Source organism: Sorangium sp. So ce327 (assembly GCF_051530205.1).
GTDB classification, from domain to species: Bacteria; Myxococcota_A; Polyangia; order Polyangiales; family Polyangiaceae; genus Sorangium; species Sorangium cellulosum_B.
Genome location: NZ_CP150330.1, coordinates 7,622,224 through 7,852,909, shown reverse-complemented (window position 1 = coordinate 7,852,909; position 230,686 = coordinate 7,622,224). Strand labels below are relative to the sequence as shown.

The following is a 230,686-nucleotide window of genomic DNA, read 5'->3' as shown; positions in this document are numbered from 1 at the left end:
GGCTCGCCAGGGGCGCCGCTCCGGCCGACTTCTACGAGGGCAAGCTCTGCGCGGCGCAGTACTGGCTCTCGACGGAGCTGCCCCGCGTCGAGGCGCTCGCCGCGCTCTGCCGCTCCGGCGAGGACTCGTACGCCAGGATGCAACCCGGGTGGTTCTGAGGCGGGCGCGCGGCCCCAGGCCTCCTCGGTCCCCAGGGTGGTTCCGAAGCGGCAGCGGTCCCCCGGCTCCCTCGCCGCTCCGCCGGTCCGACGGCGTCTCGTTGGTGAGCTCGCTCACGGCCGGAAGTCCCGGCGGATCGTGCGGGGACGAAGCAGATCTGCTGCTTCTCGTAGCTGATCGGCTGCTCCAGGTATGTCCTTGGAGCAACATCTTGGAGAGCTTACCTTGTTCCTGCCGGGTGCTTACGCTACCTGATTGACGCCACCTTCAGGGGTGGCCGGACAAGGGCAGGGCAGCGGGCTACCCAGGCGCGCTCCTTGCTTGACAGGCGACCCAGGATTCCTCCACCAGGAGAGCGAGATGCACGTCCCGACGACGGCGATCCGGCCTCAGCTCGATATTCGTGCCCAGGCGCCCGTGCCCACGAAGCACGGCGTCTTTCAGATGTTGGTGTTCCACTTCGGTGGGACGACGAGCCCCGAGCAGGGGCTCTCTCCCGATCACGTCGCGCTCGTCATGGGCGACGTGCGCGGCCGGTCGGACGTGACCCTCCGCGTCCACTCCGAGTGCCTCACGAGCGAGGTGTTCGGCTCTCTCAAGTGCGATTGCCGCGAGCAGCTCGAGGCGGCCCAGGCCGAGATCGGGCGCCGCGGGCTCGGCGTGGTGCTCTACCTCCGGCAGGAGGGGCGCGGCATCGGGCTCGCCAACAAGATCCGGGCGTACCAGCTCCAGGCGTTCGGCCACGACACGGTCGACGCGAACCGCATCCTCGGCCTGCCGGACGACGCCCGCGGCTACGAGCCCGCGGCCGCGATGATCGAGCACCTCGGCATCGAGTCGATCCGGCTCCTCACGAACAACCCCGACAAGGTCGACGCGCTCCGCGCGCTCGGCGTCCGGATCGCCTCGCGCTCGGCGGCCATCGTCCCGGCCAACCCGTTCTCCGCGCCCTACCTCGAGGCGAAGCGCCTCCGGATGGGCCACGCCATCCCGTCGCTGCGGGACGGCGAGGGCGCCGCGGTCGGCGACGCCGAGTAGCCGCGGGGCCTGATTTCAGCCCCGCCGCAGCGCCACGGCCGCGGCGCGCTCGAGCACGCGGAACGTGAAGCTCTCGGTGAGGAAGAGCTCGACGACCTGTCTGTCGTGCCCGTCGTAGCCGATGGACAGGTCTTCGCCCACGGTCAGCTCGAAGTCGCCGCCTCGCGTGCTCAGGAGCACGCCGCCTTCGAGCGCGGGCGCCCACACGATCGGCCCCTCGATGAGCTGGCGCTCGATGTGCTTGAGGAGCGGGTACCCGTCCTCCGCGGCCGCGGCCAGCTCGTCGTACGCCTTCGGGCCCAGCGCGAGCGCATAAGGACCATCGACGCCCGCGGCGCGGAGCACCTCTCTCGCCTCCACCACGGCGCGCGGCCACGCCTCCGGCGCGGGGATCCCCACGGGCTTGTGCGGCGCGACCTCCAGGATCCCTTCGATCCCGGCGGCCGCGAGCCCGTTGAAGATGGCGCCGTCCTCGAAGCGCGCGGCGTGCTCGGCGGCGCGCACGACGTCCTCGATGTTGGGCTCCTGCGCGCCGCGCCCGACGGCGTCGAGCTCGGCGAGCTCGAGGCGGATGGGCGCGCGGAACTCGACGAGCGGCCGCACGAGGCGGACGCCCGCGCTCACCGAGGACGCCTCCTGCCGCTCGATCGCGCGCAGTCGGCCCGTGTTGACGGCGGCGACCTCCCAGCCGAACGGACCGCGGAAGTCGACGAGCTTGCGGCCGGCGAGGTGCAGCTTGAGCACGCGCGTCGCCTCGTGATCGATGAGGTCCCACGCGGCGGGGAGGATGGGAGCCAGCTCGCGCTTGAGAAGATCCATGATCATGCTCCCTTCAGGCTCCCGATGCCGAGCGCGCCCCTCGGCGCCATGGCGCCGGTCCTCGCCGCGGCGCCGAGCTTCGCCGCCTCCTCGGCCGCTTCCACCTCGGTGATCGGCCCCTGGCTGTTGAGATAGATGTCGATCTTCTCCTGGAAGACGCGGTCATTCCGGCGGAGCCACTCGAGGTTCATCATCGCGTGCTCCACCTCCTCCTCGAGGTGGTGGAGGAGCACGGCACGGAGCTCCGCGTCCGAGCACGCCTCGGCGCGCTGCTGGTACCAGTCGATCGCCTCGAGCTCCTCGATCAACGAGACGATCGCGCGGTGCCGTTCCTTGGTCGCCTCCGACAGGAGCTCCGGCAGCTCGTGGTAGTTCTCGCTCGACACGGCGCTTTGTCCTTCTGCCTAGGCGCTCTTTCGCGCCGTTTGCACCTGGAACGCCACGATCTCCGGCTCGACGTTCGAGCGGCCGCAGGCCGTGCACTGGGCCGTGCGCTCCCGCTTCAGGCGCTCGAACTCGGAGAGCGACGCGACCACCTCGAACTCGGCGCCGCAGTCGTTGCACTTGAACTCGTACGTGGGCATGGGGGCTCCTGTCCTGCAAATGTGAACTGAATCACATACACGGGCACAAGCGAGATCCGTGCCCTCCCAGGATTCGAGCCGACCCAGGTTGCAGCCGGACGAGCACGGGGGCCTTCGGCGTCGCGCGAAAACGACCTGCGCGGTCGTTGCCGGAGGCCGAGCTACAGCCGCGGCCGGAAGCTCGGGCCGGATCGCCGATGCGCTCGCGGCGTGGCTCCGGCGCTGGGAGGTGTGATCCCGACGGGTCGGCCGGTCGCCTCGCTACCGGCCCTCACCGTGCGTGAACAGCACGGGCCGCGTCGACCTCGCCCGCTTCGGGTCGGTCATCTGCGCTTCTCGGCGACGCCATCCACATGCGATAGGGCGATTCCGGGCCTACTTCTTCGCCGCGTCCTTCAGCCGCGCCTTGAGCCGCGTCGCGTAGCCCTCCTTGTTCTCCTGCTTCACCCGGCCGATCGCCAGCGCCTCGTCCGGCACGTCGCGGGTCACGGTCGTGCCCGTCGCCACGTAGGCGCCCGCGCCGATCTTCACCGGGGCGACGATCTGCGAGTCGCTGCCGATGAAGGCGCCGGCGCCGATCTCGGTCCGGTGCTTCCGGAAGCCGTCGTAGTTGCAGAAGATCGTCCCGGCGCCGACGTTCGCGCCCTCGCCGATGTCGCCGTCGCCGAGGTAGGCGAGGTGGTTCGCCTTCGCGCCCTTCCGGACCACGGTCTTCTTGGTCTCGACGAAGTTGCCGATGTGCGCGTCGGCCTCGATCTGGCTCTCCGGGCGGAGGTGCGAGAACGGCCCGATCTGCGCGCCGGCGCCGATCGACGACTGCGAGGCGACCGTGTACGGCTTCACCGAGGCGCCCGCCTCGACGACAACGTCCGTGAGCACCGAGCCCACGTCGATCCGCGCCCCCGCGCCGACGCGCGTCCGGCCCCGCAGGACAACGGCGTGCTCGATCACGGCGTCCGGCTCGACGGCCACGCCCGCGTCGATGCGGGCGCTCGTGCGGATCGTGACGCCGCTCTTGCGCAGCCGGTCGGCGATGCGGCCGTACAGCACCTCCTCGGCGGCGGCGAGCTGCGCGCGGTCGTTGATGCCCACGAGCGAGCCGACGTCCCTGGCCACGACCGCCGCGGCGCCGCCGGCCTTCGCCGCCTGCGCGACGATGTCGGTCAGGTAGAGCTCGCCCTGCGCGTTGTCCGTCGTCAGCCCAGCCAGCGCGCGCCCGAGGAACCCGCTGCGGGCGAGGTAGACGCCGGGGTTCACCTCGGTGATCGCGCGCTCCTCGGCCGTCGCGTCCTTGTGCTCGCGGATGCCGATCACGCGGCCCGAGGCGTCGCGAAGGATCCTGCCGTACCCCGTCGGATCGGAGACCTCCGCGGTGAGCATCGCGATCGGCGCGTCGCCCGCGCGGTCGAGCGCCCCGCGGAGCTGCGTGAGCTGCTCCGGATCGAGCAGCGGCGTGTCGCCGCACAGGATCAGGACCGCCTCGGAGGTCGCGTCGACGTGCGGCATGGCGCAGCGCACCGCGTCGCCCGTGCCGCGCTGCTGGGCCTGGAGCGCGGTGCGGACCTTCTTCCCCTGGGCGCCGAACGCCTTGTCCAGGGCCGCAGAGACCTCTTCGCGGCCGTGGCCGACGACGACCACGACGTCCGAGGCGCCGGCGGCCAGCGCCGCGTCGACGACGTAATGGAGCATCGGCCGGCCGCAGAGCTCGTGGAGCACCTTCGGTCGGGCGCTCTTCATCCGAGTCCCTTGTCCAGCAGCGAGAACGACAGCGGTGAGCGGGGTGGGTTGGGTCGCCATCGCTCCGCAGCGTATACCCACGAGCCCGCCGCCGTCCCCGTCGCAGCGCAGTGACGCTGGAGAACTGGAGAACGCGCGCTCCGACGCCACCCACCTGACACCCGCAGGGGCGCCAAGCCCCTACGCACCTGGGGTGGAATCGTCTACCCTGGAGGCAACTGGGGGAGGTTGTCGTCATGCGCAGGCGCGCGCTGGGTTCCTCGGCCGCTGTCGTACTCCGGCTCGTCGCGCTCATCGCGGCCGGCGGGGCGATCGCTTCGTGTCACGAGCCGCTCGACACGACGCGGAAGGCGCCTCCCCGGGTCACGGAGGGCGGCGGGCTGGGCGACGACGTGTTCGGCATGCTCTGCGACCGCGTGGGCGCGTCGAGCCTCCACGAGGACCCCACGGGCGCCTCGTACCAGCGCGTCTGTCACTACGACCGCGAGGGCCGGTACGAGGACGAGGTCGACGTCTCGCTGCTCCCGCCGGTCTCGGGCGAGCGGGCGGAGCAGGCCCGCAGGCTGGGCGTGGCCAAGGTGGAGGCCATGGCGCGGTGGCGCAACGCCCTCGTGGACGCCGTCAACGCCGCGGTGCCGGACATCGAGATCGACAACGTCGCGCCCGGCGAGGGGGGCGGCAAGATCCGGCTGCACGATGCCGTCCTGAGCCTCTCGCAGACAATCGCGCCGCTCTACGAGACGAACCCGTTCGACGCGGCGGGGCCGGCGGTCCTGCCCGCGTCGACCCGGGGGATCGCCAGGCTCCTGGACGCGCTCATCCACGGCGGCGAGGAGAGCGCGCGGCCCGAGGAGGGCGACCAGAAGAGGCAGCGGGAGCGGGCGCCGATCGCCTGCGACCGCGCAGAGGGGCAGGGAACGCCGGTCTGCGCCCTCGCGAGCATCTGGGGGCGCCAGGGTTATCGCTCGGCGGAGGTGGGGCTCGGCATGGTGGGCGCGGCGCTCGCGTACCCCGGGCTGCGCCCGATGACCGTGGCGGCGCTCGACGTGCTCGGCCCCGGCGGCCCGGGGGCGCCCGCGCTCCAGGCGCTGCTCGCGGCCGGCGAGCAGGAGCTGGCCGCGCTGTCGCTGCCGGAGCGGGCGCCGCTCGCGGTCGACGCCGCCACCGCGCAGCCGAGCCGCCCGCGCACGACCCTGGAGCTCGCGCAGGCGGCGCTGCTCGCGGAGCACCCCGAGCTCGCCGCGCCGCCGTCGATCTTCATCGCCCGCCGCGATGGGCGCGGGTGGGTCCTCCCCCAGGGCGACGGGGTCCCCGCGCCGTTCGCCGACGCGGACGGCGACGGCCTCGCCGACGTCGACGCGTCCGGCAGGTTCGTGGACCGGACCGGCGCGCCGCTCGCGATCGAACCGCCGTTCGCCATCCCCGGCGTCACCGAGCCGCCGCGGGACCCGTTCGGGGGCCTCTCGCCGGAGCTCTACGCCTACGTCGACACCTCCCGCACCGTCCTCGGCGCGGCGCTGCGGTCGATCGTGCCGCTCGTCGACGGGACCCGGTACGCGGGCAAGGGCGATCCGGAGCCGTGGAAGACCGAGCACGAAGGGCTCATGTACGCGCTCTCCGGCGCGTACCTGCTCTTCGGCGACCGCGAGGAGGCCCGCTACGACGTCCGCCGCGGCAGGGCCGTGCCGGCGGGCGAGCGGTGCGACGGCTGCCTCTCGTACCGCCGCTTCCGCGGCGAGGACTCGCCGCTCGCCGACCTCGCGCACGCGGTCGGCCAGGTGCTCGCCGACAAGGACTCGGACGTCCTCCTGCTCACGCTCATCGATCTGCTCGAGAACCGCGAGGCGGAGCTCGCCCGCATGACCGCCGCGGCGCTGCGCATCCGGGACGTCGCCCGCGAGCACGACCGGCTGGCCGCCCAGGGCAAGGAGGCGCCGGCGCAGATCGACGACGAGGCGCCGCTCTGGGACGAGCTCGCGGTGGTGCTCGGCGAGGCCGTGGAGCAGCCGGGGCTCGTGGCGCGCTTGATCGAGGCGATCGCGGGCGGCGCGCTCCTCACCCCGCACGGCGGCGCGCGGCACGCGGGCGACGCGCTCGCGGCGATGCTCACGACCCGCGACCAGTACGCGTACAACCCGGCGGACCTGAACGGCCCGGCCATCAACCTCACGGTCGGGGCGCCGTCGACGGCGGCCCCGAAGACGCCGATCGACCCGAAGAAGCCGAGGGGCGGCGACAACCGCTCGGGCATGGAGCGGCTGATGCAGCTCATGCACGACACCGCCGGCGTCAGGCAGTGCAACAAGGAGGGCGCCGTGGTGAGCGCCTTCGAGGTCACGGTGCCTTTCGTCGACTTCGCCGAGTGCGAGCTGTTCCAGATCGACGACCTGGCGGCCTTCTACCTCGACTCGCTCCTCCCCGACGGAGACCCGAAGCGGGCCGAGCTCGAGGTGAAGCCCTCGGCTCTGGCGCTGCTCGTGACCGACTCGGTGCTCGTGGACTCCAGCGGCATCCGCGGCCTGACGAGCCACCCCACGCCGGCCGCGCTCAGCCGGCTCATCTACTTCGGGGCGGACTCGGACAGGTTCCCTGGGCTGCCGGACCTGGATCCCTTCCGGACCGGCGCGAACGTGGCGACGAACCTGTTCATCTCGGGGACGCTCGAGCCGGCCGGCACGATCCATTGCCCCAGGAATGCGCTCGGCGTGAACGAGTGCAGCTCCCCGGAGAACCTGATCCGGGTGCGCCACCCGGGGACGACCTACCTCCTGGAGCAGCTCGGGCTCGCCGCGTACCTGGGCCCCATCGTGAAGGCGTTCGCCGACGTCGACCACGGCACCACCGGCGAGGCGATCCTGACCGATCTCTTCAGCACGGCGTACCGCCACTGGCCGGGCAAGGAGCACGGGCCGGAGTGCATCAAGGCCGGCTCGCCCGGGACCAACACCGCGTACTGCTCGGAGGCAGGGGTCAACAGCTTCGAGCCGCTCCTGGCCGACGCGCTCCGGGCCGAGGACGTCCTGGCGTCGTCGGTGGCGTTCGCCCGGATGGCGCGCGACACGTCCGTGACCGTGCGGCGCGGTCCCGCGGCAGATCGGCCGCTGACGAAGGCCCAGGTCATCGAGAAGCTCGCGCGCATCCTCTTCAGCACCCGCTACGCGGCCGGCGCGGGCATGATCGACCGCTGGGGGAAGAAGAAGGCCACGTGGGCGGATGGCCAGGTCCAGGACCAGCTCACCGTGTTCACCCTCCTCGCCGGCGCTCTGAACGGCGTCGACGCGCGCTTCGCGCAGCGCGATGCGCCCGACGCCGCAGAGCGAGAGGGCCAGTGGAAGCGCGGCGTGGACGAGCTCGTCGATGCGCTGCTCGCGGTCGAGGGGTCGGGGCCCGAGGCCCGGTTCAAGAACCGCGCGCTCCCGAGGATGGGCGCCCTCGTCCTGCGCGTCCTCCGCGAGCAGCTGAACGCCCGCTGCCCCGATCGCGAGACGACGGGGCGGTGCGCCTGGGCGCAGAAGGAGCTCGGCGCCACGGTACGCGACCTCCTGAGCCACCCGCTGTTCGCCGCCGCCGTCGACGTGATGGAGGCAGTCCGCGCCCACGAGCCGGCGCGGCGGGAGATCGAGCGGTTCCTCACCTACCTGCTCGACGCGGACGCGGCCGGCGCCCCGTTCCAGGTGCTGCCGACGACGCTCGCCGACGGCCTCCAGCTCCTCGCCGACGACGACGCCTTGCGCCGGATCCTGAAGGCCGCGTCGACCGCGCTGACCCCGGCGGGGGCCGCCGGTGGGCCGGGCGCGGCCGACGCGGGGCTCGAGGCGCTGAAGGCGCTCAACGACGATCGCTACGACAGGTATCACGCGATGGAGCACGTGCTCCCGGCGCTCGTGACCCCGATGGCGGACGGCCGAGCGCCGCTCGACGTGTTCCTCGACGCGTTCGCGGACGTGAACCGCATCGAGGCCGGGAGCGGCGCGCCGCTGACGGCGGAGGACTACCGGCAGCTATTTGTCTCGGCCAGGGACTTCCTGACGGACGAGACCCGCGGGCTCGAGCAGATCTACGCCATCGTCAAGAACCGGCCGCACAAGTGATCCACGTGCAAACGCCCACGATCCGCGCCGTGCTCTCCGTGGCGTCCGCCGCGGGGGCGCTCCTCCTGCCCGCGGGCGACGCCGGCGCCGCCGGGCTGTACTTCACCGACCGCGGCGTCCGCCCGTCGTCCCGGGGCGGGGCGTACATCGCCGGCGGCGACGATCTCGGGGCGATCGCCTACAACCCCGCGGGCGTCTACGAGGCCGGCACCCAGGTCCTGTTCGACGTCGGGCTCTTCGAGTGGCGCAGCCGGCACACGCGCCAGGCGATCGTGCGGCAGGTCGACCCGAACACCGGCGAGCCGACGGGCGCGAGCTTCGTGCAGACGATGGAGCCGGTGACCGGCAGCGCGCCGGTGCTGCCGATCCCCACGCTGGCGGCGTCGTTCAAGGTCGACCCGCGATGGGTCGTCTGGGGCGGGATGTGGGCGCCGTACGCGGCCCTCTCCAGCTATCCGGAGCAGGTGAACGGCATGCCGGCGCCCCAGCGCTACGCGCTGCTCACGCTCGAGGGCTCCGCGCTCGCCCTCGTGGGGGTCGGGGCGGCGTACGCGCCGTCGCCCGAATGGCGCTTCGGCGCCGGGGTCAGCGCGCTGGTCGGCGCGTTCAACAGCCGGATGGTGGTCTCCGGGTGCCTCCCGGAGCGGATGTTCTGCGCGCCCGAAGATCCGGAGTGGGACATCCATTCCGAGCTCAGCGTCGCGCCCATCGTGGCGCCCACGGGCCAGCTCGGGGCGCTCTTCGTCCCGACGCCGCGCTGGCGCGTCGGCCTGGCCTTCCAGCTGCCCATCTGGGTGCGCGCTCCGGCCAAGTTCAGGGCGCGGCTCCCCGCGGCGCCCGTCTTCGAGCGCGCCGTCCAGGAGGGCGAGGGCGCCGACGTCGCGTTCGACCTGCCGTGGATCCTCCGCGCCGGGGTGGAGGCGCGGGTCGTGGACGACCTGCGCGTGGAGCTCGGGCTCGGGGTCGAGGGCTGGAGCATGCACGACGACATCCTCGTCGAGCCCGACGGCGTGGTGCTCCGGAACGTCGCCGGCTTCCCGGAGGAGTTCCGCGTGCCAGCCGTCTCGTTCCCGCGGCGCTTCCAGAGCTCGCTCTCGGCGAGGCTCGGGGGCGAGTATTCCTTCGATCTCGCGGGCGCGCGGTGGGATCTGCGCGCCGGCGTGAGCCTCGAGCAGAGCGCCGTCCCGCCCGCGTACCTGTCGGTCCTGACGATCGACGCGACGAAGCTGACGACGGCGGCCGGCCTCGGCGTCCACCTCGGCCGGTGGCGCCTCGACGCGAGCTATGCGCACGCGTTCGCCGCCGACGTGAGGGTCGATCCGAGGGAAGCGCGGCTCCCGCAGGTGAGCCCGGTGCGGGCCAATCCGCCGGAGGAGCCGAACACCATCAACGGCGGCGCCTACAGCGCCCGGGCGAACGTCGTCGGGCTCGGCGTCGCCTACACGTTCGAGGCAGCCGGGAGCGGCGTTATCCGGCCCGCAGCTCGCGCAGCCGCTCGGTGAGCCGGGGGCCGTCCAGCCAGCTCAGGTCCTTGTCCACGCTCGTCTCGATGTGGTTACTGACCTGCTTGCTCACCGCCCCGCGGAGCAGGCCGAGGAAGTGCGGCGGCGCGATGAGCACCAGCGTCTCGTAGGCGTGCTCGTTCAGCCCCTTCTCCAGCACCTCCGCGAGCTCCTGGGCGAACTTCTGCTTCTCGACCTCCTTGGGATCGGTGTCGGGGGCGGCGCCGGGACGGCCGAGGTACTGACCCCCCGGGCCGCCGACAGGGCTGCTGTTCCCGCCGGAGGTGCCGTTCGGCTTGCGGCCGTGCGCGTCGGCCATCAGATCCCGCACGCGCGCCCGGCTCTCGTCATGGTTGTAGGACTCGAGCAGGGTGAAGCCCTTGCCAGCAGGCTCTTCACGATAGAGCTGGGCACGGCTTGCGTCGGAGACCAGGATCCACGTCTTCCGTGCTGCCTTCTTTGCCATAAGCCTCCACGGGGGAATCAACCCTTCCCTTGGTTTACGTTAAAGACCGACCCCACGCGGCGCAAGCGGCCGGAGGGCCGAGTCCGGCGTAATTCGGCCGGATCGCGCCCCGAGAGGCAGGCTCCAGCAGACTCGACAGCCTGCGCGCGGCCTGAATTGATGGATAGCGCGAGGGGGCGAGCGGCGCTCGGGAGGTGGTTGACCGCGAAATACAGTGTCTGGTGTACCGGACGTATCCACCGAGCTCGGCCGCGCCGCGGCGGCCGCGGCCGCGCTCGGTGACCGCCCGTCAGCGGAACCGGTCGGTCGCCTCGACCAGCTCGTGCAGGATGCCCGGCTCCATCGCCGAGTGCCCTGCGTCCGCCACGATGCGCAGATCGGACTCGGGGAACGCGCGGTGGAGCGCCCATGCGCTCTCCGGCGGACAGACCACATCGTAGCGGCCCTGCACGATGACGGTCGGGATATGGCGGATCCGGTGCACGTCGTCGAGCAGCTGCGTCTCCGTCGTGAAGAACCCCTTGTTCATGAAATAGTGGCACTCGATCCGGGCGAACGCGAGGGCGAACTCATCACCTGACGTCTTCGCGACGAGCTCATGGTTCGTGAACAGGCAGCTCGTCCGCCCCTCCCAGACGCTCCACGCGCGCGCCGCCCGCTGCTGCAACCCGGGGTCCGGGCTCGTGAGGCGCTGGTGGTACGCCGTGAGCAGGTCGCCCCGCTCGGGCTCGGGGATGAACGTGAGGTACTCCTCCCACGCGTCGGGGAAGATGGCGCTCGCGCCCCGCTGATAGAACCAGTCGAGCTCCTGCTTCCGCAGGAGGAAGATGCCGCGCAGCACGAGCTCCGTCACGCGCTCCGGGTGCCGCTCGGCGTAGGCCAGCGACAGCGTGCTCCCCCACGAGCCGCCGAACACCTGCCAGCGCTCGATCCCGAGGTGCTCGCGGAGCTTCTCCATGTCCTCGACGAGGTGCCAGGTGGTGTTCTCCTCCAGGCACGCGTACGGCGTGCTCCTGCCGCAGCCCCGCTGGTCGAAGAGCACGATCCGGTAGGCGGCCGGGTCGAAGAAGCGCCGCTGCTTCGGCTCCGTGCCGCCCCCGGGGCCGCCGTGCACGAAGACCACCGGCTTGCCGCGCGGATTGCCCGACTCCTCGAAATAGATCTCGTGAAGATCGGAGACGCGCAGCCTCCCGGCGCGGTAGGGCTCGATCTCGGGATACAGCGTTCGCCTCTGGGTGCCTGTTGTCGTCATGCCGCTCCCGTTCGTCGGTCGACGTCGCACGTCGCACGTCGCACGTCGCGCGTCGCGCGCCGGCGCGCCCAGGGTACGCGAACGCGCGCCGGGAGGGGAGAGGGCGTGGACGGGGGAGGGCAGGTGGCGGTGGGGGCGCGGCGAGGGACCGCCGGCAGGGAGGCGCGGGAGGCTCAGCCGGGCTGCGCGGCGTCGCGCGCCGCGGTCTTCTCCGCGCCGCCCGCGCCGCCGTAGAGCGCCTCGAGCGCGGGCCCGTACTTCTGGAGCGCCACGCGCCGCTTCAGCTTCAGGGTCGGCGTGAGCATCCCGTTCTCCGCCGTGAAATCCTCGGCCGCGAGGGCGATCTGCTTGATCTTCTCGAAGGACTTGAAATCAGACGCGTACCTGTCGACCTCCGCCTGGACGTGCGCGACCACCCGCGGGTGCTTCAGCATCACCTCCGTCGACTCGAACGAGAGCCCCTCGGCCCGCGCCCATTCCGTGAGCGCCGTCATCTCGGGCGCGATCACCGCCACGTTGAAGGGGCGGTTGTCGCCGTAGATCATCGCGCCGTTGATCAGCGGAGACAGCTTGATCTTCTCCTCGAGCGGGGCCGGCGCGACGTACTTGCCGTTCTCCAGCTTGTACTGCTCCTTGATGCGGCCCGTGACGAAGAGGTAGCCGTCGTCGTCGAGGTAGCCCAGATCGCCTGTGCGGAAGCCGCCGTCCTCCGTGAAGACGGCCTTGTTCTCCTCGTCGCGCTTGTAATAGCCCACCATGACGTTCGGGCCGTAGACGACGATCTCTCCCTGCTTCGGGTCGTGGGTCTCCGACCTGTCGATGACGATCTTCACGCCCGGGATCGCCTTGCCCACGCTGCCGAGGCGGCGGGCTCCCGGGTAGTTCACGGTGGCGACGGGCGATGTCTCCGTGAGGCCGTAGCCCTCGTAGACGGTGATGCCGAGCGCGTCGACGAACTCGGCCACCTGATAGGCGAGCGCCGCCCCGCCGCTGATGGCGTACTTCAGCTTGCCGCCGACACTGGCGCGTATCTTCGAGAAGATGACGCGATCCGCCGCGACGAGCGCGAGCCGCTCGACGAGGCCGAGGGGCTCGCCCTTCTGCTTCTTCGTCGCGGCGCGTAGCCCGGCGCGGAACAGGGCCTGGATGACGGCGGGCTTCCCCGCCATCTTCTTCTGCACGCCCTCGTAGATGCGGTTGAAGATCCGCGGGACGCTCATCAGCACGGTGGGGCGCACCTCGCCGAGGTTCGCGAGGATCTTGTCGACCGACTCGCTCAGCGCCATCGACGCGCCCACCGTGATCATCACGTGGAGCTCGCCGGTGTGGCCGAACGAGTGCGCCCACGGGAGGAACGACAGGCTCCGATCGCCGCCGCCGAAGGGGATGAGATCCAGCACCGCGCAGACGTTGGAGGCGATGTTGCCGTGCGACAGGATCACCCCCTTGGGGTTGCCGGTCGTGCCCGACGTGTAGATGAGGCACGCCGTGTCCTTCGATGTCGGCAGGATGGACGGGGCCGGGCTCCGCTCGCCCGCGGCGAGGAGCTCCTTGTACGAGCTGGTCTTCGCGCCGGGGACGCCGTCTCTCGCCCCGTCGGGGTCGAACAGACAGACAACGTGCTTCAGCGAGGGCGCCTTCTCGGGGAGATCCTTGCATTTGCCGTAGATCTGCGGCGTGGCGACGATCGCGGCCACGGCCTCGCAATCGTTGATGATGAACGCCCACTCGCTCGGGAGCTGCGCCTCGTACATCGGCACGACGGCGACTCCCATGCTGAAGCAGGCGTACGCCGAGACCGCCCACTCGACGCGGTTGTTGGAGATGAGGGCCACCCGATCCCCCCGCTGGACGCCGAGCGACGCCAGCCCACCGCGGAACCTGGCGACGAGCTGCCCGAACTCCGCATACGTGATCCAGTCCCAGCGGCCATCGGTCTTCGTGCCGAACAGCGGCCTGTGGCCATGAAGCTTCAGCGCGCGATCGAGCAGGTCTACCAGGTTCTCCAGTTTTGCCATCGGTCTCCTCCCGATCCGATTGTTAACATGGTACTGCGCCGCGTCAGTGTCCTTTTGGCGGCACGTGGCGCCGGCTGTTGTCGCGCCGACGCTGGAGCGGCCCCGCGCGCGTCGCTCGGCGCGGGGGCGGGGGGGCCGCGCGGGGTTGACGATGGGGGGAGCGGGAGCGCTCGCGCGCCGTCGGCGGCGTCGGCGGCGTCGGCGGCGGGGCTCCTGGCGCGCGAGGTGGCGGCCTCGGGCCCCTTCTGTTAGAGCGTTCATCGCTTCGATGCCCCGGTATTCCATCACGACGTTCGGCTGCCAGATGAACGTGCACGACTCCGAGCGGATGCACGACGTGCTCCGCTGTGCCGGCTACACGGAGGCCGGCAGCGCCGACGAGGCGGACGTGCTGGTGCTCAACACGTGCAGCGTGCGCGAGAAGGCCGAGCAGAAGCTGCGGAGCGAGGTGGGTCGGCTCGCGCGCTGGAAGCGGGAGCGCGCGGACCGGGTGCTCGTCGTGGCGGGCTGCGTGGCGCAGCAGGAGGGGGAGCGCCTCCTCAAGCAGATGCGCGCGATCGACGTCGTGGTGGGGCCCGACAACATCCCGGAGCTGCCCGGCCTGCTCGGCGACCTCGCGATCGGCGGGCTGCCGATCGCGCGCACGGTGTTCGACCTCGACGCGCCCCGGTTCCTCGTCGCGTCGCCGCCGTCGCCCTCGTCCTCGCCGCGCGCCGCGCCGACGGCGTTCGTGACCGTCATGAAGGGCTGCGACGAGCGCTGCTCGTTCTGCATCGTCCCCCACACCCGCGGGCCGGAGCGGTACCGGCCGAGCGACGAGATCGTCGCCGAGATCGCGGCGCTCGTGGCCGCGGGGACGCGCGAGGTCACGCTGCTCGGCCAGACGGTGAACAGCTACCGCGACCCGCTCGGCGCGCTGCCGCGGGCCCCGGGCGCGAGCGCGGACGACCCGGACGAGAGCGAGTTCGCGGCGCTGCTCCGGCGCGTCGCGGCCGACGTCCCCGGCCTCGCGCGCCTGCGCTACACGAGCCCGCACCCGCGGCACCTCACGCCCTCGCTCGTCCTCGCCCACGCCGAGCTCCCCGTGCTGCCGCGCCACGTGCACATGCCGGTGCAGTCGGGCAGCGATCGGGTCCTCCGGCGGATGATCCGCCGCTACACGCGCGCCGAGTACGTCGCGCGCACGCGGGCGCTCGTGGAGGCGGTCCCGGGGCTGACGCTCTCGACCGACATCATCGTCGGCTTCCCGGGCGAGACGGAGGACGACTTCGCGGCGACGCTGTCGCTCGTGCGCGAGGTGGGGTTCAAGGGGCTGTTCGGCTTCAAGTACTCGCGCCGGCCGCACACGCCCGCGCTGAAGCTGCCGGACGACGTGCCCGAGGGCGTGAAGGGCGAGCGGCTCGCGCGCCTGTTCGAGGAGAGCGAGGCGCTGCTCGCCGCCCACCTGTCGGCCCTCGTGGGGACGACGCAGCAGGTGCTCGTCGAGGGGCGCGACAAGGAGCGCGGTCACGGCGGAGCCGGCGGCGCGCTCTGGTCCGGCCGGACGGGGCGCCACGAGATCGCGCACATCGACGGCGCCGGGGAGCTCGATCTGCTCGGCGAGGTCGTCGAGGTCTCGATCACGCGGGCGAACAAGCACTCGCTGCAGGCCGAGCTGACCGAGGCGGCGCGCGCCGCGGCTCGTCCTCGGCAGCGGGGCGGCGGCCTGGACGCGCGGCCCGGCCGGCGCTCGCTGCCGGTGGTCGCCGCCGAGGGCGGCTGAGGTGGCGCTCGTCCTGGACCTCGGCGGGGTGTCCCCGCGGCTCGGGCGCGACGTGTTCCTCGCGCCGAACGCGACGGTGATCGGCGACGTCGAGCTCGGCGACGAGGCGAGCGTGTGGTTCGGCGCGGTGCTGCGCGGGGACATCGGCGCGATCCGCGTCGGCCCGAGGACCAACGTGCAGGATCTCGCGTGTCTGCACCTGACGGGCGGCGTCTCGCAGACGATCGTCGGCGCCGACGTGACCATCGGGCACAGCGCGATCCTGCACGGCTGCCTCGTCGGGGACGGGTGCCTGATCGGGATGGGCAGCATCGTGCTCGACAACGTCGAGATCGGCGAGCGCTCGGTGATCGCGGCGGGCGCGGTGGTGCCGCCGGGGCGGGTGATCCCGCCGCGCTCGATGGTGCGCGGCAACCCGGCCCGCGTGGTGGGCGAGGTGCGGCCGGACCAGGCCGAGCTCGGGAAGCTGGGCGCCGCGGGCTACGTGGAGAACGCGCGGCGCTTCCGGGCGGCGCTCGCCGGGGAGGCCGTCGAGCCGCCGGAGGTCGCGGCGCGCTTGGTGATGCGAGAGGTGAGGAAGCCATGAACATCACGGTGAACGGGGAAGCGCGCGACGTGCCGGCGGCGCTCACGGTGCGGAGGCTCGTCGAGCTGCTCGGGCTGACCGAGGGGCCGGTGGCGGTGGAGCGCAACGGCGAGGTGGTGCCGCGCGCCGAGCACACGGCCGCCGAGCTCGCCGAGGGGGACGTGATCGAGATCGTCCATTTCGTCGGCGGCGGCTGAGGCCGCCTCGGCGCCCCTGGCGTCCTGACGGTTTTTTCTCTTCTCAACGGTCTGACGATCTTCCAGATCGTCCGCGATCCGGCTAGCATGGCGAGCTGCCGTGGATACGAGGGCCCTCGTTCTGGTCTTGGCGCTCGGCGGGTCGGCCGGCGTGGGCGCCGCCGTGGGGGTGCGCCATGTGTTGCCGGCCTCTCCGGTGGTCCGCGGCCTCTCGGTCGGCGAGCGCTTCCTGCCGGAAGGCGCCGCGCCTGCGGTCTGGCTCGCGGCGCGGCGCGACGCGCTTCGCGAGCGCGTGGTCCGGCTGCGCCACGACGACGTGGAGCTCACCGCCACGCTCGGTGAGGCGGGCGTCGAGGTCGACGTCGACGAGACGCTCGCGGCGGCGCAGCGCGTCGGCCACGAGGGGCCCTGGGCGCGGCGGCTCCGGGAGGCCCGAGGGGCGCGGTGCGGCGAGATCGACGTGCCGCTCGCCTGGGCCGTCGATGAGCCGCGGGCGCGGGCGTTCCTCGAGCGGCTCGCTCCGCAGATCTACCGGGCGCCCGTGGACGCGCGGCTCGACCTCGCGAACCGGCGCAAGATCCCGGAGCAGGCCGGCCGGGCGCTCGACGTCGAGGCGTCCATCGCGGCGCTGCGGGCCGGGGAGCACGGCGACGAGGAGCTCGTCGAGCTCGCCGTCCGGCAGATCTTGCCGCAGGTCGTCGTCGCCGACCTGGTGAGCGTCGACGTCACCAGGGTCGTCGCGGCCTACGAGACGAAGTTCAAGCAGCACGGCAAGGAGGCGGGGCGCGCCCGCAACATCAGGAACGCGGCGTCCAAGATCGACGGCACCATCCTGGCCCCGGGCGACACCTTCTCGTTCAACGCCCATGTCGGCCCCCGGACGGCCAAGAACGGGTTCACGATCGCCCCGGAGATCCTGGGGGATGAGACCGTCCCCGGCTACGGCGGGGGGACGTGTCAGGTCTCGAGCACGCTCTACGCCGCGTCGCTCTTCGGCGCGCTCGACACGCCGGACCGCCAGAGCCACTCCCGCCCGAGCGCCTACATCCCCATGGGGCTCGACGCGATGGTGACCTACCCGGAGTCGGACCTGAAGATCAAGAACACGCTCCCGTTCCCGATCATGATCCACGCGTATCTCCCCGAGCCGACGGTGCTCCGCGTCGAGATCCTGGGCGGAGACCCCGTGGCGGAGGTCCAACACCACGTCTCGGCCGAGCACACCGACGATTTCATCCGGCGCATCTACGTGAAGTCCGAGCTCGCCGAGGGCAAGGTGAAGCGCCACCAGAAGGGCTCGTGCGGATACGACGTGAGGTCCTTTGTCACCGTCCGTTACAAGGACGGCAGGGCCTCGGAGCGCAGCTATTCGAGCGAGTACAGGCCCGCGCCGGAGGTCTTCTGGGTCGCGCCCGACTACGACCCGCAGGCGCTGCCGGCGCTCTCCGAGCACGCGAAGGCGGTGGAAGAGCTCCGCGAGGGGGAGTCCCCCGCCGAGGCGCCCGCTGCGGCGGGGCAGGGCGGCGCCTACTCGATGTAGGGGATGCCTTATCCCGCCACCCCCTTCGCGAGCGCGTAGGCCTGCGTGCCGCGTGTGTAGATCCGATCCTCCGGCAGCACGTCGGCCGGCGCGATGTCCGTCAGCTGGGCGACCTGTTCGTAGAGGGGCGCGAAGTCGGTCTCGAGCGTCTGGCGGAGAAGATCCTCGAAGCTGTCGATCACGAAATAGCTCTGCTGGTAATCGTCGATTCGATAGCGGGTGCGCATCAGCCGCAGCAGATCGAAGCCGACCCGATTGGGCGAGGGATCGTCGAGCGCAAAGATCGATTCGCCGTGCGAGGAGACGATCCCTGCGCCATAGATGCGCAGGCCCTCTGCGCTCTGTATCAGCCCGAACTCGACCGTGTACCAGTAAAGGCGCGCCAGCCGCTGGATCGCGCCGAGCCCGTTCGCCCGCTGGCCGCCCTGGCCATAGGCCTGCATGTAATCGGCGAAGACGGGGTTCGCCAGCAGGGGGACGTGGCCGAACACGTCGTGGAAGACGTCCGGCTCCTGCAGATAGTCGAGCTGCTCGGGCGTGCGGATGAAGTTGCCGGCGACGAAGCGGCGGTTCGCCAGATGTTCGAAGAACACATCGTCGGGGATCAGGCCCGGCACCGCCACCACCTGCCAGCCGGTCGCATTCATCAGGCGATCGGAGAGCGCGTCGAAGTTCGGGATTCCGCTGTCGCCTAGACGCAACACATCGAGCCCGGCCAGGAACTCGGGCGCGGCGCGGGCCGGGAGTAGCTTGGCCTGCCGATCGAACAGCCGGTCCCACAGCGCGTGCTCGGCCGCGCTGTAGCGCTCCCAACGCTGGGGAATCGTCCAATCCGCTGCCGCGCCTTCGGGCGGGGTGCCGTGTGCATAGCTCATGGTGGGGGAGAATGATGTCCAGACGCTCCGGGGAGAAGGCATCATAGGAACATGGCGTCCGCAAGGGCAATCCTGCTGGTTCCCGCGCCTGCCGACCGTGGCCGCGCAACCGGACACGTCGGAGGAGCTCCGCCGTCGCCTGGTGAGGGTGGCCACCGTGCTCGCGCGCCTCCAGGCGCTTCGCCGCGCTCCGGCAGGAGCGCGACGGGACGCCATGCGAGATACAGCACGCGGCGCGCCCAACGCCGGCAGGATGGCAAGGACATTGGCTGTCCGTGCGCCCCAGGCGTCGCTTGACCAGGGATCGTCCTCAGGGGAAACTCTGTGTCCATGACGGCGGGCGGCGCCCCTCTGTGCGCGGCCGAGGCGCCGAGGATCGCCTGCTGCCAGGGATGACGACGGGCGTTGTCTTGGCTTAGCTTAACTTCGCTGCTCGCGACGACAGACGTATGATGACCGTCATCTTCTTCTGGCTCGCTCAACGTGGCCGACGCGCGAGCTCGGCCATGAGGCCGAAGAGCTCGACCGGGCCCGGCGAGGGGAGCTTCCCGCCGCTGAACTCGCGGTAGAGCGTGTGCACATTGACCACGATGCGCTCGGCGTCGCTCCAGCTCGCGTAGTCGGCGAGCGCGATGTCGCGGGCGGCGTCCGCCGGGGGCATGCCGGCGTCGTAGCGGCGCCGGGCCTCGTCGCGGATGTACACGAGGTAGTCGCGGACCGCGCGCACACCGGCGCGATCCGTGATGGGGCCGTGTCCCGGCACGATGACGTCGACGTCGGCCGCGAGGAGGATGTCGCAGGCCTTGAGCCAGTTGCCGATGGGCCCTGCCCACATGATCGGCGTCGCGTCGATGAAGAGGACGTCTCCCGTGTAGATCACCCGGTCCGCCGGCACGTGCACGAGCAGATCGCCCTTCGTGTGCGAGGGGCCCACCTCGATGAGGCGGACCTCCTTGCCCCCGACCGCGACGGTCAGCTCCCCGTCGAACACCCGGGTCGGCGGCGTGGGGGCGATCCCGTCGAAGTCGAAGGCGCCGAAGCAGTGGACGAGGTACTCGCCCAGCGCGCCCGCGGCGCCGCTGCGCGCCTGTCGCATCAGCATGGCCAGCATCGGCGCGGGGACCTCGTCCATCTCGGCGGCGCCGGCGCGCGTGGCGATGATGGTCGCGCCCTCGACGAGCGCGTTGCCGTAGCAATGGTCGCCGTTCGCGTGGGTGTTCACGACGGTGCCTATCCGCGCCGCGGCGGGGGCCGCCGCGCGCATGGCGTCGAGCATCTCGCGCGTGCGCTTCAGGTCGAAGAGCGTGTCGACGAGCAGGGCCTCGCCGTCCGAGGTGACGAGCCCCGCGTTGCTGAGCCCCCAGGTGCCGGCCGGCTGGAGATAGGCAAAGCAGCCATTGCCGATGTCCTCCAGCCCTTGCTCATACCGCCATCGGCCCATATCGATCCCCTTGTGCCCGAGCGTCTCGGGACCTCGGAGCGTAGGCCACCCGCTCGACGCCATGGAATCGAAATCGCTCCGTCCCGCGGCGCGATTCCTGAGGAAGGCGCAGGCGTGGCGCCCGGGTGGAGGCGAGCCGGCTGGATGGCGCCGGCGGCGAGCGCCGCGCGCTGCGGCGCCGGCGGCGGGCGCCGCGCAGGGCGGCACTACCAGGCGTAGGCTTCCGGCGCCTCGCCGCCGGGGCCGGGGAACATCGCGTCGAGCCGCCCGAGGTGCTCCGGCGTCAGCGTGATCTCGAGGGCGCGCAGGCTCCCGTCGAGCTGCTCGGCGGTGCGGGGGCCGAGGATGGGCGACGTCACGACGGGGTTCCGGAGCAGCCAGGCCACGGCCACGTCGGCGGGCCGCTCTCCGATCTCGGCGCAGAACGCCTCGTACGCCTCCAGCTTGGCGCGGTTCTTGTCGATGCGCGCCTGCGCATCGGCGGAGGAGCGCCGGCCCTCGCGCGCCTTCTGGAGGGCGCCGCCGAGCAGCCCGCCGGCGAGCGGGCTCCAGGGCAGGACGGCGAGGCCGAGCGCGCGGCACGCGGGCAGGACCTCCAGCTCGACGGTGCGCGCGTTGAGGTTGTACAGGCTCTGCTCCGAGACGAGCCCGAGGAAGTGCCGCTGCGCGGCGAGGCCGTTCGCGTGCGCGATCTGCCATCCAGCGAAGTTGCTGCTGCCGACATAGAGGACCTTCCCCTCGCGGACGAGCTGCTCCATCGCCTGCCAGATCTCGTCCCAGGGCGTCTCGCGGTCGATGTGGTGCATCTGGTAGAGGTCGATATGGTCTGTCTGCAGGCGGCGCAGGCTCGCCTCGCAGGCGCGCCGGATGTGATAGGCCGAGAGCCTCCTGTCGTTGGGCCCTTCACCCATGAGGCCGTAGACCTTCGTGGCGAGCACGATGCGGTCCCGGCGCCCGTCGCCCTGGGCGAGCCAGCGCCCGACGATCTGCTCGGTGATCCCCTCTCCGCGCTTCCGCCCGTAGACGTTGGCTGTGTCGAAGAAGTTGATCCCGTGTCCGAGCGCTCGGTCCATGATGGCGAAGCTGTCGGGCTCGCTGGTCTCCGGGCCGAAGTTCATCGTGCCGAGGCAGAGGGGGCTGACCTTCAGGCCGGTGCGTCCGAGATTGCGGTAGTCCATGGCGCCGGAGGGTAGCAACGCGCTCCGCGGGCCGTCCACGCCCCAGGGCGGAACGCGTCGTAGGGATTCGCCGGAGTCGCGCCGTCATGAGCCGGCCCGGCGGGCGGCGGCGCCGAGCGCGCGACAGGCGCCGCGCGCCGCGCGCCGCGCGCCGCGCCGAAGACCTCGTCGCGGGGTGGCGGCGGCGCGGATCCAGCGCGGAGGGCCGCTTCCTTGATGCGCAACGGTGCTTCACTTATGCTCGCTCGCCGGGGCGAGGAGACGACCATGTGGCAGCAGGAAGACACGGAGATCGCGCACGCCGAGAGCGTCCACGACGAGGCGCGGGGCATGCGCGGCGTCCGGTTCGTCATCGATATCGGCAACATCGACCCGTTCGACGCCGCCGCCATGTGGTGGGATCAGCAGGGCTGCGCGCGGGAGCTCTTCCCCGGGACCGGGTGCGAGATGCAGTCGGGATCGTTCCATGAGCCGCGCTTCGTCGTCCGGATGAGCGTGCCTCTCCCGGGCGTCGGGCACTTCACGCAGACGTTGCGCTTCTCCGCGGAGCGCGCCTCGCCCGAGGTCTTCGTCATCGTCGTCGATGCGTTCGAGGAGAACGTGCTGTGGACGCGGGGGCTCGGGACTTACCGCTTCTCGCCGGGCTCGGGGGGCACGACGCTGATCGAGGTGACGAGCCTGTATGCGCCCAAGGTGCCGATCATCGTCCTGAATCAGGCGTCGCTGGCGGCGGCCCGCGCGCACCAGCGGCGCTACCTCTCGGGCCGGCGCCCGACGGACGAGGAGAGAGCGCAGTTCCTGTCGGCGATCGGCGCTGGCCCGCAGGCCGACGCCTGAAGCGCGCCGCTCGGCGTCGAGGCGGCCAGCACCGCGGCCTCGTGCGCGGCGAAGCGCTGCTGGAGGAAGTCGACGAACAGCCGCGCCCTCGCGGGCAGGAAGCGCCGGCTCGGGTAGATGACGTTCACGGCCGAGCCCGGCGCGGGCAGGTCGGTGAGCAGCGGGACGAGGCGCCCGGCGTCGATGTCGGCGGCGACGTCCCAGATCGACTTGAAGGCGAGGCCATGCCCGGCCACGGCCCAGTCGCGCACCAGGTCGCCGCTGTCGGCCACGAGCCGCCCTGAGGGCCGGACGGTGTGGAGCCCTTGCTCGGTGCGGAAGGTCCACGAGAGGGCGCGCATGCCCGGGCGCTGCAGCACGATGCACTCGTGGCCGGCCAGGTCTGCGATCGTGCGCGGCCGCCCGCGCCGCGACAGGTAGGCCGGCGCGCCGCAGACCACGCGCCGGCTCCGGGCCAGCCGGCGCGAGACGAGGCGGGAGTCGGCCAGCGCGCCGATGCGCACGGCCACGTCGACGCCGGCCTCGAACAGGTCCACCACGCGGTCCGACAGGCTGACGCGCACGCTGAGCCGCGGGTGCGCCGCCGCGAAGTCGGCCGCGGCCGGCCCCACCCACTGGCGGCCGAGATCCACGGGCGCCGACACGCGGAGGACGCCGCGCGCCTCGGCCTTTCCGGCGGTCACCGCGAGCTCGGCCTCGCTCACGTCGGCGAGGATGGACATGCAGCGCTCGTGGTAGGTCGCGCCCTCGCTGGTCAGCGTGAGCCGCCGCGAGCTGCGCTGGAGGAGGCGCACGCCGAGCGCCGCCTCCAGCCGCGTCATGCGCTTGCTCGCCACCGCCGGCGAGAACCCGAGCTCGCGCCCCGCCGCCGACAGGCTGCCGCCCGCGACCGCGCACACGAACAGCTGCATGTCCTCGAGCTCGACCATCGCGCGCGCCCTCGGCGAACCCCGGGAGTGTAGGCGCGCCCGCGAACATCTTCAACTTTATCGAAAAGCTGGTTCGGCCAATGCGCTCGTTCTCCTTCGTGGAGGAAAGGATCAAGGTGTCCGTGTCGCCGCGCCGGTGCGGGCCCAGGGCCCGCCGCGCTCGACGCTGCGCCCCGCCGTGCCGGCGGCGCCTCCGGTCGGCGCGTGCGCGCTGACCGGCTGCCCGAGATCGCCGTTCGAAGGAGACACGTCATGAGAAAGCCCTTGTTGATCAGCGCCCTCTCCCTCTCGCTCTTCGCCGCCGCGAGCGCCTGCCATCTGCAGGGCGCCGGCGCGGAGGACCTGCCCTCGCCGCGGTCGATGGTCGTCGACGCGAGCCTGCCCAGGGCGCAGGCGGACGCGGAGATCCTCGCGGCGCGCCGCTTTTACGCGTTCTGGGGCACCGGCGAACCGCGCTACCTCGACGCGGCGATCGCGCCGACGTTCACCGATCGCACCTTGCCCGAGGGGCGCCCGCAGGGCCCCGAGGGCCCGGCGTTCGCGTCGAAGAGCTTCCGCGCCGCGGTGCCGGACCTGAGCTGCGAGGTGGAGCAGCTGATCGTCGCCGGCGATCGCGTGGTGGCGCACCTGCGCTTTCGAGGCCACTTCACCGGCGCCTTCGGCGACAGGAAGGGCGCCGGGCAGGCCGTGGACTTCATCGCCACGGACATCCTGCGCGTGCAGGACGGTCGCATCACCGACAACTGGCACATCGAGGACAACCTGACGCTGTTCCAGCAGCTCGGCGTCGTGGCGCAGTGACCGCCGACGGGGGCGGAGCGGGCCAGGGGTATCTCGTCACATCGTGGCACGACCATCGTTGCAACTTCGCCGGGAGCGCGATCGGCGCGCGGCTCACTTGGCCAGCTTGATCACCGATGCTGGCCGCTCGTCGGTGGCCCAGGTCGTCCAGTAGAGAGCGCCGCAGTCCTGGACGAGATCTCGGATGTCCGCGCTGTCGGCGAGCGGCTCCGGCGCGCCGCCCGAGGCGCGCACCCGCTGGAGCTGCCCCTCGCGGCTGTACCAGTAAACAAAGGTGGAGTCTGCCAGCAGGCGCGTGGGGAAGTCCGTCGCCACGAGCGCACCTGCGTCGGTACCGTCCTTGTTCGCGGCGTAGATGGCGTAACCGCTGATCCAGAAGATCCGCTCGCCGACCGCGATGTCTCCGGGGAGATCGCCGTCGTGGATGGGGATCGACGCGACGATCTCGGTCTGGCCGGGCTCCCCGAGCGCCATCCGCCGAACGGTGCTGTGCGTCCCGCCGGGCTCAAGCTCGGTCCAGTAGAGATGGGTGGCGTCGAGCGCGAGGCCTCCGACGTACGTGTCCCGGTCGAAGACGGAGAGGCCTGTCTGATCGGTCGCGTCGACCCGCGCCGCCCAGATGCGCTTCGGGACATCGCGCGCGTCGGGATCCTGCTCCGGGTCCTCGATCACGCCGGTGATCCAGTAGACCCAGCCGCCGCCGGCCACGGGCCGCCGGTAGCCCGCCGCTCCCTGGGCGCCGGCGACCGTCGAGACGGTGACGTTCCCCGTGAGCGGCATCCGGTACACGTCCGGCTCGGTCTCATCGGTGATGAGCAGCGAGCTCTCCGAGCGCGCGAGCAGGGTCGCGAGCGAGTCGAGGACCATCAGCGGCTCGGTCGAGCCGGAAGCCGCCTTCTCGGTCGCGAAGATCGTGCTGCCGTAGCCGCTCGCCCAGAGCACGCGCCCATCGTCCCCGTCCCCATCCACAACGAGGCCGATCGCCTCGTGCTCCTCATCGTTGGCCGTGGCGAGGACGACCGGCAGACACCTGCCCTCCTCGCAGGCGCCGCCGAGGCAGCTCCTGCCGGGCACACAGCAGTTCTCCGGATCGGAGAGGTAATCGTTGTCGTCGTCGGCGGCCTGGCACGCGCCCGGCGCGCGCCCTGTGAACGGCTCGATCGGGCACTCCGCGGAGGGTCCGCCGGCCGCGCCGCTCCCGCCCCCGCCGGCCCCCGAGCCTGCGCTTGCGGTGGCCCCTGCGCCCCCTGAGCTGCCCGAGCTCCCCGCGCCGCCTGCCGCGGGATCTCCGCTGGCTTCTCCGTCGGGGATCCCCCAGACCGCGTTGCAGCCGAGCGCCGTGCTCAGGGCGGCGCACGCCGCCAGGCCGGTCCAATGGGTTCGTCGCATCGCGGTACTCTAGCGCCGCGTGCTTTCGGTGGAGAAGCCGGACGCGCGCGCGATGTCGGTTTCTGATCGACACGCGTCGACTCCCGTCGGCGGGCAGACGCTCAATGCGACAGCCCCGCTGCCACGGTTGGAATTTGGTGACCACCTCGTCCACCATCGCGCGATTGCGTCGCGTGCGGCCGCATGCTTTCTAGTCTCTTCGTGAATCGCTCGCGCGGCGAGCGCCGCGTGACCAACACCATCCTGAAGAGGTACCTTGCTTTATCACAACAACTCGCTTCGATGGGTTCTTTGCCTGGCTCTCGGGCTCTCGGCGGCGGCTTGCTCCGATGACGATTCCTCGGGCACCGGCGGCGGTGCCGCCTCCAGCACGACCGGCAGCGGCGGCGGCTCCAGCCAGGGCGGCGGCGGCGCTGGCGAGGGCGGCAGTGCGGCCGGCGCGGGGGGAGAGGGCGGCGGCGGTGCGCCGGCTGGCACCGGGGGAGAGGGCGGCGGCGGCGGCGCGGCCGGCGCCGGGGGAGAGGGCGGCGGCGGCGCAGCCGGCACCGGGGGCGAGGGCGGCGGCGCGCCTCCGAGCGATCCCGCCTGCAGCGCGGACACCGCGGCGTTCGCCGACGTGGAGCCCATCCTGACGAGGAGCTGCGCGAACCAGTACTGCCACGGCAGCGCCGGCGCGCCGTCCGGCGGGCTCGACCTCCGCGCGAGCGCGGCCGCCGGCAAGCTCGTCGAGCAGGACAGCGCGTCCTGCTCCCGCGAGCAGGCGCTCGTCGTGCCGTTCAAGCCGAGCAGCAGCTATCTCATGAACAAGCTGAAGGATGTCGACCTGTGCGACCCTGACGAGAGCAGGATGCCGCCCGGCGGGCCGCTGCCCGAGGCCGATATCAAGAAGATCAACGACTGGATCTGCGCCGGCGCTCCCGCCCGCTGAGCGCTGCCTCGTCAAGATCGTCGATGCGACCGCGCTTGCCGGCGCATGCCGATCACTGGCAAACCGGGAACTGCGATGAGGTGAGTTGCTCGGCGGTGGTGGTATTCTCCGCTCTGTGCACTCGGGCAACCGAGCCTCTCGCCGATTCGCCCTCGGGGGACCCTGGGCTACGGCCCTGGCCGCGGATCCTTGCAGCAGCGAAACCCGATCTCGTAGAACCGGAACATCGGTCCATGCGAGTCGTTGGTCCCCCGGCACCCCGCCCACGGCTTGGACCAGTAGCCGCCCTTCAGCGACGAGCGGTGTGGCCACTCGGGGCGCGAGGTCGACACCCACTCTTCGACGTTGCCGACCAGGTCGACCACGCCGTACGGGCTCACGCACGCTGGGTACGAGCCCGACGGCTCCCCCTGCCAGAGCCGCTGCGTCTCGGCGGCCCGCACCGCCGGGTCGTCGGACGCCAGCCGCCGCTCGCTGATCCCTCGGTACGGCTTGCTGACGTTGCAGGCGGCCGGATCGTGCGCGTGACCGTAGGGGAAGGGGAGCGCGGACGGCCCCTCGCAGGCGAGCTCCCACTCGAACTCGGTGCAGAGGCGCTTGCCGACGGCGGCGCACTCCCGCTCGGCCTCGATGAAGCGGAGCATCACGACCGGCAGCGCGCCGGCCCGGTTCGGCCACTCGTGGCGGTCCATGCACGTGCGCACCGGCGTGAAGCGCGGCTCGGCGGCGAACAAGCCGGGGAAGAAGCCGAAGCAGTGGCCGCCGCGGTAGCTCGTGCAGATCCGCTGCACGCTCTCGGCGTGGGTGCCCTCGACGAGCACCATGTCGGACGGGCAGGACGCCGCGGGGCCGGGCCGGGGCGGCGCGTCGGCCTGGGCGAGCAGCGGGGCGAGCAGGAGGTCGAGGAGCACGCGGCGGGTCTCTATCGCAAAGCCGCGCGGCGGACGAGAGGCCGCGCGGCGGCTCGCCTCGATTCGCGCCCGTCGCGCCCGTGCCGCGCTCGCGCTCGGGCGCCCACCTGGGGTACTCTCGCGGTCTATGCGAATGGCGCTGCTCAGGATGCGCGCCGCTGCGCTCGCCGCCCTGGCGTGGGGAAGCGCTTGCGGTGGCAACGTGGTGGTCGACGGGATGCCGGACGGGTCAGGAGGCGCCGGGGCGACGAGCTCCAGCGCGGTCAGCACGGGCGCGTTCGGCTCCAGCGCGATCAGCGTGGGCGTGGGCGGTTCCAGCGCGATCAGCGTGGGCGTGGGCGGTTCCACCTCGGTGACCGTCGGCGGGGGCGGCTTCACCGCGGTCAGCAGCAGCGCGACCTGGATGGCCACGTCGGGGACAGCGAGCGCCTCCACCGGGGCGGGCGGCGGCGAGGCCTGGTCGATGTGCATGAGGTTCTGCGAGATCTATACGGATGCCTGCGAGCAGGTGGAGCCGGGGCAGTGCGAGGGGTTCTGCAAGGGGTATGTGAACGAGGCGCCCCAGTGCAACGAGCGGCTCGCGATGTTCTTCGAGTGCGCGGCGAACGCCAGCGTCGACTGCGACTTCGTTCCGCAACGGTGCCAGCCGTTCCTGACCGAGTACGACGCGTGCCGGGACAGCGGCGGCTGCACGCCGCTCGAGTGCTTCGCCGATCGCAACCGGACCTGCTCCTGCAAGGGCTCGTGCCCGAACGCGGGGTTCGCGGTCGAGTGCCGCCCCGACATGCGCAACGGGATCCTCTGCTCCTGCTTCGTCAACGGCGAGGAGGTGGCCACGTGCCAGGATGTCGGCCCGGCGTGCGACCTCGCCCACGGCTGTTGCGAGCCGATCTTCGACGGGTTTCGCTGAGGGGCGCCCGCGGCGTTCGCCATGGAGGGCGAGCCGGGGAGCGCGGCGCAGGGCGGAGCGATCGTCGAGACGATGGCGCGCTGCGCGGGGGCGCGGATCGACGCTGCGCTCGCGCCCGGGCGCGCTCCTGGGGTACTCTTGCGGTCCATGCGAATGACGATGCTCAGGATGCGTACCGCTGCGCTCGCCGCCCTGGCGTGGGGGAGCGCGTGCGGTGGCAACGTCGTCGTCGATGGGATGCCCGACGGGTCAGGAGGCGCCGGGGTGACGAGCTCCAGCGCGATCGGCACGGGCGCGGTCGGCTCCAGCGCGATCAGCACGGGTGCAGTCGCCGTAAGCGCGGTCAGCGTCGGCGTCGGCGGCACCAGCGTGGGCGGCTCCGGCGTGGGCGGTTCCACCGGGGTGACCGTCGGCGGGGGCGGCTCCAGCGCGGTCGGCGCCGGCGTGGGTGGCACCGGCGGGAACGGCTCCAGCGCGGTCAGCTCCAGCGCGACCTGGATGGCCACGTCGGGGACCGCGAGCGCCTCCACCGGGGCGGGCGGCGGCGAGGCCTGGTCGGCGTGCGTGCGCTTCTGCGAGCGCTACGAGGAGGCGTGCGGGGTGTTGGCGCCGGGCGGCTGCGGGACGATGTGTGACTACGACCTGGCCCAGGCGCCCCAGTGCAACGATCTGCTCATCCCGTACTTCGACTGCCTGACGAACGGCAGGTCCGACTGCGATCTCGTCGGGCCCCGGTGCCAGCGGTCCCTGGACGAGTACGACAGGTGCGCGAACGGCGGCGGCTGCCCGCGGATCGAGTGCGCAGGCGATCCCGGCGGGGCCTGCAGTTGCAAGGGCGCGTGCCGGGGCGTGGTCGTCGCGGCCGAGTGCCGCACCCAGAGCTCGGGCAGGACGCTCTGCTCCTGCTTCGTCAACGGTGAAGAGGTAGCCTCGTGCGAGGACCGCGGCGGGACGTGCGAGCTCGGGCGTCGTTGCTGCGGGCCGTACTTCGAAGCGTTGCGCTGAGGGGCACGAGCGGGGTTCGCCATGGAGGACCACACGGGGGGCGCGGCGCAGGGTGGGGCGCTCGCCGAGGCGCTCGCGCGCTGCGTGGGGGCGCGGATCGACGCGGTGCACGCGAACCCGGCGACGGGGCTCGTCGCGCTCGCCGTCTACGACGGGACGCGGCGCGCGCTCGGCGCCGGCATCGGGCCGCGCGTTTCAGGGGTAGGGATCCTGCCGAGGCTGCCCCGGCTCCGCGCCGGCACGTCGCACCCGCTCGTCGCCGCCATGAGGGCGCACCTGGTCGGCCGCCGCGTGCTGGCGATCGAGGTGCGGGGCGACGGCATCGTGATCGTCGCGGGTGATGATGATGCGGTCATGGTGGAAAATGACCGAGAGGGTGCAGAGGACGCACCCAGGTTGGGGTTGGCCGCACCCGAACCCGGGTTGAGGCCGGCGGCAGTTCCCCAACCCGGGTTGAGGCCGGCGGCAGTTCCCGAACCCGGGTTGGGGGCGGCGGCAGTTCCCGAACCCGGGTTGGGGCCGGCGGCAGTTCCCGAACCCGGGTTGGGGGCGGCGGCACCGAGGTTGGGGTTGGCCGAACCCGGGTTGAGGCCGGCGGCAGTTCCCGAACCCGGGTTGGGGCCGGCGGCGCCCCCACCCAGGTTGGGGTCGTCCCCGGGGGCGCGGCTGGAGCTCACGCCGGGACGCCGCGGCGAGGCGCGGCTGCTCGACGCCGCCGGCCACCTGATCCTCCGCTGGCCGCCTCAGGGGGGCGCCCCGCAGGCGGCGGTCGCTTACCCGGCGGATCCGCTGGCCGCCGGCTCGGCGCTCGTCGAGGCGAGCGACGACGCCGCCGCCGGGCAGGAGAAGGCGGCGCTCGCGCGCGCCGTGAAGGCGCGGCGCGCGGCGCTCGAGCGCAGGGCCGAGGCGGTGCGCGGCGATCTCGGGCGGCTGGGCAGCGTCGCGCGCCTGCAGAAGACGGGGCAGCTCCTCCTCGCGCAGGGCGCCCGTGTGCCGCGGGGCGCCGCGAAGGCGCTCCTCGACGACTGGGAGACCGACGGCACGATCGAGGTCGTGCTCGACCCGTCGCGCCCCGCCAAGGCGCAGGCCGAGGCCTTCTTCGCCAGGGCGCGGCGCTACCAGCGCGGCGAGGCGGTGATGCGCGCGCGCCTCGCCGAGACCGAGCGCGCCCTCTCGGCGATCGCCGCGCTCGCGGCGGACATCGCCGCAGCGGAGGCGCGGCCCGAGTCGCTCGATCCGCTCGCGCAGCGTGCCCGCTCCCTAGGCGTCTCGCGCGCGGAGCTCGCCGGCGAGCCCGGGACGTCCGGCGCCCGCGCCCTCCGGGCCGGGCGGCCCGCGCCGCGGCGGCCGTTCCACGCCTACCGCAGCGCGTCCGGCGCGGCGATCCTCGTCGGCCGAAGCGCCGAGGACAACGACGCGCTCACGACGAAGCACGCGCGGCCGCACGACCTCTGGCTTCATGCGAAGGGCGTCACGGGCTCGCACGTCGTCGTGCCGCTCGCGAAGGGGGCGAGCTGCCCCGCGGACGTGCTGGTGGACGCCGCGACCCTGGCGGCGCACTTCAGCGACGCGCGCGGCGAGGCGGTGTGCGAGGTGAGCTACGTCCAGCGCCGCTACGTGCGCAAGCCGCGCGGCGCCGCCCCGGGCGCGGTGGTCTTCGACCGGGAGAAGGTCATCGCCGTCCGCATCGAGGGCGATCGCCTCTCGCGGCTGCTCGCGACCAAGGAAGAGGGCTGACGCCGCGCACGGCCGGCGGCGGCCACGCCCGGAGGCGCACGTCTTCGCCCGCCGCCGGAGCCCGCGCCGCCGGTGGAGGCCGCCGTCAGGTCGCGAACGCCGCCCGGACCTGCTCGTTCAGCTGATCGAGCCGGCGCCCGGGGAGCTCGGCCGCGCGGGCGAGCGACTCGATGACCGCGCGCTCCGCGTCGGAGATCCCCTCGCTCGCGTGGGCGACCGCCAGCGCGATGATGATGCCCTCTTCCACCGCGTCGCAGTCCATGAGGATCTCCGCGAGCAGGCGCACCCGTGGCTCGACGCCCGCCGCGGCGATCACCTTCAGGCTCGCCTCGATGAGGTAGCGGACGAGCTCGGCGTTGAGCTGGGCGCCGAGCATCGGCTCGATGAGCTGGCGCAGGGCGTCGATCTCCTCGGCGTCGACGGTGCCGTCGGCGTTCGCCACGAGCGCGCCGAGGTCGACGATCGGGGTCGGGTTGTACTCGTTGAGATCGAAGCGGGCGCGGAGCAATCCGGCCGCCTGCTGGACCAGCTCGGGAGGCTTCATGTCTCCACCGCCCCGGCGATTCGCCTCATGACTCACCACCTTTCGGGCCGCGGCGCCGCACCGTCTCGGATTCGCTGAGGCCGAGGCAGAGCTGCGCCCGGAGCGCGCGCAGGCGCGCGAGCACCTCGGCCGAGGCCGACTCGGCCTCGGCCCGCTCGATGGTCGCGTCGAGCGTCGCGAGCCTGCCTGTCTGGAGCGCCTTGAGCGAGTAGGTCATCTGCACGAACGTGTCGAACAGGTCCCCGAGCTCATCGCCCTTTCGCAGCCCCTCTCCGATGGTGAGCCGCGTCGTGCCGACCTGGCGGCAGAGGCGCTTCAGCTGGTGGACCGGCCCCACGATGCGCTGGGTGATGAAGACCCCGAGCACGCCGAGGACGGCGAGGAGGAACGCGCCGCCGCCGACGAGGATGCCGAGGAGACGACCTTGCAGCGCCTCGACGTCGGCGCGCCGCCTGGCGACCTCTGCCAGGTTGCGCTCGTACTCGCGGTTCGTCTTCTCGAGCTCCTCGTCGAGGGTGCTGCCGAGGTCGGCGCCGTCGCCGCCCAGGGCGGCGGTGCTCATCTTGAGGATCTTGGCGCTGTTCGCCGCCTCTTTGAGCGCGAGCTCCGCCTGGGTCGCCGCGTAACGCGCCTGTTCGTTCGCGACGCTCGCGGTCTGCCAGATGACGAGTCCGAGCGCCACCATGACGGCGAGCACCACCGAGACCAGGAGCCCGGTGTATTTGAGCTGGAATCGCGGGTTCAGGAGCAGCTTGCGGCGGGATGCCGGGCGGGTCGTGGCGCGATCCTGGGCAGGTGAGGTCATGAGGGCTCGTCAGCGGGCGCGCGGCATCGCCGCGTGTCCAGGATAGACCAGGAGCGGGCCGCGCCGGTGCGACCCCCCACGAAAACGCACTGCGGTCTCCGTGGTACAGCATTCCGTGCGCCGGTCGCAAGGCCCAATCCGCGGGCGGGGCTCCGGCGCGGTTCGCGGCTTGTGAGGGCCATGAGGCCGCGGCGCTGGTGCCCGGGGCCGGCGCGGCACCGCCGCAGCGGCGCGGCGTGATGGCGGCGCACCCGGTCGGGGCATCGTGTGCGCTCCTGTCGGGCCCAGTCGGGGCACAGGAGGTCGTCTGAGCCGCGCGAGGCGTCGTTCGGCCTTGCCCAGCTCAGGGAGAGCAGCGGCACGGGCGCCCCGATGACTCCCGATCTCCTCGTCATGAGCGATGAGCTCGACAGCGGCTCAGGGGGCGTTCTTTCCGGCGCCCGAGGCGCTGCCGCGCTACCCCACGGCCTTCCGTCGCTACAGGCAACCGCAAGCGATCGCGCCTTCGCGCAGGGAAAAGCCGTCGTCGTCGGCGTCGTCGGTCCAGAAGAACGGCTTGACGCCGCCGCTGCACTCCGCGTCCGGCGCGAGCGCGATGCCTTCGTTGTTGGAGTCCGGCAGCCCGCTGGGGGGCCTGAAACGCCGCTCCAGCACGAAGCGCCCGAGCGCGTCGTCGATACCGAACACGGCGGATTGGTTGTCGCACGTGTCATCGCAGTGAGCCCACAAGCTCCCTGTGTCACGGTCGAGCTCGAGCCCCATCACGCCCTCGAGCGGCGTCGAGATGCTGGCCACCAAGGTGGCCGCGCCGCTCCCGTGATTCAGCGCGAGAGCGTACAGCTTGCCGGTCTCTTCCACGCCCACCAGAAACAGGCCGCCGCCGTGCTCGCCGTAGTCGCTCGGGGCGTAAGCTCGGGACTTGCTCTCGTCGAAGAAGTGGTGCGCCGTGAGCAAGCCGTCAGCCGCCCAGGTGACCGCTTCAAGACCCGCGTTCGCGTCGACCTCGGGCAAGAGCGCGGTGAGGTTCCACTCGTGAGTCGCGGTCAACGTCGCTCCGGCGGCCGTCACGTCGTATCGCAACACGGACAGCCGGCTCACGGACGGATCGTCCGTGTCGCGCTCGGCGCACACGTAGACGCCCGCGGCGCTCGTGGCGGCGAGCGTCACTCCCTCCGCGTCGGGCGTGCCCTTGCCGTTCGGGTAACGTAGCCGTTTGCCGGAGGCCCAGCCATTGGACGTGTCCGGCGCATAGCTCGCTCCGCTCTTCAGCAACCGAAACAGCCTGGCGGAGAGGTTGTCGGTCGCCCACAGCACGCCGGGCGCCTCGTAGGTCAGCCCGCTCAGATCGCTCTCGAACGCGTCCTCGCTGTCGAGCGTGTGGACCTCGGCCTTGCCAGGCCACGGCGACAGCTGCGTCGAGCCCGCCGGGCACGCCTCGGCACCGCCCGCCCCCGGGCCGGCCTCGCCGGCGCCGGCGCTGCCGGCGGCTCCGCCAGCGTTCGGGCTGCCGGCCACGCCGGTCGAGCCCGCGACAGCCGCAGCGCCGCCGCTCCCTCCCGCGCCGCCTGCTTGTGCTGCGCTCCCGCTCGAGCCTCCTGCCGCGGACGAGGCCCCGGTCGCCGACGTACCGCCTGCTCCGCCCGACGGCGCTGGCAGAGGCGACTCGCTCGACCCGCTGCTGCACGCGGCAAGCCATGCCATCGCGACGACAGTCGCGTAAGACCGACGGTTCATCGTCCTCTTACCCTCGGCCTTGAACTCTCGCCAACCGGTCGCCGGCACCAAGCAACGATAGCACTCGAGCGCGCCACGTCACAACGGCTGATGTTCGAGATCCTCCGCGCGAGCGTCAGCGTGTGTAATATTGCACAGTCGAGTGAGCTCGTTCGATCTGCTGGGTTTTATGGGCGGCTCAGGGGATCGTCCTTTGTGGGTCATGTCGACTGCTGGTCGTTAACGGGAAATTCTTGGCAGGTCGGAAGGGCTTTGCGCGGGCGATCCTCTCCAGGACCCTGACGGCATCGTCGGTCGCAAGCGAATGGCATGGAGCCCATGGCTCACGAATTTCGAGCTCCCGATGCCGCGCCGACCACGGCTCCGGCCGTGGGCCTACCCTTGCCGAGTGGTGTGCCGGCGGTGCGTCACGTTGTGACGGCGCGTTCACTGCGGGCTGCGGCCGGCGGCATTTCTGCGGCTGCGCAGGACGAGCACGCCCTTTGCTAGGCCGGGTCGGCATGGCATCCTTGAAACTGGTGTGGTTCGGGGCGGCATTGCTCTGGGGGTGTGGCAACAGCCAGCATGGGGCGCACGAGCAGGTGGGGAGCGCGGGCGGCGTAGCGGGCCTGGGCGGGGAAGGGGGAGAGGCGGGCGGCCGGCAAGTCGTGCTCGCGCCGGCGGATGCTGTGCTCCCGGTCTGCGACGCTCCGCTGCTGGAGGTGTCAGGAGCCGACGATGGCACCGAGAATTGGCAGAAGGACCGGCTGCTCTGGCCCACCTCGTGGCAGACGTTTCGCGGCGAAGCCCTGCGCGGTCCCATCGACTTCCTCACCGGAATCTGGTTGAAGGGCTCCGGCAGCGAGCCCTTCGAAGATCGGGAGGTGCGCCCGCTGAGCAATGCCCTCATCGCGAGCCGGGGTCGGCTGCTCTGCGCAGCCGGCGAGGCGCGTGCCGTGAGAAACGGAAGTTATGCCGCCGTCGAGCTTGGCGGTTTGGGCGCGCTCACCTGCAGCGGCGAGGTCGTATCGGGCGAGCTCCGCTACTGCCACGATTGCCGTCAGGGCAGTTACGCCATCACCGGCACGCTCGAAGGCGAGTCCGTCGTCGAGGTGACCGGCGGTCGCTCTCGAGTCGGCGACACGCTCTACCTGCACGTCGGCTGGAGCGTCCTCATCGCCAAGCTCGCCCAGCAGAACACCACCAAAACCCTCGTCGCCGGCGCTTACCTCAGCCGCGACGGCGATCTCTACTGCTTCGACTCCGCGAGCGGCGACGCCCACGACATCGCCACCGCCGACATCACCTTCACCGGCTTCCGCCGCGCCGACCCCTGCCGCGCCGGCGACCCCGGCACCTTCGCCCGCGCCTGCGTCCCCCAGTTCGAAGCCGGAAGCGACTGGTAGCGCTCAGACGGCTGTGCAATGCCAGGACGACGAGGGATCAGCGCAGCGGGGCCATGTCCTGCGTCAGAGTGTCGATGCAGGACTCCCAGGTGGAGGGCTCGAGGAGCTGCGCGAGCTCGTCGGATGAGCCGCCGAGCGCCGCTTCTTCACCCGTGCCCATCGCATCCATGAGCCGCCGCAACCTGGTGCTGTCGCCGCGAACGAAGCAGCGGACCATGCTGGCCGCTTGCACATAGAACATCAGGGCATCGTCCGTGCGGAGCGTGTAGGGGACGGCCTGCTCCATCAGCTGAAGGGGCATCGGAGCGTCCCTCACCTGCTCGAGCCTGGCCGGGGCGAGCCACCATGTCTCTTGCGCAATGTACATGGCAATGCCCTCTTGCGCCCAGGCCGGCCCCAGCATGCCGTGGCTCATCAGCACGTGATGCGTGTACTCGTGCACGACGCTGGTCCGAGTGTCCGCCCTCGTCGTGACCACGTGCAGCGCGCCGTCGTAAAAGGCCACCACGCCGCGGTTGGTGCAGGCAGCAGCCGTGAGCAGGTCCGTGTCGAGGTACGCGAAGACGTCAGGGCGCTCGGCTTTGAGCTCCAGCTGGTAGAACACCTCCCGTTCCGCATGCTCGAGGTGAGCGAGGAGGCGCAGGTGTGCGTCGTCCGGCAGCCTGGGGTCGACGTACAGGCGCCCGGCATTTCCCCACGTCTCGTGGCGGAAGTGGGAGATCAACGTCTCTTGCGCGCCGGCTGCCTCGCTGGGGTCCGTGCACAGCCCGGGCTGCAACCTCCGCCGGAAGGCGGACGACTCCCGCCGGCGCGCGGGGCGCGGCGCGGCGACTGGCTTCGTGGGGGCGTCGTCCCGCGGCTCCTCATCGAGGCGGGGAGGCGGGGGCTCCTGGGCGGCTTGGTCTTCCGGACCGCGCGCCGGCGCCTGCAGCGATGTCGGCTCGGTGGGAGGCCTGTCGGGCGCTGACCGGCTCGGGACGGAGCTGGCGTGGCGCTGGGGCGCGCGAGGAGAGGGGGGCTCGGGCGCGGAGGCGCCAGATCGGACCGCCGGCGGGCTGGGCCGCTGCGGGGTGGGGGTGCTCACGATACCCGAGCGCCGCGCCATCCACGCGATCACCGCGATGACCATGACCAGTCCGAGGCCGATCGCGAGCCGGCGAGCACGTGTCATGGTGCGGTGATAGCAATCATTGCGCCGTGTAGATTCATGTGATTCGAGGTACTGCACGCGGTTCGTGCCGCGTTATGGTGGACAGATCGTCAAACGCAAGCAGCATTATCGACGATCTGTCACGACCCACCCAGGTTTTCGCACCGCTGCTGGGTCAGTAGCGGCGGCCGAGGCCGCTCGCCGGTCATCCAGGGTGCTCGCGCGCCGCGCCGCTGCGGACAGACTCGCTCGGCCCCGCTCGACCGCTGTACCAGCGCAGGGGTCAGATCCATCGGAGCCACGCGCGCAGCACGGACTCCAGCGCCGCCCGCTTCGCCTGGACGTCCTCTCTGTCGCTGAACGTCACGAGGCAGCGATCCTTGGCAAGCCACTCCAGGAGGCCAGCCGGGTCCGCGATCTCGAGCCCCTTCGCCGCTGTGTCCTTCACCTTGGCTCCGAGGTGAAGGATGAGGCGGACGCGGTCCTTTGCGCGCAAGTTGAACGTGGCGAAATGCTCGGTTGTCCGGAAGCTCGGCGCGTTCCACTTGATCTCCTCGCGGATCGCCGGGCTGACGCCGAGGATGATCTGCCGGAGGGCCACGAACGCCTCCTTCCGCGGATGTTCCAGCTCGCGCAGGAACGCGACTACGGCCGGGCTCTCCTGCGCGCCGGCGGGCGTGGCGGGCGCCGCGGGGGCTCCGGCGGCCTCCCGAGGCTCGCGCCTTTCGGGCGACCCCTTCTGCGCCTTCGCGCGCGGCTTGCTCGGCTTCTCGGTTGTGCGCTTCATGATGTGTTGTACGCCTGACTCGATGGCCCGAGCTCCAGCGCCCTTTCAGGGGATCTCGCGTGACCCGACCGTCGTGATCGGACGCGCTCAGGGTGAGAAAAGACGAACCGACGCGAGGATGTCAAGGTGGTGAGGTGGGCCTCGGAGAGGGGGAGCGGCGTGGCCGCGCGGAGACGGCCTCACTTCGCGCCGGAGAAGACCTCGTACGTCTGCGGGAGGAATCAACGGACGATCACGCGCACCGGAGCGCCGGGCATGCCCTGCAGCCCCACCCGCACCGGCTTCTTGGACACGAGCTCGAAGCTGTAGCGCCGCAGCAGCGTGCCCAGGATCAGCTTCATCTCGTACAGCGCGAAGGCGGCCCCGATGCAGCGCCGATTCCCGCCGCCGAACGGCAGGAATTCGAAGGGGGAATAGGTTCGCTCCAGGAATCGCTCGGGACGAAACACCGCCTGCAGCTGCTCGAAGATCTCCTGGTCGCTCAGCGCCGTCCCGTCTTCCTGGCGGGCTTCCAGGAGCAGACTCAGGATATCGGTGCGCTCGGCGGGGTCGGCGCGGCGGCGGGCGAGCTCCGGATCGAGGAAGCTGCGCAGGCTCCGGATCGCGTGCTGCCTGCGCGCCCACGGGCCGAAGCCCCGGAACTCCTGGCGCAGCCACGGAATCATGAGGGTGACGGTCAGGCCGAGGGAGAAGCTCTTGCGCAGATCCTCGAGCAGCTTCTCGAGGCGCGCCGCTTCCGCCGGCGCAGTGACCCCGAACACGAGGTGGATGATCGTCTGCAGCGAGATCGTCTGCATGAGGTCCTGCGCCACCAGCTCCAGACCCGGCTCGAGGTCCCGGGCGTGCTGCAGGGTCAGGTCGCAGATCTGCTTCCCATACAGGCGCATGCGCTGCCCGTGAAACGGCGGCATGAGCAGCCTGCGCATGGCCGTGTGCCGCGCGCCCGAGAGCGCGAACAGCGACGACTCTCCCATCGCCGCGGTGAAGCTCTTGCTCAGCATCTGGTCCAAGGCCTCCGGCGGCACCGCGAACACGGCGCGCAGACCCTCCACGCTGCCGGTGGCCAGCACCGGTTTGCCGTCCATCTTCGGGAGCGACATCGGATCGCCGTAGCGCTCCCGCATGCGCAGCGTGTAGCCGATCGGGTCGAGGAGCCCCTGCACGTTCATCAGGATGCTGTTGGTGGGGCCTCTGGGCACGTGGTAATGGGGCGCGTTCCTTCGATTGTACTGCCAGCTCAGGCTCTCTCAACTGGTATGGTTGTGTGGGGATAGGACATCCAAACGGCTTCGCAGCTGTCAAGTCTTTTGTGCCCCGTCCCCTGCGCGTCGACGTGATCGGCGCGCCACGCAGGCGCAGGTGGCCGAGCGGCTACGTTCCATAGAAGCCGGCGCAAAGCCATTCCGACATGTCAGGAATTTCCCGGCCCTCTGCGGCAACGACCGGCGGTTGACATGACGCACAGAAAGTACGATCCGCTGATCTGCAGGATCGCCCCAGGCGAAGCTTCCACGAGCCACGATCGGCTGTATGCTCTCGGGCATGAAGGACCCGAAGCACCTGCCCCGAACCGAGGGCCAGGCTCATGGCTGGTGAATCCTGCGGCATCTGTGGCGGCGACGGCCGCATCGCCAACTCGTTCTCCGGCACCACCGCCACCTGCCCGGGCTGCCACGGCACCGGCCGGCGCTCGGACGACACCGGCTTCCGCGACGTCACCAAGACAAAGCCTTCCCACTTCCGGCAGCCGAACAAGCAGGCGGCCGTCGAGAAGCAGCAGGGACCTGCGTCGCTGGAAGGCATCCAGCTCGCCAGGGAGGTGAACGCGGCTGCACATCTCTCCAGCGGGACGAAGGCCAAGCTCACGCTCGAGATCGTGGAGCATGAGGCCACCCACGGAAAGTGCACCCAGACCTTCATCAAGAAGGTCCGCAAGCAGCTCCGTCCGCCCGGATCGTGATCGGCGGAGGGCAGCCGCGCGCGCCATCTCATGCATCTGCTGCCGCGATCATCCGGTAGGAGTTTTCCTTCTCGGGTGGTGGCTACGTCACGACTTATCAAGGCGCCGGCGAAGCACCGCGCTGCTCGTCGTGCACGATCACGACGAGCCCGCGGGCCACGCTCAGAGGTCGAACCGCGTCCCCCGCCGGCTCGGCCGCCTGAAGGTCGACTCGCCCTCTCGCTCGATGTACTCGCCGCTGCCGCGCGCCACGTTGAGTCCGAGCCGCTGACAGTGGACCTCGAAGAGCCGCTGGATCGCCGCCCAGCGCGGGCCCGCGCCCTGGAAGCGCGCCCCGAAGGCGGCCTCGTTCATCTTGCCGCCGCGCATCTCCTGGATGCCGCGGTCTTGCGGTCCGAGGTTGCCCTTGCCCTCGTCTTTCCGCTCGTGATGTCCTGCCCTTGCGCAGGAGGCGGCATGATCATCCGCAGGGAGCAGATGCAGCTGTTCAATGCCCATCATCACCGGACGCTGTGCGAATCTCTGCGGGCGTTCCTCCGGGCCGAGCTCGGGAGCAGCACCCGGGGGCTGGACGATGAGGCGCTCCTCGTCCACTGCAGCGAATCGGTCGACATCTGTGCGGAGCTGGGGCTCGCGGACCGCCGATCCATGACCTGGCTTGCCGCCACACGGCTCGTGGTCGGCCCTCGCTTCCACGAGCACGCGGTGCTGAGGCGCTTGCTCGCGGACCGGAGCCTGCCGCCCGAGAAGCGGATCGAGAACCTGCTCGCGGAGGCCACCCCGCTCGACTGGCACGAGGCTGCCATGCTCGGCGCAGGCGCCGCGCGCCCGGGCTCGCTGGACGTCCGGAGGCTCGGATGAGGTGCGACTTTCCCCACTGCAAAAAGGACGCGACCCCCAGTGCGTGCTCCGCGTGCAAAGGCAGGTTCTGTCTCCTCCATGCCCACCACCACGTCTGCGGAAAAACGTGCTCGCAGCTGGGGCACGAGGACCCTCCCCCGTCGACCAGCGGAAGGGGTCGCGCCGGCGCGGCACGCCCGGTTCAGGTGATCACGTGCAGCGTCTGCATGGGCCACTTCTGTGAGGTGTGCGACAATGGACACAAGAGCGCGCATCCTCCGTGCAATGCTTGCGACAGCCGCGGCTCCGCCTGCGCGTCGTGCGGCGTCGCGCACTGCAGCTTTCACATGGGGACCCACCGCGACATCTGCGGTGGCGCGTGCAAGGCCTGCCTCAAGGTGGCCACGTCGAAGTGCCAGCGCTGCGGGCTCGTCCTGTGCGACGACCACGCGCACGGCCTGTCCTTCTCCCACTGTGAGTCGGCCGGCTGTCCGCTCCGCTCGGATCCCACCTGTGCGCTGTGTGGAAAGTCGTTCTGCGCGGCTCACCAGAACCGCCACCCTCACGCGCCGCAGGATGTGGGCGAGTGCTTCTGCGCGGCGCCGACGGCCCTCGCGTGCTCGCGCTGCCAGAGGGCGCTGTGCCCGGCGCACATGCGGGCGCACGTCTGTGGCACCGGCATGTGCTCGCGCCCGATGTGCGGCGCAGCGGCGGTCCTCGAGTGTGCGTGCGAAAGGCTCGTCTGCCTCGACCACACCGCCGATGACGCGCACCCCCACGGACGGTGCCCCCACCGGACCCAGGTGGGCGGGGACCCGTGCTCGAACCGGGCGGAGGCGCAGTGTCCGCTGTGCAAGAAGTGGTTCTGCCACAAGTCCAGGACGCTCGTCGGCCAGATCACGCACCTGTCCGGTCACGGCTGCGGGCTGAGCGAGATCCAGCGCGGCCACGCGCTCGGATGGCTCCCCGGGTGGACGTTCAACAACGCCAGCGCGCCGCTCTGGATGCCGCCGCTGGTGGACGAAGGCGAGGACGGGCCGAGGCTGCCGGCGGAGTACCTCGGGGAGATGATGCGCGTCACGACGCGCCACGCGGGCCCGGCGATCCTCGATGTCTTCGTGAGTCTCACCCAGACCGAGGCGTATCGGTCTCATGCGTGGACCGAGCCGCTCGGTCTCCTCCTCGCGATGAAACAGGCCAAGCACTGGGCCCCGCTTTACCGGGCCTTCCTGGCGTCGCCCCCAGCGAAGAGCTGCTGCTGCCAGATCTTGAACGGGCAGATCCTCGCCGCCAAGGACACGCTCCACGTCCGCAAGATGGACGTCTTCCCGCTCGACATGGTCGAGGAAGCGCACACGAAGCCCTGGGAGGCTCGGCTCGCGAAGAAGTTCATCAAGCCGGTCCGCGGCATGAAGCTGATCCTGGACGCCGATGACGTTCATGTGATCGACATCTCCCAGGTCGGGGTGCTGGGGGCGACGGAGGAGCTGATCGAGGTCCGCAAGTACGTGAACCTGATCGGCGACGGTAAGGCGGTGAACCACGCGACCATGTTGAACTGGCCGACCTGTTCGGTCCTGGCCATCAACCAGAAGGATCGCTTCGGCGCGGGGACGACGCGCATGGTGACGCCCTGCATCGGCCAGAGCGCGGCGGACTTCCGGGTGCGCGTGCTCGACCTGTCGTACTCCGAGATCCAGAGGGGGATCGAGGTCGTCATGGCGGCCGGCGTCGATCAGAGGGACATCGCCCGCGCGCTCATCGGCCTGGTGAAGGGCGGCACGCTGCCCCGCACGGCGGTGATGGCCCACGAGATCGCGCTGCAGGACGTGAAGGCGCGGTTCCTGTACGGGGTGCGGTACAACGTCGGCCTGCGCAAGCTGGAGTTCGACAAGCAGTGGTGGCTGTCGCGACGGGCCACGAAGATCAATGCCCACCTCACCGTGTCCGAGCTCCTCTGCTCGACGGCGACGATCCTCTTCATCGCCGAGCCGCGCCACGCCCGCGCGATGATCCCCGTGACGCTGCTCCAGCTCGAGGAGGTCGCCGACGGGGAGATGGACCTCGCCGATCTCTTCGGCGATCTCGGCGGCGCCATCCAGTACGGGCGCCTGCTCGCGGGCGCGAACTACATCGGGCCCGCGCTGAGGAACAACCCCGTGAGCGGTGACTGGCTGAAGGCGACCGGGGTGTGGGACGTCGTCAAGCGACTGGTCCCGGAGGGCCAGTCGGTGCACGGCACCCCCATCCAGAGCTGCCAGGCCAAGGACCTGCGGATGGTCCTGGGCGACAGCCCCGCCTACGTGAGCGTCGCGCCCACGCCCCCATGCCACAGCGCGACGCAGGCGATTCAGAGCCCGGACGCGGCTCGTTCCCCCGAATACCAGGTCCTGATGAAGGAGCTGTTCACGGTGTTCCTGCGGATGCTGACGAACTGCAAGAACCTCGGTGAGATCTCCCCGCACGCCATCCCGCGCCTCCAGCTCCACGCCGTGGCGCAGGGCCAGGACGGCGACGACGAGGACGATCCGCTGGTGACCGAGGAGATGTACGGCATCGAGGATCTGCTCAAGTAGGCCGCGGGCCAGGAGGGCGACGGCGAGGAGCAGCGGCAGAGGCGTTCGCGCCCCTCGTCATCGGTTGCTTCGATGTGAACCCCGGCAGAGCGCCAACACGAACCAGCACAGCCAGCGCCGCGCTCCCCGGGACTTCTGGATTGTCGTGGCCCTCGCACCCCGGCATCGAACGCCACGCTCAGAGGTCGAACAACGTCCCCTGCCGGCTCGGCCGCCTGAACGTCGACTCGCCCTCTCGCTCGATGTACTCGCCGCTGCCGCGCGCCCGGTTCAGTCCGAGCCGCTGGCAGTGGACCTCGAAGAGCCGCTGGATGGCCGCCCAGCGCGGGCCCGCGCCCTGGAAGCGCGCCCCGAAGGCGGCCTCGTTCATCTTGCCGCCGCGCATCTCCTGGATGCCGCGGCGGACCTTGGCGGCGCGGTCCGGGAAGGCCTCCTCGAGGCGCTCGTCGAAGACCGGGAGCACCTCGCGCGGCAGGCGCAGCGGCATCATGAACGCGCTCTCCGCGCCGGCGGCCCGGGCGCGCTCCAGGAGCTCCGGGACATCGCTGTCGTTCAGGCCGGGGATCATCGGCGACAGCGAGATCCCCGTCGGCACCCCCGCGTCGGAGAGCGCCCGCATCGCCTCGAAGCGCAGCGACGAGCGGCTCGCATACGGCTCCATCTTGCGCGCCACCGCGTCGTCGGCGAACGGGATGCTGAAGTGGACCCGAGCGCGGGCCCGGCGCGAAAGCTCGCCGAGCAACGCGGCGTCGCGCCGCACGAGCGCGCCCTTCGTGATGAGCCCGACCGGGTTCCTGAACGCGAGGCACACCTCGAGGCAGCGGCGGGTGAGCTCATAGCTCGCCTCGAGCGGCTGGTAGCAATCGACGTTGCCCGAGAACACGATCGTGTCTCCCTGCCAGCTCGGCTTGTTGAGCTCCTTTTCGAGCAGCTCGGGCGCATTCGACTTGACGACGATCTTGCGGTCGAAATCCGTCCCGGCGCCCCACCCGAGGTACTGGTGCGACGGCCGGGCATAGCAGTAGGCGCACGCGTGAAGGCAGCCCCGGTACGGATTGACGCTGTACCGGAATGGCAGATCGGGGCTGTCGTTCGCGGTCACGATGGAGCGGGCCTGCTCCTCGAAGATCTGCAGCGTCGCCGGGGGCGCCTCTTCGAGGTACTCGACCTGCGTCGACGACCACGGGTTCGGAGGGTTGTTCACAGGGCGCGGCATGGTGCGGAGTGCTCCGGGCGAAGAGGCGAGCGCTGCGAGCGCAGTCTAGCGCGTCCCGGTCAGGATGGGAGCGTTTGTTCAGTAGAGCCCGGCGGGCCCCGTCGGAGCGCCTGGGACGCACCGGTCGTGCCGGCGGGGAGGCCGCGGCGGGAAGAGCGGATTGACGCGGTAGGGGCGCCCTGCTGGCATGGACGCCCTCAGTCGAGACGGGGGAGGGAAAGATGGCCGAGCCGAGACAGCCTGGGTTCGATCTCCGCAGCACCTACCTGCACCTCGCGGACGCGGGGGATGCGCTGCAGATCGATGTGAAGCCGACGTTCTGGCAAGAGCTCATGTCCGACGAGCCGGCGGGCGCCGAGATCCGGCGGGTCAAGCGCGTGGATGGCTGGCTCGTGACGCGGTTTCACATGGCCGAGGACACGCCCCGGTGGGAGATGCACCCGGCCGGGGACGAGATCCTGTACCTCCTCTCGGGCGCGATCGACGTGGTGCTGCAGGACGAGGGCGGCGAGCGGGTCGTCGCGCTGCGCGCTGGGACGGCGTGCACGGTGCCGCAAGGGGTGTGGCACCGGATGATCGTCCACGAGCCGGGGGATTTCTTGGCGATCACGTTCGGCAAGGGGACGCAGCACCGAGCGGTGTAGTCGCCCCACGGCGAGCCCGCCGTCCGACGCCTCAGCCCCGCCCTGCGTGGCGGCGGTGCTCCACCATCAGGCAGCGGTCCTGCACGACCAGGATGCCTGCCTCGACAAGCCGCTCGGCCACCTGGTCGTTCCGGATGCCGCTCTGCAGCCAGACGGCGCGCGGACGGGCGGCGAGCAGGTCGTCGAGGTGCCCGGCGACGTCCTGGCCCCGCCGGAAGACATCGACGATGTCGATGGGGCCCGGGACGTCGGCCACCCGGCGATAGACCTGCTTGCCGAGGATGGTCTTCACGTCAGGGTAGTAGACAGGGACCGGGATCACCTCCACACCCGCGCCCTGCAGATAGCTGGCCACGTAGAACGCTGGCTGATCCGACTGCGCCTCGGTCTTGATGCCGAGCACGGCGACCCGCCGCGCCGAGCGCACCAGCTCCGCGACCCGGGCCTCGTCGTCGCTTATATCGCGAATGTCGTCCATGGAGGGAGTCTACGCCCCCGGGCACCGCTCGGCGACGGATCCCCGCGCTCGGGTCGCGGCGGAGTTGTGGCAGACTCGGCCGCGTGAACCTCGACCGGCTCCCCGCGCTCTGGGCCGACCTCATCCGCTCTCCCGCCTCGATGCCCGTCGCGCTGGCGATCTCGGCCTCCGTCCTCGCGCTCGGCTTCTTCGTCTACCGCCTGGTCTTCGCCTCGCTCGCGCGCCTCGCCGGCGCCACGCAGACGTCGCTGGACGACCTGCTGGTCCGCCGCATGCGGCTGCCGGCGCGCATGCTCGTCGCGCTGCTCGCGCTGCACGCGTTCATCTCCCTCCGCGGGGGAGAGCTGCCCACGCTCCACAAGGCCGTGCTCCTCCTGGAGCTCACCCTCGCCGCGTACCTCGCCATCGAGATCGCCGAGACCCTGATCATCGACTACTGGCTCGCCGAGCGCCGGAAGGTGTTGCTCCCGGCGCTGGTGCGGCACCTCCTGCTCACGATCCTCTACCTGGTCGCCGGCCTCTCGATCGTCGGCGCGGTGACCGGGGTCGACCTCGTGCCGCTGCTCGCGACCTCGACCGTCATCACGGTGGTCCTCGGCCTGGCGCTTCAGGACACCCTGGGCAACCTGTTCGCCGGGCTCGCCCTGCACTCCGAGCGCTCGTTCGGCGTCGGGGACTGGATCCTCGTCGACGGGGTCGAGGGGCAGGTGATCTACGTGGGGTGGCGCTCCACGCGCCTCCGGACGTTCTCCGGAGACGTGGTGATCCTGCCGAACTCGATCATCGCCAAGGCGCGCGTCCAGAACTTCTGCGCGCCGGACCGGAACTGCGCGCGCAACGTCGAGATGCTCGTCGCGCTCGCCGCCCCGCCCGAGGCCGTGGAGCGCGCCGCCCAGCGCGCCTGCCGCGAGGTGCCCGAGGTGCTGCGTGAGCCCGCGCCCAGGCTCTGGCTCGCCGCCGTCACGCCGCTCTTTCAGCGCTACGTCATCAAGTTCTGGATCGCCGACTTCGAGCGCCACGATCTGCTGGAGTCCGAGGTCATGAAGGCGTTCTTCCGCGCGTGCCGCGACGAGGGCGTGGCGCTCAGCCCCGCCGCGGCGCAGCCGGCCCTCGCCATCGAGATACGGCCCCCAGCGGGCGCCCACGGGCCCGCCGAGGGCGCCGCAGGGCCCGCCGGCGCCGCGATGCCCGCCGCCGACCCGAGGGCGGCGCCGGCGGTCGTGCCGGCGATCGTCGTGGCGCCGGCCGCCCCGCCGCCGGACGGTCACGGCTGAGCCTGCGCGGGCTCAGGTCGTGGCGCCGGCGGGCGATCACCGCCGAGCCCGCGCGGGCTCCGCGGCCCGATTTGCCTTGGTGCAGCCGTCCCGCCGCGGTACCCGGCGGTATGCCCGATCACCAGACCATCTCTTCCAGCAAGGTCGCGATCGTGGGTGCTGGCAGCGTCGGCGCGACGATCGCCTATGCGAGCCTGCTCCGCGGCGTGGCGAAGCAGATCGCCCTGTTCGACACGAACCGGGCCAAGGTCGACGCCGAGGTGCTCGACCTCAACCATGGGCTGCAGTTCGTCCCGGTGGCCACGCTCGACGGCAGCGATGACGTCGAGGTCTGCCGCGGGGCGGACGTTGTCGTGATCACCGCCGGAGCGAAGCAGAAGCCCGGACAGAGCAGGATGGACCTCGCCACCGCGAACGTCGCGATATGCCGCGAGCTCCTGCCGAGGCTCCAGGCCGTCGCGCCGGGCGCGCTCTACCTGCTCGTCACCAACCCGGTCGACGTGATCACGTACGTCACGCTCAAGCTGACAGGCCTCCCGCCCGCCCGCGTGATCGGCAGCGGCACGGTGCTCGACAGCAGCCGGTTCAGGTTCCTCATCGCGAGGCGGCTCGACGTGGCCGTGCAGAACGTCCACGCGTACATCGCGGGAGAGCACGGGGACAGCGAGGTGCCGCTGTGGAGCAGCGCGAACGTGGCGAACATCCCGCTCGACGCGTGGTCCGTGCCCGGCCACGGCCACCTCGGCGCGGCCGAGCGGGCGGAGATCTTCTCCAACGTGAAGAACGCCGCCGCCCAGGTGATCTCCGGCAAGGGCGCGACGAACTACGCTATCGGCCTCGCGACCGCCAAGATCCTGGAAGCCCTGCTCCGCGACGAGAGCCGCGTGCTGCCCGTCAGCAGCCTGCTGAGCGGCTATCGCGGGATCGACGATGTCTGCCTGAGCGTGCCGTGCATCGTGAACCGGTCCGGCGTCGAGTCACAGCTGCCCATACCGATGAGCCCCGAGGAGGAGGCCGGCGTCCGGGCCAGCGCGGACACGATCCGCAAGGCGATCCGAACGCTCGGATTCTGAGGCGACCCCGCGCGGCCGTTGCCCCTCTTCAAATAGGCCTTCCTCGATGTGTGCTGCGTGGCGGCGGCCGCGGCTCACGGCGCGCAGCGCGTCCCTGTCTTGAAGCTCCAGCAGGCGGCGCTGACGCCGGCGTGGCCTGCGCTGGAGGAAGACTCGAGTCCTCCCGGACCACCTTCACCCGGCTCTCCAGGGATGAACTCCTTCAACGACGGCACGGCAGCAGGGGCGGCGTCGTAGGCGATGCCGATCGCATGTCCGCCGCGCCCGCCGCCTCCGGGGCCGCCATCGCCGCCGCGCCCGCCCATCCCCCCAGCTCCGTTATCGGGCGCATTCGTATCGTTCCGGGTCGTGCCGCCCGGTGCACCTCGCCCCCCTTCTCCGCCGCTTTGCCCTGCGGCGCCGATTCCTCCTTTGCCGCCATGACCCACCGTGACGGTCACGTCGGCCAGAGTCAGCTTCGTCCCGATGCTCACGATCCCGATGCTGGACCCGCCGGCTCTCCCGCCTGCGCCGCCCTTGCCGCCGCATCCGCCTGCGCCTCCACCCCCACCGCCCGGGGCAGCGCCGTCTGCCGGACGCCCGTCGATGAAGGTACAAACGACGCCCAGCACGCGTGCGCCAGCGCCCCCTCCGCCTCCCTGGCCCGGCTTGCCGGGCTGGCCGGGGGCTCCGTCGCCGTCCGTGATGCCGGCGAGGGTCAGCCTCCCGTCATGGCCGCCTTCGCCAGGCGTCCCGCTGGCGCCAGTGGCACCGGCGATGCCAGCCTGGCGGGTTCCCGAGGCGTCGACCGTGCCTCCAAACCCGTCCGGGGGCGTGCTCGCGAGCGGCTTGCCGCCCTCACCGGGTTCCGCAGGCGTGGAGGGCAGACTCACGGCAAGGGGCGACGTCTCCCCGGTCCCGCCCGCGCCACCGTCGGTGACCACGTCACCGCACGTCATCCGTCCGGACTCACCACCGCGCGCGGGAACCACGCAGGCATTCGTCGGTGCGCGCGCGCCCTCGGCCGGAGCGTCCCCCCCAGCGTCTGCCGCGGTTGCCTGCGGCTCACCATCGGATCCGGGCATGCCGTCGCCGGCCCGCACATCGAGGTGGCTCAGCTCGGCCGCGATGTCCGCCACGGCAACCGCGATGGACGACCCGCCAGGCTCCGTCGCGCTCGCCGCGGAGATCACGAATCCATGCACCTTCGCCCCGTCCGCGTCGCTCGTCAGGGTCAGCGCGACCTGTCCCGCCGGCCCCGCGATCGTGCTCTTCGCATCCGGGCTCTGCTTCCACTCTCCATCGCACGTGAAGTCCCCGCGCACCTCGATCCCCGCGGGAAGCGTCACGGCCTCGGCGAAAGGATGGCCGGCGCATGCGCACACCGTCCCGCCTTTCGCGTTGTCGATCGCCTCTTGCAGGCGCGCGTAGGGAGCGTCGCGCGTCCCGGCGCCCCCAGGCGCAGCGCTCGCGCTCGCGAACACGTCGCACCCGACGACCGGCGTCGGTCCTTCAGGCTCCTCGTACATTCGCGCCCGCTGGCACGCGGTCGCGCACAATGCCGCGGCGAGCACAGCGGCGCACCGGAATCGATGCGTCTTCTCCAACGGATTGCATCGCATGAAGTCACTCCTCCGTGTCACTGGTCGAGCACCTTGACGACCCACCCGTCCTCGTCATCCTCGACATGCGCCCCTCTCGCGGCGGAGCCAGCGCGCCGCGAACGGACCGCATCGGGTAGGCCGCGCCGGACGCAGCTCGACGTCCAGAGGTGTTGCTCCCCTGCAGGTGTCTCGCGATCGATGGTGGTCCGGTGCCACGCTCGCCGCGGTGCAAACATGGCGCGTGCCACGAACGCCGTGCATCGACATCGCACCTTCGTGAACGTCGAGGGCGTCTATCGTCCGTCGGCTGACCAGACCCAGCTCGTGCCTCTCCTCGGGCCGGTCAGCTCAGCAAAGCCCCCACACCGCGCGACGAGCCGCCTCTCCTCGGACCGGTCAGCTCAGCAAAGCTCACCCGCCAGCCGTCGCCTGGTCCGACTCCCCCCACGCCACCATGACCGCGCTCGTGTTGTAGAACCCCTCGACGCTCCCCCCGAACTTCGCGATCTGCCCGTAGCAGGCCATCCCGAACATCGGGTTCGACGCCGCGTTCGGCGAGAGGAACGCCCGCACTTCCTCCCGGTACCGCTCGCCCAGCATCCGGAACCGCGCCGCGCAGTCGAACACCAGCGAACCGGCCACCCCGGGCAGCGGCCCCAGCACCTTCGTCGACAGGCTCTTCGCCGCCTGGAGCACCGTGTCGGTCGCCGCGTTCACGACGCGCACCACCTGCCCGCGCGCCAGCCCGCCGGTCAGCACCACCGCGCCGTCCCCGCGGATCGCGATCGGCGACCTGATCTTCAGCGCCTCGCCGAACGGCGTCTTCGCCCCGAGCGCGTGCTTCGCCATCGTCTGGAGCAGCCCCTCGCCGCTCGAACGGAAGCCGAGCCGCGAGAGCTCCTCCTCGTACACCCGCGCCGCCGGCTGCCCGTCCAGCGTCCTGAGCACGTTCCGCTCGATGTCCGTGATCGTGAAATCCCGCCCGCCCTCGGCGGCGCGGAACCCGTGCACCACGTCGATGTTCACCCGCTGCCGGTGCGTCAGCCGCACGAGGACCGCCGCGTCCGTCAGCACCTTGCGGCCGAGGAACACCCGCGCCCCCTCGAACGTCCACCCGTCGCCCGCCGTCCCGCCGAAGACGCGCGTGTGCGGCGGCACGCCCTGCCGGAGCGCGGCCACCAGATCGTCGCCGTCGCACGCGAACGCGTCCGCCAGCACCAGGATCGAGCTCGTCGCCCCGCTCCGCCCGCTGCCGCTCGAGACGGCCTCGTCCATGTCGCTCAGCGCGGCCCTGATGCTCTTGCCGTGATCCGAGCGCAGCTCGCGCGCCGCGGTGCACGCCACCTCGACGTTCGCTCCCCCGAGGAAGGCGCACGTCACCCCGCTCCTGCTGAAGCCGCGCTCCGTGAACGACACCCCGCCGGTGGTGGCTCCGACCACCGGAACGCCCGTGGCGTCCTCGACCGCGGCGAGGTACTCCTCGTGCTTCGTCCCGCTCGGCATGGCCACGATCGCGAGCCGCGCCGGCTCCTTCCACTCCGCGACCGTCCGCTCGATCTTCCGGCCGAGCAGCCACGCGTTCCCGTCAAAGGGTCCGAGGGTCATCATCTTCATGCGCTGAAGCTCCTGAGTGCCCGGCGCCGGAGCGCGGGCTTCGGATCCAGGCCATCGCCGACGAACCGCGTCATGACGGTGATATCACGCACGAGGGAGGCCGCTCCACTCCTCATGGAGGGGCGCGCGATAGAGGGGTGCGCGCGGCCGCTCGCTCGGGCGACGAACAGCGCGCAGCATCGGCTCAGCTCGGATGCTGTGCTCGGGCCGCATACCTCCGCGCCGCAGCACCGCGCCCTGCTCTGCCCGGGGCGCGCGAGCGCGGCGTTGGCGTGGCGTCGGCGTCACCGGGCGAGCACGTGAGCGCCCGCTCTGCGAGCGCGCTCACATGCCGAGCAGCATCGGCTCCCGCTGCCGCACGAACCCCTCCACGAGCTCCCGCTGCTCGCCCGAGAGCCGCACGAAGCGCGCCCCGAACCCAGGCGGGCCCTCCTCCTCTGCCTCGCGCGTCCATTCGACCACCCCCACCGCGTCGATCTCGCCGCCCTCCGCGAACGGGATCTTGAGCGCCACCGTCGTCCCGCGCGCCGGCGGCGGCCGGAAGGTCGGCACGAAGATGCCGCCGTGGTCGACGACGTCGGCCGCGGGCGCCGTCCGGTAGAAGTTCGCCGGCGACGCCGCCCCGACCCGCGCCTCGAAGCGCGGCGGCGGCGGCTGGCTCTGCGGGCGCGCCGCCGCGCGGACCTTCTCCTCGAGCGACCGGAGCCCCTGCGCGAGCTCCGAGACCTGCGCCTCGATCGCACGGATGCCGAACGCGCTCTGCGTCGTCGCCTTCGCGAGCGGCGCCACGATCCGCTCCACCAGCGACAGGTGGTGCCCCACGAACTCCGACACCGAGCGATCCGTCTCGACCTTCACGTCGACCCGGGGCTGCGCCACCCCCTTGAGCGCCGCGGAGAGCCGCTCCATCTCGGGCGCGAGCCACTGCTTCATCTCCCGCGCCCGCGCGTCCCCCGCCTGCGCCACCGCGGCCGCCTTCCCGATCGCCCCGCGGATGCCCTCCAGCTGCTCGCCCAGCATCGACAGCGTGCCGGTCACGCGCACGACCGGGTCGTCCTCCTTGCCGCCCATGCGCTTGATGCGCATGAAGCCCTTCTTGATCTCGTCCCACCGCGCCGCCTGCTCCGGCGTCATCCGGCCGCGCAGCTCGGCGAGCTTGAGGAGGTTCTGCTCGGCGCCCGTCGTCAGCGTCTGCGACTCGCTCACGTAGTGATCGTCGATGAGCCGGTCGACCTCCTCGGGCGTGTGCGCCGCCACGACCTTCTCGGCCAGCTTGTTCATGTTCCGGTAGCTGCCCTGCAGCTTGAACGGCGGCTCCGTCCGGAAGGCGTCGTCCTGCGACGCGCTCCGGATGTACTCGAGGTTCACGGACAGGAGCACCTTCTGCACCCGGAAGAGCCGCTCGAACACGGCGACCATCTCCGAGACCTCCGCGGCGGAGTAGGCGTGCTCGAGCTCCGTCGCGGCGATGGCCTCGCCCTGCGCCATCCGGATGAGCTTGTGTGTGTCGCCCGGCGCCCGCCCGGAGAGCGGCGCGAGCGTCGGGCTCGACGTGAGCGCGTTCTCCAGGTAGCTCAGCGCGAACAGCGCTTCTTTCCCGTCGAGGACGTCGCCGAGGTTGTACGTGTCGGCCCGGTTCGACAGCATGTCGGGGATCTGGAAGCGCGCGCCCGACTCCGTGTACGGGTTGCCCGCCATCACCACGCAGAACTTCTTGCCGCGCAGGTCGTACGTCCTCGTCCGGCCCCGCCACACGCCCTCGATCCGGCGCTGCCCGTCGCAGAGCGAGATGAACTTCTGGAGCAGCTCCGTGTTCGTGTGCTGGATGTCGTCCAGGTACAGCATCACGTTGTTGCCCATCTCGAACGCCAGGTTGATCTTCTCGACCTCCTGGCGCGCCGTCGCGTTCGGGGCCTCGGCCGGGTCGAGCGACGTCACCTCGTGGCCGAGCGACGGCCCGTTCACCTTCATGAACACGAGGCCGAGCTTGCTCGCGACGTACTCCATCAGCGTCGTCTTGCCGTAGCCCGGCGGCGAGATGAGCAGCAGCATGCCCATCAGGTCGGTGCGCTTCACGTCGCCCGCGGCGCCGAGCTGCTTCGCCAGGTTGGCGCCGACGAGGGGCAGGTACACCTCGTCGATGAGCCGGTTGCGCACGAACGACGTGAGCACCCGCGGCGCGAACTCCTCGAGGCGCAGCCGCTTCCGCTCCCGCTCCGCGATCTCGCTCCGCACCTTCCTGTAAGCGCGGTAGCGCGGCGCCCTCTCGTGCAGGAAGTCCTCGATCCTGCTCAGGAATTCGTCGAGCCGGAGCGCGATCGCGCGCTCCTTGATGCGCGGGTGCTGCCCGAGCAGCCCCTCGACGCGGGCCTCGGTGACGGCCCCGCTCGGCTCCCGCTCGATGTGCCGCTCCGTCACGACGACGACCGCCGCTTCCAGCGCGAGATGCTTGAGCGCAGGGTTGCTCGCGGCGAATCCGCGCAGCCACGCGAGCGCGAGCTCCAGCCGCTCGGCCGGGTGCTTCTCGAGCTGCCGCAGGTCCTCCTCGAACGCCGCGCGGCCCCCCTCGAGGTCGAGGCGCGCGAGCAGCGCGTCGCGCAGCTCGAGCGCCGCGTCGCTCGTCACGAACCGGGGGCGCTCCGCCGCCAGCTCCTCCACGAGGTACCGCGCCGCCACGCGCACGTCCGCCGCGCTCGCCTCGAGCCTGTGCGCCGCCGCCGCCGCGGCCACGCCCTGCGCGAGCTCGGCCGCGAGCGCCGCCCGCGCCTCGCTCTCGCCGAGCTGCGCCGCGAGCCGGCCGAGGCTCCGCGACCGCCGGTGCGCGAGGTCCCGGGCGCGCGCGTCGAGCCCCGCCCACGTCAGGCAGGCGAGGGCCCGCGGCGCGCTCCCGAAGCGCAGGAGCCCCGCCGTGGACCGCAGCGCGAGCAGCTTCTCCAGGATCAGCGCCGCGTCCGCGTCGTGGACGCCGCGCTCGTAGCCCTCGTCGTGCCGGCCCTCCGCGTACGCGCGCACCGCGCCGAGCAGCCCGCCCGGGCCGAGCGACGCCTCGCGCAGCCGCTCGATCGACAGCCCGCCCCGCCCCGCCTCCGCGTCCGCGAGCATCGAGCCCGCGAGGAACTCGCCCCTGTAGACCTCGGGGGTCTCGCTCGCGAGCTCCTGGCCCCAGAGATCCCGCGCGCTCTCGAGCGCCGGGTCCTCGATCGGCTCGAAGAAGTCGGTCCCGGTGAGGTGCAGCGCGAGCCCGTCGCCGCGCGGGACCAGCGTGAGCTCCAGGGACTGCGTGCTCACGTTGAAGCGGTGGCGGCCCAGCTTGATGACGTCGCCGCCGCCCTCGAACAGGTCCTCGCGGTCGCGCAGCGCCCGGAGCGCGTCCTGCCGCGCCGACTTGAGCCGCGCCTCGACCTCGTCCCCCTTCACGCTGTCGCCGAGCGCGTGGAGATCGGCCGCGAGATCGCGGAGCTTCGCGACCATGGCGTCGGACGCGAAGTACGTGTTCAGCTCGTCCACGCCCGCGAAGGTGCGCGCCCGCCGCGCCACCCCCTGGACGATCCGGTCCGCCGCGGCGACGAGGTTCGAGACGCGCCGCTGCCGCTCGTCGAGCAGCGCCTGTCTGCGCGCCGCGATCGCGTCGTTCACCTCCTCGCGCTTGGCCGCGAGCTCGCCGAGGAACTCGTCGAACTCGCCGAACTTCCCCTCGAGCTCCTCGAGCTGGACGAGCAGCTTCGACAGCTCGGCGTCGCAGCGCTCGGGCGTGTCGCACACCGCGATCGCGCTCGAGACGCTCTGGCCGAACACCTTGAACTGCGCGCCGAACTCGGCGCGCCCCTCCGCGCCCCGCAGGTCCTTGCCGCGGGCGCTCAGCGTCGCGCGCGCGCGGTTCAGCTGCGCGTAGACCTCGCTGATCCCCTCCAGGATCCGGGTCCGCGCCGTCGGGTCGTCGACCTTGAGGCTCGCCACGATCTCGGCGAGGACGGAGAGCCCCTCGTTCACGGCGTCGAGATCCGCGGCGAACGGCGCGAGCTCGGGCGACCTCGCGACGGCCTCGATCTTCGCGATGAGGCCCGCGAGCCGGTCGGCCAGCGGGCGGAACGCCTGCTCGCCCAGCAGGAACGTCACGCACGCCTGGCTCACCTCGTCGGCGCGCGCGACGATCTCGGCCTCGAGCGCGTCGACGCGGCCGAGGTCCATGTACTTGAGCTCGCGGAGCGTGATGAGGTGCCCCCGCTGCCGCCGCAGCGCGGTCAGGGCCTTCAGGAACGCGTCGACGCTCGCCGCGTCCTCGGGCCGCACCCCGGAGAGCAGCTGCCGCTGCGCCGCCTCGGCCTCGGCGAGCGCGGCCGCGGCGCGCGCCTTGATGCCCTCGACCTTCTCGAACTCGTCGACGATGCTCTCGGAGACGCCCCGGAGCTCGTTCACGACGGACAGGAGATCGCCCGCCTCGGCGTGGCCGAGCCAGTAGTAGGCGTCGGCCATCCGCTCGGCGGTCCTGATGAGATCCTCGTACGTCTGCCGGGTCGGCGACCCGTCCAGCGCCGCGCGCCGCATGCTGAGCGCGTCGGAGATCCCCCGGACGAGGTCGGCGTTGCCCACCTTCGCGAGGTACGAGCCGTCGGTCGGCGCCGACGCCGCGAACTCCGCGGTCATGAACGGCGTCTGCCAGATCTGCATCGGGTGGACGCGGGTCGCCTCGTCGCTCGACGCCCGGAAGATCACCATCTTGCCGTCGTCGAAGAGGCTGTACCCGTGGCACTGGATCGGCGTCGCGATCTCCTTGCGGATCAGGTTGTACGGGAAGAGCACGTACCGCCCGTCGACGACCTGGTGGAAGACGTAGAGCACGTCTTCCCCGTTCGGAGAGCGGATGACCCGCTCGAAGACGAGGCTCTCGGTGCTGCCCTCGAAGCGCTTCGTCTCCCCGGTGACGAGGTAGTAGCCGTTCGGGAAGACGATGCCCTGGTCCTCGGGGAGGCTCAGGCAGGCGAGGCCGATCGCGTCGATGCGCGTGACCTTCCGGGTGCGGCCGTTGTAGACGAGGTAGCGGTACGAGGGCTCCCGGAACGGCTTGATCTTGAGCAGGATGAGCGGCCCGAGCCGGGCGTACTGGATGTCGGCGTCGTCGAGCGCCTGGCCCGCGTCGTCGACAGGCTCGCGGTAGATGCCGAGCCCCGTCGTCGTGTTGTTCTCGACCTTGACCGTGAGATCGCCGCCGACCGTCTCGACGAAGATCTCGCCGAGGATCGCGACGTGCGGGTGCTTGCCCTGCACGTGGTCGTCGCGGGTGGCCTGGGTCCAGGCGAAGTCGTGGGCGCGCGGCCGGACGTTGTCCTCGTCGCCGCGCGCGTCGAGGTACCGGATGCGCCCGGTCGCGTCGAGGCTCCACCGGAACACCTTCACGTCGCGCTCGGTCGCGCCGACCTGGAAGATGGCGAGCAGCCGCGTGTCGCCGCTGCGCCGCAGCTGGAGCAGCCGGGGCTCCTTGACGTAGCGGTGGAGGTCCTTGAACTCCTTGACGAAGCTCGGGTCGCCGAGGAACGCGTCGCCCTCGTCGAGCGGCACGTGGGTCAGGTCGAACGCGCCGCCGTCCTTCGCGAAGCGGTGGAGGCTGAAGACGTCGCCGACGTTGACCTCCTTCAGCCCCATGAACACGAGGTAGCCGACGAGCAGCTTGCCCCGGATGCTCACGATGTCGCGCGGCACGCAGTTGTTCTCGGTCCTGACGCGGGCGTTCTCGAGGAGCGCGAGGTCCGTGCCGCCGAACACCTCTTTTCTCCGCGCGTTGAGCGCCTCGGCGCGGCGGGCGAGCTCCTCGGCGCGCTCGACGAGCCGCCGCCGGATGACCTCGTAATTGCCCCCATCCAGCGCCTCCGCCGCCTGCGGCGGGGACGCCCCCGCCGCTCGGGCCGCGCCGTCCAAGGCCCCTGTCGACACCATGCATGCTCCGTGTGGTCAGCCGAAAGGCCCGCCCCCGCGTCGAATCCGCGCGGGCCTCGGCCTGCCCGCGGCCAGGTTACAGCCGTTCGCCGCGTCCGGGGGGCGAGATGGCGACCGCGCGGCGAAGCGGCGCGGGGCGCACTTGTCAGGGCCGGGATGTCAAGCCCGATCGCCGCCGCCTCCTTCGCGCGCCGCCGCGCCGCCGCGCCGCCCACAGATTCGTCGCGCCTCGACGCGCGGCGCGTCGGGAACCCGCTATGCCGTGAAATCCGCTTGATCCACGGGGGTGGTTGCGTTGCGATGGAGCGGGAACGAGGGCGACCCACATGTCGATGCGAGCGCGCGCCTGTGGGACACGCGCTCACCCCGTCTCCAGCGGTGCACCTCGTCGCTCGAGGTGCCTCGCGGCGTGGCTTGGACAGCGTGACGACCTTCTGAAGCAAGTTGGGATGGTGGCGTCGATGGGCTTGGGAAAGAGACTTACTTCCGTGCTCCTCGTCATGCTCGCCGGTCCGCTCGTCGCCTGCGGCGGCGATGATGGCGGCGGCGGCGAGGGCGGCGCGGGCAGCGGCGTGGGCGGCGAGGGCGGGGCGGGCGGCGGGGCTGCTGGCACCGGCGGTGAGGACAGCAGCGGAAGCTTCGGCGGGTTCATGACGGTCGGATCGGGCGGGAGCGGGGGCGCCGGGGGCGATCCCTGCGAATCGCCGGATCCTCCGCCGGAGTGCGACGCGGTCGAGCCGGCGTGCGGCGACGGCGAGATCAACCAGGGGAGCGAGGCGTGCGACGACGGGAACAGCCTCCCCGGAGACTGCTGCTCTGGCGCCTGCAAGGTGGAGCCGTACTGCGTCTGCGAGCCCGGGGAGCTCTGTCACACGACGATCGCGTGCGGCAACGGGGCGGTGGAGCCCGGCGAGAGCTGCGAGGACGGCAACACCGCCTCGGGCGACGGCTGCGACGATCGCTGCCAGAGGGAGCCGGGCGACTGGGTCTGCCGGACGCCGGGGGAGCCGTGTTACCGGCTCCACTCGTGCGGCGACGCGCGCGTCTCGGGCGGGGAGAGCTGCGACGACGGGAACGCGGTGTCCGGAGACGGCTGCTCCGAGGTCTGCGCGCTGGAGGACCCCGGCAGCGTCACGTGCCCTGTCCCCGGGCAGCCTTGCAAGCCGGTGGAGCGCTGCGGCGACGGCCGCCTGCGGCCGACCGAGCGGTGCGACGACGGCAACACCGAGCCGGGCGACGGCTGCTCGCCGAGCTGCCTTGTGGAGGCCGGCTGGAAGTGCCCGGACGGCGTGCACTGCACGTTCACGGTCGTGTGCGGCGACGGCCAGATCGGCGTGGGCGAGGCCTGCGACGACCGCAACACGCTCTCGGGCGACGGCTGCTCGTCGACCTGCGGCCTCGAGGCCGGGTTCGACTGCGCGCGCGCGGGGAGCCGCTGCACGGCGGTCTGCGGCGACGGGCGCGTCGTCGGGGGCGAGGACTGCGACGACGGCGATACGAGGAATGGCGACGGGTGCGACGCCACCTGCAAGTGGGAGCCTGGCCTCGTGTGCCAGCCGGCGACCGGCGGCTACACCTGCCGCGCTACCGTCTGCAACGACGGGAAGAGGGAGGGCTCGGAGCCGTGTGACGACGGCAATGCCAACCTCGGCGACGGCTGCACGCCGTTCTGCCAGGTCGAGCCGGATTGCGGCGACAGCGGGTGCTCGTCGGCCTGCGGCGACGGGCTGCGCCTCGGCGACGAGGCGTGCGACGACGGCAACACGAGGAGCGGCGACGGCTGCTCGAGCGGGTGCATGGTCGAGCCGGGGTACAGCTGCCGGAACGACTCGACCCTTGGCGACGAGCTCCGCGTGCCGATCGTGTACCGCGACTTCAAGCACGACGCGCCGAACTTCGAGCCTGACTCCAACCCGCCGGACGCCATCGTCACGGGCATCGTGCAGGCCCTCCTGGGCGCCGACAACAAGCCCCAGTTCGCCGCGGCGCGGCCCAACGCCTTCCTCACGAACGCCACCGATTTCAACCGCTGGTACAACAACTCGTCCCTCTCGAAGACGGTCGTGGACTGGCTCCCGCTCGCGCGGGTCGGGACGTCGGACGTGTTCCTCTTCGAGGATCACCTGTTCTTCCCGCTCGACGGCAAGGGCTGGCAGGCCACGTCGGTGCCGGCGGCGGAGCGCGAGGCGAGCCGCGAGGCCCGCGATCCGTTCAACGACTGGGCCACGGCGGGCAACCACAACTTCTACTTCACGAGCGAGGTCCGCACCTGGTTCGAGTACCACGGCGGGGAGCGGCTCGATTTCTACGGGGACGACGACGTCTGGGTGTTCATCAACAACCGGCTCCGCATCGACCTCGGCGGCATCCACACCCCGATGGGGACCGGCGAGGTCGCCGGCGTCGAGGACGATCGCGGGACGGTGCTCATGGATGACCTCGGCCTCACGGAGGGGCGCGTCTACGAGGTCGTCGTGTTCCAGGCGGAGCGCCACACCACGGCGTCGAGCTACAAGCTGACGCTCGGCGGCTTCAACGCGGCCTCGTCCGTGTGCGAGCCCGTGTGCGGCGACGGCATCGTCACGCCCGACGAGCAGTGCGACGACGAGGACGAGAACGGCGCGGGGTACGGGAAATGCTCGACGAGCTGCACGCTGGGGCTCTACTGCGGCGACGGGGTGACGACCGCGCCGTACGAGATCTGCGACGACGGCACCAACCTGGGCGGCTATGGCTCCGAGGCTTGCGCGCCGGGCTGCGTGGCGGCTCCCCGCTGCGGGGACGAGGAGATCGACAGCCAGTTCGGCGAGGAGTGCGACGACGGCGTGAACGACGGCCGCTACGGCGGGTGCACGGCGGAGTGCGTGATCGGGCCGCGGTGCGGCGACGCGGTCGTCCAGCAGCCCAACGAGACGTGCGACGATGGCGTGAACGACGGCCGCTACGGCGGGTGCACGGCGGAGTGCGGCGACGCGGCGAAGTGCGGCGACGGGGTCACCCAGGACGCGTGGGGCGAGGAGTGCGACGACGGCGTGAACGACGGCAGCATGGGCTGCCTCGGTTGCCGGATCGGCGCCGTCTGCGGCGACGGGAGCGTGCAGCGGGAGCTCGGCGAGGAGTGCGACGACGGACAGAACGACGGCGGCTACGGCGAGTGCGCTCTGGGCTGCGTGTACGGCCCGCGCTGCGGCGACGGCGTGACCCAGGCGCCGCCCGAGCAGTGCGACGACGGACAGAACGACGGCGGCTACGGCGAGTGCGCTCCGGGCTGCGTGTTCGGCCCGCACTGCGGCGACGGCGTGCGGCAGACGGCGTTCGAGGAGTGCGACGACGGCAACACCGCGAGCGGCGACGACTGCAGCGCCACGTGTCACAACGAGATCCACTGATCCAGCGCGCGCCCTGACGGCGACGGGAGCGCGGCGGCTCGCCTGGGGCCGTCGCGCTGCCCTCTCGACGGCGCAGCACACGTAACACGCGGGCTATCGAAGAGGGGGACCATGCGAAATTCGACATCTGGCGCGCTCACGTTGCTCGCGCTCCTTCCGGGGTTCTTTCTCGGGTGCTCCGGCCAGGAAGCGCCGGGCTCCACGGCGGCGTCTCCGACGTTCCATCGAGACGTCGAGCCGCTGCTGCAGAAGCACTGCATGAGCTGCCATTCTCCCGGCAACATCGCCCCGTTCAGCCTGACGGCGTACGACTCCGCGCACAGCGTGGCCAGCCTGCTCGCGCGCTCGGCGCGGGACCGCACGATGCCGCCGTGGGGTGCGATGGAGACGGACGAGTGCCAGCCTCCTCACGGCTGGAAGGACGATCTCCGGTTGACGGAGGAGGAGATAGCGGTCCTCGAGGCGTGGGCCGCCTCGGGCGCTCCCGAGGGGGATCCGGCGGACGCGCCGCCCCCGTTCGTGGCCGAGGCGCCGGGGCTGCCCGGCGTCGAGCTGGAGGTCGCGCCGCGGGAGCCGTTCGTCGCGAGCGGCGACGCCGACCAGTTCCGGTGTTTCGTGATGGATCCTGGGCTCACGGAGACGCGGTACATCAACGGCGTTCACCTCATGCCGGGCAACAGCAAGGTCGTGCACCACGCGCTCGTGTTCCTCGACAAGGAGGGCGCGACCGACGCGCTCGTGGATGAGCACGGCGGATACGACTGCTTTGGCGGCCCCGGGTTCTCGGGCGAGCTCGTCGCCGCGTGGGCGCCGGGGGGCGTGCCCATCGAGCTCGAGCCGAACATCGGCGCTGAGCTCCCGGCGGGCGCGCGGCTGGTGATGCAGGTCCACTATCACCCGGCCGGGACGACCGCCGAGCCCGACGCGACACGCCTCCAGCTGCGCTTCACCCAGGACGTGCCGGAGTGGCTCATGGGCATCGCGCTGATCGGCAACTTCGAGTCTCCCTTCGCGCAGGGGCGCGGCCTCCTCCCCGGGCCGAACGACGCGGATGGCGTGGAGTTCCTGATCCCCGCCGGCGTGAAGGACCATGTCGAGACCATGCAGTTCAGGCTGCCCGCTGCGGTCTCTCTCTCGGAGACGTACCTCTACGGCGCAGGCACGCACATGCACTATGTGGGCACGGACATGAAGGTCACCCTCGAGCGCGAGGAGGGCGCCGCCGACGCGCCTGCGGAGCAGTGCCTGGTGCAGACGCCGAGGTGGGACTTCTCGTGGCAGCGCGGGTTCTACTACGACGCTCCCATCGAGCAGCTCCCGCGCCTCCGCGGCGGCGACCTGCTGACGATGCGCTGCACGTACGACAACTCGAACGGCAATCCATTCCTCGCGAAGGCGCTCAAGGAGCAGCACCTCCCCGCCCCGGTGGACGTGCACCTCGGCGAGAGCACCCTCGACGAGATGTGCCTCGCCGCCGTGATCCACGTGACGAGGAAGCGGTAGCGATCCGTGTCTTGATGGGGGTGGGAGGTCGGTAGCGATCGACGACTGCCGATCACCGGTCTCCCACCCGCGACGCTCAGGCGCGCGGGCCGCGGAGCTTCGCGAGCTCGTCGATGCCGAGCTCACGCGCCTTCTGGGCGAGCGCCTCGATCTTCTTCTTCCCGTCGGCGTCGGCGCTCGGCAAGAGCGACGTCAGGAGCCCCGACAGCGTGCCGTCCGACGGCTTTCCACCGGGCGCGACGAGCTGCTTCAGGTCCTCCGTGACGCTCGCGTTGCCGTTCAGGTAGTCGCCGGCCAGGGCGCGCACCGTCGCGCTCTGGTCGACCAGCCCGTCGAGCGACTGGCCGAGGGTGACCGCCTTGACGAAGCGATCGAAGAACGCCCCGTCGCCGCCGACGATGTTGATCTTCGCGTGCTCGAACGCCCCGTGCAGGATCTCGGCCTGCGCCTTGGCGATCTCGGCGCGGATGCGCAGCGACTCGAGCTCCACCGCCCGCTCCTTCTCGAGCCGGAGGCGGAACTCCTCGTGCTCGCGGCCGACGCCGTCGAGCGCCTTCATCGCCGCCGCCTTCTCCGCCGTGCCGGCCGCCTCGGCCAGGAGCCGCTGCTTGATCGCGGTCGCCTCGGCGAGGCCCGTCTTCTCCAGGGCGAGCGCCTCGGCCTCGCGCGTCCGCGCGGTCGCGAGCCCCTTCTGCTCGATGCCCGCCGCCTCGGCGAGGAGCCGCTCCTTCGCGACCGTCGCCTCGGCGCGCCCCTGCTTCTCGATCGCCATCGCCTCGGCCTCCTTGACCATCACCCGCGCGAGGCCCTGCTTCTCCTCGCCGGCGGCGGCGGCGTTCATCTTCTCGAGCGCCACGCGCGCCTCGGCGAACCCCTGCTTCTCGATCGCCTGCGCGTCGGCCTCCTTCACCCGGATGCGCGCCAGCCCGTCGGCCGCGGCCTCGGCCTGATGGCCCTCGGCGAGGCGGATCTTCGCGCGCGCGGCCTTGTCGCTCGCCTCGAGCTCGGCGTCGGCCGTGATGAGCTTCTCGCGCGCCCGGAACTTCGCCGCCTCCTCGCTCGCCTCGGCGCCCTTGAGCTGCTTGACGAGCTGCTCCTGCGCCTCGGCCTCGGCGTTGATGCGCGTCACGTCCTTGAGGCGCGTCGCCTCGGCCACCGCGCGCACGTCCTTGATGCGCTCCTCCTCCTCGGCCACCGTCTTCTCGACCGCGATCCTCGCCCGGACCACGTCGGCGATGTCCTTCCTCTGGACCTCGAGCTCCTTCTCGCGCGCGATCTGCTGGAGCGTCACGTCGCGCTCGCGGCTCACGATCTCGAGCTGACGCGCCTTCTCGACGCGCTCGGTCTCGACCGCGACCTCCCGCTCCTTGTTCTTCTGGGCGACCGAGACGCCGCGCTCCTTCGCCTCGCGGGCGACGAAGGCCTCCTCGTCGTTCTTCTCCTGGAGGAGCACCGTCTTCTTGCGCTCGTCGCTCAGGATGCGCGCGGCCTCGTTCTGCTCGCGCGCCTGCGCCACCGCGATCTCCTTCGCCTTCTTCGCCTCGGCCTCGGCCCGGCGCTGCTCGAAGCGGAAGATGGCCTCGTCGGAGTTCAGGTTCTGGCTGCCGATCTCCATCCGCTCCTTCTGGCGGAGCTCGTTCGTCAGCACGTTCTGCGTGACCGTGAGCTCGGTGATCTTCCGGATGCCCTCGGCATCCATGATGTTGTCCTTGTCGAGCAGCTCGATGGGCGTCTGCTCCAGGTAGTCGATCGCCGCGTCGGCCAGCACGAACCCGCTCAGGTCCTTGCCGATGACGTCGATGATGTCGTCCTTGAACTTCTGCCGCTCCTTGTAGAGGTCCTCGAAGTTGAGGCGCTTGCCGACCGTCTTGAGCGCCTCGGAGAACTTCGCGGCGAAGAGCTGCTCGAGCGTCTCCGGGTTCGACGCGCGGACGCAGCCGATGGTCCGCGCGACCGTGCGCACGTCGTCCTGCGTCTTGTTCACCTGCACGAAGAAGGTGACCTTGATGTCCGCGCGGATGTTGTCCTTGCAGATGAGGCCTTCCTTGCCGCGCCGGTCGATCTCGATCGTCTTGACCGAGATATCCATGTACTCGGCGCGGTGGATGATCGGTAGCACCAGCGTCCCGGTGAAGGTGACGATGGGGTCCTGGCCTCTCGTGTTGATGATGAGCGCCTTGCCCTGATCCACCTGGCGGTAGAACTTGGCGTACATCACCAGCATCCCGAGGGCGACGAAGGCGAGGACGCCGACGAGGACGATGATTAAGGGGACGGTCACAGGGGGCACGCGGAGCTCCTTCGCGTTTCGGTGGAGGGGAGGGCGCCGGCCCCCGCGTTCACGTCGGTGAGGGTCGGACGGCCAGGCCCGCTCAGAGCCGGGTCGGGGGCCGAATGACGCCCCCTAGGGGATGAGCGTACACGAAACCGCCCGCCCGACAGCGGCGTTCAGCGGCGGCGCCCGCGCCGGCGTTCAGCCGCGGCGCTGCCGCTCGTCCGCTGCGCGCGCCGCGGGCGCGTCGTCCTCCTCGACGCCGGCCGGGCGTGCTTCCACGCGGGACGCACCCCGGTCGGCCAGGGGAAGGGGAGGGCCGAGGAGGGCGTCGAGCGGCTCGACGCTGAAGATCTCTCGGTCCGGGTCCCAGCTCACGAGCAGCGCGCGGTCGCCCCGGCGGAGCGCGCCTTCCGTGTCGCACCGGACGTCGAGGATGTGGCTCGCCCCGCCCTCGTCGATCGTCGCCTGACCGAAGCGCTCGTCGACGCGCCCGGTGGAGATGACGCACACGCGGCCCACGAGATCCTTCTTCGACTGGCCGTGCCGGGTCACGAACAGCGGGCCGAGCGGCCGCACCGCGAGCGAGGTCGAGAGCACGGCCGCGACGAGCGAGCCGGCGAGCACCGCGACGCCGAGCGTCCAGCCAGGCAGCCCCCAGCCGAGCCAGAGCGGCTCGACGAGCACCGTCGACAGGGCGCTCGTGAACCAGCCGAACGCCGCGATCAGCGTGAGCGACACGGTCGCCGGCACGCGGTGCAGCTGGAGCGCGGCGAGGAGCGAGCCGGCGTCGTGCGCGCCGTCGGCCCCGCCCGCCGTGCCCGTGGCAGCGCCTTCGAGCGAGCCCGTGGAGACGCCTTCGAGCGAGCCCTTGACGGCGCCTTCGAGGGCGCCCTTGGCGGCACCTTCGAGCGCGCCCTTCGCTGCGCCTTCGAGCCCGCCGAGGTCGGGGGCAGCGTGGCCGTGGGCGCCGCCGAGCAGGTCGAGGTCGACCGCGCCCAGGAGGACGAACAGCCAGTAGATGAGCGCGAGCGCGAGCGCGACCGTGAAGATCACGGCAGGGAACGCGAGCGATGCGGCGAGCACCTCGGTCATAGACAGACGCGGGCAGGACGCGGCGCCCGCGACCGGCGTCTGCGATTGGATCACAAGGAGGGGATGGAGGGGGCCAAATTCGGTCGCCCGGCGCGCGGCCGAAAAGGCTTGACAGGCATGGACCGGCGCCTGTCGCGAGCCTCCCTACAGGGGGCTACCGGGATCGCGCAACCAAGATGCGATCCGGCCCGCCTGGAGAGGTGACGTCAACTCAACAGGCACCCATTCACCGAGCGCCGTGGCTCAGCGGGCTTCCTGGCCTTCGAGGCTCGAGAGCACGCTGAGGTCCTCGGGCCCACCGAAGACCGGCGCCGGCACGCCGAGGATGCCGAGATCGAGCAGTTCCCCGAACGACCTCGCCGAGATCGCGAAGTAGCCGTTGCACCGGGAAGCTCTCAGATCGGGCCTCGCGCTCGTCAGCGCGTCGAGCCTGCGCGCGCGCTCTCCCAGGATCGCGCCGACCTCCCGCGGCCGCGAGGCATGTTCGGTGAGCGCCGCGTAGGCGATGCGGATCCGCGGCTCGTCCTTCGGCAGCTTCGCGAACGCGTCCCGCGCCTCCCTCTGGAAACGCTCGGGCACGACGCAGAGCCCCGCGTGATCCGGGATGAGCCAGCCCTTCGACAGCGAGGCAAGGAGGATCGCGCTCTCGTCGTCGAGCAGCGCCCGTGCCTGCTCCGTCGGCGGCGTCGCATAGGCCGAATCGAGGATCAGCATGCGCCGCTCGTCCGCGCGCGCCCAGCGCCGGAGCTGGGCCGCTTCGAGCGGCGACAGGCGCGAGCCCCACGGCTTCAGGGGCTCGCAGATCAACACCGCGTCGAGCCCGTCGAGGGCAGGTAACCCGAGGCGCGCATTCCACGGGACGACGGTCGCTCCCGCCTCGGCCGCGAGCTGCTGGTAAACAGGGTAGACGTCGGCGGGGACACCGACGCGCGCTTCCCGCTTCGCGAGGAGCTCGAACAACGCGCGGAGCGAGCGACGGATACCGTGGCTGACCTGCGTGCGCGGCTTGAGCGCCTGCGGGAGCTCGAGGCGCGCGAGGAACCGCTCCGCGAGGTGACAGCGATACGGCGCCTCCGGGTGGGTCGAGGGCGCGATGGCCGGGAAGAGACGCGCGAGGCTCCGGTAAACGTTGAGCTCCGAGAGATCGACGAGCGAAGGACGCGCGGCCCTGAGCTCGGCGCGGCGCGCGAGGAACGCTTCGTGTTTCATAACGTCGAGCTCGGATCTTCCAGGGAGGCGAGGCAGGACCCGTCGGCCATCACGTTCCACGAGCGGACGAGGCCATGTGTCCGTTCCCAGCCGACCGATGGCTCGGTGTAGGCAGCCACGCGGAGCACACGGCCTCTCATGGTTCCTTCGAAGACCGGGCTCCCCCAGGGGAGCTCCGCGCATCGCTCGAAGCCGAGCTCCGCGAGCGTGTGGAGCACGAGAGAGAGAGGGACCTGGTTTGCCTCGCAATACCGGTTGGCCGCGCTCGGCGCCCACGGGTTCTCCGAGAGGCTCGAGATGTAGAGCTCCTTGAAGCACACCTCCTGAAACCCCTCTCCCGCGCTCCGTTCGAGGTAGGCGTGCACCTTCGCGGCGTCGTCGACGCCGCCGCGCTGGAGCACGCAGATGGCCCGGGTGCGGAGGCCCGGCGCGCCCCCCAGCGCGCCGGAGTCGACCTCGATCCCCAGGATGCGCGCGTCGTCTTCGCGCGTCACGCCGTGCCGGCTCACCGCGAGGGTGGTGAGCCCTGCCTCCCGGAGGCGTTCGACCTGCGCGAGGTCGAGGCGCGCGCCGTTCGTGATGAGGAGGGTCTTCGGGAAGAGCTCGGACAGGCCACGAACGAGCGCGCGGAGCCGTTCGGGCTCGAGCAATGTCGGCTCGCCGCCGCCGGTGATGACGGCGCGCTCGGCGCCGCGCTCCTTCGCGCGCTTCGCCCAGTCGAGATAGCGCTCCAGCGTCGCGCTCTGCTGGCGCGCGAGATCCGAGACGCTCGCCTTCGAGAAGCAGAATGCGCAACGCGCCTGGCAAGCATTCGCGACGGGCAGCACCGAGATGCTCCGCGGCCGGCATTTCGCCCAGTCGAGGAGGCCGGCGTCCTCCAGGCGAAAGGCCTCCGCGGTGATCTCCTCGTGCCGGGTGGGCAGGAGGGCGCCCTGCGCATCGACCCACGCCACGCCGCTCAAGGGGATCTCGCTCGCCGGCCAGCGCCAGCCGATGCCCGTGCCCGTCACGTCGTTCGGGCGCATCGCGTCGGGCCCGACGGGGAGCCGCGCCCGCAGCGCCACGACGCGATCCTTCGGCCGCCCGAGCCTCGTCACGAGCCTCCGCGCCTTCTCGAGCCCGGGCGCAAAGGGCTCGTCTTCCTTCAGCATGTAGAAAGCGTCGGGGAAGGTCGATTCACGGATCAACGCCTTCGAGTAACGCATCCCGTAGCGATCGAAGCCCCGCAGCCAGTTCGACAGCGGAATGAAGGCAACGAAGGGGACCATGGACGACATGGTCGATGAGTCACCGAGTCGAGTCAACCGGACGTGAGGCTCGCGGCGCTGCGGGCACATGCCCGAGGTCGGCCATCGGCATGCGCCTGGCTCTTGCGAAGACGAGATGATCCGGGGGAGTGGGGACGAGCCACGGTGCGATGGGCGCACGTGCTCTCGAGAGCTCAGGCGGCGCGGCGGGGCCTTATGAAGCGCCGGCGCAGCCGCGCGGCGGCGAGCGCCCCGAGGGCGAGCAGCCAGGCCGGCGTCTCCTGAGGGCCAGTCGCCGTGCGGCAGGCGCAGCCCCCTGCTGCGCTCGGGAGCTCACCTCCGCCGCTGCTCTGCGTGCCCGTCGCGCCAGCGCCGGTGGTCGTGGAGTCCTCGCCGCCCGCGCTGGTCGTGGTCGATGTGGCGCCTCCTTGATGGCTGGTGTCACCGCCTTGGCCGCCTGTGGCCGTGCCGCCAGCGCCCCCTTCGCCGCCAGCGCCCCCGTCGCCCCCGCCGCTGGTTCCGCCGCCTGGGTTGCCACCGGTGCCATTGCCCCCGTCGCCGCCGCCGGCGCCTGGATTGCCACCGACGCCGGCGCCGGCGTCGCCGCCGATGCCGCTGCTGGCGCTGCCACCGATACCACTGCTGGCATCGCCGCCGCCGCCGTCCGGATGACCACCGACACCGCTGCTGGCGCCGCCGCCGATGCCACTGCTGGTGTCGCCGCCGCCTACGCCGTTGCTGGCGCCGCCGCCGCTGCTGGCGTCGCCTCCGCCGTGGCCACCCGCGGCCGTGCCGCCTGCACCGCCGCTGCCGCTCACGGCCCCGCCGCCTTCGCCCGTGGTGCCGCCGCCGGCGCCGTCGCTGCCGCCCCCCGCGCCCGCGCTCTCGCTCCCGCCGCCGCCCGGCACGCAGGCGCCGCTCTGGCACATCCCGGACGACGCCGGCCGCGCTGTGACATAGAGCCACGCATTGTCGAGGCGTTGATAGCTCGTACCGCCGCCGGCGATCAGGATACGGCCGTCGTGGAGCCGCTCCACCACGGCGCTCTGAACCCTCACGTCCAGCGCCGGCGCGAGCGTCCAGGTGTCGCTGGCCGGGTCGTAGATCTCCGCCGTGAAGGCACCGTCATTGGCTCTGGATGCGGACGGGAGGCCCGTCACCAGGACCCTGCCGTCGGGGAGGAGCGCCGCGCTGGTGGGGGAGTACCGTGGCTCGACCGTCGCTCCCGTCGAGGTCCAGGTGTCGCTCGCCGGATCGTAGATCTCGGCCATCTCCAGGTTGCTTCTGCTGCTTCCTCCGCGTCCCCCGACGACGAGCACCCGGCCGTCCAGAAGCAGCGTTGCCGCGTGCTGTTGGCGGCTCCAGTTCATCGAGGCGACGCGCGTCCACGTGTTGGCCGCCGCGTCGTAGATCTCCGCGCTCACCCTCGGGGAGTCCTCGTCTCCGCCCGCGACGAGGACCCTGCCGTCCTGCAGCAACGTCGCCGTGGCGAGGCTCCGCGGGACGTTCATGGGCGCCGCCAGGGTCCACGTGTCCGTCACGGAGTCGTAGATCTCGACCTTTTCTGCGCCAGCGTCGATGTTGTTGTCGCCGCCGGCGACGAGCACCCGGCCGTCCGCGAGCGGCGTGACCGTCGCGCGGGTGATAAGGCGCGGCCCGGTGCTGGCCGCGGCCGGCGTCCACACGCCCGTCTCAGGGTCGAATCGCATCGTCGGCGAGGGGCGCCGGAGCGGGCGATCGGGGAGCCCCAGGGCCGTCCCATCAGGAAGCGATACGAGCCTCGACGGCAGCTTCAGCCCGTCCAGCTTCGCCGGCGGCTGCCACGAGCCCGTGCTCGGGTCGTAGCGGAGCCAGACATTGCCCGGCTGCGGCGGATTGCCTGTCTCGCCGAACCCGATCATGAGCAGCGTTCCATCCTGGAGCAGCGTGGCCCCGGGCTGGTTGAGGAGGACGCCCATCCGCCCCGTCACCTCCCAACCCTCTGCGGAACCGGCGAAGTCGCAGGGCGCGCCGTCCGGCTTCACGGACGCGGGCGCCGCGCACCCCGCCGCGGGGTCGCACACCGGCGCTTCATGACAGTCGTCGACGGGCAGGCACACCGCGAGGCTCGACCCCACGCAGGCCCCGCCCACGCAAGCGCTCGCCTCGGAGCACACGTCGCCGTCGCTGCAGGGGGTCCCGTCCGGCGCGGCTGCGCCGTCGACGCACGCGCCCGCCTCGCAAACACCCCCGACGACGCACGCGTCCGTGTCGTCGCAGGTGACGCCGGTGAGCGGGGTGCAGACGCCGTCCTGCGACGCGCCCGAGGCCGCCGCGCAGGCGTCGCAGGGCCCGGCGCAGGCCGCGTCGCAGCAGACCGAGTCCGCGCAGGAGCCGCTCCCGCAGTCGCTGTCCGTCTCGCAGGCGGCGCCGAGCGGCGAGCGCTCGCGGAAGAGCAGGGCCGATGCCGTGGCGGTCGTGGCGTCGATGTAGCCGCCGGCGATCAGCACGCTGCCGTCGTTGAGCCGCGTCGAGGAATGGCGGGCGCGCGCCATGGTTTCGGGCGGCTCCAGATCGAGGCTCGACCAGGAGAGGGTCGCCTCGTCGAAGATCGCGCGGGTCGCGTAGAAGGGATGGATGGGGTCCCTCGCCCCCTGCGCAAAACAGAGCTCCACACCTCCCGTGAGCAGCACCTTTCCGCTCGGGAGCAGCGATGTGCGCATTCCCTCGATGCCCGAGCCGCGCACAGCGCACGGCGTCGAGGCCGGAGCATACGACCCGGAAGTCGGCGCCCATCGATCGTCCTGCGGGAAATAGACCTGCGAGAAGGCAGGGTCAGCCGGGCCCGGACCGGCGCCGATGCCTCCCAGGACCAGGACCCCGCCGCCCGGGAGCGTCGTCGCGCTGGGGGCCTCGTGCTCGGTCGTCGGCCTTACGGCCCCGTTCTCCCAGGTCCAGAGCCGGGTCTCCAGATCATAGAGGCTGCAGCCGGCTCCTGTCACCATGACCCGGCCGTCCTGGAGCAGCGTTGCGCTCACGGGACTGGGCCCGTAGTCCCCGTACCGGTCCACGGATTTGCAGAACGGCAATTCTGTCCAGCCGCGCGACTCCGGGTCGTAGATGGCCGAATTCATGTAATAACGCAGGTCGGCCACGCCGTCCATGTTGCGATCCGCCTTGTCCCAGCCCAGGCCGACGAGCACCGGCCTGCCGCCGGCGAGCATCATCGAGGGCGCGGGGTGGGGTATCGACAGCGGCCCTGCGGGCGTCCAGGTGTCGGTCATCGGGTCGTAGATCTCGGCCGAAGGCAGGGACGTTCCCAGCGCCGCTGCGTTCCTCGTCCTGCCGCCGGCCACGAGGACATGGCCGTCTGGCAGCAGGACGGCCGCGTGTCCGCTGCGGGCCTGGAGGAGCGGCGCCGCAGGCGACCATGTCCTGGTCGCCGGGTCGTAGATCTCGACGGCCCGGAGGCTCATCGCCTCTCTCGTCGTGTAGGGCGGGTCGTCCAGCTCCGGGTATCCACCCGCGACGAGCACCCTGCCGTCCTTCAGCACCGTGGCCGTATGCTCGCCCCGCGGGGTGATCATCGGCGGCACGCTCTCCCAGGACGGCGCGGTGGCCGCCGACGCGACGCTCGCGCACAGTGCCACGAACCCGCAGGCAGCGGCGCTCCCGAGCCTTCCGATCGATCTCATGTCCCGATGGCCTCCGGCGCCTTCTGTTGCGCGCGGTGGCGCGAAAATTCAGGGCGTGGAGGACGCGCTCCTGGAGCGGAACGGCGGGCGGCGTGGACTCGGAGGATGTTTTTTCCCCTTCAGGGTCCGGCGCCGCGACCAGCAGAGCAGGCCGAGGGCGCCGAGCCACGCGGAGCCGGCCGCCGTGCCCGCCGGCGTCGGGTCGCCGCTCATGCTGCACCCGCTGCTGCTGTCGGGGCTGTCGGCGTCGGCGCCGGAAGAGGAGGCGCTGCCGGTGGTGGTGACACCGGTGTCGCCTGAGCTGCCAGCGCCGGAGGAAGAGCTCGCGGCGGTAGCGCTGGACGAGCCTCCACCTCCGCCGCCGGCACTGGCGGACGAAGCGGAGGTGCTCGACGCGGCGTCGCCGCCGGCGCCGCCGGCGCCCGAGGAGGAGGTGGCCGAGGCAGCGGCGTCATCGCCGCCAGCGGCCCCGTCGCCCCCGCCGCTGGTTCCGCCGCTTGGATCGCCACCGATACCACTGCCAACGTCGCCGCCGCCGGCGCCTGGATTGCCACCCACGCCACTGCTGCCATCGCCGCCGCTGCCGTCCGGATGACCACCGACACCGCTGCTGGCGCTACCGCCGATACCACCGCTGGTGTCGCCGCCGCTGCTGGCACCGCCGCCGATACCACCGCTGGTGTCGCCGCCGCCTACGCCGTTGCCGGCGCCGCCACCGCCGCCGCTGGCGTCGCCGCCTCCGCCGTGGCCGCCCGCGGCCGTGCCGCCTGCACCGCCGCTGCCGCTCACGGCCCCGCCGCCTTCGCCCGTGGTGCCGCCGCCGGCGCCGTCGCTGCCGCCCCCCGCGCCAGCGCTCTCGCCCCCGCCTCCGCCGGGCACGCAGGCGCCGCTCTGGCACATCCCGGGCGACGCCGGCTGCGCTGGGACATAGAGCCACGCATGGTCGAGACGTTGATACGTCGTACCGCCGCCGGCGATCAGGATGCGGCCGTCGTGGAGCCGCTCCATCACGGCACTCTGATGCATCACGTCAAGCGCCGGCGCGGGCGTCCAGGTGTCGCTCGCTGGGTCGTAGAGCTCGGCGGCGAAGGCACCGTCGTCGGCTCCGGATGCGGACGGGAGGCCCATCACCAGGACCCTGCCATCGGCGAGGAGCGCCGCGCTGGGGTACCCCCGTTGCTCGACCATCTCTCCGGTCGAGGTCCACGTGTCGCTCGCCGGATCGTAGATCTCGCCCGTCTTCATGTTGTCTCCGCCGCTTCCTCGTCCCCCGAGGACGAGCACCCGGCCGTCCAGGAGCAGCGTCGCCTCGTGTGAGCTGCGACTCCAGCGCATCGAGGCGACGCGTGTCCACGTGTTGGTCGCCGCGTCGTAGATCTCCGCGCTCATCCTCTGGGACTGCCTGTCACCGCCGGTGACGAGGACCCTGCCGTCCTGTAGCAACGTCGCCCTGGCGCGGCTTCGCGGGACGTTCATGGGCGCTGCCAGGGTCCACGTGTCCGTGACGGAGTCGTAGATCTCGACCTTTTCTCCGCCGCCGTCGACGTTGCCGTCGCCGCCGGCGACGAGCACCCGGCCGTCCGCGAGCGGCGTGACCGTCGCGTCGGTCATCTGGCGCGACACGAGGGTGGGCGCGGCGGGCGCCCAGACGCCCGTCGCAGGGTCGAATCGCACCGTCTGCGAGGGGCGCCGGAGCACGCTATTGGCGATCCCCAGGACCGTCCCGTCCGGAAGCGTTACGAGCCTCGACGGGCGCCTCGACACGTTCATCTTTTCGGGGGGCTGCCACGAGCCCGTGCTCGGGTCGTAGCGGAGCCAGACATCGTTCCACCGCGGCGGATTGCCTGTCTCGCCGTACCCGATCATGAGCAGCGTCCCATCCTGGAGCAGCGTGGCCGCAGGCAGGTTGAGGAGGACGCCCATCCGCCCCGTCGCCTGCCAGCCCTCGGCGGAGCCCGGGAAGTCGCAGAGCGCACCGTCCGGCTTCGCGGACGCGGGCGCCGCGCACCCCGCCGCGGGGTCGCACACCGGCGCTTCATGGCAGTCATCGACGGGCAGGCACACCGCGAGGCTCGACTCCACGCAAGCCCCGCCCACGCAAGCGCTGGCCGCGGAGCACACGTCGCCGTCGCTGCACGGGGTCCCGTCCGGCGCGGCCGCGCCGTCGACGCACGCGCCCGCCTCGCAAACACCCCCGACGACGCACGCGTCCGTGTCGTCGCAGGCGACGCCGGCGAGGGGGGTGCAGACGCCGTCCTGCGACGCGCCCGAGGCCGCCGCGCAGGCGTTGCAGGGCCCGGCGCAGGCCGCGTCGCAGCAGACCGAGTCCGCGCAGAAGCCGCTCCCGCAGTCGCTGTCGGCGTCGCAGCCCCCGCCGAGCGGCGAGCGCTCGCGGAAGAGCACGGCAGACGCCGTGGCGGTCGCGGCGTCGACGTAGCCGCCGGCGATCAGCACGCTGCCGTCGTTGAGCCGCGTCGAGGAATGGTAGGCGCGCGCCATGGTCACGGGCGGCGCCAGATCGAGGCTCGACCAGGAGAGGGTCGCCTCATCGAAGAGCGCCTGGGTCGCATAGAAAGGAACGACGGACGCTGTCGAGCCCGCGGACCTGCAGGGCTCCACGCCTCCGGTCAACAGCACCTTTCCGCTCGGGAGCAGCGAGGTGCGCATCCCCTGGATACCCGAGGAGTCCTGCCCGCACGGGCTCGATGCCGGAGCATACGGTCCCGGGGTCGGCTCCCAGCGGTCGTCCTGCGGCAGGTAGAGCTGCGAGAAGGCGTGAATCTCCGGGGCCGAGCCGGCGGGGAGGGTGCCTCCCACGACCAGGACCCCGCCGCCCGGGAGCGTCGTCGCGCCGGGATACGCAAGCTCGGTCGTCGGCTTCACGGCGCCCAGCTCCCAGGTCCAGAGCTGGGTCTCCAGGTCATAGAGGCTGCAGCCGCCTCCGGCCACCATCACGCGGCCGTCCTGGAGCAGGGTCGCGCTCACAGGCTGGGGCCTGTAAGGCAGCCTCACCCACCGGTCCACGGCGTCGCAGTGCGGAAGGTCCGTCCAGCCGCGCGACTCCGGGTCGTAGATGGCTGCGTTCTGGTAATAGTGCAGCACGAACTGGCCATCGAACTCGTCGTAGACGTCTTGCCAGGCCAGCCCGACGAGCACCGGCCTGCCGCCGGCGAGCATCATCGAGGGCGCGGGGTGGGGTATCGACAGCGGCCCTGCGGGCGTCCAGGTGTCGGTCATCGGGTCGTAGATCTCGGCCGAAGACAGGGAGGTTCCCTGGGCCTGTGCGTTCATCATCCTGCCGCCGGCCACGAGGACATGGCCGTCTGGCAGCAGGATGGCCGCGTGTCCGCTGCGGGCCTGGAGGAGCGGCGCCGCGGGCGACCATGTCCCGGTCGCCGGGTCATAGATCTCGACCGCCTTGAGGCTCATCGCCTCTCTCGTCGTGTAGGGCGGTCCGTCCAGCTCCGGGTATCCCCCCGCGACGAGCACCCTGCCGTCCTTCAGCACCGTGGCCGTATGCTCGCCCCGCGGGGTGATCATCGGCGGCGCGCTCTCCCAGGACGGCGCGCTGGCCGCCGACGCGACGCCCGAGCACAGCATGACGAACCCCCAGGCAGCGGCGCTCCCGAGCCTTCCGATCGATCTCATGTCCCGATGGCCTCCGCCGCCTTCTGTTGCTCGCGGTGGCACGAAAGTTCAGAGCGTCGAGGACACGCTCCTGGAGCGGAATGTCGGGCGGAGAGCCAGCACCGTCGCCGCCGCCGCCATGACACGGCCTGACGCCGCCAGGCACGCCGCCCGATGTGCCGTCGACACGGCAGCAAGCAGCTCATTTTGGCACGATCTCATCGTTTCACGCTGGGAAATCGCTGTTTGCGTGCGGCTTCAACCCGCTTGTCGCTCCAGGCGTGGCTGCGGCGGCTCCCGCCGCCACGTGTGCCGCGCGCTCGACCCGCGATCGACCGCAGCGCGGCGGCCCGCCCACCTGGGCCATTCGCGCCGGATCTCAGGAGGCGTTCCGGCGCGACTCGTTGTTCTTCGTCTCCGGGGGTGACGTCGCGCCGATGGAGGTCGCGGAGCCCGCCGTGACGCCGCTCGTGCTCGCGGCGGCGCGCTCGCTCGACGACGACCCCGCGCTCGTCCTCGCCTCGCCCTGCTGCTGCTCGCGGTGGAGCCGGATCTCGTTTCGCACGTCGACCACGCCCGAGATCCGCTCGGCGAGCGCCTCCAGCTGGTGCTTGAAGCGACGCTCGCGGACGGTCCCGGAGAGGATGACCTCGCCGCTCTGCACCTTCACCTCGACGTCGCTCGCGTCGAGGTCCGGCTGATCGGAGATCTGGTCGCAGATATCCTCGCGGATCCGCTCGTCCGAACGCTTGTACCCCTTGGGCGGGCGACCACGCGAGCCGCTGAGCCCGCCGCCCTGTCGAACGGTCTCGAGGAAGCTGCGGCCGCCTGCGGCCTGTCCGCCGGATCCCTGTCCGCCGTAGGGCTGAGGGGAACGGCCCTGATCGCCGCCGAAGGACGACTCGTGGCCTTCGTACCCGCGTTGCTGTCCTGGCCGCTCGTTCCAGCCGCGCTCGTCGTCGGCCCACTGCCGGAGGCCGCCGCGGGCTCCGTATCCTTCGTGCTGGACCCCGCCCAGGCCTCCCTGGCGACCGAAGCCGCCCTGGCCGCCACCAGATCCACCCTGGCCACCGAATCCACCCTGGCCTCCGAGGCCGCCCTCACTGCCCTGGCCGCCGCCGAAGTGGCCCTGTCCGCCGAAGCCGCCCTGGCCAACCTGGCCGCCGAATCCACCCTGGCCAGCGAAGTGGCCCTGCCCGGCGCCATGACCGCCCTGGCTGCCACCGAAGCCACCCTGTCCGCCGAAGTGGCCCTGACCGGCGCCATGACCGCCCTGGCTGCCACCGAAGCCACCCTGTCCGCCGAGATGGCCCTGTCCGCCGAAGCGGCCCTGTCCGCCCTCATCGCCATAGACGCCCTGGCCACCGGCGAAGCCGCCCTGGCCGCGGCCGGATCCCTCTCCGCCGTAGCCGCCGAAGTGGCCCTGTCCACCGAAGCCGCCCTGGCCGCCACCGAAGCCGCCCTGACCGCCGCCGACTCCGCCCTGGCCGCCGCCGTAACCGCCTTGGCCGCCGCCGAAGCCGCCTTGGCCGCCGTAGCCGCCCTGGCCGCCGCCGAAGTGACCTTGGCCGCCGTGACCGCCCTGGCCGCCACCGAAGCTGCCCTGGCCGCCGCCGAAGCCGCCCTGGCCGCCGCCGAAGCCGCGCCTGGCGCCAAGATCGTCTCGACCTCCTCGCTGGAAGTCATCACGCTGGCCGCCCCAGGCCTCACGCTGGGCGTCCTCGCGCTGCCCCCAGGCGCGATCCTGTCGGCCCTCGTAGCCGCGTTCGCCGTGGCCGCGCCAGCGCGGGTCGCCCTCGCCGCCGCGCTCGCCCTCGTGGCCGCGTCCGACAGACTCTCGCTGATCGGCGCGACCGCGGAAATCATCGTGACCTCCGCGGGAAGGGCGCCGATCGTCCTGCTGGAGGACTTGCTCGTAGTTGCCACGATGCCCGTAACTAGCATCCCCGCTCGCTCCGCGCTCGCCACGATATCGCTCATCGCCTCGCTGACCCTGGGTTGGCCCAAATCGCTCGTCGTCGCGCCCGGGCCCATCGTTATGTTCCTCGTCGATCCATCCCTGACGATTCGGCATGACTCTCCGCCTTTCTTGCGAGGAGAGCGACACGGCAGCGAAACTGGGCCGCTCCTCTCCCGTGATCCAGCCGACGCTCGACCCACATTTGGGCCACATTTGGGCCACATCCGGGCCACATCCGGGCCACGTTCGGACCACGCACGAGCGTGCGGGAGGACAGCCGTATCGGGCCGCCTGTCGTGCGTGCCTGTCCGGCGCCGCGTGGGCTGAAGATCCAGGGCCCCGACGCCCCGGCGCGATCCGACATCGCAAGGGGTGTTCCAGGACGGCGAGGGCGGTATTTCGCTCCGTTTTCAGGGAGTTTTCGCCCCGTGAGGCCCCCTGCGAGGTGCGATGCGCCCCATGCCGGAGCGACCAAAGCGTCTCACAGAGACGTTGTGCCACAGTCACGACATCATGAATTAGGGCCTCCCCTGAGCGTGGCTCGGGAGCCGACGGACGATGTCACACGGTTTTCCGTGTCACGCCGCGGCGTTTCTCACCGAGATGTTGATTCTCGGGCATCCGAGCTCGACCATGGCTATGCGGATGAGGCCGCCTTACAGTCCAGCCGATGAGCCCGCCTCGTCGATCGCCGATGAGCTTCCTCGAACGCCGCACGCTCGCGGGCGCTCCACGGAAGGCGCGAGAGACAGAGCGCGAGGATCGAAAAAGCGATGCGACGAGGGGCGAGCCGCGACACGAGCCGGGAGAAGAAAGAGCAAGGCGGAAGGCGAGAAATGTGACCATCGCGGTATACCGGCCGGACGCTCCGCAGGCCGCGGCGAGATCCGCGGTTCGCGTGTTCGTGTGCGGGCGGGAGCCCGGCCCGCTCCTCGCCGAAAATCCATGCGCGCGCCGCGCGGCCGCGACTACCCTCGCGCCTCCCTCGGAGCTCCCATGCCGGCCCAGCGAAGCGTGACGAAATGGCTCGAGCGAGCCCCTGCGCCGGTGTTCACGGCCTTCGCCGTGATCGCCGCGTTCGCGACCTACTTCTGCATGTACGCCTTCCGCAAGCCGTTCGCGGTCGGCTCGTACAAGGGGATGGTCGCGCTGCCGCTGCTCCCCGCGCTCGATCTGAAGAGCCTCTACATCATCGCCCAGGTGCTCGGGTACTGCGCCTCCAAGTTCCTTGGCATCAAGGTCGTCTCCGAGATGCCGCCCGAGCGGCGCGCGCTCGCCATCCTCGCGTGCATCGGGGTGAGCGAGGTCGCGCTCGTCCTGTTCGGGCTCGCGCCGGCCCCGTACGCCGCCGTCTTCCTGGTGCTGAACGGCCTGCCCCTCGGCATGGTCTGGGGGCTCGTCTTCGGCTTCCTCGAGGGGCGCCGCGTGAGCGATCTGCTCGGCGCCGGCCTCTGCGCCAGCTTCATCGTCGCGAGCGGCTTCGTGAAGACCGTCGGCAAAATCACGCTCGGCTGGGGGGTCCCGGAGGTGTGGATGCCCGCGGTGACGGGGGCCCTCTTCTTCCCGCCGCTGCTCCTCTCGGTGTGGATGCTCGCGCAGATCCCGCCGCCCTCGGTGGACGACGAGGCGCTCCGGACCCGGCGCGCGCCGATGGACCGCGCCGCGCGCCGCGCGTTCGTCCTCGCGAACGGGGGCGGGCTCGCGACCCTCGTCCTCGGCTACGTCGTCCTCACCGCCTACCGCGATTTCCGGGACAACTTCGCCCGCGAGATCTGGGACGCCCTCGGCTACACCGACCAGCCGGCCATCCTGACGACGGCCGAGATCCCCGTGGCGATCGGCGCGCTCCTCTCGGTCGCGGTGATGATCGGCATCCGCAACAACCGCGCGGCGCTCGTCGCGATCCACGGCGTCATGGTCGCGGGGGCGGCGCTCGCGGGGCTGAGCACCGCGCTCTACCAGGCGGGCGTCATCGGCCCCGTCGCCTGGATGATCAGCGTCGGGCTCGGGCTCTACGTGGGGTACGTCCCGTACAACTGCGTCCTCTTCGACCGGCTCATCGCGGCCGTGGGCTCGGTGGCGACGGCGGGATTCCTGATCACCGCGGCCGACGCCTTCGGCTACCTCGGGAGCGTGGCGCTCCTGCTCTACAAGAGCTTTGGCCAGGCGAAGCGCTCGTGGCTCGAGTTCTTCCTCGGCTTCAGCTACGCGACCGCGTTCCTCTGCGGGGCCCTCTTCGCCGCGTCCGCGGCGTACTTCTGGCTGCGCACCCGCGGCCCGTCCGCCACGGTGCGGCCCGCGGCGCTCGACGCCTGAGCGCGCCGCGCGCCACGCGCTACCAGCTGCAGGCCGCGCGGGCGAGCTATAGCGGGCGCGCGGCGCCGGCGAGGTGAGGGAAGGGCTCAGTTGATCGGCGGGATCTCGGTCTTGCAGCCGACCTGGAGCTGGACCTGCCCGCCCGCCTGGAAGCGGGTGCAGGTCGCGGGGCACATCACGATCTTGGTCGGCGTGCCGCCGGTCGTGGGGTCGACGTCGTAGTACCAGCCGCCGGCGGTCGCGTCGCAGCGCGCCTCGCTGGCCACGTAGAAGATGGTCGACGGGGCGTTGCCCTCCGGCGGCGTGTGCTGGACGTTGAGCGTCCCGTAATCGAGCGTCTGCCCGGCGGACGGCGCCGGGACCTGGTACTCGCACGCGAGGCTCGTCCCGCGGATCTCGCTGAGCGCGTCGAGGAACGCCTGCGTCACGTCGGAGCTCGTGTCGATGAAGTACGCCGACGTCGTCCCGCCGCCCTCGGCGATGCGGTTCATCGTGTCCTGGGCGCCGTCGTCGTCCCTGCCGAAGACACCGATGACGAAGGTCGAGATGCTCGGCGAGCCGCTCAGCCCCTCGGCCGCGATCTCCGCGATGCCGTCGGCGGACGTGGGATTGCACTCGGTGGGCATCCCGTCGGTGGCGAGCACGGTGACGACCCTGTGGGTCGGGTTCGCCTCGGCGTGGGCCCGGGCCTGGGCGATCGCGCCGGACAGGGCGCCAGCGGTGGGCGTGCCCCCGTCGGGGAATGTCCGGTCGATCGACCCGATGAGCTCGTCGGCCCAGGCGGCGTCGAGCGGCGCGATCGAGACGGCGGGCGTCGCGTAGTCTTCGGTGACGCACGAGTACGGGTGAGCGCAGCTGCTCCGGGACACCTTGTTGCACGTGCCCGCGCGGTTGGGACAGCGCGCGCCGATGTCACTGCAGATGACGTCCGTGTTCTGGGAGCAGACGCCGATGTCGATGCACTCGTCGCCGTCCGGGCAGTCCGAGTCGGCGACGCAGACCTGGAGGCTCGTGCGGGGGTCGAACGAGCTGCGACAGGCCCGGAGCGCGCACGGCCCGCTGATGCCGCACTCCTGGTGGGTCCTGCAGCTCATGGGCTGGCCGGCGTTCAGCAGAGGGAAGTACTGGAGCCCGACGCCGAGCCCCTCCGACTTGGGGTCGGTGAAGAAGGCCTCGAGCGCGTCGGTCACGGCGCTCCACTTGGTGCCGCCCGTCGCGAGCCGATCTCTCATCGACCCCGACGAGTCGAGCATGATGTAGAGGTCGAGCGGCACGAGCTCCGCCGTCTTCGTCTCCCCGGCGCACGACGCCTCGCCGCCGGCGCCCTCGCCGGCGCCGCTGCTGGGCCCGGTGGTGATCTCGCCAGGCCCGTCGGTGCCATATCCGGTGCTCGTTGCTCCGCCTGTTCCAGATCCATTCCCCGAGCCATTCCCGGAACCATTCCCCGGGCCTGTCCCCGCGCTGGCTCCGGCACCCGCCCCGCCGGCTCCGCCGGCGGAGACCGAGCCATCGGACCCCCCGCACGCCGCGAAGATCACGCTGATCCCCGTCGCGGCGAGCGCCACCCTCGTTGACCGGTTCCTCATGAGAAGAATCGAAACACCCTGGAAGCGCTTTGTCGAGCGCGTTGACTCGAACCCTCTGTCCTCCTGTCCGCGCTCTGGCTCGGTGTGCGACGGGGTGAGAGGCTTCAGGGGAGGCCAGGCGATAGCTGAGCTCACCGTGTGCTCACGGGCACAGGATTGCTCCGAAGCACAGGATTGCTCCGGTCAGTAAGGTGCTTTGGAGCACACCTCTGCTCCGGAGCTTAGGGCTCGGCCGGAGCGCAGCGTGCTTTGGAGTACAGCGGGGGCTTCCGGCGCGTGGCGCTTTGCCGGAATGCAGGGGTCGGGAGCGCCGGGGGGGCTCCGTAGGGCGGCGCGGCGCCGGGCTCAGGGCTGCTTCTTCGGACCGACGAGGCTGCGGAGGACGGCGCGGGCGACCTCGGCCCCCGTCGCGTCGCGCAGGCTCACCGGGATATCGTACTCCCTGCGCTCGCTGCTCTCCGGGAGCGGGCACTCGCAGACGGCGCGGATCGTCCCGCGCGCCTTCTTCACGTACTCGATCGAGAGGCCCGCGACGATGAACCGGGCGTCATCGGGCAGCGCGTAGGACAGCGCCGTGTTGCCGGTGAGCTCGGCGAGGTTGACGAGCGCGACGGCGTGCACCGAGCGGAGGTGGTTGCGCAGCCCCGGCCGGTCGCGCATCGACACCTCCGCGCGGCCGCGCTCGAGGACCTCGACCTCGGCGCGGATCGTCCCCGTGTACGGGGCCATCGCGCCGATGAGCCGGCTGAACAGGCGCTTGCCCCCTGGCAGGGGGCTCAGCTTGTCCCAGACGTCGCGGATGGTGTTGCGGCGCGAGCTCGCCGCGATCGATGCGAGAGAGAAGTCGGTGAGCTTCATGCGCTGGATCCGCGGGGCGGGGGCGGCAGCCTGCCTCGAATCGCGCGCGGGCGCACCCGGAATCCCCGGCCAGCCGGTGCGTCCCGGCGCCTCTCGCGCCGCAACCTGGGCGCAGCACGACTCATTCTCGGCATGAATTGTACTTCAGAATGCTATTCGATAATCGGATGGATCCGGAGCGCCCCGGCGCCCCGTTGTCGCGAGGATTCTGCCGGATTTCCGGCCTCCGGACGCCCGTGAGCAGCCGTCCGGCCCCCCGTCCGTCGCGCGTGGCCTGCTTCGGGCGGCAATCTCGCGTCCGTGCCCGGAACTGGACTTGTGTATGACAAGACCTCGACGTCCGGGCCAAGGTGGCCCACCCGAGAAAGAGCGCGCTTTCGAGCTTCTCTTTCGTGAGCAAACCTCCGCGCTCGTAGGGCGCTGGTTGACGGGCCTGGGGGTCCCGCTGCGCGATCGCAAGGACCTCGCGCAGGAGGTCCTGTTCGCGGCGTACCTCAGCTTCAACAAATACAACCCCGAGATCTCCCGGCCCGAGCGCTGGCTGAACAGGATCACGGTCCACACGGCCTCGCACTACCTGCAGCGGGCCCAGCACCGCTACGAAGAGCTCGTGCCCGACGAGGAGCTCCCTCCCCTCGTCGACCCCGCCAAGACCTCGGAAGAGCTGCTGATCTCGGATCAGGAGCGGCTCGTCGTGCTGGAGCTCATGCAGCAGCTCGACGCGGACGCGCACTGGATCCTGGTCGGGCACGATCTCCACAGCACCCCGATGGCGGATCTCGCGCAGCAGCGCGGCATCCCGCTGTCCACCGCGTACAAGTGGCGCGCGCGCGCCATCCGCCTGTTCCACGACATCGTCGTGAAGCGCCGGCGCGAGGACCGGAAGAGGGAGGGCTTTCGCGTCGTGCTGCCCCTGGATCTGGCGGCGCTCCTCGCCACGGCGCGGATCTCGCCGCGCGTGCCCGACGACGTCCGGGTCTCGATCCTCCGCGGCGTGCAGGAGTCGGTGGGGGCGCTCGAGGCGGGCAGCGCCGGGAAGGCCGCCGGGGGCGTCGGCCAGGCGCTGAGCGACGCAGCGACGTGGCTCAAGGGCCTCGCGAAGCTCGTCCAGCTGCCGACCCTGGGCGTCGCCGCGCCCGTCGCGGCCACGGCCGCGGCGGCCACGGGGGCGGCCTGGCTCGCGCTCCGGGCCCCGGAGCCGCCGCCTCCGCAGGAGGTGAGGCACGTCGTGCCCGCGCTCGTCGCCGCCATGCCGCCGCGCCGGCCCGCCGAGCCGCCGGCGCCGCCCGCCGAGCCGCCGGCGCCGCCCGTCGCGCCGCCGGCGGCCCCGGCGCCCGTCGAGGCGCCGCGGCAGAGCGCCCCGGCCCAGCGGCGCGCGCGCGTGCCGCCGCGCGACCGGGGGGAGCGCGCGCCGGCGCCGGTCGCCGCCGAGACGATCGAGAAGCTCAAGATCGAGATCGACGGGCCCGGCAGCAATCACGACATCGCCCTGTTCGACGCGGTCACCGAGGCGCTGCAGGCGCGCGATGCGGACCGGGCGATCGCGGCGCTCCAGCGCTACGAGCGCGAGATGCCGAACACCCTCTTCGCGTCCGAGCGCAAGGTGCTCTGGATCCGGGCGTTCGTGATCGCGAAGCGTTACCCGGAGGCGCGCGCCCTGCTCGAGGAGGTGCGGCCCGATACCGCGATCCAGCGGCAGGCGATCGAGGAGCTGGACATGATCCTGAACCCCCGGTGAGCGGGCGACCGGGCCGCCGCGCGCCCCGCGCCGCGGCGGCTCAGTCGCCGGCGTAGGTGCCGAAGCTCGCCCGACCGCTCGTGGAGACCTGCGGGGCGGCCTGGCCCACCTGCACGACCGCGGACACGAACGCGGCGGGCTTGAGCCCCTCGTCGGGCCCGGCCTCGTTGGTGATGTACTCGAGCCCGAGCCCCGCCAGGAAGCCGAACGACGTTGTGTTGCCGCCCGAGCCGAGGATGGGGATCGTCGGCGCGACGCCGACGTAGCCGAGGAGGCCGACCCGCCCCTCGCCGAGCGTCTGCACGAAGCCGCCGAGCTGCGCCGCGACCGGGAAGGCCCGGCGCTCCACCGGGTCGTAGCGGTCGATCGCGAGCGCGACGCCGACGGCGCTGAGCACGCTCCGCGTGACGAGGGGCTTCTCCACCCACGGCGCGCGGGTGACCTGCAGCGTCGCCAGCATCGCCGGGACGGTGAGGTACGCGCGGAAGCAGGTCCCCGCGGCCTCGAGCGTCTGGAAGTTGTCCTCGCCGCACAGCGGGACCGAGTGGATCGCCACCGATCCCACGAGGCGCCGGGCGCGCTCCGGCTCGCCGGGCTCGTTCGAGCGCAGCGAGCTCGCCACGCGGCCCGCGTCGGAGACGAGCACCACCTTGCCCTGCGGGCTCAGCGGATCGCTGTAGACGGCCAGCCGGAGCCGCGCGTCCCCGTCGAAGTCCTCCGCGAGCGGCGGGATCGGGAACTCCGCGCTGCTCGGCGTGACGATCCACGTGCCGTTCTGGAGGAGCTCGATCGGCGTGCCGCCCCGCATCTGATCGGTGCGCGTCAGCGAGACATGGAGCGCGAGCGGCGCCACGAGCCGGTTCTTGGCCTGGCCCGTCAGCCGGATCCGGCAGTTGCCCAGCCGGAGCGGCGCCGGCGAGATGACGACCGCGCCGTGCGCGAGCGGCTGCGGCCCGGGGCGCGATGGATCCACGTCGGGCGCCCGGCGAGGCGGCGGCAGCCCGGCCGGGGGCTGGGCCTGCGCCGGAGGGGGGGCCTGCGCCGCCGCGCCGGGCTGCGCCGTCGGACCGGCCTGCGCCGCCGTCGAGGGCCGCCGGCCGGCGCCTGCGCCGCCCTGGAGCCGTCCATTCGCGCCGGCAGGTCCCCGATCCCCCGGCGGGGCAGGGGACGCCCCCCGCGGCCCGGGCGGACGGGTGCTCCCGGGCGGCGGGAGGCTCCCGGCGTCGGTGCGGGGCGCGATCGGCGTGGGGCCGCAGTCGACCTTCAGGTCGTCGGCGAGCGGATCGGGGAAGAGGAGCCGCGCGGGGTTCGACTCGACGAGGTTCTCGAGCGGCGGGACGGTGACCCGGTACGTCGCGTTGACGACGTTGGCCGCCGCGGGCGCGTGGAGGTTGAAGGCGGTGACCCGGAGCCAGCCGCCGCCCGGGAAGACGCGGAGGACCTTGCCATCGGGGCGCCCGCAGCCGCCCGAGGCGACCTCGAGGACCGGCACGGTGAACGTGCGCTGGAACGGCTGCACCCGGGCGTTGCCGCAGCTGTCGACGATGGCGAGGTAGTGGAAATCGGCCATCTCCGACTGCTTCGGCCACTGCATGCCCAGCGTGAGCTCACCCGCGTCGGCCGGCGGCGGCTCGGGCCGGCCGTCGCGGCAGACGTCCACGCGATCAGGCGATAGCGGCGACGGCGCGCCCGGCGCGACGGGGGCGCCCACGGGAGACCGCGGGGCGTCGGCGACCGGGCGGTAGGCGCAGACGTGCCGGTACGAGCGGCGGCCGAGCAGCACCGGGTCGAAATCGAGCAGGCGCTGGCCGTCCTCGGTGAGCCGCCCCCACACCGTGAGCGGCAGGGGCAGCGTCGGGGTCTGGAGCTTGATCGAGCGCAGCATCTGGTCGCCGATCGGGCTCTGCCCGGGATCGCCGGTCTGCGCGGCGCAGCCGCCGCCGCTGCACAGCCAGCGGCCGCCGCGGCGCGCGGCCTCGATCGGGACCGGATCGGTGTCGCGGACGCTCATCCAGACGCGGCGCGCGTCCGGGAAGATCTCCGGCCCGCCGGCCGACGACGCGGCGCTGGCCGTGCCCGCCGGCGCGCGCACGACCTGCAGGCTGCCGCCGAAGTCGGCGGGGACGGCCATCGGCGTCGCGTCGGTCGGGCGCCTCAGGATGGCGGCCGGCTCCGGTGTCTCCTCGTCGCCGGTCTCCCCGGTGTCCGTCTCGGGATCGTCCTGCGCCGGCGCGGCGGCGGGCGCGGCGATCGCGAGCGCGAGCGCCACGGCCGACAGGAACATGGCGGATCTGCGTGCGCTCACGGCGAGCCTCCCCCTCCGGCGCCCGGCTCCGGCTCCGGCTCAGTCTCCGTTTCGGTGTCCTCTTCCGGCTCCGGCTCCGGCTCCGGCGTGACGGTGATGGGCTCGGAGGAGCACTCCGGGCTCGCGAGCAGGCGGGGCGTCACACGGAGCGTCGTCGTCCCCGGCGCGACGGCGACGCCCTGGATGATCGTCGCCTCGCTGTCCTCGCCGCGCAGGGTCACGGACGCCTCGCCGAGCGCGATCACCTGGTCGTCGCCGACGGTCAGGTCGACGGGGACGGCGATGCGCACGCGCTCGGCGTTGTAGGCGCTCACCTCGAACAGATCGCCGGGCGTCCCCGCGGCGACGACGCTCCGGAGGGCGCGCACGCGGAGCAGGCGCGGCTCGGGGTCGACGGTGAGCGTGGGGATCGGGTCGAGCGCCTTCTGCCCCGAGCTCACGGCGATCTTCACCTCGCCGCCGAGGTCGCTGAAGCACAGGATGAAGGGCGGGCTCTCCCCGGTCGCGCCGAGCAGCACGCGCAGGCGCGAGGTGCGCTCGCGGCAATCGGGGGTGAGCGAGAGGGCGGCCTCGCTGTGCAGCGACTCGATGATCACGGGCGCGTGCTCCACGACGCCCGGCGCGTTCAGGGGAGGCGACGCGCGGACGCGCGCCTCGCGCGCCCGGATCGCGCCCGGCCGCCAGGTGGCGCCGAGATCGTCCGGCAGGGGGCCGATCGTGCACATGAGGGGGACGTAGGTCGCGAGCACCCGGTCGCTGTCGCCGAGGCCCCCCGCGATGAGCGCGAAGTTGGTGGCGTCCTCCGGCAAGCCCGCGGGGAGGATCGTGATCGGGAGCTCCTCGGTGCGGTCGGCCCACGAGACGACGAGCCGCGCCTCGCCGGACCAGTCGCCCTCCGAGGCGGCCGTGAAGCGGGCGTAGCCCTGGGTTCCTGCGGTGCAGCGGAACGCGCCGTCCTTCACGGCGCACGAGGCGCCTGCTTCCTGGTCGTCTCCCGCGGGGTGCAGCGCGAGCGCCTCGCTCGGGACGGCGCGGACCTCGACGTAGCCGCCGTACGCCGGCTCGTTCGCCTCGGTGAGCTTGAGCGAGACCGCGGTCCGCCAGGGGCTCTGGCGGGGCAGCACCGGCTTGCCCGCCTCGTCGAGCGTGTCGGCGGCGAACAGCGGCCCGGCGACGTCGGCGCGGAGCTCGACCTGCCCGCTCCCGGCGAGGGGATAGCCGCGCTCGATGCAGGCCGGGGCGAGCGAGGCGAGGAGGAGCGTGCCGGCGGCCGCCGCGAGGAGCGGCGCGCTCAGCAGGCGTGGGCGGCGCGGGCGAGCTTTCGCGTGGAGCGCGCGAGGCGCGCGCGGGCAGGAGCGGGGCACGGCCGGCCGGGGCGCGCTCACTTCTGGTAAATCTCGGTGTACTCGGTCCCGAGCGGGTGGCGGTGCCAGGCGTAGGCGCTCTGCGGGAACCCGCTCTCGTCGGTGTAGTCGCAAGGGCCGAGCTCCCACTCGGTGTGCCAGACGCTCGCGCCCGTCGCGGCGTCGACGGACATCCCGTGGGCGGTCACGTCGCTCTCCGGCTCGGCGGGGTCGTGCACGACGCGCGTGGCCTCGTCGAGGTAGCGCTCGAGGACCGCGACGGGGATGCGCGCCACGCGCTTGCCGGGCATCGGGATGAGGAACACGTCGCTCTTGTCATCGGTGCTGGTCATGGAGCTCTCTCGTGGCGAGCAGCGGGGGGCGGCGTTCCGGGCCGCGGAGCGCCGGCTCCGTGGCCGCGGGTCGCGCCGGAGCGCGGGCTCTCGCTGGTGCTCGGCGCCATCCCTCCAACGCGGCGCCGAGCATACCCGCTTCCCGCAATGCGAGGGAGCGCTTCGCGCGGCGCTGGCACGCGGGGCCGAGGTGGTCCTGCGCTCTCGGTGGCGGAGCCGCTGCGACCGGGCCCGCCGCGGCGAGGGCAGGCCTCGCGCGACGATCGTTTTCGAGGAGGGACCGGCGCGCAGCGCGCGGCGTGCTGGTGGACATCGCCTGTCCGGTGGCACCGACCACCAGCGCGATCGCGCTGTTCGACGTCATGGACATGCCCTCTCCCTCACGCGGACGCGCCCCGCGGACGCGTCGCGCGGGAGCGTTGCGCGGTGAGCATCGAACCGGGACATCGACGCAGAACGGAAGCCGCCGATGGCGGGGCGTCGGCGCCCCGTGTGGTAAGCTGCCGGCGCCGTGGCCCCTCCCGCGCTCGTCCCAGTCGCGGCCGCCTCATGCTCTCTCCGGATTGCCCGCTCGTCCTCGGTGGCCGCTACCGTCTCCTGAGCGAGATCGGCCGCGGCGGCGCGGGCGTTGTGTACATGGCCGACGACCTCGACGGAGGGGGTCAGGTCGCGGTGAAGGTCCTGCTCCGGACGCACGCGGCCGGCACGGCGGCGGCCTCCCGGTTCGAGCGCGAGATCCGGGCCATGCGGCTCCTCGACGCGCCCGGGTTCGTGCGCATGCTCGACGCCGGCTTCGCCCGAGAGCTCGACGGTGCCCCCTTCCTGGTGATGGAGCTGCTCCGGGGCCACGACCTGGAGCAGCTCGTCACCACCCAGGGCAGGCGCTCGCCCGGCGAGGTGCAGCGCTGGCTCGGCGAGGTCGCCGAGACCCTCGAGCTCGCCCACGCGCGGGGCCTCTCCCACCGCGATCTCAAGCCCGCGAACCTCTTCCTCGCGATCGGCGACGACGGGCGGGAGCGCGTGAAGATCCTCGATCTCGGCCTGGTCAAGGCGGTCGAGCCGGGCGCGCTCGGCGCGTCGGGCGGGATCACCGCCACGGGCACGGCGATCGGCACGCCCATCTACATGGCCCCCGAGCAGGCGCGCGGGCGCTCGGACCAGATAGGCCCTGCGGCGGACGTGTGGGCGATCGGCCTCATCGCCGTCCGCCTCCTGACCGGCGACATCTACTGGACTGCCAACAGCATGGCCGAGCTGATGGCGGCGCTCCTCGTGATGCGGCTCTACCCGCCGTCGACGCGCTGGCGGTGGCTCCCGCCCGCGTTCGACGCGTGGTTCTTGCGCTCGTGCGACCGCGACCCGGCCGGGCGTTTCCCTTCGGTCCGCCAGCAGAGCCTCGCGCTGCGCGCCGCGCTCGAGGGCTCCTCGGCGGCCGCCGAGCCGCCCGGCGCCGGCGGGCCGGCGTCGCGCCGGGGCGGCGTGCCCGCTGACATGCTCAGCACCGACACCATCGAGCTCGCGGGCACGGTCGAGGCCCCGCCCCAGGCGCTCCCCGGCGGCGCGCACCGCGACTCGGACCGCTTCTTGGCGCCGCCCGGCCTCCACGGCACCTCGCCGCCCGGCCTCCACGGCACCTCGCCGCCCGGTCTCCACGGTGCTCCGCCGCTCGGCCCCCACGGCACCTTGCCGCCCGGCGCCTCGCTGCCGCTCGGCTCCCACAGCACGCCGCCGCTCGGCACCTCGCCGCCGCCGCCCGGCTTCTCCAGCACGCCGCCGCTCGGCCTGTTCGGCTCGCCGGAGGCCGAGCGGCCGCGCCACAACCTGCCGGTCCAGCGCACGCCGTTCGTGGGCCGCGCCCGCGAGCGCGCCGAGATCGCCGCGCTCCTGCTCGAGCCCAAGGCCGGCCTGCTCACGCTCACCGGCGTCGGCGGCACCGGCAAGACCCGGCTCGCGCTCCAGGTCGCCGAGGAGCTCGTCCCCGCGTTCGCCGGCGGCGTCTGCTTCGTGCCCCTCGCGTCGCTGCGCGAGGCGGCGCTGGTGCCCTCGGCGATCGCGCAGGCGCTCTGCCTCGGCGAGGGCGGGGCGCGGCCGGATCTCGAGCGCGTTGTCCAGTTCCTCCGCGACCGCCGCCTGCTGCTCCTGCTCGACAACCTCGAGCACCTGACGGCCGCGGCGCCGGCGATCGCGCACCTCGCCGCGAGCTGCCCGCACCTCTCGCTCCTCGTGACGAGCCGCGCCGCGCTGAACCTCTCGGGCGAGCGGCGCTACGTCGTGCCGCCGCTGGAGGTGCCGGAGCCGCGCGACGTCACGGTCGACGCCGCGCTGGCCAGCTCGGCGGTGAGCCTGTTCTGCCGCCGGGCCGCCGCGATCAAGCCCGGCTTTCAGCTCGGCCCCGACAACGCCGCGGAGATCGTGGAGATCTGCGCGCGCCTCGACGGTCTGCCGCTCGCGATCGAGCTCGCCGCGTCGCGCCTCCGGGTCCTCACCCCCGCGGCGCTGCTCTCGCGCTTCGGCGACCGCGGGGCGGCCGGGCGCGCCTCCGCGCCCGCGGGCTCGTTCCGCCTGCTCACGGGCGGCGCGCGCGATCTGCCCGAGCGCCAGCAGACCATGCGCGCCGCCATCGACTGGAGCTACGGCCTCCTCGATCCGGAGGAGCAGCTCGCCTTCCGCACGCTCGCCGTGTTCGCGGGCGGCTTCTCCCTGGCGATGGCGGACCAGATGTGCGCCTTCCGCGATCCGGCGCTCGACGCGCTCGGGATCCTCGAGTCGCTGATCGACAAGAGCCTCGTGCTCCAGGTCGCGGGCGAGGAGCCGCGGTTCCAGATGCTCACGATCCTCCGCGAGTACGGCCTCGATCGGCTCGTGGAGGAGGGCGCCGCCGAGGCGTGCAACCGGCGCTTCGTCGAGCTCTCGCTGGAGCTCGCCGATCGCGCGGCCGAGGCGCTCGGCGGGACCGAGCAGGCCGCGTGGCTCGCGGCGCTCGATCTCGAGCACGACAACCTCCGCCTCGCCCTGGAGCTCGCGCTCGCGGGCGCCGACGCGGGCGCCGCGGTGCGCCTCGCCGCGGCGCTCTCGCGGTTCTGGTACATCCACGGGCACTACCAGGAGGGCCGCGCGTGGCTCGGCCGGGCGCTCGCGGGCGCCGGGGGCGTCGCGCCCGAGCACGTGGCGTCGGCGCTCCGGGGCGCGGGCAGGCTCGCGCTCCTCCAGTGCGACTACCGCGAGGCGCGCGCGCTGCTCGAGCGGGGCGCGACGCTCTACCGCGAGCTCGGGGACGAGGGCGGGCTCGCGTCGGTGATCCAGATCCTCGGGAGCGTCGCCCGCGAGCAGGGCGACTACGAGCGCGCGCTCACGCTGCACGGCGAGAGCCTCGCGCTGGCCACGCGCCGCGGCGACACGCTCGAGGCGGCGCGCGCGCTCGGCTACTCGGGCTTCGCGGCGTGGCTCTCGGGCGACACCGCGCGCGCGGAGGGCGCGTGCCGCCTCGCCCTGCCGGAGCTCCGCCGCGCGGGCGATCGCGAGGGGACCGCGACGGCGCTGCTCTACCTCGGCTGTGCGTCGCTCTACCGCGGGGAGCTCGGCGAGGCGGTCCGCCTCTGCGAGGAGAGCGAGGGCCTGTCGCGGCAGGTCAAATTCAAGGAGGGGATCGCCTGGACGAGCAACATCCTGGGCCTCATCGCCATCGAGCGCGGCGATCTCGCCCTCGCGGAGCGGCGCCTGCGGGCGAGCCTGCGGCTGCACCGGGAGCTCGGCGATCTCTGGCGCTCCGCGAGCGTCCTGGAGGCGCTGGCGTGCGCGGCGGTGCGGGCGGGGAAGGCGGAGCGCGGCGCGCGCCTGCTCGGCGGCGCCGCGGCGCTCCGCGAGGCCATCGGCACGCCGGTGCCGCCCATCGAGCGGCCGGCGCTCGAGGCGTGCGTCGAGGCCGCGCGCGCGGCGCTGGGGGCGGCGGTCGACGATGCGCGCTTCCTCGAGGGCCGGGGCGCCGGGCTCGACGCGACGATCGCGACGGCGCTCTCGGAGTGAGCCCGTCCGCGTAGCGTGAGGGAACAGCTCTTCAACAGGAGTGAACGGCGCGGATCGAGCAGGATTTTGCGCCCTGGAAACAGTGCGGTTCGCTTCCGTTATCGAGCGCGCTGTGCTCGATGGTGGATATGAAGAGCGCACGATGGTTGTTCGCAGGGTTGATGGGGATGATGGTCGCCTTGCCCGCATGCTCCGATGACACGCAGGGAGGCCCGGGCGGCAGCGCGGGAGAGGGCGGCGGCGGCAGCACGGGAGAGGGTGGCGGGGCGGGGGGATTCACGGTCACCGGACCGATCACGGGGGATACGGCTCCAGAGGGCGCCGTGGTGGCCGTCGTCTGGGTGGTGAGCTCGTCCAGCCCCGACTACGGCTTCAACTTCGGCGAGGGGAGCCTCTCCGGCGCGACGTTCACCGTCGGCTTCGGGTCGGCGCCGCCGCGCGGGGCGCTCAACAGCAACGGTGTCGGCATGGGCTTCGTCATGCTCCTCGCGCCGGGCACCCAGGTGCCCGTGGGCGAGATCGACGCCGACGTGCTCGATACAGCGCTCCTCGGGGTGAGCTCGCGGCACGTCATCGTCTGGCGTGACGGCTCCGGCCAGGGGTTCGACTGGTCCGAGAGCTTCCCGGCCGGGTTCGGCTGCGGCAAGTGCGTCACGGCGCCGCCTGGCGAGGGGTTCGACTCCTACGAGCCTGTCGACTGCTCTGAAGTGGAAGTCCAGGTCGCATCGGACCCGGATTCGCTCGAGTTCTGCAACTGGACCTGACGTCGCGACCCTGAGGCATCCACTTAAATTCTTCGGAAAGTTCACAGGGAGGTGGGGAGACGGGGAGGGAAATCATCAAAATACTCCCTGTCTCCCCGTCTCCCTGTTCAATTCTCCCGCCGCCCCGTCCCGCTCCGCCCCGCGGCCCGGCCGAGGCGCTCGGCCAGGCGGCGGAGCTGGTCGATGAGCTCCTCGGGCTCGTGCACCTCGAACTCGAACCCCATGAACCCGAGGTGGAACGCGAGCGCGTCCAGGCTCCCGCCGCCGGTGTGGACAACGCAGCGGTCCGGCGCCAGCGCCTCGATGCGCCCCGCCACGCCCGATAGGCGCTCCGAGACGGCCTGCGCGGGGGCGTGCACGGTCACGCGCGCGCGGATCGGGTAAGCGTCCGTGGAGATCGACTTCGACACGTAGGCGGCCACGTCCTCCGCGGGCAGCGGGCGCGGCTTGAAGCGGCCCGCGGCCTTCGGCCTGCCCTGGATGCGATCGACGCGGAACGTCCGCCAGGCGCTTCGCTGGAGATCGTACGCGAGCAGGTACCAGCGGCGGCTCGTGTGCACGAGCCGGTACGGCTCGACGGCGCGCGTGCTCGCGGCGCCGCTGTGGCTGCTGTAGTCGAAGCGCAGCGCCTCGGCGTCACGGCACGCGTTCGCCATGGCGGCGAGCGCGTCCGCGTCGACGGTGGGGCTGCCGTCGACCAGCTGCACGCTCACCGCGCCCAGCGCGGTCACCTTGCGCCGGAGCCGCTTGGGGAGCACCTGCTCCAGCTTCCCGAGCGCGCGGACCGACGCCTCCTCCAGCCCCCTCACGGGCCCGGTCGCCGCCGCGCGCAGCCCCACGGCGACGGCGACGGCCTCGTCGTCCTCGAGCGGCAGCGGCGGCAGCTCCTTCCCGGCGCCGAGCTGGTATCCGCCGCCGATGCCGGTGGCCGCGTGGACGGGGTACCCGAGGCTCCGGAGCCTGTCCACGTCGCGCCGGACGCTGCGCTCGGTGATCGCGAGCTCGCGGGCCAGCTCGCCCCCCGTCCAGAAGCGCCGGGATTGCAGCAGCGACAAGAGCTTCAGCAGCCGCGCGGAGGTCTGGACCATGTGCCGCCTGTCTCCTTCCGGACCGGATCTGTCCGCAATCCAGTCTAGCTTCCTCTCATCCCGGGGGCGAGGCGCCCGAAGGCGCGCCTCGACGAGCCCCACGGCCCCCGCCCCACAGATCCCTGGAGCAACCGCCCATGAGCAACGCCGCTTCCGAGCACACAACGACGACCCCCGGCCCCCGGACCTACAAGGGCAGCTGCGCTTGCCGCGCCGTCCGCTTCGAGGCCGACCTCGACCCGAGCGCCGGGACGGGGCAGTGCAACTGCACGATCTGCGCGAAGACAAAGTGGTGGGGCATCATCGTGAAGCCGAGCGCCTTCCGCCTGCTCGCCGGCGAGGAGGTCCTCGGCGACCACTCGCGATCGGAGGCCGGCCATGCCCGGTTCTGCAAGACCTGCGGTATCCGCGTGTTCGCGCACGGGCACCTCCCGATGCTCGGCGGCGATTACTGCTCCGTGAACCTGAACTGCCTCGACGACGCGGACCTCACCGGCGTTCCGGTGCTGTACGTCGACGGGCTCCACAACACGTGGGCGCCGATCGGCTCCACGACGTACGTGGACCCGTTCCGCGCCGCACAAGGAGCTTGATACCGCCTCTCTCCTTGCGGACCGAATCTGTCCGCAATCCAGTCTAGCTTCCTCTCATCCCAGGGGCGAGGCGCCCGAAGGCGCCGCGCCCCCCATCCCTGGAGCAACCGCCCATGAGCAACGCCGCTTCCGAGCACACAACGACCAACGCCGGCCCCCGGACCTACAAGGGCAGCTGCGCTTGCCACGCCGTCCGCTTCGAGGCCGACTTCGACCCGAGCGCCGGGACGACGCAGTGCAACTGCACGATCTGCACGAAGACGAGGTGGTGGGGCACCCTCGTGAAGCCGAGCGCCTTCCGCCTGGTCGCCGGCGAGGAGGTCCTCGGCGACTACTCGCGGCACGAGGCCGGCCATGCCCGGTTCTGCAAGAGCTGCGGTATCCGCGTCTTCGGGCACGGGAACATCCCGGAGCTCGGCGGGGAGTTCTGCTCCGTGAACCTGAATTGCCTCGATGACGCGGACCTCACCGGGGTCCCGGTGGTGTACCTCGACGGGCTTCACGACACCTGGGAGCAGATCGGCGCCACGACGTACGTGGATCCGTTCTCCGCCGCGAAGCGAGCGTGAGCCGGAGCGCGCCGCTGACGGGCGCTTGCCGAGCGCCCCGGGCCGGCGGCGCCGGGGACTCGATGTTTACGGAGAGGCGCCCTTGACGACAGCGTTGATGATCGCGTCCAGGTCCACGGCGTTCGCCATCGCCTGGTACCCGGCGTCGTTCGGGTGCAGCTTGTCCGCGTCGTAGGCCGGGAGCAGGCGGCTCGGATCGGCCGGATCGCGCAGGGCCTTGTCGAAGTCGATCACCCCGTCGAAGGCGCCGCTCGTGCGGATCCAGGTGTTCAGCTTCTGCCGCTCCTGCTCGCCCTTGGCGGTCCCGTAGTCACCTTTGTAGGTGCCGTTCGAGCCGGCGAACGGCACCAGGGTTCCACCGTAGATCTTGAGCCCCGCGCCGCGGGCAGACTGGATGATCTGCTGGATCGCCGGGATCAGATCCGCGGCCTTGGCGGAGCGGTCGCCGATGTCGTTGATGCCTGCGAGCAAGATGATCGCGCGCGCTCCGGGCTGGGTCAGCACGTCGCGCGCGAGGCGGGCAGGGACGGGGTACCCGAACTGGAGCTGGGGACGGACGGTGAGCAGCTCGTTCCCGATGATCCCGGCGTTCGCCACGGCGAGGGTCGGTCCCTTCCGGCTGGCGAGGCGCTGCGCGAGGTAATCGGGGTAGCGATGGTTGTCGTTCTTTGTCGACAGGTATCCATCCGTGATCGAATCGCCGAGCGTGATCAGGGTGCCGACGACGTCCGGCGAGGCCTTGACGTCGACGCCCGACACCGCCATCCAGCACGAGATCTTCCGTGTGAATTGCTTGTCGGCGCCGTTCCCTGTCTGGTTGCCCGAAGCGAGGAAGTTGTCCTGTGCCGCGAAGTAGTGTTGCGTGATCGGCCCGGTCTTGCCCGGAAGGTAGACGTTCACCGCCAGCGCCTGCAGCGGCTGGACCTTCAGCGCCACGGGGTCGCTCACCGCCTCGCCGCCCGCGGCGATGACGATCGAGGTCTGGCCTGCGAAGCGCAGCGGCAGTGAGCTCCCCGCGACCGTGGCGGCTCCACCCGCCGAGAGCGCGACCGACGCCGAGCCCACCTTGAGCGGCTCGCTGCCGCCGGCGTTGGAGATGCGCACGCGCGCCGAGCTCCCGCCGGCGCTCACGCGGACGATGTTCCGGACCGTCTGGTCGGCGAGGCCGACGTCCGAGGGACAATCCTGCGAGTTGAACGTGCCGCCCGGCGTCGGGCTGCTGTGCCATCCAGCGACCCATCGCCCCTCGGGCGCCTTGTCCGCGGCCAGCGCAGGGCGCCCCGGCGCGCTGGTGATCAGCGTGGCCACCGCGGCGATGAGGGAGACCCGCGATGAGCGGCCGATCTTCGCCAGCAGCTCGAGCGAGGAGCGCCGGGCGTCGCGGCGCGCTGAGGTGATCCCGTGATGTCTCTGTCTATCTGCCATCGGCTCTCTCCCGGTTGTTGGCGTGGAGCGCGGAAGACCCCCTGGCTCGTCGGTCGCAACGCGGTCGCTTCGCCTGGATCCGCTCGGACTGTGTCGTCGGTTTCGCCATCAGCGCGCCCAGGGGGCGGGCTGCCGGCGCGGAGGAAGGAGATGCAAACGCTCCGGAGGCGTCAAGCTGCGGCGGGCGGCGCGCGGCGGACGGCCGCGCAGAGAGGCCGCCGAGGAATGCGCCCCGGCGCATTTGCGTTGAATTTGCCGTGGCGCGGTGCGGTAATCGCCCGAGGAGCCCCCGGATGCTCGGGGGACGCGGCTCGCGGACATCACCATGGACAGGGACGCGTGACGGGCGGACGAGACAGCGGCGGGGACCTTCCGGCGGGCGAGAGCGTCCCGCCCGCGCCCGTCGAGGCGAGCGGCCTCGAGGGCGCGCCCGGGGCCGAGCTGCGGTCGGTCGCGGCGGGTGGCGCCACGCTCTGGCTCACGCAGGCGCCCGGGTTCTCGCTGTGGCGCGGCGAGGTGGCCGCGCCGGACAGGCTGCGGATCGAGGGGCGCGACGGCTACCTCCACGAGCTCCGGCTCGAGCCGGTCGGCGCGCTGCGGCTCGGCCGCGTGGAGCGCGTGGGCGACGAGCGCAACGAGCTCGTGTACCCCGACGTGGCGTCGCGGCTCGCGGCCTCGCTGCGCCACGACGGCGTGCGCTGGTGGCTGCGCCGCCGCGAGGAGTGCAGCGTGCCCGTGCAGGTCGGCGCGCGGCACCTCGCGCGCGGGGAGGAGTCGCCGCTCGTGCACGGCACCTTCGTCTGCGTCGGCGGCATGCGCGCGACGTTCTTCGACCGCCGCTACGCCGCGCTGTCGGTCCCCGCCGGGGCGGTGGACCCGGCGACGGGCCTGCTCGCGCGCGCCGGGCTGGAGCAGGAGTGCGCGTCGCTGCTCGCGCGGAAGGGCCAGGGCGCGCTCGTCCTGCTGCGGCCTATCGAGGCGGGCGCGCCCTCGCGCGCGGCGGCCGCGCTGGTCGCGGTGCACCGGCTGTGGCCGGAGCGGCCGGTCGGCGACGCGGACGGCACCGCGGTGGTGCTCGTGCGGGGCGGCGCCGCGGAGGCGGCCGCCGCGGCCCGGCAGGCCCTGGAGGCCGCGGAGTCCGCGGGGCTCGGGGCGTTCGCGTGCGGCTATTTCACGATCGCCGGCGAGGCGGACGTCGCCGGCCGCGAGGTCGAGCTCGGCCTGCATGCCATTGCGTCGCTCGCGGCGGAGCGCGAGCGGGGCGCGTCGCTCGCGGCGGAGCGCGAGCGGGGCGCGGCGGGCGCGTCCACCCCCGTGGCGGAGCTCCGCGACGGCGCGGCCAGCGCGCGCTTCGCCCCGCCGTTCGAGGTGATCGAGGCGTCGCGGAGCGGGCGCCGGGCGACGGTCCTGTTCGGCATCGAGGAGCAGAGCGCGCTCGGCGGCGTCGGGCCGCACGTCATCGGGGCGCTCGCGCAGGAACTCGCGGCCGTCGTCGCGACCCACGCGGGCGCCGGCGCGCTGATCGCGCCGCTCGCGCCTGGCGTGGTCGCCGCGTGTGTGCCCCGCAAGGCGGATCCGGCGGTGATGGCGAGCGCGGTGCAGTGCGACTGGCACGGCCGGCCGCCCATCCTGGACGGGAGGGTCGAGCACGCCCGGACCCTGTCGTGGGAGCTCCTGCACGACGCCGACGCGGGCGCGCGGGCGGCGGAGATCTCGCGCGAGTGCGGCGATCCGCACGGGGTGCTCTCGGCGCTGAGCGGCGGCCTGCCTTATCCCATCGCGGGGCGGGTGCGGGCGGCGATCGGGGCGTCGAGCGCGATCGAGCGGGTGAAGATGCTGTTCGACGTGCTCGAGGGCACGTGGCGCTTCATCGCGACGGTGCTCGTCTCGGCCTTCTTCAGCGGCGGCAGCGCGCCCCCGACCTCGGCGCGCGGCGGCGTCCCGAGCAGTCCGGGCGCGGGCGGGGGGAGCGCGGGCGCGGGCGGGGCGCCTCCCGGGTGGGGCGCGCTCCTCGACTTCCACGGCCGCACGCGCACGCGCGACGGCCTGGCGCTCGGCGCGTGGCGCGAGCTCGCGCGCACGGCCGCGCGGGCGTTCGGCGATCGCGATGATCCGATCGGCTCGATGGCGAGGGAGGTGCTCGACGTCAAGCTGTCGCACAATCAGACGTTCGAGACGCTCTCGAACCTGATGCAGGCCGAGCGCAACCAGTTCGCGCACGGCCACTACACCGAGGCGCGGGCGGCCGCGGATCTGCCCGACTTCGAGCAGATGACGCGCGCGCTCCTGCGGGCGCAGCGGCCGCTCTGCGCATGGACGCTGGTGACGGTCGAGAAGACGGAGCCGGACCTCTACGGCGATCTCCAGACGGTGGAGTTCATCGATCACACCGGTCCTTACGCGTCCGGGACGCGGCGGCGCATCGGGCTGAACTCCCCAGTTCGCCTGTCGAACGTGGTTTATCTGGCCCGCTTCCGCGAGGGGCTGATGCTGCCGCTCGAGCCGATGGTGCGGCGGCTCGCGCCGGACGATCGGTTCGATCTCTACTGGATGGATCACCTGCCGCGGCCGGGGACATGCCATATGAGCGCGGTCGTCGCGGGCCGGGCGGTGAAGGCGCCCTGCGATCCGCGGCGCACGCCGCCGCTCCTGCGGGCGATGCTGGACGCGGCGGGGGGGTGAGGGGGCCGGGGTGAGTGACTGAGGGGCAGGTGGGGGTCGCATCCACCCGGAGGGAGCTCTCCTGAGGTCGGGAAGGCGGGGAGAGGCGTCGTGCCCGCTTCCCGCCCTCAGGGTTCGATGGGAGCGCGCGGAATCATGCAGCGTGGCTCAGGGCGTCCTCACGCACCGGGCGCCGATGTGGTCACCACGGAGTTCCGGGGGATCGTTGGAGCGCTCGGACGAGTGCAAGTTGGACGCAATATCTCTCCAGCTACCGCCCCGGCGCACCCGGTCCAAGCCGCCGTAGATTCTGGCGCAATCGGTGCACGCGCCGGTGTCATAGGGAGCATACCAATCCATGTTCCACTCCCACAGGCCTCCCGCCAGATCCGCATGTCCCCACTTCCCGTCCCCCCTCGGCGATTTCACGCCCACGTTCAAGATGTCCTCCCTGCCGCACGACCAGCCTACTCCCAGCCCGCTGCAATCGTGCACCGCGTAGCTCGTATTGATCGGGATCGAGCTCGGCGGCACCGACCACGGATACTCCCTCTGCTCGCTCCCTCCTGCCGCCGCGTAGTTCCACTCTGCCTCTGTCGGCAGCCTCCCACCATCCCACGCACAGAAGGCAAACGCCTCGAACCAGGTGATGGAGTTCATCGGCTTGTTCTCGTTCGCGTGCTCGTCCTCGTCTGGTGCGTTCCACCACATGGAGTTCCTGGAGCCGCTTATCGCGGTTTCCAGCGCCGCTCTATCTGCGGGCAAAAACCAGTCCCAATCGGTCTGCCAGCCGCTTTCCGGCACCCCTGGGTGCGCTCCTGCTCCCTCCACAGGCTTGCTCGCCGGGTAAGCTTCAACGAACTTGCGAAACCGGCCCACGGTGATCTCGAATCGGTCCAGTCGAAAATCGCTCACCGTCGCGGGATGCTCCACCATGTTGGACCGCTGGTATGTGCCTCCCAGCACCACGGGGCTCAGGCAGCAGCTCTCGTTCCCCGCCGGACCGCAGCTCGACGGGAGACCTTCGCAGCTCGGTCCAGGGCACGAGCCCACCTCGCACGATCCCTCGCACGCGGTCCGGTCCGTCCAGCGTCCTCTCTCGTCGCACGTCTGTGGTGTTCTGTCCGAGCACCGCGCGTCCCCGAGCGCGCACTCCCCCTCGCAGAGGCCGTTGATGCACGTCTGGGATTCGCACGCCGCGCTGGCGCTCCAATCGCCGGTGGTGTCGCAGACATGCGGGGTATTGCCGAAGCACCACACGTCGAGCCCGGGCGCGCACGACACCACGCAGTCGCCGCCGTAGCAATGCGTCGGGCCGCCGCACGCCGCGTGGCTCACCCACGCGCCCTCCACGCACTCCTGCGGCACGCCGCCCGCGCACCGCTTCTGCCCCGCCGCGCATACGCCCATGCACCCGTCTTCGTCGGCGGCGTCGCATGTCTGATTAATGGTGGAGCACCACCTCTCAATTTGCCACTGCCCGTGCGTGTCGCAGAGCTGCAGCGTGTTGTCGTCGTCTTCGCAGCGCTTCTGCCCCGCTGCGCACACGCCCACGCACCTGTCGTCGTCTTCTTCGTCGTCGGCGTCGCAGGTTTGATCAACGCATGCCGGCTGGGCTTGCCACTGCCCATCCGGGCCGCAAGTGTGCAGAGCGTTGTCCTCGCAGCGCTTCTCGCCCTTCGCGCACACGCCCATGCACCCGTCTTCCCCGGTGACGCTACACGTCTGGCTGACGGTGGAACACCACATCTCGCCTCGCCACTGCCCGTGCTCATCGCAGAGCTGCAGCGCGTTGTTGTTGTTGTCGGGGTCGCACCGCTTCTGGCCCTTCGCGCACACGCCGACGCACCCACCTTCTTCCTCGTCGGCGTCGCAGGTTTGATCAACGCATGCCGGCTGGGCTTGCCACTGCCCATCCCGGCCGCACGTGTGCAGAGCGTTGTCCTCGCAGCGCTTCTCGCCCTTCGGGCACACGCCCACGCACCCATCCTCGCTGGCAGCGTCGCACGTCATGCGCCGGTCGAAGCACCGCTTCTCGTCCTGCCACTGCCCGTTCGCGTCGCAGCGCTGCAGCGTGTTCTCCTCGCACCCCTTCTGCCCGGCCGCGCACACGCCGATGCACGCGCCCAGCTCGGCGCTGCACGTCTTGTCGACGCACGCCGCCTTGCTCTCCCACAGCCCGCTGTCGCTGCACACCTGGGGGACATCGCCCGCGCACCGCGTCGCTCGTGGCGCGCACTCGCCGACGCACGCTCCCGTCGCGCTGTCGCATACCTGATCGACACAGTCCGGCTCGCTCTCCCACGTGCCGTCCGCGCCGCACACCTGAGGTGTATTGCTGTCCAGGCACCTGCGCGCACCGGCGCTCGGGCAGCCCGCGGCATCGAAATCCTCGATGCCCAGCACCGAATTGCACCCGAGGACCGCGGCGCTGCAGCCGAACACCGCCGCCACCGCGGCGCCGCCCCGCGCGTACCATGCTCGTCGCTTGTCCATCAGAACCTCCCCTCGATCTCGAACCGCCCGAGCCCCACGCCCGCACGCCACGCCACGCCGCCCGCCGGCTTCGCGCCGCCGCCGGGCGCGCCGGGGCGCCGGTCTCCCCCGCTGGGCTGCAGCACGAACAGCGCCGCGGTCCCTCCGGCCACGCCGACGGCCCCCACCACGAGCCCCACGGTCGCCAGCGTCCCGAGGTCTCCCGCCTCGTCCAGCTTCTCCCGCTCCGACTGCGGGCACGAGGTGCCCCCGCACCGCGATCGGACCTCGCCCACCTCCTTGAGCGCCAGGCCTCCGGTCACCGCGAGCAGCCCGAGCCCCGCCGCCCCCACCCCATAACCCACCGTTGCCGCGATGTTCCTCGTCCTCCGCTCCCCTTCGGGGTCCGGCTCGCGCTCCAGCACGACCTGCACTTCCCGCTGCTTGCGCCGCTCCAGCCGCACCGCCTGCTTCGCGAGCAGGAAGCCCGCTGCGCGCATCTCGACGGCATGCTCACCCAGCGGGAGCCGCCCCTCCCAGGGCGTGCGCCCCACGACCTTGCCGTCGATGCTCACGTGCGCCCCGCTGGGCGTCGACTCGACCCGCAGCGACGCGTCGACGTCCTGCGCGCTCAGGACCACGGGGGTTACCTCATACAGCTTCACGGTTGCCGTCTGCAGCGGCGACTCCATCTTCGCGCCCTCGCGCGCCGCCTCCGCCCCGCCAGCGCCTGCCTCCGGCGCCGTGCACTCTGCGAGCGCCTGATGCCCCACGAAGCCGTGCAGCCGCACCTGGTGCTCGCCAGGATCCACGAGGCCCTCCCATGGCGTCACGCCGAGCCGCTGCCCGTCGATCTCCACCTCCAGCGCCCACCCGTGCTTCTCGCTCACCGAAAGGCGCCCCTTCCTCGATGGGGCGCGCAGCTCCACCACGCTCTTCTGCCCGGGCGTGACCTCTGCGGTCGCGGCGATGGGCTCGAATCCGTCCTTCTTGACGCTGATCTGGCGCGTGCCTGTGGGCACACGCAGCGGCGCCAACAACGGCAGCGTGGCGCGCTCTTTCTCGTCGATGAGCAGGCGCGCGCCGACCGGCGTGTCGCCGGTGAGCTCGAGTGTACCAACGCGCTTCCGGAGGTCCTCCACGCCCCTCCTGACATCGTCCATGAGGTTGGACGGGAGCTTGGGCTCCAGCAGGACCTTCTCGTACAGGTCCAGCGCCTCGTTGTACCTCTCGAGCTGCCTCAGCGTGGAAGCGAGCGCCGTCATCGCGCTCATCGTCTTCTCTTGCGACAGCGACTTGACGTATTCGTCGTGCGCCTTGAGCCACTCCTTGTCAGCGAAGTACTGGTCCCCCTGTTCGAAGTGCACTTTCGCCAGCTTCGACGCTGTCGGGTCGCGCGGCTGCGCGGCGCCGGCCGGCGCCGCCGCGGCTGCGCCCGGAGCGCTCGACGGTGGAGCCTGCGCCTCCGCTCTCCCGATCGACAGCACCAGGGCGATCGTGGATCCAAAGACCACCCGCCTGGCAACACGAACTTTCATATCCCATCTCCATCCGGGCTTCCCATCGCCCGCGGCAGCTTCACGTCATGTCATCCCGCTGCATGCGGCGGGAGGAGCGTCGCTGCTCGACCCGCAAGGTGCCTCGTCCGTCCGGCGCTTTGAAAGAACAGCCCAGCCAGCTGTTGAACCTCTCGAAATCCGACTGATCGAGCGATCGGGCAGAGGGATGAGCCCGTCATTTGCTCGCGCCATCGCCGGGATCCTCGGACCACCGAACCCTGATCGGCTCCCACTGCGCATTCTTCTCTGCCTTGCGCGCCACCGGCGGGGGCGGCGCATTCAGGTCCAGGAACATCGGCGAACTATCAGCGTCCCCGATGAACACGGTCTTTTCTTCCATCCGCTTCGCCCCCTTAAAAACGCGGACTTTGCGACTATCACCCTTCTTGCCGACCAGCTCGATGATGCCGTTGGTCCGCCGCGCCGGCTGGCCGTCGACCTCGACCGATGCATCGCCGGGCACGACGAACAGCGCGACCCGGAGCTCATCCGACGCGAGCGGCCTGTGCTGCGATCGCGCCGCCGTCGTGGCGAACATGGAGCTCTCCCGGGGACCTGCGTCGCCCAGAGCGGTGCTGGAAGCCGCCCCCCCGGCGGTGCTGCGGTGGTCGATCGATTCGCAGGCCGTGAGGACCATCAGCATGCCTCCGGTCCATGCAACCATGCGCATCACCATCCTCATGGTCTTTGAACCTCCGTGAACAACGTGGCTCGCAGGTGCTCTCGCTCGCACGTGGCATACCGCTCTCGCGCCACGTCTGCGGTATCGCCGAGATAGATGGCCCTCATCTCCGGAGGGAGGCAGTCCGCATTGGCGTCCTTCAAACCCTGTCGCAACGAACCCGTGTCGATCGTCCAGGTGCGCGTCGTGTTGTCGGCCGTGACGACGAGTAGCCTCCGGCCATCGTTCAGGAACGCCATGGCCAGGGCGGGCGCCGGGACCTCGAACTCGACGGGCTCACCCGTCCCATCGGCGCGCCACAGGCGCACTGCCCCCTTTAGCGACGAGGTGGCGATGCGCGCGGCGTCTGGGCTCCAGACTGCGTGCACCACCGGGCTCCCGTGCGAGAGCGCCGTCGTGGGAGCGCCGCTGTCCGCGTCCCAGACCTGGGCGGTGTCGTCCTCCGAGGCGGTGACGACGCGCATCCCGTCGGGGCTCCATGCCGCCGCGTGGATGGCGCCCTCGTGTCCCGTGAGCACGATGGGCTTGCCCTGGCCGTCGGCGCGCCAGATGCGCGCCGTGTGGTCCCTGGACGTGGTAACGACGCGCGTGCCGTCGCGGTCCCACGCCGCCGAGGTGAGGCCGTCGATGTGCTCTGCCAGCCGCAACGGCTCGCCCGATCCGTCGACGCGATGGATGAACGCGACCTTGTCGTCGGAGACGGTGATCATGCGCGTCCCGTCCGGGCTGAAGACTGCCGCGCGCACCGCAGCCTGATGACCGCGCAGCACCACGGGCTCGCCCCCGCCGTCCACCCGGACGACGCGCGCCGTCCCGTCGAACGAAGCGACGGCGACGCGGGTGCCATCGGGGCTCAACGCTGCGTTCATGACCCATGCCTTGCCGGCCTGGGCCGGGGTGGAGTCCGATCCTCGGCCCGCGACGACGACGTCCGGCTCGCCGGTCTCGTCTGCATCGAAGCGGCGCACCGTCCCGTCGTCGTAGGCCGAGATGACTTTGCCGTCGGCGCCGATGAACGCCGAATGGTAAAACCCCTGTCGCACTCGCGGCAGCGACGCGAGCCGCCTCGGCCGCAAGATCCTGGCTGTCGCGTCGAGCGAGCGCCCGCCTTCGTCGCGGTCGCCGGTGAGCAACCGCTCGCCATCGGGGCTCCATGCCGCCGAGATGACCGGTGCTTCGTGCCCGTTCATCACGAGCGGTTCACCTCCCTGCGTTGGCCAGATGCGCACCGTCTGGTCGAGCGAGGCGGTGGCCAGGTACCTCCCGTCGGGTCGAAACGCCACATACACCACGTCATGGCTGTGCCCGGACAGGACGACCGCCTCGTCCTTGCCGTTGGCGCTCCACACGCGCGCCGTGTCGTCGTTCGAGGTGGTGGCGACACGCCTGCCATCGGCGCTCCACGCGGCATGGAGAACGGCGCCGTCGTGTCCCTTGAGCACGACCGGCCTGGCAGTGCGCGACACGTCCCAGATGCGCGCGGTCTTGTCGCTCGAGGTCGTGACGAGGCGCGTCCCGTCGGGGCTCAGGGCGGCGAAGTTCACCGCCCCGCCGTGGTCCTTGAAGACGACCGGTGTCGCCGGGGCGTCGGCGCTCCACAGCTTCGCCGTCCCGTCCTGCGACACGGTGAGCACGCGCTTGCCGTCCGGATGGAGCGCCACGACCGACAGCGGCCCGGTGCGGTCCTCGAACTTCACGGCGTTGCCCGCGTCGTCGGCGTTCAACACCCGAGCGAACACCTCCGAGGGCCTGTCGGGGGACGTGGGCGATACGGCTGCCACCACCACCCGCTTGCCGTCGTTGCTGAAGGCCGCCGCCGTGATGGGCCAGCGCGGGGCTTCTGGGGCCGATGGCGCCGGCACGAGCTCCACGAGCTGGCCCGAACCATCAGCGTTCCATACCCGCGCCGTCCCGTCCTCCGCGCCCGTGAGCACCCGCCGGTCGTCGGGGCTGAACAAGGCGACGGTGATCGGCGCGTCGTGGCGTGCGACCACCACCGGATCGCCTATGCCATCTGCGCTCCACACCCGCGCCATGTTGTCGGCCGAGGCTGTCAGGACGCGCTTGCCGTCGCGGCTCCACGCGGCCGCCCTGAGCTCCTCCTTATGTCCACGGAGGGTCACCTCGAGTGTGTTCGTGGCGAGGGCCTCGCTCGCGAGCGCGACCCAGCCGCGTGCTCGCTCGGGGTCCCGCACGTCGGGCAAGAGCTTCGTCGCCCAGGCGAGCTGGCCGCGGCTCTTGAGCTCGCGAGCGCCGGCGAGCAGCCGCGCGTCGTGCGCCTCGGTCTCCTTCGTCTCGGCGAGCTTGCGCGCCTCGATCGCCTTGGTCTCGGCCTTCACCGCGTCGGTCTTGGCCTTCTCCGCCTGCGCCCGCTGCTTGAGCGCCCAGAGGCCCATCGCCGCGGTGCCCACCGCCACTGCGAGCGCCGAGAGCGCGAGGAGCGCCAGCGAGCGCCGCTGAGCCCGCGCCTTCGCGAGCCTCGCCTCTGCGTCGGCTCGCTCGCGCCTGCGCTCCGCCTCCTGCGCCTCTTCGCGCCGCCGCTGCTCCTCGTCCCGCTCGCGCTGCTTCCGCTGCTCGTGGACCCTGCTCGCCAACCAGTCGTGACCGATCTCGAAGTACCTGCTGCCCGAATGCGCCTGGGCGTGGAGGATCGCCGCGTCTTCCAGCGCGCGCAGGATCATCTTGAGCTTCTCCTCGGGCACGTACCCGAGGAGCTCCTTCTCGGTGCGCAGCGTCCGGCTGCCGTCCGCCGTGACGAGCTGATCCTCGAGCAGCCGCCGCGCCTCCGGCGCGAGCGGCCCGAGATCCTCCAGCGTCGCGTCGAAGTACCGTCGCAGGATCGACTCGGCCTCGAACACGCCCTCTGCGCCGCCCTGGGCGCGCTCCTGGAACAGCGCGCGGCACACGATCTGTGCGTAAACCGCCTGGACCTCCGCCGCGTCGGACGCGCTCTCGTCGGGCACCCGCACCTCCCTCATGAGCCCGCGGAGGTGCTCCACGTCCCAGCGCTGCGGTGGCTGCCCCTCGGCCGCCGCCCGGCACACCGCCTTGACCATCTCGCCCACCGTCATCGGCCCGAGCCGGAACCCGTGCGCGAGCAGCTCCTTGCGATCGCGCGCGCGATCCCGGAACCGTCCCAGGTAGTCCTCCCGCAACGACAGCACGATCTGCAGGCCCTGGATCGGCGCTCGCGCGAGCCGGTGCACGCCGTCGATCAGCGCCTCGGCCTCGGCCTCGGCGCGCTCTGCGAAGAGCAGCTGCTCGATCTGGTCCAGGTAGATCAGGATCGGCTGCTCGCTCCGGCGCTCGGCGAGGAGCATCGCTTGGTCGAGCGCCTCGATGGGCGGGACGTCCTGAGGGGCCACGCCGAGCTCCAGGCCTTCGAAGACGGCGCGCGTGAGCCACGGGAGGGGCTCCTCGCTCGACGGCCACCCGTCGACGCGCACCACTTGGAAGTCGTGGGTCTCCTGTAGCCGGGGGATCACCCCCGCCTGCATCAGCGACGACTTGCCGGCCCCCGACGGCCCGTACAGGGTGGTCGACGGGTGGGCCAGGATCTGGTGCGTGAGCTTCGCAACGAGGGCGTCGCGGCCGAAGAAGCGATCGCGATCCGCGGCGCGGTACGGCTGCGCGCCGGGGAACGGGTTCACGCTCTCGTGAGGATCGCTCACGCGCCGTCCTCCCCTCCGAATGCCTCGACGAGGTCCTCCATGGAGGCCTCGATGACATCGTCGAGCCCCTCGTTCTTGCCTGGTAGACCCGACCCCTTCTTCCAGAGCTCCCGCTCCGCGTCCTCGGGATCGATCACCGCGAGGCTGCCGCGCGGAACGCCCCGTGGATAGAGGCGGTGGAGGAGGAGCCTGTGGTGCCCGGTGACGACCGACATGCCGAGCAGCAGCGCGGGTCGATAGCTCAGCGTGCTCAGGATCGCGTTCGCCAGGTCGCGCGGGAGCGCGCCGTCGAGATCGCGGAGGCTGAGCTGGTAGTCGTCCTCCGTCAGGAGAGGCCGTGCGAACACGTGCTCGGGCGTGTAGCCGCCGTAGGGCCGGAAGAGGACGATCTCCTGCTCCGGGTCGATCGTCTCGGGCGGCGCGTCGAGCTCCTCCCAGTCCGTGCTGCCCGCCTCGCGGCACAGCAAAATCAGGCCCTGGTCCCCTTGATGGAGCACATAGATCGTGCGCCGCGGATGCTTCTCAGCCACGGCCTGCTCGAGCCACGGGTGACGCAGCAGCGTTGTGTGCACGCCCGGACCGACGGCGCGCGCCAGCGCCTCGATGAACGGCGGGGGCGGCGCGCCGCCGCGGAACGTCTTCTGAAATTCAGCGTCCAGCTTCGAAACCCCGCGGTGGAGCGCAACGCGCTGGGCGAGCGAGCTCATCGATAGCCCAGGCGCCGCCGGGGCCGCCGCCTTGGCGAGCTCCTTGTGAAGCTTGTCGCGGAAGCCCGAGATCAGGGGGCGCTGCCCTCGGAAACGATCGCCGAGCAGCAGCGAGAAGGGTTTCCCTAGCATCCGCCCGAGCGCCGGATCGATCCCACGGGTGACCGGCGTCGCCTGGGTGAGCCGAGCGGGCGGCACGATCTTGCGCCCTTTGAAGTCGAAGATCACGCTGTCGGGGCCGCGGAGGTACACCACCGGCGAGAATGCCTCGGCGCTGCCGTCGAAGGCGACGAGGAGCGCCCGCCGGGCTTCGTTCATGCTGAAGGCGACGTCGCCCTTGCTCTGGGAGCCGGCCGCGAGCGCGCGGTAGAGCTCCGCCGAGCACGCGCGCGCCACGTCGGCCTTCACCGGCCAGAGGTGGGCGACGACCGCGTCCACTCCGCTCCGGGCCAGGATCTCCGCGGCGGAGGCGAACGCTGACGGCCGGGCTCCCTCGCACGCCTCGAGGACGATGAGCCGGAGATAGCTGCGGAGGCTCGCCTGGATCTGCTGAGCGAGCAGCTCCGCGGGCACCCAGCGCGCGTCGCCGTCCTCGTCGGCGAACTGCAGGACGGGGACGCCCTGGTGCTGGCCGCCGTGCCCGACGAAATGGAGCACGTGCGGGATCGGCTCGCGGCGGAGCCGATCGAAGAGGGCGGACGCGCGCGCGGCCGGCCCCACGAGCGGATCGAGCCACTCCATCTCGCCGGTATCGATCCGCTCGCCGAGCGCGCTCCGGAGCGCGTAGAGGCCCGCTCCTCCGAGCGGCGCGACCGCGAGCACGCGGAGCGCACCGCGCACCGCGCGGGGCTGCCAGGGTTCGCTCGTCGTCACGCCGCGCACGGGCAGCAGCGCCGGCGAGCTGGCCCAGAACCCCATGGCCTCGCCGGGTCTGCAGAGCGCCTCCCAGGGCACGCCCTGGAGCTTCGGATCGAGGAGCCAGAGCCGTACGAGCAGCGGATTGCCCGGCGCCGCGGCGAGCCCGGTCCGCAGCGGGTCGAGGCCGCGGAGCACGGCGCGATGGAGAGCCTGCGCCGCATCGAGCAGGCCCGCGTCGAGAGGCCGCGCGTTCGCGGCGGCGGCACGCACGCCCTCAGAGAAGCGGGCGATCGCATCGACATCGAGGTCGGAGCCCAGGCCGTGGGGCGCGGTCCGGTCGTCGTGGCTCCAGCGCGTGCTCGCGCGCACCTCGGCCCCAGCGCTGGCGAGGTCAATCTCCATGCGCATGCAGGGCACCGTGCAGTCTGGGCATGACAGCGGATGCTACACCAACAGGTGGTGTGCGTGCGGGCTTCGCTCGCCGCTGGCGGTACCTCCCGCAGAACCTGGCGCTTGCCGAGCCATTTCCCGCGGATCAGCGTTGCCGTCTGCGACGGGGAGGCGCAGCCGAAGAAAAACGATGGCGCTTTCGCGCGAGCCGCGCGGGGATAGCGCGTTGCGTACGAGCGCAATGCCGATTTGCGTTGGCTCGCGCTGGCGGATCCGAGCGCCCTCGTGGAGGCGAGCTGTGCCGGGTTCGCCGCGCGCAGCGACGAAACGCTGGAGCCCATCCCCGGGACGGCCATTGCGGTCCACAAGGGGCACAGCCCGAGCGATATTCTGTTCAACCGCGATGGGAGCCAGTTCGTCGCCGCGCGGCCGGCGGGGAGCCTCGTCGACAGCCTCCGGGTTGGCGAGGGCGGCGCCTCACGCGGGCCGCTCAGGGCGAGACCCCTGCTGCGTTCGCGCTGGCGTTCAGCCCGACCGCGCCGAACCAGCTCTTCGTGGCGCTCGCCGACAGGCAGGTGGGGTTGGAGCGCGCGTGCGACGACCCCGATGTGCACGTGTGCAAGACCGCCGGGCCTCTGCTGGCCCGTCGTGCAAGATCGGTCGCTCGGCCCGATGCTCCGGCTGGCATCGAGGTACCTGACCACGTTGAGGTCGCGGGCGTGCCGGGAGGCCGGGGCGCTTGACCACGTTGAGGTCGCGGACGTCGAGGTACCCGAGCGCGTCCGAGTTGCCAGGCCTCCCGGGGCGGTCGTGGTATCCTCCGAAGCAGGCCATGTCAGCTGTCGAATCCACGGCCCGCCCGTCCGCTGCACCTCGTCCGGCCGCCGCACCCCGCCGCCGGATGGGAGCCCACGTCTACAGCCGCCCGCCCGAGCCGGTGTACTTCCCCGAGGCCGAAGAAGTGCCCGAGACGAACCGCCACCTGGAGCTCCGCACCGCGCTGTACCTGATCCTCAAGCGCGAGCTCGCGCACACGGCGACCCTCGGCTCCGACCAGTTCGTCTACTGGGACCCGAGGACCTCGAAGAAGCGCCTCGCCCCCGACGCCTTCGTCCGGCTGGGTATGCCTCATCGGACCTTCCGCACCTGGAAGATCTGGCTGCACGGGGCGCCTGACCTCGGGGTCGAGATCGTGAGCGATTCGGACGAGGGCGAGCCCGACTGGGACGAGAAGCTCGAGCGCTACCGCGCCGCGGGCATCCCGGAGGTCGTGCGCTTCGATCCCGAGGATCGAAAGCGACCGATCCGCGTCTGGGACGCCCTGGAAGGCGATCTCGTGGAGCGGGCGTCCGACGACCCCGATCTGCGCGCTTGCGAGACGCTGGGCCTCTGGTGGACCGTCGTGCAAGACCAGTCGCTCGGCCCGATGCTCCGGCTGGCGCGCGACCGCGAAGGCCACGATCTGCTGCCGACGCCGGACGAGGCCGAGAGCAAGGCGCGCGAGGCCGAGAGCAAGGCGCGCGAGGCCGAGAGCAAGGCGCGCGAGGCCGAGAGCAAGGCGCGCGAGGCCGAGAGCAAGGCGCGCGAGGCGAACGACAAGCTGCAGGCCGAGGTGCAGGCGCTGCGGGCAGAGCTGGCGCAGGCCCGAGGGAAGCGGAAGACGCGGCGACGCTCCCCGGGATGAGGCGCCCGCTTCGCCGGGGGCGTTCAGGACCATCCAGGAAGCTCGGCGGACTTCGCCAAAAGCGCCGGACCACGTTCCAGCTCGCCGTCCGCACCGCGCCGGAGGTAGCCGTCAGGCTCGGCTCCCGCGCCGGATGAGCCCGGCGGTCACTGGAGGTTCGGCGGCGTCCACGTCATCCACCGGCCGAGGTCGGCCTTCGCCCCGTCGCTCTCGAGCACGTTGGTGTCGTCGGTGCCGCCCCCGACGAGGAACTTCTTCACGTACGCCTCCAGGATCGCCCTCTGCTGCGCGGGGAACTGGCAGTGCTCATGGCCGCCGAGCTGCGAGTAGGCCATCCTGTCGGGCACGCCGAGCCCCTCCCAGATCGCGTGGGCGATGGACCCGGCCGTGAAGGTGCTGTCGATGCCGAGCCAATCGATTCGATTGTCGACGACGAGCAGCGCGCGCGGAGCGACGAGGCCCATGACCATGTGATGATCGAACGGGAGCGTCGTCACCTTGCTGCCGAAGTTTGCGCCGAAGCTCTCACGGAACCACGGCTGCTCACCGGCCGCATGGGAGAGGGTCTGCACGTTCTCCCCAGCGTCCTTCCCCGCCTGTGAGACGCGCCAGCTCGCCGAGCCGCCGGCGCCCGACTCCTGCGGGATCGTCAGCACGATGCGCTCGTCGAACGCTCCTGCCGTGAGAGCCCCCTTTCCATCCCGCGAACAACCCGTCACGGCGATGCGCTTCGGATCGACGTTGGCCGAAGGGGTCTTCTCCAGCGCGTCGATGATCCGGCTGATGCCCCAGGCCCACGCGATCATCGAGCTGGCCGGGTGGTCCTTGCCGTAGAGGTCATAGAAGATCCCCGTACCACGCGTGCCGCCGCCGCCCTGGGCGCCCATGTCGTTGTTGTTGAAGATGGCCGTCGCGACGCCGTTCTGGCTGAAGACGCTCGCGTCCAGGGTCACGCTGCCAAAGCCATAGAGGCTGATGAGGAGCGGAATCGGAGCGGAGGGCGCCCCGGCAGGTCGGTTGATGTCGACGGAGAAGGAGACGCTCTTCGAGCCCTCGTTGACGCCGACCGTCAGCTTGTTCCCCGAAAACTCCCCCGTCACGTCATCCTTGGACACCGCGGGCTTCGGTCCGGACTCGTACTCCTCGACCTGCGCCTTGATCTCTGCGCGTCGACATGCCCATTCCGACGTCTTCGTGATGCGTGATCCATCCAGCATCGTGAACGGATCTTGATGAGCTTCGTAGACAGGGAGAGATGCCGCGTCGGGCAACGTCGGCGCGGGGCAGCTCGCGCCGCTGTCCTCGGCGCCGCCGGGATCACCCGTGCCGGTGGATTCACTCCCACCCCCTCCCGAGACCGACGAGCTGCCGGAAGAGCCCGCTCCGCCGCTGTTGTCCCCGCCGCTCGACGTCGTGGTGCTCGACGTCGTGGTGTCGGAGGGGTCATCACCGCAGCCGGGGATCGACACGAACAGCAGAGCCAGAAGAGTTTTTCTCATTGTCCTCGATGCCCGAAGGTTGGTTTGGTTCACGACCGCTCGAATTGCTCAGCGGAGCAGCGCCGAGAGCGTGTCCGGCCGCTCCTGCGCAGGCGTGGTCCGGTTCGCGCGAAGAGCCCATTGGGTCGCGTGGCGCTGTCCGCTGTAGGTCGATGTCCATGTGAGCGTTCACAACATCACGCCACTCTCACGCAATAATTGCTGTATCACAAGAGAAGTCGAAATTCTACTCACGCGCCTCGCCCCGGCGCCTTGCAAACCAGCGGATTTGCCGGGCGAAAGCAAACTTGCGCCAAGACGAAAATACGAGAAAACTCGTGATCTGCGACCCACGACAAGGCATCATGATGTCTGGGCGATGCTCGATGTGAGCCCCCCTCGGATGAGGTGAGTTCTATGGACACGTGGGCGAGACGGTTCATCGTTCCTGCGCTGCTCACGGCGAGTTACGCAGCCATGGGCGGTTGCACCGCGATGATCGGCGGCGATGACCCGGGGGCGAACAGCGGCTCTGGCGACGGGCCCGGGAGCGGGTCTGGCGACGGGCCCGGGAGCGGGTCTGGCAGCGGGAGCGGCGCCGGAGGGGACGGCTCGGCGGGGGGCGGCCCCGGCGTCGAGCCGACGGTGTGCGTGCCGGGCGTCCCGCGAACGTCGGCGCTGCCGCGTCTGACGAGGGCGCAATACGACAACACGATTCGCGATCTGGTCGGCATCGACACCCAGCCGTCGTCGATGCTCGCTCCGGACGGGGTCGGGAGCGTCGATCAGCGCGCGTGGGACGGGTACAAGACCGCCGCAGCGACGGTGGCGGCGGCGGTGATGGCAGACGCCAGGGCGCGCGCCAAGACCATCCCGTGCACGCCGGCAGGCGACGGCGCCGCGTGCGCGAACCAGCTCATCGATACGCTGGGACGGCGCGCCTTCCGGCGCCCGCTCACCGACGAGGAGAGAGGGCTCTTCCAGGCCCTCTACGCTCGCCGCCAGGCGCTCACGCCGACCGGCTCCTTCGAGGACGGCGCCCAGCTGATCATCGAAGGGTTCTTGCTCTCGCCCTCCTTCCTGATGCGCGCAGAGATCAGCGAGAAGCCCGAGGGCGAGTACTTCGTGCTGAACAGCCACGAGGTGGCGTCGCGCCTCTCGTACCTGATCTGGGGAACCATGCCGGACGACGAGCTGTTCGCCGCGGCAGACGAAGGCGCGCTGCAGACGCCGGAGCAGATCCTCGCGCAGGCGCAGCGAATGCTGGCGGATCCCAAGAGCCGCGGGATGGTCAAGGCCTTCCACGAGCTCTACCTCCACATGGGCCCCGGCACGCGCTGGTCGGACATCCAGCGTGATCCGGCCGCCTTCCCGGACTTCAAAGCGTCGATGATCCCGCTCCTGTCGGAGGAGACCGATCGCTTCATCGAGCACGTGGTCTTCGATCAGGCCGGGACGTTCCAGGATCTGGTCACCACGCCGGTGGGCTTCGTCAACGCCTCCCTGGCGCCGCTCTATGACCTGGATCCTGCGGAGTTCAACGGCGCGGAGCTCGTGCCGGTCGAGCTCGACCCGACGCAGCGCTCTGGCCTCTTCACCCGCCTGGGCTTCCTGGTGTCGCACTCGGGGTACGACCGGACGTCGCCCATCCTGCGCGGGGCGTTCTTGCAGAAGGAGGTCCTCTGCGCGGACATCCCGCCGCCGCCTCCGATGGTGGAGGGCACGCCGCTGCCGACGGACGCGAGCCTCACGACCAACCGTGCTCGGGTCGACGCGCAGACGTCGGGAGACTCCTGCGCGTTCTGCCATCACACGTACATCAACCCTGCGGGCTTCGCGTTCGAGGCGTACGACGCCGTCGGCGCCTACCAGCAGACCGAATCGTTCTCGGGCGCGCCCATCGACACACGGGTGAACGTCGGCGTCGGCGAGGACGTCGTGGAGGTCGACGGCCCGGTGGCGCTCTCCGAGGCCATCGCGAGCTCCCCGGCAGCGCACACCTGCTACGTGCGAAAGTGGGTCTCGTTCGCCTACCAGCGCGAGCTGAACAACGAGGACTCCTGCACCGTGGACGAGCTGACCGCCAAGCTCACGCAGGGCGGCTACACGGTGCTCGACCTCATCGCAGATCTCACTCAGAGTCAATCGTTCCGAGTTCGTGCCCTGCAGGCGGAGGTGGAGCCGTGAACCGAAGACTGTTCCTGCGTGGACTTGGTGGCGCGGCGCTCGCCGTCCCCTTCTTGAATTCGCTCGGCCGCTCCGCGCGAGCGCAGGAGGCGCCGTCGCCGCGCCGCCTGGTGATCTTCTACACCAACAACGGTTGCCTGACGAACCGCTGGTTCCCGACGGGGATCGAGAACGGGGCCGGGAGCGTCACCGCGGCGTCGCTGGAGACGACGCAGGCGGACGGGAAGCCCCGGACCCTCGCCCCGCTCGCGCCCTTCGCGGCGAAGCTGCTCTTCCCGCGCGGGCTCGCGATGCCGCTGAACGGCTTCAACAACAAGGTGGACGGCACGGAATATTTCGATCCCCACGATCAGGGCATGGGCAGCAAGCTGACCTGCGCGCCCCTCGATCCCGGCGGAGATCACTGGGCGCTGTCGCACTCGCTCGATCACGAGATCGCGCAGCGCTTCAACCCGGGCACCAACAAGGTCCCGCTCGTGCTCTCCGTCGGCAATGCCTTCACGAACGTCAAGGGCATCGTGTCGTACTCGGCGCCGAAGACGCCGTATGCGCCCGTGACCAACGCGCGCACGGTGTACAGCAGCCTGACCGGGCTCTTCGTGAGCGGCTCCGGGACCGAGGCGGATTATCGCGTGGCTCGCGGCGAGAGCATCATCGATCTGGTGAGCCGTGACCTGAACGCCTACAAGGCCCGCAAGATGAGCGGCGCCGATCGGAAGAAGATCGACGACTGGCTCTCCCTTCTTCGCGAGACCGAGCAGCGCGTCATCCCCTCTGCTTGCACCGCGGAGTCGGCGACCGCCCTCGGCGTCACGGACGCTGCCCTCACCGAGGCGGGATACCCCGCTCGCGGCGGCGGCTTCCCCAACAACGAGAAGGTGTACACGCTCGGCAGCGAGATGATGATCCGCCTCATCGCCCTCACGATGATGTGCGATAGCAACCGATCCATCGTGCTCCAGTGGCCGGGCTTCGTGACGTTCAAGTGGGACGGCATCGCGCACACCCACGATCATCACGGTCTCTCGCACCGGAACGGGAGCGCCGCCGTCGGCGGCCAGTGCGTGAGCGGCGTCATCGAGCAGATCCACGAGATCGACCGCTGGTATGCGGGTCGGTTCGCCAAGCTGGTCAAGACCATCGACAGCATCGAGGAGGGGGGCGGCACCATGCTCGACAACTCCGCGGTCATGTGGCTGCCGGAGCTCGCCGACGGCAACGCGCACAACAACAACAACCTGCCCATCGTGATCGCCGGCAGCGCCGGCGGTTACCTCAAGCAGGGCGTCTCGGTGAACGTCGCGGGCGGGAAGCTCGAGGCAGGCAACAGCGAAGCCACCTGCTCGAGCGGCACGGAGGGCGAGAACAACAGCGGCAACACCGGCTCTTCGGGCGGAACCGTCCCGCTGAACAAGCTCTACACGACGTTGATCAACGCGCTCGGCGCCGGGATGCCCGAGTGGGTTCCTGTCGATCGCTTCGGCGTCTCGGATGCTGTCGCGGTTGGCTTCGGTGGCAGCGCGCCGTCGTTCACCACCGACGGCGCAGGCAAGGTCACCGACGGGCCCGGCATCAAGAATCCGGGGGAGCTCGACGCCATCAAGGCGTGAGGCGACCGAGCGTACGCCGCAGGCCCGGGCCTGCGCGTGCACGAGAGCGCCGTCGGCGCTCTCTGACGTCCACGATTCATTCGAGCGTGACCGCCCGACCTCACCTCGCCGGCGGGCGCGCGCGGGCTGGCCCCGAGGACAGCGGCGCGCCGATCCCGGTCGACTGCCCGGCGCGGCGGAGCGCATAGGCGATGCCGCTCTGAAGGGTGCCCATGGTGACGATGGACTTCAGCTCGATGTCCAGGCCCACCATCGCCTGGGCGACCTCGGCGCGCGTGCCGGTGAGCACGGCCTCCGTGCCGAGCAGCCGCAGCGCGTTGGCGGTCCCCACGAGCGTCTGCGCGATCTGGGTATCGATGTGCTTCATCCCGGTGATGTCCAGGATCACGACGCGCGCCTGGTGGCGCTGGGCGCCGTCGAGCGCGACCTCCAGCACCTGGGCCGCCCGCGCGGCGTCCATGGTGCCGATGAGCGGCATCACCATGATCTGGTCCGTGATCGGGATGAGCGGCGTCGAGAGCTCCGCCAGCCTCGTCTGCTGCGCCTCGAACATCTGGCGCTGCAGCGCGGCCCGCTCCCGCTCCGCCTGCTCGCGCTGCGTGAGCTCGATCTTCAGGCGCTCGTTGCTCGCGCTGAGCTGCGCGTTGGAGCGCTGGAGCTCCTCGGTGCGCTGCGCGACCTCGGCCTCGAGCCGCCGGTTGGCGTCGAGGACTTGCTCCTTCACCTCCCGCATGCCCGAGAGGAGCAGCGCGTTCTCGATGGATATCGCGGCCTGGGACGACAGGAGGCCGAGCAGCTCGACGCGGCTCGCGTTGAACGCCCTGCTCGCGGCGTTGTTCTCCAGGTAAAGGACGCCGTTCATGCGGCCCTGGTGGAGCAGCGGGAGGCACAGGACGGATCGCGTGCCCTGCCCGAGGACGCAGGGATCGTCGGAGAACCGGGCGTCGGCGCTGGCGTCGTCGAGGACCAGCGGCTCGCGGGTGCGAGCGACGAACAGCGCCACCTTGTGCGGCAGGTCGGGGCGCGAATCCAGCGGCTCGCTCGGCCCGAGCGCGAGCGTCCCGGGCTCGACCCCGAAGGTCGCCTCGACGAAGAGCCGCCCGTCCCGCTCCAGGACGAGCGCCCCCCGCTGGGCGCCGGAGTTCCCGAGCACGAGCGTCACAAGGCGCTCGATCACCCGCTCGAGCTCCGTCTCGCCGGCGATGCCCTGCACGGCGCGCACGATCAGCGCGGCGTCCCGCAGGTTGCCGACCGTCGTCCGGCCGAGGATGGTCCCCGCGTGCGCCGGGCCCGACGTCGCCGAGGGGATGGACGAGATCGGCACGCTGTCGCTCGACGAGGGCAGCAGCGCGGCGTGATCGCGCGCGAGCGCGTCCGCCTTGGCCGTCGCTCCCCAGTGCCGGTAACCGAGGTACGCGTCCGCCATGTACGCGCGCGCCACCTTCGTCCTGCCCTCGTGGAGGTGCAGCTTCGCGCACAGCTCGTTCGCGAGCGCCTCGTCGTGAGGAAACTCGTTCTCCCGGGACAGGGAGATCGCCCGGTCGTAAAGGCCCATGGCCTCGAGCTGGTCGCCGGCGACGCGCGCCTCCTCGGCCTGGATGAGCAGCAGCAGGTGCTGGAAGTTCATGGGAGCGCTCGCGGCGAGGCCCGCGATCCGCTCCTTGTGGCGGGTGATCGTCTGCGCGCGGCGCTCCGCCTCTTCGGGCGACGCCGCGGCGGGCAGCCCGAGGAACGCCATGCAAGCGTAGAAATGCAGCTTCGTCGGTTGATACAAACCGAGCATGCCGGCGCCGTAGGCCTCGGCGTCCGCGGCGTTCGCCGCGGCCCTCTCGCAGTCGCCGTACAGATAGGGAAGCTGCAGCTTGAGCAGCGCATAAAAGAAGAGGCCCGCGATCAAGCCCCTCTCTTTGAGGCGCGCGACGAACTCGTCCTCGTCGAACTGGTCGTCGCTCAGGCTGTCGGGGGCCCGCGTCCGTCCCTGCAGGCTCGCGATCGCTTGCCTCATGAGCGTCATCACGGCTGTGCCGCTGACGTCCCCGGTTCGCCGTAACACGACGAGGCCTCGCTCCACCTCCTCGCGCAGCTCCTCGAGCGGATAGCCCGCGGTGAACATGTTGCTGGTCACGCAGTTCCATACGTTGCTGAGATGGGCGAAGTCGCCCGATTCCAGCAGCCCTTGCCGCGCCTGCAGGAAGCGAGAAATCCCGTCGCGCACGTCGTGGAACAGGTGGGAATACGTGGCGAAGACGTAGTTCACCCTGGCGGTCAGGGCGGCGTTCGAGAACTTGTCGCTCAAGGTGATGGCGAGGCGGCCGAACGCATGGCCGTCCGCGGGCCGCCCCTGCAAGACCGCGAGCAGGAATCCATACGAGGTGTACGCGAGGGCGGACACGTCGGCGTGGCCGTACCGCAGGGAAATGTTGACCTGCTTGAGGACGAACAGCGGGTAAAGCTCCGGCCTCAGGCAGAAGACAGGACCCATCATATCGCTGATGAGCTGGACGAGCGCCCTTTGCTCCGGGCTGTCCATCACCGGCGCGTCGATCAGGTCTTCTATGCGCCGGCCCGCCAGGTTCGCGCCCACCTCTGCAAGCTCGGCCCCGACGCGCGCCTGCAGCTCCGCCTCGCCGCTCGGCAGCGGGAAGCCGAGAATGCCGGTGCCCTCGCCGCCCAGGCGCACCGCGTCCGCGAGGTTCCCCAGCGTCACGTGAAGCAGCACGCGGAGGCTGTAGATCTGCGCCCGTTCCACGTTCGACCGCGCTCTGGGCATGAGGGACGTGAAGAGCTCCTCGGCCCGCTCGGGCGCGCCGCTCAGGTACACGCACTCCGCGTTCTCGCGGCTGAGCGCGAAGCAGAGCGCCTCGTGGCGCTCCCAGCGCGCGTCCCCGAGGAGCTCGAGCCCCGCGCTGAAGTGGTCTGCGGCCGCCTGATAGGCTGTCCTGATCTTGGCAGCCCTGCCCGCCCGCTGGTTGAGCCGGGCCAGGGCCAGCCGCCCGGCCTCGTCGGCGATGCCCCGCGCGCCCAGGTTCATGTGGCGGACGAGCTCGATCAGGTCCTCGTCGGGCGGCGTCTCGCCGGCCCGCGCCCAGAGCAGCCGGCCGATCGCCAGGTGCAGCGCTTCCCTGCGCGAGGGCTCGACCAGCGAGTAGGCCGCGTGGCGCACCCGGTCGTGCAGGAACCGGTACGATACCTTGATCTCCTGGGGGGCCGAGGGCTCGGTGTCCGCGCTCTCGTCGAAGAAGCGATAATCGCTGTCGCGCGGCACGATCAGGCCCCCGCGCAGCGCGTCCCACAGGTCGGCGGCCGTCGCGGCGGGCGATTTCTCGTGGACGGCCGCCAGCGTGGTGAGATCGAACGTGTGGCCCAGGCACGCGGCGAGCTTCAGCGCGCGCTGCGTCGCCGGCGGGAGCCGGTGCAGCCTGTCGAGCATGAGGTCGACCACGTTGTCCGCGGCGACCGCCTCCCGGACGCGCGCCACGTCCCATGCCCAGGCCTCCGAGGGCGCGTCGAACCACAGCGCCCCCGCGTCGTGGAGCTCGCCGAGGAGCTGGCCCAGGAAGAACGGGTTGCCCTCGGTCTTCTCGAAGACCAGCGTCGCGAGCGGCGCGACCGCGTGCGGCCGCGCGCTCAGCGTGTCGGCGACGATCTGCGTGACCGTGGGCATGTCGAGGGGCTTGAGCGTGAGCTCGGCGATCGCCACGCCCGACTTGCGGAGCTCACCCAGCGTCGCGTGCAGCGGGTGGGCGGCGTCCACCTCGTTGTCCCGATAGGCGCCGATGATCAGGAGATGGTTGCCCTCCACGTCCGTGAGGAGGCGCTCGAGGATCCTGAGCGAGGCCGGATCGGCCCACTGCAGATCGTCGAGGAAGAGGGTCAGCGGGTGGGTCGGCGCAGCGAAGACCCGCAGGAAGCGCTGCACCAGCAGATCGAAGCGGTTGCGGGCCTCGGTCGGCCCGAGCTCCGGCACGGCCGGCTGAGGCCCGAGGATCAGCTCGAGCTCCGGGATCAGCTCGATGAGGAGCTGCCCGTTCGCGCCGACCGCGGCGAGCAGCTTGCGCCTCCACTCCTCGACGGCCGCCGCCGACTCCGTCAGCACCTGCCGGATGAGCTCGCGGAAGGCCTGCGCCACCGACGCGAGCGAGACGTCCCGGTTGATCGGATCGAACTTCCCCTTCGCGAAATACCCTCCATGACGGGCGATGGGCTTGTGGATCTCGTTCACCAGCGTGGTCTTGCCGACGCCGGAGTAGCCGGAGATGAGCACCAGCCCGGCCGCGCCCCGGCGAGCCCGCTGAAAGGCGGACAGGAGCACGTTCACCTCGTGATCCCGGCCATAGAGCCGCTGCGGAACGCGCAGATCCAGCGGCCGGTCGTGCTTGCCCAGCGGGAACGGATCGGCGCGGCCCGTCGCCTCCCACCGCCGGAGGCACTCCTCCAGGTCGAGCTTGACCCCGCGGGCGCTCTGGTATCGGTCCTCCGGCATCTTGGCCAGGAGCTTCACGATCACGTCCGACAGCGCGCCGGGCACCCCCGGCGCGCGCTCGTGCGGCGGCGTCGGCATGCGCGCCATGTGGCTGTGAATGAGCGCGGTGGGATCGCCCTCCTGGAACGGGAGGGCCCCTGTCAGCATCTCGTAGAGCGTGACGCCGAACGAGTAGAGATCGGCGCGCAGATCCACGCTCCGGTTCATGCGGCCAGTCTGCTCAGGGGCGATATACGACAAGGTGCCCTCGAGCGCGTCCGGCGGGACCGTCTCGGGGGTCTCCCTCGAGAGGCGCGCCGCGATGCCGAAGTCGACGAGCCGCGGGCTCTGCGTCTTCTCGTCGATCAGGATGTTGTGCGGCTTGATGTCCTTGTGAATGATCCGGAGTCCGTGGAGCGTGTCGAGGGTGCCCGCGAGCGCGATGGCGGTGCGGAGCGCCGTGCCCACGTCGAGCTTGCGCGCCTTCAGGACGGCGTGCAGCGAGGAGGGGCCGAGGTCCTCCATGATGAGCGCGAGGCCTCTGCCGCACTTCTCGATGGCGTGTGCCTTGACGACGCCGGCCACCTCGCCCGCGTCCCGCAGGATGGCGAACTCGCGCCGCAGCCGCGCGAGATCCCTGGCCGTCGGGAACTCGGACCGAGGCATCTTGACCGCGACCGGCGCGCCGTCCTCGTTCCGGCGGCCGCGGTACAGCACGGTCTCGGAGCCTTCGTATACCCTCTCGAACAGCGTATGACCTGACAGATCGATCATTGCAGCAAGACCCCGTGCTCCGCGTCAGCCATCCAAAGGAGCGTGACGCCCCCCACACATCAGCTCGAGCATCCGCCGTCCCCCCGTCGGACAGAGACCCGCCCGCCGGCAGAATACGCGGCAAGGCATGGAAGTCCAGCCTGGCGGCGCTCAGCACGCTCAGCGATTCTCGCGACCTCGAGCGGCATCCTCAAGGCGACTCCCGCTACAGCGCTGGTGGATCGGTTCGATGCGGTGTCGCTGAAACCGCGGATTCAGACGTTGGTGGCCGCGAGCACGCCCCGGTACACGTCGTCCACGCCGAGCTCGCACCCCACCGACGACAGCGCAGCCCGGGCGCCGGGGCCATAGACCCGGAGCACCCAGCTCCCGTCGGCCTGGCGCGCGAACACCTCGATGCGAGGTGCCTTCTGTGACGCCAGGACGACCTCTCGGATCGACGCCACTGTCTGGTAATGCGCGAACTTGTCGCCGCGATCGTACGCCTCGCTAGAGTCGGAGAGCACCTCGATCACGAGGACCGGGTTCAGGAGGGTGTCGCGCCGCTCGTCCTCGAACTCGGGGCGGCCGCAGACGACCGAGCCGTCCGGGTACACGTAGCGATCCGCGGCGGGGATCTTGATGCGCATGTCGGAGTTGAGCGCCACGCATCCGCGCTCGCCCAGCGCGTTGCCGAGCAGTCGGCCGATGTTCGCGGCGATGGCGCTGTGCTCGAACGTGCCGCCGGACATCGCGAAGAGCTCGCCGCCGGCGTACTCGTGCCTCGCCTCCGATGCGCGCTCGAGATCGAGGTACTCTGCCGGCGAGAGCTTCCGTCGCGGCGCCGCTTCTCCCATGTGCGGCAGTGTCGCGCGCCGGGCTTCCGATGTCCACGCGCAGCCGGGCGGACCGCCGCGGCGCCGGGGACCGCGGTGAGCGGGACCGTCCACCTCTCGCCGCGCCGGTGATACCGTCGTCCCGCGATGGACCGCACGCTCGTCGACGAGGGGAGCTCCTCCCGCGATCCGGGCCCGGTGCCCATGCCCGCGGGCGGGCTCGCGCACGCCCCCGGCGACGTGCTCGACCGCCGCTACCGGCTCCGCGTCCGCCTCGGCCGCGGCGGCTTCGGCGACGTGTGGCGCGCCGAGGAGCTCCTGCCCGACGGCGCGCCGTTCCGCGAGGTCGCCCTCAAGCTGCTCGTCTCCGACTTCGCCGACGCCGCCGACTGGGCCGACGAGGCCAAGCTCCTCGCCTCGTTCCGCCACCCGTCGCTCGTCACCATCTACGCCGCCGGCATCCTCCACGGCGCGCCGAAGACCCCGTTCGTCTCGATGGAGCTCCTCGAGGGCCGGAACCTCGCCGACCTGATCCGCTTCCGCCGCCGCATCCCCTGGCGCCGCGTCGTCGCCTGGGCCCGCGACGTCGCCGGCGCGCTCGACGTCATCCACGCGCGCGGCGTCGTCCACCTCGACCTCAAGCCCGCCAACCTGTTCCTCACCCAGGACGGCGCCCTCAAGGTCCTCGACTTCGGCATCTCGCGGCGCGCGGGCGCCCCCGTCTCCCGCGCCCCCGCCGTCGCCGTCGGCGGCGGCCATGACAGCGGCGGCGGCGACCTCGGCACGGCGGCCTTCCTCGCCGAGCGCGACGTCTACGCCTCCACGCGCCGCGCCTTCGCCGGCGCGGACAGCCCCGCCGTCGCGCGCAACGTCATCGGAACGCCGGGCTTCATGGCGCCGGAGGTGCTCGAGATGGCCGAGCCGACCGCCGCCACCGACGCCTACGCGCTCGCCGTCTGCATCGCGCAGCTCGCCACAGGGCGCCTCCCGCACGCCGTGCCCGACGAGCCGGACGACTGCTCCGACCCCGCGAGCGTCTCCGCCTGGTGGACCGAGCTGCGCGCCGCGACCCTGCGCGGCACGATGCGCGACCTCGAGCGCGACCCCGCGCGGCTGCCGCGCGGCCTCGTCGCGCTCCTCCAGCGGCTCCTGTCCGTCGATCCAGCGCACCGGCGCGTCGCGCCCGGGAAGCTGACGCAGCTGATCGACGAGGTCTGGGAGCGGCCCCACGGCGTCCCCGATCGGCCGTACAGGGGCCTCGCGGCGCTCTCGTCCACCGACGAGGGGCTCCTGTTCGGGCGCGACGACGACACCGCGCGCCTCGGGCGCGAGCTCGAGTTCGAGCCGTGCGTCGTGCTCCAGGGGCCGCGCGGATCGGGCAAGAGCTCGCTCGCCTCCGCGGGGCTCGTGCCCCACCTCGCGCGCCGCCACGTCGACCAGAAGGACGACTGGATCGAGGCGCGCCTCACCCCGGGCGACGACCCCGACGGCGCCCTCGCCCGCGCGCTCGCCGCCGTCTCGCCGGAGCTCGAGGCCGCGGACCTCGACGCCCTCACCAGGTTCTGCATGGCGTCCGCCGTCGGCGTCGCGCTGATCGTCGACCCGATCGCGCCCCTCGGCGACGGGCGCCTCGTCGCCCTCGTGGGCGCGCTCGCGACCGGCGAGCCGCGGCGAGGCCTCCGGCTCATCGGCGTGCTCGACGAGGCCGACGACCGCACCGCGGCCCTCCTCGCCACCCCGGCCGGCGAGGGCCTCCGGGCCGCGCTGCGCTACGTGGGGCTGCCCGCCGCCGCCGCCGTGAAGGACCTCGTCGCGGGCCCGGCGAGGCTCGCGGGCGCCGAGGTGCGCGGGCTCGCCCAGGTCGCGGCCGAGGCGCAGCGCGAGCTCCGGAGCGGCGGCGCGGCGCTCTCGTTCATCGCGCTCGCCCTCGCGGCGTGGTGGGAGCGCGCGCGCGCCCTTCGCGGCGCGCTGAGCGGCGAGGCCTGGCAGGAGCTCGGCGGCGTGCGCGGCGCCCTCGCGCGGCACGCCGACGCCGCCCTCGCCGCCCTCGCCCCGGAGGACCGCGCGATCGCCGACGAGGCGCTGCTCCGGCTCGGCGCGATGGACGGGTCGCGCGTCCGCTGGGCCGAGGCGGAGCTCGCCGAGGCCGTCGCCGCGCCGCCCGCCGACGTCGACCGCGTCCTCGGCGCCCTCGAGCGCGCGCGCCTCCTCGTCCGCCGCGACAGGTCCGTGGAGCTCGCCCACGAGTCGCTCGTCTCGAGCTGGCCGCACGCCGCCGCCACCCGCGCGCTGCACATGGATCGGCTCATCCTGCTCGAGCGCCTCCGCGAGGCCGCCGACGTGTGGGATCGCTCCGGCGAGAGCCCCGATCTCCTCCTGCGCCGCGACCTGCTCGAGCAGGTGAGCAAGCGCGCGGCCTTCGCTTCGAGGCTGCCGCGGCGCGAGCAGGCGCTCGTGCGGGAGAGCCTCCGGCGCGCCCGCGCCCAGCGCGCCAAGAAGATCGGCGCGGCCCTGGCGCTCGGGCTCACCGTCGCCTCGGGGTTCGTGGCCGAGCGGTGGGTCGCGGCGCGCCAGGCGCAGGCCGAGGCCAAGGCGCGCGAGGCCGAGGAGCGCGCCGAGCTCGCCGAGCTCATCGGCAAGGCGCGCCGCACGGAGGACCCGTACCACCGCGCCGCGTGGATCGCCGCGGCCCTCGCGCGGCGCGCGGACGACGCGGCGCTGCCGCTCGATCTCGCGTCGGCCGCGGTGGGCCTGCCGCGCGCGCGCTTCCTGACCGTCGACGGCGTGGTGGGGCCGGCGCTGCCGTGGGACGATCGGTGGGTCATCGCCGGCGGCCCCGGGGGCTCGCTGCTCGTCGCCGACCTGCGCCCGCCCGACCCGGAGGTCATCGACGACGTGGCGCTCGACGCCGACCCGGAGAGCATCGAGCGCGCCAAATCGCCGCGCGTCCTCGCGCTGCGGCCGCACGACGCCCCGCACGTGGAGCGCGTGCCGTTCGCGTTCGACACGGCGCTCGCGACGCGCTCGGTCACCGGCGAGGTCCGCGTCTTCCGGCTGCGGGAGGGCGGCACCGTCGCGCTGGCCGCGGTCGCGCCGGTGCGCTGCAGCAGCGCCGTCCACGCGGCCGAGTCGGCGCCCGTCCTCGCCTGCTCGACCGAGGGCGGGATCGCGCGCTGGGACATGCGGCGCGGCGGCGGCGCCGAGGCGGTCGATCGGCACCCGTTCCGCGGCAACGTGCTCGGCGTCTCGCCCGACGGCGCGCACGTGGCCGCGGTGCTCGGGCGCAGGGCGCTGCTCTGGGGGCCCGGCGGCGGCGCGGGCGCCGAGATCACCCTGGGCGCGCCCGCCGTGCTCGGCCGCTTCAGCCCGCGCGATCCCGTGATCGCGCTCGTGCAGCAGAGCCGGACGTCGATCTACGCCCTCGACCGGCCCGCGGCGCCGCTCTTCGAGCTCGACACGGATCCGGCGCCCGCGTCGGCGCGCTGGGACGCGGGCGGGCTCGATCTGGGCGTGTGCGGCAGCGGCGGCAGCGTCTGGCACTACCTCCGGAAGGGCGGCCGCGCCGCGGGCGATCCGCCGCCCGAGGGCTCGCCGTGCGAGGCGTCCCCGGGCAAGGGCGCGCCGCGGCCGCTGCGCGCGCGCGGCGAGATGGCCGACATCGCCGAGCGCGACGTCGGCCCACACGCGCTGCTCGGCGGGTGGCGGCTGCCGGACCGGCGCGTGCTCACGCGCGACCTCGTCCTGTTCAGCCCGGGCGCGCCCGCCGTGGAGCGCCTCCTCGGGTTCGAGGGGCTCGACCCGGAGGGGAGCCCCGAGGTGCGCGGCGCGGCCGCCTCGGCCGTGGCCGCGCTGCGGCGCGGGGGCGTCGTCGCCTTCGAGATCGGCGGCGAGGTGCGCCTGTACGACGAGGGCTCGCGGCGCCGCACGGCCGCGCGGCGGGGCCACCTGCTGCGCGCCTGCGACGACGGCCGGCTCATGGCGTACCGGCGGGACGAGGGGGTGTGGACGCTGTTCGACGCGACGACCGGCGCGACGGTGGAGGTGGTGCCGAGGGCGCCGGCGCTCGTGCTCGGCGTCGACGCCGCCTGCCGGACGCTGTTCACGCAGGAGCTCGACGGAAACGTCGTCGCGACGTCGCTCCGCGACCTGTCGTCCCGCACGATCGCGGTGACCGACGGCTATGTCTACGAGGCGCGCCCGAGCGCCGCGCGCGGCGACGTCGGCCCCGGGCTATGGCTGGCGTTCAGCTCGGGCGCGCTGGCGCGCATCGACGAGGCGCGGGGCGAGGTGCGGGTCCTCGGGTACGCCACGCCGCGCGCGACCGCGATCGCGGACGGCCCCCTGCCGGGGGACGCGGCCTTCGCGGACGCGACGGGCGTCGTCGTGATCCGCCGCGCCGGCCTCACGGAGCGGGTGCTCGAGGGCGTGAGCGGGGCGGAGTGGGAGGACATCGCCGCCGCGCCCGACGGCAAGACGTTGCTGCTCTCGTCGGCGGACCGGATCGCGGCGCTCGACCTGGAGCGGCACGAGATCGTCGGCGCCATGCCGTCCGAGGGCCGCGAGCGGCTCGCGCCGTGGGACGCCGACGGCTCGGTGCTCTCATGGTCCTTCGGCCGCGTGGGCGGGGCGGCCGGCCTCGTGGTGCCCCGGGGCCTGCCGCTCGCCCAGCGCGTGGGAGAGGCGGTGTCGAACCTGAGGGCCCAGGGGAAGAGGCTCGTCGCGCGGCCGTGAGGCCGCGCGCCAGTGAAGAAGCGCGGCCGTGAGGCCGCGCGCCAGTGAAGGAGCGCGGCCGTGAGGCCGCGCGCCAGTGAAGGAGCGCGTCAGTGAGGCCGCGGTCGACGCGGCAGGTCAAAGCTCGTCGTCGCGCCGTATTGTAGGGTCTGCCCTCACCCGCGCGCTCGCGCGAGAGCAGAAGGCGTTGGCTCCGCTGCGGGAACGACGTAGGCTGGTGGCAATCGTGCCCGCGTCCGAACCGAACCTGAATGCATCGCTGTTCCTGTGCATCACGTTCTTCCCGAGCGACCGCATGGCGAGCGCGGTGCTGCGGCTCGTGTCCAGTTTCTGCGGGATGATCCTGGACGACGCGAATGTGAGCTCGCGGTTCTACATGGCCGCGCACGAGCTCGCCGAGAACATCACCAAGTATTCGACGGGCCCCAAGGTCAGCCTGGAGCTCGCGCTGGAGGAGGCCGAGAGCTCCTGTATCCTGAAGATCCGCGCGCGGAACGAGGCCTCCATCGATCGCCTACGCGAGGTGGAGAGGCGGCTGCTCGAGCTGAAGACGACGAGCGATCCGGTGAAGCACTACGACGAGCTTATCCATGAGACGGCGATGGTAGAAGGGGTGTCGGGGCTCGGCCTCGCGCGGGTGCGCGCGGAGGGCGGGCTCGACGTGGACTACAAGATCGAGGGCAACGAGCTGACGATCATCGCGCACGCGCCGGTTGGGAGATGGAGGGGAGATGAGCAGCTTGAGGGTTGAGTCCGTCGTCACGGACAGCTTCGGGATCGAGCCGGCCCTGAGGGAGGACACCCTCAGCGTCAAGCTCACCGGCACGGGCGACATGGCGGCGGCCGCGCCGCTCGGCTCCTATTGCAAGGCCCTCCAGGCGGAGGTGGTGCGCCTCTCCGTGAGCGCCGTGGAGTTCGACGTAAGGTCTCTTTACTTTCTGAACTCGAGCTGCCTGAAGGCGTTCATCAGCTTCATCTGCGGGCTCGCGGGCCTGGGGCTGAAGTGCAAGGTGCAGTTCCTCACGGACGCGAGGCTGGGCTGGCAGCGGCGGAGCCTGACGGCGCTCGAGCGCATGTCTCCCGAGCTGGTCTCCATCGCGGACGCCTGAAGCGAGGAGCGCGGGACCCGATGAAGAAGCGCCGGACGATCGCCCTCCTGATGGACTACGTACGAGGCGAGTACCAGTCCGAGGTGCGCTTCGGTGTCGAGCGCGCCGCCGAGGCGCACGACGTCAATCTCATCATCGCCTTCGGCGAGACGCTCGCCTGCCCCGGGGCCGCCAGCACGGCCCAGAACAGCATGTATCACCTCATCGGCGCGGAGACGGTCGACGGCATCCTCGTCGCCTCGACGACGCTCTGCCACCACGTCGGCATCGAGGGGATGAAGCGGTTCTGCCGGTCCTACGCGCCGCTGCCGATCTGCAGCCTCGGGATGGCGATCGACGGCATCCCGAGCCTCGTGGTCGACAACGGCCTCGGGCTCGATCTCTCGGTCGGACACCTCGTCGACGACCACGGGTGCCAGCGCGTCGCGTACATCGGCGGGCCGCCGAGCAACGAGGAGGCGGAGGTCCGCGCCGACGCCTACCGGCGGGCGCTCGCGGACCGCACGCTCCGCTTCGACGAGCGCCTCGTCGCGTTCGGCAGCTTCACGATCGAGACCGGGCGCGCCGCGATGCGGGAGATCATCGGGCGCGGGGTCGCGTTCGACGCCGTTGTCGCCGCCAACGACAACATGGCGCTCGGGGCCATCGAGGAGCTCAAGGCGCACGGCCTGAGCGTCCCGAGGGACCTCCCCGTGTGCGGCTTCGACGACGCCGTGATCGCGCGCTTCGCGAAGCCGTCGCTGTCCACCATCCGCCAGCCCATCAAGCGCATCGGCGCGCGCGCCGTGGACTTGATCGTGCGCATGATCGAGGGCGAGCCGGTCCCCGAGTACAACCTGTTCCCGGTCGAGCTCACGCTGCGCGAGTCCTGCGGCTGCGGCTACCAGGTGGAGCCCGCGGGCGCGCCCCCGAGCAAGGCGTGGAGCGCGCCGCTCCCGTCCGCTCGCCAGCGGGACGATCTGGAGCGCCTGCTCGAGAAGAGCGTCGCGATCCCCGCCGGATCGCTCGACGGCTGGGCCGGCCTGCTCCTGTCGGCGCTGGAGGAGGAGCTCGAGGGGACCGAGGGCCGCTTCCTGCGCGCTGTCGAGTCGCTCCTCGACGCGGCGGGGCGCGAGGGCGCGATCCTCGAGCACTTCCAGGGCATGATCACGCTGCTCCGCGAGCAGTTCCGCCGGGGCCACGGGGCCCTCCGGGACGCGGTCCTCGACGAGGCGCTCGAGCGGATCTGGCACGCCTCGCGCATCGTCATCGGGAGCGCGTCCGTGCGCGCCGAGGGGCAGCAGCGGCTCAACGTGGAGCTCGCGTCGCTCTACCTGAGCTGGAGCGCTCGGAGCTTCTCGACCTGCCTGAGCCTGCCCATCCTGCGGCGCATGATGGCGTCGGAGCTGCCGCGGATGCAGTTCTCGCGGGTCGCGGTGTCGCTCTATGACACAGCGCACGACCCGCAGCGCACCACCATGAAGGCGCTCTTCCTGATGGAGGACGGGCGCGAGCTGGAGCCCCCGGCGGAGAGCTTCCCGGCGCGCCGCCTCGCGCCCGAAGGGTTCCTGGGAGGCCGGGAGCGCACGAGCATGATCGCGCTTCCCGTCGCGTTCGGCGACGAGGAGAAGTTCGGTGTCGCGGTGCTCAACAGCGGCGCGAACGAGATGGTCTATGACGCCCTCCGCCTCCAGATCGGCTCGGCGGTCAAGGCCGCGGCGCTGCACTGGGAGGTCGTGCGGCAGGTGGAGCTGCGCGAGCGGCTGGAGCAGGAGAAGGTCCGCCAGGAGAGCGTCGTCGCGGCGCGCATCCAGACGACGCTGGTGCCGGCGCAGCTCTCGGTCGAGGGCCTCGAGCTCTCCGCCGTCATGAAGCCGGCCGCGGAGGTCGGCGGCGATTACTACGACGTGCTCGCGACGGACGAGGGCGGCTGGCTCGGGATCGGCGACGTCGCGGGGCACGGGCTCGCGGCGGGGCTCGTGATGCTGATGATCCAGAGCATGATCTCGGCCCTCACGCGCAACGACCCGCGCGCCAGCCCCGGGGACATCCTCTCTGCGGTGAATGGGGCGGTGTACGAGAACGTCCGCGGTCGGCTGAAGCGGGACGAGCACGCGACGCTGCTCCTCTTGCGGTACGAGCGGAGCGGGCGGGTGACGTTCGCGGGGGCGCACGACGACATCATCGTGTGCCGCGCGCGCACCCGCCGCTGCGTGTGCATCGCGAGCTCGGGCGTCTGGATCGGTGCGCTGCCCGCCATTGACGCGATGACGCGAGACGCCGAGTTCGTCCTGGAGGACGGGGATGTCCTCGTGCTCTACAGCGACGGCGTGACGGAGGCGCGCAACGCGCACCATGAGCAGTTCGGCCTCGAGCGGCTGTGCTCAACCATCGAGTCCTCCCAGAGCGCGCCCGCCGAGGCGATCCGGGACCGGATCCTCGGCGAGGTCGAGGGCTGGTGCCCGAGCCCCGATGACGACATCACGGTGGTCGTGGCGAGGTACAGCGCGCCTCGAACACTGTGACTGTGGCAACTGTGGCCCGAGGCCGCCCGCTTTCCTACATGAGCGCTATCGCCGGTGTCAGCAGAAGGGATTGGATCCGGGTTGAGAACCACGTACGCTGCGCCAATCGTGTCAGTGTCCGAACCGAGTCCGAACGGGTCACTGTTTCTATGCATCTCGTTCCATCCGAGCGAGCGTATGGCCAACAGCGTGCTTCGGCTGGTGTCCAGCTTCTGCAGCATGGTGCTGGACGACGCCAACGTGAGCTCGCGGTTCTACATGGCCGCGCACGAGCTCGCCGAGAACATCATCAAGTACTCCTCGGGCCCCAAGGTCAGCCTCGAGCTCGCGCTGGAGGAGCGCGAGAGCTCCTGCGTCATGAAGATCTCCGCGCGGAACGAGGCGTCGCCGGAGCGGCTGCGCGAGGTGGAGAGGCGGCTCTTCGAGCTGAAGGCGGCGAGCGATCCTGTGAAGCACTATGACGAACTCATCTGTGAGACGGCGATGGTAGAAGGGGTGTCGGGGCTCGGCCTCGCGCGGGTGCGCGCGGAGGGCGGGCTCGACGTGGACTATACGATCCAGGGCAACGAGCTGACGATCATCGCGCACGCGCCGGTGGGGAGGTGGAGGGTCGATGAGCAGCTTAAGGGTTGAGCCCGTCGTCACGGACAGCTTCGGGATCGAGCCGGCCTTGAGGGAGGACACCCTCAGCGTCAAGCTCACCGGCACCGGCGACATGGCGGCTGTCGCGCCGCTCGGTCTGCTGCTCAAGGACCTCCACGCCGAGGCGGCGCGCCTCCGCGTGAGCGCCATCGAGTTCGACGTGAGGGCCCTTTACTTCCTGAACTCGAGCTGCCTGAAGGCGTTCATCAGCTTCATCGCCGGCCTCGCGAGCCAGGGGCCGAAGTGCAAGGTGGAGTTCCTCACCGACGCGAGGCTGGGCTGGCAGCGGCGGAGCCTGACGGCCATCGAGCGCATGTGTCCGGAGCTCGTCACCATCGCCGATACCTGACGCGAGAGCCGCGGGAGATGAGCGAGAAGCGCCGGACGATCGCCTTCCTGATGGACTTCGTCGGGGGAGACTACCAGTCCGAGGTGCGCTTCGGCATCGAGCGCGCCGCGGAGGCCCACGACGTCAATCTCGTGATCGCCTTCGGAGAGACGCTCGCGCTGCCCGGCGAGGGGGGGGCGGCCCAGAACAGCGTGTATCAGCTCATCGGCCCGGAGACGGTCGACGGCATCATCGTCGCGTCGGCGACCCTCTGCCATCACATCGGCATCGAGGGGATGCGCGAGTTCTTCCGGGCGTACGCGCCGCTGCCCGTCTTCAGCATCGGGATGGCGATCGACGGTATCCCGAGCCTCATCGTGAACAACGGCCTCGGGATCGAGCTCTCGGTCGGGCACATGCTCGACGTCCACGGGCGCCGGAGCATCGCGTACGTGGGCGGACCGGCCAACAACGAGGAGGCCAAGGCGCGCGCCGACGCCTACTGGGGGGCGCTCGCGGCGCGCGGCCTCCCGCTCGACGAGCGCCTCTTCGCGGCGGGCGCGTTCACGATCGACAGCGGCCGCGTGGCGATACGCGACATCCTGGACCGCGGGGTCGAGGTCGACGCCGTGGTCGCCGCCAACGACAAGATGGCCCTCGGCGTGATCGAGCTGCTCGCGGAGCGGGGGCTCCGCGTCCCGCAGGACATCCTCGTGTCCGGCTTCGACGACGCCTTCATCGCGCGCTTCTCGAAGCCGTCGCTCACCACCGTTCGTCAGCCCATGAAGCGGCTCGGGGCCCAGGCGATGGACACGATGATGCGCATGCTCGACGGCGAGGTCGTGGAGGACGTGGCGCTCCTCGACGTCGAGCTCACGTGCCGTGAGTCGTGCGGCTGCCGGGTCCAGGCGAGCGCCTCGCTCGCGCCGTCGGCCTCGGCGCCGCGCGACGGCGCGTCCCTGGTCGCGGCGCGGCGGGAGTCGCTGGAGACCGCGCTCAGGCGGAGCGTGGCCATCCCGACTGGCTCTCTCGATGGCTGGCCAGGCGAGCTCCTGTCGGCGCTGGAGGACGAGCTCGCGGGGCGGGAGGGCCGCTTCCGGCACGCGCTCGAGGCGCTCCTCGACGCGGCGGGGCGCGCGGGCGCGATCCTCGATCACTTCCAGGCCATGATCGATGTGCTCCGGGAGCGGCTCGGCCGGCCGCCGTCGGGCGGTGGGGGGGTCGCTCTCTACGATGCCCTCGAGCGGCTATGGCACGTGTCGCGTATGGTCATTTCGAGCGCGTCGATGCGGCTCGAGGGGGAGCGGCGGCTGACCGTGGAGCTCGCGGCGACGTACCTCAGCTGGAGCGCGCGGAGCTTCTCGACGTGCCTGAGCCTGCCCAGCCTGAAGCGCGTGCTCGCGTCGGAGCTGCCGGCCCTCGGGATATCGCGGGCCGTGGTGTCGCTATATGACGACGCTCCCGAGGCGCAACGAGGTGTCATGAGGTCGCTCTTCCTGATGGAGGACGGCCGCGAGGTGGACCCGCCGGCGGCGAGCTTCCCGGCGCGGCGCCTCGCGCCCGACGGGTTCCTCGGAGGCCGGGAGCGCACGACCATGATCGCGCTCCCCGTCGCGTTCGGCGACGAGGAGAAGTTCGGTGTCGCGGTGTTCAGCAGCGGCGCGCACGAGCTGATCTACGACGCGCTCCGCCTCCAGATCGGCTCCGCGACCAAGGCCGCGGCGCTGCACCGGGAGATGGTCCGTCAGGTGGAGGCGCGCGAGCGGCTGGAGCAGGAGAGGGTCCGCCAGGAGAGCGTCGTCGCGGCGCGCATCCAGACGACGCTGGTCCCGGAGCGGCTGTCGGTCGCGGGGCTCTCGCTCTGCGCCCTCATGAAGCCGGCCGCCGAGGTGGGCGGCGACTACTACGACGTGCTCGCGACCGCCGACGGCGGCTGGCTCGGGATCGGCGACGTCGCGGGGCACGGGCTCGCGGCGGGGCTCGTGATGCTGATGATCCAGAGCATGGTCTCGGCGCTGACGCGCAGGGACCCGAGGGCGAGCCCCGCCAGGGTGATCTCGGCCATCAACGCGGCGCTGTACGAGAACGTGCGCGGCCGCCTGAAGCGGGACGAGCACGCGACGCTGCTCCTGCTCCGGTACGAGCGGAGCGGGCGGGTGACGTTCGCCGGGGCGCACGACGACATCCTCGTGTGCCGCGCGAGGACGCGCCGCTGCGTGTGCATCCCGAGCTCGGGGGTCTGGATCGGCGCGCTGCCATCCATCGACGACATGACGCGAGACGCCGAGTTCGTCCTGGAGGACGGCGACGTCCTCGTGCTCTACAGCGATGGAGTGACCGAGGCGCGCGACGCTCACCATGAGCAGTTCGGCCTCGAACGGCTCTGCACCACCATCGAGGCCGTCCAGACCGAATCCGTCGTGGTCATTCGTGACAGGATCCTGAACGAGGTCGAGGGGTGGTGCCCGAGCCCCGACGACGACATCACGATCGTCGTGGCGAGGTACCGCGCCCCCCGGCAGCCCTGACGCATCGGTCGAGGCGCGGCCGGCGCGCCCGTCGAAGCGGTGAGCGCGCGGTCGAGACGGACGCCGTGAACAGCGCGCTGGAGCGCTCGCGATCGTTCGCTCGCCTACATGGGCACACGGCCGACCAAGGGGGGATTGGATCCGGTGCAAGAATTACGTAGGCTGCGTGAACCGTGTTAGCTTCCGGACTGGGCCAGGACGCTTCACCGTTCTTGTGCATCACGTTTTTCCCTAGTGAACGGATGGCTAGCGCGGTGTTACGGCTGGTGTCCAGCTTCTGTGGGATGGTGCTGGACGATGAGAGTGAGAGCTCGCGGTTCTACATGGCCGCGCACGAGCTCGTCGAGAACCTCATCAAGTACTCGTCCGGCCCGGAGGTCAGCATCGAGCTGGCGCTGGAGGGGGGCGAGGGCGCGCGGGTCCTCGTGATCCGCGCGCGGAACGAGGCATCGCCGGAGCGGCTGCGCGAGGTGGAGAGGCGGCTCTCCGCGCTGAGGTCGGCGAGCGATCCTGTGAAGCACTATGACGAACTCATCTGTGAGACGGCGATGGTAGAAGGGGTATCCGGGCTCGGCCTCGCGCGGGTGCGCGCGGAGGGCGGGCTCGACGTGGACTACACGATCGAGGGGAGCAGGCTGACGATCATCGCGCAGGCGCCGGTTGCGGGATGGAGGGGAGATGAGCGGTTTACGGGTTGAGCCTGTCGTCACGGACAGCTTCGGGATCGAGCCGACCCTGAGGGACGACACCCTCGGCGTCAAGCTCACCGGCACGGGCGACATGGCGGCGGCGGCGCCGCTCGGCCTTTGCCTCAAGGCCCTCCAGGGAGAGGTCATGCGCCTCTCCATCAGCGCGGTGCAGTTCGATATAAGGGCTCTTTACTTTCTCAACTCGAGCTGCCTGAAAGCGTTCATCAGCTTCATCTGCGGGCTCGCGGGCCAGGGGCTGAAGTGCAAGGTGCAGTTCCGCACGGACGCGCGGCTGGGATGGCAGAGACGGAGCCTGGCGGCGCTCGAGCGCATGTCTCCGGAGCTGGTCTCGATCGAGGACACCTGACCGGAGAGCCGCAGGACAAGATGAAGAAGCGCCGGACGATCGCCCTCGTGATGGACTATGTGCGCGGCGAGTACCAATCCGCGCTGCGGATCGGGGTCGAGCGCGCCGCCGAGGCGCACGACGTCAACCTCGTGATCGCCGTCGGGGAGACGCTCTCCGCCCACGGTCCCTCCGAGGCCGCCCAGAACAGCATCTACCGCCTCGTCAGCGCGGAGGCGGTCGACGGCATCGTGGTCGCGTCGGCGACGCTGTGCAATTTCGTCGGCGCCGAGGGGGTGCAGCGCTTCTGCCAGGACTACGCGCCGATGCCCCTGTGCAGCATCGGGATCCCGCTGGAGGGCATCCCGAGCATCCTCGTGGACAACGGCCTCGGGATCGAGATGGCGGCCGGCCACCTGCTCGACGATCACGCGTGCCGGCGCGTCGCGTACATCGGCGGGCCGGTCAACAACGAGGAGGCGAGGATCCGCGCCGACGCGTTCCGCAAGGCGCTCGCCGCGCGCGCGATCCCGTACGACGAGCGCCTCGTCGCGAGCGGCCAGTTCACGATCGACACGGGCCGCGCCGCGATGGCCGAGATCCTGGACCGCGGGGTCGAGATCGACGCCGTGGTCGCGGCGAACGACAACATGGCCCTCGGCGCGATCGAGCTCTTGAAGGCGCGGGGCCTCCACGTGCCGAGGGACATCCTTGTGTGCGGCTTCGACGACGTGGGCGTGGCGCGCTACGCGAAGCCGTCCTTGACGACGGTTCGCCAGCCGATCAAGCGGCTCGGGGAGATCGCGCTCGAGACGGTCGTGCGCATGCTCGACGGCGAGGCCGTCCCCGATCGGAACATGCAGCAGATCGAGCTCACGCGGCGCGAGTCCTGCGGCTGCGCGTACCAGGCGGTCGCGATGCGGCCGCTCACGAGCCCGCCGCGCCTCGGGGCGATGTCGCTCGGCGGCCGGCGCGACGAGCTGGAGCGCGCGCTCGAGCAGGCCGTGGGGATCCCGGCCGCGTCGCTCGACGGCTGGGCCGGCGGGCTCCTGTCGGCGCTGGAGGAGGAGCTCGAGGGCCACGAGGGGTGCTTCCTGCACGTGCTGGAGCGCGTCCTCGACACGGCCGGGCGCGAGGGGGTGTTCCTCGATCTGTTCCAGGGCGTGGTGACGCTCCTGCGCGCGCGGCTCCGGCGGCCGGTCGAGGAGGGGGGCGACGCCGCCGTGAACGAGGCCCTGGAGCGGCTGTGGCATGCGTGCCGCGTCCTCATCGGGAGCGCGTCCGTGCGCGTGGAGGGGCGGCAGCGCCTCGACGTGGAGGTCGCCTCGATCGACCTGAGCTGGAGCGGGCGGTGGTTCTCGACGTGCCTGAGCTTGCCCCTGTTCCAGCGCATGCTGGCCTCGGAGATGCCCAGGCTGCACTTCACGCGCGCCGCCGTCTCGCTCTACGACGACGCCCAGCGAGCCACCCTGAAGACGCTGTTCCTGATGGAGGACGGCCACGCGGTGACGCCGCCGACCGAGAGCTTCCCGTCGCGCTCCCTGGCCCCTCCCGGGTTCCTGAGCTCGAGCGAGCGCACGAGCGTCGTCGTGATGCCGCTCACGTTCGGTGACACGGAGTATTTCGGGGTGATGGCGCTGAACAGCGGCATGAACGAGATGGTCTACGACGCGCTGCGGCTCCAGATCGGCTCCGCGGTGAAGACGGTGGCGCTGCACCGGGAGATGGTGCGGCAGGTGGAGCTGCGCGAGCGGCTGGAGCAGGAGAGCGAGCGGCAGGAGACGGCGCTCGCGGCGCGCCTCCAGACGACGCTGGTGCCGGAGCAGCTGCACATCGAGGGGCTGGAGCTCTCCGCGGCCATGACGCCGGCGGCCGAGGTGGGCGGCGACTACTACGACGTCATCGCGACGCCCGGTGGGGGGTGGCTCGGGATCGGCGACGTCGCGGGGCACGGGCTCGCTGCGGGGCTCGTGATGCTGATGATCCAGAGCATGGTGTCGGCGCTGACGAGCAGGGACCCGGGCGCGAGCCCGAGCGAGCTGCTCGCGGCGCTCAACAAGGCGCTCTACAAGAACGTGCGCAGCCGCCTGAAGCGGGACGAGCACGCGACGCTGCTCCTGCTCCGGTACGAGCGGGGCGGGCGGGTGACGTTCGCCGGGGCGCACGACGACATCATCGTGTGCTCGGCGCGCACGCGGCGGTGCGTGTGCATCCCGAGCTCGGGCGTCTGGATCGGCGTGTTGCCCGTCATCGACGAGGTGACGCGGGACGCCCAGTTCGTCCTGGAGGACGGGGACGTGCTCGTGCTCTACAGTGACGGGGTGACGGAGTCGCGCAACGCGCACCGCGAGCAGTTCGGGCTGGAGCGGCTCTGCACCGCCATCGAGTCCGTGCAGACCGCGCCGGTCGAGGCGATCCGCGACAGGATCCTGAGGGAGGTCGAGGGGTGGTGCCCGAGCCCGGACGACGACATCACGGTCGTCGTGGCGCGGTACCGCGCGCCGGCGTAGCGCTCGAGGCTGCCCTTGCCGTCGCGCCGCCTCGGCATGGCGGCGCTCGATGACGCCGCTGTGGAGGAACGGAGACGTCCTGCCGTCGGCGGGGCTCTTACGGCGTGGGGCGCTGGACTGGCCTTGCGCGCGGTGCTGGACTCGACTCGTCGGCGCGCGGCGCGCGGTGCGCCGCAGCGGACGCGAGGGGCCGCGCGCCGGAGCCCGGAGGAGATCGCGCCATGGTTTATCCCGACCTGCAGGTTGTCGAGCGCACCCTCGCCGCCGTCGAGGCGCTGCGGGCGAGCGCCATCGAGCACGAGCTGCGAAACCGGCACCTGGTCGATGCGGTGCACCCGAAGCACCGGGCGGGAGCGACGAACCTGCTGCATTACCTCGCTGTCCGGCAGCAGGACATCCGCGACCTGCAACGGCAGCTCGCCTCGCTCGGGCTGAGCTCGCTGGGGCGCCTGGAGCGCTGCGCGCTGGCCTCCCTCGACGCCGTGCGCGGGGCGCTCGACGCGCTCGCGCGGCGCCCCGAGGTGCGGCCGCCCGGCGAGTCGCCCACCACGTTCGCGTCGGGGGGCGCGCTGATCGAGGAGCACGCGCGGGCGCTGCTCGGGGAGGGGCGCCAGGGGCGAGCGACGCGGGTGATGGTGACGCTGCCCGGGGACGCGCGGAAGGGGGAGCTGAAGCGGCTGCTCGAGGGAGGGATGGACGTCGCGCGGATCAACTGCGCGAAGGAGGACGCGGGCGCGTGGGCCGGGCTCATCGAGCGGCTCCGGGAGGCGGGACGGGAGACCGGGGTACGGTGCAAGGTCCTCTGCGACATCGCCGGGCCCAACCCGCGCGTGAGCAAGATCGACGGGGATCCGGCGCGCGTCACGCTGCCCGAGCGGGGCGAGCGGCCCCGGCTCTGGCTCTGCAAGGACGTGAAGCGGGCGCGCGCCTCGGCGGGCAGCACCGGCGCGGGGGAGGTGCTCGCGCTCGGGTGCACCATCCCGGAGATCGTCGACGACCTCCGGCCCGGGCACCGGGTGTTCTACGACGACGGGCGGCTCGGCGGCACGGTCAAGCTCGTGACCGGAGGCGCCGCGCTCGTGGAGGTGGATTTCGCGCGCCAAGGCTCCGTGAAGCTGAAGCCAGGAAAGGGCCTGAACTTTCCGGACACCGAGCTCGGGATCCCGTCGCTCACGCCGAAGGACCTCGAGGATCTCGACTTCATCGCGCGCCACGCGGACATGGTGGGGCTCTCGTTCGTTCGGTCTCCTTCCGATGTGGAGCGCCTCCAGGCGGAGCTCGCCGCGCGCGGGGCGGCTCAGCTCGGGATCGTCCTCAAGATCGAGACGACGCCTGCGTTCGCGCGGTTCCCGAGGCTCCTGCTCACGGCGATGCGCAGCGAGCAGGTGGGGGTGATGCTCGCGCGCGGCGATATGGCCGTCGAGATGGGGTTCATGCGGCTGGCGGAGGTCCAGGAGGAGCTCCTGTGGCTCTGCGAGGCGGGGCTGGTCCCCGCGATCTGGGCGACGCAGGTGCTCGAGAGCCTGAACAAGACCGGCGTGCCGACCCGCGGGGAGGTGACGGACGCGGCGATGAGCTCGCGCGCGGAGTGCGTGATGCTCAACCAGGGAGAGAACATCGTCGCGACGGTCGCGTTCGTGGTCGACGTCCTCCGCCGGATGCACGAGCACCAGGACAAGAAGCGGGCGCTCATGCGATCGCTCGGGGTCTCACGCCTCGACTGAGGCGACCCAACCCCGGTTGACCCAACCCCGGTCGGTCGACCCGTTGGACCAAGCCGCTTCGACCCCAACCCGACCCGGGTTGGGCGGCCAGGTTGGGCGGGGCGCCCCGACCCCGGTTCACTTTCCGCTGTCAGCGGTCGGCGGCGGCCGGCGGCCGACCTAACCTGGGTGGGCAGCCCGGCGGTCGGCCGACCCAACCTGGGTGGGCAGCCCGGATGACTCAACCTGGGTGGGCGGCCCGGATGACCCAACCCGGATGACCCAACCCGGGTGGGTTGCCCGAGCCCGGGCGGTCTGCGGGCGGGCAGCCCGGAGTTGGCAGCCAGCACGCCCGCCGGATCCGCTCCGGCTCAGTCGACCGAAGGCACGGTGGCGTCGACCCGGGTTGGGAGCCCGCGCGCGCCTGCCGGCGCGCGGAACGCTGCGCCCGACAGCTCCCGCCGCATGCAGGTGGCCGCCTCGTCGTAGCGGGGGTCGGACGCACTCCCGATGATCGTCGGCACCACGATATAGCCTTCGGCGTCGACGTTGAACTCCACCCGGATGGCGTCAGGCGGCAGCAGGCTCCCGCCCGGGCCGCGGCAGCGCTGCACGAGGTCCCAGTAGAGCTGCGCCCGCGCCGCCTTCTCGATCGCCGGGCTCGACATGTTGGCCTGCACCATGGGCGCGCCGATCTCGACGCGCGAGCGGGGGGCAGGGGTGGGGGCGGGCGCCGGCTCCGGCGGGAGCGCGGAAGGCGCCGGGAGGCCGGTGCTCGTGCCGATCTTCGCGACGCTCACGCCGTCGGCCGGCCTGGAGGCGGCCTCCCGCGCGGCGGCGAGGATCTCCTCGAGCGCATCCGGCTCGACGGACCCCACCGCCGGCGCGCTGTCCGTCCGGAGGCGGGCGCCGCGCTCGTCCAGCGACGCGGCGCCGCGCGCCCAGGGGGTGAGCGCCCCGGCGTCGGCCCCCGCCGGCGGCGAGGGCGGCGGGCGCTCGCAGGCCGCGAGCAGCGGGAGCAGGGCCACGAACGCGGTGCGCACGGTGAAAGGGTCGATCGAATGCGCGTCGCGCGCAACGGCGCCGGCAGTGTACCGTGGCATCGCACGTCGATGCGCGCGCTCCTCGCGATCCTGCGGATCGGTCTTCGCTCGCTGCGCGAGGGGAGCGTGCCCCCCGTGTCGTCGTCATCGGGAGGCCTGCGAGGCGGCTCTTCCAGCGCCGCCGCGCGCCTCGCCCTCGTCGTGGCCCTGTCGTCGCTCGCGGGCGCGCTGTCCGGCCTGCTCCCGGCGATCGCCGGCGTGGCCATCGGCGCCGTCTCCGGGCGCGAGGCGCCGCCCTCGGGCGGCATCGGCGGCGCGCTCGCCCGGCTGCTCGCCGGCTCACCGCCCGCGGCCGTGGTCCTCGCAGCGCTCGGCGCCACGCTCGTGTCCGCCTCCCTGGCGGTGCTCTCGGGCCGGAAGAGCTCGGAGCTCGGCGGCGACCTCACCGCCGCGCTCCGCGTCGCGCTCTTCCGGGCGGCGCTCTCCGCCTCGCCCCGCGACGTGGACGCCGCCGGGCGCGCGCTCGTCGCGGCGCAGGCGGCGGGGCCCGCGCCGCGGCCGCCGAGCGCCGGGCCCGCGCCGCCCGTCCGGGGCGCGGAGGTCGTGCGGCTCGCGATCGCGCGGGACGCCGGCCTCGTCGCCGATTTCGCGATCGCCGTCGCGACCGGCTTGCCCCAGGCGCTCGCGACGCTCGCGGTCCTGGCCGGGTCGCTGGTCTCGAGCGGCATGGCGCTCGTCCTCGCGGGCGGCGCGGCGCTGTTCGCGGCCTCGCGCCTCGCGGCGGACCGGGCCTCGGGCCGCGTGGCGCGCGCGATGCGGGAGATGCAGCACGCCGACACCGCCGTCTTCGGCGCGGTGGGCGAGGCGCTTTCGGGAGCGGAGGACCTCCGCCTGCTCGGCGCGCGCGCCCAGGCCGAGAGAGAGCTCGCTGGGGCCGCGCGCCGGGTCGCGGACGCGCGCCGCCGCTTCGGCCAGGCGCTCGCCGTCTCCGGCCAGATCAAGGGCACGCTCGCCGCGCTCTCGCCGCTCGTCATCGTCGCCGCGCTCGCGGCCTCTCGCGGGGTCGCCGGCGCAGGCGAGGTCGGAGAGCTCCTGCTCATGGTGCCGCTGCTGATGGCGCGCCTCGAGGCGCTCGACGCCCTCCGCGCCGGCTTCATCGAGCGCGCCCCCCTGCTGCGCGCGACGCTCGCGCTGCTGCGCCTGCCCGAGCACCCGCCGCGCCCCTCCGGCGGCCTCGCCATGCAGCTGGACGGCGAGGCGAGGCGCCCCCTGTCGATCGCATTCGAGGGGGTCACGTTCACGCCGCCGGGCGCGAGCCGCCCCGTCCTCGATGGCGTGTCCCTCTCGATCCCCGCCGGAGCGGTGGTCGGCGTCTGCGGTCGCTCCGGCAGCGGCAAGTCGATGCTCCTGCGCCTGCTCCTGCGCCTCGACGAGCCGTCGTCGGGCGCGATCGCCGTGGGGGGCGTGGATCTGCGGCAGATCCCGCCCGAGGAGCTTCCGCGGCTGTTCGGGGTGGTGGGGCAATCGGCGCGGCTGTTCGAGCGGAGCATCGCGGACAACCTGGCGCTCGGCCTCGAGCCCGCGCCCACGGAGGAGCGCATGCGCGAGGCGCTCCTCCGGGTGGAGCTCGACGAGCTCGCAGGCGCGCCGCCGGCGGAGGGCGAGGCGCGGCCCGCGCGCGGCCTCGCGACGGAGGTGCGCGCCTCACCGCCGAGCCTGTCGGGCGGTGAGGCGCGGCGGCTGCTGCTCGCGCGGGTGCTGCTGCGCGAGCCGCGGGTCTTCGTGCTGGACGAGCCGGAGGCGGGCCTGCCGGGCGCCACCGCCGAGGCGGTCCTCCGCACGGCGTGCGAGGTCGCCGCCGGGCGCACGGCCATCGTCGTGACCCACGCGCCGCACCTCCTCAGGTCGACGTTCAACGTGCTGCTCGACGGCGGTCGGGTCGCGGCGGTGGGCACGCATGACTCCCTCCGCGAGAGCTCGCCGCTCTACCGGTCGCTTCTGGCCGAGGCGCTGCAGCGATCCGCGAGGTCGGCGGCGGGCTGACGAAGACGCGCGCGCTGTCGCCCCGCTCGCGCGGAGGTCACGGATCGCAGGGGCCCCCTGCCCGCGCGGCCTGACGGGCGAGGTGCTCGGCGTCGACGGCAGCGCCGCGCGCCTCCTCGGGCACGTCCGCCGAGATCCCCAGCGGGCGGCCCGCGAGCCCCCGCGCGAGCCAGACGAGGATGGATACGGCCCCCCAGGCGAGCGCGAAGGCGACGCCTGCGTCGACGATCGCGCGGTAGGGCGGGGGCATCTGCCGCACGAGCAGGATGAGCGCCACGATGCCTGCGACGAGCGCCCACGTCGCGATCAGCCGGCGGCGCGTCGCGTGGAGGAGCGCCATGCAGTAGAGCGGCGCCAGCGCCACGTGGAGGGGCCGCCCGTGCTCGGCGAGGTGGAGCGCGCGCGCGACGACCCGCGGCGAGAAGCGCTGCTGAAAGCCGCGGTACCCCTCGAAGTAGGCGATCGTGACCGTCCAGGCCGCGAGCAGGACCAGCTGTCCCGTCGTGAGCGTGTGCCCCGTCAGGATGCGCGCCGCCGTCGCGCCGAGACGAACGATGGCCTCGACCAGGACGGCCACGACACCAAGGACACCCCACAGGACGACGGCGAGGCGACGCCGTCCCTCGCGGACGGGCGGGCTCATCGCGCCCGCGCCGGATCGAGGGGCCTCGCGGCCGTGGATCGCGCTCGAGCGGCCGCGCGCGCGGCCGGACGCTTCGGACGGTGCGCCGGACAGCCGAATCGCCGCATGTCGCTGCATGCTAGGAGAGGAGCTGGGCACGTCAACCGGATCCCACGGGTGTGATGGCGGTTCGCTCCGGCGCGGTCCGGCGGTAGCATCGGCGGCCCATGCCGCTCGCCGACCGCTCCGCGCCGGGTGTCCCGCCCGCCCCGGCGCGGGCCCTCCCGCCCCACCCGCACGCGCTGCGCTCGCCGCTCGCGCCCTTCACGGCGCGCCTGCGCGACCTGCTCTCGACCGTCGAGTCGGCGGCGCTCCTCGGCGCGGTGGAGGCGCGGGTGCGCGGGCTCGGGGAGCACCTGCGCTTCGCGTGCCTCGCGATGCCGTGCGCGGAGGCGCTCGTCGCGCTCGAGATGGAAACGCTCGGGCGCCTCACGGTCCCCGTCGTCGCTGACGCGGTCGGCTTCCGCGCGCCGTGCGCGGAGCTGCCGCCGAGCGGCACCCCGTTCGCGTACCTGCTCGGTGGCGGCGGCGGGCACGCGGTGGAGCTGTCCGACGGCGATCCGATGATCGCGCCGCTCCGGCCGCTCCTGGCCGCCGCGCCGGCGTCCGCGATCTTCGTGCCGATCCGCGTCGGCGCAGCGACCGTGGGCGGCGCCGCGCTGTTCTCGCACGACGCGCCCCTCGGCGGGCGGGAGCTCGACTTGGCCGAGCGGCTGGCCGAGGTCCTCGCGCTCACCGTGGAGTCGTTCCGCACCGAGCGCGTCGTCTTCGAGCTCTTCGCGCGCGCGATGCCGGACCTGCTCGCGCAGGCGCCAGGCCAGCCGGCGGGGCCAGGCGGGCGCGCAGCCGCGGGCGCGGAACCTCCCATCCCGGAAGGGGCGGCCCCGCCGCCGACCTCGCTCCGCGCCGCGCTGGAGCGGCACATCCACGCGCTGCGCCTCACGCCCGAGTACCGCCGCCGCCTGGAGCTCGCCGCGGTGGTGGGCAGGCTCGCCGAGCGCGGCGAGGCGGAGGCCCGCCTGGCCCTCGACCTCCTCGCGCGGATCGACGCCTACGCGATCGGCGCGGGCGATTCAGGGGAGCCGGCCTCCGCAGGGGAGGGGAGCTCCGCGTGACCACGGCACCTCCGGCAGGACCGGGCGGCGAGCTCCACGGCGCGCCACGCCCGGGCGCGCGGAGCGGCGCCGGCGTGCGCGTCGCGCTGATCGACTCCGGCGTCGATGCCTCGCACCCCGCGCTGCGCGCAGCGGCGCTGCGGCACGTCGCCCTCGTCCAGCGCGGCGCTGGCGGTGGCGCGCACGGGGTCGCGCCGTGCGCTCCGGGCGATCTCAGCGGGCACGGGACGGCGTGCGCGGGCATCGTCCACCGCATGGCGCCCGCGGCCGAGATCACGAGCGTCCGCGCGCTCGGCGATGACGGGCGGTGCTCGCGTGACGGGCTCGTCGCCGCGCTGCGCTTCTGCGTCCGCGAGCGATTCTCCGTGGTCAACCTGAGCCTCGGCATCGACATCCCGAAGAACGCGCCGCTCCGCCCGGGCGACTACCGCTCGCTGGTCGAGCTCTACGAGGTCGCGGACGCCGCCTACACGGCGGAGGTCGTGCTCGTGGCCGCCGGCCCGAACGCGGCGGCGTTCCGCACCTATCCAGGGCGCTTCAAGTCGCTGATCGGCGTCGGCAGAGGGGCCTTTCAGGACCCGGAGGCGCTCCGGAGCGAGCTCACGCTCGACCACGAGATCCTCGCGCCCGGCGACGACGTGCTCGCGCCCGCGCCCGGCGGCGGCGAGCGGCGCTGGACCGGTACGTCGTTCGCGGCGCCACACGTGACCGCGCACGTCGCGCGCATCCGCGCCGCGTGGCCGGAGCTCTCGATCGAGGCGGTGAAGGCGGCGCTGCACGGGCTCGCGCGCGGGGCGCGCGGCGAGGGGGTGGAGGAGCGCGGTGCTCCCGCTTGATCCGATCGACGGCGTGTCGTCGCTGTCGCGGCTGCTGCGGAGCGCGCCGGGCGCAGAGGTCCGCGCCGAGCTCGACCGCGTCGAGGCGCTCCTCGGTGTCGGCCGCGATCCTGCGGCGGTGGTGCTCGAGGGCGGGCCGCTCGTCGCGGCGGCGCTCGGCTTCGGGCGCGGCGCGCTCGCGTTGCGTGAGGGGGCGCTGGACGCGGCCGTCCTGCACCTCGAGGGCGCTGTCGCCGCGTTCGATCGAGGAGGGGCCGCCGAGGCCCGGGACCTCGCGCGGTGCGAGGCGGCGCTCGCGCGCTTGCGCCGCGACGTCCGATCGGCCTGCGCGTCCGCCATCGAGGAGCTCGACGCCATCGCGGCCGCAGGCGATCCCGGGCGCCGCGCCGCGGTCGTCGCCCTCCATTACCGCGGTACGGCCGAGCGGCTCCTCGGCGACGCGGCGGCTGCGCAGCGCACGCTGCTGTCGGCGCTGCGCCGCTCGGAGCCGTTCCTCGGCGAGCGCGCGCAGATCCTGAACTCGCTCGGCACGCTCTACGTGACCCTCGGCGCGCACGGGGCGGCCGAGGCGCTGCTCGAGCACGCGGCCGAGCTGCACCGCCGCCGGGGCGACTCCGTGGGCGAGGCGATCGCCTGCGGCCAGCTCGGCGCGGCGGCGCTCGGCCTCGGCGCCCTGGAGCGCGCCCGAGCGCCGCTCCAGCGACAGGAGTGGCTGTGCGCCCGCCTCGGCGACGCGTTCGGCCGCGCGCGCGCCCTCACGTTCCTCTCCGAGCTTGCGCTCGAGCTCGGCCGCGCCGACGACGCCCTGGCGCTCGCGACCTCCGCCCGCGAGATTGCCGAGCACGCCGCGCCGCCACTCCGAACCTGGGTCGCTTACGCGTCGAGGGCGATCGGGCGCGCGCGGCGAAATCTCGGCGATCCGGGCGCGGCGGCGGCGCTGGATGAGGCGGGCGCGCTCTTCCGCGCGCTCGGCCTTCCGCTCGGAGAGGCGCTCGCCGCCTGGGATCGCGCCTCGACCGAGGCGCTCGCGCTCGCGGAGCCGGCGGACTGGTTCTCCGCCGCCTGGTCGCTCGGCTCCCTGGGTCTGTCCTCGCGGGTGGCGCAGCTCCTCCGGGAGCGTCTGGAAATCGAGGAAGCCGCGGCGCTCCCGGAGAAGGGAGGGCCAACGTCGGACGGCGAGGCCCGCGAGCGGGCGCTTGCCGCGGCGGCGCAGACCTCGCCTCACGTGGCGATGCAGCGCGAGGTCGAGCTCGTTTACGATCGTCCCGACCACCTTGCCGCGATCGCCGCTCGCCGGACGGCGGCTCAGCGCAACCTCGGTCGGCTCGCGGCGTTGACGCTCGCCCGGCCGGGGCTCATCGTCGCCGCGATCGCGGCATCGCCCCTCGGTGCCCGTGGCCGCGCGCTCCCCCCCGCGCGCGCGATGGCGGTCTGCGTGGCCGACCTGCCCGGCCTCGCGGTATGGATCTGGCCGGCGCCTGCCACGCCAGCCACCATCGGCAACGATCTCGCCGTGCTGCGCGCGACGCTGGGCGGGCCGCTGCGCGCAGCGCTGGCGTTCGCGCCGGCAGGGCGCGTGCTGTGTCCGCCGTTCGCGGGCGACACTGGCGCGGAGCTCGATGCGGTCGAGCTCGTTGGTCTGATGGCGCTGCCCGCCATGCTCGCGCCGGGCGAGCTTCGCCTAGATCCGCAGCTCGGCTGGGACGGCGACGCTCGCGCCAGCGTGGAGGCATTGGGATTCGTCGTCACGAACAACCCGTGCCACCCAGGTTGACCCGGGAGCCGCGAACAACCCGTGCCACCCAGGTTGACCCGGGAGCCGCGCGCGCCACCTCACCCAGGTTGTCCCTGCCCTTTTACCCTCTAAATACCTACATCGTGAGCACAACATCGGCCATGTTGGCGCCGTGAAACGTGCACATCCACCACGTCCCTGCCGGGAATACCACGCTGCGCACGCCGGCACGCCACCGCTCGAGCGCCGCCCGGTACAAGGCGCGAAACCCGCGTACAGCGGCACGAGCCGAGCGCCAAGCGTCACCCTGCTTGCGGCCGACAGCAAACGTCGGATTGCCAGCGCGCGGCGCCTCGAGGCTCGTGATGCGCTCATGGGGCGAGACCTTGCCGGCTTGTTCGGCGCCGAGGAAGCGGCGCCCTCGCTGCTTCACCTCCGCTTGCGCCTGCAATTCTTGCCTCTCGAGCTCGGCGGCGATGGCATGGCGAAAGTCCTCGGCGCTGTCATGCTCGATGGTCGGCGGCAGCGTGAGTGACAGCGTTGCTTCCTCCGGCCACTGTGGATTTTTGGGGTCGAAGTATGCGGCGGGACGCGCCGCGCACAACACGCCTAGGCCGATCTCGCCCACCTTCACTTTGGCGCCCGGCCACTCATGCGCATGCGGGACGAGTCCAGCGGCCACAGGGTTTGCGAGGACATAGGCGATCTTCTCCACGACCGCCGCGCGTGTCAGCAGCCGCACCACGCTCGTGGCCTCATGATCCCATACCGGCCCTTCCCACGCACGGAGCACCTTCGTGCCGAGCGCGACGATGCGATGGAAGAACTGCAGGAAGCGCGGCAGAACGCCGTTCACGTCGGTCACGACGAGGTGCAGGTGCGTCGACATCGCGCAATGCGCATGGACCTCGATGCCGTAGCGGCGGGTCGAGACCGCGAGGGCGTAGACCAAGAGCTGAGTGATGGCTGCGTCGGGGCGGAAGAGGAGATGCCGGCGCAGGACGCGACGGGTGATCAGGTAGGTTGCGCCGGGCGCGATCTGGCGGGGCTGGCTCATGGTCGGGCAGAATTCCAAGAGCCGTGCCGGCCATCGTGGTGAACGATCTCAAGTACTTACCAAGTACTTACCCATGCCTGCAGGTGGCGGCGCCATGGCGGACCGTGCCATGCTCCGTCACCCGGCGGCGGGTCGGGTCAACCTGGGTGGGTCGTTTCGGGTTTGCCCTTCCCGTCAACCTGGGTGGGGTCAACCTGGTTGGGTCGGGTCCTCGCGCCCGCGCGGATCGCCTTGCTGAGCCAGGAGCGCAGCCAGCGATGGCCTGGATCGTCGTGCACGCGCTCGTGCCAGACAGCCGAAGATCGGTCCACGCCGAGCTCGACGGGGGGCCGGACCGCGCGTAGGCCGAAGGGCCTCGACACCGCCGCGACCGTCGCGGGACACGTCACCACGAGGTCCGATGCCGCGATCAGGAAAGGCACCGTCACGAAGTGCTGGACCTGCGCGACGATCCGCCGCCGCCGCCCACGAGCTTCCAGCGCGCGATCGACCAGGCTGCCCGGCATGCCGTGCGGAGCGATCAGCACGTGCCCGAGCTCCAGGTAGCGCTCCAGGGTCAGCCGCCGCGACGCTGCGGGGTGGTCCCTGCGCATCAGCGTCACGAATCCCTCCTCCGGCAAGCGCAGCTGTCGTGACGACGGGGGCACGAGGAACTCCGGGACGAACGCGAGATCCGCCGTTCCCCGCTCGAGGCGCCTCACGAAGTCCGCTTCGGCGCGGTCGACCTGCACCGTGATGTGCGGCGCCTCGCGCGCCAGCAGGGGCAAGAGCCGCGGCAGGGCGACGGCCTCCAGCAGATCGTTGCCGAGCAGCACGAAGCGGCGCTCGGACGTCGCTGGGTCGAACGGCGCGCCGGCCTGGACCGCCGCTCGCAAGCTCGCGAGCGCCTGAGCCAGCGGATCGGCGAGCGCCTCGGCGCGCGGCGTGAGGGCGAGCAGCGGCCGCCCCGGAGCGAGCAGCGCATCGCCGAAGAACTCGCGCAGCCGCCCGAGCCGCTGGCTCGCAGCCGACTGCGTGATGCCGAGCCGCTTCGCCGCGCGCGTCACGTGCCGCTCGCGCAGCAGCACGTCAAGCGCGAGCAGGAGATTCAAGTCGTCGGGGAGAGCCTCGATCATTAGCCGTACTAATATATAGTATTAGAGCAATGTCCTGTACTAATCGTCAGAACCGCCTCAATCTCTGCGCATGGCCGTCGCTCGTGGAGCCCGGTCAGACGTCCTCTGGAGGATGGAGCGCATCATGGAGAGGAACCTCAAGGTCTCGCGGCGGCGCCTGCTGGAAGGCGTCGCGACGCTCGCCGTGGCGGCGGGAGCGGGCTGGTACGCTGCCGGCCGGGGTGTGTTCGACGATCGGGCGGGCGAGCCGTTCGCCCCTTGGACCGCGTTCCGCGGGCAGCGCGGCGGCGAGCTCGCCGAGCTCGTGCGCGCGGCGGTGCTCGCCGCGAGCCCGCACAACACGCAACCCTGGCTGTTCGAGGTCCACCCGGATCACATCGACGTGTTCTCGGACAGGTCTCGATCGCTCGGCACCATGGATCCGTTCCTGCGCGAGATGCACATCGGGCTCGGTTGCGCGATAGAGAACCTGGCGCTCGCGGCGGGTTCGATGGGATGGGCGCCCCGCGTCGAGCTCGAAGCCGGCCCTCTGCCGGGCTCCGACCCGGAGGGATCTCGCGCTCTCGAGCGCGCGGCGCCGCGGGCGATCCGGGTGGCGCGCGTCTGGATCGAGCCAGGCGCAGCGGCGTCCCCGCTCGCGGAGGTCATCGCACGGCGACACACGAACCGTGGCCCGTACCAGGCGCAGCGCGTGCCTGGTTCGGCGCTCCAGGAGCTCTCGCGCCTGAGCGAAGCGGGCTCCGATGGTGAGGTCGTCTGGCTGGAGCACCCCGATCAGCGCGAGGGCTTCGCCGCTCACACGCTGCGCGCCACCGAGACCATCGTCCGCGACGCGGCGATGGTGCGGGACAGCGACGCGTGGTTCCGGCTGGCGCCGGAGGCGGTACCGAGCCATCGGGACGGGCTGACCTTCGATGTGATGGGGCTCGGTCCGCTGCTCACCGCGGCGGTCAAGCTGCTGCCGCGTCCGTCTGCGGAACAGATGCACGACGACTGGCTCCGCGTCACCCGCGAGGTCCACCTCGCCGGCGATCCCGCCGTCGGCCTCATCGCGGTCCGCGACCGCCACGACCTGGGCGCGACGCTCCGTGCCGGGCGCCTGTGGCAACGCATGCATCTCTGGGCGGCCGCGCGCGGCATCGCGATGCACCCGCTGAACCAGGTGCCGGAGGTCATCGACCGGGAGCGCATGCTCGGACGAGCGCCGGCGATGGAGCGCTCGTTCACCGAGGCGCTGGGTCTAGGCGACCGGCAGCTCACCTTCGCGTTCCGGCTGGGCTTTCCGGAGCGAGAGGGCGTGTGCGGCCCGCGCCGCGCCGCGGAGGAGGTGATCCGCGCCGCGTGAGCGCCGCGCCCCGGCTGGCGTGCTGACCGAGCGCGGCAGACCCTGGACGCCGAGGAACGACCGTCACCGCACGGCGATGCCCTGGGCGCCGCCGCCGGGCGTCAATCCACCCGCCTCCCCGCGTGGGATCAGGCCGCCGTCGCGGCTCACCTGGAATGCGGCGATCGACCCGGTGCCGGCGTTGAGGGTGTACAGAAACCGGCCGTCGCGCGTCATCGTGAGGTCGATCGGCGCCGTTCCGGTGGGGAACGAGGCGGACACGCCGTCGTCGAGCAGCGTCAGCGCGCCCCGGGCGTCGACCTGGAGCCCGGAGAGCGTGTTGCTGCCCGTGTTGGCCGTGAAGACATAGCGGCTCCCAGGGGCGCCGGCGATCCAGCAGGTCGCTCGCTGGAAGGTGTCGACCGTGTCGCTGATGACAGCGAGGCTCCCATCGGGCCCGATTTTATACGAGGACACCACGCTGGTGTCGCCGGTCGCGGGCACGCCGTCGCCGCCGACCTCCGCAACGATGAGATGGCCGCGACGATCGAAGGCGAAATCGAACGGGACAAGGCCCCTGGAGATCGTCGTGACCGGCGCGTCGCTGGGCAGCCCGCGGCCGCTCATGGGAAACACGTGGAGCTGATTGGACCCCTTGCCCGCCACGACCAGCGCCTCTCCGTCCGGAGAGAAGCCGATCTGACCCGGCGTCGCGGCGAGCGACGGCGGCGTCGTGCCGCCGAGGCCGAGGCCGCGGCTCGATCCGTCGAGCGGGACGAGCTCGCCGCACGGGTTCACTTCAAAGCCGGCGATGTTGCCTTCGCCACCCACGTTGAGGACATAGAGAAGGTCGCCGTGCGAGGCGACGCTCACCGGGAAGTCGCCGCCCGAGTCGACAACGTCGAGCAGCGTCAGGCCGTGCGGGCCGACGCGGAACATCGACACCTCGCTGCTGCCCGCGTTCACGGCGAACAGGAGCTTCCCGTCCTCGCTGAGGACGAGCGAACCCTGGGATCCGAGCGCGTTGATCGGCCGGGTCGGCGCGCCGAGCCCTCCGGTCGCGTACGTGCCGGCGTACGAGAGCGAGCCGTCCGCCGCCCGGTCATACGCCATCACGGAGTTGCCGTCTCCGGCGTTGGTCATGACGAAGATCTGGCCGTGCCGGTGGACGCCGCTGCCGTGCGCCATGGCGTCGCCGGGCGCGCCCGCCGCGAAGAGAGCGAAGCTCAGGGCCGTGATGCTCATCGTGCTGCGAAACATGAGGAAGCTCCTGGGGAAAGGCGCCGCGAACCCAGCGGCGCGGGCTTGTTGGTGCGTCGATCGTCGAGGCGCATCTCCGTCGTGACGACGGGCACGGCGCGCCCCGAGCTCGCGGGCGCGGCTCTGTGCGCTCCGTCGGGCGGGTTCATCCGCTGCTACGCGGACGCCCCTCCGCGGTTTCGCTGCCGTCGACCGGTCCGCTACGGCGCGCCTCAGCCCTTCACCCGGGCGTCGATCCGCCTGCGGCACCCTGGCCGGCGCGCGTGCGTGGCCCTGCCTAGCGTGACGGATCGCCCAACCTGGGTCGGCTCGCCCAACCTGAGTCGGCTCGCCCAACCTGGGTCGGGTTGCCCAACCTGGGTCGGGTTGCCCCCAACCTGAGTCGGCTCGCCCAACCTGGGTCGGATCGCCCAACCTGGGTCGGGTTGCCTGCCGGATCGCCCAACCTGGGTCGGGTCACGGTCGTCCGGGTCGGATCGCCGAACCTGGGTCGGGTCGGGGTCGGATCGCCGAACCTGGGTCGGGTCGCTCCAACCTGGGTCGGGTCGCTCCAACCTGGGTCGGGTCGCCCCGGGTCGCCCCGCCCCCCGAACCCGGGTCGGGTCGCTGCCGGCTCTGCTTCTTGCGTACCTGAGCAACCGTTCGCCGGGCGCCACGGCACCCCCGCCCTCGGCGGCCCGGAGCCAGCGCGAGGTGCCGCGGAAACCGCGCTTCTCCCAGGGCGATGACGCGTGGCATCGCCGATGCTTCGGACGCGATCGCGAAAGTCCATCCACGCTCCAACGGGAGTTGAACCATGTCCGTCTCGAACGCCCCTCTCACTGGAACCCCCGAAGCTCGCCGGCCCGCCCGCGGCTGCGAGCCCGACGCAGGCGCCAGTGTTCGGGACGAGTTCCTCACGCTCGCGTCGCACGAGCTCCTGACGCCGCTGACCTCGCTCAACTTGCAGGTGCAGCGGATGAAGCGGCTGAGCGAGCAGCGGGCGGAGGATGGGTCAACGTGGGTCGCCTCGCTCGAGGTCGTCGGCCGGCAGGTCAACCGGCTCACCCGCCTCTGCGATGACATGCTCCAGGCGATCCGGCTCCGATCGGGCCCGCTCGATCCCGAGCGCGAGACCGTCGATCTCGGCGCGCTCGTCCAGGAGGTGATCGCCGGGCTCCCGGTGGAGCTCCGCTCCCCGTCCTCCACGATCTCCATCGACGCGCCGGAGGGCGTCGTCGGCCGCTGGGACCGCGAGCAGATGGGACGCCTCGTGTTCCATCTCGTCAAGAACGCCATCCAGTTCGGCGCGGGCCGGCCGATATCCATCGAGGTGAAGGCCTGTCCCGGCGGAGCGGAGCTCCTCGTCCGCGATCGAGGCGCGGGCATCGCGGAGGAGGACCAGGCCCGCATCTTCAGGTGCTTCGAGCGCGCGGGCGGCGTTGTGCACTTCGGCGGCCTCGGGCTCGGGCTCTACATCGCGCGCGAGATCGTGCGCGCTCACGGCGGAACCATCGGCGTGGAGAGCTCGCCGGGGTGCGGCTCGACGTTCCTGGTCGAGCTCCCCCTCGAGCCCGAGCCCGCCAGTCGGGCCGCCATCTCGCTCGCTCCCTGACACCGTCGCTCCCTGCGACGCCCGCCCACACGCCGTCACCCTCCCCATCCCCTCGTCGAGCGCCCGCCCACACCGCTGGGCGCCGCGCATCCCCCGCCATCCACGTGAGCTCACCGGTCGCGCGCGGCGCGCCCGACGCCCGCCGCCTCGTGCGGTCCGAAGCGCAGGCACGCGCCCGCGCGACCTGTCCGCTCGCCGCGACATCTCGAGATCTCCCGCCTCGCAGAGGACGCCAACACCCGTCGACTACGGGGCGCGCCCTCCCTGGCACGCAATCCATTGCTCGATCGTGTAGCGGGCCGTGCGCTCCTCCCCGATCGCGCGGCCAGCGCGCCGATATCCCCGTGGATCTGCGTGAGCTCCGCCGGCACGAGGTGTGCTCTGGCTCACGTGAGAGCTAGGGCCAGATAGGCAATCCGCGTTCGACGAATGCTCGATCGAAGCGGAGCCGATCGATCGATGGGGCGTCGTCGTGGCGCCCGCGTCGCAGGGGAGAACCATGAAGATCGAAGCGACCAGCGACCTCATCAGCATTGTGCTCGGCAAAGGTCACCCCACCATCGTCTCGGAGGCTGCGAAGAACACCGAGGCTCACGGCGCGCGTCATCCCATGAGCGCGCGACCCGCCCACCTCGCGGAGCTCGACGGCGAGAGGGCGCCTTCCGGCCGCACCCCCGCCCCTCGCTACCAGAGCGCCGTGACCCAGCCGGCAGCCGGCCTCGCGAAGGCGCCGGAGCTCCTCGCCGCGAAGCAGCGCGTGCTGTCCGGCAGCAGGCTACCTGCGGCCTCGGTCCGCTTCGCCGGGCCTGCCGAGATCGACGTCTTCCTCGGCGAGCTCGATCAGGCGATCCGTCCTTTCGAGGACTGCTTGCGAAAGGCAGGGGCCCGACACGGCGACAGGGCCGCCCAGCTCAAGGCCATCATCAAGAAGGCTTCGATCCAGACCAGCAAGACCCGGTTCGAGTGCCCCCGGGACATGGCCGAGTTCGACGCCAGGCTCGAGCGGATCGTGCGGACGGGTGAGCCCATCGTGCTGGCCATGCCGGAGGGCGGCGGCAAGGTGCCAGTGCCGCTCAAGACAGGCAGGTTCGGCCGGGGGCCCGATTTCGCCGAGTTCCTCGGCATCAAGATGCGAGCGGCGCTGGCGCGCGTCCTGCGCGAGTTCCACCCTGGCGGCGCCCACGTGGTGGTCGTGCCGGACACGTGCCTTCACACCCGCGACATGGGCTTCTGCGCGGACGAGGTCCGGAGCCACCTCGAGCAGCTCTGGCGCGATCTACCCCGCCTCGGCGTCCGTGACGAGGTGATCGTCGCCGATACCCTCGCGTACCTGCCCGCGGACTGGGCCAGCGTCGTCGAGTGCAGCGCCGCGGAGGTGGTCGCCTCGATCGCGGAGGATGAAGCGGTGAGGGAGGCGGCCGCCGCCCAGTCGCGATCGCTGATGTTCATCAAGGACTGCGGCCTCTCCGACGAGGACGAAGCGGTGCTGTTCTATGCCGCCGTGGCCGGGCACCCGGACGGGATCCCCACCGCGCTCGCCGCCCGGGCCAGGGCCTTCCAGGCGGCGACGGACGAGGTGACGCCCCTCTACATGGCCATCAACCATCATGGCATCCGGGGCCTCGGCCTGATCGAGCGGGTTGTCGACGGGCTCGGCTTCTCGAGCGCCAGCTACCTCCGCGCGAGCGTCCACGCCAAGCCTGGCTGTCCGCGGCCCGCCCTCAGCGTCTTCCATGCCCTGGCGCCGGTCGCCCTCTTGCCGATGCACGCCCTCGGCGTGCGCGTGATCGACGAGACGCCTCGCTGGGGGCTCTCGTTCGATGTCGTCGGGCGGATGCGCGGCTGGCAGGCCGTCTGCGAGGCGACCACCGGGCGCTTCCTGTTCTATGAAACGACGCACGAAGGTGTGGAGATGGGCGGCGCCTGTGCCGAGCGGGCAGCCGCGTGACGGCGCCGCGGAGGCCGGCGGGGACGCCGGCCTCACCCCCTGTCCAGGAACCGAGGAGGACCCGCGTGCAAGAGTTCGATACGATCGTGGTCGGTGCCGGCATCACCGGCCTCTACTGCAGCTTTCGCCTCGCCCAGCGGGACCCCGGCCGCACCGTCGGGCTCTTCGAAGCCTCGGAGCGGTTCGGGGGTCGGATAGAGACGGTCGACCTCGATGGTTTCCTCGCCGAGTGCGGCCCCATGCGCTTCGAGAAGCGCCGGCAGCGCCTGCTGATGGGGCTGCTCGACGAGCTCGGCCTGAAGACCAGGCCGTTCACCCCGTATGCGGCCGAGCCCGTCCAGGGGCAGCGGTTCTCCCTCGCCCCCGACGAGGCCGGACCCGCTCATCGCCCTCACACGACGCTCGAGCTGATGAAGCTCGGTATCCTGAGGATCTTGAAGGACACCCCGTGGGCGAGCCCCGGCAACCCGGACGATCCCAGGGACGAGGAGCACCGGGAGTGGCTGAGGCGCCTCGCGGAGGACGACTATGCCAGCATGCGTCGCGGCGCCAGGCTGGGAGGCGACTTCCTCTACGAACAGGGGTTCTGGAACGCGCTGAGCGACGTCCTCAGCCACGGGGCCGTGCTCGCGATCCGCGATCAGGGCACGTTCTTCCACCTGATTCCGGAGAACCCCAACGCCATGGACTGGATCGTCTTCTGGCTTCGCGCGCTGTCCAGCGAGGGGGAGGGGGACGCCTCGCTCGTCAGCATCGAAGGCGGCTCCCGGGCGCTACCCCTCGCCCTGGTGCGGGAGCTCGAGCGGCGCCCCGAGCAGGTCGCCATCCACCTTCGCCACGCGCTCACGTCGCTCGCGGCAGCGGAAGGAGGGAAGATCCGCCTGCAGTTCGCCCGCGGCGCGGAGACGGTGGAGGCCGTCGCGAGGCACGTGATCCTCGCGTTGCCCCGTAGCCCCCTGATGCGGCTTGCCGGCTGCTTCTCCCGGGAGATCCAGCGGGATCTCGACGCGGTCTTCGGGTTTCCGCTCCTCAAGTGCTTCCTGGTCACGGACGCGCCGTGGTGGACGGGGCGCACGCCGCCCCACAGGAACGCGTCGCTGATGCCCGCCAGGGAGGTCCACACCACCTACCGCGAGAGCGACGGCAAGGGCATGATCATGCTCTACACCGATCGACCGGCCACGGAGTTCTGGAAGGTCTATGTCCAGGGCGAGGCCCACGATCGCGCGGAGATCGACGGCAGCGACGCGCTGAAGCGGCAGCTCCTGAAATACCTCGGCGTGGATCTCCAGGACCCGGCCGGGCGGCAGCGCGCCGCCGGCGCCGTGACGACCTGGGCCATCCGGGACTGGAGCCGGGAGCCCTATGGGGCGGGGGCCCATACCTGGCGGCCAGGCGTCAGGTCGTGGGAGGTCCTCGAGAGGCTGAGGGCGTTCGACCTCCCCGGCAGCAACGCGCCTGTCGGCGGCGTCCATGTCTGTGGCGAGGCCTACTGCGATTATCAAGGGATCGAGGGCGCGCTCCGCTCGGCCGAGAGCGCGCTCCAGACCGTGCCCTGATCGTCGATGCGGCGCGCGCTAGGGCTCCCGGGGGGGCGCGTACCCGAGCCGCTTGATGCCGAGCGCCTTGAGCTTGTACACGAGCGTGCGCAGCGGCATGCCGAGCGCGCGCGCCGCCTCCGTCTGGTTCCCGCTCGCCTTGCGGAGCGCCTCGACGATCAGCTCGGCCTCGCAGCGCTGGAGCCGCGTCTTCAGGTAGTCCCCACCCGGGGGCGCGGCGGTGAGCTCTCCGACCTGGTACGGCAGCTCCTTCTCCGCCTCCGCCGCCGGCTCGGAGGAGGGCGCCGCCCGGGCGCGCTCTGGCAGATCCTCCTCGGCGATCCACTCGCCCTCGGCGATGACCACGGCCCGCTCGATCGCGTTCCGCAGCTCCCGCGCGTTCCCCGGCCAGGAGTACGCCCGGAGCCGCGCGAGCGACTCGGCGTCGAAGCCGCGGATCGACCGGCCGTTCGCCTGGTTCGCCTGGTCGAGGAAGCGCAGCGCGAGCGGCTCGATGTCCTCCGGGCGCGCCCGGAGCGGCGGGATCGTCATCGTCATCGTGTTCAGGCGGTAGAACAGATCGCTGCGGAACGCGCCGGACGCGCACATCGCCTCGACGTCGCGGTGGGTCGCCGCGACGACGCGCGCGTCGACGTCGATCGGCTTGTTCGAGCCGACGCGCGTCACCTGCCGCGTCTCGAGGACGCGCAGGAGCGCGGCCTGCACCGCGGCCGGCAGCTCGCCGATCTCGTCGAGGAAGACCGTCCCCCCGTCCGCCGCCTCGAACACCCCTCGCTGCTGCTGCCACGCCCCGGTGAACGCGCCGCGCTCGTGGCCGAAGAGCGTGCTCTCGACGAGCTGCTGCGGGATCGCCCCGCAGTTGACGCACACCATCGGCTTGCCGCTCCGCGGGCCGCTGTCGTGGATCGCCCGCGCCACGACCTCCTTGCCCGTCCCCGTCTCGCCCAGCAAGAGGACCGGGATCGACGAGCGCGAGACCCGCTTGACGATCTCGAAGACGCGGCGCATCGCAGAGCTCACGACGACCGGCTCGAAATTGCAGGTGCCCGGGCTGCTCTTCCAGGTCCCGCCCGGCGCCGAGCGCACCGGCTGCTCCACCGTCGCGCTGCGCACGGCGCTCCAGCACCGATCGAGCAGCTCCTCCGCCACGGTCCCCGCGTCGGGGAACGTCGCGAACCCCGCGAGCACGACGGGCGACCCGCCCCCGGGCGGCGCGGCGAGCGCGCGCGCCACGTCGAGCGCCACCTCGGCCCCGGCCTCGAGCAGCAGCGCCGCCACCACGTCCGAGCTGTAGAGCGCGATCCGGTCCACGGGGCGCAGCAGCGCCCGCACGCGCGGGAACAGGTGGCTCACGTGGGCGCCGGGCTGGCGGGCGACCCGGGCCATCACGACGGCGAAGCTCCGCCCGAAGTACCGCGCGCGCTTCACCTCCTCCTCGAGGGCGACGCGGAGCTGCTCGTGGCTCATCAGCCCTGGCAGCTCGTCCTCGGCCGCCGTGATCGAGCGGACGGCGACAACCACCTTGCCGAGGATCACCTCCTCGCCCGGCTTCACGTCGCCTCGCGTGATGCGCTCGCCGCCGAGCCAGGTGCCGTTGGTCGAGCGCAGATCCTCGATGACGACCTTGTCGCCGGACTGGGTGAAGCGGGCGTGCTCGCGCGAGAGGCTGACGTCGCCGATCTGGACCTGCGACGGCGGCGCCCGGCCGATCACGACCGGCACGCCCGGGCTCAGCACGGCGCGCTCGGCGCCGTCGCGGTGGTAGACGAGCAGGGCGACGCGTCGATCGTCCTGCCTGACACCCTGGATCGCATCGATGAAGCTGCTCGACAGCGGCGTTGTCTCCGGGCCGATGTCCGTCTCGCGAATGCCTGCCACGCTGCTCACCCCCTTCTCACACGACCTCGCCCCCGGGCTCGCGGGCGGCGCGTCGCGCGCGCTCCCGCGGCCTGCGCCGGCGAGCCCGCTCGCCCGCGCTCCAGGCAGGCGCTCGCTGACGCTGAATTGCGCACCAGCACGGGCGTCTCCGGCGGGCGGCGACGCACCAGCTTGTCCATCAGGGTCCGGTGTTCATGAAGCGCATCCCACGCACTCCGCGCCCCCAACGCGTCCAATGCACTTGGCGCACCTTGCAATTCAAGCACCACCTGGGTGTCGAGCTCGCTGGTGACAAGGAGACCGTGTTCCTGATCGGCGAGCGCGAGCGCACCATGCTCCGCGGCCGTGTCGTTCACCTCCTGGGGCCGCTCCTCGACGGCCGGCGGACGGCGGACGAGCTCGTCGCCGTGCGGGCGGTGGGGGGTGGCTCGAGCGGGCGAACCGGGAAGAGGAGCCGAACCCTGTGCCGCTGGTCGTCTAGAGCGACAAACGGGTCGAAACCCCGAGAAAAAGCAGAAATTTCACAGGGAGGCGAGGAGGCGGGGAGCGAGAGACGGTAAGAGGGAGAAATTCATTTTTTTTCTTCCTCCCCGCCTCCTCGCCTCCCTGTGAAATTTCTCCGGGTTTCAACATGATTTGGTGTTCTAGGCCAGGTCCGGGGGATCCGGCACCGGCAGAAGAGGAGATGTCCCGTGCGCGACGGCTATCGCATCCTCGACGCGGATCGTCACGTGATCGAGCCGCTCGATCTGTGGAAGGCCCACCTCGAGCCGGAGCTCCGCGCTCATGCGCCGTACCTCGCGTACGCCGGCGAGGGCGAGCCGCTGGCCGACCGCGTGGCGCACCTCGGACCGGAGGGGTTGCTCCGGCTCCCCCCGCAGCCGATGGTGGACGGCCGGCCGGTCCATCACCGGATGAGCGCGCGGACCTGGCGCGCGATCGCCGCTGCCGGCCGCCGGCGGCTCGGGGCGCTCGCGTCGCTCGGGCCGCTCGAACAACCGCGAGCGCAGCTCGACGACATGGATCGCGAGGGCATCGACGTGGCGTTCCTCTACCCGACGCTCGCGCTGGCGCTCCTCGGCATGACCCCGCTGGAGCCTGCGCTGGCGAGCGCGCTCGCCAGCGCATACAATACCTGGCTACGGGGCTTCTGCGATCACGACCCCTCGCGCCTCCGGGGCGTGGCCCTGATGAGCCCGCACGATCCGGCGCAGATGGTGCCCGAGCTCGCGCGCGCGGCCGCGCTCGGCTTCCGCGCCGTCGTGCTCCGGCCGAACCCCGTCGCGGGGCGGACGCTGGGCGACCCTGCTTATGAGGCGTTCTGGGCCGAGTGCGAGCGGCGATCGATCGCTGTCGCCATCCACGAGGGCACGCACGCCTCCTTGCCGGCGGCCGGCGCCGACCGCTTCCGTAGCCGCTTCGCCTTGCACGCCTGCTCGCACCCGATGGAGCAGATGATGGCCTTGCTCGCGCTGATCGAGGGCGGCGTGCTCGATCGCCACCCCGGCCTGCGGGTGGCCTTCCTCGAGGCCGGCTGCGGGTGGCTGCCTTACTGGCTCTGGCGCCTCGACGAGATCGAGTATCGGGGCCTGGCCGAGGAGGTCGCGCCGCACGTCCGCCGCGAGCCGTCCGCGTACTTCCGCCGCCAGTGCTTCATCGAGATCGAGCCGGACGAGCCGTGCCTGGAGCAGGCGATCCCATGGCTCGGCGAGGACAGGGCGATCTTCGGGACGGACTTCCCCCACGTCGATCACGACGCAGGCATGGTGGAGCGGGCGCTCGCGCTCCGCCGCAGGCTCCCCGGAGAGAGCCTCCGCAAGATCCTCTGGGACAACGCCGCCAGCTTCTACGACGTCGAAGGTTGACTCAGCAGACAATGGCGGACGACCCGGGGTCGCTCGCGAGCTCGGCCAGCGCGACGGGCTGATCCTCCAGCTCCGGCGGCGGTGGAATATGGAGCGTGATGGCGCCCGCGGACGGGTCCCAGCCCCTGCGCTGCTCGCAGAAGCGCAGCGCATCGCCGTCCGGCGACCCTGGCTCCCGGGCCTCGCGGATGGTGAGCTCGATCCCCGGCGGAACCGCATAACCGCAGCAAGCCATCAAGTACCCCCGCGGATCGCTCTTCAACCGATCGAGCTGCGTCGGGTCTTCCCAGCAGAGCGCGACGGCGCGCAACCACGCTCCTTCCAGCTCCAAGAGCCCTTCCTCCATCGCTCCTCGCTCGTGCAGGGGGCGCGCCTCCTCGTCGAGATGCGCGGGAGCGCCGTGGGGTTCCGCGATCCTGGACATGTACTCGGATGAATGATGGGAAAACATGGTCACCTCCAATTGCCGGCGCCGCAGGCACTGGCATGGGATATGGAACTCATTGAACCGGCGCCGCGCGCCGTCGAGCCCTTCGCGCATCCAATGCAACTCAACGCAAACGCGATGAACGTGACGGAGGTACCGCCGCGGCAGATCAACCCGTCACCTCCTGGAGCAGCGCTCGCGCCTCGGCAAATTCGGGAAGATCGGCGCACTCCACAGGCCAATCGGTGATCTGCCTGAGCAGGGGGCGCGCCTCGTCGCGCCGGTCCTGCTGCACGAGCATCTGGCAGAGCGCCAGCGTCGAGCGCAGCTCGAACGTCCTCGCACCCTGCTCACGCGCGACGGCGATCGATCGCCGCAAGCACTGCTCGCTCTCCTGCTCGGCGCTGGCGCCCAGGGCGCGGAGAGACAGCGCCTTCAAGCGGTAGAGCTCCGCGACGTAATACGCGTCCCCCGATTCCTCGGCGAGCAGCAAGCAGCCCGTGAGCTGCTCCACCGCGGCGTCGTGCTGCCCGCGCTCGGCCTCGAGCTCCGCCACGAGGGAGAGCCAGTACGGTAGGCCGACCTGCTGGCCGGTGTCCCGGATCGTCTCGACGTGCTGCCTCAGTTGCTCGAGGTCGCGCTGCGTCCAGCAGCGCAGAGCCCAGCAGTGGGCCGTGACCCAGAGCTGATGATGCTCTGTCAGCTCGAGGAGGGCGTCGATCATCGCGGCGACCTGCTCCCGTTCTCGGCCGTAGTGGTAGACGCCGGCCAGGTGGACCAGCGCCATCCCGAGGCTGTTCGGGTGGTCGAGCTCGCGCGCCCAAGCCACCGCGGCCTGCCCGTGGGCCAGCGCTTGCGCCGGAAAGCCCATCAGATAGAGCGCCATCGAGAGCGTGTACAGCCCCCAGACCTTGACATCGACGCTATAGAGGAAAGCGTGCTCTCGATGTGCCGGAGCGTCGTAGAGCGCGATGCCTCGGTCGAGATGCTGGCGAGCCTCTGCGAGCTTTCCTTCGATATACAAGCATTGTCCGAGCAGGACCATCGACGAGACCAGCTCGCCGGTGTCGTGCGATCGCCTGGCCATGCCGAGGAGCCGCTCCACCATCGCCCGCGCCTCACCGCGATGGCTCCGCATGTGGTGGTACCAGAATATCGCCCGCAGCGTTGGCGCGGTGATCTCGCTCTCCCCGAGCTCGTCGCTCAGCTCCTCGCAGCGGTGGACCGCCGCCTCGAGCTCCCTCGGCATGTCCCCGCGCCGGCCCACGAGCGCCAGGATCAGCAGGCTGTTCAGGCGCAGCTCCGCCAGCGCGCGCTCCCGCGCGTCCGCGATGGCCGACAGCCAGCCGAGCGCCTGCGTCACGTGGACGATCGCCTCGGTGTCGTCGGCGTTCGCGGGCCGCTTCAGCGCGCGCTCCGCCGCGATCTCCGCGTACGCGATCGCCCGCTCCAGCTGCTCGGCCGCCGCGTGGTGGTGCGCGAGCAGGTTGGGCCGCGCCGCGACGATCTCGGGGAAGCGCGCCTCGAGCGTCCGGGCGATGATCGCGTGCACCTTTCGCCGGCTCCGCTTCGAGAGCGACTCGTAGGCCGCGTCCCGGATGAGCACGTGCTTGAACTGGTACGTCGGGTTGTTCAGCCGCCGCTTCCTGTGGATGAGATCCGCGGCCATCAGCCGCTCGAGGTCCTCCTGGACCTGCTCCCCGTCGAGCGCGGACACGGCGCAGAGCACGTCCTGGCAGAACTCCCGGCCGAGCGCCGCGGCGATGCGGGCCGTCTCCTTGGCCCTGCCGAGCCTGTCGAGGCGCGCCACCAGGAGGCCCCGCAGCGTCGTGGGGATCGCGAGCGCCGAGAGCGGCTCGGCGACGCGGTAGTGGTCCCCCTCCTCCACGAGCGCCCCGGACTCGAGCACCATCCGCGTCAGCTCCTCGACGTACAGCGGGACGCCGTCGGTCCGGTCGACCACCTGCGCGAGCACGGGCCCAGGCAGGGCGCGGCCGCCGGCGAGGCGCGCCACCAGGTGCTCGACGTCCGATCGATCCAGGCGGCTCAGCTGGATCTGGAGCATGCTCGACATCGACCAGGGCGGCGAGAACTCGGGCCGCGCCGTGAAGACCGCCATCAGCCGCGCCGAGGGCACGTCGGCGATCATCACGGCCAGCCACTCGAGGGTCGTCGGATCGGCCCACTGCAGGTCCTCGACCATGAACAGGACGGGCTGCTCCTCGGCCATGTCGAAGAGCATCGTCACGAGCACGTTGAGCGTCCGCTCCTTCTGCCGCGGCGGCGGGTCCAGCGGGGCGGCGTAGCGCCCGTCCAGGGGGATCGACAGCAGCGCCGCCAGCAGCGGCACCATCTCCGAAAGGTCGAAGCCGCGGCGCGAGAGGAGCGCCTCGAGCCGGGCGAGCCGGCGCCCCGGCGCGTCGTCCCGGCCCGTCTCGATCAACCGCTCCAGGAGCTCGATCAACGGGTAGAGCGCGCTGCTCCGCTGATCGGGCACGCAGCGGCACTCCAGGCAGCTGTGCCGCTCGCCGCGGAGCCGCCGGGCGAGCTCCCCGGTGAGGCGCGACTTGCCGATCCCGGGGCCGCCGGTGACGAGGATGCTCTGCCCGATGCCCTGCCGGACCTGGCCCCAGCGCTGGAGCAAGAGATCGAGCTCCTGGCTCCTCCCGATCAGCGGCTCGGTGTCTCGGCCGGCGATGTCCTGGTCCTGGGCCGGGGGAGGGATCTCCTGCCCCATGCGGTAGATCGCCAGCGGGCGCGCGACGGACGAGAGATCGGGCGGCGCCATCGGCTCGAGCGCGAACCGGCTCCGGAGGAGCCTGAAGGTCTCGCCACTGACCACGACCGTGCCCGGCGCCGCGGCCGCGCTCAGCCGGGCCGCGATCTGCGGTGTCGTCCCGAGGTGCTGTGTGTACCGATGGAGCTGGCCGGCGACCACGAGGCCTGTGTGGAGCCCGATCCTGACCTCGAGGGCCACGCCCCGCGCCGCCGTGAGCTGCGCGCTGCGCGCCTTCACGTCCGCCACGACCTCCAGCGCCGCGCGGGCGGCGCGCCGGGCGTCGTCCTCCTGCGCGGAGGGATAGCCGAAGTGCAAGAGGACCTGATCCCCCAGCGCGCCCGCGAAGCGCCCCCGGTGGCGGCGGGCGATCTCGGCGCAGGCGTCCTGTTGCTCGTCGAGCACATCGTCGATCTCCTCGACGTCGGTGGTCTTCAGCCCCGGGCCCGAGGCCGTGAAGGTGCAGCAGACGACGGTGAGGGGCCGCCGCTCGCCGTCGGGTCGCTCCAGCGCCGGTCCCTCTGGCCCCGGCGGGGCCGGCGCGTCCACGCGTCGGGGCGTGGCCGGAGACGGCATCGTCTCGGCCGCCGCATGGTCGCTCGGCAGCGCCCGGGGCTCCCCCGAGGGCGCGTCGAGCGGCGCCGTCTCGCTCGCGACGCGGCGCCACGGGCTCGCGTCCTCCGCGCCTCGGGTCGGGGCCGGCGGCGAGCGCGGCGCTCGCGCGGCCTCGACGAGGTCCTCGCGGCTCAGCGTATCCACGTCGCAGGCCTCGAGCTCGCGCAGCAGGCTCGAGGCCGTGACGACGCGCGCGGCCATGTCCTTGAGGGTCGCGCGCCGGAGCAGGGCGCCGAGCGGGTGCCCGAGGAGCGCCGGGGGGATCGGGATCGGCTCGGGGCTGGCCTGCCGGAAGAGCACCTCTTGCAGCGATCTGCCGGTGATCGACGGCTTGCCGGTGAGGCACTCGAGGAAGACGAGCCCCCAGGCGTACAGGTCCGAACGCACGCTCACCGGCTGTCCGAGGAGCTGCTCCGGCGCCGCGTAGGCCGGCGTGCAGAGGATCTCGTTGCTCGGGGTGAGCTTGGGATCCACGCCCTCCATGGCCCCGGCGATGACCGCGCCGATGCCGAAGTCGAGCACCAGCGCGTTTCGCCGCGCGCCGGTCGAGACGATCATGATGTTGCTGGGCTTGAGGTCGCGGTGGACGACGTTCTGCCCGTGGGCGCAGCCGAGGGCGTCGAGGACCTGGAGCATCAGGTACCGCGCCTCGCGCGGATCGAGGGCGATCTCGCTGGCCAGCACCTCCGCCAGGTTCTGGCCGGGCACGAACTCGAAGATGGTGTAGAGGGTGCCGTCGTCCGTCTGTCCGGCGTCGATGAGCCGGACGATGTTGGGGTGGTGGAGCTGCGCGCAGAACCGCGCCTCCTGGTGGAAGCGGGCGCAGCGCCGCGCGACGTCGGCGGACTTGCTGCCCCGGATCGGGTGCATGACCTTGATGGCCACGGCCTGTCCGGTGGCGAGCTGACGCCCCTTGTAGACGTCGGCGAAGCCGCTCTCGCGCAGCGCGGAGACGATCTCGTAGCGCTCCTGGAACACGGCGCCCGTGGCGATGGCGCTGTGGCTCATCCCATCTCCCTTCGCCGGGCGGCCCGGCGCGACCGGGGGAGCGGGCGTGATCCGGAAGGGGCGGCGCGCTGCGCCGGTCGTCCCGCCTCATCGATGAAGCGTCTGGACAGAGCGGCTGTCGATCTCGTCAGCACACCTTGTCCACGGCCGACCTCGCTGCTCACGTTGGTTCATATAGGGTGGACCTCGTTCGACGTCCGTCGATGCCGAGCGGGTTCCGGCGCCTTCCGCGAAGAAACCCCGGAAGACGCTCGTGCCCGGTCGGCTCCGTGCCGGTTCCGCGGGAATCGGCTTCAGGGAGCCGGGCAGGCGTGCGCGGGCTCGACTCTCGCGGGGCGGCGGCCGAGCTCCGCCTGCGTGTTCGATCCAGCTACAATCTTTTATCGTGGCTGCTGTCGCGGCGACCGAGCGAGTCGTGGTGAACAGCGGCGAGTTGACCTCTGGCACGGCCGGTGAGAGGGCGGTGACGCGGACTTCGTCGGCGCTCGACGCGCGCGGGAGCCGGGAGCGTTCCTTGTGCGGTGAGCGACGATTCAATGCTTTTCAATCCTTTGTGGAAGGAGCACGAAACATGCTGAGGCAACTGGCGACCCACATCGTTTTGCTCGCGCTCGCGGCGGCTGGTCCGGTCGCGTGCGGGGGCTCGGGTGACAGCCCCGCGGACGCCGGCAGCGTCGCCAGCGGGAGCGGCGGCGCGGCGGCTTCCGGCGGACAGACCTCGGGGAGCGGTGCGACCGGCGGAGGCGGAGACGGTGGAACGGGCGGCAGCGCCTCGGGGAGCGGCGGCGCGGGCGCGGGCGAAGCGGGCACCGGCGGCGCCGGCACGGGCGGCGCGGGTGACGGCGGCGCGGGCGCGGGCGAAGCGGGCACCGGCGGCGCGGGCGACGGCGGCGCGGGTGGCGCAGACACGGGCGGCGCGGGCACGGGCTGCCCGGGAACGGGGGGGATCACCTACACGCTCGCGAAGGTCGCCTCGCCGACGGCGGAGCAGCAGTCTGCGTACGACAAGATCACGAGCGCCATGGATGAGGCGCTGTCGTACTACAACTGTCAAACGAGCATCGAGAAGCGCCTGTCGGTGTCCTACGTGCCGTCGGTCGCGACGGCCGACGGCAACGTCAATGGGGCCATCCGGTTCGGCGCGACGAGCTCCATGAACTACATCACCGCGATGCACGAGATCGGTCACACCCTGGGGGTCGGCAGCCGCGAGTTCGGCGCGCTGGTGGTGGACGGCGTCTTCACGGGCGAGGCGGCGACGCGCCAGCTCAGGGCCATCACGGGCAACGAGAGCGACGTCGTGCACGCGGACACGCAGCACTTCTGGCCGTACGGTCTCAACTACACGACCGAGGTCAAGACGACGGACGATCTCGTGAACCACTGCAAGATCGTGGTCGCCATCCGCGAGGACATCGGGTTCTGACGGAGCGACTCCGCGGAAGCGAACCGTTGCGATCCGTCGGATTCTTCGAGCCGCAGCAGGACGGCCTGGTGCGGCTCTCGCGGAGGCGCGCCTTCGCCGACGGGACTGTCGCGGTGAACATGGATCCGGCGAGCACGCACCGCGGCGAGCGCGCCCCCGGCGCAAGCGCGGGCGGGTCAGTACGTGAGCGAGGGCGTCGTGCAGCCCAGGCCGAAGGCGCCGATGGCTCCGCCCTCGACGACGGTCTGAACGAGGTTCGCGACCTGGTCTGCACCGCAGAAGGTGTCGGGGAACTCGCTGCCGCCGTCGCCGCCCACGCCGTCCGGCCACGTGACGGGGCCGAGCTCGACGCGGAGATCGCCGGGAGGACCCGTCACGAGGAGCGGCGCACAAGCGATGAAGAGAACATCGATGTACCTGCCAGACCAGCCGCTGAAGCCCACCACAACCTCGTTCTCCGCGCACACCATCTCCCAGGGCTCGGTGCCCTCGCTGCCCTGGAAAGGGGTCACGTCGCCGGGCATCATGGTGATGGTGTACGGGCCGTCTCCCGTGAGCTCCAGGTGGCCGCACTGCGCCTGGATCTTGGCATGGATGAGCGACTCCCCCAGCGGTCCCAGGGACCCTCGAAACCCGAGGAGCACCTGGCTCTCCGGGCACCGGTCCATGGCAGGGGTGGCCGTACCGGGGCTGCCGCGCAGCTCGGTGTAGGTCTGCTCCACGACGTCGACGCCTGTCGGCGCCGGGCACGGCTCTCCGTCGCACGCGCCGCCGCCGCTCGGCGAGCCGATCGATGTTCCAGCACGCTCTCCCAGCGCCGACGCGGCGGCCGCCGTACTGGAAGAGCACCGTTCTGCGCCGCAAGGTGCCCGGTGACGCCGCATAGCGTCTCGCGACGCGCCTCCCGGGCCAGACCAACGCCCGGACGGACACGTGTGCCCACGGCACGCCGATGCGCCTCGTAGCGCGCTCGGCGCCGCCCGGACCACGCTCTTTCGACCCAGGACCGAGCCATCACGACGCTCGCGGTCCCGCCCTTTCGCTCTGCCGCGCTACACTTCCTCGCGCTGCGATCCGGCTTGATTTGCCTACAGCGCTGGCTGTGTGCGCCCGACAGTACCACATCGTCTCGTGGCTTCGCTCAGTCCCCTTTGGTTCCGGCTACGCCGGGTTGGGAAACCGTAGAACGTTCGCCTGCGTCAAGCCGTTCAAGGGACGCGTCGTGACGAGCCCTCGGGCGCCCCGTTGCATCACTTGCGCAAGTGAACGTGCGACGAGCCTGCCGAGTCGCCGGCGATGGGCTTTCGGCACGCGCGCGGGCGGCACGCGCGGGCACGCGGAGGGGGACGAGGCCGAGAAGCTCACGCCGCGTCGAACGACGGGCATCTGGCCCTCGCGATGGGCGGCGGGCTCGGTCGGGATGCCGAGGCCGGGCGTCAAGGAGATAGAGGAGTGCCCTTCGGAGCGCGATAAATCCCTGTGCCGGGGCTCCAGTACACGTGACTGCTGTCGACGGCGAGGGTTCCTGATATCGACGGTACGATCACCTCCGGCGCCCGGGCGCCACAGAACGGCATGCGCTCGATGCCGCGAGTGCCAACGAAGAAGATGTCCTGCCCATCGATCACGGGGTTTGACACCGCGACGTGGTCGGCTATGTCCGACGCGGGCCAGAGCAACGAGGGATACATCGTCGGACCAGCGATCGAGTGATGCTCGAGCGCGCCGGGGGACCCAATGGTACTCCGTATCTGGACGCTATCTGTGTCCGTCGCCGCTTTCCGGCGCCCCCCGCGGAAGAAAGGGAGCGGTGACGGCGTGACGGGTTTTGGCCGCGAGAGGTCCATTCCAGGAGTGTCGAAGCCGGCCGCGTGGAAAAAGAGGTTGGTCGTATTCTGCACGAGGTCGTCCAGAGGCGCGCGCCACTCAGACGTCCCCCAAAGTAACTCGATCGGCGACGCATAGACCTCCGTCGTGGCTCCTCCCGCGAGAGGTGCTGCGAGGATGCGATAGTTTACAATAAAGTACGCGTTCATTCCATCGGTGACGACATCGCACCTATTGGGGACGCTGGCGCCTGAGGCGATGACGGTCACGGTACCACCGGTCTTGGGCATGACCTTCACGTAATACGTTCCTGAGACCGTGCTCGTCCAGACAAGGTTGGTCGCGTCGATGTCGAGACTGTCCAGGCCCTCCTCGAAGGCGGCGAGCGGGGTGATGGCGCCTCCGCCGGCAGGCACGCGATTGACCGTTCCATCGCTCGCGTTGAGGAAGTACACGTATCCACCGTTGACGACGAAGTCCCTCACCGGCGCATCGACGATCCTCAGCGCGCTCCGGGGCACACAACCGCCGTCGAGGCAGGTATCGCCGGAGGCACAAGAGGTATCGCACGCCCCGCACGCGTACGTTGTGCGGCGCAGATCCACGCAGCTGCCGCAATCGTTGGCGCCGGGCGGGCATTGCTCGCACAGCCCGGCGTTGCACACCGCGATCACATTCAATGAGTTCCGGCAGACCGCGTTGCAAGCGCCACAGTGATTTCGGCTCGTCATGAGGTCGACGCATTTGCCGTTGCACGCCGTCAGCCCTGCGGGACAGGGGATCGGCGAATAGACGCATCCGCCACCTACGCACGCGACGGACTGTCCGTCCGGCGGCGCGGCACACGGTTGGTTGCAGCCGCCGCAGGCGCGGACGTCCGTCTGGGTGTCCGTGCATGCGCCATCGCAGATCGCGTAGGGTGGGCCGCACGTCGTGATGCAGGTTCCACCCAGGCATCTCTCGCCCGGCGCGCACGCATGGCCGCACGATCCACAGTTCATTGGATCGACGCTCGGGGTCGCCTCGCAGCCGTTCGTCGGGTCCAGATCGCAATCGACGGAGCCGGGCAAGCAAGCGCCGAGGTCACAGGCGCCGTCATTGCACGCGACGAGGGCGCCCGGGCGAGAGGGGCATGGCGAGCACGCCCCGCACCCCGACGAGGGGTCGTCGACGGACTCGCATGTCCCTAGGGCCCTCCAGGACATGTTGCACAGCGTCCTCCCGGGCCCGCACGCGCCACAAGTCAGAGGACCGCCCCCGGCGCCGCCAGCTCCGCCCGTCCCGCTCGCGGTCGACGAGGCGGACGAAGCGCCGCCGCTCGCATCGCCGCCGCCGCCGCTAGCACCGCCCCCGGCGCCGCCAGCTCCGCCCGTCCCGCTCGCGGTCGACGAGGCGGACGAAGCGCCGCCGCTCGCATCGCTGCCGCCGCTCGCACCGCCCCCGGCGCCGCCAGCGCCGCCCGTCCCGCTCGCGGTCGACGAGGCGGACGAAGCGCCGCCGCTCGCATCGCCGCCGCCGCTAGCGCCGCTCGACGCCGACGACGCTTCCCCGGAGCTAGACGATGGCGGCAAGGGGGGTGCTCCACCGCCACCAGCGCCACCGCTGCCGTTACTCCCCCTGCATGAGATCATGAGTGCCGCAGCAACGGCGGCACATACGAGAATGGGTGCCGATCTCCACTTGTGCATGACCTTTGGTTGCCGCCCAGACCGTCCGCGTTCAGCCGGCGACCTCTCCCGCGCGAAAGTCTCGCCGGGACAGGGTAACGTCCAGAGCCTCGTTGAGCGAACCGCTCCGCGAGGGTGATCCCTGCGGTCTTGGCGCCTCGGCGTAGCGTGCGGCGGGTCGGGGCTCCTGTCCGTCAGCGGCGCCCGCGGTGGGCGTCGCCGACCAGGAGAGCGACGATGGGCAAGATCCGCGAACGGATGCGGCGAGATCTGACGCTGGCGGGCTACGCGCCCGGCACGCAGGACCACTGCCTCGGGGCGGCGGCGAGGTTTGTGAGGCGCTTCAGGCCCCCGCCCGCGCAGATGGGACAGGAGCACCTGCGCACGCGCGTCTCCGAGCTGGGCGCGAGCGGCATGGACGCCTCGGACACCCGTCGGGCGCGCTGATAGTGCCCGCGCGCGTAAGTAAAAGATGAACGAAAGCCCTGCAATCGCGATGGCCCCCCGGAGGACGGCCGAGGAGAAATCGACGTTCATCCGCCCCGCGAGGTAGATCGCGTGCTGCTCGAAGGTGCCGAGGTCGTAGCTCACCATGCCGCGCCTGCACCCCTTCGGGCCCTCGGCGCCGAGGCCTCGGGTGCGGGCGCCCCCGGGCGAGCGCGCAGCGGGCGAGCACGCACCGCGGCGAGCGCGCCCCCGGCGCAGGCGCGGGCGGTTCAGTACGTGAGCGAGGGCGTCGTGCAGCCCAAGCCGAAGGCGCCGATGGCTCCGCCCTCGACGACGGTCTGAACGAGGTTCGCGACCTGGTCTGCACCGCAGAAGGTGTCCGGGAACTCGCCGCCGCCGTCGCCGCCCACGCCGTCCGGCCACGTGACGGGGCCGAGCTCGACGCGGAGATCGTCGGGAGGTCCCGTCACGAGGAGCGGCGCACAAGCGATGAAGAGGAGATCGAGGTACCTGCCAGACGAACCGCTGAAGCCCACCACAACCTCGTTCTCCGGGCACACCATCTCCCAGGGTTCGGTGCCCTCGCTGCCCTGGAAAGGGGTCACGTCGCCGGGCATCATGGTGATGGTGTACGGGCCGTCTCCCGTGAGCTCCAGGTGGCCGCACTGCGCCTGGATCTTGGCATGGATGAGCGACTCCCCCAGCGGTCCCAGGGACCCTCGAAACCCGAGGAGCACCTGGCTCTCCGGGCACCGGTCCATGGCAGGGGTGGCCGTACCGGGGCTGCCGCGCAGCTCGGTGTAGGTCTGCGCCACGACGTCGACGCCTGTCGGCATCGGGCACGGCTCCCCGTCGCACTCGCCGCCGCCGCCCGCGCCGCCCGCCTCACCGCCGCCGCCCGCCTCACCGTCGCCGCCCGCCTCACCGCCGTCGCCGCCCGAGCCGCCACCCCCATCGCCAGGCGGGGCGCCGCCTCCTCCGCTCGCGCCGACGCCGTCGAAGGTCAGGCTGCCGATACCCGAGATCGCATTGCATCCGGCGAGGACAAGACCGGAGAGCAGCGCGGAGAGGCCGAGCAGATGGCGCGTCACCGAGATCAAGTACTCGATCCGCGGCCGGACCGGTAGCAGGTCGCCCGAATGCCGCTTGATCCTCGATCGCGGTGGGCTCGGCCGCGACATCGACGCCTGTCCAGACCCGATGGTCACCCCATGTGCGCGGGCCGGCTCGCACGTCCGAGAATGACGACCGATGGAGCGCTGAAAGGCAACGGAGCCGAATAGGATTCCGTTCGATGATCCGACAGGTCTTCGGCGCCTCTCGTGGAAGCTCGGAGTGAAGGCGACGAGGAAGTTCTCCTTCGCGACCGTGAACGCCGACGGTGCGATCGTCGCGACCTACGGCGTAGACTCCGTCGCCAGCGTCTTCGACGCGCGTACCGGCAAACGACTTCACGACCTGAGCGAGCGGCGCCAAGCTCCCGCAGGGCTCCAAACGCCCGTAGCAGCCTTTACTTCCGGCGATACACAGGCTGAATCATCCCCGCGAATTTTTCGGAGAAATTCACAGGGAGGCGGGGAGACGGGGAGTGAAATCCCATGAATCTCCCCGTCTCCCCGCCTCCCTGTTCAATTTCTTTTTCTCGCTGAAGTGCCAACAACAGAAGGAGGGGATTCGTCAGGTTCCGAGGGGGCCCGCGCCGCGAGCACGGCGCGGCTCTGGCCGGCGCGCGCCGGCGCGGATCACTCGAGGTACGCGGCCAGGCCGAGCTTCTGATCGCGGACGGCGCCGGCCATGACCTTCGCGATCTGCTCCGCGCCGGAGCGCGAGAAGTGCGTGTGATCATCGCAGAAGAACTCGCCTACGGGGCCGCTTGTCGTCGCGCTCACGTCGCCCCCGGGGACAGGGCAGAAGCCCAGGGTGTTGTAAAGCGCAATGCTGAGCTCGTGCAGGTCGATGACCGGCACGCCGTACTCCTTGCCCGCCTCGTGGGTCGCGGTCACGTAGCCGCCGCGCGTCCCCCGGGCCGTGCTCCCGTTGCAGGAGATCGCGCTCACGGGGGTCACGAACACGGGCTGGGCGCCTCGCTCCTCCGCGGCGCGGGCCATCATCCCGTAGCTCGACTTGAAGGCGTCGAGCCCCACGTGCCGATCGCACGTGCGCGAGCCGTCGTTGATGCCGAACTGGATGAACAGGGTATCGCCCCGCTTCATGCCGTCGAGCATCTGGACCCACCTGGCCTGCAGCACGGGCTCGCCGCTCGCGTCGCGCGCGAGCTCGCACTCGCCCGCGCTATCCATGGTGGTCTGCACGTTGTAGAGCCACGTGCGCACGCTGCGGCCGCCGACGGCGCTGTTCACCACGGTGACCCGGTCGTCGAAGAGCGCCGCGAGCTGGCCGCCCCAGCCCGCCGGGCAGGGGGTCTGTCCGTTGGCGACCGTGGAGTCCCCCGCGATCCAGATCGTGATGTCCTGCAGCGGCCCCGCGCCGCCCGCGCCGCCGTCGCCCGCGCCGCCGCTGCCGCTCGGCCCACCTGCAGATCCCGCCGAGCCTCCCGAGCCGGCGGGCGCGTCGCCCCCGGCCCCCGCGCCGCCCGTGGAGCCGGCCGAGATCGCGGTGCTGCCCGCGCTCGCGCTCGAGCTGCTCCCTTCCGGTTGGGAGCTCCCGCCGGCGCCGCCCGTCCCCCCGCCTCCGCCGGCGCTGCCCGCGGCCGCCTCCGGATCAGGGGAGCAGGCGGCGGTGAGCAGCGCGAGACAGCACACCCGGGCAAGCATCCGGCCGCGCGCGCGCACGGCCGATCGAACGTTCCAGTCCATGAACATGCCTTTCCTCCAGTCACGACACGAGCATCAGCCCATCCACGCCGGATGGCGCTGGCCCTTCGCCTCCCGGTCCCGCAGGCCGCCAGGGCACGCTCGGTCGAGGTGCCAGGCCGGCGGCACGACGGGCGCGCGCCGCTGCGGGCGCAGGGCGCGCCGCGAGCGGCAAGGCAACGCCGGCGAGGCGAGCGGCGGGGATGACGGGGGGCGAGCACGGCTCGCGTCACTGTGTCGGGAACGGCTCCCAACCAATCACGGACAGGCGTTTTTTTTCGGATCTGCGTGCCGGGATGCGCTCCGGTGCACACCCATCGCAAATCTGAAGCGGTGGCAGAATCGAGGTCGACGCGAGCGCCCGGCGCGAGCGCGCCCGCCTGTCCACCCAGCGCACCGACGCCACGCCCGTGGAGAGGAGACGCGCGGCGGTTCGTTCACGACACACGGCGATGTCCGGCGACGGATTGGCCAGCTGGCTTGGCGACCGAGGCAATCACGGTGATGCAGGGCAGGGCAGGGCAGCGGAGCGCAAGGAGCATGAGGGCGGAAGGTGGACGGAAATCCGTTGAACGGAGATGTGCTGTGGAGGGCATTACTATGCCGTTGACTGACACAAACTTTGTCACGTATGTTTATCAAGGGTGACGCTGGTTGAGGGGTGGCGTCGCACCAGACGTGCAGACGTGCAGACGTGCAAACGTGACCAATGGCACGGATCGGCCAGGCGTGCTCCTGTGCGCCCGCGAGGCAGCGGCGCGAGGCTCGGGCGCGCGATGGCCCCAGGGGGACGGCGCTTGTGTCAGTGTCTTTAAGAACTCATTCCAGGCTCTCCCACGGTCGAGGCGACGGCGGCGTCGGCTCGATGGTGCAGAGAAGGGTTCGAGTGCTCCTCGCTGGCGGCGACGGGCGAGCCGCGCCGCGCGCGAGGGCCGAGGAGCGAGGATCAGCATGAACAGCTGGGATCCCCTGGGTGCGGCGGAGCAGGCCGCGGTCGCGGACGAGATCCTGTCCGTCCTGCGTCACGACCTGCGCAACCGCTTTGCGATCGTCCGGAATGCGTCGTTCTACATCAAGCGGAAGGTCGCGCGCGACGCGGCCTACACGGCGGATCCGAGGATCGAGGAGTTCTTCGGGATCATCGACGAGGAGGTGGTCGCGGCGAGCGCGCGGCTCGAGGAGTCGGTCGACGCCGCGAGGCTCTTCACCCGCAGGAGCGTGTGCGTGAGCGCGGCGGGCTGCGTGCGCCGCGCGGCGGCGTGCGCGCGCATCGGCGCGTCCGGGGCCCGCATCGTCCTCTCGGCTCAGGACGGCGAGGTCGAGGCGGACCCGATCGAGCTCGCCGTCGCGGTGCGGTGCCTGATCGAGAGCGCCGTGGTGTCGACGCCCGAGGACGGCGTGGTCACGGTTCGGGGCACCTCGAGCGCCGCGCGGTACTGCATCGAGGTCACGGACGCGGCGATTGTCCCCTGCGAGGCGGACGGCGAGGCGATCCTGCGGCCGTTCACCACGACCAAGCCGGGGCACTCCGGCCTGGGGCTGAACATCGCGAGGCGGGTCGCCCGTCGCTACAGCGGGTCGCTCGCCGTCGAGCCTCGGGCGCACGGCTCGTCGGTCGTCATCGCGCTGCCGCTTGCCGCCGCGCCGGTGCTCCGCGACGCCGGATCGGAGCCGGCGCCGTGAGCGTGGGCCGTCCGCCCGCAGGGCGCGCGCCGGCGGCCCGGGAGCCAGCGGCCGGGCCCTCCGCGCGGCGGGCGCGCCCCCGGGCCTCGCTGGTCTCGCTCCTGGTCGCGTCGACGGCGGCCGCGCCCGCGGAGCCGGAGCGGACGGAGGCAGAGGACGAGGCGGCGCGGCCGCCGATCGAGGAGCTGTTCCTCGGCGAGACGGCCTTTCCGCAGGAGGCGCTGGAGCTGCAGATCACGAGCGCGCCGAGGTGGGAACGCGACGGGCGCCAGGTCGGCTTCCGCATCCCGCTGCTGCTGGAGCTCGGGATCACCGATCGCCTGCAGCTCGGGGGAGAGCTCCCCCTGGAGCTCGCGCGCCAGGACAGCGGCGTCGTGGCCGGGCTCGGCTCTGTCGAGCTGGAGGCCCTGTACAACCTCGTCAACGAGCGGGGGCTCGGGCTCGCGCTGTCCGCGGGGCTCGGGGCCGGGTTCCCCGCCGGCGCGCGCGAGCTCGGCGCGCCGGGTTACGCGCTGGAGCCGTTCGTGAGCCTCGACAAGGCGATCGGGCGCGTGCACGTGGGCATCTCCGCGTCGGCCGAGATCCGGCTCCCGGCCGCCGGGAGCGACGCGCGCGAGGACATCGAGCTCAGCCCCGGCGCCTCGCTGGGCTTGATCCTGCCGCTCGGCGACGTGGTGCCGACCCTCGAGCTCGCCGCCGAGATCGAAGACACGCCGTCGCTGCTCCTCGCGCCCGGCGTGCTCTGGCACCCGGCGCCCGGCCTGGAGCTCGGCGCCGCGCTCGAGCTCGGCCTCGCGGGGGAGGCCCCCGACGCCGGGCTCATGCTCCTCGTCACGAGGGAGATCGAGCTCGCGGGCGACGGCGACGACCACGTGAAGCACGCAAGCAGGAGCCGCTCCCCATGAGCATTCGAGCCACACTGGCCGCCATCTTCGGCGTCGCGCTCGCGGCGGTCCTCGTCGCCGGCGGCGCCTTCTACTTCGCCATCGCGGAGATGCTCGTCTTTCAGCGGCGCGCCGAGACGTCCTACGAGGACCTGAAGCTGCACGTCACCCTCGCCAGCCACGCCAGCCGCTACATGAACGAGGCGGTCAAGTCGGTGCTCCACGGCAGCGTCAGCGAGGAGCTCACGAGCGCGGCCGAGGCCACGGCGCGCGATCTCGACGCCATCGAGGCGCGCAAGAGGGCGATGATCGCCGACGAGGAGATCAGGGAGAGCGACGAGGAATCGACGGAGGAGATCGAGCACATCCACTTCATGCGAGAGAGCTTTGCGCGGATCGTCGAAGGCGTGGCGGCCACGACCCACGTCGAGCGCGAGCGCACGAACGAGCGACACGAGATGTTCGTGCGGCTCTCCGACCGCGAGTACAAGGCGGGGTTCCTCCCGCACCTCGGCGCGGCCGTGCACGACGCGGAGCGCGACGTGGCCAGGATCCTCGACGACGAGCGCCACCTCCGGGCGCGGGTGGCGTTGCTCGGCGCGGCGGCGACCGGCGGCGCGCTGCTCGTCCTCGTCGTGCTGCTCGGGCGGCTCCTCCGCTCGGTGGACCGCGGCTTCAACGCGCTGCTCGACGGCTCCCGGCGGATCGCCCAGGGGGATCTCGGGCTGCGCCTCTCGGTGCTCGATGAGCACGAGTTCGGTCGCATGAGCGCGGCGTTCAACGAGATGGCCTCCAGCCTCCGCGACGCCCAGGAGGCCAGGATGCGCATGGAGAAGCTCGCGGCGGTGGGGCAGCTCGCGGCGAGCGTCGGGCACGACCTGAGGAACCCGCTGGGCGCCGTCCGGAACGCGAACCATTACCTCAAGAAGCGCATCGCAGGGACCGAGCTCGGCGCGGAGCCCCGCGTGGCGCAGTTCCTCTCGATCATCGAGAAGGAGCTCGCCGCGTGCGCCAAGATCATCGGCAACCTGCTCGACTTCGCGCGCGAGCGGCGGCCGCGCTTCGCGGCGTGCGCGCTGAGGCCCCTCGTGGACGACGCCATCTCGGTCGTCGAGATCCCGCCGCGCGTGCGCGTCGACAACGACGTGCCGGACACGCTCCCTGTCGTGGAGATCGACAAGGACCAGTTCCGGCAGGTGCTCGTGAACCTGATCCAGAACGCGGCCGAGGCGATCCCGGCCGAGCGCGAGGGGCGCGTGCGCATCGCCGCGGAGCGGACGGGCGACGGGGTGACGCTCTCGGTCGCCGACGACGGGACGGGCATCTCCGAGGAGACGCTCGCGCGGATCTTCGAGCCGCTGTTCAGCACCAAGCTGAAGGGGACGGGCCTCGGCCTGGCGATCAGCGCCGGGATCGTGGAGCGGCACGGCGGCACGATCGAGGCGACGAGCGCGCTCGGCAACGGCACGACCTTCGTCGTGCGGCTGCCGGTGCGCGAGGAGCCCGAGGCCGCCGAGCCAGCGCTGACGCCGACCGGAACTCAGGGCGTATGACGGGGGGGCAAGCCATGCAGGTGCAGGAGGCCGCGCAGCGGGGCAAGCGGGTGCTCGTGATCGACGACGAGGAGGGCATGCGCATCACGCTCGCCGCCAGCCTCGAGCTCGAGGGCTACGAGGTGGTGGAGGCGAAAGACGGCATCCACGCGCTCGAGCTCGTCCGGCAGCAGGCGTTCACGCTGGTCATCAGCGACATCCGCATGCCCGGGCTCAACGGCGTCGAGACGTTCCGGGAGCTCAAGAGGATCCAGCCGGAGCTCACCGTCGTGCTGATGACCGCGTTCGCGCTCGAGCGGCTCATCGAGGAGGCGATCGCCGAGGGGGTGTACACGGTGATCCACAAGCCGTTCTCGATGGACCACCTCGCGCGCATCGTCGCTCGCGCGGTGGACTCGCCGGCCGTCCTCGTGGTGGACGACATCCCGAAGGTCGCCGACTCGATCGTGGCGGTGCTCCGGGCCGCGGGGCTGTCGGCTCACTCCGTCCACGATGGGCGGGCCGCCGTCCAGTACGTCGTCGAGCGGGGCATCGACGTCTGCGTGCTCGATCTCGTCATGCCCGATCAGGACGGCGTGACGACGTGCGCGCAGATGCGGGGGCTGAAGAAGCGCGTCACGGTGATCGCCATGACCGGCCACGCGGTCCCGGAGATGGTCAGCGCGATCATGACCAAGGGCGGGTACGCGTGCCTGCACAAGCCGTTCGACGCGCGCGAGCTCATCCACACGATCGCCCGCGCGCGCGGGGACGCGGCGCAGGGATGACGGCGACGTCGCGCTGGCGTCGGCTCAGGTAGCGCTCGGCCAGCTGGCCAGCTCTGCCGCGCGCAGGTGCTGCTCCGCGGCGCGCGCGGGGTCGTCGCCCCGCGCGAAGTGGTCGGCCAGCACCCTCGGATCCTGCTCGCCGGCCTCGAGCAGCCACTCGCCGGCGAGCCGGTGGCCGAGCGCCCGGTCGCGATCCGTCAGCATCGCATAGGCCCCCTCCCGCAAGAGCGGGTGGCAGAAGGCGATCTCCTCCTCGCCCGCGAACCGGGAGCTCGGCCGGCGCTCGATGATCTCGCGCTCGACCAGCTCGTCCCACGCGTCGCGCTCGCTCGTCCCCGACGTCCCGGCGCCGAGCAACGCGCGCACGCCGCCCACCCAGGCGACCTCCCCGAAGACGCTCGCCGCCCGCAGCTGCCGCCGCGCCTCGGGCCCGAGCGCCGCGAGGCGCGCCTCCGCCATGCCCAGCACCGTCTCCGGCAGCGCGCCGCCGCGCCCTTCCGCGAGGGCGCGGATGAGCTCCTCGAGATAGAAGGCGTTGCCCCCGGCCCGCTGGACGAGCGCGGAGATCTCCCCGGGCGCGAGCTGCTCGCCCGCGTCGCCGAGCGCGCTCCGCACGAGCTGCTCGGCCGCGCGGGCGGGCAGCTCGCGCAACCGGAGCTCCGAGAGGCCCCGCTCGGCCCAGAGCCTCGGGAAGACCGCGTGAACCTCGGGCCGGGCGAAGGCGAGCACCGCGTACGGCCGGTCGCCGAGCTCCCGCAGCGCCCGGTCGAAGATCCCCATCGAGGGCGCGTCCCCCCAGTGGAGATCCTCGAGCACGACGAGCACGGGGCGCGCGGCCGTCACGGCGCGCGCGTAGTCGAGGTACGCGCGCTGGATCCCCTCGGCCATCAGCGCCGGATTGTGCCGCGCGGCCCGCAGCGCCGGCAGGCCCTCGTCGGGGAGGGCAGCGACGTCGAGCAGCTCGCCAAGGAACCCGCCCACCCGGAGCCCTTCCTCGCCCGAGAAGAGCGGCGCGAGGGCCTGCGCGAGCTTCCGTCGCCGCGCGTCGACGGCCTCGCCCGCGGCGATCCCGAGCGCGGCCCGCAGCGATCCGGCGAGCATCGCGAACGCGGCGCCCGTGCCGATGGAGTCGCCGCGGGCGACGCTCAGGCTCACGTCGGGGTGGCGCTGGCGCAGCACCTCGACGGCCTCGTGGCGCAGGCGCGATTTGCCCATGCCCGCCGCGGCGGTCACCAGCGCCACCGCGGCGCGCCGCTCGGCGAAGCTCTCGTCGACGAGGTCGAGCAGGTGGCGCAGCTCCCGCTCGCGCCCGACGTGGGGGCTCGGCTTGCCCAGGAGCTTGCGCGGCCCCTCGCCGATCTCGCGCTCGGCCTTGAGCCAGGAGAGCCCGCCCCGCTCCACGACCTCGAAGCGCACGTCGAGCAGGGCGCGCGTCACCGCGTCGATGTGGACCCCCTCGCGCCGGCCCTCCGCGCGGCCGGGCGCGGCGGCCTCGTCCAGCAGGGCGGCCGCCCTGTCCAGCACCTCGCTGAGCGGCGATCGACCCGCCGGCTCGCCCCACCCCGTCACCAGCACGACCGCCGCGCCGGGGAGCTGCGCGCAGATCTCGAGCGCGCAGCGCGCCACGAGCGCCGCCTGGTCGGTCGCGCCGCCCGCGCTCACCACGAGCGTCACCACCATCCCGTCGCCGAGCTCCTCCACCTGCGCGCTCAGCGGCATGGCCGCGCGGCGCACCACGGCGAGCGTGTTCGGCGGTGACGCGTGCAGATCGAGCGACTCTGTCGACTCGAAGAACGAGGCTTGCGCCGGCCGGACCGCCACCATCGAGACCAGACGCTTCTCGCCCGTGGTGATGACGGCGCCGGGAAGGGGGGCCGAGGACACCTTGCTCCTCGTCCAGGCGCCGAGCGTGTCCAGGGTGCGCGCCACGGCCGCGCCGTCCTCCGGCCGCGCCGAGGGATCCTTGGCCAGCATCTGCGCGACGAGCTCGTCGAGCGCGTGGGGCACGTCGGGCCGCAGCTCCCTCGCCCTCGGCGGCTCCTCCAGGAGCAGCTTCCACACGAGCGCCATCGGGTGTTGCTTGCGGAACGCCGGCTTCCCGGTGAGGCACTCGTAGAGCACGCATCCGAGCGAGAAGATGTCCGCGCGCGCGTCCAGGCTGTCCCGCTCGCCCCGCGCCTGCTCCGGGGCCATGTAGCCCAGCGTGCCCAGCACCGCCTCCGTCCGCGTCAGCCGCTTCGAGGCGTCGGCCAGCTGCGCGATGCCGAAGTCGAGGAGCTTGACCCGATCGAGCGCGCCTTCGACCAGGAAGAGGTTGCTGGGCTTGATGTCGCGGTGCACGATCCCGCGCGCGTGCGCCGCGCCGAGCGCGTCTGCCACCGTCCTCACGAGGGCGATCGACTCGTCGATGCGCAGCTCCTGCCGCGCCAGCCGATCCGAGAGGCTCTCGCCGGAGAGCCACTCCATCGCGAGGTACAGCTCCCCCGTCGGCGCCATGCCGTGCGTCGCGTAGCGCACGATGTGGGGGTGCTCCAGCCGGGAGAGCGTCTCTGCCTCGCGGAGAAAGCGCGCCTGCGCGCGCGCGTCCGCCGCCTTGCGCAGCAGCTTGACGGCGACCACCGTCCCGCTCGAGCGATCGAAGGCCCGGTAAACGGTGCCCATGCCTCCGGATCCGGCGATCTCCGCCAGCTCGAAGCGGCCGTCCAGCAGCCTGCCAGGCAGCATGCGCGTGAAGGATGCACTCTCATTGGAGCGTGAGGCAAGGCGGACGAACGGCGTGACCGTGCCGTGACGCCCGCGCGGGGTGCGAAGGCGAGCCCAGCCGGTCTGTCGGGAGGCAGGGGTGTCTCGATGCGTTATGTCGTCGGGTCGGCGCCCGATCCGCGCCGGAGCTGCTCCAGCAGGAGCGGCATCGCGCCGGTGCCGGCCGCGAGGAGGCGCTCGTCGAGCGTCGCCAGGCCGCAGCGGTACTCATAGACCCTGAGCTGCGCCTCGTTGTGGAAGTACCTGAGGTTCAGGCCGGGGCCCATGGCGGCGTCGATATCCATGGCGACGATGCGGAACCCTGCTTTCAGCTTGGCGATGATCACCGCGTTGTTGCAAGGGGCGTGCTCGCTGACCACGTAGTCGAAGCCGAGCTCTCGCGTGTAGGCGAGGATCCGGCGGAGGAACTCCCGGTACAGGCCGCGCCGGCGGTACTCGGGGTGAATGACCGAGTGCCACATGCGGTAGGTCTCCGCGTCCCTCTGGTGGCCCGAGAACATGGCCACGACCGCCTGGCCGTCGCGCACCGCCCAGAAGTCTGCGAGGCGGTGGGCTCCCTCCGACGCCGTGAGGCGGGCCCGGGCGCGCTCGCCCTCCTCGCCGGACAGCGCCCCGAGGTCGAAGAAGACCTCGGGCGGGAAATGGCGGAGCAGCTCGGCTCTGTGCAGCGCCCAGTAGGCCTCGCCGTCGGCGAGGCGCTCGAGCGGGTAGAGGCCCGCGAGCGGCTCGCCGAAGTGTTTCTGTCGAATCGGAACGACCCAGTCCCACGCGGTGCTCATGGATCGAGCCCTATCATGGCGGCTCGCTCCACCCCAAGAGGGCTGTTCGCGGAGGCGCTCAGTCCCTTCAAAGGCCCGATCGCGGCGTGGACCGCGCTGGACAGGAGCCGTTACGAAGCGCTGTCGCCGCGATCGAGGTCGAGCCGCATGGCGCAGCGCTGCGCCGGGTCGAGGCCCTGGCGCGCCTCGTTCTCGAGGATCTGCGCGAGCCGCGGGGACGCCTCGGGCGGCGACAGCTCGCGGAAGCCCATGGAGGCGTAGAACGGCCCGTTCCAGGGGACGGTCCGGAAGGTGGTCAGGGTCATCGCCTTCAGCCTCGCGGCCCGCGCCCACGCGATGACGTGGGCGAGCAGGCGTCGCCCCAGCCCTTGCCCCTGGCGGTCGAGGACGACGTCGATCTCGCGGATGTGGAACTCCTCGCCGGCCGTCTCGGCGCCCAGGAACGCGATCGGCTCGCCGGCGCCGTCGTCCATCACCCAGAGCGTCCCGGCCCGGAGCGCGCCGCGCCAGCCCTCCGCCGGCGTCACGTTCGCCAGGGCCTCGACGTCGAGGTCCGTCCCCCGGAACGCGTCGCTCGCCGAGCGCTCGATCTCGGGCAGGTGAGGCAGGTCGGACTCGACGGCAGGTCGGATGAACGTTGATGTCATCGGGGCTGCGCAGGCTAGAGCAACGATCCCGTTGAAGCCCGGAGAAATTTCACAGGGAGGCGAGGAGGCGGGGAGGAAGAAAAAATGAAACTCTTTCTCTTGCCGTCTCTCGCTCCCCGCCCCCTCGCCTCCCTGTGAAATTTCTGCTTTTTGGCCGTCGCGGACGAAAGAGCGGCGTCGATTGAACGTTCCGCGCGCGTCCGGGAACCGAGGTCCATCCAGTCACGCCGCGGCGCCCCCCACGGAGGGAGGCCCGAGGCGTGCTCGCAAGGAGTCACAGATGACGCTCGTCTCCTCGGCCCGCGCGGCGGCGCGGAGCTCCGCGCCGCGATCCGCCCGGCGCCGGCTCGTGAAGCCGCTGCTCGGCCTCGCGGTCTTCGCGGCGCTCTTCGTCGTGCTCGCGTGGCGGCTCGACACGCCTTCTGTGGCCGCCGGGCCGCTCGACGCGGCGGCCGGGAACCCGCTCGGCCAGCTCTCCCGCGGCGCCGCCGACCGGGCGCCCATCGCCGGCCTGGTCGAGGAGCGACTTCCGGCCGGCTCGTACACCTATGTCGCCGTGCGCACCGGCGAGAGCCTCACATGGGCTGTCACCGTCGGCGACGCGCCGCCGCCCGGCACCCCGGTGCAGGTGCGGAGCATGGGTCGCAAGGCGAATTTCCACTCACGCCGCCTCGCGCGGACGTTCCCGGACCTCGTCTTCGGGATCGTCTCGCGCGCTGACTGAGCCCCCGACAACGGACAGAGCCTCCGGCAACGGACAGAGCAGAGAGGACCATGACCATGACGACACGTGGATTCGACCAGATGCCGAGCGCGACGATCGCGCGATCCTCGGGCGCGCTCGCTGCCGCCGTCATCGCGGCGCTCGGCGCGATCCTGTCGGGGTGCAGCTCCGATTCCGGCGGGAAGACGACCGACCCTCCCCTCCCGGAGTGCACGGGGGGCGTGCTCGAAGCCGATCTGGAGGCAGAGCCGCTGAGCGGGCCCGGCGTCGATCCGGAGACCGGGAAGCTCCGGCCGCCTCCGGAGGGGTCGTCGTACACGGTCAGCGCGACGTATGGGGTTCCACGGCCGGGCGACGCCGTGATGGAGCGATACGTGCCGATCTTCGGGGCGATCCAGGCGCAGCTCGCGTCGCAGCCCGGCCTCCTGGCCCTCCAGCTGGGCCAGTCGCCGTCCTGCGGCTCCGGGCGTACGCTGGCCGTGTGGGCCTCGACCGACGCGATGTACGAGTTCGTCATGAGCCCGGCCCACCTCGCGGGGATCGACGCCGCGAACGAGCTGCTCGAGCCCACCTATGTCGTCACCCACTGGGAGACGGCCGAGGCCGATGGCATCACGCTGGCCGACTCGGTCCGTCGCATCCGGGCGCTCGACGCTCCGGCGCCATGAGCCGGCGCGGCGGCGGCCTCGCCCCGCGTCCTCCGGCGACGCCCGCGCCCGGCGACGCCCGAGCTGGCGGGCGTGCCGGCGGGCTCAGCGGGCGGCCGCGCGCTGCGTGCTGAGGCGGCTCATCGCATAGGCGAGCCCGCTCTGGAGCGTGCCTTGCGTGGTGATCCGGCCGAAGTCGATGCCCAGCCCGACGAGCGTCCTGGCGATCTCCGGGCCGATGCCCACCATCACGCTCCGGCAGCCGAGCAGCTCTGCCGCCTGCACGGCGCGCACCAGGTGGCGCGCCACGGCGGAGTCGAGCACCGGCACGCCGGTGATGTCGAGGATCACGAACTCCGCGCGCCGCTGCCCGATGGCCGCGAGCAGGCTCTCCAGCGCCTGGGCCGCGCGCCGATCGCTCATCTCGCCGACCAGCGGGATGAGCAGGATCCCCTCCCAGACCTGGATGACCGGCATGGCCACCCGATCGAGCAGCTCGGCCTGCATCTGGATGATCGCGCGCTGCTCCCGGTTCTCGGCCGCCATCCGCTCGGCCTCCATGTGCCGCTGCTTCAGGTCGGTGATGTCCGTGATGAGCCCGCACAGGCCGACCACCTCCCCCTGCGCGTTCTTCATGGGGAACTTGCGGGTCCAGATCGTGCGCGCCACCCCGTCCGAGCCCGTGGCGCTCTCCTCGTTCTCGCTCGGCTCACCCGAGTTGAAGACGACGTCGTCGTAGCTCCAGAAGAGCTCGGCCTGCTCCTTCGGCCAGTAGTCCGGGTCGCTGCGGCCGATCAGATCGTCGTAGCGCTGCCCGATCAACCTGCAGAAGCCCGGGTTGCAGGCGATCCAGCGATGTTGCCGATCCTTGACGAAGATGGGATCCGGGATGGTGTCGATCACGAGCTGGAGCAGCCCGAATGTCTTCCAGTCCGAGACGTCGATGCAGCGGAGTGTGAACGCCATTCAGCCAATCCCATCTCCCCCGACCCCGACCAGTCTCCCTTTATCAGCCATCGTGGATGGCCATGCAAGGGCAGAAATGCGGCGGATCACCGCGGAGACCCGGAGACGTGCGCCCCGCTTCAGGGAGCGCCTGAGTGTGCCTCGCCTTGCTAACTGCCGCTACATGATGAAGCGAGCGTTCGACGCGAGGCGCGCGAACTCGATTTTACTTCGTCTGCCTCGTCTGCCTCGTCTGCCTCGTCTGCTTCCGCGCTCGTCGCGCGGCCGAGGGGCGACCCTGCCGGCGTCCTCTCGCGGGTCTCCTCGCCGGCAGCAAGCCGGAGGGGGCGGCGACCTCCGCGCCCACCTCCCGCGCTTCACCGGCGAGAACCGAGAAAAGAACCCCGGCGTGGCTCCGGCGTGACAGCGCGGCGCGGCAGCGACCTCGGCGCGCCCTCCCGGAGGTCCCCCGCGGCGTCGTCGACGAGATCGAGCTCTCCGTCCAGATTCGACCGCGAGGCGTGATCACTCGGGCACCGTCCGGGAATTCATCGGGGCCGTACGGCAGGCCTCCGCGCAAGCAAGGCCTGCACCTAGAGAACTCACCACCTTGCCGATTCATTCCCCGTATTCTGCATGAAGAAGATCGAGCCCGGCGCGCCGAGGCAGGTGTCGCTGCCCGCTGGGATGCCTTGTCGAGGCACATTGGACCGCTGGGGGCCCCTGGAGTCCCGTCCCGCATGAAAATCGTCGACATCCGCGCCACCACCGTCACCGTGCCGCTAGAAGCGCCCCTGCGTCACGCCAACGGCTGTCACTGGGGTCGCTTCGTGCGCACGATCGTCGAGATCGAGGCGGATAACGGGCTGATCGGCCTCGGTGAGATGGGCGGCGGCGGCGAGTCGGCCGAGGCCGTGTTCCGGGCGATGAAGGGCTACCTCGTCGGCCACGATCCCGCCCGCCTCGAGGAGATGCGGTTCAAGATCGCGAACCCGACGGCCTCTCTTTATAACAACCGCACCCAGGTCCTCGCCGCGCTGGAGTTCGCGTGCCTCGACCTGCTCGGACAGGCCTTCGGCGTGCCGGTCCACGATCTCCTCGGCGGCAAGCTGCAGGACGAGGTGCCGTTCGCGTCCTATCTCTTCTTCCGCTACCCGAACGCCGACGGGTCAGGCGAGGTGCGGACGCCAACGCAGCTCGTCGAGCAGGCGAAGGCGCTGAAGAAGACGCACGGGTTCACCTCGCACAAGCTCAAGGGCGGCGTGTTCCACCCGGACTACGAGCTCGAGTGTTACCGCGCGGTCGCCGCCGCCGTGGGCAAGGATCGCGTCCGCTTCGATCCGAACGCGGTCTGGTCGACGGAGCAGGGAATCCGCTTCGGGCAGGCGATCGAGGACCTGAACAACGACTACCTCGAGGACCCGGTCTTCGGCCTCCACGCGATGCGGCGCACCCGCGAGAAGGTGCGGATGCCGCTCGCGACGAACACCGTGGTCGTGGGCTTCGAGCAGCTCGCCGCGAACGTCCTCGACACGGCGGTGGACGTCATCCTTCTCGACACGACGTTCTGGGGCGGCATCCGGCCGTGCGTGAAGGCGGCGGGGATCTGCGAGACGTTCGGCCTCGGCGTCGCCGTCCACTCCTCGGGCGAGCTCGGCGTGCAGCTCGCGACGATGCTGCACCTCGGCGCCGTCATCCCGAACCTCTCGTTCGCCGCCGACGCGCACTATCACCACCTGCGCGACGACGTGATCCAGGGAGGCCCGCTCCCGTACCGGAACGGCCGTATCCGCGTCCCCGCCGGTCCCGGCCTGGGCGTCCGCCTCGATCGCGAGAAGCTCGCTCACTACGCCGAGGAGTACCGCCGGCTGGGCTCTTATCCGTACGACAAGGACCCGCTGCGGCCGGCCTGGTGCGCGACCGTGCCGAACGACCGCTGGGCCGATCCGAAGGACGACCGAATCCCCGAGGTGCCGAGATGACCCTCGCCGAGCGCGTGGCCGCGGCCGTCGACGCCGCGCCCATCATCGATCTTCACACCCACCTCTTCGCGCCCCAGTTCCCCGCGCTGAACCTCTGGGGCGTCGACGAGCTCCTCACGTACCATTACCTCGTCGCCGAGGCCCTGCGCGCCGAGCCGAAGGTCACGCCGGAGGCGTTCTTCGCGCTCGACAAGAAGGCGCAGGCCGATCTCGTGTGGGCGTCGCTCTTCGTCCGCCGATCGCCGCTGTCCGAGGCCACCGCGGGCGTCGCGACGGTGCTCGCCGCGTTCGGGCTCGACCCCGCCGCGCCGGATCTTCGCGAGGCCCGCGCCTTCTTCGCCGAGCGCCGGGTCGAGGATCACCTCGAGGACGTGCTGCGGCTCTCGGGCGTGAGCGCGCTCGCGATGACGAACGATCCGACCGACCCGGTGGAGCGCGCGATCTGGGACTCGGGCGTCACGCCCGATCCTCGGTTTTACACGGCGCTGCGCCTCGATCGGCTCATCCACACGGGCGATCTCGCGCCCGAGCTCGAGCGGTGGATCGCCCGCATGCGGCCGCGCTACCTGGCGATCTCGGTCAACGAGGTCTCCGCGCCGCCCCGGGCCGTGCTGGACGCGTGCCGCGATCACGGGCTGCCGTTCGCCATGATGATCGGCGTCCGGCGCGCGGTGAACCCCCGCCTCGGCGTGGCCGGCGACGGGGTGAGCACGGTCGACCTGACCCCGCTCGAGCGGCTCGCCGCGGAGAACCCCGACGTGCGCTTCCTCGTCACGACGCTCGCGCGCGAGAACACGCACCCTCTCTGCGTCGTGGCGCGCAAGTTCGCCAACGTCCTGCCGTTCGGCTGCTGGTGGTTCATGAACAACCCGAGCCTCATCGAGGAGACGACGATGATGCGCCTGGAGATGCTCGGGCCGACCTTCGTGCCGCAGCACTCCGACGCGCGCGTCCTCGATCAGCTGATCTACAAGTGGCGCCACTCGCGGCGGTCGATCGCTTCAGCGCTGACCCGGCGCTACGGGGCGATGCCCGTCCCGCCGACCGACGCGCAGATCGAGCGCGACGCGCAGGCGCTCCTCGGGGGCATCGCGAAGGACTGGCTGGGAGCATGACGAACCGTTTCGACATCTCGGGCCGCACGGCCGTCGTGGTCGGTGGCACCTCCGGTATCGGGCGTGCGATCGCCCTCGGCCTCGCCGAGGCGGGCGCCCACACCGTCGCCACGGGCACCCGCGCGGACCGCGTGCAGGCGGTCGCCGCCGAGATCCGCGAGCGGGGCGTCCGCTCGATCGAGGCGGCGTGCGACGTCAGCGATCGCGCGACGCTCGACGCCCTGCGCGACCGCGTGCTCGAGGCGTTCGGCGGCGTCGACATCCTCGTCAACTGCGCCGGTCGGACCTTCCGGAAGCCCACCGCCGAGGTGGGAGAGGCCGAGTGGGGCAGCTTGCTCGACACGAACGTCACTGGCATGCTGCGCGCCTGCCAGGCCTTTTATGGCCCGTTGAAGGACAGCGGCCGGGGCCGCATCGTCAACATCGCCTCGCTGTCGAGCTTCGTCGCGTTCCACGAGGTCGCGGCCTACGGAGCGTCGAAGGCGGCCGTGCTGGCGCTCACGCGGAGCCTCGGCGCCGAGTGGGCGAAGCACGGTATCCGGACGAACGCGCTCGTGCCTGGCGTGTTCGTGACGGACCTCAACCGCGCCCTGCTCAACGGTACGCCGCGCGGGCAGGAGCTGCTCGCTCGCACGCCCCTCGGCCGCTTCGGCGACACGCAGGAGCTGGTCGGAGCGGCCGTCTTTCTCTGCTCTGACGCGGTGAGCTTCATCACCGGTACGAGCATCACAGTCGACGGTGGATTCCTCGCCTCCGGGGTGAACCAATGACCGCAGCGTCTCCCGTGGCCCCGGCGACCGCGGGCGTGATGTCCCGCACGCGCTGGACCATCTGCGCGCTCCTCTTCTTCGCGACGACGATCAACTACCTCGATCGGCAGCTGTTCTCCCTGCTGATCCCGTTCTTCGAGAACGAGCTGCGCCTCGGGCCGACGGACCTCGCGCTCATCAACGTGAGCTTCCTGCTCTCCTACGGCTTCGGCATGGTGTTCGTCGGTCGCTGGATCGACCGCGTCGGGCCGCGCAAGGGGCTCAGCGCGACGTTCCTGCTCTGGAACATCGCCTCGGCCGGTCACGCTGTCGTCGGCAGCTTCGCCGGCTTCGCCGGGATCCGCTTCCTGCTCGGGGTCGGCGAGGCCGGCAACTTCCCCGCCGCCGTCCGCACCGTGGCCGAGTGGTTCCCCAAGAAGGAGAGGGCGCTCGCGACCGGGCTGTTCAACTGCGGCTCCAACGTCGGCGCCATCCTGGCCCCGCTCCTGGCGGTGCGCATCGCGGAGGCGTACGGATGGCGGACCTGCTTCCTCATCCTGGGCGGCGTCGGCGTCGTGTGGATCTTCTTCTGGACGCGGCTCTACCGGCGGCCCGAGGAGCACCCGAAGGTGTCGCCCGAGGAGCTCGCGCACATCCGCTCCGACCCGAAGGAGGCGACTGAGGCCCTCGGCGTCGGCGAGGTGTTCGGGATGCGGCCCGTCTACGCGGTCGCGGCGGCGAAGTTCTTCACCGACGCGCCGTGGTGGTTCTACCTCACCTGGCTACCGAAGTTCCTTGTCAGCGAGTTCAACCTGAAGCCGACCTTCATGGCCTACGCCATCCCGGTCGTGTTCCTCGTGGCGGACGGCGGCGCGATCGGCGGCGGCTGGCTGTCCTCCAGGCTCATCGCGAGCGGCCGCTCGGTCGGCACGGCGCGGAAGCTCGCGATGCTCGCGTGTGCGCTCTCCGCGGTGCCCGTCATGTCCGTCGGGCTCCTCGTCGATGTCCCGAGCGTCGCGGGCATCCCCACGATCTACGTCGCGGTCGCGATCCTGTCGCTCGCCGCGGCAGCGCACCAGGGCTGGAGCAGCAACCTCTACACGCTCGTCTCGGATGCCCTCCCGCGCCCGGCGATGGCCACGGTGGTCGGCGTCATGACAGCGTTCGGCGTCGCCGGTGGAGCGCTCTTCCAGATCTTCGTCGGCTGGGCGCTCACGGCCACGGGCTCGTACGCCCTGCCGTTCCTGCTCGCGGGGACGCTGTACCTCGTCGGCCTGCTGGCGCTGCACCTCATCCTGCCGCGCGTCGAGCCGGTCGCGCCGAAGCGGCGCGTGCCGAACGCGGCGATCGTCGCCGGCGGCCTGGTGATGCTCGCCAGCATCGCGGGGCTGCAATTCGCCCTCAACCGTCCTGCGTACACCTCTGTCGACCAGTACCGGGCGACGCGGCCGGCCCAGCTGAAAGCGACGGGCGTGCCGGTCGAGGGCCCCGCCGCCCACGTGGGCTGGATGGACGCGCGCTGGTACCTCTGGCCGACGGCCGCGGGGACCAAGGCGGAGCTCGTCAAGTTCGACCGCGATGGGCGACCCATCGTCGAGGGGAAGGGCGCTGCCGCCAAGGGCTACACAGGCCCGTCCGCCGCGGAGGTCGAGTCGTCCCGCGCGCCAGGAGGCGATCGGTAATCACCGCCATCGGCCCGCCGCATCGCATCTCCGCGATGGCGGCGGCCCCTTGAACCCTGCTTGTCCAAAAGCTCGTCCGCCACGCGGCCTGATCCACTGCAAGGTATCCATGTCCTTCACGCTCCGTGATCCTTCCACCTGCCGCTGGGATCTCGTGTCCCTCGGCGAGGTCATGCTGCGCCTCGATCCCGGCGACGGGCGGATCTCCACCGCCCGCAGCTTCCAGGCCTGGGAGGGGGGCGGCGAGTACAACGTCGCCCGCGGCATGCGCCGCTGTTTCCGGCTCAGGTCGGCCATCGTGACCGCCCTCGCGGACAACCCCGTCGGCCGCCTGCTCGAAGATCTGATGCTGCAGGGCGGCGTGGATCTCACGCACGTTCGCTGGGCGACGCACGACGGCGTGGGGCGCCTCGTGCGCAACGGCCTGAACTTCACCGAGCGGGGCTTCGGCATTCGCGGGGCGGTCGGCCTCTCGGACCGTGGTCACACGGCCGCGTCTCAGCTGAAGCCCGGCGAGATCGACTGGGATACGATCTTCGGCGCCCAGGGGGCGCGGTGGTTCCACACCGGCGGTATCTTCGCCGCGCTCTCCGAGACCACGCCTTCCGTGGCGAAGGAGGCGATGGAGGCGGCCAGGCGGCACGGCGTCGTCGTCTCCTACGATCTCAACTACCGTCCGTCGCTCTGGAAGTCGATCGGTGGTCAGGCCCGCGCGCAGGAGGTCAATCGAGCGCTCGCGCCGTACGTCGATGTGATGCTGGGCAACGAGGAGGATTTCACGGCGGCCCTGGGCTTCGAGGTCGAGGGCGTCGGAGAGGGGCACGCCAACCTGCGCGTCGGCGCGTTCGAGAGCATGATCGAGCGCGTCATCGGGGTGTTTCCGGACATCCAGGCGGTGGCGACGACGCTCCGTGTGGCGACCTCGGCGACGCGCAATGACTGGAGCGCGGTGCTGTACCACGGCGGCCAGCTCTACAAGGCGCCCGAGCGCAAGGACCTGGAGATCTTCGATCGCGTGGGCGGCGGCGACTCGTTCGCCTCGGGGCTCATCTACGGCTTCTTGATGGGCAAGGGGCCGCAGTGGGCTGTCGATTGCGGCGCGGCGCACGGGGCGCTCGCGATGACGACGCCCGGCGACACGACGATGGCGACCCTCGACGAGGTGCTCAAGGCGATGAAGCTGGGCACGGCCCGGGTGGACCGATGAACAAGCAATCGGTGCTCGAGTGGATCGCGCGCGGGCGCATCGTCCCTGTGGTGCGCGCCGGCTCGGCCGACGAGGCGCTGCGGGCGGTCGAGGCCCTCCTCGAGGGGGGGATCGACGTGCTCGAGATCACGATGACCGTTCCCGGCGCGGTCGAGGTCGTGCGCGAGGTCGCCGCGCGCCACGGCGAGCGGGCGCTGGTCGGCGCGGGGACGGTCCTGGACGCTCGCACCGCCGAGGCCTGCATCGAGGCCGGGGCGCGCTTCGTGGTCAGCCCTGCGCTCGACGAGGCGACCGTGAGGGCCTGCGTCGCGATGAACGTCGTCCACGCTCCCGGCGCGCTCACGCCCACCGAGGTCGTGGCGGCGCACCGCGCGGGCGGAGACGTCGTGAAGGTGTTCCCGTGCGACGCCCTCGGCGGCGCCTCGTACCTCAAGGCGCTCAAGGCGCCTCTGCCCCAACTCCCGCTCATGCCCACGGGCGGCGTGACGCTAGAGAACGTGGGCACCTTCTTCGCGGCGGGCGCGGTGGCGGTCGGCGTCGGCGGCAACCTCGTGGATCTCAAGCTCCTGCGCGACGGGCGGCGCGACGAGCTCGTCGCCCGCGCCCGCGCGTTCTGCGACGCGGGCCGCGCATCCTGAGGAATCGCGCAGGCGGCGCGAACGCCGTTTGACGCCTCGACGCCGGCCGCTCCGCCGGGGAGACGGCTGCTGCGCCCGGGCCGCGATCCGCGCGGTGCGACGTGAAGCTTTGTTGAACTCACCATCTGCGGCGTTTGCAGGGGATTCCTGGCGCCATGGATAACCCAGGGGCTTCGAACATGAATCAATCGAAGGTTGCGAACCTAGTCGGTGCGTCGATTTTCTTCGTGGCGGCGGTCGCGCACGCCCAGGCTCCCCCGCCGGCGCCGGACACGGCCGCTCCGCAGGCCGCTGCGCCGGCCCCGCCGGCGGACGCGCAGGCGCCGACCACGCCGCCTGCGGACGTGGCTGCTCCGGCGGCGCGGCCGGCGGAGGCCGTCAAGCCGGCCTCCAAGGATCCTGTTCCGGTGACCTCCAAGTGGAAGGCCACGATCTACGGGATGGCGGAGTTCGACATCATGCACGACACCACCGAGAGCTTCGGGGAGTCGGTGGGGGCCACGGTCATCCAGCGCGAGGACACCTACGCCGGCTCGCACGGCCGCACGCACTTCACGGCGCGGAACTCCAGGTTCGGCGTCAGGGTGAACGCGCCCGAGGTGTCCGGGATCAAGACCACGGCCGTGCTGGAGCTCGACTTCTTCGGCAATCAGCCGCCCACCGTCTCCGAGGCCTCGCTGGTGAGCAGCGGCACCTTCCGCCTGCGTCAGGCCCACATCAAGGTCGAGTCGGACTACGTCGATCTGCTGATTGGACAGGGCTATCACCTGTTCGGGTGGCAGCCGTTCTTCTTCCCGGCCACGACGTCCTTCTTCCCGGTGATGAACCAGGTCTTCGGGAGGATGCCGCAGCTGCGCGTCGGCCACAACTTCAAGTCGGACGCCGCCAACGTGGAGATCGCCGCTGCCGTCCTCAAGCCGCCGCAGCGCGACTCCGAGGTGCCGGACATGCAGGCGGGGTTGCGCATCGGCGTCAACGGCTGGAAGGGAATCCACACGCTCGGCGCCGGCGGGATGTTGCACGACCCGCTGTCGATCGGCGTCTCGGGCGTGTTCCGCCATCTCAGGGTCAACGAGCACTCCGCGACCCCGCGCGAGCTGCGCTCGGCCAACGGCTACGGGCTCTCGGTCGACGCGATGATCCCGATCATCCCGGCCAAGGCGCTGGACGACGCCGGGAACGCGCTGACGTTGACCGGCTCGTTCTTCTCGGGCACGGGCATCGCGGACATCGTCGGCGTCGCGAGCAACGTGCCGCACCCCCCGCTCCCCGAGGAGGGAGCTGTCTATACGCCAAACATCGACAACGGCCTCGTCGTGTACGACGCGAACAACAGGCTGAAGACGATCGGCTGGACGGGGTTCATGGTCGGGCTCCAGTACTATCTGCCGCCGTCGGGGCGCTTCTCCGTGTCCGGCAACTACACCCAGGGCTCGAACGACCGGGTGACCGAGGAGAACGGCTATGGCGCGCTCCGCACGGCCTACCACGAGTCGCGCTACATCGACGGCAACCTGTTCGCCGACATCACGCCGGCCATCCGCGCGGGCCTCTCGTTCCAGTACTCGGAGCAGACCTTCGCGGACGACGTGACCGCGACCAACGAGCGCATCAAGCTGTCCCTCTACAGCTTCTTCTGAGCGACGGCGCTGGGCGACCCAGGTCGCGTTGGATCCGCACGCTCTCGCGCGACGCCTTCGCGAGCCAGGTCGCGGAGGCGGTGCTCGCGCCGCTCGACCCCGATCGCGTCGCCTCGACGTCGCGCCACCGGCGCATAGCGACGGCGGAGCGCCATTGCAACGAATGGCTTGACTTCCGCGACATGGTGGCCGAAGGGAGAGGTGCATGAGTACTGTACATTTTGTGGGCGGCGAGAAAGGTGGCGTCGGCAAGAGCGTGGTCGCTCGGCTGCTGGCGCAGCTATTCATCGACCGAGCGCTTCCATTCGTGGCGCTCGATGCGGATCTGTCGCATGGCGCGCTCCGCCGTTACTACGCGGACTACACGCAGCGCGTGGATCTCGAGCAGCTCGATAGCGCCGATCAGATCCTGGACAGCGCGCTCGGCGGCGATCGCGCGGTCCTCGTCGACCTGCCTGCGCAGAGCCACCGGGCTCTCGAGCGCTGGATCGAGTCGACCGACGTCCTCAACTGCGCGCGGGAAATGGGCGTCCAGCTCGTGTCCTGGCACGTCACCGACGGCGGCTTCGATTCGGTGTCCCACCTCGAGCGGGTCCTCGCGGCGCCGGGCGACGGGCTGCAGCAACTCGTGGTGAAGAACCAAGGTCGCTCGAGGGACTTCAGTCAGCTCGACGCGTCACCCGCGTACCAACGCCTGCTCGAGCGCGGCGGGCAAACCGTGACATTGCCCGAGCTCGACGCGTCGGTGATGTACAAGATCGACCGTTTCGGTTCGAGCTTCTGGGCCGCCATCAACACGAGCGAGGGGCCGCAAGCGCTGTCCGTCCTGGAGCGTCGCCGCGCCAAGCTCTGGTTGGAACGCGCGCAGGCTGCGCTGGAGGCAGCGGGCAACTGGCGGCCGGCGACGGAGCACGCCTCTGCCGTGGTCGTGCCGCAACATCCCGAGTCGGCGCAACAGCAGCTCGAATCGGCCGCGAGCAGCGAGCGGGTCACGACCTGACCAAGGCGCCGGGGCTCGCTCCCGCGCGCGAGATTGCTTCGGATCGCACGCTCGGGAGCGTACACTCGGCTCCGACCCATCATGGACGCCGCCTCCACGACGTACGAGGTCTTCGCCGCTGCGCAGTGGGGTTGCCTGCGCGCGGCCACGCCGCTCACCCTCACCGAGGCCGACCTCGTGGTCTTGCGGGGCCTCAATGATCGGCTCTCGCTCGACGAGGTCGCGACGATCTACTTGCCGCTCTCGCGGCTGCTCAACCTGCACGTAGGCGCGGCGCAGGAGCTCCGCCGCGTGAAGGACACCTTCCTTGGCCGCCCCATCGCGCGGCGGCCTTTCGTGATCGGCATCGCCGGGTCGGTCGCGGTGGGCAAGAGCACGACCGCGCGCGTGCTGCAAGCGCTGCTCGCGCGATGGCCTGACCACCCGCGGGTGGACCTGGTGACCACCGACGGCTTCCTGTACCCCAACGCGGTGCTCGCCTCGCGCGGCGGCCTGCACCGCAAGGGGTTTCCCGAGAGCTACGATCTCGGGCGGCTGGTGAAGTTCCTCGCCGACCTCGAGGCGGGCGTCGAAGCGATCGACGTGCCGGTCTACTCGCACGCCACCTACGACGTGATCGACGGGAAGGTGCAGACCGTGAGGCAGCCCGACGTCGTGATCCTCGAGGGCCTGAATGTGCTGCAGGGCCCCGACCGTGCCGCGGCGATCGCCGTCAGCGACTTCTTCGACATCGGGATCTATGTCCACGCGGACGAGGCCGACATCGAGCGATGGTACATCGAGCGCTTCTTCGCGCTGCGGGCCACGGCCTTTCGTGACCCCTCCTCGTATTTCCACCGTTATGCGGCGATGGGGGACGACGAGGCGCGCGCCTTCGCGTTGCAGGTCTGGCGCACGATCAACGGTCCCAACCTGACCGAGAACATCCTGCCGACGCGGGCGCGCGCCGACGTCGTGCTGGAGAAGGGACCCGACCACGCCGTGCGCGCCGTGTGGCTCCGCCGGCTCTGATGTAGAGGTTCACGGCTGGCGCAGGGCGTCTGTCGTGTCCAGGTCCACGCGCTTTCCGTCGGTGGCGTCTTGACACCGCTGTCGACGACGACGGCCGTGAACTGTTGTATGCTGTCTTTATGGACTGGAAAGAGAGCTGTCGCTCCCGCCTCCGCGAGCACGTCGACCAGCACGGCGACATCGCTCCTCCATGGGAGCGCTTCCCCGACTACGAGCGCTACACGATCGGCTGGCGCATGGGCTCCGGTGAAGACTGGCTGGGGATGTGGGGCGTCTTTCTCGAACAGCTCGCGCCGGACCGCGAAACACGCGTCGCCTACCTGCGGCGCCACCCTCCGGCGCCGATCACCTGGGCAGAGGCCGTTCACAAGGTCTTGCACCCGACGGATGAACGGGCAGATGGCGAGGACGGCGACGAGGAGGACGACGACGAGGAGGACCCGATCGCGGCGGCCTCGCGTCGATCGGCGCTCCTGGAGCAGGGGCTCATCGCGGTCGACGTCTCCTTCACCATCTGGCTCAGCCAGCAGAATGGCGTGCGTTGGCCGTGGGAATCGTACGAGACGCCCGAGAAGGCGGCCCGCTACAACACCCGCGAGCTCTGGTTCTGGTCGCGCCAGGTCGCCGAGCTCCGGAGACGCGACGGGTGGACGCCTCCCGCCGTACCGGAGGGTTGGCGAGCATGCGCCACGGCGCTCGCGAGCGGTGACGCAGGTCCGATCGCGCCTCGCAACGGGCTCCTTTCGCTGGCGCGACTGCTCTGCGCCGGGGACGTCAAGGCGCCCTGGCAGCTCGGCCTGGAGCTCGCCGACTTCGCCGATTCGTTCGAGGACGACATGGGTTATGTCGACGCGTTTCGCTTGTGGGGAATGTCCGCCTTCGACGACGCCCACCAGCTGCGTCGCTACCTTGAGGCCACCCGAGCGCCGCCGGACTGGGAAGCCTGGATCGCGGAACAATTCCCCGTGGATTGAGCGGCGGAACCGGTCTGGCCGGCTCGACCTGGGCCCGCCGACCTGAGAGATCCCCTCATTGCGCTGTCACTTCAGCGGAAAATTGAACAGAGAGGCGGGAGGCCGGGAGACTGGTATCCTCCGCCGATGCTCACCTTACCGCCGGGGCCGCGCAGCCAGTTATGGAGCCTGATCGGCTATCTCCGGGACCCCATCGGCTGCATGGTGCCACTCGCGCGGAAGTACGGAGAGCCCTTCTCGTTTCCTGGCAAACCCCCGATGGTGTGCACCGGGGATCCCGCGGGCATCAAGGCCATCTACACGGCGGAGACGGACTCGTTCGCCCCTCTGTCGAAGGACATGGCGGTGTTCCTCGGCCGCACCTCGCTTCTCCTGATCGACGGCGCCGAGCACCGCCGGCTGCGCAAGCTCATGATGCCGCCGTTCCATGGCGCGCGCATGCGTGCCTACGGCGAGGCGATATGCCAGCTGGCCGAGCGGCACACAGCGGGCTGGAGGCCGGATCAGCAGGTCATGGCGTACGAGGTCGCGCAGCAGATCTCGCTCGACGTGATTCTGCAGGCCGTCTTCGGCGTGAGCGAGCCGGCGCGCAAGGCAGCGCTCGCAGGCCTGCTGCTGGAGCTCATCAACGGGTTCTCTCCGCTCATCGTGCTCCTCCCATCGTTGCGGCGCCAGCTCGGTGGGGTCGGTCCCTTCGCGGCGTTCCTGCGGCGGCAGCGCCTCCTGCACGAGCAGCTCCGCACGCTCATCGCGGCGGCGCGCGCGGCCGGGCCACGCGAGGACATCCTGAGCCTGCTGGTCGAGGCGCGCGACGAAGACGGCCAGCCCATGACCGACGAGGAGGTCATGGATCAGCTGATCTTGCTGGTGATCGCCGGGCACGAGACAACGGCCATCTCGATTGCGTGGGCCCTCTATGCGTTGCACCGGCCCGAGAACGCCGCCGCCGTCGAGCGGCTTCGCGCCGAGCTGTGGGCGCTCGGGCCCGGCCCGGAGGCAGAGAAGCTCGACAAGCAGCCGTACCTCGAGGCCGTATGCCACGAGACGCTGCGGCGCTTTCCGCTTGCGCCGGCGCCGAGCCCGCGAAGGCTGCTGCGTCCGCTTGAGCTGATGGGTTACACATTGCCAGCTGGCGTGGGTGTGAGCGTGGCCATCGGCGTCGCGCACTTCCGCGAGGACCTCTACCCGGAGCCACTGCGCTTCCGTCCCGAGCGTTTTCTCGAGCGCAAGTTCACGCCCTTCGAGTTCATGCCGTTCGGCGGCGGGGCGAGGCGCTGTCTTGGCGCGGCGCTGGCCGGCTATGAGATGCGGCTGGTGCTTGGCACGATCCTGCGGCGCTTCCGGCTGCGGCTCGCGTCGCTGCGACCCGACACAGGGAAGGTGCGCGCGGCCAACGTCGGGCCGGCGCACGGTGTGAGGATGATCGTCGAGGAGCGGCTGGCGTAGGTCCCCGGAGTGGACCGGGCGGCTCGGCCCCAACCTGGGTCGGGCCGGCCAACCTGCGGCTCGGCCCCAACCTGGGTCGGCGGCTCGGCCCCAACCTGGGTCCGGCGGCTCGGCCCCAACCTGGGTCGGGTCGGCCAACCTGCGGCTCGGCCCAACCTGGGTCGGCGGCTCGGCCCCAACCTGGGTCGGGGCTCGGCCAACCTGCGGCTCGGCCCAACCTGGGTCGGGGCTCGGCCCCAACCTGGGTCGGCGGCTCGGCCCCAACCTGGGTCGGGCCGGCCAACCTGGGTCGGGCTGGGCAACCTGGGTCGGGTCGGCTGCCAACCTGGGTCGGGCTGGGCAACCTGGGTCGGGTCGGCCAGGGTCGGCCAACCTGGGTCGGGTCGGCCAGGGTCGGCCAACCTGGGTCGGGCCGGCGGCCGGCGGCGTGGCCGAGCGGGCCAACAACTTGGCCGTACGGGCAAAGGCCGGCTCCGGCCGCGGCGCGTAGCTTCCCGGCATGCTGCTCGCCGCGCATCGCACCTCGCGCTTCCTCCAGACCCGCGCCCTCGTGGCCGCTGCCCTGCTGCTCGGGCTCGTGGCCGCCGGCGGTTCGCTCGCAGTCCACGCCGCCGCGCATCCTGGGACGCACGCTGACCGGAACGTCGCCGGAGACGCTCCGCCCGGCAGCCCGCTCGGCGACCTATCGAGATCCCTCGGCGACCTGGCGCCCGTGGTCGGCGTCGTCGAGGAGCGGCTCGCGGCAGGCAGTTACACCTACCTCGCCGTGCGGCCGGACGGCGGCAGCCCGATGTGGGCCGTGACCCTGGGCAGCGGACAGCCGGTGGGCGCGCGCGTCTCGGTCAGGAGCTTCGGCCGGCGCACGGAGTTCGCGTCTCGCCGCCTGCAGCGGACCTTCCCCGTTCTCGTCTTCGGCGTGGTCTCGCCCGTGCGCGCGGACGAACGCTGATTCGCACCCGACAACATCACCTTTTTTCCTGTCATGAGGTTCATCATGGTTCGAATTGACTTTTCCCTCTCTCGCGTCGCGCTTGTCCCGCTCCTCGTCGCGGTCGCCGCCTTCGTCCCGGCGTGCGGCGCGGACGACGGGACACCGAGCAACCCGAGCGGCGGCTCGGGCACGCAGACCGCCGCCTCCGAGTTCACGTGCACAGATGACGATCTGCAGAGCTCGCCGTTCGGCGGACCCGGGTTCGCGGACGGCGCGCTCACGGGCGCCGCGCAGGACTCCTATGTTGCCTCGTCGACCCTGCTCTGGATGAAGCCCGACGCGGCGGCGCAGCAGAGGTTCGGCGAGCTGATGGGGCCCATCCTCGCCCAGCTGCCTACGCAGGAAGGGCTGATCGGCTTCACGCTCGGAACCTCGGCGAAGTGCGGCTATGCGAGGACCATCACGGTGTGGAAGGACGAAGAGGCGATGGGGAAGTTCGTGATGTCGGACGCCCATCTCTCGGCGATGAGCGCGGCGAGCGCGGTCAGCGTCCACGGCGTCGTGACCCAGTGGACCGTCGGCGCGGGTGATCTCCCGATGTCGTGGGAAGCGGCGAGAGCGAAGGTCGCCGCCGCCGAGATATCGTACTGAGGCCGGGCGCGCTGTGGACGGCCGCGGCCCGAGGCCTCGGGCCAGGCGGGCCATCGCCCCGGCGGTCAGCCGTCGTCCGCCGCGCGGTCCACGCCCGCTGCGGCGCGGCGCCCCGGGGCGCCGCGCGCCTCCTCACGGAACCGGCCGGGCGTCCTCCCGGACCAGCGCTTGAAGGCCCGCGCGAAGGCCGTCACCTCCGAGAACCCCAGCAGAAAGGCGATCTCCGACATCGACGTGTCGCTCTCGCGGAGCAGCTCCTCGGCGGTCTGACGGCGCACGTCGCCGACGATCTGCCGCAGCGTCGTCCCCTCGTCCTCGAGGTGCCGCCGCAGCGTGCGCTCGCTCGTCCCGAGCCGCCGCGCGATGGCGGTCGCCGACGGCTCGCCCGAGGCGAGCAGGTGCGCGATGACGTCACGCACCCGATCGGACTTGGGCGACGCGTCGGCGACGCGACGGCGGCGCAGCTCCTCCGCGTGCTGGTGGAAGAACGCGCTCAGGGCCGGGTTCGCGTCGCGAGGCACGAGGTCCAGCAACGACGGTGGGAAGGCAAAGCCATCGCGGGGCGCGTCGAACTCGACAGGGCAGCGGAAGAAGTCCCGGTGCGCGGCGAGATCGCGCGGCGCGGGGTGGCGGAAGCTGACCCGGAGCGGCGAGAACTCGACGCCGGCGCACTGGCGGAAGCAACGGATGTACACCGCCAGGCTGTGCTCGGTCGCGACGCGCGCGCCCAGCGTGAAGCGGGGCGAGCGGTGCATCTCCGCGAACGGAGCGTCCCGGTCCGTCGTGGTATCGGTCACCCAGCGCGGTGTATCCTGCAGGAGCACCATGTAGCGGTCGACACGGTCGAGCGACTCACGGGCGCTCGCGCTCGTCATGACCGCGAAGCCCATGACGTGCATCTCCTCCATGCGCGTCCGCGCGGCGAGGCGGATGGGCGCCCCGGGATCGTCGAGCGCGCGTACCATGTGCGCCCACAGGGCGTCGAGCGACGTCACCGGTATGCGGCTGTCCGCGTCGGTCAGCGACTCGGCGGAGACGCCGGCGACCTCGAAAAGATCGCCGTGGCGGAGGCCGCGAGAGGCGGCATACGAGATCAGCCGGCCGACGATGGCCATGGACACCGTGGGCCGCGACGGGGAAGACGGCATGCCCGAGCGAGTCTATCACCCGCCGTGGACCGCGAGACGAGCGGGGTGAGCTGGGTGAGCACAGCGCTCGCCGAGCGCCCGTGATACGGCACGACGGCGACGGGCTCGACGACCGCGTCAAGTTGGCGTTATGGCCATGACGCAATGAATTCATGGCGACAATCTGTCGTCAACACGGTTCGAGCCCGCGGTCCGCCATGAAACGGCGCGCATCGAGCGACCAACAGAGGACATCGTCGCGTGGCACCGATGTTGCTCAACACATCCGATGTTGCTCGACATCCACGAGCTTCGATGGAGGTGTGACGATGACGTTGAGGTCCGAGCGCGTCGCTGGAGCGATTGATCGGTCGGGCCAGGGCGGCGAAGCGCCCCGGCCGCCCACCTCGCAGCCTGCTCCGGCGCGGCGTCGGATCCCGGTGGCGTCGGCGCTCCGGCGCTGCCTTGGCAACGGGTACGGCCTCGGGGATCTCCAGGCCGACCTCCTGGCGGGCACCGTGGTCGGCGTCGTGGCGCTCCCTCTCTCCATGGCCCTCGCCATCGCGGTGGGGGCTCCTCCTCAGCACGGGCTCTACACGGCGATCGTGGCCGGCGCGCTGGTGGCGCTGCTGGGCGGCTGCAAGTTCCAGGTCACCGGCCCGACGGCGGCCTTCGTGGTGATCCTCGCGCCCATCGTGGCGGAGCACGGGCTGTCCGGGCTGATGACGGCGGGGCTCCTGGCCGGCGTGCTGCTCGTGATCATGGGGCTCGTGCGGCTCGGCCGGCTCATCGAATTCATCCCGTACCCGGTGACCACGGGCTTCACCGCCGGGATCGCCACCGTGATCGCGACGCTCCAGGTGAAGGACGTCCTGGGCCTCCAGGCCGGGCCGCTCCCGGAGCACTACACCGCCAAGGTGGCGGCCTTGTGGGCCGCGCGCGGGACGGCCGACCTCTTCGAGCTGGCGGTCGCCGCCGCGACGCTCGCCCTGCTCTTGCTCGTCCCCCGCGTCATCAAGAAGGTGCCGGCGCCCCTCATCGCCATCACCGCCGTGTCGCTCGCCGCGGTGGCCGTCGACGCGGTTTACCCCGCGTTCTCCGTGGCGACGATCGGCAGCCGCTTTCGCGTCACCGTCGGCGGCGTGGAGATCGCCGGGATCCCGTCGATCCTCCCGACGCCCTCGCTGCCGTGGGGCGATGGGCTCTCGCTCGAGCTCGTGAGGGAGCTGCTCCCCGCCGCCTTCGCGATCGCCATGCTCGGCGCCATCGAATCGCTGCTGTCGGCGGTCATCGCCGACGGCATGACAGGGACCAAGCACGATCCGGACTCCGAGCTCATCGGCCTCGGTATCGGGAACATCGTTGCGCCGATCTTCGGCGGCATCGCGGCGACAGGAGCGCTCGCGCGGACGGCCACGAACATCCGGGCTGGCGCGCGCTCTCCGATCGCGTCCGTGACGCACGCCGCCGTCGTCCTCCTGTCGATCCTCGTCTTCGCCCCGCTCGTGGCCTACGTCCCCATGGCGTCGCTGGCGGCGCTGCTGCTGCTCGTCGCGTGGAACATGTCCGAGCTCCACCATTTCATCCGTATCGTGAGGCTCGCGCCGAGGAGCGATGTGTTCGTGCTCCTGACCTGTTATGGGCTCACCGTCATCCTGGACATGGTGATCGCGGTGTCGGCCGGCGTGATCCTCGCCGCCGTCCTCTTCATGCGCCGGATGGCCGAGCTGACGGGGAGCCGGACGGTGCTGGACGCCGCCGGCGGTTCCAGCGAAGTCGAGCTCCCGAGGCGGGTCGCCCTCTACGAGATCAACGGCCCGCTGTTCTTCGGCGCCGCCCAGAAGGCGATGGCGGCGCTGCACGCCATCCGCGGGGACAGCTACGAGGTGATGATCCTCGACCTCGGCAAGGTGCCTATTATCGACAGCACGGGGTTCGTCGCCCTCGAGAACGCGCTCGACGGGCTCGCGCGGCGCCAGAAGGCGGTGATCCTCGCCGGTCCGTTGCCCAGGCCGCGCGAGATCTTCGACAAGGCGCGCCTCCAGGAGCGGTCGCAGCGCGTGTACCTCGCGGAGGATCTGGCGGCGGCGCTCCGCCTCGCCGGCGAGCTGGTGAACGGCTGAGCGCTCGCTGCCGGCAGATCCGCGGCATCGCTCCTCTCTCGCCGGACACCTCTGCGGCCTCTGCGCGCCGCGCGGCTCGCTACTTCAGCGTGTCGCTCAGCCGGGCCGCCTGGGTCGTCAGGTAGCTCTGCTCCGGGATGCTCGTCGTGCGGCTGGCCGCGCGCCTGTAGTGCGCGATCGCCGCCTCGCGATCGCCGGCCCGCTCCAGCAGGTGCGCGCGGGCGGCGTCGAGGCGGTGGTGACCCGAGAGGCGCGCGTCGGCGTCGAGCGCGTCCAGCAGATCGAGCCCCGCGCGAGGGCCGTGCACCATGGCGATCGCGATCGCGTGGCTCAGCGCCACCATCGGGTTGTCGGACATCCGCATCAGCACGCCGTACAGCGCCAGGATCTGCGGCCAGTCCGTGTCCTCGGCCCGCGCTGCCTCGTCGTGCACCGCCGCGATCGCGGCTTGCAGCTGGTAGGCGCCGATCGAGCCCCTGCACAGCGCCGCCGTGACGAGCGCGACGCCCTCGGCGATCGCCCGCTGATCCCACAGGCCCCGATCCTGCTCCGCGAGCGGGATCAGCTCGCCCAGAGGCCCGGTCCGCGCCGCGCGCCGCGCGTCGGTCAGGAGCATGAGCGCGAGGAGGCCCGCGACCTCGCCGTCGTCCGGGAGGAGCGCGTGCACGGCGCGCGTCAGGCGGATCGCCTCGCCCGACAGATCGTCGCGGTGCAGCGCGGGGCCGGAGCTCGAGGTGTAGCCCTCGTTGAAGATCAGGTAGAGCACGTGCAGGACGGCGCCGAGGCGCTCCGCGCGCGCCTCGGGCGTCGGCCGCTCGAACGGCACGCCGGACGCCTTGATGCTCTGCTTCGCCCGGCTGATCCGCTGCGCCATGGTCGCCTCCGGGACCAGGAACGCCCTTGCGATCTCGGCCGTCGTCAGGCCGCCCACGGCGCGCAGGGTCAGCGCGATCGCGGACGGCGTGGAGAGCGCGGGGTGGCAGCACATGAACAGCAAGGTGAGCGTGTCGTCCTCGAGCGCCGCCTCGTCGCTGTCGGCGGCGAGGGCGATCTGCAGCTCGGGCGGCACGAGGCTGACCACGATCGCCTCGCGGCGGCGGCGCGCCGCCTCGCTCCGGACGTGATCGGCGATGCGCCGCGACGCCACGTGGATCAGCCAGGCGCGCGGCTCGTCGGGCACGCCCTCGCGGGGCCACTGCGTGGCCGCCGCGATCAGCGCCTCCTGGACCGCGTCCTCGGCGGCGCCGAAATCTCGGAATCGCCGCATGACGGCGCCGAGCACCTGCGGCGCGAGATCGCGCAGCAGGCGCTCGGCCGTGGCGCCCTGGGACGGAGAGGTCACTAGAGATCGCTGGGCGGCGCGCTCATCACCTCGCGCACCTCGATCCCCATGTTGAGCGGCGCGCCGCCGGGGCCGGGCGCGGCGGACGCCTGCGCGGCGATCTCGTACGCGCGCTCGGGGCTCTCGACGTCCACGATCCAGTACCCGGCGAGGAACTCCTTGGTCTCCGGGAACACCCCGTCGGTGATCGGCGCGCCGTCCTTGCCAGCGCGCACGAGCTTGGCCTGGTCGGGCCCCGCCAGGCCCTCGGCCGCCACGAGCTCGCCCGACGCGCTGAGCTTCCTGTGGAAGCTCTTCATGAACGCGATGTGCGCCTGGAAGTCCTTCTGCTGCCAGTTGGCGACCTGGTACGGCCCCCCGCTCGGGGTGTTCATCATCAGGATGTACTTCATGATCGGCTCCTTCTCTTCGCTCTCGCCCCGGGATCGGGCGCGCGTTCGTGGGGTTGTCGGAGCCGAGGGCGGGTCCTCGACATCCCGGGCGACGATAGCGAAGAAATCCGAACCCCGACACGGCGGACGGCCGCGTGTAGGTACAGGTGCGCCTGCGGCGCCCGCGGGAGGTGTGCAGGTCTGTCGTCGCGAGCGTGTGTCCTCCGCGGTGTGATGTGCTCTGTGGTCGCAGATGGTCGGTAGAGGAGGGGGAATGTGTGCTGTCTTCGCAGGCCGACGATCGCAGGGCGGCCCATCACGGGCGGATTCCGCGGATGACGTCCGGCGCGCCCCCACGCGACCTCTCTGCCGACGAAGCGCTCGGGCGTGGTGATTCCGCGCGTCGCCGGCCGTCGTGATCGGTGAGGCGCGCGCAGGCGGACCGCCCTGTGAGTCGACTCCTTGGCTCAGGCGCGGGACATGCACCCTCGCGCTCCGATTCTCACGGATGCATGAACCTGGAGGAGCGTCGATGGAGAAGCGTGTTCCGCAAGGGAAACTTGGACGCCGGCAATTCGCCGGCGGCGCGATGGCCACCGCGGGTGTCTCGCTGCTCGCCACACCGAGCCTCGCGCTGCCCGACAAGAGCTACGCGGTGTGCGAGTCGATCGGGCCCCTCGCCCTCCCGGCAGGGGCCGCCTATACGCCCGGCATCTCCGTGGACCAGCGCTCGAGGAAGCCGGTCTTCCTGCCCGGGCCGGGCGCCGGCTATGCAGCGCACGCCGTCTCGGAGGTCCTCTTCTGGACGGACCAGCTGATGGAACATGCGTTGTTCATCACGCTGCTCATGCCCGGCGATCACCTCCGCGGGCCCCGGGACGAGGCGCGGCAGTACCAGAACCTCTTCGCCAGGCACTTCCTTGCGGCGCGCGACCGGGGGTATGGCGATTACGGGATCTCCTCGCTCCTCGCCTCGACGCGGTCGAGCGTCCAGCGCTTCATCGAGTACAAGCGCCGCATGCAGCGCGCGCAGGAGAGCGGCGCGCTCCGGAGCCTCGTCTGGCCGCTCTTCTTCGACCACATCGCGCGGGAGGCCGAGCGCTTCGTCGCCCGGCTCGATCGGCTCGCGTACGGCGACATCTCGCTCCAGAGCGACGAGGTCTCGGCGTTCTGGACGACGATCATGGCGGATCACCTCGAGTTCATCGCGCACCTGCTCGACCCGCAGGAGCGCGCGCTCATCGATCAGGCGACCGCGCGCGCCGGGCAGCTGTACCAGGCGCACGCGTTCCGCGTCGACAGCGGGCAGCTCGCGACCATGGCCGACGAGGTCATCGACTTCAAGACGGCCGCGGAGCAGGGCATCGAGACGGGGCAGATCAAGAGCATCATCGATCCCGCGCTCGCCGATCACGTGCTCCGCGAGGCGGTGAGGTTCTCCGACGAGGTCAGGCGCGCGCAGTGACGAATGACGCCCTGGGCGCCGCGCGGCGGGGGCGAGCCTGGCCCCTGCTCCTGCGCGCCGCGCGATGCCTGTACAGCGGCCGCGCGTCGGGATACTCCTGGTCGCGGGTCGAGCGGAGCTCTCCGCCGAGCCCGCGGCGCAGAGGCCGTGTCGGAGGGATGCCATGGATCTGACGGTGGTCGACGAGGGGGGTGTGCAGTTCGTGGAAGGTCCGCCGGGCCACCGGCTCATGGCGAGCGTCCGCGACGTCGACCGCGTGATCGAGGCCTGTTTCTCGGGCGGCGTGCAGTGTGCGCTCCTCCACCCGGCGAACCTGACGGCGGCCTTCTTCGACCTCAGCTCAGGGGAGGCTGGGGAGATCCTGCAGAAGCTAAGAAACTACCGGATCCGGCTCGCGGTGGTGTGCCCTCCGGGGGCCGCTGAATTCAGCAGCCGGTTCGGGGAGGTGGTGGCCGAGGAGCGCCGCGGCCAGCATTTCGGCGTGTTCGAGGCGCGTGACGCCGCGATCGCGTGGCTCGGCCAGACGTAGCCATGGCGGCCTGGCCGACAGCGCCTTTGGCGCCGTCGACGCTTGTTCATGCCGACCCGAAGCATCCCCCGAATCTTCGGGAAAATTCACAGGGAGGCGGGGAGACGGGGAGAAGGATCCAACCAATCTCCCCGTCTCCCCGCCTCCCTGTTCAATTCCTCTCGCAAGCTGAACGATCGTGGCCGGCGATCGCCATCGAGCCGGCCGTCCGTCACCGGCGCGCTTCCCTCAGCGAGGAGGAGGGGTGCAGGTGAAGCACCCGCCGCACTCGTAGTGCTGCGTCGTGGTGCCCCACGCGATCCGGTTGTTGCAGCAGTCGCGGCCGTACTGACCGACGACGGTGGTGTAGCTCTCGTCGCTGTAATACGTGCAATTCCCCCCGGGCGCCGCCTCGCTCGAGGGGACCAGCAGGGCAGTGGTGCCCAACATCGCGGAGCCTGCCGTCAGGGCAGCGAAGAAGTACCGAACGCGGGCAGCAGGGCTGAGACGACGCATGGACGCTCCTCTTGCAATGGGAGGCCAGTTTTGGCCTCCGAAGTTATGCGAGGCAGCTTAGACCGCTTGCTCGGCTCGAGCAAGCGCTCCGGCCGGAGTGGCCTTTGCGGAGCTCTGCAAAGTTTCATTCGGCGGTGGGAGGCGGCGAGCTCGTGAGCGCGGTTCACGAAGGCAAGAGAGGCATCCCGCCCCGAGGCCCGTGGAGTGATTCTGGTGTCAAGGAAATTCAGTCGCCCCGATGGGGCTGGGCCGGCAACTCGACGCGGTACGCATCGAGAACGGCGTTGAGACGAGCAGGCGATCGTACCCAAGGTGCAGCGCCGAGGATGGCTGGACTCGGCCGTGGTAGAAAAGCAGGTGTCCCCCATGACGAGACAGCGCACCGGCCAGCGCGACAGCGTCGAGGAGCGAACCGGCGCGGGCCGCGGCGAGGAAGCGAGCGCCGGGGCTGTGCCGGATCCGGCCTGCGGGGCCCTCTCGGGCGGCGGCGAGATGGGGGCGCTGATGCGCTCGATCGACTGGTCGCAGACGGCGCTGGGCCCGGTCGAGGCATGGCCCCAGTCGCTGCGGACGGCGCTGTCCATCCTGCTCTCGTCCGAACACCCCATGTTCCTCTGGTGGGGTCGGGAGCTCATTCAGTTTTACAACGACGCCTACCGCCCGATCCTCGGATCCACGAAGCACCCGGCCGCCTTGGGCCAGGCGGGCCCCGAGTGCTGGAAGGAGATCTGGGGGATCCTCGAGCCGATGATCGAGAAGGTCTTCGCGGGAGGGGCCACCTACGTCCGCGATGGCCTGCTCGTCGTCGATCGGCACGGCTTCATGGAGGAGTGCTACTTCAGCTACGGTCAGAGCCCCATCCGGGACGAGAGGGGCGCTGTCGCGGGCATCCTCGTCGCGTGCTCCGAGAGCACAGGCTACATCCTTGGACAGCGACGGCTGCAGGTCCTCGGGGCGCTGGCGGCGAGGGCGGCTGACGCCAGGAGCGTTCAGGACGTCTGTCGGGTGATGATGGAGACCCTGGCAGAGGCCGGGCGGGACGTGCCGTTCGCCCTGATCTATCTCGTGGACGACGACGGCTCGCCCGCCCGACTCGCAGGGACCGTCGGGCTCGACCCGAGGCACGCGGCGGCGCCGGCGGCGGTGGAGCTCGGCGCGGCGGCCGGCGCGGTGTGGCCGCTGCACCGCGCGCTGCGCGGGGACGTGGAGGTGGATCTGTCGGAGCTGCCCGCGCGCGTCGGACCCCTCCCGGGGGGCCCGTGGCCGGACGCCGCTCGCCAGGCGGTGGTGCTGCCGCTCCCCCGCGCCGGCGCTGGAGGCCGCCCGGGCGGGTTTCTCGTCGCGGGCGCCAGCCCCCGGCTGGTGCTGGACGACGACTACCGCCGCTTCCTGCGGCTCCTGGCCGGCCACGGCGCGGCTGCCCTGCAGAACGCCCGGGCCAGCGAGGAGGAGCGGCGCAGGCTGGACGCGCTCGCGGAGCTCGACCGCGCCAAGACGGTGTTCTTCAGCAACATCAGCCACGAGTTCCGCACGCCGCTCACGCTGATCCTGGGCCCCGTCGAGGACGGCCTCTCGGACGCCGAGCACCCCTTGCCCGCGCCGCAGCGCGACCGCCTCGCGATCATCTACCGCAACAGCCTCCGGCTCCTCCGGCTCGTCAACACGCTGCTCGACTTCTCGCGCATCGAGGCAGGCCGCATCCAGGCCAGCTACCAGCCCACCGATCTCGGCTCCTTCACCGCGGAGCTCGCGAGCTCGTTCCGCTCGCTCATGGATCGGGCCGGCCTCGCCCTCACGGTGGAGTGCGCGCCCCTCTCCGAGCCGGCCTACGTCGACCGCGAGCTCTGGGAGAAGATCGTGCTCAACCTCATCTCGAACGCCTTCAAGTTCACCTTCTCGGGGGGCGTCCGGGTGACGCTGGAGGAGACCGGGGGGCGGATCGTCCTGTCGGTCGAGGACACGGGCACCGGCATTCCGGAGGAGGAGCTGCCGCGCGTGTTCGATCGGTTCTACCGCGTCGAGGGGGCCAGGGGCCGCAGCTACGAGGGCAGCGGCATCGGCCTCGCGCTCGTGCGAGAGCTCGCGAAGCTCCATGGCGGCAGCGTGGCCGTGGAGAGCCGCCTCGGCGCGGGCAGCCGCTTCTCGGTCGCGATCCCGCTCGGGAAGGCGCACCTGCCCGCGGATCGCATCGACCTCGCCCCCGCGCCGGCCGCGGAGGGGCGCGGCGCTGCGCCCTTCCTCGACGAGGCCGCGCAGTGGGAACGCGACGTGCGAGCGCCGGACGCCGTGCCGGCGGAGGAGCGCCCGGCCCCGAAGCGGCCGGGGCACATCCTCGTCGCGGACGACAACGCGGACATGCGCGACTATGTGCAGCGGCTGCTCCTCGCCGAGCGGTGGACGGTGGAGGCCGTGGCCGACGGTCAGGCCGCGCTGGAGAGCGCCCGCGCCCACGTCCCGGACCTCGTGCTCACCGACGTGATGATGCCGCGGCTCGACGGCTTCGGCCTGCTCAAGGCGCTGCGCGCCGACGAGCGCACCCGCGGCGTCGCCGTGATGATGCTCTCTGCGCGCGCGGGTGAGGAGGTGCGCGTCGACAGCCTCGGGGCCGGCGCCGACGACTTCCTCGTGAAGCCGTTCTCCGCGCGGGAGCTCCTCGCGCGGGTCCGCATTCACGTCGAGCTCGCGCGCCGGCGGCGGGAAGCCGAGGGGCAGCGCCAGTACCTGAACGACCTCTTCATGCAGGCCCCGGGGCCCATCGCGATCCTCCGCGGGCCGGAGCACGTCTTCGAGGTGGTCAATCCGCTCTACCAGCAGCTCGTCGGCGGACGAGCGCGCGTGGGCATACCCATCCTGGACGCCCTGCCCGAGCTCGAGGGGCAATCCATCCCGGCTCTCCTGGACACCGTGTTCCGCACCGGCGAGCCCTTCGTGGGAAAGGAGCTCGCCGTGCGGCTCGACCGCCAGGGCACTGGCACGACGGAGGAGCGCTTCTTCAACTTCGTCTTCCAGCCGATGCGCGATCGCGACGGGGCGATCGAGGGCATCTTCGTGTTCGCCTTCGAGGTGACCGACCAGGTGAGCGCCCGCCGGCGCGTCGAGGCGCTCGTCGAGGCGCTGAGGCTCGCCGATCAGCGCAAGGACGAGTTCCTCGCGACGCTCGCGCACGAGCTCCGCAACCCCCTGGCCGCCATCAGCCTGTCGCTCACGCTGCTCGGCGATCTGACGGGCGAGGCGCCCAGATCGGCGCGCTACCGCGAGATCGCCCGGCGGCAGGTGGGCAACCTGGTGCGCCTGGTGGACGATCTGCTCGACGTGTCGCGCATCACGCGCGGCACGGTGGAGCTGCGCCTGGAGGACGTCGATCTCGCGGCGGCGGTGCGGAACGCCGCCGCCGCGGTGCGCGCGGCCGTGGAGGCGCGGCGCCACGCGCTCTCGGTCGAGGTCGGGCCGGGGGACTTCGGCATGCGGGCCGACGCCACGCGGCTGGAGCAGGTGGTCACGAACCTCCTGACGAACGCCGCGAAGTACACGCCGCCGGAGGGAGCCATCTCGGTGCGGCTGACCCGCGAGGCGCCGGGCGCCGCGCCCGAGGCCGTGCTGCGGGTGCGCGACACGGGCCGCGGCATCCCGGCGGCGATGCTCGAGAGGGTGTTCGAGCTCTTCACGCAGGTCGAGCAGACCATCGACCGCGGCACGGGCGGGCTCGGCCTCGGGCTCACGCTGGTGCGGCGGCTGGTGGAGATGCACGGCGGCAGCGTCGTCGCGGAGAGCGCCGGACCGGGCCAGGGCAGCGAGTTCGTCGTGCGCCTTCCGCTCGGCCGGGGCGCGGCGCCGCCGCTCGCGCCCGGCGCCGAGCCGCCCCTCGCGCCGGGCGCGGCGCCGCCGCTCGCGCCCGGCGCCGAGCCGCCCGCCGCTCCGCAGCCGGGGGAGACCGCCGAGCGGCACCGGGTGCTCGTCGTGGAGGACGTGGAGGACGTGCGCCGGGTGATGAGCGAGTTCATCGAGGCGCTGGGGCACGAGGTGACGGTGGCGGTGGACGGCCTGGAGGGGGTGACGAAGCTCCTGGAGCTGCGCCCCGAGGTGGCCTTCATCGACATCGGTTTGCCGGGCATCGATGGCCACGAGGTCGCCCGCCGGGCGCGGGCCGCGCCCGGGGGCGGCGCGCTCTACCTGGTGGCGATCTCGGGCTACGGCGGACCCGAGGACCAGGCCAGGTCGAGGCAGGCCGGCTTCGACCTGCACCTCACGAAGCCCGTGGGCGGCGCGACGCTGCGGCAGGTGCTCGCCGAGCGGCGCGCGTGAGCGAGCGCGCGGGCTGGCAGCGCCGCGCCCGCTCGCCGCGGGCCGGTCGGCTCATCGCTGCTGCAGCTGCGCGACCAGCGCTTCGAGGCGGTCGTAGCTGATGCCCGCGCCCTTGGGCATCCCGGACGCGAGGACCATGTCGCGCACTTCCGTCGACGGATAACGCACCGTGGCCGTGAGCCGCGTCTTCGTGCCCTCTTCGGTGTAGGTCGCCGTCACCACCGAGACGGTGTCCGGGAACTGCTCGAAGATCTCCGTGAACACGAGCCGGCTCGGCGCCGTGATCTCCTGGTTCTCGCCGTGGAAGGCGGCCTCGCCGCCCGGGTGGCGGTTCACGAAGCGCCACTTGCCGCCCGGCCGGAGGTCCATCTCGCAGACAGGCACCGAGTAGCCCTCGCCCAGACAGCCCCACCACCGCTTGATGTGCTCGGGCCTCGTCATCGCCTCGAACACGAGGTGCCTCGGCGCGTCGAACAGGCGCGTCATGCGGACCTCGTCCGCCGACGGCGTCGTGACCTGGAAGCTATCGCTGTTCGCTGTGCGGCTCTCGACCATGGCTCTCCTCCTTCTCCTTGGTTCCTTCGTCGACGCGCCGGCTACGATTGAATCGCCTCGGGGGCCATCCAGACGACCTCCCAGTGGTGACCATCGATGTCGTAGAAGCTCCAGCCGTACATGAAGCCGTGATCCTGCGGATCCATGGCGTGCGACCCGCCCGCCGCGATCGCCTTCTTCACGATCTCGTCGACCTCGGCCCGGCTGCTGCACGAGAGCGCGAACATCCCCTCCGTGTGCGTGCTCGTGTTGCAGATCTCCCTCTTCGTGAAGCCCTTGAAGAACGGCTCCGTGAGGAGCATCACGAAGGCTTCCTGGCTGACGATCATGCAGGCGGCGTTGCTGTCCGTGAACTGCGGGTTGAACTCGAAGCCGAGCTTCGCGAAGAACTCCATCGACCGCTTCAGGTCGCTGACGGCCAGGTTGACGAAGATCTTGCGAGCGCTGTTCGTTGTCATGGTCCTCTTCTCCTGTTCGAGCATGGACGCCGGGTGATGCCGGCCACGATCGCGGCCATGAGGGCCATCGCGCCGGAGTTCACCCCATAGACACCCGCCTGCGCCGGGACTCATCGGTCGACCGGAAAAAAAGATCGCCGCCCCGATGCGGCCGGGCGCGGGGGCTACGCGGGGAGCTCGAGCGGCAGGCCGAACCGCGGGAAGAGCGTCTCGGTGTCGAGGAAGGACGTCATGCTGGCGATGCGGTCCCCCGCGAGATCGAGCACGATGAGCGCCCAGGCCCGGTGGCCGCCCTCCGGCGCCGGGCGGTACTGGGCGAACGCCGGCGAGCCGCAGGCGGCCGTCGGCACGAGCCGCGACCCGCGGCAGCCCGCGCCCCGGCCCAGCAGCCACGCGCGGATGGCGTCGGGGCCGCGGAGCCAGAGGGTGAAAGGCGGCATCGACAGGGTAGCGTCCTCGTGCAGCAGCGCCGCGAGCCGGTCCACGTCGTACTGCTCGAAGGCGGTGACGTAGCGGTCGAGCAAGGCGGACTGCGGCTCCGGCAGCGTGGCGCGCATGTCGCCGAGATCGCGGCTCGCGAGCGTCGCCCGCGCGCGCTGGAGCGCGCTGTTGATCGCGGCGACCGAGGTGCTGAGGCTGTCGGCGACCTCCGCGGCGGACCACCCGAGCACCTCGGTGAGCAGGAGCGCGGCGCGCTGCTTCGGCGGCAGGTGCTGGAGCGCCGCGACGAACGCGAGGCGGATGCTCTGGCGGAGCACCACCCGCTCCGCGGCGTCGATGTCCGCCGGGAGGGCGTGCGCGTCGGGGACGGGCTCCAGCCAGTGCGTGCGCGGGCGCGTCTGGAGCTCGTCGTCCACGGTGCCGACAGGGCCTTCCTCGAGCGGGCGCGCCCGGCGCGCGCGATCGGCCCGCGCGTCGAGGCAGACGTTCGTCGCGATGCGGTACAGCCAGGTGCGCAGCGACGATCGCCCGTCGAACTTGTCGAGGCTCCGCCAGGCGCGCACCATCGTCTCCTGGACGGCGTCGTCGGCGTCGACAACGGAACCGAGCATCCTGTAGCAGTGCCCGGTGAGCGCCGCGCGGTGTTCCTCGAGCTGGTCCACGCTCCCCGACATCGCGGCGACGGTACCATCGGCCTCCCGGCAGATCCACGGCCAATCGGCTAGGATGGGCGACCGTCAGGGCGGTGCTGGGGCGCCGCGAGCACTCCGTTCGGCGAATTAGCAAACCTGATAGCGGATATGGACGACCAGGAACTGCAGCGCAGAGTTGGCACCGTGTTGTGCGGGAAGTGGACGATCGAGCGGCTGTTGGGCTCGGGCGGCATGGCTGCTGTCTACGTCGGCGCGCACAAGATCGGGCGGCGAGATGCCATCAAGATCCTCCACCCCGAGATCGCGCGCATGCCCGAGCTGCGCGCGCGGTTCGATCAGGAAGCGCAGGCCGTCAATCGATTCGTCCATCCCGGCGCGGTGGAAATACGCGATATCGACACGACAGCGGACGGCTGCCCGTTCCTCGTCATGGAGCTGCTCGATGGTGAGTCGCTCGCCGGGTACGGAAGGCGCATGGGCAGGATGGACATGGCCGAGCTGCTGGCCATGGTGGACGGGCTGCTGGACGTGCTGGCAGCGGCCCATGCGCACGGCATCATCCACCGCGACATCAAGCCAGACAACCTGTTCCGCCTCCGCGACGGGCGCCTGAAAGTGCTCGATTTCGGCGTCGCCCGCGTCAGGCAGGCCGCGGCCGACTACGTTCGGACGCGCACGGGAACGACGCTCGGCACGGTCGCCTACATGCCGCCGGAGCAAGTCAGGGGCGACGAGATCGATGCGCGTGCCGACCTGTTCGCGGTCGGAGCGACGATGTTTCGTCTGATCACGAAGCGGCGCATCCATGACGCGAGCTCCGACACCGATCTGGTCGTCAAGATGGCCACGCTGCCCGCGCCGCCGCTCGCGAGCGTCGCTCCGGAGACCCCGCAGTGGGTGTGTGCCGTCGTCGATCGCGCGCTCGCGTTCGATCGAGGCGAGCGCTACCCGAGCGCGACGGTCATGCAGCAGGACGTGCGCGCGGTCCTGGCCGGTCAACCGCCCGCTTTTGCTCTCCGGTTCGGCGCGGCCGGGCTTCCCGCCCCCGCGGCGGATCCGCTCAGCACCGCCACGACGGTGTGGAGGCCACACGGGCTCGCCCCCTCACCGGCGGCATCGGCGTTCTCCCAGGCGACGCAGTGGACGGCGACCACGGTACGTGGACGGAGGCTGCGATGGGCCGTGCTGGCGTTCCCGCTGCTCGCCGCAGGCGTGCTCGCCGCCGTGGTTCTCCGTGCGGTGAACGTCGAGCCCGACGCGAGATCGCCGGGGGCGACCGGCGCGCAGCGACCGGCGGCCTCACCGCCCGCCAAGGTTCCTGGCGGTCCGGCGGCGGATCGCCTGCTGGCGAAGGCTCCGGATCCCGGCCCCGAGAAGAAGGGCGACACGAGAGCTCACCTCCCTGGCCCACCGAGCCGCGGCCCCGAGGAAGGGCGCGTCGCGTCGCAGCGGACCAGCTGTATGCAGACAAACGACTGCGATCACGTGTGCGATGAACCGTGCCAGATTGCTTGTCAGGACGGGAGCGTCTGCGACATCGGGGCGCGCCGAGACGCGCTGGTCAACTGCATGGGATCGGGGATGCACAAGATCTGGTGCGAAGGCGATTGCTCGGTCAATTGCATGACGAGCGCTCCCTGTCTGGTGTACTGCACGCCTGGCTCTGATTGCGTCATCGGCACGTGTCTCGGGCAGATAGAAGCCTGTCCTGGCAACGTCATGGCGTGCGGGGCCCCATGCCCCGACTGATCGTCGCGTCGCGCTGCGGGGTCGTGCGTGACGGCGTTTGGACGAGCTCAGCGTGGTGTAGACAATGGTCCACAGTCGAGTGAGCTCGTTGCAGCTGGTGACCTTTCGCGATCGCTCCTGGTGAACGGGATGGTACCATCCGCCCGTTCGATGGACGACGAGGAGCTCGCAGCGCGGCGTATCGGCACCCAGATCGGAACCTGGACGGTGGAGCGCGTGCTCGGTTTCGGCGGGATGGCGAGCGTCTTCCTTGGCCGGCGCGCTGACGGCCAGGTCGCGGCGCTGAAGGTCCTGCACCCGTCGCTGAGCCAGATCGAGGAGCTCCGGAAGCGCTTCCTGCGCGAGGGCCCGATCGGCAGCGCCCTGGCGGCTGTCGGCCCGCTCTGCGAGGGGCTGCCGCTCGTGCTGGAGTCGGGCGTCGCGGACGACGGCGCCGCTTACCTTGCGATGGAGGTGCTCGAGGGCGAGACGGTCTTCGACCACATGGCCCGGGTGGGGACGCTCGCGGTGGGCTATGTGCTGGCGCTCGCCGAGCGGGTCCTCGATGTGCTGGTCGTGGCGCACGCGCACGGCGTCGTTCACCGGGACATCAAGCCTGAGAACCTGCATATCGGGAGCGATGGGCGGGTGAAGGTGCTCGATTTCGGGATCGCCCGCGTGCTCGATCCGCTTCCTTTCGGGATGGGGGAGCTGCCGGAGAAGACGGCCACGAAGACGGGCGTGGCGCTCGGCACGTGCGAGTACATGGCGCCAGAGCAGGCGAGGGGGATGGTCCGCGAGATCGACGGCCGGGCCGACGTCTTCGGCCTGGGCGCCACGATGTTTCGGCTGCTCTCCGGTCGCTCGATCCACGGCCACATGGCTGAGGCGCGCCTGCTCATCGCCGCGGCGACGGCGCGGGCGCCGTCGCTCGCGCAGTGCGCGCCGGACGTGCCCTCGGAGGTGTGCGACGTCGTGGATCGTGCCCTCGCGTTCGACAAGGTCGAGCGTTACCCGGACGCGGCGACGATGCGCGCCGACGTCCGCGCGGTGCGGGCGGGCCGCCTGCCGCCCTACGTCGTGGCCGTCGAGGAAGGGCGGATCCCGGCGGGGGCCCCGCTTCCCCGTCGCTGAGGGAGCCCACCTCGCGAAGGGCGCCCTGCGCGGCCGTGGCGCGCGTCAGCGGAGGGGGGACGAGCCGACGGGGCTCATGGAGCTGCCGTCGAGCGACGAGCCTGCTCCCTCGATGTGGCCATTCTGCGTCTCTGTCAGCTGAGCAGGATGGCGATCAAGAGCGCGACGCTGAGCAAGAGCGATACGACGATGGACGCAATGAGCCACGGCCGCATCGCCGGCGAATTCCACCTGGACGCGAGCGATGTCGCGCTCGTCTGGTGCCCCGGAGCACCGGGCTGCATCGCAACGGTGGGCTCGATCTGCCTCGGCGCGTTCTCCATCGCCGCAATGGCCCCGTCGATGGCCGCGATCACGTTCGTAGCCGTCGGATAGCGCTGGATCGGGTCTCGCTGGACGAGCCGCATCACGAGCGCCTCCACGTCGGGGCGGAACCCTGCTCCCGGAGCACGCTGGCGGAGCGGGGGCGCATCCTCGAGGAGCCGCTTCCGGAAGGAAGATTGGCCGTCGCTCGCGTCGAACGGGCTTCTCCCGGACAGCATTTCGTACAAGATGATTCCAAGCGCATAGAGATCTGCGCGCGCATCGACGGCATCCATGCCGCGCACGGCCTCCGGCGCGAGATAACTGAGCGTGCCGAGGACCTGGTCGGCGGCGGTGAGGTCCTGGCCTTTCCGCGCGGCCTCGCGGCTCTCCGTGGACAGGAGCTCCACGTTCACCTTGGCGAGGCCGAAGTCGATGAGCTTCACCTGATCATGGGCGCCGAGAAGGATGTTCTGCGGCTTCACATCGCGGTGCACGATCCCCTTCGCGTGCACCGCCTCCAGAGCAGACGCAATCTGCCGCGCGATGTGGAGCGCGCGTCGCGCGGGGAGCGGCGCCGAGGCGATCACGTCCTGGAGCGGGGTGCCCTCGACATACTCGAGGACGAGAAAATGCGACCGATCCGCGAGCTGACCGAAGTCGCTTGCCGAGACCACGTTCGGATGCTGGATATGCGCCCCCGCGATCGCCTCGCGCTCGAACCGCGCCACCATCTGGGGGAGGTTCCGGGCGCCCGGCTGGAGGACTTTGATCGCGACCTGCTTGCGGAGGTGCACCTGCTCGCCGCGGTACACGGCTCCCATGCCGCCCTCCCCGATGAGCTCGTGGACGCGGTACCGCTCCGAGATCAAGCTCCCGATCAGCGCTGGCGCTCTGTCGTCTGAGCGCACCAACGTGGGTGCGTCGTCCGACCACGGCCGCGCCGAAGTCTCGATTTCTTCCACCAGCGCCGAGCTTGTGAGCTCAACGACGGATGCATCGCGTTGTTTCCCGAGCATCGGCACCGTGACGTCGTCGGTGCTCGAGCGCCCATTGGGTGGGATTGTCCCCGGCATGCCGAGGACTGTACACGCACAGAGGCGCTGAGAGCGGAGGAAGCGCGCCGCCGTCCGAGTGGACATCCTGCTCAGTCCACCCTCCAGACGGAAAAGCTGTGCAGTTCCGCGATGTTCGTGGATCTGGCTCCGTACGCCGACGTCAGCCTACAAGGATGTCCACAGCGCATCGAACCGCAGCTCGCTGGTCGCCGCCCGCATCGCCGGAACCTCCAGCCCCGCCCCGAAGGCGCGATGAAGACATCGGGGGCGGGCGATCGAAGAGCTGGGCGGCTGCGTGCTCTCCGGCACACCGGCACGGTACAAGACAAGGCCGCCGCTGCTCACAAAGCTATTGCCATTGAAGCTCGGAGGGGTGGTAGGCTTTGAGGCCGTCAATCGGGATGGGCCCATCAGGGGTGCCGCTGCACACTTTGATGCCCTCGTCATTCGTGCGTACGGGATAGGCGTGTTTCAGCTTCGACGTGACGCAAAATGGATATTTGCCGTCTTTGACGAGGAGGCGATACTTGCCGTCGGAGGCGGGCCGGCGCGTCGACGGGGGCCCAGCGGTCGAGGATGGCGGGGATGGCGGGGACGGCGTGCTGGTGGTGGAAGACGCGGCCATCGTGCGAGAGCTGCCGCTCTCGTTGTCCTCTTGCGATGTCTCATCGTTCGCGTTCTCACGGGTGTCGTCGGCGGAGTCTCGCGAACGAACAACCAAGAAGACGGCGGCGAGGCAAACGGCGACAGCAAACGAGCCAATCACTGCAATGATCAAGAAGGGCGAATTCGAGCTCGCTCGTGGGCTGGTGGCAGCGGATTGAGGCGGCACGGGTACGACCATCGGCGCCTGCATCGCTTGGCCGGCGGCAGGAGCGGCCATCGTCGGGGCATCGACGCTGATTGGAGACGACACGTCGGTCCGGATCGACACTGGGGCTGGCGCGTGAGGGGCAGCATGGGTGGCCAGAGCTCGCTCGATGTCTTCGCGCATGGCGCGGGCCGTTGGATAGCGACGCGATGGATCGAAGGCGAGCGCGCGATCGACGATGGCGCAGACCTCTGGGCTGACAGAGGGGGCAACGGTGCGCAGGGCCGGCGCAGGCTGCGTCGCCATCTTGATGAGGAGCTCGCTTTCCATGGAGCCCTCGTGCACATGTCGTTTTGTCAGGACTCGAAACATCGTCGCGCCGATGGCGAAGACGTCGGCCCGCCCATCGATCTGGCCGCCGGTGAGCTGCTCGGGCGACATGTAAGGTATGGTCCCGAGCATCGCGCCGGTGCGTGTATGAACATTGGAGCCGCCCTGTTGCATTCGAGCGATCCCGAAGTCGAGGACCTTGACGCCGCCTGAAGAGGTCAAGAACAGATTGTCAGGCTTGATGTCTCGATGGACGATGCCGAGCCCGTGCGCGACATCGAGCACCTCGAGCACGGTCGAGATGACGCGGAGCAGCTCGCGCTCCCCGATGCCGCCGGAGCTGTGGGCGCGCTTGCCGAGCGATTCACCGTCGAGCAGCTCCATCACCAGGAACGGCGAGCCATCCTCGCTCGTGTCGATGTCGAGGACATTGACGGCTGCGGGGTGACCGAGCTGGTTTACCGCGAGCGCCTCTTGCTCGAACCTGGCTCGAAGCTCCTTCGAGACCGCGATTTCCGGGTGGAGGATCTTGATCGCGCAGCGCCGGCCGATCCTGTGTGTCGCCTCGTAAACCGCAGCCATCCCGCCGACGCCGATGAGCGAATCGATGCGCCATTTGCCCCGGAGGACCGTTCCGATGCGTGCTGTGCAGTGTGCCAGCTGGGGATCATCATTCATCGAGGTTCAGGCTCCAATGTATCCCGGATGCGAGGAGCCGAACAACATGCTCGGCGTGGCCATGGGGAGCGCCGGCGCACGCCCTCGCGCTTGCCTCCCCGGCACAGGCCTGCTGGTTGCCGACAGCACGTTGCTGGAGGCCTCCGGGGCGCTTCGGCATGCGACCGCTGCGCACGGGCGATCTCAGCAGCGCCCGCGGGCGGGATCGCGGCGGTTCGCCTCCGCGACATCGTCCCGCCAGGGATCGCTGGCGCGCGGAGTTAGGCGCGCTCGCGATCCAGCCCCGGGTCCGCGCCCGAGCCGCAAGCGCTGCGCCGGCGGCTTTCCGCGCTCCGCGGTTCGCGCGAGCATGCGGGCATGAGCATCGACCGCGCCGTGCTGGAGCAGCTCGATCGGGTCGGCGCCCGCCTCTCCGAGGGCAAGGCGCTCCGGCTGCTCGACGACATCGCCTGGCCTCGCGAGGTCGAGGAGCGCTTCTTCGCCGCCGGCGAGGATCACCTCCCCGAGGTCGAGCACCGCGTCGATCGTGACGGGCTCGCGCGGCGCATCGCCGAGCTGCGTGAGCTCCTCGGCTCGATCGACGGCGACGCGCCGGCGCTCGACTGGCTGAGGGACAACGTCCGCGCGCAGATCCAGGCCGCGGAGCTGCTCGAGGCGGCGGGGACCCGCGAGTTCGCCGAGCGGTCGCGGGCGCTCTACGGCGGCGCGCGCTCGCGGTTCTTCGGCGGCGAGGTCCGCAACATCGACCTCGCCGAGCACCTCACCGCGCGCCTGCGCGTCCACGGCTGGGACGAGGCCAGCGATCCCGACGAGGAGCCGCTCGACGCCGGCGCGCTCCGGGATCTGCTCGCCGCCCGCGTCGCCGCGCGGACGCCGCCGCTCGACATCGAGATCGTGCTCGACCCGCGGATCACGGCCAAGGTGGTGGCCGGCATGAGCCGCGTCCGCATCCGCCCGGAGGCCACGTTCGCGTCCTGGGAGGCCGAGGGGCTGTGGCACCACGAGGTGGAGACGCACGCGCTCACCGCGCACAACGGCGCGGCGCAGCCGCGGTGCGCGTTCCTGCGGTCGGGCGGCCCCCGCACAACGCGCACGCAGGAGGGGCTCGCCATCTTCGCCGAGCTGTACAGCCGCTCGCTCTCCATCGGCCGCCTCACCCGGCTCGCCGAGCGGGTGCGGCTCGTGGACATGGCCGAGCAGGGCGCGAGCTTCCTCGATCTCTACCGGTACCTGCGCGAGCGCGGCGCCGGGCGCCGCGACGCCTATTTCGACGCCCAGCGCGTCTGCCGCGGCGGGCTCGTCGAGGGCGGCGCGCCCTTCACGAAGGACGCCTGTTACCTGGCCGGCCTGCTCGAGGTCTACGCCTTCCTGGCCGCGGTCCTGCGCGGCGGCCTGCGCGACGAGGTGGAGCTGCTCGTCTGCGGCCGGATCGCGCTCGACGACATCGCCGTGCTGGCGGAGCTGCGCGCGGCCGGCGTGCTGGAGCGGCCGCGCTACCTGCCGGGCTGGCTGCGCGCCTGGCAGACGTTGCTGCCCTATTTCGCGTTCACCTCGTTCATGGATGGCATCGACCTCGGCCCGGTGGAGCGGCACTTCCAGGAGCTGCTCCGCGTGGCCGCCGAGGCGCGGCCGGTCGGGGACGGGGAGGGGAGCAAGCGCCGCGGCCGGCCGCGGGAGGGGTGAGCGCGCCGCGATCGCGGGCGCAGGCCGGGCGAGCGGGACGTGGCGGATGTCTCTGCGCCACGGTTGAGGTATGCCGCTCGTCGATGGGACGAGTCCATTCCCCTTTCGCGCATCCCTTCGCGCCCCCGGCGCGCGCGTCTTCCACTTCCGCGGCCGCGGTGCGCCGCCGCCTCGTCGCGTGGGCGCTCGCCCTTGCCGGCGCGGTGCTCGCGTCGAGCGCGGCCGCGCAGGCGCCGGCGGAGGGCGCGGAGCGCACGCCGCCCCCGCAGCTCGCGCCCTCCGCGCCCCCTGCCGCGCCGGCCGCGGAGGAGCTCCCGCCGCAGGCCATGTGGGAGGCGACGGTCGCTGCGTACGAAGCGAGGATCAAGGCGCTCAAGTACGAGGCGGACACCATCCACGATTTTGTTGAAGACGAAGACATGCGCGACGCCCACGGGCGCCAGATCGAGCTGGAGATCGAGGCGACGAAGAGAGAGCTCCGCAACTTCATGGAGCGGACGACCGAGCGGAACAGCACGGTCATGATGGTCTCGGGGATCGTCCTCGCGAGCCTCGGAGCAGCCGCCCTCGTCACCGGCGCCGTGCTGATCACCGCGAACCACGACGAGGCCGCCGCGAAGCACCGTGACACGTACACGGTGGCCGTGGCGACGGCGGTCGGGGGCGCGGCCGCGGTTGGCGTCGGCCTGCCGCTCTACGTGATCGGCAAGAAGCGGGTGCTGCGGGGAGGGCTCGATATGCGCGGGCTGGCCGCTGCGCGCCTCCTCGTCGGTCCGGGCGCCGTCGCCGCGTCGCCTGGAGCGGTCCCCCTCGGCGTGGGGCTGCGCATCGCGTTCTGAGCGGTGGCTCGGCGCGCCCGTGCGAGCTCCTGTGGCTCGTGAGGTGGAGGAGAAGCGGAAGCCGAATCGGAAGCAAAAGAGGACACGAACGCTCCGCGAGCACAGCGCGAGATCACCACGCGTACAGCTCTCCTCCACAGACGCAGAAAGTGCTGGGCGATCTCTGGCTCCGGTGCTAGCGTTGCCTTCGACGCGTCGCCCGCGTCAATCATGGACACTTTCGTCTGATACCACCGCTCCGTCACGCGGCCCCGAAGGGGAAGCGCCTGTTGCCCAGGTAGGCACGGCGCCCTTCTGTTGCCGCGCGTGAGCAGCCACGACAGCCGCCCGCGGAACCCCGCGCGAGCGTGGTCGTGTGCTCGTGGGGACGGAGCGTGGCCAAGCTGCGAACGAGTCCGATGCGCTGGAGGTCGTTGACCTCGCGGTCGCAGGCCCTCGCTCGCTGGCCGCTCGCGCGAAGCACCGAGCCGGATGGTTCGTGGCGCGGCGGGCCGACTCGCCATCTCTCCTGACGGCGAGGCGCTGATGCGCCTCACCAGGGGGCGTGTGGTGATGCGGACCGCCCTGCCCCGGCGATGCGTGGAGGTGCGTCCATCGCGCGAGAGCGCCAGTCGAGCGGCCTTTGGGCGGCGTCCGGGGCCAGCGTCCGTCGCGGCATCGATCTGTCTACGTGTCTGCAATCCGGGGTCCTACGATGAATGGAGGGTGTATGAGAGCTGGTTCTTCGAAGGGTTCGTTCAGCCTTGGTGCTCTTTCTGCCGTGGTGATGAGTGATCGAATGGAGGATTCCATGACCGAGCGACCCGTCCATCTCCCCGAGCCCGCCCTGCAGCTCGGCTCGGCCAAGACGCCCGAGCGGCGCCCGCCGCAGACGGGGCATGTCCCCGCGCCGAAGCCCGCGCACCGGGAGCCCCGCCCGCCGAGCAAGCTCCCGAACCAGGATCGCTCCCGGCCGGCGCTGAACATCCCGCAGCGCCGCCGCATGGGCGTGCAGCGGTAGATCCGCTGCCGCTCCGGCGCCGGAGCGCCGCGAACGGGCGGCGGCCCGGCCGTGCGCGCCGGCGGCGTGGAGCCGGAAGGCCTAGACTTCCGCGACTCCACGCCGTCCGGCTGCGCCATGGCGGCTCCGATCGTGATTGGGCCAGGGCGAGGGCTGCGGTAAGACCTCGCCACCCGCGCGGCCCGGGCAGCCTGTGGCCGCGCAGAGGCCCGATCATGATCCAAGCCGAACCGTTCGAAGCCCGCCTCGTCGCCGTCCGGCCTCTCAGCCCCTTCGTGCGAGAGCTCTCGTTCGAGCGCGCTGACGGCAGGGCGTTCCTGTTCGAGGCCGGGCAATGGGTCAACCTCATCCTCCCGCTCCCGGGCGGTGAGGTGAAGCGCGCCTACTCGATCGCCTCTGCCCCCGACGGTTCGCCTCGCTTCGATCTGGCGGTCACCCGCGTGGAGGGCGGGGCCGGCTCGGAGTACCTGCACCGGCTGGAGCCCGGCGCGACGCTCCGCGCCGTCGGTCCGCACGGGCTCTTCACGCGCGATCCCGGGAGCCCTGCGCCCTCGCTGTTCGTCGCCACCGGCACCGGCGTCACGCCGCTCCGGAGCATGCTGCGCGCGTCGCTGCGCGCCGGGGCGGCCGCGCACCTGTGGATCCTGTTCGGCGCGCGCTTCGAGGAGGACATCATCTACCGCGACGAGCTCGAGGCGCTCGCGCGCGGCTCGGACCGGATCCGCTACGAGATCACGCTCTCGCGCGGCGGCCCGTCCTGGTCGGGCCGCCGCGGCTACGTGCAGGCGCACGTGCCCGAGCTCTACAGGGAGCTGGCCGGGGCGAGCGGGGATCCGGCCCCGCATGTCTTCATCTGCGGCCTCGATCGGATGGTCTCGTCCGTGCGCGAGCTCGCCCGCGGCGAGCTCGGCGTCCCCCGCAAGCACGTCCACGTCGAGCGCTACGACTGAGCCGCCGTCCCGGCGAGCGCGTCCGCGTCGAGCGCCGCGACGGAGCCGCCGGCCTCTCCAGGACGGAGCCGCCGATCTCTGGCGGACGCGAGCGCGGATCGCCCTCCGGTGACGCGGCGCGCCTTGAGCGTTACCCTGGGTACGACGTAGGATGCGCGCCCCCGCGGGCGGTACCTGCGGGGTCAGTTCTGCAGGTGATCACGTGACGACCAAGAAGACGTTCCGCACCATCGATCCAGCGACGCTCCCGAAGCATTTCGACTCGCCCGTCGCCGAGCAGCGCCTGGCCGACGCGTGGGAGGCCGACGGGACGTACCGTTATGACCCCTCGCGCCCCCGCGAGGAGACCTTCGTGGTCGACACGCCTCCGCCGACCGCCTCGGGCTCGCTGCACATCGGCCACGTCTTCAGCTACACGCACACGGACGTCATCGTCCGGCAGCGCCGGATGCTCGGCTTCAACATCTTCTATCCCATGGGCTGGGACGACAACGGCCTGCCCACCGAGCGGCGCGTGCAGAACTATTTCCACGTCCGCACGGACGTGCGCACGCCGTACGAGCGCGGCCTCTCGCTGCCGCAGGCGGCGCCGGAGGCGCTCAAGAAGGAGCAGCCGCGCATCGTGTCGCGGCCGAACTTCATCGAGCTCTGCCACAAGGTCACGCGCGAGGACGAGCAGGTCTTCAAGGCGCTCTTCCGCCGGGTGGGCCTCTCGGTCGACTGGCAGTACGAGTATGCCACCATCGATGATCACTGCCGCAGGACGGCGCAGCTGTCGTTCCTGGATCTGCACGAGAAGGGTCACCTCTACTCGGTCTTCGCGCCCACGATGTGGGACGTCGATTTCCAGACCGCTGTCGCCCAGGCGGAGGTCGAGGATCGCCCGCAGTCCGGCGCGTTCCACGACATCGCGTTCGCGGTGGAGGGCACGGGCGAGCAGCTCGTGATCGCCACGACGCGCCCGGAGCTCCTGGCGGCCTGCGTGGGCGTGACGGCGCACCCCGAGGATCCGCGGTATCAGCACCTCTTCGGCAAGACGGCGCTCACGCCGATCTTCCGCGCGCCGGTGCCCATCTTCCCGAGCACGCTCGTGGATCGCGAGAAGGGCACGGGCATCCTGATGGTCTGCACCTTCGGCGACGCGACGGACGTGATCTGGTGGCGGGAGCAGAAGCTCCCTCTCCGGCAGATGCTCGGCAAGAACGGCCGACTCCTCCCGGTGACGTTCGGGGAGGGCGACTTCCAGAGCCGCGACCCGGCCGCCGCGAACGCGGCGTATGCCCCGCTCCAGGGCAAGGGGGTGAAGCAGGCGCGCACGGCCGTCGTCGAGCTCCTCCGCCGCGAGGAGCACGCGGCGGCGCCCGGCACGGGCCCGGCGCTGCGGGGTGAGCCGAAGCCGATCGAGCGGGCGGTGAAGTTCTTCGAGAAGGGCGATCAGCCGCTCGAGTTCGTGCCCACGCGGCAGTGGTTCGTCCGGCTCTCCGACAAGAAGGAAAAGCTCCTCGAGTTCGGCGACAAGATCGAGTGGCACCCGGATTTCATGCGCCTCAGGTACCGCAACTGGACCGAGGGGCTCCAGGGCGACTGGTGCATCAGCCGCCAGCGGTATTTCGGCGTGCAGTTCCCCGTCTGGTATCCGCTCGACGCCGAGGGCAACCCGGATCACGGTAGGCCGCTGCTCGCGACGCGCGAGGTGCTCCCGGTCGATCCGACGGTCGACGTGCCGCCCGGGTACGACGCGTCCCAGCGGGACGAGCCGGGCGGCTTCACGGCGGAGTCCGACGTGTTCGACACGTGGTTCACGAGCTCGCTCACGCCGCAGATTAGCTCGCACTGGGGCCTCGACGAGGGGCGCCACGCGCGGCTGTTCCCGGCCGATCTGCGCCCGCAGGCGCATGACATCATCCGGACGTGGGCGTTCTACACGATCGCGAAGGCGATGCTGCACGAGGCGTCGGTGCCGTGGCGTCATATCGCGATCTCCGGGTGGATCCTCGACCCCGATCGCAAGAAGATGTCGAAGAGCAAGGGCAATGTCGTGACGCCGATGCACCTCTTGGACAACTACTCGTCGGATGCGGTCCGCTACTGGTCGGCGAGCGCGCGGCTCGGCACGGACACGGCCTTTGACGAGAAGGTGCTGAAGATCGGCAAGCGCCTCGTCACGAAGATCTGGAATGCGGGCAAGTACGTGCTCAGCCAGTCTGCGGAGGTCCATCCGGTCTCCGAGGAGCTGGATCGGGCGTTCTTGCACAAGCTGTCGGCGGTGGTGGCGGACGCGACGCGCTCGTTCGAGGCGCAGGAGTTCGCGGCGGCGCTCGAGCGGACGGAGGATTTCTTCTGGCGCTGGTTCACCGACGCTTACCTGGAGCTGGCCAAGGCGCGGGCGCGCGGCGAGGGCGGCGCCGGTGATGCGGCGCGGGGCTCGGCGGTGGCTGCGCTGCGGCTCGGGCTCTCGGTGCTGCTGCGGCTGTTCGCGCCGGTGCTCCCGTACATCACCGACGAGGTCTGGGCCTGGGTGTACGCGGAGGAGACGGGGCAGCGGTCGATCCACCGGGCGAAGTGGCCGGCGGCGGGCGATTTCGCGGAGGTCGCGGCGCCGGCGGACGCGGGGCTCCTGGAGCTGGCGGCTGCGGCGATGGCGGCGGTCAACAAGCGGAAGAGCGAGCTCGGCGCGAGCGTGGGGCGCGTGGTGACGGATCTGGCGCTGGGGGCGAACGCGGCGACGCTGGCGCGGCTGAAGCCGGCGGTGGGGGACGTGCTCGCGGCAGTGCGGGCAGGGAAGCACGAGCTCGTGGAGCGGGCGGAGCTCGCGGACGGCGAGGTCGTGGTGGTGCGCTGCGAGCTGGAGGTGGCGGCTGCGGCGGCGGCCGGAACGGGGGAGGCGGCGGCGGCCACGGAGTAAGTAGCACGGTATCGAGATAGGCCCGGCCCTCGCGGAGGGAGCACGCTGCGCGGCGCGCGCACGGGCTGAACTCGCCTGAGACGTCCTGTGCCCGTCGCGCGGAGCGAGCCGGGCACAGGACGTCAAATGGGCTCAGACAACAGCCCGTGCGCGCGCCGCGCGGCGTGCTCCCTCCACGAGGGCCTACGGCTTTGCTGTAGGGACGAAAGAGCGCGGCGGCATTTCAGGGCACGTGGACCCCGGGACGTCGAGGGGAACCCAACGCTTGGATGATGGAAAACAACCTGCGTTTGTGGTGAGCTGTGCCGGTCGTGCGCGAGAAATCGGCATTCGGGGGGCTCGCGCGAAGTACCTAAAGAAGGGCGATGCGCGCTTCGGACGTCGTCGGGGATCGGTTCGAGATCGAACGGCTCGCCGGATCCGGCGGGATGGGGGACGTGTACCGTGCGCGCGACCGGCGGTCGGGGGAGGTGGTCGCGCTGAAGGTGCTGCAGAGCGCGAACGTACGCGACCTGAGCCGGCTCTCGCGCGAGGCTGAAGCGCTCATCACACTCCGGCTGCCAGGGGTCGTGCAGTATGTGGCGCACGGAATGACCGCCACGGGGCGGCCCTACCTGGCCATGGAGTGGCTCGATGGCATCACCCTGGACGTGAGGCTCGCTCGAGGATCGCTCTCGATCGCCGAAAGCGTGATCCTGGCAGCACGGGTGGCGGCGACGCTCGGCGCGGTCCACCAGCTCGGGATCATCCACCGCGATCTGAAGCCGAGCAACCTGATGCTGGTGGGCGGCGCGGTCGAACGCGCCGCGCTGCTCGACTTCGGCATTGCTCGGGATATCCGGCTTGCGCGGAGCCTGACGGCGCCAGGCGCGATCCTCGGCACGCCGGGGTACATGGCCCCCGAGCAGGCGCGCGGCGAGCCGTCCGTCGATGCCCGCGCGGATGTATTCGCGCTCGGCTGCATGCTGTTCGAGTGCCTCGCGGGGCGCCCGCCGTTCCTGGGCGACAACGCGCTCTCGCTCCTCATGAAGGTCGTGCTGGAAGAGCCGCCGCGGCTCGGGGAGCTCTGCGACGGCGTCCCCGAGCCGCTCGAGCGCCTCGTGGCCCGGATGCTGGCGAAAGAGGCGGCGCAGCGGCCGCGCGACGGCGTCGCCGTCGCTGAGGAGCTCGCAACCCCAGCGCGAGCAGGGCTCCCCGTCGGAGCGAGCGAGACGGCGGAGCCGTCCGCTCCGCTCGTGGAGATCACGACGGCAGAGCGCCGGGTCATGTGCGTCATCCTGGCGGCCGACGGCAGCCCGGAGACGGACGCCACGCTCTCGGAGGCCGAGGGCGCCGCGCGGTTGGAGGCGCTGCGCGATATTGCGGGGCGGCACGGCGGGCGCATCGAGCTCCTCCAGTCGCAGTGGCTGCTCATCGCGCTGTCCGGCGCCGAGGCCCCGACGGATCTCGCCGCGCGCGCGGCTCATTGCGCGCTCGCGCTGCGGGCGGAGCTCGGCGGCGTGCCTATGACCATCGCCACGGGGCTGGCAGAGGTCGCCGGCCGGCTGCCGGTCGGAGCGCTGATCGATCGTGTCGTTCAGCTTTTCTCGCGGTGTACCCGAGCGGCGGGGTCGGGCATCCGGCTCGACAGCGCGACGGCGGGCTTGCTCGCCAGCCGCTTCGACACGATGCAGGGGGCCGAAGGATCGTGGCTGCGGGGGCCGAAGGAGGAGCCGGAGACCATCCCCACGCTCCTCGGTAAGCCAACGCCGTGCGTCGGGCGAGAGCGCGAGCTCGCGCAGCTCTCGACCGAGTGGCGCCATTGCGTGGACGAGCCCACCGCGAGCGCCGTGGTCGTCGTGGGCGCGCCGGGCCTCGGCAAGTCGCGCCTCGCCTGGGAATTCCTCCGCGCCCTCAAGGAGGCCGGCGGCGCGGTCGAGGTCTTGATCGGCAGGGCCGATCCCATGGCTGCCGGCTCCGCGTTCGGCCTGCTCGCTCAGGCGCTCCGCCGCGCCATGGGCATCCTCGATGGCGAGCCGCTCGATGTGCGGCGGAGCAAGGTGCTCGCCCGGGTCGAGCAGCTCGACAGCCTCGGGGGCAAGAGCCCCCACGTCGCGGCGTTCCTTGGCGAGCTTGTCGGCGCGCCGTTCCCCGACGAGCGCGATGTGCAGCTCCACGCGGCGCGACGGAATTCACTGTTGATGGGCGACCGCCTTCGCGAGGCATTCGAGGATTTCGTGAAGGCCGAGTGCCAGCGGCGGCCGGTGCTGCTCGTGCTGGAGGATCTGCACTGGGGCGACCTGCCCACGGTGACCCTGGTCGACGCCGCGCTCCAGCACGCCGCGGATCTGCCGTTTTTCGTGCTGGCGCTCGCCCGCCCGGAGGTCCACGAGCTGTTCCCGGCGCTCTGGAGCGAGCGCAAGGGCCTGCGGCTCCGCCTCGCGCCGCTGCCCCGGCGCGCGAGCGAGCGGCTCGTGCGCGAGGTGCTCGGCGACGGCGTGGGCGAGGGTCAAGTGGACGAGCTGCTGGCGCGCGCCGAGGGCAACGCGTTCGTGCTGGAGGAGCAGATCCGCGCGGTCGCTGAGGGCCGGGGCGAGGGCATGCCCGAGACGGCGCTTGCGATGGTGCAGGCGCGGCTCGAGGCGCTGGGCATCGAGGAGCGCCGCGTGCTGCGGGCGGCGAGCGTCTTCGGCGAGACGTTCTGGGACGGCGGGGTCGCAGCCCTCGTGGGCGGCGTGCCTGTTGCGCGGCGGCTCGCCGAGCTCGCGCGGCGGGAGCTCATCGTGCGACGGCACGACGCGCGCATCGCGGGCGAGGTGGAGTATCGGTTCCGGCACGCGCTGGTGCGGGAAGCCGCGTATGGCATGCTCACCGAGCGCGACCGCCGCGTCGGCCACGGCCTCGCAGGCGACTGGCTGGACCGCGCCGGCGGCGCGGACGCGATGTCGCTGGCCGAGCATTTCGAGATCGGTGGCGCGCAGGCGCGGGCGGCGGAGGCGTACCTTCGTGCGGCCGAGGAGGCGCTCCGGGGCGGCGATCTCGGTGCGGCGATCGTGCGGGCCGACCGGGGTATCGGCTGTGGCGCTGCGGGGGACACCGCCGGCAGGCTCCGGCGTGTCCAGGCGGAGGCCCATGTCTGGCGCGGCGATCTCGTGCTCGCCGTGGAACGGGGGAGTGAAGCGTTGGCCCAGGTGGAGCGCGGCTCGGCCGCATGGTTCTCGGCCATCACCCCCGTGATATGGGCCGCGTTCAAGCTGGGTCGACTAGATGATGTCGACCGCTGGATGACCGAAGCGGCGAACGTTGCTGCTCGCGACGACGCGCAGGGCGCAAAGCTCCGCTGCCTGTCTGCCGGCGCGGCCAATCTGACGCTGGCCGGACGGTACGCCGAAGGCGCCGCGCTGCTCGATCTCGTAGAGCGCGCTCTCGCGAATGTGGAAGTGCGAGATCTCGAGGTGGTCGCGCACCTCAACGACGCGCGCTCGGCGTATGCGGTCTGCACTGGTGATCTGGGCGCCGGTGCTGCCAGTCTGGAGGCCGCGTTGCTCGCCTTCGAGCGAGCCGGCGACCATCGCAATGCATGCAGTGCTCGCACCAACCTGGGTTCCACCTACGCCGAGGTTGGCGATTTCGAGAGGGCGGAGTCCCTGATACGCACAGGATTGGCGGAGGCTGACCGGATGCACCTGCACGAGCTGAAACTCGGCATCGAGAACATCCTCGCGCAGGTTCTCGCGTCCCGTGGTCGGCTCGCCGACGGGCGCGTGCTCGCCGAGTCCGTGGGCACGTCGAGCCGGCGAGCGGGCATGGTGCGACAGGAGCTATGTGCTCGCTGTTACATCGCGAAGATCGCCTCCGCCATGGGCGATTTCGATGCTGCCGAGCGTGCCGCGCGCGCCGCGGTGGCGCTCTCTCAGAGCGCGCCGACGCTCGCCGTGCAGGCTACTGCTGTACTTGCGCGCGCGCTGCTCGGGCTCGGGCGCATCGACGAGGCGATGCGGGCTGCCGCCGAGGCGAGCTCGCGGCTGGCCGAGTTCGGCACCGTGGAAGAAGGCGAGTCGCTCGTCCGACTCACCTATGCTGAGGCGCTCGCCGCGAGCGGCAGACAGGCGGAGGCTACCGCCGCGATCGCGTCAGCCAGGACGGCGCTGCTCGCGCGTGCCGAGAAGCTTAGCGACCCGACCTGGCGGGAGCGCTTCCTCCGCGACGTGCCGGACAATGCCCGTACGCTCGAGCTCGCGCAGCAGTGGCTTGGCGGCTGAGCGATCGGGTGCTGACCGAGACGGATGCACCCTGCTCACAGGCCATGTCCCGGTGCACCACGAACGTCATCGGAGGGCCAGCGGTTGAGGTTGAGGCCAAGCGAGGTGCGCACCGCGGGGCCGGGGCGCTGACCACGCGGCCATCAGGACATGCGGGGCGGCCATCAGGACATGCGCGGCGACCATCAGGACACCTCGCGCGTTCCTCTACGGGGGTACGAGCGGAGCCCGGCGCGTGCCGCGCGCGTCCTCTCGCCCGCGCGGCCGGCGTCGGGGCCGGAAGGCACGTCGAGGGCGTCCCGGGACAGCTCCTGAACGACGAGCGCGCTCAGGCGCGAATGACGACGACCTCGCGACCGGC

160 protein-coding genes (2 of these 160 running past the window's edge) are annotated in these 230,686 nt (G+C 71.6%); 87 read left to right on the top strand and 73 right to left on the bottom strand.

Going from position 1 to position 230,686, the window contains the following annotated elements:
- Both WME95_RS29310 and ribA read left to right on the top strand, forming a co-directional pair.
- Positions 1–158 carry the 3' portion of an acyl-CoA dehydrogenase gene (locus WME95_RS29310; protein WP_437902650.1) on the top strand. It extends 1,645 nt beyond the left edge of the window, so 158 of the gene's 1,803 nt are visible here — the last part of the coding sequence; the start codon falls outside the window, past its left edge; its stop codon occupies positions 156–158.
- A gap of 361 nt (positions 159–519) precedes the next feature.
- Positions 520–1,197, top strand: coding sequence for a GTP cyclohydrolase II (ribA, locus tag WME95_RS29305; protein ID WP_437521655.1), 678 nt, complete (start codon positions 520–522; stop codon positions 1,195–1,197).
- Between the two features lie 15 nt (positions 1,198–1,212).
- Here the strand turns inward: ribA and WME95_RS29300 are convergent, their stop codons facing one another.
- The 4 genes from WME95_RS29300 to glmU form a co-directional block, all read right to left on the bottom strand.
- Positions 1,213–2,016 (bottom strand): family 1 encapsulin nanocompartment shell protein, encoded by an 804-nt coding sequence (locus WME95_RS29300; protein ID WP_437902649.1) that lies wholly within the window; start codon positions 2,014–2,016, stop codon positions 1,213–1,215.
- A gap of 2 nt (positions 2,017–2,018) precedes the next feature.
- Positions 2,019–2,402, bottom strand: coding sequence for an encapsulin-associated ferritin-like protein (locus WME95_RS29295; RefSeq protein WP_437542025.1), 384 nt, complete (start codon positions 2,400–2,402; stop codon positions 2,019–2,021).
- An 18-nt stretch (positions 2,403–2,420) separates the two neighbouring features.
- Positions 2,421–2,600: an FmdB family zinc ribbon protein gene (locus WME95_RS29290; protein ID WP_437791338.1), complete on the bottom strand. Its 180-nt coding sequence runs from the start codon at positions 2,598–2,600 to the stop codon at positions 2,421–2,423.
- Positions 2,601–2,975: 375 nt separating this feature from the next.
- On the bottom strand, positions 2,976–4,337 hold the full coding sequence (gene glmU, locus WME95_RS29285; protein ID WP_437902648.1) for a bifunctional UDP-N-acetylglucosamine diphosphorylase/glucosamine-1-phosphate N-acetyltransferase GlmU: 1,362 nt from the start codon (positions 4,335–4,337) through the stop codon (positions 2,976–2,978).
- A gap of 236 nt (positions 4,338–4,573) precedes the next feature.
- Here glmU and WME95_RS29280 point away from each other — a divergent pair, with 236 nt between their 5' ends.
- Complete coding sequence (locus tag WME95_RS29280) at positions 4,574–8,428, top strand: hypothetical protein (RefSeq protein WP_437902647.1); 3,855 nt, start codon at positions 4,574–4,576, stop codon at positions 8,426–8,428.
- Between the two features lie 5 nt (positions 8,429–8,433).
- Positions 8,434–9,930 carry an OmpP1/FadL family transporter gene (locus tag WME95_RS29275; RefSeq protein ID WP_437902646.1) on the top strand — a complete coding sequence of 499 codons (1,497 nt, stop codon included), beginning with the start codon at positions 8,434–8,436 and terminating at the stop codon, positions 9,928–9,930.
- On the opposite strand, the gene WME95_RS29270 is transcribed toward WME95_RS29275, so the two are convergent.
- The 3 genes from WME95_RS29270 to WME95_RS29260 all read right to left on the bottom strand — a co-directional run bounded on the left by WME95_RS29270 (position 9,896) and on the right by WME95_RS29260 (position 13,666).
- Positions 9,896–10,396, bottom strand: a complete 501-nt coding sequence (locus WME95_RS29270; protein WP_437542017.1) for a host attachment protein — start codon at positions 10,394–10,396, stop codon at positions 9,896–9,898. The two genes, WME95_RS29275 and WME95_RS29270, sit on opposite strands and share 35 nt — an antisense overlap.
- Positions 10,397–10,685: 289 nt before the next feature.
- Complete coding sequence (pip, locus tag WME95_RS29265; RefSeq protein WP_437902645.1) at positions 10,686–11,648, bottom strand: prolyl aminopeptidase; 963 nt, start codon at positions 11,646–11,648, stop codon at positions 10,686–10,688.
- Positions 11,649–11,821: 173 nt separating this feature from the next.
- Entirely contained in the window at positions 11,822–13,666 is a 1,845-nt protein-coding gene (locus WME95_RS29260) for an AMP-dependent synthetase/ligase (protein WP_437542013.1), read from the bottom strand.
- A gap of 268 nt (positions 13,667–13,934) precedes the next feature.
- On the opposite strand from WME95_RS29260, the gene miaB reads away from it, so the two are divergent.
- The 4 genes from miaB (at position 13,935) to WME95_RS29240 (ending at position 17,751) form a co-directional block, all read left to right on the top strand.
- Positions 13,935–15,428, top strand: a complete 1,494-nt coding sequence (gene miaB / locus WME95_RS29255) for a tRNA (N6-isopentenyl adenosine(37)-C2)-methylthiotransferase MiaB (protein ID WP_437902644.1) — start codon at positions 13,935–13,937, stop codon at positions 15,426–15,428.
- A gap of 1 nt (position 15,429) precedes the next feature.
- A complete protein-coding gene (locus tag WME95_RS29250) occupies positions 15,430–16,014 on the top strand; it encodes a gamma carbonic anhydrase family protein (protein ID WP_437791322.1) in 585 nt (194 codons plus the stop codon).
- Positions 16,011–16,211: a sulfur carrier protein ThiS gene (gene thiS / locus WME95_RS29245; protein WP_437850249.1), complete on the top strand. Its 201-nt coding sequence runs from the start codon at positions 16,011–16,013 to the stop codon at positions 16,209–16,211. The genes WME95_RS29250 and thiS overlap by 4 nt, the downstream gene beginning before the upstream one ends.
- A gap of 100 nt (positions 16,212–16,311) precedes the next feature.
- Complete coding sequence (locus WME95_RS29240) at positions 16,312–17,751, top strand: VanW family protein (protein ID WP_437902643.1); 1,440 nt, start codon at positions 16,312–16,314, stop codon at positions 17,749–17,751.
- 8 nt (positions 17,752–17,759) lie between these two features.
- Here WME95_RS29240 and phhA read toward each other — a convergent pair whose 3' ends face one another.
- The 3 genes from phhA to WME95_RS29225 form a co-directional block, all read right to left on the bottom strand.
- On the bottom strand, positions 17,760–18,626 hold the full coding sequence (gene phhA, locus WME95_RS29235) for a phenylalanine 4-monooxygenase (protein ID WP_437542005.1): 867 nt from the start codon (positions 18,624–18,626) through the stop codon (positions 17,760–17,762).
- A 478-nt stretch (positions 18,627–19,104) separates the two neighbouring features.
- A complete protein-coding gene (locus WME95_RS29230) occupies positions 19,105–20,067 on the bottom strand; it encodes an MBL fold metallo-hydrolase (RefSeq protein ID WP_437902642.1) in 963 nt (320 codons plus the stop codon).
- A gap of 206 nt (positions 20,068–20,273) precedes the next feature.
- Positions 20,274–21,245: an aldo/keto reductase gene (locus tag WME95_RS29225; protein ID WP_437708164.1), complete on the bottom strand. Its 972-nt coding sequence runs from the start codon at positions 21,243–21,245 to the stop codon at positions 20,274–20,276.
- A gap of 267 nt (positions 21,246–21,512) precedes the next feature.
- Here WME95_RS29225 and WME95_RS29220 point away from each other — a divergent pair, with 267 nt between their 5' ends.
- The gene (locus tag WME95_RS29220) at positions 21,513–22,082 is read left to right on the top strand and encodes a hypothetical protein (RefSeq protein ID WP_437902641.1); all 570 of its coding nucleotides are present in this window, start codon (positions 21,513–21,515) and stop codon (positions 22,080–22,082) included.
- On the opposite strand, the gene WME95_RS29215 is transcribed toward WME95_RS29220, so the two are convergent.
- The gene (locus tag WME95_RS29215) at positions 21,998–23,011 is read right to left on the bottom strand and encodes a LysR family transcriptional regulator (RefSeq protein WP_437902640.1); all 1,014 of its coding nucleotides are present in this window, start codon (positions 23,009–23,011) and stop codon (positions 21,998–22,000) included. The two genes, WME95_RS29220 and WME95_RS29215, sit on opposite strands and share 85 nt — an antisense overlap.
- Positions 23,012–23,263: 252 nt before the next feature.
- Here WME95_RS29215 and WME95_RS29210 point away from each other — a divergent pair, with 252 nt between their 5' ends.
- Positions 23,264–23,812: an ester cyclase gene (locus tag WME95_RS29210; protein WP_437902639.1), complete on the top strand. Its 549-nt coding sequence runs from the start codon at positions 23,264–23,266 to the stop codon at positions 23,810–23,812.
- Between the two features lie 93 nt (positions 23,813–23,905).
- Here WME95_RS29210 and WME95_RS29205 read toward each other — a convergent pair whose 3' ends face one another.
- Positions 23,906–25,201, bottom strand: a complete 1,296-nt coding sequence (locus tag WME95_RS29205) for a hypothetical protein (RefSeq protein ID WP_437902638.1) — start codon at positions 25,199–25,201, stop codon at positions 23,906–23,908.
- Between the two features lie 256 nt (positions 25,202–25,457).
- Here WME95_RS29205 and WME95_RS29200 point away from each other — a divergent pair, with 256 nt between their 5' ends.
- Entirely contained in the window at positions 25,458–26,129 is a 672-nt protein-coding gene (locus WME95_RS29200; protein WP_437902637.1) for a hypothetical protein, read from the top strand.
- 167 nt (positions 26,130–26,296) lie between these two features.
- Here WME95_RS29200 and WME95_RS29195 read toward each other — a convergent pair whose 3' ends face one another.
- Complete coding sequence (locus tag WME95_RS29195) at positions 26,297–27,040, bottom strand: formylglycine-generating enzyme family protein (protein WP_437902636.1); 744 nt, start codon at positions 27,038–27,040, stop codon at positions 26,297–26,299.
- A gap of 133 nt (positions 27,041–27,173) precedes the next feature.
- On the opposite strand from WME95_RS29195, the gene WME95_RS29190 reads away from it, so the two are divergent.
- The 3 genes from WME95_RS29190 (at position 27,174) to WME95_RS29180 (ending at position 30,692) form a co-directional block, all read left to right on the top strand.
- Positions 27,174–27,950 carry a hypothetical protein gene (locus WME95_RS29190; protein ID WP_437902635.1) on the top strand — a complete coding sequence of 259 codons (777 nt, stop codon included), beginning with the start codon at positions 27,174–27,176 and terminating at the stop codon, positions 27,948–27,950.
- A gap of 168 nt (positions 27,951–28,118) precedes the next feature.
- Positions 28,119–28,955 carry a hypothetical protein gene (locus WME95_RS29185; RefSeq protein ID WP_437902634.1) on the top strand — a complete coding sequence of 279 codons (837 nt, stop codon included), beginning with the start codon at positions 28,119–28,121 and terminating at the stop codon, positions 28,953–28,955.
- A gap of 642 nt (positions 28,956–29,597) precedes the next feature.
- Positions 29,598–30,692, top strand: coding sequence for an NFACT RNA binding domain-containing protein (locus tag WME95_RS29180; RefSeq protein ID WP_437902633.1), 1,095 nt, complete (start codon positions 29,598–29,600; stop codon positions 30,690–30,692).
- Positions 30,693–30,777: 85 nt separating this feature from the next.
- Here the strand turns inward: WME95_RS29180 and WME95_RS29175 are convergent, their stop codons facing one another.
- From WME95_RS29175 to WME95_RS29165, 3 genes are all read right to left on the bottom strand, one after another.
- Positions 30,778–31,236 carry a tellurite resistance TerB family protein gene (locus WME95_RS29175; RefSeq protein ID WP_437541982.1) on the bottom strand — a complete coding sequence of 153 codons (459 nt, stop codon included), beginning with the start codon at positions 31,234–31,236 and terminating at the stop codon, positions 30,778–30,780.
- Between the two features lie 25 nt (positions 31,237–31,261).
- Positions 31,262–32,041 carry a sensor histidine kinase gene (locus tag WME95_RS29170; RefSeq protein WP_437902632.1) on the bottom strand — a complete coding sequence of 260 codons (780 nt, stop codon included), beginning with the start codon at positions 32,039–32,041 and terminating at the stop codon, positions 31,262–31,264.
- A gap of 477 nt (positions 32,042–32,518) precedes the next feature.
- The gene (locus WME95_RS29165; protein WP_437902631.1) at positions 32,519–33,775 is read right to left on the bottom strand and encodes a lamin tail domain-containing protein; all 1,257 of its coding nucleotides are present in this window, start codon (positions 33,773–33,775) and stop codon (positions 32,519–32,521) included.
- A 509-nt stretch (positions 33,776–34,284) separates the two neighbouring features.
- Between WME95_RS29165 and WME95_RS29160 the strand changes: the two genes are divergently transcribed.
- A complete protein-coding gene (locus tag WME95_RS29160) occupies positions 34,285–35,160 on the top strand; it encodes a hypothetical protein (protein WP_437902630.1) in 876 nt (291 codons plus the stop codon).
- A 37-nt stretch (positions 35,161–35,197) separates the two neighbouring features.
- On the opposite strand, the gene WME95_RS29155 is transcribed toward WME95_RS29160, so the two are convergent.
- The 3 genes from WME95_RS29155 to WME95_RS29145 all read right to left on the bottom strand — a co-directional run bounded on the left by WME95_RS29155 (position 35,198) and on the right by WME95_RS29145 (position 38,296).
- Complete coding sequence (locus tag WME95_RS29155) at positions 35,198–36,331, bottom strand: translation initiation factor IF-2 (RefSeq protein ID WP_437902629.1); 1,134 nt, start codon at positions 36,329–36,331, stop codon at positions 35,198–35,200.
- 262 nt (positions 36,332–36,593) lie between these two features.
- Entirely contained in the window at positions 36,594–37,097 is a 504-nt protein-coding gene (locus WME95_RS29150) for a DUF1801 domain-containing protein (RefSeq protein WP_437902628.1), read from the bottom strand.
- Between the two features lie 221 nt (positions 37,098–37,318).
- Positions 37,319–38,296, bottom strand: a complete 978-nt coding sequence (locus tag WME95_RS29145) for a cytochrome P450 (RefSeq protein WP_437902627.1) — start codon at positions 38,294–38,296, stop codon at positions 37,319–37,321.
- A gap of 386 nt (positions 38,297–38,682) precedes the next feature.
- Here WME95_RS29145 and WME95_RS29140 point away from each other — a divergent pair, with 386 nt between their 5' ends.
- Entirely contained in the window at positions 38,683–39,057 is a 375-nt protein-coding gene (locus WME95_RS29140; RefSeq protein WP_437902626.1) for a molecular chaperone DnaJ, read from the top strand.
- A gap of 162 nt (positions 39,058–39,219) precedes the next feature.
- Here WME95_RS29140 and WME95_RS29135 read toward each other — a convergent pair whose 3' ends face one another.
- Positions 39,220–39,411 (bottom strand): hypothetical protein, encoded by a 192-nt coding sequence (locus tag WME95_RS29135; protein ID WP_437902625.1) that lies wholly within the window; start codon positions 39,409–39,411, stop codon positions 39,220–39,222.
- A 102-nt stretch (positions 39,412–39,513) separates the two neighbouring features.
- Here WME95_RS29135 and WME95_RS29130 point away from each other — a divergent pair, with 102 nt between their 5' ends.
- Positions 39,514–39,918 carry a hypothetical protein gene (locus WME95_RS29130; RefSeq protein ID WP_437902624.1) on the top strand — a complete coding sequence of 135 codons (405 nt, stop codon included), beginning with the start codon at positions 39,514–39,516 and terminating at the stop codon, positions 39,916–39,918.
- A 206-nt stretch (positions 39,919–40,124) separates the two neighbouring features.
- Positions 40,125–42,473, top strand: a complete 2,349-nt coding sequence (locus WME95_RS29125; RefSeq protein ID WP_437902623.1) for a hypothetical protein — start codon at positions 40,125–40,127, stop codon at positions 42,471–42,473.
- Positions 42,474–42,651: 178 nt separating this feature from the next.
- Here WME95_RS29125 and WME95_RS29120 read toward each other — a convergent pair whose 3' ends face one another.
- On the bottom strand, positions 42,652–43,689 hold the full coding sequence (locus tag WME95_RS29120) for a PA0069 family radical SAM protein (protein ID WP_437902622.1): 1,038 nt from the start codon (positions 43,687–43,689) through the stop codon (positions 42,652–42,654).
- Positions 43,690–43,910: 221 nt separating this feature from the next.
- Here WME95_RS29120 and WME95_RS29115 point away from each other — a divergent pair, with 221 nt between their 5' ends.
- Positions 43,911–44,333: a cupin domain-containing protein gene (locus WME95_RS29115; protein ID WP_437541959.1), complete on the top strand. Its 423-nt coding sequence runs from the start codon at positions 43,911–43,913 to the stop codon at positions 44,331–44,333.
- Between the two features lie 31 nt (positions 44,334–44,364).
- On the opposite strand, the gene WME95_RS29110 is transcribed toward WME95_RS29115, so the two are convergent.
- Complete coding sequence (locus WME95_RS29110; RefSeq protein ID WP_437902621.1) at positions 44,365–44,811, bottom strand: CoA-binding protein; 447 nt, start codon at positions 44,809–44,811, stop codon at positions 44,365–44,367.
- A gap of 83 nt (positions 44,812–44,894) precedes the next feature.
- Here WME95_RS29110 and WME95_RS29105 point away from each other — a divergent pair, with 83 nt between their 5' ends.
- Both WME95_RS29105 and WME95_RS29100 read left to right on the top strand, forming a co-directional pair.
- Positions 44,895–46,085 (top strand): mechanosensitive ion channel family protein, encoded by a 1,191-nt coding sequence (locus WME95_RS29105; protein WP_437902620.1) that lies wholly within the window; start codon positions 44,895–44,897, stop codon positions 46,083–46,085.
- A gap of 110 nt (positions 46,086–46,195) precedes the next feature.
- Positions 46,196–47,158, top strand: a complete 963-nt coding sequence (locus tag WME95_RS29100; protein ID WP_437902619.1) for an L-lactate dehydrogenase — start codon at positions 46,196–46,198, stop codon at positions 47,156–47,158.
- A gap of 74 nt (positions 47,159–47,232) precedes the next feature.
- Here WME95_RS29100 and WME95_RS29095 read toward each other — a convergent pair whose 3' ends face one another.
- The 3 genes from WME95_RS29095 to WME95_RS29085 all read right to left on the bottom strand — a co-directional run bounded on the left by WME95_RS29095 (position 47,233) and on the right by WME95_RS29085 (position 56,286).
- Positions 47,233–48,666, bottom strand: coding sequence for a hypothetical protein (locus WME95_RS29095; RefSeq protein WP_437902618.1), 1,434 nt, complete (start codon positions 48,664–48,666; stop codon positions 47,233–47,235).
- 486 nt (positions 48,667–49,152) lie between these two features.
- Entirely contained in the window at positions 49,153–50,355 is a 1,203-nt protein-coding gene (locus WME95_RS29090) for an FIST signal transduction protein (protein WP_437541949.1), read from the bottom strand.
- A gap of 324 nt (positions 50,356–50,679) precedes the next feature.
- Positions 50,680–56,286: a DNA repair ATPase gene (locus WME95_RS29085; protein WP_437902617.1), complete on the bottom strand. Its 5,607-nt coding sequence runs from the start codon at positions 56,284–56,286 to the stop codon at positions 50,680–50,682.
- Positions 56,287–56,735: 449 nt separating this feature from the next.
- Between WME95_RS29085 and WME95_RS29080 the strand changes: the two genes are divergently transcribed.
- Positions 56,736–59,675: a DUF4215 domain-containing protein gene (locus tag WME95_RS29080; protein ID WP_437902616.1), complete on the top strand. Its 2,940-nt coding sequence runs from the start codon at positions 56,736–56,738 to the stop codon at positions 59,673–59,675.
- 111 nt (positions 59,676–59,786) lie between these two features.
- Complete coding sequence (locus WME95_RS29075; RefSeq protein ID WP_437902615.1) at positions 59,787–61,178, top strand: hypothetical protein; 1,392 nt, start codon at positions 59,787–59,789, stop codon at positions 61,176–61,178.
- Between the two features lie 76 nt (positions 61,179–61,254).
- Here the strand turns inward: WME95_RS29075 and WME95_RS29070 are convergent, their stop codons facing one another.
- The 7 genes from WME95_RS29070 to WME95_RS29040 all read right to left on the bottom strand — a co-directional run bounded on the left by WME95_RS29070 (position 61,255) and on the right by WME95_RS29040 (position 75,035).
- Entirely contained in the window at positions 61,255–63,468 is a 2,214-nt protein-coding gene (locus tag WME95_RS29070; protein WP_437902614.1) for a hypothetical protein, read from the bottom strand.
- 183 nt (positions 63,469–63,651) lie between these two features.
- Complete coding sequence (locus WME95_RS29065; RefSeq protein ID WP_437902613.1) at positions 63,652–64,545, bottom strand: glycine zipper family protein; 894 nt, start codon at positions 64,543–64,545, stop codon at positions 63,652–63,654.
- A 243-nt stretch (positions 64,546–64,788) separates the two neighbouring features.
- Positions 64,789–65,754 (bottom strand): hypothetical protein, encoded by a 966-nt coding sequence (locus WME95_RS29060; RefSeq protein ID WP_437902612.1) that lies wholly within the window; start codon positions 65,752–65,754, stop codon positions 64,789–64,791.
- Positions 65,751–67,022: a radical SAM protein gene (locus tag WME95_RS29055; protein WP_437902611.1), complete on the bottom strand. Its 1,272-nt coding sequence runs from the start codon at positions 67,020–67,022 to the stop codon at positions 65,751–65,753. Before WME95_RS29055 ends, WME95_RS29060 begins: the two co-directional genes overlap by 4 nt.
- 173 nt (positions 67,023–67,195) lie before the next feature.
- Positions 67,196–70,675, bottom strand: coding sequence for a kelch repeat-containing protein (locus WME95_RS29050; RefSeq protein WP_437902610.1), 3,480 nt, complete (start codon positions 70,673–70,675; stop codon positions 67,196–67,198).
- 48 nt (positions 70,676–70,723) lie between these two features.
- Positions 70,724–74,323 carry a Kelch repeat-containing protein gene (locus WME95_RS29045; RefSeq protein WP_437902609.1) on the bottom strand — a complete coding sequence of 1,200 codons (3,600 nt, stop codon included), beginning with the start codon at positions 74,321–74,323 and terminating at the stop codon, positions 70,724–70,726.
- A 358-nt stretch (positions 74,324–74,681) separates the two neighbouring features.
- Positions 74,682–75,035 (bottom strand): BON domain-containing protein, encoded by a 354-nt coding sequence (locus WME95_RS29040; protein WP_437911041.1) that lies wholly within the window; start codon positions 75,033–75,035, stop codon positions 74,682–74,684.
- A gap of 171 nt (positions 75,036–75,206) precedes the next feature.
- Here WME95_RS29040 and WME95_RS29035 point away from each other — a divergent pair, with 171 nt between their 5' ends.
- On the top strand, positions 75,207–76,589 hold the full coding sequence (locus WME95_RS29035) for a hypothetical protein (RefSeq protein ID WP_437911129.1): 1,383 nt from the start codon (positions 75,207–75,209) through the stop codon (positions 76,587–76,589).
- A gap of 669 nt (positions 76,590–77,258) precedes the next feature.
- A complete protein-coding gene (locus WME95_RS29030; protein ID WP_437902608.1) occupies positions 77,259–78,578 on the top strand; it encodes a DUF5690 family protein in 1,320 nt (439 codons plus the stop codon).
- An 86-nt stretch (positions 78,579–78,664) separates the two neighbouring features.
- Here WME95_RS29030 and WME95_RS29025 read toward each other — a convergent pair whose 3' ends face one another.
- Together WME95_RS29025 and WME95_RS29020 are read right to left on the bottom strand one after the other, a co-directional pair.
- Positions 78,665–80,164 (bottom strand): hypothetical protein, encoded by a 1,500-nt coding sequence (locus WME95_RS29025; RefSeq protein WP_437902607.1) that lies wholly within the window; start codon positions 80,162–80,164, stop codon positions 78,665–78,667.
- A gap of 345 nt (positions 80,165–80,509) precedes the next feature.
- A complete protein-coding gene (locus WME95_RS29020; RefSeq protein ID WP_437902606.1) occupies positions 80,510–81,022 on the bottom strand; it encodes a hotdog fold domain-containing protein in 513 nt (170 codons plus the stop codon).
- Positions 81,023–81,446: 424 nt separating this feature from the next.
- Between WME95_RS29020 and WME95_RS29015 the strand changes: the two genes are divergently transcribed.
- Entirely contained in the window at positions 81,447–82,760 is a 1,314-nt protein-coding gene (locus WME95_RS29015; protein ID WP_437902605.1) for a sigma-70 family RNA polymerase sigma factor, read from the top strand.
- Between the two features lie 40 nt (positions 82,761–82,800).
- Here WME95_RS29015 and WME95_RS29010 read toward each other — a convergent pair whose 3' ends face one another.
- Genes WME95_RS29010 through WME95_RS29000 form a run of 3 tightly spaced genes read right to left on the bottom strand, consistent with a single transcriptional unit; the run spans position 82,801 to position 86,761 of the window.
- On the bottom strand, positions 82,801–85,065 hold the full coding sequence (locus tag WME95_RS29010; RefSeq protein ID WP_437902604.1) for a hypothetical protein: 2,265 nt from the start codon (positions 85,063–85,065) through the stop codon (positions 82,801–82,803).
- Positions 85,062–86,450: a hypothetical protein gene (locus WME95_RS29005; RefSeq protein WP_437902603.1), complete on the bottom strand. Its 1,389-nt coding sequence runs from the start codon at positions 86,448–86,450 to the stop codon at positions 85,062–85,064. The genes WME95_RS29010 and WME95_RS29005 overlap by 4 nt, the downstream gene beginning before the upstream one ends.
- A complete protein-coding gene (locus WME95_RS29000; RefSeq protein WP_437902602.1) occupies positions 86,447–86,761 on the bottom strand; it encodes a hypothetical protein in 315 nt (104 codons plus the stop codon). The genes WME95_RS29005 and WME95_RS29000 overlap by 4 nt, the downstream gene beginning before the upstream one ends.
- A gap of 549 nt (positions 86,762–87,310) precedes the next feature.
- On the opposite strand from WME95_RS29000, the gene WME95_RS28995 reads away from it, so the two are divergent.
- Together WME95_RS28995 and WME95_RS28990 are read left to right on the top strand one after the other, a co-directional pair.
- Entirely contained in the window at positions 87,311–90,784 is a 3,474-nt protein-coding gene (locus WME95_RS28995; RefSeq protein ID WP_437902601.1) for a protein kinase domain-containing protein, read from the top strand.
- Between the two features lie 128 nt (positions 90,785–90,912).
- Positions 90,913–91,548 (top strand): hypothetical protein, encoded by a 636-nt coding sequence (locus WME95_RS28990; RefSeq protein WP_437902600.1) that lies wholly within the window; start codon positions 90,913–90,915, stop codon positions 91,546–91,548.
- Positions 91,549–91,655: 107 nt separating this feature from the next.
- Here WME95_RS28990 and WME95_RS28985 read toward each other — a convergent pair whose 3' ends face one another.
- Positions 91,656–92,636, bottom strand: a complete 981-nt coding sequence (locus WME95_RS28985) for a helix-turn-helix transcriptional regulator (protein WP_437902599.1) — start codon at positions 92,634–92,636, stop codon at positions 91,656–91,658.
- A 137-nt stretch (positions 92,637–92,773) separates the two neighbouring features.
- On the opposite strand from WME95_RS28985, the gene WME95_RS28980 reads away from it, so the two are divergent.
- Both WME95_RS28980 and WME95_RS28975 read left to right on the top strand, forming a co-directional pair.
- The gene (locus WME95_RS28980) at positions 92,774–93,229 is read left to right on the top strand and encodes a GFA family protein (protein ID WP_437902598.1); all 456 of its coding nucleotides are present in this window, start codon (positions 92,774–92,776) and stop codon (positions 93,227–93,229) included.
- Positions 93,230–93,342: 113 nt separating this feature from the next.
- Complete coding sequence (locus WME95_RS28975; protein ID WP_437902597.1) at positions 93,343–93,798, top strand: GFA family protein; 456 nt, start codon at positions 93,343–93,345, stop codon at positions 93,796–93,798.
- A 66-nt stretch (positions 93,799–93,864) separates the two neighbouring features.
- Here the strand turns inward: WME95_RS28975 and WME95_RS28970 are convergent, their stop codons facing one another.
- Positions 93,865–95,223: an SGNH/GDSL hydrolase family protein gene (locus WME95_RS28970; RefSeq protein WP_437902596.1), complete on the bottom strand. Its 1,359-nt coding sequence runs from the start codon at positions 95,221–95,223 to the stop codon at positions 93,865–93,867.
- Positions 95,224–95,562: 339 nt separating this feature from the next.
- On the opposite strand from WME95_RS28970, the gene WME95_RS28965 reads away from it, so the two are divergent.
- The gene (locus WME95_RS28965) at positions 95,563–97,905 is read left to right on the top strand and encodes a hypothetical protein (RefSeq protein WP_437902595.1); all 2,343 of its coding nucleotides are present in this window, start codon (positions 95,563–95,565) and stop codon (positions 97,903–97,905) included.
- A 147-nt stretch (positions 97,906–98,052) separates the two neighbouring features.
- On the opposite strand, the gene WME95_RS28960 is transcribed toward WME95_RS28965, so the two are convergent.
- The 5 genes from WME95_RS28960 to WME95_RS28940 all read right to left on the bottom strand — a co-directional run bounded on the left by WME95_RS28960 (position 98,053) and on the right by WME95_RS28940 (position 108,244).
- The gene (locus WME95_RS28960) at positions 98,053–100,380 is read right to left on the bottom strand and encodes a formylglycine-generating enzyme family protein (RefSeq protein WP_437902594.1); all 2,328 of its coding nucleotides are present in this window, start codon (positions 100,378–100,380) and stop codon (positions 98,053–98,055) included.
- Positions 100,380–101,897, bottom strand: a complete 1,518-nt coding sequence (locus WME95_RS28955; protein ID WP_437902593.1) for a PEGA domain-containing protein — start codon at positions 101,895–101,897, stop codon at positions 100,380–100,382. The genes WME95_RS28960 and WME95_RS28955 overlap by 1 nt, the downstream gene beginning before the upstream one ends.
- Before the next feature lie 196 nt (positions 101,898–102,093).
- The gene (locus tag WME95_RS28950; protein WP_437902592.1) at positions 102,094–102,600 is read right to left on the bottom strand and encodes a hypothetical protein; all 507 of its coding nucleotides are present in this window, start codon (positions 102,598–102,600) and stop codon (positions 102,094–102,096) included.
- Positions 102,597–106,271: an nSTAND1 domain-containing NTPase gene (locus tag WME95_RS28945; protein WP_437902591.1), complete on the bottom strand. Its 3,675-nt coding sequence runs from the start codon at positions 106,269–106,271 to the stop codon at positions 102,597–102,599. The genes WME95_RS28950 and WME95_RS28945 overlap by 4 nt, the downstream gene beginning before the upstream one ends.
- Positions 106,268–108,244 (bottom strand): CHAT domain-containing protein, encoded by a 1,977-nt coding sequence (locus tag WME95_RS28940; RefSeq protein ID WP_437902590.1) that lies wholly within the window; start codon positions 108,242–108,244, stop codon positions 106,268–106,270. The genes WME95_RS28945 and WME95_RS28940 overlap by 4 nt, the downstream gene beginning before the upstream one ends.
- 814 nt (positions 108,245–109,058) lie before the next feature.
- Here WME95_RS28940 and WME95_RS28935 point away from each other — a divergent pair.
- Positions 109,059–109,910 (top strand): Uma2 family endonuclease, encoded by an 852-nt coding sequence (locus WME95_RS28935; RefSeq protein ID WP_437902589.1) that lies wholly within the window; start codon positions 109,059–109,061, stop codon positions 109,908–109,910.
- Between the two features lie 146 nt (positions 109,911–110,056).
- Here the strand turns inward: WME95_RS28935 and WME95_RS28930 are convergent, their stop codons facing one another.
- Positions 110,057–111,409, bottom strand: a complete 1,353-nt coding sequence (locus WME95_RS28930) for a glucuronyl esterase domain-containing protein (protein WP_437902588.1) — start codon at positions 111,407–111,409, stop codon at positions 110,057–110,059.
- 396 nt (positions 111,410–111,805) lie between these two features.
- On the opposite strand from WME95_RS28930, the gene WME95_RS28925 reads away from it, so the two are divergent.
- Both WME95_RS28925 and WME95_RS28920 read left to right on the top strand, forming a co-directional pair.
- Positions 111,806–113,575, top strand: a complete 1,770-nt coding sequence (locus WME95_RS28925; protein ID WP_437902587.1) for a DUF1592 domain-containing protein — start codon at positions 111,806–111,808, stop codon at positions 113,573–113,575.
- On the top strand, positions 113,572–115,185 hold the full coding sequence (locus tag WME95_RS28920; protein WP_437902586.1) for a DUF1552 domain-containing protein: 1,614 nt from the start codon (positions 113,572–113,574) through the stop codon (positions 115,183–115,185). The genes WME95_RS28925 and WME95_RS28920 overlap by 4 nt, the downstream gene beginning before the upstream one ends.
- A 100-nt stretch (positions 115,186–115,285) precedes the next feature.
- Here WME95_RS28920 and WME95_RS28915 read toward each other — a convergent pair whose 3' ends face one another.
- Both WME95_RS28915 and WME95_RS28910 read right to left on the bottom strand, forming a co-directional pair.
- Positions 115,286–120,421, bottom strand: a complete 5,136-nt coding sequence (locus WME95_RS28915; protein ID WP_437902585.1) for an AAA family ATPase — start codon at positions 120,419–120,421, stop codon at positions 115,286–115,288.
- Between the two features lie 254 nt (positions 120,422–120,675).
- Positions 120,676–121,257: a Uma2 family endonuclease gene (locus tag WME95_RS28910; RefSeq protein WP_437902584.1), complete on the bottom strand. Its 582-nt coding sequence runs from the start codon at positions 121,255–121,257 to the stop codon at positions 120,676–120,678.
- A 126-nt stretch (positions 121,258–121,383) separates the two neighbouring features.
- On the opposite strand from WME95_RS28910, the gene WME95_RS28905 reads away from it, so the two are divergent.
- From WME95_RS28905 to WME95_RS28855, 11 genes are all read left to right on the top strand, one after another.
- Positions 121,384–125,967 carry an nSTAND1 domain-containing NTPase gene (locus WME95_RS28905; protein WP_437902583.1) on the top strand — a complete coding sequence of 1,528 codons (4,584 nt, stop codon included), beginning with the start codon at positions 121,384–121,386 and terminating at the stop codon, positions 125,965–125,967.
- 217 nt (positions 125,968–126,184) lie between these two features.
- Positions 126,185–126,718 carry a hypothetical protein gene (locus tag WME95_RS28900; RefSeq protein WP_437541863.1) on the top strand — a complete coding sequence of 178 codons (534 nt, stop codon included), beginning with the start codon at positions 126,185–126,187 and terminating at the stop codon, positions 126,716–126,718.
- Positions 126,699–127,076, top strand: a complete 378-nt coding sequence (locus tag WME95_RS28895; RefSeq protein WP_437902582.1) for a hypothetical protein — start codon at positions 126,699–126,701, stop codon at positions 127,074–127,076. The genes WME95_RS28900 and WME95_RS28895 overlap by 20 nt, the downstream gene beginning before the upstream one ends.
- A 20-nt stretch (positions 127,077–127,096) precedes the next feature.
- Entirely contained in the window at positions 127,097–129,580 is a 2,484-nt protein-coding gene (locus tag WME95_RS28890) for a SpoIIE family protein phosphatase (RefSeq protein WP_437902581.1), read from the top strand.
- A 177-nt stretch (positions 129,581–129,757) separates the two neighbouring features.
- A complete protein-coding gene (locus tag WME95_RS28885; RefSeq protein ID WP_437293108.1) occupies positions 129,758–130,213 on the top strand; it encodes a hypothetical protein in 456 nt (151 codons plus the stop codon).
- A complete protein-coding gene (locus WME95_RS28880) occupies positions 130,194–130,571 on the top strand; it encodes a hypothetical protein (RefSeq protein ID WP_437902580.1) in 378 nt (125 codons plus the stop codon). Before WME95_RS28885 ends, WME95_RS28880 begins: the two co-directional genes overlap by 20 nt.
- Before the next feature lie 17 nt (positions 130,572–130,588).
- On the top strand, positions 130,589–133,078 hold the full coding sequence (locus WME95_RS28875) for a SpoIIE family protein phosphatase (RefSeq protein WP_437902579.1): 2,490 nt from the start codon (positions 130,589–130,591) through the stop codon (positions 133,076–133,078).
- A gap of 242 nt (positions 133,079–133,320) precedes the next feature.
- On the top strand, positions 133,321–133,776 hold the full coding sequence (locus WME95_RS28870) for a hypothetical protein (protein ID WP_012237831.1): 456 nt from the start codon (positions 133,321–133,323) through the stop codon (positions 133,774–133,776).
- Positions 133,757–134,134 carry a hypothetical protein gene (locus WME95_RS28865; RefSeq protein ID WP_437293104.1) on the top strand — a complete coding sequence of 126 codons (378 nt, stop codon included), beginning with the start codon at positions 133,757–133,759 and terminating at the stop codon, positions 134,132–134,134. Before WME95_RS28870 ends, WME95_RS28865 begins: the two co-directional genes overlap by 20 nt.
- Positions 134,135–134,154: 20 nt before the next feature.
- Positions 134,155–136,623 (top strand): SpoIIE family protein phosphatase, encoded by a 2,469-nt coding sequence (locus WME95_RS28860; protein WP_437902578.1) that lies wholly within the window; start codon positions 134,155–134,157, stop codon positions 136,621–136,623.
- A gap of 221 nt (positions 136,624–136,844) precedes the next feature.
- Complete coding sequence (locus WME95_RS28855; RefSeq protein WP_437902577.1) at positions 136,845–138,347, top strand: pyruvate kinase; 1,503 nt, start codon at positions 136,845–136,847, stop codon at positions 138,345–138,347.
- A gap of 350 nt (positions 138,348–138,697) precedes the next feature.
- On the opposite strand, the gene WME95_RS28850 is transcribed toward WME95_RS28855, so the two are convergent.
- Complete coding sequence (locus WME95_RS28850; protein ID WP_437902576.1) at positions 138,698–139,369, bottom strand: hypothetical protein; 672 nt, start codon at positions 139,367–139,369, stop codon at positions 138,698–138,700.
- A gap of 18 nt (positions 139,370–139,387) precedes the next feature.
- On the opposite strand from WME95_RS28850, the gene WME95_RS28845 reads away from it, so the two are divergent.
- On the top strand, positions 139,388–141,412 hold the full coding sequence (locus WME95_RS28845; RefSeq protein ID WP_437902575.1) for an ATP-binding cassette domain-containing protein: 2,025 nt from the start codon (positions 139,388–139,390) through the stop codon (positions 141,410–141,412).
- 37 nt (positions 141,413–141,449) lie between these two features.
- Here the strand turns inward: WME95_RS28845 and WME95_RS28840 are convergent, their stop codons facing one another.
- Complete coding sequence (locus tag WME95_RS28840; RefSeq protein ID WP_437902574.1) at positions 141,450–142,055, bottom strand: hypothetical protein; 606 nt, start codon at positions 142,053–142,055, stop codon at positions 141,450–141,452.
- Positions 142,056–142,261: 206 nt separating this feature from the next.
- Here WME95_RS28840 and WME95_RS28835 point away from each other — a divergent pair, with 206 nt between their 5' ends.
- From WME95_RS28835 to WME95_RS28825, 3 genes are read left to right on the top strand one after another with little or no spacing between them, the layout of a single operon-like run.
- Complete coding sequence (locus WME95_RS28835) at positions 142,262–143,209, top strand: hypothetical protein (protein WP_437902573.1); 948 nt, start codon at positions 142,262–142,264, stop codon at positions 143,207–143,209.
- Complete coding sequence (locus WME95_RS28830; protein ID WP_437902572.1) at positions 143,206–144,045, top strand: S8 family peptidase; 840 nt, start codon at positions 143,206–143,208, stop codon at positions 144,043–144,045. Before WME95_RS28835 ends, WME95_RS28830 begins: the two co-directional genes overlap by 4 nt.
- Complete coding sequence (locus tag WME95_RS28825) at positions 144,032–145,819, top strand: hypothetical protein (RefSeq protein ID WP_437902571.1); 1,788 nt, start codon at positions 144,032–144,034, stop codon at positions 145,817–145,819. The genes WME95_RS28830 and WME95_RS28825 overlap by 14 nt, the downstream gene beginning before the upstream one ends.
- Positions 145,820–145,916: 97 nt before the next feature.
- On the opposite strand, the gene WME95_RS28820 is transcribed toward WME95_RS28825, so the two are convergent.
- Entirely contained in the window at positions 145,917–146,837 is a 921-nt protein-coding gene (locus tag WME95_RS28820) for a transposase (RefSeq protein WP_437902570.1), read from the bottom strand.
- Positions 146,838–146,974: 137 nt separating this feature from the next.
- Positions 146,975–147,952 carry a LysR family transcriptional regulator gene (locus tag WME95_RS28815; RefSeq protein ID WP_437902569.1) on the bottom strand — a complete coding sequence of 326 codons (978 nt, stop codon included), beginning with the start codon at positions 147,950–147,952 and terminating at the stop codon, positions 146,975–146,977.
- 124 nt (positions 147,953–148,076) lie between these two features.
- Here WME95_RS28815 and WME95_RS28810 point away from each other — a divergent pair, with 124 nt between their 5' ends.
- Entirely contained in the window at positions 148,077–149,297 is a 1,221-nt protein-coding gene (locus WME95_RS28810) for an Acg family FMN-binding oxidoreductase (protein ID WP_437902568.1), read from the top strand.
- 63 nt (positions 149,298–149,360) lie between these two features.
- Here the strand turns inward: WME95_RS28810 and WME95_RS28805 are convergent, their stop codons facing one another.
- Complete coding sequence (locus WME95_RS28805; protein WP_437902567.1) at positions 149,361–150,536, bottom strand: lactonase family protein; 1,176 nt, start codon at positions 150,534–150,536, stop codon at positions 149,361–149,363.
- A 796-nt stretch (positions 150,537–151,332) separates the two neighbouring features.
- On the opposite strand from WME95_RS28805, the gene WME95_RS28800 reads away from it, so the two are divergent.
- The 3 genes from WME95_RS28800 to WME95_RS28790 all read left to right on the top strand — a co-directional run bounded on the left by WME95_RS28800 (position 151,333) and on the right by WME95_RS28790 (position 155,637).
- Positions 151,333–152,130 carry a sensor histidine kinase gene (locus WME95_RS28800; protein ID WP_437541823.1) on the top strand — a complete coding sequence of 266 codons (798 nt, stop codon included), beginning with the start codon at positions 151,333–151,335 and terminating at the stop codon, positions 152,128–152,130.
- A 499-nt stretch (positions 152,131–152,629) separates the two neighbouring features.
- Positions 152,630–154,078: a hypothetical protein gene (locus tag WME95_RS28795; protein ID WP_437902566.1), complete on the top strand. Its 1,449-nt coding sequence runs from the start codon at positions 152,630–152,632 to the stop codon at positions 154,076–154,078.
- Between the two features lie 65 nt (positions 154,079–154,143).
- Positions 154,144–155,637 (top strand): flavin monoamine oxidase family protein, encoded by a 1,494-nt coding sequence (locus WME95_RS28790; RefSeq protein WP_437902565.1) that lies wholly within the window; start codon positions 154,144–154,146, stop codon positions 155,635–155,637.
- 18 nt (positions 155,638–155,655) lie between these two features.
- Here the strand turns inward: WME95_RS28790 and WME95_RS28785 are convergent, their stop codons facing one another.
- A complete protein-coding gene (locus tag WME95_RS28785) occupies positions 155,656–157,515 on the bottom strand; it encodes a sigma 54-interacting transcriptional regulator (protein WP_437902564.1) in 1,860 nt (619 codons plus the stop codon).
- A gap of 692 nt (positions 157,516–158,207) precedes the next feature.
- Between WME95_RS28785 and WME95_RS28780 the strand changes: the two genes are divergently transcribed.
- Positions 158,208–159,380, top strand: coding sequence for an amidohydrolase family protein (locus WME95_RS28780; protein ID WP_437902563.1), 1,173 nt, complete (start codon positions 158,208–158,210; stop codon positions 159,378–159,380).
- Position 159,381: 1 nt separating this feature from the next.
- On the opposite strand, the gene WME95_RS28775 is transcribed toward WME95_RS28780, so the two are convergent.
- Positions 159,382–159,831 carry a BMA_0021/BMA_0022 family TOMM bacteriocin gene (locus WME95_RS28775; protein WP_437902562.1) on the bottom strand — a complete coding sequence of 150 codons (450 nt, stop codon included), beginning with the start codon at positions 159,829–159,831 and terminating at the stop codon, positions 159,382–159,384.
- 145 nt (positions 159,832–159,976) lie between these two features.
- Positions 159,977–164,206 (bottom strand): TOMM system kinase/cyclase fusion protein, encoded by a 4,230-nt coding sequence (locus tag WME95_RS28770; RefSeq protein ID WP_437902561.1) that lies wholly within the window; start codon positions 164,204–164,206, stop codon positions 159,977–159,979.
- A gap of 571 nt (positions 164,207–164,777) precedes the next feature.
- On the opposite strand from WME95_RS28770, the gene WME95_RS28765 reads away from it, so the two are divergent.
- A complete protein-coding gene (locus tag WME95_RS28765; protein WP_437902560.1) occupies positions 164,778–165,632 on the top strand; it encodes a hypothetical protein in 855 nt (284 codons plus the stop codon).
- Between the two features lie 176 nt (positions 165,633–165,808).
- On the opposite strand, the gene WME95_RS28760 is transcribed toward WME95_RS28765, so the two are convergent.
- Both WME95_RS28760 and WME95_RS28755 read right to left on the bottom strand, forming a co-directional pair.
- The gene (locus WME95_RS28760; protein ID WP_437902559.1) at positions 165,809–166,354 is read right to left on the bottom strand and encodes a hypothetical protein; all 546 of its coding nucleotides are present in this window, start codon (positions 166,352–166,354) and stop codon (positions 165,809–165,811) included.
- A 714-nt stretch (positions 166,355–167,068) separates the two neighbouring features.
- Positions 167,069–167,944: a hypothetical protein gene (locus tag WME95_RS28755; RefSeq protein ID WP_437902558.1), complete on the bottom strand. Its 876-nt coding sequence runs from the start codon at positions 167,942–167,944 to the stop codon at positions 167,069–167,071.
- Between the two features lie 1,419 nt (positions 167,945–169,363).
- Between WME95_RS28755 and WME95_RS28750 the strand changes: the two genes are divergently transcribed.
- A complete protein-coding gene (locus WME95_RS28750) occupies positions 169,364–169,573 on the top strand; it encodes a hypothetical protein (protein WP_437902557.1) in 210 nt (69 codons plus the stop codon).
- A 269-nt stretch (positions 169,574–169,842) separates the two neighbouring features.
- Here WME95_RS28750 and WME95_RS28745 read toward each other — a convergent pair whose 3' ends face one another.
- Entirely contained in the window at positions 169,843–170,673 is an 831-nt protein-coding gene (locus WME95_RS28745; RefSeq protein ID WP_437902556.1) for a hypothetical protein, read from the bottom strand.
- A gap of 642 nt (positions 170,674–171,315) precedes the next feature.
- Complete coding sequence (locus WME95_RS28740; protein ID WP_437902555.1) at positions 171,316–172,389, bottom strand: GDSL-type esterase/lipase family protein; 1,074 nt, start codon at positions 172,387–172,389, stop codon at positions 171,316–171,318.
- Positions 172,390–173,337: 948 nt separating this feature from the next.
- Here WME95_RS28740 and WME95_RS28735 point away from each other — a divergent pair.
- The 4 genes from WME95_RS28735 to WME95_RS28720 are packed head-to-tail and all read left to right on the top strand — an operon-like array spanning position 173,338 to position 177,273.
- Positions 173,338–174,069 carry a sensor histidine kinase gene (locus WME95_RS28735; protein ID WP_437902554.1) on the top strand — a complete coding sequence of 244 codons (732 nt, stop codon included), beginning with the start codon at positions 173,338–173,340 and terminating at the stop codon, positions 174,067–174,069.
- Positions 174,066–174,974: a hypothetical protein gene (locus WME95_RS28730; RefSeq protein ID WP_437902553.1), complete on the top strand. Its 909-nt coding sequence runs from the start codon at positions 174,066–174,068 to the stop codon at positions 174,972–174,974. The genes WME95_RS28735 and WME95_RS28730 overlap by 4 nt, the downstream gene beginning before the upstream one ends.
- Positions 174,971–176,506, top strand: a complete 1,536-nt coding sequence (locus WME95_RS28725) for a sensor histidine kinase (protein ID WP_437902552.1) — start codon at positions 174,971–174,973, stop codon at positions 176,504–176,506. Before WME95_RS28730 ends, WME95_RS28725 begins: the two co-directional genes overlap by 4 nt.
- Before the next feature lie 14 nt (positions 176,507–176,520).
- On the top strand, positions 176,521–177,273 hold the full coding sequence (locus tag WME95_RS28720) for a response regulator (protein WP_437902551.1): 753 nt from the start codon (positions 176,521–176,523) through the stop codon (positions 177,271–177,273).
- A 24-nt stretch (positions 177,274–177,297) separates the two neighbouring features.
- Here WME95_RS28720 and WME95_RS28715 read toward each other — a convergent pair whose 3' ends face one another.
- The 3 genes from WME95_RS28715 to WME95_RS28705 all read right to left on the bottom strand — a co-directional run bounded on the left by WME95_RS28715 (position 177,298) and on the right by WME95_RS28705 (position 181,462).
- Positions 177,298–179,997 (bottom strand): protein kinase domain-containing protein, encoded by a 2,700-nt coding sequence (locus WME95_RS28715; protein WP_437902550.1) that lies wholly within the window; start codon positions 179,995–179,997, stop codon positions 177,298–177,300.
- Between the two features lie 131 nt (positions 179,998–180,128).
- Positions 180,129–180,815, bottom strand: coding sequence for a GNAT family N-acetyltransferase (locus tag WME95_RS28710; RefSeq protein ID WP_437902549.1), 687 nt, complete (start codon positions 180,813–180,815; stop codon positions 180,129–180,131).
- 110 nt (positions 180,816–180,925) lie between these two features.
- On the bottom strand, positions 180,926–181,462 hold the full coding sequence (locus WME95_RS28705) for a GNAT family N-acetyltransferase (protein WP_437902548.1): 537 nt from the start codon (positions 181,460–181,462) through the stop codon (positions 180,926–180,928).
- A gap of 280 nt (positions 181,463–181,742) precedes the next feature.
- Here WME95_RS28705 and WME95_RS28700 point away from each other — a divergent pair, with 280 nt between their 5' ends.
- Together WME95_RS28700 and WME95_RS28695 are read left to right on the top strand one after the other, a co-directional pair.
- On the top strand, positions 181,743–182,186 hold the full coding sequence (locus WME95_RS28700) for a hypothetical protein (RefSeq protein ID WP_437902547.1): 444 nt from the start codon (positions 181,743–181,745) through the stop codon (positions 182,184–182,186).
- 56 nt (positions 182,187–182,242) lie between these two features.
- Positions 182,243–182,854, top strand: a complete 612-nt coding sequence (locus tag WME95_RS28695; RefSeq protein ID WP_437902546.1) for an antibiotic biosynthesis monooxygenase family protein — start codon at positions 182,243–182,245, stop codon at positions 182,852–182,854.
- A gap of 84 nt (positions 182,855–182,938) precedes the next feature.
- Here WME95_RS28695 and WME95_RS28690 read toward each other — a convergent pair whose 3' ends face one another.
- Complete coding sequence (locus WME95_RS28690; protein ID WP_437902545.1) at positions 182,939–183,799, bottom strand: PAS domain-containing protein; 861 nt, start codon at positions 183,797–183,799, stop codon at positions 182,939–182,941.
- Between the two features lie 719 nt (positions 183,800–184,518).
- Here WME95_RS28690 and WME95_RS28685 point away from each other — a divergent pair.
- The 13 genes from WME95_RS28685 (at position 184,519) to WME95_RS28625 (ending at position 198,804) form a co-directional block, all read left to right on the top strand.
- Entirely contained in the window at positions 184,519–185,760 is a 1,242-nt protein-coding gene (locus WME95_RS28685) for an enolase C-terminal domain-like protein (protein WP_437902544.1), read from the top strand.
- Entirely contained in the window at positions 185,757–186,875 is a 1,119-nt protein-coding gene (locus WME95_RS28680) for a hypothetical protein (RefSeq protein ID WP_437902543.1), read from the top strand. The genes WME95_RS28685 and WME95_RS28680 overlap by 4 nt, the downstream gene beginning before the upstream one ends.
- A complete protein-coding gene (locus WME95_RS28675; RefSeq protein WP_437902542.1) occupies positions 186,872–187,645 on the top strand; it encodes an SDR family NAD(P)-dependent oxidoreductase in 774 nt (257 codons plus the stop codon). Before WME95_RS28680 ends, WME95_RS28675 begins: the two co-directional genes overlap by 4 nt.
- Positions 187,642–189,306, top strand: coding sequence for an MFS transporter (locus tag WME95_RS28670; protein ID WP_437902541.1), 1,665 nt, complete (start codon positions 187,642–187,644; stop codon positions 189,304–189,306). Before WME95_RS28675 ends, WME95_RS28670 begins: the two co-directional genes overlap by 4 nt.
- Positions 189,307–189,415: 109 nt before the next feature.
- Positions 189,416–190,513, top strand: coding sequence for a PfkB family carbohydrate kinase (locus WME95_RS28665; protein WP_437902540.1), 1,098 nt, complete (start codon positions 189,416–189,418; stop codon positions 190,511–190,513).
- A complete protein-coding gene (locus WME95_RS28660; RefSeq protein ID WP_437902539.1) occupies positions 190,510–191,151 on the top strand; it encodes a bifunctional 4-hydroxy-2-oxoglutarate aldolase/2-dehydro-3-deoxy-phosphogluconate aldolase in 642 nt (213 codons plus the stop codon). The genes WME95_RS28665 and WME95_RS28660 overlap by 4 nt, the downstream gene beginning before the upstream one ends.
- Positions 191,152–191,330: 179 nt before the next feature.
- A complete protein-coding gene (locus WME95_RS28655) occupies positions 191,331–192,791 on the top strand; it encodes a hypothetical protein (protein WP_437902538.1) in 1,461 nt (486 codons plus the stop codon).
- A 205-nt stretch (positions 192,792–192,996) separates the two neighbouring features.
- Positions 192,997–193,791 (top strand): mobilization protein, encoded by a 795-nt coding sequence (locus WME95_RS28650; protein ID WP_437902537.1) that lies wholly within the window; start codon positions 192,997–192,999, stop codon positions 193,789–193,791.
- An 81-nt stretch (positions 193,792–193,872) separates the two neighbouring features.
- Entirely contained in the window at positions 193,873–194,802 is a 930-nt protein-coding gene (gene coaA, locus WME95_RS28645; protein WP_437902536.1) for a type I pantothenate kinase, read from the top strand.
- A gap of 119 nt (positions 194,803–194,921) precedes the next feature.
- The gene (locus WME95_RS28640; RefSeq protein WP_437902535.1) at positions 194,922–195,776 is read left to right on the top strand and encodes a hypothetical protein; all 855 of its coding nucleotides are present in this window, start codon (positions 194,922–194,924) and stop codon (positions 195,774–195,776) included.
- 126 nt (positions 195,777–195,902) lie between these two features.
- On the top strand, positions 195,903–197,222 hold the full coding sequence (locus WME95_RS28635; protein ID WP_437902534.1) for a cytochrome P450: 1,320 nt from the start codon (positions 195,903–195,905) through the stop codon (positions 197,220–197,222).
- Positions 197,223–197,721: 499 nt separating this feature from the next.
- Positions 197,722–198,171, top strand: a complete 450-nt coding sequence (locus tag WME95_RS28630) for a hypothetical protein (RefSeq protein WP_437902533.1) — start codon at positions 197,722–197,724, stop codon at positions 198,169–198,171.
- A 45-nt stretch (positions 198,172–198,216) separates the two neighbouring features.
- Positions 198,217–198,804, top strand: a complete 588-nt coding sequence (locus WME95_RS28625) for a hypothetical protein (RefSeq protein ID WP_437902532.1) — start codon at positions 198,217–198,219, stop codon at positions 198,802–198,804.
- 65 nt (positions 198,805–198,869) lie between these two features.
- Here WME95_RS28625 and WME95_RS28620 read toward each other — a convergent pair whose 3' ends face one another.
- Complete coding sequence (locus WME95_RS28620; protein WP_437902531.1) at positions 198,870–199,952, bottom strand: AraC family transcriptional regulator; 1,083 nt, start codon at positions 199,950–199,952, stop codon at positions 198,870–198,872.
- Positions 199,953–200,260: 308 nt separating this feature from the next.
- Here WME95_RS28620 and dauA point away from each other — a divergent pair, with 308 nt between their 5' ends.
- Positions 200,261–202,054 (top strand): C4-dicarboxylic acid transporter DauA, encoded by a 1,794-nt coding sequence (gene dauA / locus WME95_RS28615; protein ID WP_437902529.1) that lies wholly within the window; start codon positions 200,261–200,263, stop codon positions 202,052–202,054.
- A gap of 79 nt (positions 202,055–202,133) precedes the next feature.
- Here dauA and WME95_RS28610 read toward each other — a convergent pair whose 3' ends face one another.
- Positions 202,134–203,396: an RNA polymerase sigma factor gene (locus tag WME95_RS28610; RefSeq protein WP_437902527.1), complete on the bottom strand. Its 1,263-nt coding sequence runs from the start codon at positions 203,394–203,396 to the stop codon at positions 202,134–202,136.
- The gene (locus tag WME95_RS28605; protein ID WP_437902525.1) at positions 203,396–203,788 is read right to left on the bottom strand and encodes a YciI family protein; all 393 of its coding nucleotides are present in this window, start codon (positions 203,786–203,788) and stop codon (positions 203,396–203,398) included. Before WME95_RS28605 ends, WME95_RS28610 begins: the two co-directional genes overlap by 1 nt.
- Positions 203,789–204,299: 511 nt before the next feature.
- Here WME95_RS28605 and WME95_RS28600 point away from each other — a divergent pair.
- Together WME95_RS28600 and WME95_RS28595 are read left to right on the top strand one after the other, a co-directional pair.
- Positions 204,300–205,232 (top strand): DUF2935 domain-containing protein, encoded by a 933-nt coding sequence (locus WME95_RS28600; RefSeq protein WP_437902523.1) that lies wholly within the window; start codon positions 204,300–204,302, stop codon positions 205,230–205,232.
- A 163-nt stretch (positions 205,233–205,395) separates the two neighbouring features.
- Complete coding sequence (locus WME95_RS28595; RefSeq protein WP_437902521.1) at positions 205,396–205,761, top strand: DUF4180 domain-containing protein; 366 nt, start codon at positions 205,396–205,398, stop codon at positions 205,759–205,761.
- Between the two features lie 228 nt (positions 205,762–205,989).
- Here the strand turns inward: WME95_RS28595 and WME95_RS28590 are convergent, their stop codons facing one another.
- Positions 205,990–206,256, bottom strand: a complete 267-nt coding sequence (locus tag WME95_RS28590) for a DUF6289 family protein (RefSeq protein WP_437902519.1) — start codon at positions 206,254–206,256, stop codon at positions 205,990–205,992.
- 366 nt (positions 206,257–206,622) lie between these two features.
- Here WME95_RS28590 and WME95_RS28585 point away from each other — a divergent pair, with 366 nt between their 5' ends.
- Entirely contained in the window at positions 206,623–210,558 is a 3,936-nt protein-coding gene (locus tag WME95_RS28585; RefSeq protein ID WP_437902517.1) for an ATP-binding protein, read from the top strand.
- A 51-nt stretch (positions 210,559–210,609) separates the two neighbouring features.
- Here WME95_RS28585 and WME95_RS28580 read toward each other — a convergent pair whose 3' ends face one another.
- The 3 genes from WME95_RS28580 to WME95_RS28570 all read right to left on the bottom strand — a co-directional run bounded on the left by WME95_RS28580 (position 210,610) and on the right by WME95_RS28570 (position 212,686).
- The gene (locus tag WME95_RS28580) at positions 210,610–211,113 is read right to left on the bottom strand and encodes an SRPBCC family protein (RefSeq protein ID WP_437902516.1); all 504 of its coding nucleotides are present in this window, start codon (positions 211,111–211,113) and stop codon (positions 210,610–210,612) included.
- 41 nt (positions 211,114–211,154) lie between these two features.
- Positions 211,155–211,571: a VOC family protein gene (locus WME95_RS28575; protein ID WP_437902515.1), complete on the bottom strand. Its 417-nt coding sequence runs from the start codon at positions 211,569–211,571 to the stop codon at positions 211,155–211,157.
- Positions 211,572–211,735: 164 nt separating this feature from the next.
- Positions 211,736–212,686 (bottom strand): sigma-70 family RNA polymerase sigma factor, encoded by a 951-nt coding sequence (locus WME95_RS28570; RefSeq protein ID WP_437902513.1) that lies wholly within the window; start codon positions 212,684–212,686, stop codon positions 211,736–211,738.
- A 126-nt stretch (positions 212,687–212,812) separates the two neighbouring features.
- Here WME95_RS28570 and WME95_RS28565 point away from each other — a divergent pair, with 126 nt between their 5' ends.
- Both WME95_RS28565 and WME95_RS28560 read left to right on the top strand, forming a co-directional pair.
- On the top strand, positions 212,813–214,414 hold the full coding sequence (locus WME95_RS28565) for a serine/threonine protein kinase (protein ID WP_437902512.1): 1,602 nt from the start codon (positions 212,813–212,815) through the stop codon (positions 214,412–214,414).
- A 150-nt stretch (positions 214,415–214,564) separates the two neighbouring features.
- Positions 214,565–215,527, top strand: a complete 963-nt coding sequence (locus tag WME95_RS28560; RefSeq protein ID WP_437902511.1) for a serine/threonine-protein kinase — start codon at positions 214,565–214,567, stop codon at positions 215,525–215,527.
- 134 nt (positions 215,528–215,661) lie between these two features.
- Here WME95_RS28560 and WME95_RS28555 read toward each other — a convergent pair whose 3' ends face one another.
- The gene (locus tag WME95_RS28555) at positions 215,662–216,702 is read right to left on the bottom strand and encodes a serine/threonine-protein kinase (protein ID WP_437902509.1); all 1,041 of its coding nucleotides are present in this window, start codon (positions 216,700–216,702) and stop codon (positions 215,662–215,664) included.
- 535 nt (positions 216,703–217,237) lie between these two features.
- Positions 217,238–218,707, bottom strand: a complete 1,470-nt coding sequence (locus WME95_RS28550; RefSeq protein WP_437902508.1) for a serine/threonine protein kinase — start codon at positions 218,705–218,707, stop codon at positions 217,238–217,240.
- Between the two features lie 357 nt (positions 218,708–219,064).
- Between WME95_RS28550 and WME95_RS28545 the strand changes: the two genes are divergently transcribed.
- The 6 genes from WME95_RS28545 to WME95_RS28520 all read left to right on the top strand — a co-directional run bounded on the left by WME95_RS28545 (position 219,065) and on the right by WME95_RS28520 (position 230,325).
- Positions 219,065–220,390 carry a flavohemoglobin expression-modulating QEGLA motif protein gene (locus tag WME95_RS28545; RefSeq protein ID WP_437902507.1) on the top strand — a complete coding sequence of 442 codons (1,326 nt, stop codon included), beginning with the start codon at positions 219,065–219,067 and terminating at the stop codon, positions 220,388–220,390.
- A gap of 158 nt (positions 220,391–220,548) precedes the next feature.
- On the top strand, positions 220,549–221,229 hold the full coding sequence (locus WME95_RS28540) for a hypothetical protein (protein WP_437902506.1): 681 nt from the start codon (positions 220,549–220,551) through the stop codon (positions 221,227–221,229).
- A 790-nt stretch (positions 221,230–222,019) separates the two neighbouring features.
- Positions 222,020–222,229 (top strand): hypothetical protein, encoded by a 210-nt coding sequence (locus WME95_RS28535; protein WP_437902505.1) that lies wholly within the window; start codon positions 222,020–222,022, stop codon positions 222,227–222,229.
- Positions 222,230–222,444: 215 nt separating this feature from the next.
- On the top strand, positions 222,445–223,179 hold the full coding sequence (locus WME95_RS28530) for a ferredoxin--NADP reductase (RefSeq protein WP_437902504.1): 735 nt from the start codon (positions 222,445–222,447) through the stop codon (positions 223,177–223,179).
- A 202-nt stretch (positions 223,180–223,381) separates the two neighbouring features.
- Positions 223,382–226,084, top strand: a complete 2,703-nt coding sequence (gene valS / locus WME95_RS28525) for a valine--tRNA ligase (protein ID WP_437902503.1) — start codon at positions 223,382–223,384, stop codon at positions 226,082–226,084.
- A gap of 365 nt (positions 226,085–226,449) precedes the next feature.
- Positions 226,450–230,325 (top strand): protein kinase domain-containing protein, encoded by a 3,876-nt coding sequence (locus WME95_RS28520; protein ID WP_437902502.1) that lies wholly within the window; start codon positions 226,450–226,452, stop codon positions 230,323–230,325.
- 328 nt (positions 230,326–230,653) lie between these two features.
- Here the strand turns inward: WME95_RS28520 and WME95_RS28515 are convergent, their stop codons facing one another.
- Positions 230,654–230,686, bottom strand: partial view of an ATP-binding protein gene (locus WME95_RS28515; protein ID WP_437902501.1) — the 3' portion only. Its footprint extends 1,518 nt past the window's final position; the window shows 33 of its 1,551 coding nt (coding positions 1,519–1,551); the start codon falls outside the window, past its right edge; its stop codon occupies positions 230,654–230,656.

Coding starts and splice junctions, on each gene's coding strand:
- WME95_RS28635 (WP_437902534.1), top strand. CDS start 195,903: ATGCTCACCTTACCGCCGGGGCCGCGCAGCCAGTTATGGAGCCTGATC.
- WME95_RS29080 (WP_437902616.1), top strand. CDS start 56,736: ATGGTGGCGTCGATGGGCTTGGGAAAGAGACTTACTTCCGTGCTCCTC.
- WME95_RS29095 (WP_437902618.1), bottom strand. CDS start 48,666: ATGTACGAGGAGCCTGAAGGACCGACGCCGGTCGTCGGGTGCGACGTG.
- WME95_RS29215 (WP_437902640.1), bottom strand. CDS start 23,011: ATGGTCGAGCTCGAGGACATGCAGCTGTTCGTGTGCGCGGTCGCGGGC.
- WME95_RS29090 (WP_437541949.1), bottom strand. CDS start 50,355: ATGAAGATGATGACCCTCGGACCCTTTGACGGGAACGCGTGGCTGCTC.
- WME95_RS29230 (WP_437902642.1), bottom strand. CDS start 20,067: ATGGGCCGATGGCGGTATGAGCAAGGGCTGGAGGACATCGGCAATGGC.
- WME95_RS28670 (WP_437902541.1), top strand. CDS start 187,642: ATGACCGCAGCGTCTCCCGTGGCCCCGGCGACCGCGGGCGTGATGTCC.
- WME95_RS28765 (WP_437902560.1), top strand. CDS start 164,778: ATGCTGAGGCAACTGGCGACCCACATCGTTTTGCTCGCGCTCGCGGCG.
- WME95_RS28705 (WP_437902548.1), bottom strand. CDS start 181,462: ATGACATCAACGTTCATCCGACCTGCCGTCGAGTCCGACCTGCCTCAC.
- WME95_RS28845 (WP_437902575.1), top strand. CDS start 139,388: ATGCGCGTCGCGCGCAACGGCGCCGGCAGTGTACCGTGGCATCGCACG.
- miaB (WP_437902644.1), top strand. CDS start 13,935: ATGCCCCGGTATTCCATCACGACGTTCGGCTGCCAGATGAACGTGCAC.
- WME95_RS28805 (WP_437902567.1), bottom strand. CDS start 150,536: ATGTTTCGCAGCACGATGAGCATCACGGCCCTGAGCTTCGCTCTCTTC.
- WME95_RS28960 (WP_437902594.1), bottom strand. CDS start 100,380: ATGGACAAGCGACGAGCATGGTACGCGCGGGGCGGCGCCGCGGTGGCG.
- WME95_RS29190 (WP_437902635.1), top strand. CDS start 27,174: ATGGCGCTGCTCAGGATGCGCGCCGCTGCGCTCGCCGCCCTGGCGTGG.
- coaA (WP_437902536.1), top strand. CDS start 193,873: ATGGACGCCGCCTCCACGACGTACGAGGTCTTCGCCGCTGCGCAGTGG.
- WME95_RS29065 (WP_437902613.1), bottom strand. CDS start 64,545: ATGACCGAGGTGCTCGCCGCATCGCTCGCGTTCCCTGCCGTGATCTTC.
- WME95_RS28815 (WP_437902569.1), bottom strand. CDS start 147,952: ATGATCGAGGCTCTCCCCGACGACTTGAATCTCCTGCTCGCGCTTGAC.
- WME95_RS29225 (WP_437708164.1), bottom strand. CDS start 21,245: ATGGACTACCGCAATCTCGGACGCACCGGCCTGAAGGTCAGCCCCCTC.
- thiS (WP_437850249.1), top strand. CDS start 16,011: ATGAACATCACGGTGAACGGGGAAGCGCGCGACGTGCCGGCGGCGCTC.
- pip (WP_437902645.1), bottom strand. CDS start 11,648: ATGACGACAACAGGCACCCAGAGGCGAACGCTGTATCCCGAGATCGAG.
- WME95_RS29110 (WP_437902621.1), bottom strand. CDS start 44,811: ATGGACGACATTCGCGATATAAGCGACGACGAGGCCCGGGTCGCGGAG.
- WME95_RS28990 (WP_437902600.1), top strand. CDS start 90,913: ATGAAGAGCGCACGATGGTTGTTCGCAGGGTTGATGGGGATGATGGTC.
- WME95_RS28565 (WP_437902512.1), top strand. CDS start 212,813: ATGGACGACCAGGAACTGCAGCGCAGAGTTGGCACCGTGTTGTGCGGG.
- WME95_RS29050 (WP_437902610.1), bottom strand. CDS start 70,675: ATGAGATCGATCGGAAGGCTCGGGAGCGCCGCTGCCTGCGGGTTCGTG.
- WME95_RS28520 (WP_437902502.1), top strand. CDS start 226,450: ATGCGCGCTTCGGACGTCGTCGGGGATCGGTTCGAGATCGAACGGCTC.
- WME95_RS28875 (WP_437902579.1), top strand. CDS start 130,589: ATGAGCGAGAAGCGCCGGACGATCGCCTTCCTGATGGACTTCGTCGGG.
- WME95_RS29055 (WP_437902611.1), bottom strand. CDS start 67,022: ATGGTCCCCTTCGTTGCCTTCATTCCGCTGTCGAACTGGCTGCGGGGC.
- WME95_RS28650 (WP_437902537.1), top strand. CDS start 192,997: ATGAGTACTGTACATTTTGTGGGCGGCGAGAAAGGTGGCGTCGGCAAG.
- WME95_RS29115 (WP_437541959.1), top strand. CDS start 43,911: ATGGCCGAGCCGAGACAGCCTGGGTTCGATCTCCGCAGCACCTACCTG.
- WME95_RS28535 (WP_437902505.1), top strand. CDS start 222,020: ATGACCGAGCGACCCGTCCATCTCCCCGAGCCCGCCCTGCAGCTCGGC.
- WME95_RS28740 (WP_437902555.1), bottom strand. CDS start 172,389: ATGGACTGGAACGTTCGATCGGCCGTGCGCGCGCGCGGCCGGATGCTT.
- WME95_RS29150 (WP_437902628.1), bottom strand. CDS start 37,097: ATGAAGCGCACAACCGAGAAGCCGAGCAAGCCGCGCGCGAAGGCGCAG.
- WME95_RS28725 (WP_437902552.1), top strand. CDS start 174,971: ATGAGCATTCGAGCCACACTGGCCGCCATCTTCGGCGTCGCGCTCGCG.
- WME95_RS28895 (WP_437902582.1), top strand. CDS start 126,699: ATGAGCAGCTTGAGGGTTGAGTCCGTCGTCACGGACAGCTTCGGGATC.
- WME95_RS29155 (WP_437902629.1), bottom strand. CDS start 36,331: ATGACACGTGCTCGCCGGCTCGCGATCGGCCTCGGACTGGTCATGGTC.
- WME95_RS28700 (WP_437902547.1), top strand. CDS start 181,743: ATGACGCTCGTCTCCTCGGCCCGCGCGGCGGCGCGGAGCTCCGCGCCG.
- WME95_RS28775 (WP_437902562.1), bottom strand. CDS start 159,831: ATGTTTTCCCATCATTCATCCGAGTACATGTCCAGGATCGCGGAACCC.
- WME95_RS28860 (WP_437902578.1), top strand. CDS start 134,155: ATGAAGAAGCGCCGGACGATCGCCCTCGTGATGGACTATGTGCGCGGC.
- WME95_RS29300 (WP_437902649.1), bottom strand. CDS start 2,016: ATGGATCTTCTCAAGCGCGAGCTGGCTCCCATCCTCCCCGCCGCGTGG.
- WME95_RS29290 (WP_437791338.1), bottom strand. CDS start 2,600: ATGCCCACGTACGAGTTCAAGTGCAACGACTGCGGCGCCGAGTTCGAG.
- WME95_RS28910 (WP_437902584.1), bottom strand. CDS start 121,257: ATGGGAGAAGCGGCGCCGCGACGGAAGCTCTCGCCGGCAGAGTACCTC.
- WME95_RS28710 (WP_437902549.1), bottom strand. CDS start 180,815: ATGAGCACCGCGTGGGACTGGGTCGTTCCGATTCGACAGAAACACTTC.
- WME95_RS28620 (WP_437902531.1), bottom strand. CDS start 199,952: ATGCCGTCTTCCCCGTCGCGGCCCACGGTGTCCATGGCCATCGTCGGC.
- WME95_RS29085 (WP_437902617.1), bottom strand. CDS start 56,286: ATGGTGTCGACAGGGGCCTTGGACGGCGCGGCCCGAGCGGCGGGGGCG.
- WME95_RS29210 (WP_437902639.1), top strand. CDS start 23,264: ATGAGAAAGCCCTTGTTGATCAGCGCCCTCTCCCTCTCGCTCTTCGCC.
- WME95_RS28880 (WP_437902580.1), top strand. CDS start 130,194: ATGAGCAGCTTAAGGGTTGAGCCCGTCGTCACGGACAGCTTCGGGATC.
- WME95_RS29170 (WP_437902632.1), bottom strand. CDS start 32,041: ATGACCTCACCTGCCCAGGATCGCGCCACGACCCGCCCGGCATCCCGC.
- WME95_RS28915 (WP_437902585.1), bottom strand. CDS start 120,421: ATGATCGATCTGTCAGGTCATACGCTGTTCGAGAGGGTATACGAAGGC.
- WME95_RS28750 (WP_437902557.1), top strand. CDS start 169,364: ATGGGCAAGATCCGCGAACGGATGCGGCGAGATCTGACGCTGGCGGGC.
- WME95_RS28685 (WP_437902544.1), top strand. CDS start 184,519: ATGAAAATCGTCGACATCCGCGCCACCACCGTCACCGTGCCGCTAGAA.
- WME95_RS29280 (WP_437902647.1), top strand. CDS start 4,574: ATGCGCAGGCGCGCGCTGGGTTCCTCGGCCGCTGTCGTACTCCGGCTC.
- WME95_RS29020 (WP_437902606.1), bottom strand. CDS start 81,022: ATGAAGCTCACCGACTTCTCTCTCGCATCGATCGCGGCGAGCTCGCGC.
- WME95_RS28925 (WP_437902587.1), top strand. CDS start 111,806: ATGGACACGTGGGCGAGACGGTTCATCGTTCCTGCGCTGCTCACGGCG.
- WME95_RS28605 (WP_437902525.1), bottom strand. CDS start 203,788: ATGAAGTACATCCTGATGATGAACACCCCGAGCGGGGGGCCGTACCAG.
- WME95_RS28820 (WP_437902570.1), bottom strand. CDS start 146,837: ATGAGCCAGCCCCGCCAGATCGCGCCCGGCGCAACCTACCTGATCACC.
- WME95_RS29270 (WP_437542017.1), bottom strand. CDS start 10,396: ATGGCAAAGAAGGCAGCACGGAAGACGTGGATCCTGGTCTCCGACGCA.
- WME95_RS28950 (WP_437902592.1), bottom strand. CDS start 102,600: ATGAGGATGGTGATGCGCATGGTTGCATGGACCGGAGGCATGCTGATG.
- WME95_RS29135 (WP_437902625.1), bottom strand. CDS start 39,411: ATGAACGAGGCCGCCTTCGGGGCGCGCTTCCAGGGCGCGGGCCCGCGC.
- WME95_RS28690 (WP_437902545.1), bottom strand. CDS start 183,799: ATGGCGTTCACACTCCGCTGCATCGACGTCTCGGACTGGAAGACATTC.
- WME95_RS28625 (WP_437902532.1), top strand. CDS start 198,217: ATGGTTCGAATTGACTTTTCCCTCTCTCGCGTCGCGCTTGTCCCGCTC.
- WME95_RS28665 (WP_437902540.1), top strand. CDS start 189,416: ATGTCCTTCACGCTCCGTGATCCTTCCACCTGCCGCTGGGATCTCGTG.
- phhA (WP_437542005.1), bottom strand. CDS start 18,626: ATGAGCTATGCACACGGCACCCCGCCCGAAGGCGCGGCAGCGGATTGG.
- WME95_RS28735 (WP_437902554.1), top strand. CDS start 173,338: ATGAACAGCTGGGATCCCCTGGGTGCGGCGGAGCAGGCCGCGGTCGCG.
- WME95_RS29175 (WP_437541982.1), bottom strand. CDS start 31,236: ATGAAGCCTCCCGAGCTGGTCCAGCAGGCGGCCGGATTGCTCCGCGCC.
- WME95_RS29185 (WP_437902634.1), top strand. CDS start 28,119: ATGCGTACCGCTGCGCTCGCCGCCCTGGCGTGGGGGAGCGCGTGCGGT.
- WME95_RS28810 (WP_437902568.1), top strand. CDS start 148,077: ATGGAGAGGAACCTCAAGGTCTCGCGGCGGCGCCTGCTGGAAGGCGTC.
- WME95_RS28575 (WP_437902515.1), bottom strand. CDS start 211,571: ATGACAACGAACAGCGCTCGCAAGATCTTCGTCAACCTGGCCGTCAGC.
- WME95_RS28655 (WP_437902538.1), top strand. CDS start 191,331: ATGAATCAATCGAAGGTTGCGAACCTAGTCGGTGCGTCGATTTTCTTC.
- WME95_RS28905 (WP_437902583.1), top strand. CDS start 121,384: ATGGACCGCACGCTCGTCGACGAGGGGAGCTCCTCCCGCGATCCGGGC.
- WME95_RS28890 (WP_437902581.1), top strand. CDS start 127,097: ATGAAGAAGCGCCGGACGATCGCCCTCCTGATGGACTACGTACGAGGC.
- WME95_RS28680 (WP_437902543.1), top strand. CDS start 185,757: ATGACCCTCGCCGAGCGCGTGGCCGCGGCCGTCGACGCCGCGCCCATC.
- WME95_RS28995 (WP_437902601.1), top strand. CDS start 87,311: ATGCTCTCTCCGGATTGCCCGCTCGTCCTCGGTGGCCGCTACCGTCTC.
- WME95_RS28935 (WP_437902589.1), top strand. CDS start 109,059: ATGTCAGCTGTCGAATCCACGGCCCGCCCGTCCGCTGCACCTCGTCCG.
- WME95_RS28720 (WP_437902551.1), top strand. CDS start 176,521: ATGCAGGTGCAGGAGGCCGCGCAGCGGGGCAAGCGGGTGCTCGTGATC.
- WME95_RS29025 (WP_437902607.1), bottom strand. CDS start 80,164: ATGAGGAACCGGTCAACGAGGGTGGCGCTCGCCGCGACGGGGATCAGC.
- WME95_RS28865 (WP_437293104.1), top strand. CDS start 133,757: ATGAGCGGTTTACGGGTTGAGCCTGTCGTCACGGACAGCTTCGGGATC.
- WME95_RS29045 (WP_437902609.1), bottom strand. CDS start 74,323: ATGAGATCGATCGGAAGGCTCGGGAGCGCCGCTGCCTGGGGGTTCGTC.
- WME95_RS28640 (WP_437902535.1), top strand. CDS start 194,922: ATGGACTGGAAAGAGAGCTGTCGCTCCCGCCTCCGCGAGCACGTCGAC.
- glmU (WP_437902648.1), bottom strand. CDS start 4,337: ATGAAGAGCGCCCGACCGAAGGTGCTCCACGAGCTCTGCGGCCGGCCG.
- WME95_RS28580 (WP_437902516.1), bottom strand. CDS start 211,113: ATGGTCGAGAGCCGCACAGCGAACAGCGATAGCTTCCAGGTCACGACG.
- WME95_RS29120 (WP_437902622.1), bottom strand. CDS start 43,689: ATGCCGCGCCCTGTGAACAACCCTCCGAACCCGTGGTCGTCGACGCAG.
- WME95_RS28885 (WP_437293108.1), top strand. CDS start 129,758: ATGGCCAACAGCGTGCTTCGGCTGGTGTCCAGCTTCTGCAGCATGGTG.
- WME95_RS29030 (WP_437902608.1), top strand. CDS start 77,259: ATGCCGGCCCAGCGAAGCGTGACGAAATGGCTCGAGCGAGCCCCTGCG.
- WME95_RS28570 (WP_437902513.1), bottom strand. CDS start 212,686: ATGTCGGGGAGCGTGGACCAGCTCGAGGAACACCGCGCGGCGCTCACC.
- WME95_RS28590 (WP_437902519.1), bottom strand. CDS start 206,256: ATGCGTCGTCTCAGCCCTGCTGCCCGCGTTCGGTACTTCTTCGCTGCC.
- WME95_RS28940 (WP_437902590.1), bottom strand. CDS start 108,244: ATGCGCATGGAGATTGACCTCGCCAGCGCTGGGGCCGAGGTGCGCGCG.
- WME95_RS28795 (WP_437902566.1), top strand. CDS start 152,630: ATGAAGATCGAAGCGACCAGCGACCTCATCAGCATTGTGCTCGGCAAA.
- WME95_RS28985 (WP_437902599.1), bottom strand. CDS start 92,636: ATGGTCCAGACCTCCGCGCGGCTGCTGAAGCTCTTGTCGCTGCTGCAA.
- WME95_RS28930 (WP_437902588.1), bottom strand. CDS start 111,409: ATGAGAAAAACTCTTCTGGCTCTGCTGTTCGTGTCGATCCCCGGCTGC.
- WME95_RS28800 (WP_437541823.1), top strand. CDS start 151,333: ATGTCCGTCTCGAACGCCCCTCTCACTGGAACCCCCGAAGCTCGCCGG.
- WME95_RS28660 (WP_437902539.1), top strand. CDS start 190,510: ATGAACAAGCAATCGGTGCTCGAGTGGATCGCGCGCGGGCGCATCGTC.
- WME95_RS28715 (WP_437902550.1), bottom strand. CDS start 179,997: ATGCTGCCTGGCAGGCTGCTGGACGGCCGCTTCGAGCTGGCGGAGATC.
- dauA (WP_437902529.1), top strand. CDS start 200,261: ATGACGTTGAGGTCCGAGCGCGTCGCTGGAGCGATTGATCGGTCGGGC.
- WME95_RS28835 (WP_437902573.1), top strand. CDS start 142,262: ATGCCGCTCGCCGACCGCTCCGCGCCGGGTGTCCCGCCCGCCCCGGCG.
- WME95_RS28675 (WP_437902542.1), top strand. CDS start 186,872: ATGACGAACCGTTTCGACATCTCGGGCCGCACGGCCGTCGTGGTCGGT.
- WME95_RS28560 (WP_437902511.1), top strand. CDS start 214,565: ATGGACGACGAGGAGCTCGCAGCGCGGCGTATCGGCACCCAGATCGGA.
- WME95_RS29140 (WP_437902626.1), top strand. CDS start 38,683: ATGGCTGGTGAATCCTGCGGCATCTGTGGCGGCGACGGCCGCATCGCC.
- WME95_RS29000 (WP_437902602.1), bottom strand. CDS start 86,761: ATGACCAGCACCGATGACAAGAGCGACGTGTTCCTCATCCCGATGCCC.
- WME95_RS29220 (WP_437902641.1), top strand. CDS start 21,513: ATGTGGCAGCAGGAAGACACGGAGATCGCGCACGCCGAGAGCGTCCAC.
- WME95_RS28595 (WP_437902521.1), top strand. CDS start 205,396: ATGGATCTGACGGTGGTCGACGAGGGGGGTGTGCAGTTCGTGGAAGGT.
- WME95_RS29100 (WP_437902619.1), top strand. CDS start 46,196: ATGCCCGATCACCAGACCATCTCTTCCAGCAAGGTCGCGATCGTGGGT.
- WME95_RS28630 (WP_437902533.1), top strand. CDS start 197,722: ATGCTGCTCGCCGCGCATCGCACCTCGCGCTTCCTCCAGACCCGCGCC.
- WME95_RS29165 (WP_437902631.1), bottom strand. CDS start 33,775: ATGAACCGTCGGTCTTACGCGACTGTCGTCGCGATGGCATGGCTTGCC.
- WME95_RS29075 (WP_437902615.1), top strand. CDS start 59,787: ATGCGAAATTCGACATCTGGCGCGCTCACGTTGCTCGCGCTCCTTCCG.
- WME95_RS29205 (WP_437902638.1), bottom strand. CDS start 25,201: ATGCGACGAACCCATTGGACCGGCCTGGCGGCGTGCGCCGCCCTGAGC.
- WME95_RS28530 (WP_437902504.1), top strand. CDS start 222,445: ATGATCCAAGCCGAACCGTTCGAAGCCCGCCTCGTCGCCGTCCGGCCT.
- WME95_RS28970 (WP_437902596.1), bottom strand. CDS start 95,223: ATGGCAGATAGACAGAGACATCACGGGATCACCTCAGCGCGCCGCGAC.
- WME95_RS28975 (WP_437902597.1), top strand. CDS start 93,343: ATGAGCAACGCCGCTTCCGAGCACACAACGACCAACGCCGGCCCCCGG.
- WME95_RS29130 (WP_437902624.1), top strand. CDS start 39,514: ATGATCATCCGCAGGGAGCAGATGCAGCTGTTCAATGCCCATCATCAC.
- WME95_RS28955 (WP_437902593.1), bottom strand. CDS start 101,897: ATGAAAGTTCGTGTTGCCAGGCGGGTGGTCTTTGGATCCACGATCGCC.
- ribA (WP_437521655.1), top strand. CDS start 520: ATGCACGTCCCGACGACGGCGATCCGGCCTCAGCTCGATATTCGTGCC.
- WME95_RS28585 (WP_437902517.1), top strand. CDS start 206,623: ATGACGAGACAGCGCACCGGCCAGCGCGACAGCGTCGAGGAGCGAACC.
- WME95_RS29260 (WP_437542013.1), bottom strand. CDS start 13,666: ATGGCAAAACTGGAGAACCTGGTAGACCTGCTCGATCGCGCGCTGAAG.
- WME95_RS28980 (WP_437902598.1), top strand. CDS start 92,774: ATGAGCAACGCCGCTTCCGAGCACACAACGACGACCCCCGGCCCCCGG.
- WME95_RS28550 (WP_437902508.1), bottom strand. CDS start 218,707: ATGAATGATGATCCCCAGCTGGCACACTGCACAGCACGCATCGGAACG.
- WME95_RS28770 (WP_437902561.1), bottom strand. CDS start 164,206: ATGAGCCACAGCGCCATCGCCACGGGCGCCGTGTTCCAGGAGCGCTAC.
- WME95_RS28855 (WP_437902577.1), top strand. CDS start 136,845: ATGGTTTATCCCGACCTGCAGGTTGTCGAGCGCACCCTCGCCGCCGTC.
- WME95_RS28695 (WP_437902546.1), top strand. CDS start 182,243: ATGACGACACGTGGATTCGACCAGATGCCGAGCGCGACGATCGCGCGA.
- WME95_RS28870 (WP_012237831.1), top strand. CDS start 133,321: ATGGCTAGCGCGGTGTTACGGCTGGTGTCCAGCTTCTGTGGGATGGTG.
- WME95_RS28840 (WP_437902574.1), bottom strand. CDS start 142,055: ATGAGCCCGCCCGTCCGCGAGGGACGGCGTCGCCTCGCCGTCGTCCTG.
- WME95_RS28600 (WP_437902523.1), top strand. CDS start 204,300: ATGGAGAAGCGTGTTCCGCAAGGGAAACTTGGACGCCGGCAATTCGCC.
- WME95_RS28545 (WP_437902507.1), top strand. CDS start 219,065: ATGAGCATCGACCGCGCCGTGCTGGAGCAGCTCGATCGGGTCGGCGCC.
- WME95_RS29125 (WP_437902623.1), top strand. CDS start 40,125: ATGGGCCACTTCTGTGAGGTGTGCGACAATGGACACAAGAGCGCGCAT.
- WME95_RS29060 (WP_437902612.1), bottom strand. CDS start 65,754: ATGAAACACGAAGCGTTCCTCGCGCGCCGCGCCGAGCTCAGGGCCGCG.